This window comes from Agrobacterium sp. a22-2 (assembly GCF_012276985.1).
Lineage (GTDB): Bacteria > Pseudomonadota > Alphaproteobacteria > Rhizobiales > Rhizobiaceae > Allorhizobium.
In genome coordinates this window covers 282,447-469,816 of sequence record NZ_JAAXMM010000002.1, presented here as the reverse complement: position 1 = coordinate 469,816, position 187,370 = coordinate 282,447, and the positions used below count along the sequence as shown (strand labels likewise).

Below are 187,370 nucleotides of genomic sequence, written 5' to 3'. Positions count from 1 at the left end.
ACCCCGGACCTGCGGTCCGCCCCTCCCCCTCAAGGGGCGGGTAAAGCCAGCTATTTCGCCAAACCCGATCTCGACAACATGGGTCCGGGCACGGACATGGCCGTCCCCGTGCGCCGCGAGGGCCAGATCCCCGGCCGCGCCGAGGGCGGCCGCGACACCTCCTCGCTGTTCCGCAAGAACACCCTCGACGAAATGACCGTCGGCCGCACCGAAAAACCGGTCCCCGGCAAGCTCCCGGACAAACCGAAGCCGGGCGTGCGCGACGAGTCCCTTCTCCCCGCCCGCGGGGAGAAGGTGCCCGGCAGGGTGGATGAGGGGCAGGCCCCACCCTCCGAGCCGCCATCCTCAGGCCCGACCCGAGGATCCACCTCCGATCCCAAACCCATCATCCGCGCCAAATCCGGCGTCGGTTCCTACGAGGACGCCGGCGACGTCAAGCGGCAGAAGAAGACCAAGGGCAAGACGGGCCGGCCGGGCCGATGAGCGAGGCCGCTCCCAGACCGAATGTCGCCGCCCCCAGACCGAATGCCGTAAGGGCCATGCTCGCCCTGGCCCTGACGGACCTGCTGCTCTACGGGGTTGCGGAAATCTATATGAACGTCGTTTCGATCAGCCACGGTCGCGGCTTGGGGCTCGATGCTGACTGGTGGCTCAGTCTTGCCATCCTCTACCCGATCCTCCTCGCCCCGGCCCTCATCGCCGGCCTGATCGCCCATGCCCTGCTGGCTGGACGACTGACCAGACGCGGCCTGTATATCCTGGAAATCCTCGTCGGCGGCCTCGCCAGCGGCGGTTTCCTGGCCTGGGTGTCGATCGTAGACACCTACTTTTCCCCACCCGGTCTTGAGCCACTCTACGCCGCCATCGGCTTTGCCGCGGGTGCCCTCTGGGGTGCCATCTATGTCGGACTTCTGCTCAACCGCCCCGCGCCTTCGCCATAAGCGCCCGCCGCGAGTCCCTTCTCCCCGCCCGCGGGAAGAAGGTGCCCGGCAGGGCGGATGAGGGGCAAGCCCCTCCCTCCCCGCCGTCATCCTCGGGCTTGACCCGAGGATCTACTGCCGCCGCCTCTCCGGCTCGCCCTGCGGATCCATCATCCGTGCCGGCTCCACCGAGGACGCCGGCGACGTCAAGCGGCAGAAGAAGACCAAGGGCAAGACGGGACGACCGGGGCGTTAAGGCGGACTCCACCTCCCCCTTGAGGGGGGAGGTCGCCGCGCAGCGGCGGGTGGGGGTGACCAGGGACATTAACCGGATCATCCGCCGGTTGTGATTTACGCCATTCTCCTGTTCTATAAATGCCCGACAAACCCTCCCAACCGGGGCCTCTCCCGATGGCAAAGCCGCCGTCATCGCTTGATCGGTTCAAGCGTACCAGTGCCCGCCGCTTGCGGGCATCGGCGACCGATGCCGAGCGCAAGCTGTGGCGCCATCTCTGGCGTGTCCCGATCGAGGGAACCCATTTTCGGCGGCAGGTGCAGATCGGTCGCTACATCGCGGACTTTGCCTGCCATCAGATCGGCCTGGTGATCGAACTGGACGGCAGCCAGCATGCGCGGGATGAGTCGGCGAGGCACGACATCGAGCGCACCGCTTTCCTGGAGCGCCAGGGATATCGGGTCATCCGTTTTTGGAATGCCGAGGTCATGGACGAATTCGAAGCCGTACTCGACACGATCTTTGCAGCGGTAGACGAGCAGCAGGCAAACCTCGCGCTTCGGGCAGATCACCCCACCCCGGAGCTTCGCTCCGACCCTCCCCCTCAAGGGGAGGGTAGAAGAAGGAGGCCCGTTCCATGGATAAGGCGGCTTACGAGCAGTACAAGTATATCAACGGCCCGATGCACGCCGCGCAGCGCCATGATTCAGCCCATAAGCATGTGGCCGGAAGTGCCGAATATATCGACGATATTCCGGAACCGGCCGGCCTGCTGCATGGTGCGCTGGGCATGGCGGATCGTGCGCACGCGACTATCCTGTCGATGGATCTCTCGGCGGTGCGCGCCGCGCCCGGCGTCGTCTGGGTGGTGACCGGCAAGGATGTGCCTGGCGTCAACGACGTCTCCTCCGGCGGCCATCACGACGAGCCACTGCTCGCCGAAGACAAGGTCCAGTTCCACGGCCAGCCGATCTTTGCCGTGATCGCCGAGACCCGCGATCAGGCCCGCCGCGCGGCAAGGCTCGCCAAGGTCGAATACCAGGACCTGCCGCACTGGAGCGATATCGACGGCGCGCTGCAATACGGCGCCGCGGTGGTGACGCCGGGCATGACGCTGAAGCGCGGCGAGCCGGAAGCCGAACTCGACAAGGCCGAGCATCGCCTGAAAGGCCAGATGCGCATCGGCGGCCAGGAGCATTTCTACCTGGAAAGCCATATCGCCATGGCGATCCCCGGCGAGGATGACGACATCACCGTGTGGTCCTCGACCCAGCACCCCTCGGAAATCCAGCATGTCGTCGGCCATGTGCTCGACATTCCGTCTCATGCGGTGACCGTCAACGTGCGGCGCATGGGCGGCGGCTTCGGCGGCAAGGAAACCCAGGGCAACCAGTTTGCAGCCCTTGCCGCGATCGCTGCCAAGAAGCTCAACCGCGCCGTCAAGTTCCGCCCCGACCGGGACGAGGACATGACCATGACCGGCAAGCGCCACGACTTCCGGATGGATTTCGACGTGGCCTATAACAGCGACGGCCGCATTCATGCGCTTGCCGCCAATTTCGCCGCCCGCTGCGGCTATTCCGCCGATCTCTCAGGCCCGGTGACCGACCGCGCCCTGTTCCATGCCGACAGCAGCTATTTCTATCCGCATGTGCTGTTGACCTCGCAGCCCCTGAAGACCCACACGGTCTCCAACACCGCCTATCGCGGCTTCGGCGGGCCGCAGGGCATGCTGGGGGCGGAACGGGTGATCGAGGAAATCGCCTATGCGCTGGGCAAGGATCCGCTGGAGATCCGCAAGGCGAATTTTTACGGCGAGGCGGGCTCGGGCCGAGACATCACGCCCTATCACCAGCTGGTCGAGGACAATATCATCGCCCAGGTGGTCGAGGAGCTGGAGACCTCGTCCGACTATCAGGCCCGCCGAAAGGCGATCCTCGACTTCAATGCGTCGAGCCGGATCATCAAGAAGGGCATCGCCCTGACGCCGGTGAAATTCGGCATCTCCTTCACGCTGACCGCCTTCAACCAGGCCGGCGCCCTGGTGCATGTCTATCAGGATGGCTCGATCCACCTGAACCACGGCGGCACCGAAATGGGCCAGGGTCTCTATACCAAGGTCGCCCAGGTGCTGGCCGATGCCTTCCAGGTCGACATCGAACGGGTCAAGATCACCGCGACGACGACCGGCAAGGTGCCAAATACCTCGGCCACCGCCGCCTCCTCCGGCTCCGACCTCAACGGCATGGCGGCCTATGATGCCGCCCGGCAAATCAAGGAACGGCTGGTCGCCTTCGCCGTCGAAAAATACGGTGTCACCGCCGACGATGTGCAGTTCTTGCCCAACCGCATCCGCGTCGGGGCGGACGAGATCCCCTTCCCCGAATTCGTTCGGCACGCCTATTTCGGCCGCGTCCAGCTATCAGCGGCCGGTTTCTACAAGACGCCGAAGATCCATTGGGACCGGGCATCGGGTCGCGGCACGCCCTTCTATTATTTTGCCTATGGCGCCTCCTGCTCGGAAGTGTCGGTCGACACGCTGACCGGCGAATACCTGATGGAGCGCACCGATATCCTGCACGATGTCGGCCGCTCGCTGAACCCGGCCATCGATATCGGCCAGATCGAAGGCGGCTTCGTGCAGGGCATGGGCTGGCTGACGACGGAGGAACTGTGGTGGGACGGCAAGGGTCGCCTGCGCACCCATGCCCCCTCGACCTACAAGATCCCGCTTGCCTCCGACCGGCCAAAAATCTTCAACGTCAAGCTGGCCGACTGGTCGCAGAATGCCGAGCCGACCATCGGCCGCTCCAAGGCCGTCGGTGAACCGCCCTTCATGCTGGCCAATTCCGTACTCGAAGCCCTCTCCATGGCGGTGGCCAGCGTAGCGGACTACAAGCATTGCCCAAGGCTCGACGCACCGGCAACCCCCGAGAGGGTGCTGATGGCGGTGGAACGGCTGAAGAGGATATGAGGCAGTTTGCAGTGCCCCTCACCCGGCAAGTGGCAGGACTCCGGCGTATGGGAAAAAGACCCTCTCTGGCCTGCCGGCGTTTGTCACTGCAATCGATTCACTGGATCGATTGCTCCGCTACGCGGACCGTTCCGCACCCCCCACAAGGGGGAGAAGACTCGCGGCCATGCTTCGACTCGACCACCAAGGGCGAGGCTGGGTTAAGCCCTCCCCCTTGTGGGGAGGGTTTGGGAGGGGCCCTTTTTTCGGATGCGGATTGCCCCATTCCGGCGGGAAAAAATCGCAGCAGCCCAGACGCAGCGCGTGGCTCGGCGAACAAGGGGCAAATCGCCCATGACTGACTGCAATCTCTCCAGCTTTCTCGCCACCCACCCCGCGGTCCTGCTCGTCGAGGTGACGGTTGCCAAGGGGTCTACGCCGCGCGATGCGGGCACGATGATGCTGGTGGCGGCGGAGGATATGTGGGGCACGATCGGCGGCGGGCAGTTGGAATTCATGGCCATCGACCATGCCCGCGCCCTGCTGTCCGGCAAACCTTTGCCGCTGATCCTCGACGTGCCGCTTGGGCCGGAGATCGGCCAGTGCTGCGGCGGCCGCACGCAACTGCGTTTCGCGCCCGTCGATTCGGTCCTGGCCGAAACGCTGCGCCAACGCTTGCGCCGAGAACAGGACGCCTATCGCCAAGTCATGGTGTTCGGCGCCGGCCATGTCGGCCGCGCCCTGGCACAGGCGCTGGGCCCCCTGCCCCTGCAGGCCACGATGATCGAGACTCGTGATCTGCCGGTGCCGTCGCTGCACCCGGCCATTCCCCTGCGCCATGTCGCCATGCCCGAGGCGGAGGTGACCCATCTATCGCCCGGCTCGGCCGTGGTCATCATGACCCATGACCACGGGCTGGATTTCCTGATTGCCCGGCAGGCGCTGGCCCGCGGCGATCTGGCCTATGTCGGCATGATCGGCTCAGCCACCAAGCGGGCGACATTTGCCCATTGGCTGCAGCGCGATGGCGGCGATCCGTCCTTAATCGACCGGTTGGTCCTGCCGATCGGCGGCAGTGCCGTGCGCGACAAGCGCCCGGCCGTGATTGCCGCCCTGGTGGCAGCCGAGCTGCTGACCGCCTTGATGTCTTGATGTCGCGCCGGGATCTCGCGGAAAGGCTGAGATAAGCTCCCGATCCTATTCCTGAGGGATCGCGGCGTTCCCTAGCCGCCCAGCGCGAATCAAAAGCCATGCTCAGCCAACACTCTCCGACCAATCTGGAACCGCTGGCAGAAAGCGACGCCGCCTCTCGTCATGAGCAGGCGAAAACCCTGAAATCCCTAGCGGCGCTCAGCCGCCAACAGGGCAATCTGGAGCAGGCGGCGCGCCAGTTGCTGGCGGCCGCCACGTTTGCGCCCGACGATGCCGAAGCCTTCTTTGATCTCGCCATCACCCTCTATCAATCGGGGCGCCTCGAACTGGCGCTGACCGCGATCAAGCAAGCGGCCGCGCTCGCTCCCGACCATTCTGCGGTTCTGGCCAATCTCGGCCGGATTCTGCTGGATCTCGGACAGGACGCGGAGGCCGAGGTGGCACTCAGACGCGGACTGGCTCTCGCGCCGGGCGAGCCGCCGATCTTGCGCAGCCTGGCGACGTTGCTGCGCGACAGCGGCCGCATCGAGGAAGCCATCGACCTGTGGGGACGGCTGGTCGCCGTTCGCCCTGCCGACGCCGAGGCCTGGTACAACCTGTCCGGTGCCGTGTCTTTTACGCCCACCGCCGAAGATCTCGACAGGCTGGAAGCGCTGTTTCGCGGCACGACCAATGGTGCCGACAAGACCATGCTGGGCTTTGCGCTGTTTCGCGCTGAAGAGGTGCGGAGCAACGCACAGGCAGCCTTTGCCTGGCTCGATGCAGCCAACCGCGCCAAACGCGCCGCTCTCCCTCACAATCCGGCCATCGAGACCGGCGTCTTCGCGCAGATGAAACAGCATTTCGACGCCGGCTATTTCGCCGGTCTCGAATCAAGCGACGGCCCGGCGCCGATCTTCATCGTCGGCGTGCCGCGCTCCGGCACGTCGCTGGCCGAGCAGATCCTGTCCTCCCATGCCCAGGTTCACGGCGCCGGCGAACGCAACGAGATGACCGAACTTGTCGCAAAATACCTGGCCGACCGGACACGGCCGGGTCTGGCGCTGGACGATTTCAAGGCTGGCTGCGCGGTGGCGGCCGAGATGGCCGACGCCTATCTCACGGCGATCACACCGCTTGGCCGCGGCAAACCGCGCTTCACCGACAAGATGCCGCTCAATTTCCGCTGGATCGGCATCATCAGGACACTTTTTCCCGCCGCCCGCATCGTCCACTGCACACGCCCGCCGATCGAGAACTGCATGTCGATCTATGCCAGCCTGTTCGGCTCGGAGGGTAACCGCTTTGCCTATGATCTGGAGGGGCTGGCACATTATTACGCGCAGTACGCCGATCTGATGGCCCATTGGCAAAGCGTGCTCGGGCCGGACCTGCTGCAGTTCGATCTGACGGCATTAAAGCAGGACCAGGAAGGCCAGACGCGACGCCTGCTCGCCTTCTGCGGCCTCGACTTCGACGAGCGTTGCCTGGCTTTCGAAAGCAACAGGCGTTCGGTCCGGACGCTCAGCGCCGCCCGCGTTCGACAGGGGCTCGATCGCTCGAGAGACCGCAGGACCGCTCTGTTCCGGTCCTTCCTGGGACCCGTCGAGGACATACTGACCGCCCGGGGCATCGACCCGGACACCCATTGGATCACGTCCGCGGCAGGCGGTTGACCCCGATCACTGCGGCCCGCGCGGCGGCAGGATGGCGGACCAGACGGAGGCCGTATCCCGGATTTCTGCTCGGCGCGACCGGCAGGCGCGGCCGTCCCGGTATCCGACATCGCGCTTCAGGTCATCCGGCAGGAAGGTCTCGATGCCGTCGTCCGGCTGCAGCAGACGATAGATCACCCGTGCCGAAGCGCGCAGAAAACAAAGCCCCAGCGAAACAGCCTTCCTCAATCCGATAGCCATGATTGCCTCCATGAAAACTGATGAGCGGCCTTTTTCGAAAGCTTGCTCCTGAGGCAAAGAAATGCTTTATTTTCATCGATCTATCAAAACGAATAAATGACTAAACCCATAAAGAGAACTGATCCATGAAGATGTCGCGCCAGTTTCCGCTGAACGCATTGCGTGTCTTCGAGGCGACCGCCCGGCAGGCGAGCTTCACCAAGGCTGGGCAAGAGCTGGGCATGACCCAGACGGCGGTCAGCTATCAGATCAAGCTTCTGGAAGAGAGCATTGGCGAGCCGCTGTTCCTGCGCCAGACGCGCCGGATTTCCTTGACCGAGGCCGGCCAGCGCCTGGCACCGAAGGTCTCGGAGGCCTTCGACCTGCTGCAGGAGGCCGTCGCCCATGCGCGCAACAGCACCGAGGGCACGCTGAACATCCATTCCACGGCCACCTTCGCCTCGCGCTGGCTGGCGCGGCATATCGGCTCGTTCCAGCTCAAGAACCCGGCGATCGCCGTTCGGCTGGAAACGGGCCAGGAGATGATCGATTTTGCCCAGACCGAGGCCGATGTCGCCATCCGGGCCGGCAAAGGAGACTGGCCCGGCCTGCGCTGCCATCACCTGATGAAGGTCGATTTCACGCCGATGGTGAGCCCGGAGCTGGCAGCAAGCATCGGCGGCCTGTCGACACCCGCCGACCTCTTGAAACTCCGGCTGATCGATCCCGGCGACCCATGGTGGAAGATCTGGTTGACGGCCGCCGGCGTCAGCGGTGCCGATCTCGAAAGCCGGCCCCGCAGCCGGCTGGGCGCCCAGTCCTTCGAAGCACAGGCCGCCGTGGCCGGCCAGGGGGTGGCCATGCTGACACCGGCCTTCTACCCCGAGGAACTGGCCATGGGCCGCCTCATCCAGCCCTTCGACCTCATTTGCCACGAAGGGTCCCATTACTGGCTGGCCTATCCTGAAAGCCGGCGCAACGCCCCGAAGATCCGCGCCTTTCGCGACTGGCTTTTGAACGAATTGCCGCAAGCCAGGCCGACCTGAGGCCGGAGCTCTCGCTGGTCAGAACGACATATCCGGCGCATAGAAGCAGCGCGGCGTGTCTTCATTCGGATAGAGGCACAGGTGATATTCGCTGTCCTGCGAGCGCCGCGTCGTGGTTTGGGGGAAGTTGAAGACATGGTCGCGGGTGACCAGCCGGTGATCTCCGGGCGCCAGCGTCAGCTGATAGCCGTTCTTGATCACCTTCACGCTCTGCGATGGAATCATCTGGCAGTCGCCGGTATGATTGTCGCCATTGCAGCAGAAGGTCTCGTACCGCCATCCGCTGTGGGAATCATGAGCCTGAACACAAGACGCATACGCAACCAGAACGCCCGTAAGGATACTGCGCATCGGCTGATCTCCATGTTGGGGAAAAGCCGCCGGTTTAACGCCAACCACCATATCCGGCGGCACTGCACAATGAATGTAACCGAATCGTCATATTCACACCAATACAGGAAATCATGGATGGTCTTTTGCAGTGCACACAAAGCACTGCACAAAATACCCCGACCGCCCGTCTGCCCCCTTCCCTTCGGCCGGAAGTTTTTGCAAGGTATCGCGTTCGGGGACGAAAGGGCTCTTGCATGTATGAATTCGCCATCGCCTGGGAATGGCTTGGGCTTGCCGTGCGCTGGCTGCACGTCATCACGGCCATCGCCTGGATCGGCTCCTCCTTCTATTTCATCGCGCTGGATCTGGGCCTCGTCAAACGCCCGCATCTGCCGGTCGGCGCCTATGGCGAGGAATGGCAGGTGCATGGCGGCGGCTTCTACCATATCCAGAAATACCTGGTGGCGCCGGCCTCGATGCCGGACCACCTGACCTGGTTCAAATGGGAGGCCTATACCACCTGGCTCTCCGGCTTCGCGCTACTGTGCGTGGTCTATTACGGCGGCGCCGACCTGTTCCTGATCGACCGCCATGTGCTGGATGTCACGGAATGGCAGGCCATCGGCCTGTCGCTGGCCTCGCTCGCCATCGGCTGGATCTTCTACGACCAGCTCTGCAAGTCTCCCCTCGGCCGCAACACCTGGGGCCTGATGGTGTTGCTTTACCTCGCCCTGATTGCCATGGCCTGGGGCTACACGCAGATCTTTACCGGCCGCGCCGCCTTCCTGCATCTCGGCGCCTTTACCGCGACGATCATGTCGGCCAATGTGTTCTTCATCATCATCCCGAACCAGAAGGTCGTGGTCGCAGACCTGATCGCCGGCCGCACGCCCGATCCGAAATACGGCGTGATCGCCAAGCAGCGCTCGCTGCACAACAACTACCTGACGCTGCCCGTCATCTTCTTCATGCTGTCCAACCATTATCCGCTGGCCTTTGCGACAAGCTACAATTGGATCATCGCCGCGCTGGTCTTCCTGATGGGCGTCACCATCCGCCACTGGTTCAACACCACCCATGCCCGCAAGGGCCGGCCGACCTGGACCTGGATCGCCACAACAGTCATCTTCATCGTCATCATGTGGCTGTCGACCGTGCAAAAGCCGCCAGTCGCAGAGGAAGCCGCGGTCGCGCCAAGCAATCTGCGCTTTGCCGAGAACGTGCACTTCGACGCCGCCCGCGACATCGTCCAGTCGCGCTGTTCGATGTGCCATGCGGCCGAACCGGTCTGGGAGGGCGTTGTGCGGCCGCCGAAGAACGTCAAGCTGGAAACGGATACGGAAATCGCCGCCCATGCCCGGGAAATCTACATCCAGGCCGGCCGCAGCCACGCCATGCCGCCCGGCAATATTACCGAAGTGACGGTCGACGAGCGGGCTCTGCTGTCCGCCTGGTTCGAAAGCGCCGTGGAAGGCAAGATGTAATGACTGAAACGCTGATCCGCGGCCGCTTGCTCTCCTTCCGCCGCGCCCCGCGCGATGCCGCCGACACCGAAAGCTATATCTATGAAACGGATGGCGCGCTGCTGATTTCCGACGGCGTGATCCAGGCTTTCGGCGCTTACACGGATGTCAAGGTAAAGGCCGCCGACGGCGTCGCGGAAATCGACCATCGGCCGCACCTGATCCTGCCCGGCTTCATCGACACCCATGTGCATTTCCCGCAGATGCAGGTGATCGGCTCCTATGCCGCCAACCTGCTGGAATGGCTGAACACCTACACCTTTCCGGAGGAATGCCGCTTCGTCGAGAAAGCCCATGCCGAACGCATCGCCGTGCATTTCTTCGACGAATTCCTGCGCAATGGCACCACGACGGCGGTTGCCTATTGCTCGGTGCACAAGGCCTCCGCCGATGCCTTCTTTGCCGAAAGCCTGAAGCGCGGCACGCGCATGATCGCCGGCAAGGTGATGATGGACCGCAACGCGCCGCAGGGCCTGCTCGACACGCCCGAGATGGGTTATGACGAGACCCGCCAGGTGATTGCCGACTGGCACGGCAAGGGCCGCAATCATGTCGCCATCACGCCGCGCTTTGCCATCACCTCGACGCCCGAACAGATGGAGCGCACCCAGGCGCTGGCGCAGGAATTTCCCGACCTGCATATCCAGACTCATCTGTCGGAAAACCACGACGAGATCGCCTATACCTGCTCGCTCTATCCGGACGCCATCGACTACACCGACATCTACGCCCACTACGGCCTGCTGGGGCCGAGAACCCTGCTCGGCCACGCCATCCATCTGTCGGACCGCGAGGCGGATGCCATTAGCGACGCCGGCGCGATTGCCGTACACTGCCCGACCTCCAACCTCTTTTTAGGCTCCGGTCTTTTCCCGCTGAAAGCCTTCAAGCGCCGGGAAAAACCGCTGCGCATTGCGGTCGCCACCGATATCGGCGGCGGGTCGAGCTATTCCATGCTGAAGACCATGGACGAGGCCTACAAGATCCAGCAATTGCTGGGTGAGCGGCTCAATCCGCTCGAAAGCTTCTACCATATGACGCTCGGCAATGCCGAAGCCATATCGCTGGCCGACAGGATCGGCACGCTGGAACCAGGCACCGACGCCGATGTCGTCGTGCTCAATGCCTCTGCCACGCCGGCCATGGCGCTGCGCATGGAAACCGTGAAAACCCTTGGCGAAGAACTGTTTCTGCTGCAAACATTGGGAGACGATCGCGCGATCGTCGAAACCTATGTCGCCGGGAGAGCGATGAAATCCGTCACGGGGCATGCCCCCTGACGTAAGGATCCGGATCCGTGCCAAACCTGCTGCTCAATCTGTTCGTCGGCACGCTGATGATCTCGCTGACCGTTGTCGTCCATACCTTCGGCCTGATTGCTGTCACCCATGTGATGAACTGGATCACCGGCCATGCCCGCATCGGAGGGCATCGCAGCCGGATTCTGGCGATGAACACCGTCGTGATCGGCATTTTCGCGGTGCTGACGGCGGAAATCTGGCTCTGGGCGGTATGTTATGAACTGATCGGCGTCGTTACGGATTTTCCGACAGCCCTCTATTTTTCCACCACCACCTTCGCAACCGTCGGCTATGGCGACGTGATTGCCGATCCGCACTGGCAGATGCTGGCAGCACTCGAAGGCGTCGACGGCTTTCTCTTGATCGGCTGGTCGACCGCCTATCTGGTCGCGGCCGGGATCCGCATCGGCCCTTTCCGCTCCGGCGAGCATTTTTGACAAGGCCTGGCAAAAATGCCTGTACCGGAAGGCAGATTGACAGTCTACCTACTAATTGGTAGATGACTGCCATGAGCAATCTTTCAAACACATCGGACCAAATTCTGCAGCAGGCGCGCACGTTGATCGTCGCCGGCGGCTATAATGGCTTCAGCTATGCCGACATCGCCAAAGTGGTCGGCATTCGCAACGCCAGCATCCACCATCACTTTCCAAGCAAGGCAGACCTGGTCCGCACGCTGGTTGCTCGCTATCGGCAGGAGGCGGAAACGGGATTGGCCGAACTTGAACGGCATATTGGTGATCCGATGGGGCAATTGCGCGCCTACCTCGCCTATTGGGAAGCGTGTATCCTGGACAACACCGCTTCATTCTGTGTTTGCGCGCTGCTTGCCGGCGAGGCGCCGCTTTTGCCAGACGAGGTCCGCCTTGAGGTCAAGGCGCACTTCCGGACCCTCTCAGCCTGGCTGACACGTGTTATGGAGCGTGGCGCCAAACAAGACGTCCTCTCTTTGAGCGCAACGCCGGAAGCCGAAGCAGAAGCCTTCCTTGCGACCGTGCATGGCGCCATGCTGTCGGCCCGCGCCTATGGCAATCCGCAGATATTCAGCACCGTGACAGGGACGCTGCTGCAACGGATTTCTTCCAAAGCCTGAACGAACCTGCCAGACATATCTTTTTTGCCATCGGGCCTACCAACTAGAAGGTAGATATCACTAAACGCCACTGCGTCCGTCCCAGGACTGATTATGCGGCACCAACAGAAAAGGAACTCGACATGTTCGGAATCTCTCCCCTCGGCTGGATACACACGCTCGGCAGCCTGCCGGCCATTCCCCTGGCCATCTATATGTTCGCGCGCTACGGACGCATCGCTCCCCGCACCACGGCGGGCGCGATCTATTTCGTCTCGATGCTGATCGGCGCCCTCACGGTGTTCCTGGTGGCCCACCAGGCAGCAAGCCCGATCATCGGCGCGGTTACGCTTGTGCTGCTGTTGGCGGGCTATGCGGTCGGCCATGTCTCTGTATTGGGCAAGGCAGCGCGTTACCTGGAAACGATATTCCTCAGCCTGACGGCCTTTCTGCTGATGGTGCCGGCCGTCAGCGAAACCCTTCGCCGCGTGCCCGACGGCCACCCCATCGTCACGGACCTGTCTTCGCCGATCCTGCTGGGCGCCCAGGCAGCCCTGGCGGTGATGCTGGTGGTTGGCCTAACCGCGCAGATGATCCTGCTGCGCCGCGAGGGCCGCAGACTGAGCCGATAGCCGCGGTCAGTGGCCGCCGCTGCGCCTGGGGACAACAGGTAAAAAAACTTTACCTCCCCGTCCATCATCCCATTCACAAGCCTTCCGGGCTCGTGCTAGGTCTGCAGGACACGCAGTTGCAGGGCAGGTCCGATGGCAAATCCTCTCGAAATCTCCGATCTCAAGCGCATGGCAAAACGCCGGGTGCCAAAACTGTTCTTCGACTATGCCGACAGCGGCGCCTATTCGGAAAGCACCTATCGCGCCAACGAATCCGATTTCGGCCGCATCAAGCTGCGCCAGCGCGTCATGGTCGACATGACCAACCGGTCGCTCGCCACCACCATGGTCGGCCAGCCCGTCTCCATGCCGGTGGCCCTGTCGCCGACCGGGTTGACCGGCATGCAGCACGCCGATGGTGAAATGCTGGCGGCAAGAGCCGCCGAAGAATTCGGCGTGCCCTTCACGCTGTCGACCATGAGCATCTGCTCGATCGAGGATGTCGCCTCGGTCACTACGAAGCCGTTCTGGTTCCAGCTCTACGTGATGCGCGACCGCGATTTCGTGATGAACCTGATCGATCGCGCCAAGGCCGCCAAATGCTCGGCCCTGGTGCTGACCGCCGACCTGCAGATTCTCGGCCAGCGCCACAAGGATCTGCGCAACAGCCTCTCGGCCCCGCCAAGGCTGACGCCGAAGCATCTGTTCCAGATGGCCATGCGGCCGCGCTGGTGCTGGGACATGATGCAGACCCAGCGCCGCACCTTCCGCAACATCCATGGCCATGCCAAGAACGTCTCCGACCTCGCCTCGCTCGGCGCCTGGACGGCCGAACAGTTCGATCCGCAACTGTCCTGGAAGGATGTCGAATGGATCAAGGAGCGTTGGGGCAGCAAGCTGATCATCAAGGGCATTCTCGATCCGGAAGACGCCCGCATGGCCGCCGATACCGGCGCCGACGCCATCATCGTCTCCAACCATGGCGGCCGCCAGCTCGACAGCGCCCATTCCTCGATCGCCATGCTGCCGCGCATCGTCGATGCGGTCGGTGATCGTATCGAGGTGCACATGGATGGCGGCATTCGCTCCGGCCAGGACGTGCTGAAGGCCATGGCGCTCGGCGCCAAAGGCACCTATATCGGCCGGCCCTTCCTCTATGGCCTCGGTGCCATGGGCAAGCCGGGCGTTACCAAGGCGCTGGAGATCATCCGCAAGGAACTCGACATCACCATGGCGCTCTGCGGCAAGCGGCAGTTGACCGATGTCGACCGCGACATCATCGCCGAAAGCCCGTTCTGAAAGCGGGGCCGGCTGGGTCGCTCTACCCGATCCAGCCACTCGACAGCGCATTGGCCCAGCTCGGCCGGCCACGGTCGGCGGCCAGCCTGGCCATGGCCATGTGGTCATAGGGCACCAGCCTAGAGGTCACCGACCAGCCCTGCGCGGTCTCGTCGAGGATGGCATAGGAGGCAAGCGGCGTCGCGGTTTCCACCTTGTGGTAATAGGGCAGATCGTCGTCATAGCCCGGACCGCCGACGCTGCCCGGATTGACGATCATCCGCCCGTCGGAGAGGGTGACGACCCGCGGAATATGGGAATGGCCGCACAAGATCAGCCGCTGCTCGACGCCACCGGCCAGCGCCTCGATCTCGGCGCGCGGCCGCAGATGCACATGGCCTTCGGCGCTGACGCCTTCGAGCCAGTAGGTATTGTCGTTTTTCGGGGTGGCGTGGCACAGGAACACCGCGTCGCGCCACACCGTCGAAAACGGCAGGGTCTTCAGCCAGTCGAGATGGGCCGGCGTCAGCTGGGCGAAGGCATCGGCCTCCCATTCGTGCATGGCCCCTTCGGCATGTTCGAGCAGATAGCGGTCGTGATTGCCGCTCACGGTCGTCAAGTCCAGCGACAGCAGCAGGTCGGCCGTGCGGCCCGCATCGAGCGGTCCCGACAGGCAGTCGCCGAGATTGACGATCTCGCTGGTCGCGATGCCCTGCTGCTTTATGTCCGCCAGCACCGCTTCCAGCGCCAGATGATTACCGTGAATGTCGGCGATGGCTGCAAACCGCATGGCTCAGCTCCCGCGATAGGTGGAATAGCCATAGGGCGACAGCAGCAGCGGCACGTGATAGTGCGCCGTCGGATCGCTGATGCCGAAGCGGATCGGAATGACGTCGAGGAACGGTGGATCGGTCAGCGCCGCGCCGCTGCCGCGCAGATAGTCGCCGGCATGAAACAGCAACTCGTATTGCCCGACCTGGAACGTCTCGCCTGTCAGGATCGGCCCGCCATCGACGCGGCCATCGGCATTGGTGAACACCGTGGTGATCAGATCCGCCCCCTCGTCTTTCATGCGCAACAGCTGGATCTTCATGCCTTCGGCAGGTTTGCCGAGCGCCGTATCGAGTACATGGGTGGTCAGACCGGTCATGGCTGCGGCTCCGCGATGATGTAGGACGTTTCGAAAAAATGCTCTTCCAGATTGTTGCCCGGCCCGTCGCGGTCGACCACCAGGAAATCGCTGACGTCCCCAAGTGCCATCAACGGATGGTGCCAGACATTGCAGCGGTAATTCACCCCCTGATCGCCGCGCGCCAGAAACACCTGCGGACGACCGGGCTTGCCCCCCTCGTCCGGCGAGACGGCCAGCAGGAAGGGGCGTCCCGACAGCGGCGAAAAGCTCTGGCTGCCAAACGGATGACGCTCCATCATCGTGATGGCATAGGGGAAGGCCCTGGGCTGACCGCGAAAAATGTTGATGATAACCCGCGCGCCCTCGCCCAACGCCTGTGGCGCCGCCAGCGCATGGAACCGCTCGGTCGTACCGCCATTGATCAGCTTCATGGTGGCGGGATCGGCTTCGATCACCTCGCCGAACGGAGCGAAATGCTCTGATGTCAGCGGGTGGATGGGGAGTGTGTCGGACAAAGTCTATTCCCCTTGAGGGCGAATGTTTCGCATTTCGAGCAGCCGATCGTAGAGTTCCGGCACGGCCATCGTCGCGGTGTTCCAGATCGTATCCAGATCCGTCCGCAAATAGTTATGCGCAATGCGATCGCCCATGCCGCGTATCTTCTGCCAGGCAATCTCCGGGTGCTCGGCGAGGAAATCCGGATCGGTCTCGAAAAGCCGGACCACGACTTCCCCAATCATCAACAGGTTCATGCCGATCGCACGCTGGACCATCACATCTGCCAGGAATGCCTCGTGGGTCAGGCCGGAGATGAAGTCGAGCGTTTCAGCCGCGACCTGCTCGAGCTCCTTGAGGTTGCCGATCAGCCGTTCCTGGCTCATATGGGACGAGCCTCGGACAGCACACGTTTGCGTACCTCTTCAGGAAAGTCCCCAGGCGTCAGCAGATGGATCGGCGTCGGCAACATCATCTGTTCCAGCGCATCCAGCAACCCGCCAAGATCAAGCAAAGTTGTGCCGGGAAGATCATCCACCAGAATGTCGAGATCGCTGTCGGGCCGGTCCTCGCCGCGCGCCACGGAGCCGAAGACGCGCGGGTTGGCCGCGTTGAAGCGCTTTGTCGCCTCACGGATCGCCTGCCTGTTTTTCTCCAGCACTTCCGAAGGTTTCATCGCCGCATTCGCTCCTTTCACCCGCAACCACAAAGATGGCCGCGGGTCCGAGAATAGCATCAGGCCTTGACCCCGAACAGCCGCAGCCGCATCACGCCGCCGTCCGGATGCATGGCAAAGCGCACATGGGTGATCGGGCCGATATCGGCAAGGTCGGCGCCGCTGAATTCATGCTCGCGGTCCATCTGCAGCTTCTGGCGCGACAGGATCGGCTTCCAGCTCTCGGACGCGGCGATGTCTGCCTCGCTGAACGTATCGCCAGCCTCCGGCAGATTAGCGCCGAGCAGTTCGCAGGTGTCGGGGAAATTGCCCTTGAAGAAATGGGTGTCGACGACAACCCGGCGCAGGATTCCGGGATGGCCAAGACGGATGATCGCCCAGTCGTGGCCGGGACCGCGGCGGCGCTTGGTTTCCCATCCGTCGCCCATGTTGAGGCCGCGGCCGGGGCCGAGCATCTTGTCGGGAACGCCGTAATGGGCATCCGACCAGGCCAGCGCCTTGGCGCCGTTGAAGACATAGCCGAGGTCGACCTCCTCATCGGCCCCGACTTTCGACCAGTCGAAATAGGCGGCGCCGTAGACCCGCAGCCGCGCCACGCCGCCATCGGGATAGATATGCAGGCGCAAATGGGTCCAGACCTTGTCGCGGCCGGCCGTCTCGAAAAAATGCTGGGCACCAGGACCGAGCGGCGATTTCGCCAGCAGTTCCGTCCACACGGTTGCCTCGACCGGATCACCGCTCTCGACAAAGGCAGCCTCGATAGAACAGAACGGCGGGTAATTGCCGGTGAAATAGCGGGTATCGACGTCGAAGCCGTAGATCCGGCCCGGCATGGCGAGCCGCACGATCGCCCAGTCATGGCCAGGCACGCGCTTGCGGCGGCTTTCCCAGCCGTCCATGTATTTGCCGTTGTCGTCGTAGAGATCGGGGTCGAAGCTGGCCGGCACGTCGTTCAGCATGCGCTCGAGCGGTGCGAAGAATTCGTCGCTGGACGCGATGCCCTTGGCACCGAGACGCGCCGAGGCGAGATTGACGGCTCCGGCCGCGAAATCGGGCAGCACGACGGGGTCGCTGATGATCATTTCAAGTCTCCGAAAAAAGGGCTTCGAGGCGCAGGCGGGCGATCTTCTCGACCTGGGCCGAGGCCGTTGCCAGCTCCGCCTCCCTGGTATTGTCGATGCGGGCCTCGAAGGCTGACAGAATATCGTTCTTGTTCAATCCCTTCACCGCGATGATGAAGGGAAATTCGAATTTTGCGACATAGGCAGCGTTGAGTTCACTGAAGCGGGCGTGCTCCTCAGGGCTCAACCGATCAAGGCCGGCGCCGGCCTGCTCGCGGCGGCTGTCCTCGGTCAACTCGCCGGCAATCGCCAGCTTACCGGCCAGATCCGGATGGGCCCGCAGCACACCCAGCCGCTCAGCGTCACTTGCCGTGCGAAACGTCGCGCAAAGCGCGTCGTGGATGTCGAGCGCCGTCAAAGGCTCGTCGATCATGCCGGCATCGTAGGCGCGCTCGGCAATGAACGGCGAGTGCTCGAACACACCGCCGAAGCGGGCGACGAAATCGTTTCTGTCGATCATCTCAGACCCCTGCCGGCTGGTGATGCTGACGCCAGTGCCGGGCGATGTCGATGCGCTTGGCGACCCAGACCTTGTCGTGGCTCTGCACGTAATCGAGGAAGCGCGCCAGGGCGGCGGCGCGGCCCGGACGGCCGACCAGCCGGCAATGCAGGCCGACATTCATCATCTTCGGCGAGCCCTCGGCCCCTTCGGCATAGAGCGTGTCGAACGTGTCCTTCAGATAGGCGAAGAATTGGTCGCCGCTGTTGAAACCCTGCGGCGTGGCGAAACGCATGTCATTGGCATCGAGCGTATAGGGAATGATCAGGAACGGCTTGCCGTCCAGCCCGTCGACCCAGAAGGGCAAATCGTCGGCATAGCTGTCGGACGAATAGAGAAAGCCGCCCTCCTCCATCACAAGCTTCAGCGTATTGCCCGACGGCTTGCCCTGATACATGCCGAGCGGATGGGAGCCGGTCAGTTCCTTGTGCAGGCGCACGGCCTCCCGAATATGCTGGCGCTCGACCTCTTCGGGGAAATCCTTGTATTCCAGCCAGCGGTAGCCGTGGCTGGCGATTTCCCAATCGGCTTCCTTCATGGCGGCCACCGCATCCGGATTGCGGGCCATGGCAAGCGTCACGCCATAGACGGTAACCGGCATGTTGCGGGCCGTGAACATGCGCCACAGCCGCCAGAAGCCGGCGCGCGAGCCGTATTCGTAGATCGATTCCATGTTGAGATTGCGCTGGCCCGGCCAGGGCTGCGCCCCGACGATTTCCGACAACAGCGATTCGGACGCCGGATCGCCGTCGAGAATGGAGCTCTCGCCGCCTTCCTCGTAATTGATCACGAATTGCACGGCGATTCGGGCATCGCCCGGCCATTTCGGATCGGGAGCGGTGCGGCCATAACCGATGAGGTTGCGCGGGTAGTGTTCAGTCATCATCAAATCACCTTGGGCATCTTACCGGGCGAACGGTAAGCATCCCACCGGTCCTTGTCGAGATGGAAAACCTGGAGCAGCCTGTTGCGTTTTTTGATGCGCCCGCTGGCGGATCCGATCAGGCGATCTTGCGGGCCGACACCCGCCCCATGGGATGCAGCGAATGCACCTGGAACGGCGCGCCGGGTTCCCGCTCGAAGAACAGCGCCAGATTGTTGACGGTGACGCGCTCGCTGAGCAACGGCCCGAAATAATCCTTGAGCGCCGTGCCGAATCGCTCGACATCCCGACCGGAGAGTGGACCGGTCAGGGGCATGTGGAAGCGGAATTCGTCCATCGCGTAAGGGTGGCCCCAGCGGTAGAGATTGGCGAACTGCGGCGCCGTCAGGCGTTCCGGCGCCATGCGCTCGATCTCTGCTTCGGTGAGGGGTGCGCGATAGGCATCAAATTCCTGGACAACGGCCGCCGCCAGATAGTCGAGCGAGGGGCACGGCATGGTCGGCATCAAGCCGAAGAAGTCGCCAAGCCGCGCCACCTCCAGCTTCGGAAGGTCGAAGGGCTCGAGGGTGCCGGCAAAGCGCATCATGTCGCGCAGCAGGCTCGCCTCCGCCCGCTCCGGATCCATCCGGAACGGCGCTTTCAACGTCGCATGAAAGCCGTAGCGGCGCGGCAATGCGGTGTGGAAGGCGATCTCGTGCAGGCCAAGCCCACGGATCGCCGGATGGTCCACGGGCTCACCGGAATACACGCTGCGCCCAAGCCAGCTCGCAGCGGCAAAGGACAGCGGATCGCCGGCCGGCGTCGTGAAAGAAATGGCATAGCGCATGCACGTTTCCTCGCCCGTCAGTCGATGCCATTTTAGCAATCGACGTTATGAGCAAGGGACTAGGTGATTTGCATGACAGCCTGACGACGGGCAGCGTCGAATAAGTTCACGTTTTGCGCGAGGCCGCAACGAGGTGATTTTCCAACGAGAAGCCTGCAGGCAGCCCCAGAGGGCCGCCGCACACCGCCGCTATCGCCGCTTCGGCCAGCCGGTGCGCCATGCCGAAGCTGACCTTGAAGCCACCGGTCAGTGCAATGACATTTGCGTGATCGGGATGCGCTCCGACCATCGGATCCCGGTCGATGGCTTTCGGCCGCAGGCCGGCCCAGCGCTCGACGATGGTGGCTTGGGCGAGACACGGCGCCAGCAGCCGTGCCCTTTCGATAAGCTCTTCCAACTGCCCGTCGGTGGCTAGCGGATCGTCGAAGCGATTCTCGCTGGTGCTGCCGATCGCCACATGGCCGCCGTCGTGCGGCACGATGTAGAGCCCGTCGAGATAGAGCAGCGGCAGGCCCGGATCGAGTTCGGCTTTCAACAGCGCCGCCTGCCCTTTTACCGGCTGGCCAAGACGATGGGGCAGCGGATCGCCCAGCGCCTCCAAAAGCGGGAAGGCGCGATGGCCGGCGGCAATGATGCAATGGCCGAAGGCGATCGCGGTCCAGTCTCCAAGCAAAGCCTCGTCCGCCGAGGAATCGATTCGCACCACCTCGGCGCCCTCGATCACCCGCACATGACGGGCAGTCTTCAGATAGGCCGAAAGCACCGCACCAAGCCCCCGCGGCGACACCCGCGCAGCAAGCGTATCGTGCACCAGCCCGGCCTCGACAAAGGCCGGAGCCGGCCAGTCCGGAGACAGGGCAGCGTCCAGCACATGCCAGTGGAAACGGCGCTCTCCGGCGACCCAATGGCTCCGCGCATCAACATTGTGACGCTCGGCGATCGGACGCAGATGGGCCTTCGGCAAGGGAATGAGCCGACCGCTGCGGCGGTAGCCCGCCTGCAGACCGGTAGCGTCTTCCAGGCGGTGGATCTCGTCTTCCAGCGAAAGCAGCGCATCGAACTGGAACTGCTTCTTCTCCGACCACTTGTCGGGCATATGCGGCATCAGCGCGCCGAGCAGCCCGCCGCTGGCGCCTTGGCCGAGGCGTCCGCTGTCGAGCAGGATGGCGTCAATCCCCTGCCGCTCGGCATGCACGGCCGCCCAAAGGCCCATGATGCCGCCGCCGACGATCAGAAGCGGCGTGGACGGTTGACCGGAAAGCCGACCCGGACTATCGGCATAGATCATGACCAATTCCATTCCCGATGCAGGTACCGAACCTCAGAGCCCGAGCCTCGTCTGGCACGATGGCGATATGCCCTATTCGACGGGTTTTGGCGATCATTTTTATTGCCAGACCGACGGCCGGCTGGAATGCAGCCATGTGTTTCTGGCCGGCAACGGCCTGCCAGCGCGCTGGCAACAGCCCGGCGATTTCCGCATCGGCGAACTCGGCTTCGGCACCGGCCTCAATGCAGCCGAGACCTGGCGGCAGTGGAAATCGGCAAGGCAGCCTGGCGACCAGCTGCATTTCATGTCCTTCGAGCTGCACCCGATGCAGGGCCACGACATCGACCGGGCGCTATCGCGCTGGCCGGAGATCGATGCCGAACGCCAGGGACTGCTGGCCCTGTGGCCGAAGACGCCGCAAGGCATTGTCAGCCTGCAGCTGGACGACCAGACACGCCTGACGGTGGTCTGCGGCCATGCGCTGGCCGGCGTTCATGCCGCAGATGCCGGTTTCGACGCCTGGTTTCTCGACGGCTTCGCGCCATCGCGCAATGCCGACATGTGGTCGGCGGAGATCCTGCAGGCTGTGCATGACAAGACGGCGGTGGGCGGCAGCTTTGCCACCTATGCCGCGGCCGGTTTCGTGCGGCGCAACCTTATGGCTGCCGGCTTCAAGGTCGAACGGCGTCCGGGCTTTGCCGGCAAACGGGAAATGCTGTGCGGCACGAAAGCGCCGTCAGGCGCCTGACCGGCCGGCCTCAAACCTTTCAGGTTTGATCTTGCCGCGCCACTGCTCCATCTTCTCTTCCAGCGCTTCCGGACTGATCGGCTTCGACAGGTAGTCGTCCATGCCGGATGCCAGGCAACTGTCCCGGTCGCTTTCCAGCGCGTGGGCCGTGACGCCGATGATCGGCACATGCCGGCCATCGCCGGCCCGCAACTCTTCCTCGCGGATGGCCCGCGCCGCCTCGTGCCCGTTCATGACAGGCATGGAGACATCCATCAGGATCAAGGCCGGATGGAGCCGTCGCCAGGTAGCAACCGCTTCGCGACCGTTGCCGACGATGCGAAACGACAGTCCGGCGGCCTGCAGGATCTGGGTAAAGACGATCTGGTTGACCTCATTGTCCTCCGCCACCAGCACGTCGCAGCGCCGTACCGCGGCCACTTGTTGAGGCAGGTTCTGGCCGTCGGCTGTCTTCTCCTGCAAAGACTGTCTCTCTACGGCAACATCTTCAAAGTGATGCGTCCTTCGTTCAAGCTCAGCTGGCGGCATCTCGGTGGCCTTGTTGCCGCGCATCCGCGCCGACCGCAGAACATCGACGATGGCGCTGCGCAGCAGATTGGCGCGCGCCGGCTTCATCAGATGCGCCTGTACGTTGAGGGCCTGGAATGTCCGGTCATCACCCACCATGTCCATCGACGTCAGGAAGATGATCGAGATCGCATCGAAGCGCTGGTCGGCCCGGACCAGCCGCGCCACATCGATGCCGTTCATATCGGGCATATGATAGTCGATGATCAGCGCATCGACCTTGACCTTGGAGCGAGCCGCCTCGTCGAGAATGGCCAGTGCTGTCGCGCCGTTGTCGACGGCCAGCCCGTCAAAGCCCCACATCGCCAATTGTTCGGTGAGGATCTGTCGGTTCACCGCATTGTCGTCGACCACCAGGATACGGGATCCCTTGACATTGATCGGCAAGGGCGTGCTGCGATGACGCTCGCTTGCCATCTCCAGCGGCAAATGGACACTGAAGGTCGAGCCCTGCCCGACTTCGCTGTCGACCTCCACGTAACCGCCGAACAGATCCACCAGACCGGCGGTAATCGCCAGACCAAGGCCCGTGCCCTCATGCCGGCGGGTGGACGACGCATCGACCTGCGAGAATTTCTCGAAGATCGACAGCCGCTTGGCCTCCGGAATGCCGATGCCGGTATCCTTGATGCGTAAGGTCAGCATGACCTTTCCCGATCCGAGCGGCGCTGCGGACAGGTCGATCAGCACATGGCCCTTTTCGGTGAACTTGATGGCGTTGCCGACCAGATTGGTGGCAATCTGGCGGAAGCGTCCGGCATCGCCCATGACCATATGCCGGATGGTGGCTTCGCCGCGAACGATCAGTTCGATATCCTTGTCGGAGGCCGGCGTCGACAAAAGGGTAGCGACATCCTCGACCGCTTCGACCGGGTCGAAGGGAGCCTTACGCAGGGTCATCTGACCCGCATCGATCTTGGAGAAATCGAGAACGTCGTTGATGATCGTCAGCAGCGCATTGCCCGACTTGACGATGATATCGACGAAGGTCCGCTGGCGCGTGTCGAGCGGCGATTTGGCAAGCAGTTCCGCCATGCCGAGCACGCCGTTCATCGGCGTGCGGATCTCATGGCTCATATTGGCCAGGAATTCGGACTTGGCCTTGTCGGCCGCTTCGGCCCGCGACAACAGGCCGGTCAGCTCCTCTTCACGCCGCTTCAAATCGGTAATGTCGGTGCACAGCACGACCCAGTGGCCTCGTTCGCTGACGGAGGCCTCGATCTGCACCCAGGTCCTGCCATTTGCCAGGAAATTCGCAACGAAGGACTCGGCCTTCGTCACCTTGTCGCCCCAGTCGGCAAGGACGGCATCCGCATCCTGGCCGAAATCGCCACGCTTGGCGCAATAATCGAAACAGTCCTGCCAGTGATTGCCGGGCGCGAGGATATCAGCAGGAATATCAACGATCCTCGCCATGGACTCGTTGCACATGATGATGGCGCCGTTTTCGACCACCACCAGCCCCTGCGCCATGGCGCCGGTTGCGTCCTGCATGAGCTGCCCGATCCGCTCCAACTGCAGTCGCGCTTCGCTGATCTCCCGCTCGCGTCGGCGCATTTCCGTGAAATCGGAATAGGTAATCAGAACCTTGTGGTCGAGCAGCCTTGTGCTGGTGATCAGCACTTGTTTTCCGTCGGGGCCGATCAGCTCGCGCGTCGTGGTTCCCTCCAGCACACGCAGTTCCTCAAGCCGCTCCCGGATCGCCACATCGAAACCGCTGCCTTGGTCCAGCGTCCAGCCTTTGATGCGAATGGCATCGGCAAGATCGGTGAGCAGACGCCCCTCGAGGGACTCGCCCTCAGGCCATTCCCAGATCTCCATCGCCTTGGGATTGGCATATTCGATGGTGAAATTCTCATCGAGGATCAACACGCCGACCGGCATGGTCCTGAGCGTCGCCATCAGGTCGCTGTAGAGCTTTTCGGCCTTTTCCTGAGCAGCAATCAGTTCGCGCTCACGGATCTTCAGCAGCGAAACATCGGCCATCGACCCGACCAGATAACGCTTGCTGTCAGGGGTGACGATCCGGTTGAGGCGCGTGATCACCGAAATGCCCTGCCCGTCCGGCATGACGATGTCCTGGGGTTTTTCCAGCGGTTCGCCGGTGCCCAGCACATGCAGGTTCTCCTCGCGCAACTTCTGGCCATTGCGCGGGAACATCTGGTCCTCACACATGCCGTAAAAGGCTTCCCGGTCACCGCCGAGCAACTGCGCATAGGCGGCATTGGCGAAGATCAGCCGGCGTTCCTCGTCCCGCAGGAAAACCGGCACCGGCAATTGCTCGATGGCGGCCCGGTAGAGCACGGTCTCCTGTTCGCGCCGGTGCAAGGCAGTAATGTCGGAATAAGTGACGAGGATCTTGCCCGAGGCCAGCCGTTTGGCGCTGATGGCCAGCACACGGCCAGTGTTCGTCAGGGTCTGCGATATGACGTTGCTGTCGGAGCCGTTGAACTGTGCAACGCGCTCCTTGAACAGGTCTTCGGGCGTGAGATCACGGTCGCGATAGTAGCCTCGCTTGTGATTGGCGATCAACAGATCTTTATAGGAGACGCCGACCAGCGGCAGCGTATCGGCATCGGCCAGCAACGCGCGAAAGGCGTCATTGGCATATTCGATGATCATCTGCTCATTGAGAATGAGCACGCCGACCGGCAGCGACCGCAACAGGCTCTCCAGATCCTGATGCAGGCTTTCCGCTTGCGCGCGTGCGAACAGCAATTGCTGTTCGCGCAGCTTGAGGCGCGATATCTCGGTGAGCGAACCGACCACGAACCGCTCGCCGCCGCCGAGCGTTATGCGGCTGCCGCGCGTGATGAAGGTGTGCTCGACGCCATCGCGGATGAATTCGTCCTCAAGCTCGACCGTCTCGCCGCTGTCGAGGATCCGGCGGTTGTCGTCCTGATATCTCTGGCCAAGCTCGGGGAAGCTTTCCGGCTCGGTCTTGCCGATCAGCGCGTCCGGCTTGAGCCCGACGATCTCGACATAGGCGCTGTTGGCAAAGACCAGCCGATGCTGTTCGTCGCGCACGAAGGTCCCGACGGGGAGATCCTCCAGAACGGCCCTGAAAAGATCGGAAGACCCGGCGGTCGCAGCCGGGGCTGGGCGGAGCGAGCTGTCCGCTCGGCCGGCCGTCTTGTTCCGCGCACCGCGTTGCCCGGCGGCAGTCCCGCGTTTTTTCGGCCTGTCGCGGAACACGGCAAACAGGAAGATGTTCTCGTCTTCCGTGACGAAGCGTTCCAGCTGCACGCAATAACGCTCAGGCCCGAAGGGATCGAAGCACAGCGCCTGCTCCTCCTGGCCGAACACCAGGGCGCGCCGCTCCATCTCGCTACAGGCAGCATCTTCGGCCCGGCCGAACAGCTCGTCGGTCGTCTTGCCGGAAAATTGTTCGGACGGCAGCTCGAATAAGGCGGAATAGGCAGCGTTGACCGCGACATAACGAAGCTCGCTGTCCTTGACATAGGCAGGCAGGTCAAGATCTTCGATCTTGCCGCATGCAATGCTCAGCAACCCGTCATCCGCACTCAACAAATTTCCCCCGTTCGGCCATCGAAACACAATTCTAGACGCCTAGGTGTTAACAGATCATTCATCACGTTTGTTATCGGCTACCGCCGGCAGTCGCCAGGCCGACCGGGCTCATCGCCTTTGCCGACCCCGCCGTAGAACCAGCCCCCCGCAAACTGGACAATGTTCCAGGAAAGCCGGGAAGCCGTCGCAAATGGCTATGACGTGGAGCGCAAAAAACTGCCAGAAATCCATGTCGAAGATAAAGCACTGGGTATACCATGAGCGACATTACCACGCCTGCCTTGCCTGAGACTGAGACGCTGGCGCCCTCCGATCGCCGCCGGCGCACCGGCGGACGCGGTGGCGACCGGGTTCGCCAATCGAGCGGCTCGCGCTATCGCAGAATCGTCAACAGCCTGGCCCGCACCGAGCTGCTGGATGCCGGCGCCCTTGACGATATCCACGAGGCCTCGCTGACCATTCTGGAAGAAATCGGCATGGACATCATCCTGCCGGAAGCCCGCGCCCGCATGAAGGCGGCCGGCGCCGACGTGATGGAAGGCACGGAGCGCGTCCGCTTCGACCGCGGCCTGATCATGGAGATGATCGCCTCGGTTCCCAAAAGCTTCACGCTGCATGCCCGCAACCCGGAACGCCATGTGGCGATCGGCGGCAACAACCTGGTCTTTGCCCAGATCGCCAGCGCGCCCTTTGTCAGCGACCGCGAAGGCGGCCGCCGCGCCGGCAACCAGGAAGACTACCGCAAACTGGTGAAGCTGGCGCAATTCTACGACATCATCCACACCACAGGCGGCTATCCGGTCGAGCCGGTCGATATCCATGCCTCGATCCGCCATCTCGATTGCCTGTCTGATCTGGTGAAGCTGACCGACAAGCCGTTCCACGCCTATTCGCTCGGCCGGCAGCGCAATCTCGACGGCATCGAGATCGCCCGCATCGGCCGCGGCATTTCGATGGAGCAGATGGAGCGCGAGCCCTCGCTGTTCACCATCATCAACTCGTCCTCGCCGCTGCGGCTCGACGGGCCGATGCTGCAGGGCATTATCGAAATGTCGTCGCGCAATCAGGTCGTGGTGCTGACGCCCTTCACGCTGGCCGGCGCCATGGCCCCGGTGACCATTGCTGGCGCCCTGGTGCAACAGAATGCCGAGGCGCTAGCCGGCATCGCCTTCACCCAGATGGTGCGCAAGGGGGCGCCGGCCATGTATGGTGGCTTCACCTCGAATGTCGACATGAAGACCGGGGCGCCGGCCTTCGGCACCCCGGAATACATGAAGGCGGTGATCGCAGGCGGACAGCTGGCGCGGCGCTACGGCATTCCCTACCGCACCTCCAACACCAATGCCTCCAACACCGTCGACGCCCAGTCGGCCTACGAATCCGCCCTTTCGCTCTGGGCTTTGACCCAGGGCGGCGGCAATTTCATCATGCATGCGGCCGGCTGGACCGAAGGCGGCCTGACGGCGTCGTTCGAGAAATTCATCCTCGATGTCGACATGCTGCAGATGGTCGCCGAATTCCTGACGCCGCTCGATGTCAGCCAGGATGCGCTGGCGCTCGACGCGGTGCGCGATGTCGGCCCCGGCGGACACTATTTCGGCACCGCCCACACGCTGGCGCGCTACGAGACCGCCTTCTATTCGCCGATCCTGTCCGACTGGCGCAATTTTGAAACCTGGTCGGAAGCCGGCCGGCCGACCACCTACGACCACGCCAACCGGGTCTACAAGGACGCGCTCGCCCGCTACGAACGACCGCCGCTCGACCCGGCCATCGAGGAAGAACTCGACGCCTTCGTGGCGCGCCGCAAAGCCGAGGGCGGCGTTGAGACGGATTTCTGATCAGCCGAGCTTGAGCCCAGCCAGATAGACGGCATAGGTCTGGTGCGGACCGGGCTCGAAGCGGTCGGCCAGCACCTTCCATGCCTCGACGCGGTCGAGCCGGAAATCGCGGAAATCGTTGCGGGTCTCGCACCAGGTCGTGACCACCCAGATCGCCCCGAATGCACTCAAGGCCAGCGGCCAGACGGTGCGCTGGCTGCGCTCGCCGGCCAGCGAATGATAGGCGATCCACACCTTGCGCCGGGCCGACAGCGCTGTGCGGATATCGGCAAGGCACTCCGGCGGCTCCGGCTGGGCGCTCGCGCGAAAGGCATGGATCGGCGCGCTCGAAAGCCGCTCGGCATGTTCGGGCGGCAGCAGGCCCAGCATCTTGTCGCGCGCCTCCCGCGCCGCCTGGCCAAGCCGCGGGTCGCCCAGCATCTCGACGGCGCGCAGCCCGAAGGCCAGCGCCTCCAGCTGCTCGAAGGTGAAGGTCAGCGGCGGCGCATCAAACGCCTCGCGCAACATGTAGCCGACGCCACGCTCGCCCTCGATCGGCGCGCCGGAGGCGATCAGGTGTTCCATGTCGCGATAGATGGTGCGCGGCGCTACCTCCATCTTCGCGGCGATCTCGGCCGCCGTCATCGCCCGGCCGCCGGCGCGCATCAGCTGGATGATCCGGAAAAGACGGTCGGCTGGTCGCATCGAGGCGCTCCGGGGTGAAGGTTATGGCCATAAGGCTGTCAGTTGTCCTGTGCTAGGTCAAGGCCATCGACCACCAAGGGAGCCTGACATGATGATCCGCACCACCATCCTCGAACTCGCCATCTGCACGCTGAAGGACCGGGCAGAAGCTGCCGCCGCCCGCCATGCCGCCATGCAGGCCGTCCGGCACTATCCGGGCTTTGTCAGCTGGCGGGCGCTCGACAGCGTCGAACAGGACGACCTCATCGCCGACCTGGTCGAATGGCAGGACAAGGCCGCCGCCGATGCCGCGGCACAGAGGGTCAGAGCGGATCCGACCTTTGCCCCTTACATGGCAGCGATCACCTCTGTATCCCTGATGCAGCATTTTTCAACGCGCTTCACGATGTGACGAGACCATGGCCGAAGCCCTGAAACATCTAATCGGTGCCCACACCGCCCGCGACACGGCAGAGGCCCTGTCGCGGGCCTGGCCAGCCTTTGCCGCTGCGGACTTTCTGGATAATGTCCTGCCGCAGATCGATGCGCGCGAGCTGATGCAGCGCGGACAATTGATCGCCGAGGCCATGCGCCGGCACCTGCCGCAGGATTTTGCGCAGGCAGCGCCGATCCTTGCCGCATGCCTGCCGGATGGCAATCGGCCCGGTCTCGGCGGCTGGGCGCTGTTGTCCTTCAACCAGTATATTGCCGCCCATGGCCTCGATCATTTGGAGACGTCGCTTGATCTGCTCAAGGCCCTGACGCCGCATTTCACCGCGGAATTCGGCATTCGTCCGTTTATCGACCGGGATCAGGACGGAACCCTGTCGATCATTGCCGGCTGGGTTGGCGATCCCGACCACCACGTCCGGCGTCTCGCCAGCGAAGGCAGCCGCCCGCGCCTGCCCTGGGCCATGCGCCTGCCAAAACTGGTGCGCGACCCGAAACCGCTGCTGCCGATTCTCACCGCCCTGCTCGACGACCCTGAAGACTACGTACGCCGCTCGGTGGCCAACAGCCTCAACGACATCGCCAAGGATCACCCCGAACTCGTCGCCGATTTCGTGGCCCTGCATCGGCCCGACGCCTCGCCCGAACGGCTGCGTCTGCTGAAACACGCCTCGCGCACGCTCCTGAAGAAGGGCCATGCCGCCGCCATGGCCAATTTCGGCTTCAAGGCGCTGGACGGCGTGATGGCCACGCTGACGCTCGGCGATACGGACATTCCTTTTCCCGGCCAGCTTGGCTTCGGGATCACGCTGATCAACGGAACCGAAGCACCGCAGGTGCTGATGCTCGACTATGCCATCCATCACCGCAAGAAGGACGGCACGATGAGCCCGAAAGTGTTCAAGGGCCGCAGCCTGACGCTTGGCATGGGCGAAAGCCTGCGGCTTGACCTTCGCCACGTCTTCCGGCCGATCACCACCCGCACCTATTATCCCGGCGAGCATCGGCTGGACATCGTGGTCAACGGCATCAGCCTTGCGAGCGCGAGCTTTCATCTCGCCGCTTCCCTGCCGGAGAGTGGACGCTAGGTTCAGTCCTTCCATCCCGGATTGGCGATATCCGGCTTGTCATACCGTCTCCGTCAGGGCGGCTTCTCGCATCCTATCGGCAGAGGTTCCAAGGACGCTTCGCTGCATTGCAAAACAATCGCTTGACTTTTGACAGCAAAAGCACGACATCCCCATCAGCTTTCATCCTTCCGGCCGCCGCGTGAGCGTGCCACGCGAAACAGATCTTCGCGAAGTAGGACAGGAGCGCCAAAGATACGGACTGCACAATGCAGCCGAATGCGCTGGAAGCTTTTTTCCAACTCACAAGTTCCCAATTCACGCGGGGTTCTTGACGCCATCAGCAGGTAGGATCGCAAGACCGCGATCGTGCCGGATTGCTCTTGGCGCCCCGAAAGGTATTTGAATTGACCAATTTCGACGAACTTGGCCTGGCCAAGAACATCGTGGCATCGCTGACTCAGCTCGGTTACGAAAAGCCAACCCCGATCCAGGAAAAAGCCATCCCGCTGGTCCTGGAAGGCCGCGACCTGATCGGCCTGGCCCAGACCGGCACCGGCAAGACAGCTGCTTTCGGCCTGCCGATCATTGAAATGCTGATGAACAACGGCGCCCGCGCCGAAGGCCGCAGCACCCGCGTGCTGATCCTTGCTCCGACCCGCGAACTGGTAAACCAGATCGGCGAAAGCCTGCGCAGCTTCGTTCGCAAGACCCCGCTGAAGATCAACCAGGTCGTCGGCGGCGCCTCGATCGGCAAGCAGCAAATGCAGCTGGAGCGCGGCACCGACATTCTGGTGGCAACCCCCGGCCGTCTTCTCGACCTCATCGCCCGCAACGCGCTGACCCTGAAGCACGTCACCCATCTCGTGCTCGACGAAGCCGACCAGATGCTCGACCTCGGCTTCATCCACGACCTGCGCAAGATCTCCAAGATGGTTCCGGCCAAGCGCCAGACCCTGCTGTTCTCGGCCACCATGCCGAAGGCGATCGCCGATCTGGCCGCAAGCTTCCTGAACAATCCGGTCAAGGTCGAAGTCTCGCCTCCGGGCAAGGCTGCCGACAAGATCGAGCAGTATGTTCATTACGTCACCGGTCAGAACCACAAGACCGAAATGCTGAAAGCCTCGATCACCGCCAATCCGGATGGTCAGGCGCTGGTCTTCCTGCGCACCAAGCATGGTGCCGAGAAGCTGATGAAGCATCTCGAACATATCGGCTTCTCCGTCGCCTCCATTCACGGCAACAAGAGCCAGGGCCAGCGCGAACGCGCCCTCAAGGCCTTCCGTGACGGTTCCGTCAAGGTTCTGGTCGCCACCGACGTTGCCGCCCGCGGCATCGACGTGCCCGGCGTCACCCATGTCTACAATTACGACCTGCCGGAAGTACCCGACGCCTATATCCACCGCATCGGCCGTACGGCCCGTGCCGGTCGCGACGGCATCGCGATTGCCTATTGCGGCCCGGATGAAGCCGGCCTGTTGCGCGACATCGAACGCCTGATGGGCATCGTGATCGCGGTTGCCAGCGGCGAGCCTCCGGCCGATCGTGGCGGTCGCCCGGCGCGTCCCGCCCGTCGTGGCGGTCCGGGCGGCGGTGCAAACCGCGGCGGCCAGGGCCAGCCGCGCCAGGGTCAGGCCCGCTCGCCCCAGCGTCCGCGCGAAGACGGCGAAGGCGGTTTCGACAATCGTCCGGCCCGCAAGGACGGTCGCAAGCCTGCCAGCGGCCGCCCTCAGGGCGCCCGTCGTTCCGAGCAGGGTCGCGGCGCATCGTCCGGCAGACCTGCCGGCGGCCAGCGCGGCCCGCGCCGCAGCGAAGGCTGATCGCGCGAACCCGACGATTCGGGGTTTCGTGACCTGAACCATTCAAGGGCCGGCGGAGTTTCCGCCGGCCCTTTTCGTTGTGCCTATGGCCGCCATGGCGCGGTTTTATCACGACGGCATCAGGCCCAGCGCAGCCGCGCCAGACCGTTAAATCTTCAGCAATTGCATATGAATGAAGCAGCGGCCTCCACATGGTCTATCCGATAGCTCGAAAATGATGCAACTTATTCGAGAGCCGCGACGGAACAATTGCCGATGGCTGCGATTGATGCCTAAAAATACGGCTATTTTCGCATGCAAGAATAATTGCCCCGAATTGCGCATGGTTCTTGCATTGCCCATTGCATTGTATTCATATGAGAAAAAAAGGGGATGGTGCCATTGGTCTTCGATGAAATGATGAATGCGGACGACAGTCCGCGAGCGCCCTACAAGAACTACCACGATTGGTATGCCAGTCAGGATCGGGGCCACCTGATCGCCAAGTCCAGGGATGCGGAAAACATCTTTCGAAAGACAGGCATCACCTTCGCGGTCTACGGGCATGCCGATTCCGCCGAGAAGCTGATCCCTTTCGATATCATTCCCCGCATCATTGCCGCCCGCGAATGGCGTAAGCTCGCCCAGGGTATCGAGCAGCGCGTATTGGCGCTCAATGCTTTCCTCGACGATATCTATCACAAGCAGGAAATCATTCGTGCCGGCCGCATTCCGCGTGAGCTGATCGAGAAGAATGATGCCTTCCTGCCGGAGATGATCGGTTTCCGCCCGCCGGGCGGCGTCTACACCCATATCGTCGGCACCGACATCGTGCGCACCGGCGAGGACGAATTCTACGTGCTGGAAGACAATGCCCGCACGCCCTCCGGTGTCAGCTACATGCTGGAAAACCGGGAAACCATGATGCAGATGTTCCCCGAGCTGTTCCAGATCAACAAGGTGCAGCGCGTCGAGGACTATCCCTATCTGCTGCGCCAGTCGCTGGCTTCGCTTGCCCCTCCGGGCTGCAAGGGCAAGCCGCGGGTCGCCGTGCTGACCCCCGGCATCTACAATTCGGCCTATTACGAGCATTCCTTCCTCGCCGACATGATGGGCGTGGAACTGGTGGAAGGCTCTGATCTGCGCGTCATCGACGGCAAGGTGAAGATGCGCACCACCCGCGGCTACGAGGCGATCGACGTGCTCTACCGCCGCGTCGATGACGATTTCCTCGATCCGCTGACCTTCCGGCCCGATTCGACGCTTGGCATTCCCGGCATCATGGACGTCTACCGCGCCGGCCACATCACCATCGCCAATGCGCCCGGCACCGGCATTTCCGACGACAAGGCGATCTATTCCTACATGCCGGAGATTGTCGAATTCTACACCGGCCGCAAGGCCATTCTCGAAAACGTGCCGACCTGGCGCTGTTCGGAACCCGACAGCCTAAAATATGTGCTGGAGCACATCGAGGAGCTGGTGATCAAGGAAGTGCACGGCTCCGGCGGCTACGGCATGCTGGTCGGCCCGACCGCCTCCAAGAAGGAACGGGCCGTCTTTGCCGAAAAGCTGAAGAGCCGGCCGACGAATTACATCGCCCAGCCGACCCTGGCGCTGTCCACCGTGCCGATCCTCGTCAACAAGGGCATCGCGCCACGCCATGTCGACCTGCGCCCTTACGTCCTCGTCTCGGACAAGGTGCAGATCATCCCCGGCGGCCTGACCCGCGTGGCCCTCAAGCAAGGCTCCCTGGTGGTCAATTCCAGCCAGGGCGGCGGCACCAAGGACACTTGGGTACTGGAGGATTGAGGCCTATGCTCGGAAGAACTGCCAACGGCCTCTACTGGATGTTCCGCTACATCGAGCGTGCCGAAAACATCGCCCGGCTCGTCGATGCCGGCCTTCGTATGTCCCTGACGCGCTCCGGCGCCACCGATGACGACTGGGCCGGCGTGCTGCAAAGCGCCGACGTGGCCGAGGGCTTTGCCGCCGGCCACCCCAAGGTGACGGCCGCCGACGCCATCGACTTCCTGCTGCGCGATCAGTCCAATCCGTCCAGCGTCATGTCCTGCATCGAGTCCGCGCGCAACAATGCCCGCATGGTGCGCACCGCCCTGACCCGGGAAACCTGGGAAGCGACCAACGAATGCTGGATCGACCTGAAACAGGTTCTGGCCCGCAAGCTGAAATCGCCCGACCTGCCCGAGGTGATCGATGCCGTCAAACGCCGCGCCGGGCTTATTCGCGGCGCCTTCCACGGCTCGATGCTGCGCAACGAGATCTACAATTTCGCCCGCATCGGCACCTTCATCGAACGGGCCGACAATACCAGCCGCATCCTCGACGTGAAATATTACGTGCTGTTGCCGGCGGTCACCCAGGTTGGCTCCTCGCTCGACAACATGCAGTGGGAATCGATCCTGCGCTCGGTCTCGGCGCACCGCTCCTATCGCTGGATGTATGACGGCGAATACCGGGCCTCCAACATTGCCGATTTCCTGATCCTCAACGGCCAGATGCCGCGGTCGCTTGCCTATTCCTACGAGAAGATCGTCAGCAATCTCGGCTATATCGCCAAGGAATACGGCGAGCAGTTGCCCGCTCACGCCACGGCCGACAGCATCCGGCAGACGCTGCAGTCGACCAGCATCGGGCAGGTCATGGACTACGGCCTGCATGAATTCCTCGATAATTTCATCGCCCGCAACAATCAGCTGAGCCAGGAAATCACCGAAGGCTATCGCTTCTACAGTTGACCGGCGACAGGAACGGAAAGACACCCATGCGGTTGAAGATCACCCATACGACGGAATACCGCTATGACGAGCCGGTGCAGTATTCCCTGCAGCGTCTGCGGCTGACGCCGATCGCCGGCCCCGGCCAGAATGTCCTGTCCTGGAACATCGCCGTCGACGGCGCCACCGTGGAAGCCGGCTATAACGACCAGTTCGGCAATCACGTGCATCTCGTCTCGACGGAGGGGCAGAGCCAGAAGGTGCATATCGTCGCCTCGGGCGAAGTGGAGACCGAGGATCGGGCCGGCATGTTCGGCGCCCATATCGGCTTCTGCCCGCTCTGGTTGTTCCTGCGCGACACGCCCCGCACCAAGGCCGGCAAGCTGACCCGCGAGCTGGTGAAAGGCCTGCCCGCCGGCGAAGACCTGCCGCGCATGCATGCGCTGATGGAACTGGTTCACGAGTCCGTTGCCTATCTGCCGGGGATGACCGACACCGAGACCACCGCCGAACAGGCGCTGGAGGCGAAAAGCGGCGTCTGTCAGGATCATGCCCATATCATCATTGCCGCTGCCCGGCTGATGAACCTGCCGGCCCGCTATGTCTCGGGCTATCTGATGATGGAAGGCCTGAAAGAGCAGACCGCCACCCATGCCTGGGCGGAAGTGCATCTGCCGGGCCTCGGCTGGGTCGGCTTCGACGCCGCCAACAACAATTGCCCCGACGACCGCTACGTGCGCATCGCCACGGGCCTGTGCTACTCCGACGCCGCACCGGTCTCCGGCATGCGCATTGGTCTGGCGATCGAGGACATGACGGTGGCCGTCACCGTCAAGGACCAGGCCGAACAAAGCCAGAGCCAGAGCTGACGTTTACCCCCCCCCGGAATGCGCTCAACCTGGAACCGGTAAGCCCGGCGCCACGTTGAGCGGCTACGGGATGGGCAAAGGAGCGCCGTGATGCTGTTTGGACAATCGCTGTTTCAGTCGGTTCTGCAACGCCTTCAAGACGAGGCGGCCGATGAGGCCGATGGAACCAGCGCCGGGAGCCACCGGATATCAGGCCTTGGCAGCGGCTTTGTCTGGGAAAGCGCAGGCGCCTCCCACGCCGATATCGACCGCACCCGCGATCTCTATCTCGACCTGATGCCTGACGAGTTGGCAGAGCTCAAAGAGCAGGTGCCCAAAAACGATCCGGCGCCGGAGCCCGTCATGCCGGACCATCTGGCCCGCACTGCGCCGATGCAGGTGGCCGAAGATCTGGCCCTGTCACCGGCCGACACCCTGGCCGTCCTCACCGAGAAACGCCGCAGCTTTGCCCGTGCCAATCATCCCGACGGCGTGGCAGATCCCTTCCGCGACAAGGCCACCATGCGCATGCAGATCGCCAATCTGCTGATTGACGAGGCAATCGCCCGGTTGAGTTGAGACGGCTTGGCAGAGGACGCCAGGAAACGCTCTAATCGTAGAGACGCTGCAAGAGGCCGATCAGCTGGTCACGGGCCTGGACCCCGCCGAGTTTGGCGATCAGCCGGTCCTCGTGGTCTTCCCAGATCGGCAGGACGGAGCGCATGAAACCCTCGCCTTCGTCGGTGATATGCAGCGACTGCACCCGGCGGTCGATATCGGACTTGCGTCGCTCGATCAGCCCGCGGTTTTCCAACCCATCGACGATGGCGACGAAATTGGCCCGCTGGATGCCGAGGCTTTCGGCCACCTCGCTTTGCTTGAGACCGGGATTGCGCAGCAGAATCATCAGAACCGCAAAATCCGTCGGGCGCAATCCGCGCGATGCGAAGGTTTCGTTGAAATCCTGGAACACCGACAATTGGGCGCGCCGGAGCCGGTAACCGACTGCATCTGCCATGACTGATAAATCCACATTCGGTCCAGGGCGACCAGGGCCTTCAGGTTCGTCTGATAAGGTACGACGGTGTTTTATGGCTGCCTCCCGCTCCGAATCGCCACAAAGGAGCATAGGCTTCGGAATATTTGGACATTGTATAGCACCGGAAGGATAGAACAAGTAATCGGCAATGATTACTGCGCTGTAGCCACAGGATTGCGACCAGCGGCCAAGCCACACTGCCGGCGGACGGGCGCAGGCAGCCGGTATTGCAACACACCTTGCGCAGGCACCACCGGACCGCTTGGCCCCAGCCGCGCCCTCAGGATCTCATCCCTCCAAAAGCCAGACCGCCCCCGGCGCCTGAGATTAGCACCCGCATCACCACATTCCTGCATTTTCCGCATTGAAGCCGATCCAAGACTAGGCTATGAACCGCCAAGTCAGCACGACGGATCACCCCGTCGTCACGGATGCACCCGTAGCTCAGCTGGATAGAGTGTTGGATTCCGATTCCAAAGGTCGTAGGTTCGAATCCTACCGGGTGCGCCATTTCTTGAAATTTACAACAATATCAGCGCGATAGGCGCTATGTAAAGGCCGCCAAGGTCGAATTTCCATCGCCCAACGCCGGTCGCGGTGCCGAGCCGGATGGTCGCTCGGAACACCGCATCTTGTCGGCCGCTCCCTCAGCCACCCTGCTCGTCCCTCACCCCATCGCCTTCAGCAGTGCCTTGATGCCCATGGTCGCGAAGTTCGAATAGGTGTCGGAGATGGCATAGGGCAGGATGATGATGTCGTTGTGGCGCATGGCGCCGCAGGTGTAGACGACATTCGGCACATAGCCCTCCCGCTCGGTTGCTTCCGGGCGCAGCAGCGGCTCGGTGGAGCGCGCCAGGATTTTCGTCGGGTCCTCCTTGTCGAGAAGCGTGGCGCCGATCGAATAACGGCGCACCGGACCGACACCATGGGTCAGCAGCAACCAGCCTTCGTCCAGTTCGATCGGCGCGCCGCAATTGCCGATCTGCACGAATTCCCAGGGGAATTTCGGCGACATCAGCATTTCGCCGCCATCCCAGCGATAGAGATCGTCCGAATAGATGAGATAGAGGTTCTCGTTGTCCTGCCGGGCGACCATGGCATATTTGCCGCCGATCTTGCGCGGAAAGAGCGCCATGCCCTTGTTGCGCGCCGCGCTGCCGTTGAGCGGCATCATGCGGAAGGTGACGAAATCCGTGGTCTCGATCAGTTCGGAGCGGATCGCCTGGCCGCTATAGGCGGTATAGGTGGCGTAATAGGTGGTCACACCCTCGTCTACGAAAGCGACGAAACGGGCGTCCTCGATGCCGTTGGACTGGGACGGCGTGACCGGAAAGATCACCCGTTCGCTAAGCTCGCTCTCCGCGCTGAAATTCAGCTGGATCGCATCGCCATAGGCCGAGGCAGAGGAACTGACGATCTCCGGCGACGAGGCAAGCCGTGCCGGCGGATCGATCCGCACCGCGCCATCGGCCGCCACTTCCCCCGACCGGAAGGTGAGCGAGGATATATGCCCCTCGCCGACGGCGCGCAGGCTTAAGATAAAGCGCCGCGCACCGGGCGAAGCACCCGACTGATCGGGATGAACGACGATACTCGGATTGAACAGCGCCGCAGCCTCAAAGGAATACTCGTTCATGAAATAGGCGCCGACCAGCTGGCGCTGCTTTTGGGAGAACGGGTCATGCCCCATCAGGGCGTCTTCCATGGAATCGGCCCGAAGTTCGAATTTGCGCAGCAGGTTGCGGTGCCGGCCCTCGAAGTTTTCGAGGATATCGGAGAGCAGGCTTGCCGCCGTCGCGTCGTCCAGCGCCAGCACCCGATCGACGATATGGTTGGCCCGCGTCTTGTCGGTCGGCTTCAGGTCGCGCGCTTCGGTGGCCGGCTTGAACGGACGCACGATCACCCTTGCCGGATCGGGACGGAGATAGAGGGCCTGACGGTTGACGAATGCGGAATGGGACAAGATTGCCTCGAGTTGTTCTTAAGAAGATGGAGAATGGCCGGCGCGCTCAGGCGCGCCGCTGGATGAAGCCCGGATGGCTGTCGCGGTTTCGCGACAGCTGGCGGATTTCGACACTGCTGATCAGCAGGCAGATGACGGATTCGCCGCCACGGTTCTGGTTGGCCCGGTCGGCATGCAGGCCGTCAAGGCAGCCGCCGGTCTCGTCGTCGATCAGCGGCACACCTAAGTCATTATTGCCGGAAAACCAGCTGAAGACCCGCAAGGCGGCGTCGCGCCAATCGCTGTCGCCGGTCACCCGCCATGCGGCGATGCAGGCCGAAATCGTCGCGGTCGCCTCGACGGGTTGCTGATCGAACAGGCGGGGGGATTTACGCTGATCGAAAAAGCCCTCCGTGCCAACCGGCCGGAAATGGCCGCGCGGCGCGGTCTGTTTGGTCATCAGCCACTCGAGCGTGCGGATACCGGCTTCGACATAATGCGGCGCGAGCGTCGCCACACCGGTCAGGATCAAGGCCTGCGGCAGCCGCGCATTGTCGTAGGAAAGCCCTTCCTCGAACCAGGTCCATTGCGGCGTGCCGACTGACGCCAGCAGGGCCATCAGCCGCTCGGCAAGAACGACACGAAGACGGGCCGCTTTGCGGTCCTCGGGCCTGGAGCTGCAATAGCCATCGAGGCCCAGCAGGGTGAATGCCCAGGCGCGCGGCGAGCTGAACCCTTCCACGGCCTCCATGGCCTTCGGAAACAGGGCCTGTGCCCAGCGGCGGCGCGACAGGTCCACATCGGTCGACGCCGCAATGCCCAGCGACCAGAGCGTGCGGCCGTGGCTGTCTTCCGAACCGGTGTCTTCCAGCCAGTTGCGGCTGAAACTCATGAAGTTGCGAAACCGTCCGGTGTCGGGGTTCCAGGCATGCTGGACGAAGGCCGCGAAACCGGCCACCAGCGGGTCGGGTATGGTCTTCTCGCCCGCCGCCACCAAGCCGCAGGCGAGGATCAACGCCCGGGCATTGTCGTCGACGCAATAGCCGTGCGAGCGATCGGGCACCGAATGCACGGCGTGCTGATAGATGCCGGTATCGTCGCACATCGCCAGCAGATGGCCGAAATTGATGCCGGGTCCGCCGCCGATCGCCGGAAGCCCGCCCTGCCCGCCAGGAGCGACCAGCCGCAGGGGCTGGCTGCGCCGGGCCGCGTTGAACGCCGCCAGATATTTTCCAGCCGTGTGTTCCCAGGTCATCGAACGGCTGCTGGCATAGGCAAGCTCGCGCATCGCCTGGCGGCGCGGCGCGTCGCCGAGCAGTTCGGCAATCGCCTGGCCGGTCTCGGCCGGCGCACTGAACGGCACGAGGCAGCCGCGGCCATCGGCCAGCAGTTCGCGGGCGTGCCAGTAGGGCGTCGACACCACGGCCTTGCCGAGCCCGAAACTGTAGGCAAGCGTTCCCGAGGTCATCTGCGCTTCATGCAGATAAGGCGTGACGTAGACGTCGCACATCGAGATGAAATCGAGCAGTTTCGGCAGGTCGACGAACTGGTCGAGAAACAGCACCTTAGTCCCGACGCCAAGCGCTTCGGCACGCGCCTGCAGGCTGTCGCGATAGGCTTCGCCCTTGTCGCGCAAAAGGTTCGGATGGGTGGCACCGAGAACCACATAGACAGCATTGGGGCAGGTCTCAAGAATCAGCGGCATGGCGTCGATCATCACCTCGATACCCTTGTTGGGCGACAGCAGGCCGAATGTCAGGATCACCGATCTGTCGGCGAAGCCGAGCTTGGCCTTGGCCAGATCCGGCTCGGCAAAGGCCACATCCGGAATGCCGTGGGCAATGACATCGATCTTGGACGAAGGCGTGCCGTAGATGGTCTGCAACAGCTCGCGGCCTTTTTCCGCCATGACCACGATGCGCGCAGACGCCGCGATGATCTGGTGGAGAACCGCCCTTTGCGCCGGGCTCGGTTCCGCCAATACGGTGTGCAGCGTGGTGACGACTGGCATCCGCAGGCGCGACAGCAGGGTCAGGATATGGCCGCCGGCCTCGCCGCCGAAAATGCCGAACTCATGCTGCAGCGACACCAGATCATAACCGCCGGCATTGAGTTGATCGGCCGCCGCTACATAGTCCGACAGGACATCATCATGGATTTCGGCAATCACCTGCGGCGGATAGAGATAGGTGTGACCCTTGTCGGTCATCGCCACCACGGAGGTTTCGATGCTGTCGAAGGACTGCGACATCGCCCGATGCAGGTCGCTGCTGAAGGTCGCTATACCGCAGCGGCGCGGCAGCGAATTGCCGATGATGGCCAGGCGTTTGAACGTGCTCATTCCGGTGTTCCCTTCGTGCAAGACAAGGTTGAAGCAAGCCGGAATTTAGAATTGCCGACACATGTCGAAACGTTCTAAAGATAAAAAAGGTCCGCAATTAAAATAAAATTACTCGTATCAGTCGTATTATCGCTTCAAATTAACGAACAATATTCAAAATTGACAATTGTGATTTAAATAATTCGGCTCGCAATTTGTAAAAGCGCCTCATTAATATCACAAATATTCCTGACAATAAGACTGGAATATGATTTTGGACCGAATTTTGGCTTTAAGCGCCTGAATTCGGTTTGCCTCGCCGTGGCAAAGCCCCCGGCCTGTCCATCGTACAGGCAAACCCGCTGGCCCCTCGCCCGCGCATTTCCGGCTCGCACCCACCGGCCCGCATCCAAACCGACACGGCCCGACGCGCTTCGCTCACCATTGAAGGAGACCCGCATGGAACTGGACCGACTGAAGACCTATTTCATCGATGACGCGCTGCCAAAATGGGCATCGGCTGCCTATGACGAGCAACGCGGCCATTTCATGGAAGCGCTGCAGCTCGACGGCTCGCCCGAGACGAGCGGCATCGTCCGCACAAGAACGGCGGCACGGCTGATCTATGTCTATGCCCATGCCTCAGCACTCGATGTTGCGCCCGCCGGATCACTGCAAAAAGCCGAGCGCGCCTTCGGCAACCTGCATCGCGTCGCCTGGAATGCCGGTGCCCGGCCCGGTTATGCGCGGGCGTTCAACCGCTTCAGCGACGCGGTGACCGATCCCGAGCGCGATCTCTATGATAATGCCTGCGTCTTGCTGGCGCTGGCCTGGCTCTGGAAGGCCACCGGCCGACCGGTGTATCGAAGGCACATCAAGAACTTGATCGCCGCGATCGATCGGACGCTCGCCGATCCCTTCGGTGGCTGGGCGGAAGACAGCACCGGCACAGTGCCGCGGCGGCAAAATCCGCATATGCATTATCTGGAAGCCAGCCTTGCCCTGTGCGAGACGGACGATGACCCGCACTATCCTCTCGTTGAAGCAAGACTCTTTGCCCTGCTCCACGACCATTTCTACGATGAAAGCCAAGGACTTCTGCGCGAGTCCTTCGGTCCACGCTGGGAGCTTTCCGATCGCTATCAGTCGGACAGGCTTGAGCCGGGGCACATGTGCGAATGGGTATGGTTGGTCCGGCGGCATGCGGCACTGACCGGAGAAGACGATGACGCGCTTTGCGTCGCCCTGCTTTCGACAGCGCTGGCTCTCGGGCGGGCGGCAGGATCAGCGTTCCTGCTCGATGACGCCTCAGTCGGTGCGCCGTCAAGCGGACAGTATCGCCGCCTCTGGCCGCAGACCGAATTGTTAAAGGCGTTTCTGATGCAGCACCGCGCGCATGGAAAAGAGGAAGACCTGCAGCAGGCGGAAGCCGTTGCCGCCGCGCTGTTCAGGTCATACCTGAAGGATGCGCCGGCCGGCTGCTGGCACGACCGTCTCGACCTCGAGGGTCAATCCGTCGCCAAGACGATCCCGGCAAGCTCCCTCTATCACCTCTGGACGACGGTCGTGGAACTGCTCCCCAAGGCCAAGGCGCCGTCCTGTACCGACGCCCCTCAACCCCTGGCAATGAGCGCCTGAGCATCATCGAATGACCACGAAGACCGCCGGCAGCCGCTGGCGTCTCTAGGCCATAGCCGCCGTGCCCTTGTCGGCCGGCATGCGTCGCATGGCGCGGTAAAGCGTGGCGCGGCTGACGCCGAATTCGGCGGCAGCGGCAGTGACCGTCCGGCCCTCGATACGAATGGCGTGGATGGCGTCATCCATCTCGGTGGCCGGCAGCTTGACGGGTCGGCCGATCGGGCTGCCACGCGCCTTGGCCGCCGACATGCCGGCTCGGGTTCGTTCCGAAATCAGCGTGCGCTCGAATTCGGCAAGCGCCCCCATGATGTGGAAGATCAGGATGCCGCCAGCCGACGCGGTGTTGATCGACTCATTGATCGAATAGAGCCCGATGTCGCGGCGGCCAAGCTCGGCCACCACATCGATCAGATGCGACAGCGAGCGCCCAAGCCGGTCGAGCCGCCATACCACAAGCGTGTCGCCAGCTCCGAGATGCTCGAACGACTGCATCAGCCCGGGCCGGGCCCGCGACGCGCCCGAAAGCCCCTGATCCGAGAAAATACGGTCGCATCCGGCCGCCGTCAGCGCCTGCAACTGCAGATCCATGTTCTGGTCGGATGTCGACACGCGCGCATAGCCAATTCTCATGGTTCCATCGCGTCAGGTTTCCAGACAAACGAGAAGATATTCAACGATCCACCCCATGAAGCCCGGTCGATCACTTGAAAAACTGTATCACAACCGTTCCCTTTTGATCACACCATTAGGTTGTTGTCAATTCCATAAATCCCCACAAAGATGTATATTTCCATCGGTTGCATGATCATGGCCATAACCGGGCTGCGGGCAGGATCTGCAGGGGTCGCAGCGCTTGTGGCCGCCGCGCGCGCGCTGCTGAATGACTGAAACCGGATGCTATTCAAAGGTTGAAATAATCGCGCCTCAGGTTGTGCGAATAGGAACGCTTTAGAGACGCATTCGGCGTCTTCCGGCACCCGGTACAACACCGTCAAAAGAGGAGACTGCGACATGACCAAATATACGCTGACGCTGAATATCGATCCTGACGACATGAAATACATCAAGCCTGCCGGGCAGCGTTTGACGCTGGCAAAACCAGTCGGCAGCGGCGATCCGAACGTGGTGTGGCTCTCCATCGACCCGTTTCCCTCCACCACCATCACCTGGACCGAAGACTACTGGATTTACGCTTCGACGGCCGAGATCGCGGACGGTGCTTCGATCGACAAGCTCTCAGAGGTTGCACCGGGACCAGCCCTTGATTCCGGCTTCTATCCTTTCACGCCTGCCGCCATCTTCGGACCTCTGCAGAAGGATCCGCAGATCGCGCGCGGCACCTATGCGGCCAATAACTATATGCCCTACTCGCAGTATCCGGCTCTGACCTTCGGCCTGTCGCAATCGGCGATGATCGGCAAGACGCTGGCCGAGCGCAAGCCGATTTCGGCCCAGTCGGTGCTGGCCACGCAGCAGATTCAGATGACACCCTTCACCCATGTCTACGTGTGGCTGCAGAGCCAATTCGCCAGCGAGACGATCATCACCAAGATCATCGGCAATTCGTCGGTGGCGAAATTCGGCGGCGGCGTCGAATCGATCGTCATGAAATACGACCCGGATCGCGGCCTCTTCATCGAGGATCAGCAGTCGGCCGGCATGACGGAAAGAGGCATCATCGAGTTGCGTACGCCGCTTCTGGTGTAGTGCAGCAACGGTGAGGGCCGAGACCCACCAGGGCCTCGGCCCTCACCGAATGCGCTCCGTCCCCCCCCTGAAACAAACCCCTATGAGACCCTTGTGGCGGTTCGGAGACCGGCCGCAAGGGCTCGTTGCCCAATACAGGAAAGGTTCAATGCCATGTCTCACGTCCAGTCCGGACGGAATGTCGTCGGTTCGGCATTCCTGTCTCTGATCCTCACGGCCACATCCGGCCTGAGTGCCGACCTCAAAATGGACAATCACGAGAATGACGGCAGCTCGGCCCTGCTCAGTGCCGAAGAGATCGAAGCCGCCGAGCCGCTCGACGAGACGGTCAGCCCTGACGAGTTGGAGCGCATGCGCAAGCGTTACCGCGAACTCAACCCCGGCTCGCTCGAGATCAAGCCCGGCGACCGCACCGAGAAGCAGCTGAAAGGCGTGCCGGAACCGGTGGAGCATCCCGACGCCAATAGCCCCTATTGGAGCACCGGCAAGCTGACCTTCAAGAAGGCGGACGGAAAGACCCATCGCTGCACGGCGCAATTCGTCGGTGACATCAAGGTCATCCTCACCGCCGCCCATTGCGTCTACGACACTGTGGCCGGCGCCTGGAACACCGACTTCACCTTTCATCGCGCCTTCGCCGACGGCAAGGCGGCCCAGACCGTCGGCTGGCGCTGCATGTCGATCTTCGACGCCTATCATGTGCCGGAAAAGAACTATGCCTATGACTATGCCTTCATCCTGGCCGACAAAAACGACGAGAAATCCGCCCTCACCCTGCAGATCGGCATACCGGCCACCACGCCGCTGACCGCCGTTGGCTATCCCCGCAATTTCGGCGACGGCAAGGTGCTGCAAAGTGTCGATGGCGAATGGGCCTCGGTGCTGGGCGGCATCGTCACCATGAGCGGCAATCCGATGCGGTCGGGAAACAGCGGCGGCGCCTGGTTCTCCAATTTCAGGATCGACGGCGGCTCGGGCGACAACCTCGTCGTCAGCCTCAACTCCCATCACCTGGAAGGCGATGACGACGACGAGAACGGACCGCTTTTCACCGCCGACACCGCACGGCTCATGAAGCATGTGTTGGAAGAAAAGTGCCTCTGAAACGGCACGGACAGACCCGCGCGTTCTTAACGCCCGCCGCCTCTTTCCGAAAAGACCGGTCGCCCCGCCGGTCAGACAGGAACCGGATCCGGCGGGCGCCTTTGTCATGAAGGACCCCGCAAGTCCCAACGCTCACAAAATATGTGCCCGATCGCCGCAGTGCCGCTTCGGCCCGTTGCATGGGCGGGCCTAAACCGGCAAAAGAAAAGCGTGCGATGACAAGGATCCAGGGCTTGAGCGAAGACACCATCACTCTCTACGAGGCCATAGGCGGCGAGCCGACCGTCAGGGCGCTGACCCGGCGGTTCTACGAGCTGATGGATACGCTGCCCGAAGCCGCCCGCTGCCGCGCCATCCATCCGCCCGATCTGTCGGGCAGCGAAGAGAAACTCTACGATTATCTGACCGGCTATCTCGGCGGCCCGCCGATCTATATGCAGAAACGCGGCCATCCCATGCTGCGGCGCCGCCATATGGTGGCCGAGATCGGACCGCAGGAGCATGACGAATGGCTGCTGTGCTTCAGCCAAGCCATGGCGGACACGATCGAGAACGAAAAGCTGCGCGACATCATCTGGGAACCGGTCGTCCGGCTGGCCCAGCACATGCAGAACAAGGAATAGCCCCATGCCCCCCGGCATGCCATCCAGCCGCCTGGCCCGTCGCATCATTGTTCTGCTGGCCGGGCTGATCGGGGCGGCCGGCGTTGCGATGGCCGCCGCCGCCACTCATATGGGCGGCGCCCTGCTCGGGCCGGCATCGGCCATGTGTCTTGCCCATGCGCCGGCTCTGCTGGCCCTGCATGCCGGCCGCCGCTCGATCAGAACGGCAACCGCCGCCGCCCTTTTGATGGGGTTCGGCGCGGCCTTGTTTGCCGGCGATCTCGCCGCCAAACAATTCCTCGGCTTCGGTCTCTTCCCCATGGCCGCACCGACCGGCGGCATGCTGATGATCGCGGGATGGCTGGTGGCCGGCGCCGGCGCCTTCTTTCTCAGCGAAAGCTGAGTAGCCGAGGTCAGACCACGTTCACTGCGGCACGCGGCCGAATTTCAGCAGATTGCCGTGCAGATCGGAGACATAGAATTCCTCCATGTTCCACGGTCGTACTGTCATCTCCGACAGGGATTTGACCGCGCGCGACGTGAACTCCGCGTGCAACCGGTCGATGCCGCCGCCGCGCAGATAGACCGCGGATCGCTCGCAGAGCGAACGGTCGTCGGTCAACCAGAAATGCAGCTCCAGCGGCGCGCCGCAGAACTGCCGGCGCACGATCAGGTAATCGCCGCTCTCGTGAACGATCTCGTCGAAGCCGAGTTGATCGCCATAGAAAGCCCGGCTTTCCGCGATCGACAGCGACGGCAGGATCGGCAGAACCTCAATGCGGTTGTCGTCGTCGGCCAAGCCGTCAGACCTTCTTTCGGGCAGCGTTCTGCTGCCATTTCGGTGCCGGGAAGGCGATGACATTGTCTGTATCACGCGGCCCGGACGGCCGCCAGCCATCGGCCAGATGCTGGTTGCGCGACACGGGACGCTCGTGCAGGCCAGGCAGCGCGATCACCTCGGCGCTTGCCGCCAGGCAGGCCTGCCGGTCGGCCAGCCGCTCCAGAAGGTCCGGGGCCAGGCCGTCGCCATTCTGGGCGGCCAGCTTGTGAAGGCCGATCAGCAGGGCCGGATCGAGACCATCGTCAGTCATTGTGGGTCATTCCTCTCGTTCAGGGTCTGCAGCGCCCGCTCCAGACTGGACTTGCTGCCATTGCGCAACGGGATGAAGGTCTTGCCGAACTTCTTGCAGCCGGTCTTCACCCGCAGACACGCATCGTGGCTAATACAGTCGATGGGGCAGAAGACGCAGTCGACCGACGGCAGCACCGTATCGATGCGGGACACCGCTTCTCTCAAACCACCATCGTGATGAATGAGTTCCGCGCCGAAATTGCTGGCGATCTGGCGCAGGTGGGCGACCTGGCAGTCCCGCCCGCCGACATAGAGAAAGCTCTTGACGTCGAGCGCCGGCTTCTTGACCGGCGTGGCATCGCCACCCGACTTGCCGCTGCTCTTCTGGTCGGCGCGCTTCTTCTTTGCCATATCGTCCCTCTCCCGGTGCGGCGAGCCCTGCCCGATTGCAGAGTCTTGCCCTTTGGATCTGGACCATACAAAACATGAGTTTTTGAGTAAAGTATATACCTGATTATTTTTCTCATATTAAACGACAAAAGAAAACGGCCGGTTTATCCCGGCCGCCGATCAGGTCCCGGCACCTTCCCTCGCAGTCAGGGGAAGCCAGTCCCTGATCTGTTGATCGGTGAGGTTGGCACCGCACAACATCGTCGCAACGCGGCGGCCTGCCAGTGCAGATGCCCGGGCAAGAACAGCGGCTAGCCCCGCCGCCCCGGCGGGCTCCACGAGACGCGACCAGGTGTCCTGCGCAAAGCGCATGGCATCCAGAATCTGATCGTCATCGACGAGAACGACCTCGTCGATGGTGTCCTGGAGCCAGCCGACGGCCTCCGGAACCGGAATCCGGACGGCGATGCCATCGGCGATCGTGCGCGCCTCGGGCGTCGAGATTACCTCACCCGATGCATAGGACAGCGCCATGCACGGCGCGCCCTTCGCGGCAACGGCGACAACCCGTGTTCGCGGCGATTGCGATTTGAACCAGCATCCGATCCCGGCTGCCAGGGCGCCGTTGCCAAGCGGAATGAAGACCGCGTCGATATCGTCGACCTCGTCCGTCAGCTCCGCCGCCATCGTTCCCGCCCCCTCCGCAATGGCGGCACTCGCACCGTCCTCGACGAATGGAAGATTGCGGTCGGCGGCATAGCCTCGGGCGGCGTCCTTCGCGGCGTCAAAATCGTCTCCGGCGAGCAAGACCTCCGCCCCGAACCGGCGCATGGCATCTATCTTCAGGGGATTGGCGTTGACGCTGGCGAAAACGACCAGCGATCGCCCCTGCCGCGCCGCGTTATAGGCAAGCCCCTGGCCGAAATTGCCGGCCGATGCCGTGACCAAAGGAGTTCTATCGCCCGCGAGATCGGCGAGAAAATACCCCGTTCCGCGCCCCTTGAAGCTGCGGATCGGATTGTCGGTTTCGTCCTTGGCGAACAGCGAGAGCCCGAGCCGATCGCAACGCAGGAGATTGCTGTTCAGGAAAACCGGATCGATTTGCGTGCGGGCATCGTCGATATTGACGGCGGAAAGCGGTGCTTGTTTTGTCATGGGCAGATGGTATGAATTTTCAACGCGGACAAACCGCGCAATTCTGAAAATCTGCAAGGATTTTCCGCTTACAACCGGGGTCAAGCGCCGTGGACACTATCGATCGCACCATTCTGGCGATGCTGCAGGACAATGCCGACATTCCCGGCAAGACGATTGCCGACGCGGTCAATCTGTCGACCTCGGCTGTCGAACGGCGCATCGGCAGGCTGAAGCAGGATGGCATCATCCAGAAGATCGTCGCTGTGGTCAGTCCAAAAGCCGTCGATCGCACCTTGTCCGTTCTGGTCGAGCTTGAAATCCAGAACGAACACCGACACACGTTGGAGCAATTCCAGCGGTGGCTGGACCGTGCGCCTGAAGTTCAATCATGCTGGTATGTCACCGGCGACATGGATTATGTTCTGCTGGTCGCTGTCCGCAATCTTGACGAATACAATGCCTTCGTCGAGCGGCTCATGAGCGAGCAGCAGGCGCTTGTGCGAAAATACAAGAGCCTGATCGCCCTGAAGACGGTCAAGCACAGCCTGGGGCTGTCTGTCCTGGAACCGTGAAGGCCTTTCCCTCCGCGCGGCCACCGATGGCCGGGAGAGCGGCCCGCCTAATAAGGCAGGCCGACATAGTTTTCGGCCATTGCCGTCTGCGCCGCATGGGAAGACGAGAGATAGTCGAGTTCCGCCTCCTGCACCTTCTGGCCGAACTCGCCGTCGGCCGGAAAGCGATGCAGCAGCATGGTCATCGACCAGGAGAAGCGCTCGGCCTTCCAGATGCGCTTCAGCGCGCGGCCCGAATAGGCGTCGATACCGGCCGTGGACTCTTCCCCGTAGTGTTCCCGCAGTCCCTCGAACAGGTAATGCACGTCGGAGGCGGCAAGGTTGAGCCCCTTGGCACCGGTCGGCGGCACGATATGGCCGGCATCGCCGACCAGGAACAGGGCACCGAAACGCAGCGGTTCGGCCACGAACGAGCGCAGCGGCGCGATCGACTTCTCGATCGACGGGCCGGTGACCAGGGCCTGCGCCACATCGTCCGGCACACGGCGCCGCAACTCGTCCCAGAACGCCTCGTCCGACCATTGCTCGACCTTGTCAGTCAGCGGCACCTGGACATAGTAGCGCGACCGGGTATGCGAGCGCTGAGAACAGAGCGCAAAGCCGCGGGCATGATTGGCATAGATCAGTTCGTGATGCACCGGCGGCACATCGGCCAGAATGCCGAGCCAGCCGAACGGATAGACCTTCTCGAAGGACTGGATGCCCTTGTCCTGCACCGACGCACGGCAGACGCCGTGATAGCCGTCGCAGCCGGCGATGAAATCGCAATCGACGCGGTGGGTCACGCCGTCCTTCTTGTAGGTCACATAGGGCCTGACGCCATCGAAATCATGGGGCGTCACCGCCTCGGCATTGTAGATCGTCAGCCCGCCGGTCGCCTCGCGATGATCCATCAGGTCGCGCGTCAGTTCCGTCTGGCCATAGACCATCACCGACGTGCCGGTCAGGTCCTTGAGGTGGATGCGGTGGCGGCGACCGGAAAAGGACAGGTCGAACCCGTCATGAATCAAGCCTTCCTCGTGCATGCGCTCGCCGGCACCGGCCTTGCCGAGCATCTGCACGGCGCCGACCTCCAGAACGCCGGCCCGGATACGCCCGAGAATATAATCGCGGTCGACCCGGTCGAGAATGATATTGTCGATGCCGGCATTGCTGAGCAATTGGCCGAGCAGCAGGCCCGAAGGCCCGGAGCCGATGATGGCAACCTGGGTACGCATGAAGTCTCCTCCCTCAATTCTTGCCGAATGATAAACCCGAGGACCTTGCCGGCAATGGAAAATTCCGGCAATTTATTGGACAATTCAAACATGCAGGCCCGCTCAAGCCATGAACAAACCGGTCCCCACCTACAATCTCTATGGCGAGGAACTGTCGCCGAGACCCGAATTCTGGGTGCATGCGGAGTCGATCGCCAGCCGCAGCCGTTTGCATGACTGGGAAATCAAGCCGCACCGCCACGCGTGCCTTTTTCAAATTCTGCACATCAGGAATGGCGAGGGCCAGGCCCTGCTGGCCGGCCGGTGGATGCCGTTCACGGCGCCGGCGGTGATCGTCGTGCCGGAACAGCACGACCACGGCTTCCGGTTCTCCAGCACGATCGACGGGGCTATCATGACCCTGCTGTCGAAACGCTTTCCGGCGCGCCTGCCGGCCCATGTCGGCCTGGGTGAATGGCTGTCGCAACCGCGTCTTCTGGCCCTGGCCGGCGACCATGCCGACACGGACTTCCTGTGCGATATCCTGAACCGCGCCGAACGGGAGATCATGCAGGATGCATTGGCCTCGGCCGCTCTCCTGGAGTCGATGTTTGCCACCGCGCTGCTGTTGGCCTATCGCCTCGCCGGGGCAGCCCCTTCCCATCAGCTCAACCGCGACCAGCAGCGCTTCGAACAATTGACGGCCCTGATCGGCGACGGCTTTCGCACCCACCTGCCCGTTGAGACCTATGCCCGCCGCCTTGGCGTGTCGGTCACCCATCTCAACCGGATTACCCATTCCCTCACCGGCAAGCCGGTCAGTCGGCTGATTGCCGAACGCATCGTGTCCGAGGCCAAGCGCGACCTCGTCTTCACCTCGATCTCCATCCAGCAGATCGCCACTGGCCTCGGCTTCGACGACCAGGCCTATTTCAGCCGATTCTTTGCACGCCATACCGGCCATTCGCCAACCGGATACCGCAACCGCGAACAGGCCCTGCTCGACGGCTGAAGCCTTGTGCCGCCAGGGCTTTGCATCTGTCATTTCCGAAATTTTACCGTTTGATAAATTTTTTAAGCTGAGTTACCTTTGCTGCAATCGCGTTATAAAAAAGAGGGAACTGCGATGCGAAGACTGGAACCGGGCCTGAAGGCCGGGCGGCTGGACGCTGCCCAATACGCAAAGAACTTTTCCGATCTGCACCCGCGCCTGGGCGACCACGAGGCGCTGGTTGCCTCCGACCGCTGCTATTTCTGCCACGATGCGCCCTGCATGACGGCCTGTCCCACCTCCATCGATATTCCGCTGTTCATCCGGCAGATATCGACAGGCAATCCGCTCGGCTCGGCCAAGACGATTTTCGACCAGAACATTCTCGGCGGCATGTGCGCCCGCGTCTGTCCCACCGAAACGCTCTGCGAAGAGGCCTGCGTGCGCAACACGGCCGAAGAGCGCCCCGTCGAGATCGGTCGGCTGCAGCGCTACGCCACCGATATCGCCATCGAACAGAACAGGCAGTTCTACACGCCGGCCGCCACCAGCGGCCAGACGGTCGCCATCGTCGGCGCCGGTCCGGCCGGCCTTGCCTGCGCCCATCGCCTGGCGATGAGCGGCCATCAGGTAACGATCTTCGATACCCGCGAAAAGGCGGGTGGTCTCAATGAATACGGCATCGCCGCCTACAAGACGACCGGCGATTTCGCCCAGGCCGAAGTGGACTACATCCTGTCGATCGGCCATATCGACGTGCTGGCCGGCCAGATGCTTGGCCGCGACTTCACGCTCAATGAGCTGCAGGCGAAATTCGACGCGGTCTTCCTCGGCATCGGCCTTGGCAATGTCAACATGCTCAACACCGAGGGCAGCCATGTCAACGGCGTCGTCGACGCGGTCGAGTTCATCTCCAATCTGCGCGAGGCCGAGGACAAGGCCGACGTGCCGGTCGGCCGCAATGTCGTGGTGATCGGCGGCGGCATGACTGCCATCGATGCCGCCGTCCAGGCCAAGCTGCTCGGCGCGGAAAACGTGACGATCTGCTATCGCCGCGGCAAGGAGCATATGAACGCCTCCGAATTCGAGCAGGACCTGGCGACCTCGAAGGGCGTCGTCATCCGCCACTGGCTGCAGCCCAAGCACGTCGACCATCACGGCGGCCACGTCTCCAGCATCAGGCTCGAATATACCCATGTCGAAAACGGCATCATGAAGGGCACCGGCCACGTCATGGACATTCCGACCGACCAGGTGCTGGTCGCCATCGGCCAAAAGCTCGATGGCACCGGCATCGAGGCGCTGAAACTCGACGGCAACAAGATCGCCGTCGACGCCGAGGGCCGCACATCCATTGCCGGTGTCTGGGCCGGCGGCGACTGCGCGGCCGGCGGCCAGGACCTCACCGTCTCCGCCGTTGCCATGGGCCGCGATGCGGCCGAATCCATCAACCGTTCTCTCGCCGCGCTTTCGGCGGGAGCAAGTGCCGTCGCCTGACGGCTTTGTTTCAACGCAGGTCCGTTGCGCAAACCCGTTTCATGCGTTTCCCGGACCTGCTTTTCGAGAGGACATTCGAATGGCTGATCTGCGCAATGATTTCGTCGGCATCAAATCGCCGAACCCCTTCTGGCTCGCCTCGGCGCCACCGACCGACAAGGCCTATAATGTCGAGCGCGCCTTTAGGGCTGGATGGGGAGGCGTGGTCTGGAAGACACTCGGCGAGGAAGGCCCGCCGGTCGTCAACGTCAACGGCCCGCGCTACGGCGCGATCTGGGGTGCCGACCGCCGGCTGCTGGGCCTCAACAACATCGAACTGATCACCGACCGGCCGCTGCAGATCAACCTGCAGGAAATGAAGATGGTCAAGAAGAACTGGCCGGACCGCGCCCTGGTCGCCTCGATCATGGTGCCGTGCGTGGAGGAAAGCTGGAAGGCCATCCTGCCGCTGGTCGAAGAAACCGGCGCCGATGGCATCGAGCTCAATTTCGGCTGTCCGCACGGCATGTCGGAGCGCGGCATGGGCGCTGCCGTCGGCCAGGTGCCGGAATATATCGAGATGGTGGTGCGCTGGTGCAAGCAATATAGCCGCATGCCCGTCATCACCAAGCTGACGCCGAACATCGCCGATATCCGCAAGCCGGCCCGCGCCGCAAAAGCCGGCGGCACCGACGCCGTATCGCTGATCAACACGATCAACTCGATCACCTCTGTCGATCTCGACAATTTCTCGCCGGAACCCTCGATCCACGGCAAAGGCACCCATGGCGGCTATTGCGGCCCGGCCGTCAAGCCGATCGCCCTCAACATGGTGGCCGAAATCGCCCGCGATCCCGAAACCTACGGCCTGCCGATCTCCGGCATCGGCGGCGTCACCACGTGGCGCGATGCGGCCGAATTCATGGTGCTTGGCGCCGGCAATGTGCAGGTCTGCACCGCGGCGATGACCTACGGCTTCAAGATCGTCCAGGAAATGATTTCCGGCCTCAATGACTGGATGGACGCCAAGGGCCACCGCAATCTCGACGACATCACCGGCCGCGCCGTGCCCAACGTCACCGACTGGCAATATCTCAACCTCAACTATATCGCCAAGGCGCGCATCGACCAGGATGCCTGCATCAAATGCGGCCGCTGCCACATCGCCTGCGAGGACACCTCGCACCAGGCGATCACCAGCTCGGTCAACGGCATCCGCCATTTCGAGGTGATGGAGGACGAATGCGTCGGCTGCAATCTCTGCGTCAACGTCTGTCCGGTCGAAAACTGCATCACCATGGTCGGCCTCGACGCCGGCACGCTGGACCAGCGCACCGGCAAGCCGGTCGATCCGAACTATGCCAACTGGACGACCCATCCCAACAATCCGATGTCGGTCCAGGCCGCCGAATAGACCGCCCGCCGGCACATGCAACGCGCAAGGCCCCCTTCCGGGGGCTTTGTCGTTTCAGGGATGGCGCCCCGCACCGCAAGGCGCCTCCGGGCCAGGATTTACCGGTTGTCTTCAGAAATTCTTCAAGGGTTTCGTGCATCGATGACGAGGGGTAATGGGGTTTGACGGATGTGCACACCCTCGAGCCTTGACGAGGGACCATTCCTGAATGATCGCGCATGAGAAAAAACGATTTCCATGGAGAGCGCTCGGCACAGCGTTGCAATACTACGCGCCGGCACTGATCGTCATTCTGGCCGTTGCTATGTCGATCGGCTATGCCGACATCCAGAAACGCAGGGTCCACCTTGAAGCCATGCGGTCGCAGGTCACTGAAAGCCTGGGTGTTGTGCGCGCCAAACTTGAAGGCAATATCAACGCCAACATCCAGCTTCTGCAAGGATTTGTCGCAACGCTCGATACCGAGCCGGACATTACCCAGGACCGGTTTTCCGCCCTGTCCAGCCGTATCTTCGAAGCTCCGTCTCAGTTGCGCAATATTGCCGCGGCCCCCAAGCTCGTCATCAAATTCGTCTATCCCTACCAGGCCAACAAGCAGACCATCGGCCTCGACTATCGCACCAATCCCGCTCAGCGCGACGCGGCCCTGCAGGTCCAGGAAACCGGCCGCTATGTGGTCACCGGGCCGGTAGATCTGGTCCAGGGCGGCCGCGGCCTGATCGTACGCTATCCCATCGTCAACGAAACCATCCTCGGCGGACGGACGTTCTGGGGTATCCTGTCGGCGGTGATCGACCTCGACAAGCTGTACCGGGACAGCGGCCTTCTGGCCGACAATCCTTTTCTTGACATCGCCATTGCCTCCAGACAGGACCCGGACGGCCCCAGCACCACCTTCTTCGGCGATCCGGACACCATATTCTCCGATCCGGTACGCATGGAGGTGAACTTCGGCCGAGAAAAATGGAACCTGTCAGCCGTGCCGAAAGGCGGATGGGACGTTCTTCCGCCCGATATCTGGGCCTTCCGCTTTCTGATGCTGCTGGTCGCCGTGATGATTATGGCGCCGGTACTCTGGGTAGCGCGCTTGCTGCGCGAACGCCAGCGCAACATCGCCGTCTTGCGCCAGCGCGAAGAGGAACTGCGCGCCCTGTCGCACCGCTTCCAGATCGCATTGGAAGCCTCGAAGATCGGTGTCTGGGAGCTCGATATCGGCAGCGGCCACCTGGAATGGGATGCCCGCATGAAGCTGCTCTACGGTGTTGACCAGGCACGCGAGAGCTGCGGTTACGAGGACTGGAAGTCCGCCCTCCATCCCGACGACCTGGAGGAAGCGGAACGGGTCTTTGCAAACGCCATCAAATCGGGCCGGGACTACTCGACCGAATTCCGTATCGTTTGCGGTGGTGGCGAGATCCGCCATATCCGGGCTTACGGAACCATGTATCGCGATGCGCGCTTCCGCAAGAAGATCGTCGGCGTCAACTGGAACGTTACCTCCGACATCAAGCTTCAGGAAGAGCTGCGAGCCGCCAAGTTGCAGGCGGAGATCCAGAACGAGGCCCTGGAGCAGGCCCGTCGGCACATGGAGCACAATTCGCTGCACGATGCCCTGACGCACCTGCCAAACCGCCGCTACCTCGACCAGTATCTGCTGGATATCGACCGGCAGCCGGCAGACGAAAGCCCGCTGACCCTGCTGCATATCGATCTCGACCGCTTCAAGGATATCAACGATACCCTGGGGCACGGCGCCGGCGACCAGATCCTGCGCCATGCCGCCCAGCAATTGCGCGACCATATCCGCAGCAGCGATTTTGCCGCCCGCATCGGCGGCGACGAGTTTGTCGTGGTCTGTCGGGGAATAGAGTCGGAACAGCAAGCGAGCGAATTCGCCCGCCGGCTGATCGACGCCATCAACGTGCCGATCAGCTATGTCGGCCACGAATGCCGGGTTGCAGCGAGCGTCGGCATCGCCACGCGCCAGAGCGCCGACTTTGCCGCGGAGCAGTTGCTGATCAACGCCGATATCGCGCTCTATGAAGCCAAGCGTCACGGCCGCAACCGCGTCGAGCACTATACCGACACCCTGAAGTCGATGACCATCAACACCAAGCGCACCGCGGACGCCATCCTGCGTTCGCTCGACCAGGACGGCTTCGTGGCCTTCTTCCAGCCGCAGTTCGACGCCCGGACGCTGGAAATCTCCGGCGTCGAGGCCCTGGCCCGCTGGCGACATCCCGAGCAAGGCCTGCTGGCCCCGGACGCCTTCCTGAAGGTCGCCGAAAACCTCAATGTCGTCTCGCAGATCGACGCGGCAATCCTGGAACAGGCGCTTCTGCAATCAGCACGCTGGAAAGCGCACGACCTCAATATTCCGCGTGTGTCGGTGAATATCTCCGCCCAGCGCCTGTTCGACGAAACCCTGATGAACCGCCTGCAGGAGATGCAGATCGTTCCCGGTTCCCTCTCCTTCGAATTGCTGGAATCGATCTCCTTCGACGACAAGGGCGAGGCGGTCGCTGCCGCCATCGAGCGCATCAAGAGCTGCGGCATCGAAATCGAGATCGACGATTTCGGCACCGGCTATGCCTCGATCCTCAGCCTCTTGAAGCTCTCGCCCAGCCGCCTGAAGATCGACCGCCAGCTGACCATGCCGATCCTCACCTCGGAGGCCCAGCGCCGGCTGATCAGTTCGATCGTCGATATCGGCCGCTCGCTCGGCATCGAGATCGTCGCGGAAGGCGTCGAGACCATGGAACATGCCGACATCCTGCGCGATCTCGGCTGCCATACGCTGCAGGGCTTTGCCCTGGCCCGACCGATGAGCGCCGAGGCCTTCATCACCTTCGCCAAGGATCGCGCCTGGCTGTCGCTGGGCAAGGGGGCTCGGAGCATGACATCAAGATCCGTCGCCGGGGCGTGACCGCGGGAGCCAACACTTCGCCATCTGCGTTTGCGATTGTCCATGCACGGCGCATCTGACAGGCTTGGGTAGCCGATCAGGCGGCCGGCTGCGCAGAGCCCCGTACCGTTTCGGCGTCGCGCGCCGGAGGCAGCCCGAACATTCTGCGATATTCCCGGTTGAACTGCGGCACGCTCTCGTAACCCACCGCAAAAGCGGCGCTGCTAGCCGTCCTCCCCTCCGACATCATGATGCGTCTGGCCTCGATCAGGCGAAGCTGCTTCTGGAACTGCAGCGGCGACAGAGAGGTCTCGCTGCGAAAATGCTGGTGGAAGGACGACGGGCTCATGCCGGCCAGAGAGGCCAATTGCTCGACCCGCAGAGGCCGTGCGTATTCGGCCCGCAGTTTGGCGATGGCGCGTCCGACGCGGTGCGAATGACCATCCGGCCAACCGAGACGCCGGATCTCCGCCCCATGCCGCCCGACCAGAAGCCAGTAATGAAGTTCCCTGACCAGGGACGCCAGAAGCACGGGAAGCGACGCCGGGCGATCCAGCAGGTTCATCAGCCGCAACGCCGCATCAGCCACCTGGGAATCCGTGGGCTCCACCCGAACAGGCGGCCCGGCAACCGGCGCATCCTTCATCTGCAGCGACAGTTCGGCAACCACCGCCGTATCCAGTTCCAGCACAAAGGACAGGTAGGGTTCGTCCCGACTGGCCTTGGTAATCTGACTGACCGTCGGAACATCCGCCGTAATCAGCAGGGAATCGCCGGCGCCGAACGCAAAGTTCTGCGCACCCATCGTCACATGCTTGTTGCCCTGAAGAACAAGACAAACAAGCGGCCGGCTGATGGCACATTCCAGACCACTCGGCGCAAACGACCGGACGATGGACAGGCCCGCGATAGGCGTCTGGCCAAGGCCCTCCGATTCGGCACGGGCCTGGCAATAGCGCAAAACGGCATTGAGCAGCGGATTGGTCATTGCAAAACACTAGCCGATCTCCGGCCGTCTTGGAACCGCCTTGGAGGAATAGGCAAAGATCGTCACGGTTTCGGCAACGACGTCTCCGGGCTTGGTCGACTACTGATGGTCATCCAAAATCAGGAGATTTCGACATGAGCAAGATCGCCATCATCACCGGGGCCAGCCGCGGACTGGGCCGCAACACCGCACTGAACATCGCCCGAAAAGGCAATGACGTCATCATCACCTATCAGCGCCGCGAGCAGGATGCGCAGGCCGTCGTCGCCGAGATCGAAGCAATGGGCCGCCGGGCCGTTGCGCTGAAAGTCGACACCGGCAACGTGGCCGGCTTCGCGGCCTTCATCGAGCAATTGCAGGCTGCACTGCGCGACACCTGGCAGCGCGACACATTCGATCATCTCGTCAACAATGCAGGTCATGGCGAGATGGCACTGATCGCAGAAACCACGGAGGCGCAGTTCGACGCGCTGGTCAACGTCCACTTCAAGGGCGTGTTCTTTCTGACCCAGGCCTTGCTGCCGCTCATTGAGGACGGCGGCCGCATCATCAATCTGTCGTCGGGACTGACACGCATTTCCGCGGCCGGCTGGGGTGCCTATGCCGCCGTCAAAGGCGCCATCGAAGTGCTCAGCATCTATTTGGCCAAGGAACTCGGCGCCCGCGGCATAACGGTGAATACCGTGGCACCCGGCGCCATTGAAACCGACTTTTTCGGCGGAGCGGTGCGGGACACGCCGGACTTCAACACGTTCTTCGCCGGAATGACGGCACTCGGCCGCGTCGGTCTGCCAGACGATATCGGCCCGATGATTGCAAGCCTTCTGTCCGATGACAATCGCTGGATTACCGGCCAGCGCATCGAAGTCTCCGGCGGTCAGAGCATCTAATATACCTACCGATAACCGATAACATCCGGGTGCAAACCACTGCCACACCGACGGGCACCCGGATGCCTAGGAACTCAGAGATCCGACACCTTCGCGGCGATCAGCCCGCGCACGAACAGGTCTTCGAGAAACCGTGCCGCATCCTCGAAGCGGTTTTCCGAGCGCTGCCCCTCGCCCAGCACCGCCGTCACCTGCACGTCGAAATCGGCATAATGCTGCGTGGTCGACCAGATCGAGAAGATCAGGTGATAGGGATCGCAGTCGACCACCTTGCCGGCCGCCATCCAGCTGCGGATGACCTCGACCTTTTCATCGACCAGGTCTTTCAGCGGCCCCTGCAGCATGTCGATGATATGCGGCGCGCCCTGCAGGATCTCGTTGGCAAACAGCCGGCTCTCGCGCGGAAAATCCCGTGCCATCTCGAGCTTGCGGCGAATATAGGCGCGCAGCTCGGCCTCCGGATCGCCATCCGCGTCGAAGGCCCGCAGCGGCTCGAGCCAGCCTTCCAGAACCCGGTCGATCAGCGCCCGGTGCATGGCCTCCTTGGTGCGGAAATAATAGAGCAGGTTGGGCTTCGACATGCCCGCCACCTCGGCGATCTGGTCGATGGTCGAGCCGCGAAAACCCCTCAGCGAAAACACGTCGAGTGCGGCCTCGAGGATCTGCTCTTCCTTCTCCTCCTGGATACGGGTCCGGCGCTGGGTTCTCGCTGCTCTCGGGATGGCCATGACGCTGTCTTTGTCCTCGAATTTCAATAGGTTCCGCCCAATGCGCCGCAGTTTGGACTACAGCTTATTTTTCAGGCATTGTGCCCGCTATTTTGTCGGTATTTTTCGTCTTTTCCGTCTTGAGTGCCGCGCCGGAAGTTGTAATGTTTACCAATCGGTCAAATATCGGCCAGTTGTCGCGCAAAGGCAACCGTCGATATGACAACCCGGAAAAAGCTAAAAAATGGCTGCCGGCGACCAGGGAACAGATTGGGGCATGCCGCTTGCATGATCCCTAAGGCAAAACAGGCGAGGACTTTTTGACATGACGGCAGCACCCGGCGAGAACATGCGCGTGAACGGCGATCGCCTGTGGGATTCACTCATGGACATGGCGAAGATCGGCCCCGGCATTGCCGGCGGCAACAATCGCCAGACCCTGACCGACGAGGACGCGGCCGGTCGCTCGCTGTTTCAGACCTGGTGCGAGGATGCTGGGCTGACCATGGGTCTCGACCAGATGGGCACGATGTTCGCGACCCGCCCCGGCACCGACCCGGACGCCCTGCCCGTCTATGTCGGCTCCCATCTCGACACCCAGCCGACCGGCGGCAAATATGATGGCGTGCTCGGCGTGCTGGCGGCGCTGGAAGTCGTGCGCTCGATGAACGATCTGGGCGTGAAGACCAAACACCCCATCGTCGTTACCAATTGGGCCAACGAGGAAGGCGCCCGCTTTGCCCCGGCCATGCTGGCGTCCGGCGTCTTCGCCGGCGTGCACAGCCTCGAGTACGCCTATTCCCGCAAGGATCCGGACGGCAAGACCTATGGCGACGAGCTGAAACGCATCGGCTGGCGCGGCGAGGAAGAGGTGGGCGCGCGCAAGATGCACGCCTATTTCGAATATCATATCGAACAGGGCCCGATCCTCGAGGCGGAAGACAGGCAGATCGGGGTGGTGACGCACTGTCAGGGCTTGTGGTGGCTGGAATTCACGCTTGTTGGCCGCGAGGCCCATACCGGCTCGACGCCGATGAACCTGCGCGTCAATGCCGGCCTTGCCATGAGCCGCATCATGGAAATGGTGCAGACGGTGGCGATCAGCGAGCAGCCGGGCGCCGTCGGCGGCGTCGGCCAGGTGTTCTTCTCGCCCAACTCCCGCAACGTGCTACCCGGCAAGGTGGTCTTCACCGTCGACATTCGCACCCCGAACCAGGAAAAACTGGACCGCATGCGGGCGAAGATCGAGACTGAGGCCGCCGCGATCTGCGAGGCGCTTGGCGTCGGCTGCTCGGTCGAGGCCGTCGGCCATTTCGATCCGATCACCTTCGATCCGAAGCTGGTGGAGAGCGTGCGCAACGCGGCCGAACGGCTCGGCTACAGCCACATGAACATCATTTCCGGCGCCGGCCACGATGCCTGCTGGGCGGCACGAGTCGCCCCCGCCACCATGATCATGTGCCCCTGCGTCGGCGGCCTGTCCCACAACGAGGCCGAGGAAATATCCAAGGACTGGGCCACCGCCGGCGCCGATGTACTGCTGCATGCAGTGCTGGAGACGGCGGAGATTGTGGGGTAGCTTTCACCGCAGGTCTATCTATCGATCAACAAAGGGACGCATCCATGGATATTGCAACCATCATGACGTTTGTCGCGGTCACGACGCTGCTGGTGATCTCGCCCGGTCCGAACGGCGTCCTGATCGCCAGGACAGTGCCGACGTCCGGCAAGCTCGCGGGCTTTGCCAATATCGCCGGTTTCGTCAGTGCCTTCTATATGCACGGCACCTTCGTGCTCTTCGGCCTGTCGGTCATTCTGATGCGTTCCGCCGAACTTTTCCTCGCTGTGAAAATGATCGGCGCCGCCTATCTGTGCTGGGTCGGGGTAAAGGCCCTGCGCGAAGCGTGGCGCGGCACCATGCCGGTGCATGACATCGCTCCGGCCAGACGTCGTCGGACGCTGGTTGCCGCCTACTTCGAAGGCTTCGTCACCAATGCACTCAATCCCAAGGTCTCGATGTTCTATATAGCCGCCTTTCCGCAATTCGTGCCGCTCGGTCAAGCCACGGCCGGCAACATCTTTTTCCTGGTTTTCCTGCACTCCATGATCAACCTGGTGTGGTTTTCGGCCATGGTCATGGTTTTTTCCCATGTTGCCAAATATGCCCGCAGCGGCAAGTTCGAGCGTTGGATCAAGGCCGTGACCGGCGCCGTGTTCATTGGGTTTGGCCTGAAACTCGCAACGATGCGCGCCTGAAACAATCGGAGATCTACAATGTCCAGCACAGTCATCAAGGGCGGCACGATCGTCACCGCCGACCTCACCTACAAGGCCGATGTGAAGATCGACGGCGGCGTGATTGTCGAGATCGGGCAGAACCTTTCCGGCAATGAGACCCTCGATGCCACCGGCTGCTATGTCATGCCGGGCGGCATCGATCCGCATGTGCATCTGGAAATGCCCTTCATGGGCACCTACTCAGCCGACGATTTCGAGAGCGGCACACGCGCGGGCCTGGCAGGCGGCACCACCATGGTGGTCGACTTCTGTCTGCCGGCGCCCGACCAGTCGCTGCTCGACGCCCTGCAGATGTGGCACAACAAGACTAGCCGCGCCAATGCCGACTATTCCTTCCACATGGCGATCACCGGCTGGAACAACCAAGTCTTCGACGAGATGAAGACCGTCGTTCAGGACAAGGGCATCAACACCTTCAAGCATTTCATGGCCTACAAAGGCGCCCTGATGGTGAACGACGACGAGATGTTCGCCTCTTTCTCGCGTTGTGCCGAACTCGGCGCGCTGCCGCTGGTGCATGCCGAAAACGGCGACGTAGTGGCTGCCATGTCAGCCAAGCTTTTGGCCGAGGGCAACAATGGCCCCGAGGCGCATGCCTATTCGCGGCCGGCGGAAGTCGAGGGCGAAGCCACCAACCGCGCCATCATGCTGGCGGATATGGCCGGCGTGCCGCTCTATGTGGTGCACACCTCCTGCGAACAGAGCCACGAAGCGATCCGCCGCGCCCGGCAGAAGGGCATGCGCGTCTATGGCGAGCCGCTGATCCAGCATCTGACGCTCGACGAGAGCGAATATTTCAACAAGGACTGGGACCACGCCGCCCGCCGCGTCATGTCGCCCCCCTTCCGCAACAAGACGCATCAGGACAGTCTCTGGGCCGGCCTGCAGGCGGGCTCGCTGTCAGTCGTCGCCACCGACCACTGCGCCTTCACCACCGACCAGAAACGTTTTGGCGTCGGCGACTTCACCAAGATCCCCAACGGCACCGGCGGCCTTGAAGACCGCCTGCCGATGCTGTGGACCTATGGGGTGGCGACCGGCCGGTTGACGATGAACGAATTCGTCGCCGTCACCTCGACCAATATCGCCAAGATCCTCAACGTCTATCCGAAGAAAGGCGCCGTGCTGGTCGGCAGCGACGCCGACCTGGTGGTCTGGGATCCAAAACGCTCCAAGACCATCTCCGCCAAGACCCAGCAATCGGCGATCGACTACAACGTCTTTGAAGGCAAGGAAGTGACCGGCCTGCCGCGCTTCACGCTGACCCGCGGCAAAGTGGTGATCGAGGAAAGCACGGTGAAGACGCAGGAAGGCCACGGCCAGTTCGTCAAGCGCGAGCCTTATCCGGCCGTCAACAAGGCGCTGTCGACCTGGAAGGACCTGGTCTCGCCGCGCAAGGTGGAGCGATCGGGTATTCCGGCGAGTGGGGTTTGACGGACATAATGATAGCGGTGCTTGGCGTTACCCCCCTCTGCCCTGCCGGGCATCTCCCCCACACGGGGGGAGATCGGATGGAGCCGTCCGCTCGCCTTATCCGCAATCTCGGAAACCGGATTAGCGGGCAACGCGCCAGCGGCCGATCTCCCCCCGTGTGGGGGAGATGTCGCGGAGCGACAGAGGGGAGTAACCCCGCAAGTCACTCTGCTACGATTTGGCAGCACCGCTCCTCAGGCCGGCATCTCCACCAAAGCATCCAGCTCCGGCAAGAGCACAACACTTTCCTGCTCGTTGGGATCGGTGCGGGCGATCAGCGCCGTGCAGGGGGTGCTCGACAGGTTGGCCGGCAGATGCGGCACGCCGGCCGGGATGTAGAACAACTCGCCGGCATGCACGATGACATGATGCTCCAGCCGCTCGCCGTACCAGGTATGGGCCGAGCCCGACAGCATGTAGATCGCCGTCTCGTGGCTCTCGTGCAAATGCGCCTTGGCGCGGGTTCCAGGCGGCATGGTCAGCACATGCATGCAGATGCCCTTGGCACCCGTGCTTTCAGCCGAAATGCCGTGGAAATAGGACAGGCCCTGCTTGCCGTCATAGGTGGCGCCGGGCTTGACAATCCGGCAGGTGGGTTTTGATGCGTGGTCCATTCCTGAAATCCTCCTCACAAGGGCCCGTCACCACAAAGTCCGATAGGCCGCGACGCGTGCATGGCCTAATGATAGCACGCCAGATGCGTCGCGCATTTGCAAGAATTCCGATGGGTCCCGCTTGATGACATCCGCACCATTTTCCGTTGTTTCGGCCAAGAACCTCTGTCTGACCTTTCAGACCGGAGATGGACCAGTGCATGCCCTGTCGAATGTCGACCTGGAGGTCGGCAAAGGCGAATTCGTCTCCTTCATCGGCCCATCCGGCTGCGGCAAGACCACCTTCCTGCGGGTGATTGCCGATCTCGAAAAGCACACCAGCGGCACGATCACCGTCAATGGCATGACGCCGGAAAACGCCCGCAAGGACCGCTCCTACGGCTATGTCTTCCAGGCGGCGGCCCTTTATCCCTGGCGCACCATCGAAGACAATGTCGCCCTGCCCCTGGAGATCATGGGCTTTTCGCGCGACGAGCAGAAAAAACGGGTCGAACAGACGCTGGACCTCGTCAATCTCTCGGGCTTTGGCAAGAAATTCCCCTGGCAGCTCTCGGGCGGCATGCAGCAGCGTGCCTCGATCGCCCGGGCGCTCTCCTTCGATGCCGACCTGTTGCTGATGGACGAACCCTTCGGCGCGCTCGACGAGATCGTCCGCGACCATCTGAACGAACAACTGCTGAAACTCTGGGACCGCACCAACAAGACCATCTGCTTCGTCACCCATTCCATTCCCGAAGCGGTCTATCTCTCCACCAAGATCGTCGTCATGAGCCCCCGCCCCGGCCGCGTCACCGACATCATCGAATCGACGCTGCCGAAGGACCGCCCGCTCGGTATCCGCGAAACGCCGGAATTCCTGGAGATCGCCCATCGGGTTCGCGAAGGTTTGAGAGCGGGGCACAGTTATGAGGAATGATATCTTCGGATTGCCACTGAGCCTGGCCCTCTCCCCGTCCAAACGGGGAGAGGGTGGCGGCAGCTCAGGCGCAACGCGCGTTGCGCCGGGGATGAGGGGCCGATTTACCGGGCGTCGAAGGTCTGCGTTCCTGGCTACCCCCCTCTGTCCTGCCGGACACCTCCCCCTCAAGGGGGGAGATCAGCAAGAAGCGAGGCGCCGCCGCCTGATCGACGAGGCTTTTACCGTACGCGACAACAATCAACGGCTTTTCAGGCAAAGTCCCAACGTCGGCGGCCAATCTCCCCCCTTGAGGGGGAGATGTCACGGAGTGACAGAGGGGGGTGACTCCAACCTCGACAATCAAGCGCTGGAGCCACGCCCATGAACCCCGTCTTCCTCCTCTGGCTCGGCGCCGCCATGGTCGTTTTTCTGGCCGCCGCCACCGCCTCGCGGGCCTATATTGCCAGCAGCAATCTCTGGGTGCTCGGCGGATCGCTGGCGCTCTATTGCATCGGCAATCTGCTGATGGTGAAGCTGATGCGCGAAGGCGGGCTGGGGCTGGCGATATCCGCCTCTTCCGTCGCCCAGTTGCTGCTCATCAATGTGATTGCCTTCCTGGTGTTCGGCGAGCGCCTGACGCCCGTGCAGATCGCCGGCGTGGCGCTTGGCGTCGTGTCGATGGGGCTGATGCTCTATCCCTCCAGGGGCGGTGTCTGACCATGACCAAGCCCAGCCTGTTGCGCGACCGCATCCTGCCTGTCCTGTCCGTCATCCTGGCGATCCTCGTCCTCTGGCACCTGTGCGTGATCTACCTGAATGCGCCCTTCGTGCGCGACCAGGCGGCGCGCGCCGGTGAGACGATCAGCTTTGCTCAGGTGGTCGAGCGCAGCTTCGCCCAGGAGCGCCCGGTCCTGCCCGCCCCGCACCAGATCGCCATCGAACTCTGGGACACCACCGTCAACAAGGCGGTGACCTCCAAGCGCAGCCTCGTCTACCATGCCTGGATCACCCTGTCGGCGACGCTGGCCGGCTTTGCCATGGGCACCGTGCTCGGCATTGTTCTGGCCATCGGCATCGTCCACAACCGCGCCATGGACCGCTCGCTGATGCCCTGGGTGATTGCCAGCCAGACCATCCCGATCCTGGCCATCGCGCCGATGATCATCGTCGTGCTGAACGCCGTCGGCATCTCCGGCATCATGCCGAAGGCGCTGATCTCGACCTACCTGTCCTTCTTCCCGATCGTCGTCGGCATGGTGAAGGGCTTGCGCAGCCCCGACACCATCCTGATCGACCTGATGCATACATACTATGCCAGCCCTGCCCAGACCTTCTGGAAACTGCGCTGGCCGGCATCGATGCCCTATCTCTTCACCTCGTTGAAGGTGGCGATCGCCATTTCGCTGGTCGGCGCCATCGTCGGCGAATTGCCGACTGGCGCGGTCGCCGGCCTCGGCGCCCGCCTGCTGTCGGGCTCCTATTACGGCCAGACCATCCAGATCTGGGCAGCCCTGTTCATGGCCGCCGGCCTTGCCGCGGTTCTGGTATCGATCGTCGGCCTGGCCCACACCTCCGTCCTCAAGCGCATGGGGATCAAGCCATGACCGGCGCCTATCTGATCTTTGCGTTTGTGTTCTGGGGATCGGCCTGGGCGCTCAACGAATGGCTGGTGCGCCAGCGTTTTGCCCATGCCCCGACCCAGCGCGCGGTCAACATAACAGTGCCGGTGCTGTTCGGCGTGACGCTGCTGGTGATCTGGGAATGCGTGGTGCGCAGCTTTGCCATCCCCGCCATCCTGCTGCCGGCGCCGTCGATGATCTGGATCCGGCTGATCCATTCGCTGCCGATCCTCTGGGCCGATTTCCAGCAGACCTTCCTGAAAGCGGTGCTGACCGGCTATGTCGCCGGCTGCGGGCTCGGCTTCATCGCCGCCATCCTGATCGACCGCTCGCCCTTCCTGCAGAAGGGCCTGTTGCCGATCGGCAATTTCGTCTCCGCCCTGCCCGTCGTCGGCGTGGCGCCGATCATGGTCATGTGGTTCGGCTTCGACTGGCCGTCCAAGGTCGCCGTGGTGGTCATCATGACCTTCTTCCCCATGCTGGTGAACACCGTGCAGGGGTTGTCTGCCGCCAGCCACATGGAGCGCGACCTGATGCGCACCTATGCCGCCTCATGGTGGCAGACGCTGGTCAAGCTGCGGCTGCCCGCCGCATGGCCTTTCATCTTCAACGCCCTGAAGATCAATTCGACGCTGGCACTGATCGGCGCCATCGTGGCAGAATTCTTCGGCACCCCGATCGTCGGCATGGGGTTCCGGATTTCCACGGAAGTGGGGCGCAGCAATGTCGACATGGTCTGGGCCGAGATTGCGGTTGCCGCGCTCGCCGGCTCGGTCTTCTATGGCGTGGTGGCGCTCACCGAGCGCGCCGTCACGTTCTGGCATCCGTCTGTCCGTGGTGGACAGGCATAAACAAGAAGAGGGAACAAAGACAATGAAAACCAGGATTGCAACAGTGCTGCTGGCCAGCGCCGTGTCGCTGGTGGCGATGCAGGCGGCCGCCGCCGACAAGGTGACGCTGCAGCTGAAATGGGTGACCCAGGCGCAGTTCGCCGGTTATTATGCCGCCAAGGACAAGGGTTTCTACGAGGCGGAAGGCCTCGATGTCGAGATCAAGCCGGGCGGACCGGATATCGCCCCGGCCCAGGTTCTGGCCGGCGGCGGCGCCGACGTCATCGTCGACTGGATGCCGTCTGCTCTCGCCACCCGCGAAAAGGGCGTTCCGCTCGTCAACATCGCCCAGCCGTTCAAGTCTTCCGGCATGATGCTGACCTGCCTGAAGGAAACCGGCATCACCAAGCCGGAAGATTTCAAGGGCAAGACCCTCGGCGTCTGGTTCTTCGGCAACGAATATCCCTTCCTATCGTGGATGGCGACTCTCGGCATCAAGACCGACGGTTCGCCGGACGGCGTGACGGTCCTCAAGCAGGGCTTCAACGTCGATCCGCTGCTCCAGAAGCAGGCGGCCTGCATCTCGACCATGACCTATAACGAATACTGGCAGGTCATTGATGCCGGCATCAAGGCGGAAGACCTCGTCACCTTCAAATATGAAGACGAAGGCGTCGCAACGCTCGAGGACGGTCTCTACGCGCTCGAAGACAAGCTCGCCGACCCGGCCTTCAAGGAGAAGATGGTCAAGTTCGTCCGCGCTTCGATGAAGGGCTGGAAATGGGCCGAGGAAAATCCGGATGACGCCGCCGACATCGTTCTCGAAAACGATGCCTCGGGTGCCCAGACGGAAAGCCACCAGAAGCGCATGATGGGCGAAGTCGCCAAGCTGACCGCCGGCTCCAACGGCGCCCTCGACAAGGCCGACTACGACCGCACGGTCAAAACCTTGCTCGGCGGCGGATCGGATCCGGTCATCAGCAAGGAGCCGACAGGCGCCTTTACCACAGAGATCACCGCCGCCGCCCTGAAATAGGGGTTTAGCTAAGCTTTTATTTGAAAAAACTCGGGCGCGCGGGCTGTTGTTCGCGCGCCTTTTCTGTAGAACTTCCAGAGCCTGTTTGTTCTGTTACAAAACGACATAATTCTGCTGCCGAGCCTGATTGATTTGTGCGGCGCGGCGGCTTAAAATTTCAGCGACCAATTCCTTCGGAGCAGGCCTTGCAAGTCTATCGGGCCTTCCCAACTTAGGACATTGGAACGATCAAGCAGCAGCGCCGATGTGGAGGAGCAACGCAACGTCGCGTTACATTGCGCTGGTGGAGAGGAACTGCGGATTACGTCCTGCGCATCCGTATAGTTATATTTTACTACAATTATCCGAAATCTCGGAAGGGACCCATGGTTCGAGATCTGCACAAGACCGCAGCCGCGCTGATGACGATCGGCGCTCTGTACATGCCCGCACTGGCTCTCGCGCAAGAGCAGGCCGCAACGCCGTCAGCGCCCAAGCTGCCGTCCATTGTCGTGACCAAGGCCGAGACCCGGCAGATGGTCGATCGCATCGTTGCGACCGGCACGCTCAAGGCAGTCGAAGAAATCTATGTCCAGCCGCTGGTCGAAGGCCTGTCGATCAAATCCCTGAAGGCCGATATCGGCGACCGGGTCGTGGCCGATGGCATTCTGGCAACCTTGAACGTCGACGCGCTCATTCTGCAGAAGAGTCAGTACGAGGCCAACAAGGCGAAAGCCGAGGCCAGCGTCGCCCAGTACCAGGCGCAACTGATCGAGGCCCAGGCCAATCTCGACGACGCCATCCGCCAGCGCGACCGCACGGAAAAGCTCGGCCGCAACGGCACCAGTTCCATTTCGCAGGTCGAGCAGGCCCAGGCTACGGCAGACGTGGCGCAGGCGCGCCTCAATGCCGCCAAGCAGGCGGTGACCGTCGGCGAGGCCGATATCAAGGTGGTCGAAAGCCAGATCGCCGATATCGATCTCAACCTGGCCCGCACCGACGTCAAGGCGCCCTTCGGCGGTCTTGTTGCCTCGCGCAACGCCAAGATCGGCGCAATTGCAGCGGGTGCCGGCGAACCCTTGTTCACCATCATTCGCGACGGCCAGATCGAACTGGTCGCCGATATCTCGGAAACGGACGTGCTGCGCATCACCGTCGGCCAGAAGGCGATCGTCAAGGTGGCTGGCGCAAAGGAGCCCCTCAACGGTTCCGTTCGGCTGATTTCGCCGACCGTCGACGCCACGACAAGGCTTGCCGCCGTGCACATCGCCATCGACGATGACGAGCGCGCCCGCGCCGGCATGTATGGCAGCGCCGAGATCGTCATCGATCAGCAGGAAGGCATTGCCCTGCCGCTGTCGGCCGTCAACACCGACAAGGATGGCTCGACGGTCCGCGTCGTCAACGACGGCGTCGTCAAGCAGGTCAAGATCGAGACCGGCATTCAGGACGGCGCCTATGTCCAGGTGACGAACGGCATCGGCGGCAGCGACGAAGTCGTGGCCAAGGCCGGCGCCTTCGTGCGCGACGGCGACCACATCAACCCTGTCCGCGACCCGGCGGCGATGTAGACTTGAGAAGGACGCCTCGATGAATTTCTCAGCCTGGTCCATCCGCAATCCCATTGCGCCGCTGCTCGGTTTCTTCCTGCTGATGGTCGTCGGCACGCAGGCCTTCCTGGCGCTGCCGATCACCCGTTTTCCCAATATCGACGTGCCGCTCGTTGCCATCACCGTCACTCAGAGCGGCGCTTCGCCAGCCGAGCTGGAAATGCAGGTGACCAAGGAGATCGAGGACGCCGTCGCCAGCATCACCGGCGTCGACGAACTGTCATCGACGGTCACCGACGGCCAGTCCCAGACAGTCGTGATGTTCCGTATGGAAATCCCGACCGAACAGGCCGTGCAGGACGTCAAGGATGCCATCGACGAGATCAGGGGCGATCTGCCGGCTTCGGTCGACGAGCCGATCGTCTCCAAAGTCGATGTCGAAGGCCAGGCGATCCAGACCTTTGCGGTCTCCTCGCCCGACATGACCCTGGAAGAGCTGTCCTGGTTCGTCGATGATACCGTCAAGCGCGCTCTGCAGGGCCAGGCCGGCATCGGCCGTATCGACCGCTACGGCGGGGCCGACCGCGAAGTCCGCGTCGAACTCGATCCGGATCGGCTGAACGCCTATGGTATTACCGCCGCCGACGTCAACAGCCAGCTGCGCGGCACCAATCTCGATGTCGGTTCCGGCCGCGGCCAGGTGGCCGGCGCCGAACAGGCGATCCGCACGCTTGGCGATGCCCGCAACGTCTCGCAACTGGCCGACACGACCATTGCGCTTTCGGGCGGCCGCTTCGTAAAGCTGTCCGACCTCGGAACGGTCGAAGATACCTATGAGGAACAGAAATCCTTCTCGCGCTACGATGGCGCGCCGGTCGTCACCTTTGCCGTTTTCCGTGCAAAGGGTGCCAGCGAAGTCACCGTCGCCGAAACGGTCGGCAAAAGCCTTGATCAGGTCCGCGCCGAAAACCCTGACGTCGATATCGAGTTGATCAACGATTCGGTCTACTTCACCTACGGCAATTACGAAGCCGCGATGCATACGCTGCTGGAAGGCGCAATCCTTGCCGTCATCGTCGTCTTCCTCTTCCTGCGCAACTGGCGCGCCACGCTGATTTCGGCCATCGCCCTGCCTTTGTCCGCGATCCCGACCTTCTGGATCATGGACTTGATGGGCTTCTCGCTCAATCTCGTCAGCTTCCTGGCGCTGACCCTGGCGACCGGCATTCTCGTCGACGACGCCATCGTCGAGATCGAGAACATCGCCCGCCATATCAAGATGGGCAAATCGCCGTATCGCGCCGCCATCGAGGCTGCCGACGAAATCGGCCTGGCCGTCATCGCGACGACGTTTACCATCATCGCCGTCTTCGTGCCGGTATCGTTCATGCCGGGCATTCCCGGCCAGTACTTCATCCAGTTCGGCCTGACGGTCGCTTTCTCAGTGTTCTTCTCGCTGATGGTGGCGCGCCTGATCACGCCGCTGATGGCCGCCTACCTGATGCGGGCCGAAGACGGAATGGACGACCACCACGACAATGATAGCGCCTTCATGAAGGGCTATACGCGGTTGGTGCGCACCACGACGACCCATTGGTATGCGCGTTATGCGACGCTGATCGGAGCCTTCGCTTTCCTGATCGGATCGATGGCCCTCCTGGCCCAGGTTCCCGGCAGCTTTCTGCCGCCGGAAGACGCCGGCCGTGTCACGCTGTCGGTCGAACTGCCGCCCAATGCGACCCTTGCCGAAACCGAACGCAAGACCGACGAGATCTATGCCGCCGTCAAGGATCTCGACGGCGTCGAGAGCGTCTTCATTCTTGGGGGCGCCTCGCCGAAAGGCGACCTGGAACTGCGCCGCGCCAGCGTCACGCTCAACCTGCACAAGATCGAGCATTCGCTGCTGAAGACGCTGGTCAACAAGGGCCTCGGCAGCCTGCCGGTCGTCGGCCAGTATCTGCCGAAAATGCATGTCGAAGGCCGGACGCGCCCGCAATGGGATATCGAGCTCGAGGTTTTCGAAAAACTCCGACCGATCGCCGACATCCGCGTCCTGAAGCTCAACGACCGCGGCGAGCGCGACCTGGCCTTCAACTTCCTCTCCAAGAACGAGGAGGAACTGAACGACGCCGTCGGCCTGCTGGAAGCCAAGCTGCGCACCGTTCCGGTTCTGGCCAATGTCAGCGCCGAAGGCGCCCTGCCCCGCCCCGAACTGCAGATCCGGCCGCGCAAGGATGAGGCGGCTCGCCTCGGCATCACGCCGAACCAGATCGCCGAAACGGTTCGCGTCGCAACGATCGGCGACATCGATGCCGCCCTGTCGAAGATCTCGCTCGACAACCGTCTCATCCCGATCCGGGTGCAGGCCTCTCTGGACCTGCGCAGCGATCTGGCCGCCATCCGCGCCCTCAAGATCCAGACCGCGACGGGCGCCACGGTTCCCCTGTCCAGCGTCGCCGATATCGATTATTCGGAAGGCGTGAGCTCGATCAAGCGCAACAACCGCAACCGCGTCGTCACCATCGGCGCCGACCTGCCGCAGGGCGTCGCCCTCGACACGGCCTCGGCAGCCTTCCGCCAGACGGTGGACCAGGCCGGCCTTCCGGCAGGCGTGCGCCTAGCCGAAAGCGGCGACACCAAAGTGCAGAACGAAATGCAGCAAAGCTTCCTCAACGCCATGCTGCTCGGCGTGCTGCTGGTGCTGACCGTGCTGATCCTGCTGTTCAAGGACGTGATCCAGCCGTTCACCATCCTTCTGTCGCTACCGCTGGCCATCGGCGGCGTGGCGGCAGCGCTGATCATCACCGGCAACGCACTGTCGATGCCCGTGCTGATCGGCATCCTGATGCTGATGGGCATCGTCACCAAGAACGCCATCCTTCTGGTCGATTTCGCCATCGAAATGCGCCACCAGGGCATGCACCGCGTCGAAGCCATGGTGGAAGCCGGCCGCAAGCGCGCCCGGCCGATCATCATGACCTCGATCGCCATGTCGGCCGGCATGCTGCCCTCGGCGCTCGGCGTCGGCGAAGGCGGCTCGTTCCGCGCACCGATGGCGATTGCCGTGATCGGCGGCATCATCGTGTCGACGGTCATGAGCCTGCTGGTCGTTCCGGCCTTCTTCCTGATCATGGACGACCTGTCCCGCCTGCTCGGCTGGCTGTTCAGCCGCATGGTCGGCAAGAAGGAACAGGAACCGGAGGCCCTGCCACCGGAGGCGTTGACCGAACTGGCAAAGACCAATCGCCAGGCCCTGACCTCGATGGAGGAACGCCTGACGGCGATGGAAAAACGCCAGGAAGCCACCCGCCGCGCCCAGGAACCGATCCGCATCGTTCCAAGACCGCCGCTGGCCGCCGAGTAACGGCGCCACGGCAAGCGCCAAGAGAGACGACGACACAAGAGCCGGGTTCATTCCGGCTCTTTTCATCTGGTTGAACAACCCGCTCAGAAGCGATCAGGTCAGCTGTCCAGTGGCCAGCCTGGTGTAAATTTTGTGGGATTGGCTAATCTCTAGAATGTCTTCTTCAGCCATATACAGGCATGACCGGGAGGAAGCCCTTCGATCCGACCAAATTCCTCATAACCGTTCTGGCGGTAGAAATCCGGCGCCTGGAAGCTGAACGTATCCACATAGGCTCCAAGGCAGCCGCGCTGGCGCGCCGCGTCTTCTGCCTTGGTTATGAGATGTCGGCCGATGCCATGGCCGCGTGCCGAAGAGGACACCCAAAGCCAGTCAATGAACAGCCACGCGTAGAATGTCCGGCCTTTGAGTCCACCGCAAACGCTGCCGTCGCTGCCACGGGCGATGACCCATAAATCCTCGGCATTGTCCGGGCCAGCCCGCTCGGCATTGAAGATATCGAGCCCCTCGTCGATGAGCCGTTGTACGTCTTTGTCTGGCGCGGTCTCGATCTCGATTTGGATCGTCAATGTCTGTTTGGCCTCCATGGTCCAGTCGCTCTTCTTGTCGCAAGAGCCGCAATATCTGTCGATCTGCAGAATGCTTCGCAATGATAATTCCGGCAAGCCGGACGGCCCGGAATACCCAAGCAGCATGAGGGCGCTATCGCGCTTTGCCTGGGCTCCCCATTCCGGTTCGGACAGACAGGGCTGAATCCGGCCCCTTAGCCATGCCCCTACCCCGCTGTTCTTCAAAAATCTGACATGAGACCTCAGGGCTATTGATCGAAATCAACTCGCCTGCGTTTTTGCTGTCCTATTCTGACGGCTGTTGAGGAATGCGTGACCTGCCCAAGTGCTGCCATTGCCGAAGGGAGGACATCCCGCGCCATCAGTCTTTCGATCGTGAGAGCCAACCGTGATCGTGGCGCGTGTCGCTGTTTTTTCCTCACTGAGATTTGGGCGTCGTTGGGAAAGGCATGGCGCTCTTCGGACCGCCGCTTGAAGGAGCCGGGAAGCCGTGAACAAGGTTTTGAAATTGAACACACGCGATAGAAATATCCTGCTCAAGACTCCGCTGATGGCGTCGCTCGGTCCGAACGCATTGGCGCGCATGATGGACATCGCGACCGTCACCAGCTACGAGGCGCGCGACCTACTGTTCCGCGACGGCGAGGCGGCGGACTATTTCTATTGCGTTCTGAGCGGCTATGTCCGTCTCTACCGGCTGAACAAGGACGGCCGCGAAGCCGATATCCGCATCTGCGGCCCTGGCGACACCTTTGCGGAATGCCTTCTCTCGGTGGGCGACACCTATTACTACAATAGCCAGGCGGCTGAAAACGTCACGGTGGCACGGTTCGAGCTGCAGAAGGTTCGTGCCCTCGCCGAACAGGAAAAGGACGTGGCGAAAGCCATCATCCAGTGCCTGTCCAACTATCTGCGCAGCACCATGGACTGCATCGCCAATGACCGGCTGCAGACGGCACCGCAGCGCGTCGCGCAATATCTTCTCGACAATTGCCCGAGCGACAGCGCGTCCGCTTCCATCCGCCTGCCTTTCCAGAAGAGCCTGCTGGCCGGCAAGCTGGGTCTGGCGCCGGAAGCGCTGTCCCGCGCCTTCTCGGCCCTGCGCCGGGCCGGCGTGACCGTGCGCGGCCGGATCATCCAGATCAGCGATATCAGCGCCCTGAAGCAGATCTGACAAGCAACGGTCTGGGCCTGATGTTTCAGAGCCCGCCGCTGTCCTTCAGGAAGCGAACGATTTCCTCGACGCCCGCTCCTCTCTTCATGTCAGAAAACAGGAAGGGTTTTGCGTCGCGCATGCGATGTGCGTCCCGCTCCATGACATCGAGATCCACTTCGACATGCGGTGCCAGGTCCTTCTTGTTGATCACCAGCAGGTCGGATCGGGTAATGCCCGGACCGCCCTTGCGCGGAATCTCCTCCCCCTGACAGACCGATATGACATAGATCGTCAGATCCGCCAGATCGGGCGAAAACGTCGCAGCCAGATTGTCGCCGCCCGACTCGATGAAGACGATGTCGAGATCGGGGAACCGTTGCGTCAGGTCGGCGATCGCCTGCAGATTGATCGTCGCGTCCTCGCGGATCGCCGTATGGGGGCAGCCGCCGGTTTCCACCCCCACAACCCGGTCGGACGACAGCGCCTGCATGCGCACCAGCGCTTCGGCATCCTCGCGGGTATAGATGTCATTGGTCACCACGGCGACGGAATACTCGTCGCGCATCGCCTTGCAGAGCTTTTCCGTCAGGGCCGTCTTGCCGGAGCCGACCGGTCCGCCGATACCAACGCGCAAGGGTCCATTCGCCGATTTCATCGTCTCAATCCTTGTTGAACGACTGCCGTAGCAGCCCCATTGTTCTGAAGACGCTTAGCCGCCCGAAGTCTTACGAGCGAAACAGCCGCGTCCCTTGAATTTCGTGCCCCAGCGCGGCGATATCCGCCCGGATCGTCGCGCTCCCGAGATCCTCGAGCGTTGAGGCTGCACCTCGCCGCGCCACCGACTCCAGCAGCGGCTCAAGGTCGGCGACAATCGCCACCCCCTGCCGCTGACCCGCCACGCCAAGCCGGATCCCGGCCGAGACCAGTTGCGAGACGGCGGCATGCAGATAGGCACCGATCGCCTGACTGGCCGCTATGCCATGGGCACCAGCGACGGCGCCGACCGCCACAGGATATGCCGTCCTTTGCGGCAGCAGGCGAAAGACATCCGAAGGCCAGGCCCCTGCCGCCTCAAGAAAGGCACTGCCCAATGCCATGGTCTCGGCATGCCGTTCACGCGAACCCGCAAGCGCCTCGGCAAGCTCGGCCACGGCGCCCAGCCGACCGGCATCCGCATGGGCAGAATGCGCCTCGTTAAGCAAGACGGCATCGTTCCAGGCCGAACCATGGTCGATCAGCGCCGCGATCCAGTCGCGCAGGCCATGCTCGCCGGCCAGCAGCCCATCGGCCGCCGCCCGTTCCAGCCCGCCGGAATAGGCAAAGGCACCGACGGGAAAAGCCGGCGACAGCCAGGCCATCAGCCGCAGCAGGCTGCGCATGTCGGTCGCCTCGCTCATATCAAGTCAATCGGCATCGGGCGTATGAACGGCTGCATGGTCGTGGCCGCTCTTTGCGCCATGGCCATGGCCCGGTGTGTGATAAGCGCCGCGCATCGGCTGGAACGGCTCGATCACCTCGCTGACCTCGGCGCCCAGGCCCTTCAGCATGGCGGCAATGACGTGATCGCGCTGGATCAGGATGCGACCCGTTTCGATCTGCGCCTGCAGATGCCGATTGCCCAGATGCCAAGCAAGCTCGACCAGATGCAGGGGATCGCGCGGCAGGATCGAAAGCAATCGCTCTTCTGCGGCATGAATCTCGACCAGATCGCCATTGTCGAGCACCAGCCGATCGCCATGAGCAAACAGCACCGGCTCCTTCAGATCGAGCATGACCATGTCGCCATTGTCGAGATGCAGCAGTTTGCGCCGCAGATGGCGCTCGTCATGGGCGAGGATGACGGTCGCGACAGGAAATTCGCTGGAGGTTCCGGCGGTGAGATAGGAGGTAACGCGCTGCATTTGCACTCCGATTTGGCAGAGCAGAACCATGCAAAATATAGCGCCATCCTGCAACAGGAAGTTTGCATGCCATCGCCGCGGTCGAGACCTCAGGAGCCGTTTGCAGCTTCCTTGAGCGGCGATTCGAACAGGGCGACGCCATCGTCTTCGTGCACCACCCGGTTGCGTCCGCCGGCCTTGGCCAGATAGAGCGCCCGGTCGGCCGACGAATAGATCGCCTCCTTGCGCCGGCCGCTGCGGATCTCGGCAATACCGGCCGAAATCGTCGTCGAAATGACCGCGCCGTCGAGCGTCAGGATCCGGCCGGCAATCGCCCTCCGCACCTCTTCCACCATCGCCAGGCGGCTTTCCGGCGTGCCGCCATGAATGATCACGCCGAACTCCTCGCCCCCCAGCCGGGCGGTCACGTGACGATCGCCAAACACGTCGCGCAGGATGCCCGACACCGCCTGAATGACCGTATCTCCGGCGCAATGGCCATGGCCGTCATTGATCGATTTGAAGCGGTCGAGGTCAAGGATCGCCAGGGATGCGGGACCGGCTGTATCATCCAGAAGTTCGGAAAAAGCCCGCCGGTTAAGAAGGCCCGACAGCATGTCGGTGCGGCTCAGAAGCTCGAATTCGGCTTTCGACAGCGACAATTGCCGGATCATATGGCCGGTCAGGATGCCGAGCACACCGGAAACCACGCCCACAACCAGCCAGGACATCACGACGCTGAGCCGGATCGCATCGCCAAGCGCCATCGGCACGAGACCAAGCGCGTGAGAGATCGGCAGCACGATGAGATTCAGTATAAAAGACAGAAGAACGGCTCTGAATGCCATTTTCAGGGCGAATCCATAGACTGCCCTCTTCGTCGTGAAGCTCCCGAGATCGACCTGAAGCAATATCCAGTCCTTGAACAAATGCACCTTGTCGCTCCTCGTTCCTTGCCTCCATCGAATAGGAGCCTTTTATTGGCGTATCCCTAAAACAATCCGTAAAATGCCCACAAAGCCCAAAATAGTTTAATTATCCACATCGCTAAAATATCATACCATCCCAGATTGCATTTTGGCACACCGCCACCGCAACAAACCGTGCCGATAAAGCGATATCTACGCATTGATTACGAAAGCAACACAAAATATTCGTTTGCAGCATATCTGCCGGCCACCGAAATTCAATCGAAGATTGCAAACGTTATATTCAAACGCTGGGACGATATTGTTCCATTTCCGAGCGGCGCCCGTTAACACTTATGCCCAATTGGGCAAGTCTGCCGGCAAGACGGGACGACGGGCGAAAGTCACATCAAGGCAGACGTAGCGCGTCAAAATCGAGGCGCCCGGCAGCCGATATCCGGCCGGTGCTTGGCGCCTGTATCTGTCCAGCCGCTCTTGCCTGTACCAGGCGATAGCAGGCAACAAAAAACCCGGCCGCGGCCGGGTCTCTGTAAGCGCAATATCGGAAGACTGTATCAAGCCGCCTTCTTGTCCTTGAGCTTTTCCAGGATGTTCTGCGGCGAGGACACGCCATAGGGATCGCTGTCGCAATTGTCCGAATAGCCTTCTTCCTCGAACCACTGCTCGACAATGCCATCGTTGATGACGGCGGCATAGCGCCAGGAGCGCATGCCGAAGCCGAGATTGTCCTTGGAGACCAGCATGCCCATCTTGCGGGTAAACTCGCCCGAGCCGTCCGGGATCAGCTTGACGTGGTCGAGATTCTGCGACTTGCCCCAGGCATTCATCACAAACGCGTCATTGACGGAGATGCAGTAGATCTCGTCGACGCCTTCGGCCTTGAACTGCTCGTACATCTTCTCGAAGTCCGGCAGCTGGAAGGTCGAGCAGGTCGGGGTAAAGGCGCCCGGCAGCGAGAACAGCACGACGCGCTTGCCGGCAAAATAATCGTCGGAGGTCTTGTCTTCCCAGCGGAAGGGATTCGGGCCGCCAACGGCCTCGTCGCGAATACGCGTGCGGAAGGTGACAAACGGAACTTTCTTGCCGATCAACATCAATAATCTCCTTGGAGTAAGGGCCGCGACGCCACACGCCTTGGGAGGACGCGGGCCGTCGAAAGATCAAGATTTTTGTGTAGCCGAAATCCTGCTGCGCTGCAGCATCAAACCATGCGATAACAGCCCGCGCATGGCAGCCTTGCAGAAGGCGCATGCCTCATGATCTTAGCAAAAGTTTCAGCGCCCTCTCGGCCTAGAAAAGGAAATAGCGCTGCGCCATCGGCAGCACGGTTGCCGGTTCGCAGGTCAGCAGTTCGCCATCGGCCCGTACCTCATAGGTTTCCGGATCAACCTTGATATCCGGCGTCAGATCGTTATGGATCATCGACTTCTTGGAAATGCCGCCGCGGGTGTTCTTGACCGCCAGCAACTGCTTGGCAACACCAAGGCGACCGGCAAGACCGGCGTCGAGCGAAGCCTGGCTGACGAAGGTCACCGAGGAATTGGTGCGCGCCTTGCCGTAGGCGCCGAACATCGGCCGGTAGTGCATCGGCTGCGGCGTCGGAATGGAGGCGTTCGGGTCGCCCATCGGCGCCGCGGCGATCATGCCGCCCAGCAGAACCATGCTCGGCTTGACGCCGAAAAAGGCCGGGTCCCACAGCACCAGGTCGGCGCGCTTGCCGATCTCGATCGAACCGATTTCATGGGAAAGGCCCTGCGCGATGGCCGGGTTGATCGTGTATTTGGCGATGTAGCGCTTGACGCGGAAATTGTCGTTGTCGCCCACTTCCTGGGTCAGGCGGCCGCGCTGCCGTTTCATCTTGTCGGCCGTCTGCCAGGTGCGGATAGCGACCTCGCCGACGCGGCCCATGGCCTGGCTGTCCGACGAGATGATCGAAAACGCGCCGATATCGTGCAGGATATCTTCCGCGGCAATGGTTTCCTTGCGGATGCGGCTTTCGGCAAAGGCAATGTCCTCCGGGATCGACGAGGACAGGTGATGGCAGACCATCAGCATGTCGAGATGCTCGGCAATGGTATTGACCGTATAGGGCCGCGTCGGATTGGTCGACGACGGAATGACGTTCAGCTGGCCGCAGACCTTGATGATGTCAGGCGCATGGCCACCACCGGCCCCTTCCGTGTGGAAGGCATGGATGGTGCGGCCCTTGATGGCGTCGATCGTGTCTTCGACGAAGCCGCTCTCGTTCAGCGTATCGGTATGGATCATCACCTGCACGTCGTATTGGTCGGCGACCCCCAGGCAGCAATCGATGGCGGCCGGCGTCGTGCCCCAGTCCTCGTGCAGCTTCAGGCTGGAGGCACCGGCCAGGATCATCTCCTCCAGCGGCGCCGGCAACGAGGCATTGCCTTTGCCCGCCAGCGCCAGGTTCATCGGGAACGCATCAAAACTCTCGATCATGCGCTCGATATGCCAGGCGCCGGTGCAGGTCGTGGCCAGCGTGCCATGGGCCGGGCCGGAGCCGCCGCCGAGCATGGTGGTCATGCCGGACATCAGCGCTTCCTCGATCTGCTGTGGGCAAATGAAGTGGATATGCGCATCCATGCCGCCCGCCGTCAGGATCTTGCCTTCGCCGGCAATCACCTCGGTCGATGGCCCGACAATGATCGTCACATTGGGCTGGGTATCGGGATTGCCCGCCTTGCCAATCCCATGGATGCGACCATTCCTCAGTCCGACATCGGCCTTGACGATACCCCAGTGGTCGACGATCAGCGCATTCGTGATGACGGTGTCGACCGCACCATTGGCCCGCGTCACCTGGCTCTGGCCCATGCCGTCGCGAATGACCTTGCCGCCGCCAAACTTCACCTCGTCGCCATAGGTGGTGAAATCCTTCTCCACCTCGATGAACAGGTCCGTATCGGCCAGGCGCACCCGGTCGCCGGTGGTCGGTCCGAACATGGAGGCATAGGCGGCGCGGGACATCTTGTAAGGCATGGCTGATCTACCTTTGAAGTTCGGAAAAAAGAGGTGATTTGGCTGCGGCACGGTCGAAAGTCAGGGTCATCCGACACCCGTTAAGCTTGTTGATTTCGCCAATGAGATGATCGGAAAAATCCCCAGGATACTTCACGAATGAAACGAGAGCTGCCCGAACCACGTCAACATCGTGCACGGTCACGTTCACCGAAAGAAGAATGCGTTCCACTGCCTCTGCGATGCTGGTCTTTTTCTGCTGAACCTTGCGGCGCAGCACCCAGATCGTCTCGGCAATGACAATATGATTGACAAAAAACTGTTCGCCGCTGTTTGCAATAAGGTTTTCGACGCGGTCGATTTGATCGGACGAATCGTCCGGATCGCGAATGTCCAGGATCCAGCGAAGCAGGATATTCGTGTCAATCCCGATCATCGCTGGGCTCCCCGCCAGCAGCTCGCGCCTCCGCAATCCATGTTTCGAGCTCATGCCCTGTCAAGCTGTGGTCGGCTTTCAGAATGCCGCGCAGATCGGAGAGAGTTTCACGCCGCACTCGAAGTTCGAAGTTTCCGGACGTATTGCGAACGAAGTCTACGACATCCCCCGATCCGACGCCCAGCGACTTCCGAACCTCGGCCGGAAGAGTAATCTGATTCTTTGAGGTAATCTTGGCTGTTTCAGGCATGAGCGCGTCCCTCACATATCACTGGAAATGTAAGGGGTTTTTCCCGCTGCTGCAACATCATCAGACAGGCGTATGAGACGGCCGGCCGCCACATAGGCATCCACCAGCCGTTTCTCCGCGGCAAAAGGATGCCCGTCCCAGCCCTCGTGGCTGAAGCCGGCAATCGAGATGGCGTCTTGCGCATAGGCCGGATTGTCCAGCAGCTCGCCGATCACCACCATGCCGCTGCTCGGCACGACATAAGGCGGCGGTTGATGGGCGGACAATGCCGCGTCCATGGCCTCGTGGACCCGTCGATCGATCACCCCATGCACCTTGCCGTGACCTTCGGCAAAGGCCCGGAAGGCATCGGTATAGTCGTCACAGAAATCGTCCAGCTCGGGATGGCGGAGAACGAGCGGCTGGCGCATCTCGTTGAATTTTTGCGGATCACGCACCGACCAGATCTGCGAGCAGGCGCCGACCGGTGCGCTTTCGCGCCAGGTCTCTGACCCGATCATATTGCGGGCCGGTCGACCGGTATTGCACACCGCGATCACATCGGTACGGCGTCCGGCGCGGCCGAAACTGCGGCAATCGTTGAACCGGATAACGATGTCGGCCGCATCGATCAGCATGGCAGCCCCATCCCCGACCGATCCATTGCCGACGACCATGACCTGCCGCGCAAAGCTTGCCAACCGTCAGTTCCCCGGGCCGTCGGCCAGCGCCTTCAGCTCCTTGGTGCGCGCATCGGTCAGTTCCGCCAGACAGCCCGACACCAGCATCGGTTCCATGCTGCCGCCGCGTGCCTCGAAACCCTCCAGCGTGCATTGTGCATCGCGATAGGCGATCCAGGCACGCTGACCTTCGAGCAGCGCCTTGGACGCGCCCTTGAGGTTCTCGTCGAGCTCGCTGTCCACGTCCGCCATTGCCTTCTTGGTCAGCTTCCACTGGGCATTGAGCCGGGCGTCGGCCGCCTCGTAATCCTTGTTGGAACAGGCATTCATATCGTGCTGGGTCATGGCGTTGTTGCAGTCGACCTCCTCCTCGCCGGAGGCCGGAGCGTCGACCAGCAGCACGCAGCCGCAGAGCATGAGAAACAATGCGGACTTCATAAGCGGCCCTCTCGCCTGATCGGGCCGCTCACAGCTTGCCCATCACCTTCTGGCGAAAGCCGTAGACTTCGCGATGGCCGGCAAGCGGGATCAGCGTCACCTGGCGGGTCTGGCCGGGCTCGAAACGCACCGCCGTGCCGGCTGGAATGTCGAGCCGCATGCCGCGCGCCTTGTCGCGCTTAAAGTCGAGGCCGGCATTGGTCTCGTAGAAATGGTAATGGCTGCCGACCTGCACCGGCCGATCGCCGGTGTTGGACACATCGATGGTGATGGTCGGCTGGCCGGCATTGAGTTCGATCTCGCCTTTGGCAGCAATGATTTCGCCTGGGATCATGGTCGTTATTTCCTCTCGATCAGGCGGCCTTGGAGCCGACACAGCCCTCGGCCTTCAGGACCCGCTGGGTAGATGGCGGATTGTTTACGAGCTTTCCGGCTGGTCGGATTGGTCGGCGCACCAATTCACCACCGCAATTGGGGCAGATTCCGGCGAGCACGCCGCCGGCACAATCGGCGCAATAGGTGCACTCAAAACTGCAGATCATCGCGTCCCGGCTTTCCGGCGGCAGATCGCGGTCGCAGCATTCGCAGTTCGGGCGGAGTTCCAGGGCCATGATCGCGCCCTCAGCGGATCGGTTCGTGCACGGTCACCAGCTTGGTGCCGTCCGGGAAGGTGGCTTCCACCTGCACGTCATGAATCATCTCGGCAATGCCCTCCATCACCTGGCCGCGGGTGATGACATGGGCGCCTGCCTCCATCAGATCGGCCACGGTCCGGCCGTCGCGGGCCCCTTCGACGACGAAATCGGAAATCAGCGCGATCGCTTCCGGGTAGTTGAGCTTGACGCCCCGCTCCAGCCGGCGCCTAGCCACCATGGCCGCCATGGCGATCAACAATTTGTCTTTTTCTCGGGGGCTGAGATTCATGGGTGCTCCGCTATGCTGGGCCGGTGTCAGAGATTCCAGACTTTCGGCACAGATGCGCCGCCGCGCAAGACCGAAATGACCGGGATCAGGATTTTTCTCAAGGCAAAGCCATCATTGGCCGTCAGACGCACCACCAGCTTGTCCTGCCACTGGCTGGCGCCGCCGCACGCATTGCCCAGCGCCTCGCGCACCTGTGGCAGCAGCGCCTCGGCCTTGGGCCCGGCATAAAGCGCCGTGGCAAAGGCCACCTGCCCGCCCAGCACCGGCGCCTCAGCGGTCAGCCCGGCAATATCGCCTTCAAGGTTGAGGTCTTCGGCATGGATCAGCCGCCCGCTGCGACGGATCCGCCAGCGGTCGCGCATCTGGCCATGCCGCATGGCCTCGCCCATCGCCTTGCGCCCGAGCAGCACCGCTTCGACGGCCAGGAACTCGGCGTCCGTGGCGAGATCCACCTCAAGCCGGCGCGTCAGCGAGGCATTGTCGAACAGGATGCTCTCCTGCGGCAGCCAGTCGAAACGGGCACCCTCGCCGACCGAGATGGTCGTGGCGATTTCGGCGGTGCCGAACGAGGCCTTGTAGATTTTTTCGCAGGCTTGCGTGGTGGCTGTCAGAAACGTGCCGGTGCCGGCGGTCAGCGACCACTCCATGCGGTCGCCGCCGGTCAGCCCCCCGGCCGTGTTGATCAGTACCGCTTCCATTTCGGCAGAGAAGGTCTGGGGCAGGCGGATCTTGCCCGCCCCTTCCTGGTAGAATTCGGCAAGGCGCGTACGCCCTTCGAACGCCTTGGCTACAAGGCGTCCGCTGCCATATGCTCGTTGCTGTCTGGCTTGCCCGGCTGGCTGCACGTCGTTCCCTTCACACCCGCCTTGGAGGTGGCGGCAATGGCATCGTCCGGGCAATCGCTCTTGGCCCGAACATCGGCAATCAGCTTGCCCTGGCTGTCATCGAAGAAGTTCCACATTCTCGTCGCCGCATCAACCTCTTCCGACACCTTGTCCGCAGCCGATGCCAGCGAGAAGCCGACGGTCTTGCCCGGCCAGGCATGGCTGCCGTCTGCAATCGTATAGGAGAGGATGCGCGCCCCGCCCTTGCATTTGTCGAAGGACATGTAGGAAATGCGCTCGCCGGTGGCCACCTTCATCTCGCCTTCGCAGCCATCCAGTTCCGCCCAGCGCTTCAGCGCCGTCTCGCCGCTATATTGCCAATAGGGGCTGCCGCCGCCGGCAAACGGGTTGGTATTGTCTTTCAGGCCCCAGAACGCGATGATCGACACCGGCTTCGGCGGTGCGCAGCTGGTATTGTCGGGCAGCCACACGCCATCCTTCTGGCGCGGATAACCGGCGCGCAGGCTCATCACGAAGCCGGCCGCTGCAAAGTCGCCATTGCCGTTGCAGATATACTGCGACAACATGCGTCCGCCGCCGGAATAACCCGAGGCATAGATCCGCTCGGCATCGACGCAAAACTTGGCTTTCACGGTTTCCACCGCATCTTTCAGGAAACCGGCATCGTCCGGACCATTGCCGGCCGTCACACCCGGCACGTTCCAGGCGTGGGTGCCGGCCAGCTTGCCGTCAAGACCGCCCTGCGGCGCCACCACCAGAAAGCCCTCGCGCTTGGCGACATCGTCCCAACGGCTGCGCGACAGCTGATCTTTGGGATAGCTGTTGCTGCCATGCAGGTCGAACACCACGGCCACTTTTTTCTTGCCCGTATAATTTGCCGGAACAAAAACGATCGCCGAACGTTCCAGTCCACCGGACTGAATGATCAGCTCTTGTTGTCCGGCCCGGACCGTTGTGCCGCAGCCCGCAGCTTGGGCTGTGCCGGCTATGCCTGTGAGAAAAAGAGCTCCGGTCGCGAACGCGCGAAGCAACACATCCAGCCGGAACCGGCCGGAAATTGCCTTGTTGGTCATGAGACGCCTTCCGTTAGCAGTTGCGGAAAAATAGCATACTGCGCACAAGCATCAACCGCTTATTGCTAATAAATCATCAACCCAGCCCTGCAGAAATCACACGGTCAGGTGCCGGCGCGCCTCCGGCGTATCCAGGGTTTCGGCTGCACCTTCATGGACAATTTCGCCGCGATCCATGATGTAGACGTGATCGGCCAGTTCCCGGCAGAAGTCGAGATATTGCTCGACCAGCAGGATCGCCATGCCGGTGGAATCCCTCAAGTAACGGATCGCCCGCCCGATATCCTTGATGATCGACGGCTGGATGCCTTCGGTCGGCTCGTCGAGCACGAGGATTTTTGGTCGTGTCACCATGGCCCGGCCGATCGCCAATTGCTGCTGCTGACCGCCCGACAGGTCGCCGCCGCGCCGCGACAGCATGGTCTGCAGAACCGGAAACAGGCTGAAGATATCGTCGGGAATGAACCGGTCCTTGCGCGCCACCGGCGCAAGACCGGTCTCGAGGTTCTCCCTGACGGTCAGCAGCGGGAAAATCTCGCGGCCCTGCGGCACATAGCCGATGCCCTGCTTCGCCCTATTGAACGGCGCCATGCCGTTGAGCTTCGTGTCGCCGAAGGTGATGGTGCCGGCCGAGATCGCATGCTGGCCGGTGACGGCCCTCAGCAGCGACGACTTGCCCACGCCGTTGCGCCCCAGCACGCAGGTGATCTTGCCGGCATCGGCCCGCAGACTGACGCCACGCAGGGCCTGGGCAGCGCCGTAGTGCAGGTTGATGTTGTCGACGACGAGATCGCTCATGGGGCTGTCTCCTTCAGGAAGGCGTGGATGGCGGAAAACATCTCCGCATTATGTCCGATCCAGACATGGCCGCCGGTCGGATAAATCAGAAGCCTGGCGCCGGCGACCCGCCCGGCAATGTCGCGCGCCGCATCTGCGGTAAGATAACGGTCGTCCTCGAGCGAGATCGCCAGCGTCGGCGCCGTGATCCGCTCGATCGCTATGTCAGGCGGGTTGCCCGCCAGCCGCATGTCGTTGAGCAGTCCATCGGCGCGTTCGCTGACCGGCAGGATGGCGTCGAGGATGTCGCCGACCCGGCGGCGTTCATCCGCCCCGGCCTTTGCCAGCAGCGCCGGATCCGTGGCCAGCAGCGAGCCGATCATGGTCTCCGGCATGCTTGAGATTGCAGCCCAGAACACGAAGTCGGAATGCAGTGCCGCCTGGACCAGATATTCCTGCAGCGGCGACCAGGGCCGCGCCGGCGGCCGGCCCGGCGCATGGGCGGCGGGAACGACAGGCAGAACGGCCGAGCAGCGATCCGGATGGCGGATCGCGAAGGCCAATGCCGACAAGGCGCCCGCAGAACCTCCGATCACCGGAATTTTGTCGATGCCGAGCGTATCGAGCAGCTCGACAAAGGCATCCGCCTGATTCTCCGACGACGGATCGGCAGGAAACTGCGAACCGGGATAGCCGAAGCGGGACGGCGCGATGACCCGCAGGCCGGCCGCAACCAGGGGTGCCGCAAACAGCAGGCCCTGGTCATATCCCCCGCCGCTGCCATGCACCATCAGCACGGGCGCGCCGGTACCGGCCTCGGCATAGGCGAGCGCACCAAAGCGGGTGGCAACGGTGTGCGGACGATAGGCGGCAAGGCGTCCGCGCGCCGCTTCCATGGCCCGCGAAAAGGAATGCCGCGTCCAGCCGGCGCTCAACGCCGCGCCCATGCCGCCGGCGGCGAGGGTGAGAAGCAACCTGCGCGTCAACATCGTGCCGATCTCCGAAACCGTTTCAACGATGCCCTGCGGCATCGGCTTGGCGGAAACGACAGTATCGACGAACCGGGTTGCGACCTTGACCATGATCAACTCATCGGCCCAGATAGTTTTCGATGACCTTCGGATCGGCCGAGACGAAGTCGATCGAGCCTTCGGCCAGCACCGAGCCTTCGGCCAGGCAGGTCACCTTGACGCCGAGGTCGCGGATGAAGCCCATGTCGTGTTCGACGACGACAACCGAGCGGGTCTTGGCAATCTCTTTCAGAAGGATTGCCGTTTCCACGGTTTCGGCATCCGTCATGCCGGCTACCGGTTCGTCGACCAGAAGCAGCTTCGGCTCCTGGGCGAGGAGCATGCCGATTTCCAGCCACTGCTTCTGGCCATGCGACAGGTTGGCGGCCAGATCGTCCTTGCGGGCAGTGAGGCGCACGGTCTCAAGGATTTCCTCGATGCGGGTCCGGTCGTCTGCCGTCAGCCGGTAGAACAGGGTGGCGAACACGCCGCGCCGGCGGTTGAGCGCCAGTTCCAGATTGTCCCAGACCGTATGGCTTTCGAACACCGTCGGCTTCTGGAATTTCCGGCCGATGCCGAGCTGGGCGATTTCCGCCTCGTCCTTCTTGGTGAGGTCGACCTCGCCGTTGAAAAACACGACGCCGCTGTCGGGCCGGGTCTTGCCGGTGATGATGTCCATCATGGTCGTCTTGCCGGCACCGTTCGGGCCGATGATCGCGCGAAGCTCACCCGGTTCGATGACGAAGGACAGCGAATTCAGCGCCTTGAACCCGTCAAAGGAGACCGAAACGCCATCGAGGTAGAGCAGGCTTGTCGGCTTTTTCTCGGTCATATCCATCACTCCGCTGCCTGCCCCACCGGCAAGCCGGTATCCCTGCCCTTTTCCGCCTCTGCCGCCGCCTTCAAATCATTGCGGGCGGTCCAGCGCTGCTGGATGGTTCCGACGATGCCCTTGGGCAGGAACAGCGTCACACCGATGAACAGACCTCCTAGCGCAAACAGCCAGAGATCCGGAAAGGCGCCGGTGAAGTAGCTTTTCCCGGCATTGACCAGGATGGCGCCAATGATCGGGCCGATCAGCGTGCCGCGACCGCCGACGGCCGTCCAGACGACCACTTCGATGGAGTTGGCCGGCGCAAATTCGCCCGGATTGATGATGCCGACCTGCGGCACGAACAACGCGCCGGCAATGCCGGCCATCATCGCCGAAACGACGAAGGTGAAGAGCTTGATATTCTCGACCCGGTAGCCGAGAAACCGCACCCGGCTTTCCGCGTCGCGCACGCCGACCAGCACCTTGCCGAATTTCGAATTGACGATGCCCGAGGCAATCAGCAGGCAGAGCGCCAGCATCAGCGCGGAGGCCGCAAACAGCACGGCGCGGGTGCCGCCGGCCTGGACGTTGAAACCGATGATTTCCTTGAAATCGGTCAGGCCGTTATTGCCACCGAAGCCCATGTCGTTGCGGAAGAAGGCGAGCAGCAGCGCGTAGGTCATCGCCTGGGTGATGATGGAGAGATAGACACCGTTGACGCGGGAGCGGAAGGCGAACCAGCCGAACACGAAGGCGAGCAGGCCCGGCACGAACAGCACCATGACCATGGCGAACGGAAACATGTTGAAACCGTGCCAGAACCACGGCAATTCCTTCCAGTTCAGGAAGACCATGAAGTCGGGCAGAACAGGATTGCCGTAGACGCCGCGCGAGCCGATCTGGCGCATCAGATACATGCCCATCGCATAGCCGCCGAGCGCGAAGAAGGCGCCATGGCCGAGCGACAGGATGCCGCAATAGCCCCAGACCAGATCGAGCGCCAGAGCCAGCAGCGCATAGCACAGATACTTGCCCATCAGCGCCATGGCATAGGTCGGGATATGGAAGAAGCTATCTTCCGGGGTGAGCAGGTTGAGCGCCGGGATCAGCACGGCCACGCCCATCAGGATGGCGATGGCGACGATGATCCGACCTTCGAGCGCGCGGAGGATGAAACCGGTGATCATGCTTCGATCGCCCTTCCCTTGAGCGCGAAGAGCCCGCGCGGTCGTTTCTGGATAAACAGGATGATCAGCACGAGAACGAGGATCTTGCCCAATACCGCCCCGACCGATGGTTCAAGGAACTTGTTGAGCACGCCGAGCGACAGCGCCCCGACCAGCGTTCCCCACAGATTGCCGACGCCGCCGAACACCACGACCATGAAACTGTCGATGATATAGGCCTGGCCGAGGTTTGGCGAAACGTTGTCGATCTGGCTGAGCGCCACCCCGGCAATGCCGGCAATGCCTGACCCCAGCGCAAAGGTGAAGGCATCGACCCAGGGAGTGCGGATGCCCATGGAGGAGGCCATGCGGCGGTTCTGCGTCACAGCGCGCATCTGCAGGCCGAAGGCAGACTTCTTCATCAGCACCAGCAGCGCAAAGAAGATCGACAGCGAGAACAGGATGATCCACATGCGGTTCCAGGTGACGGTAATGCCGCCGAGCGGAAAGGAACCGGACATCCAGGACGGATTGCCGACCTCCTGGTTGGTCGGACCGAATATGGTGCGGACGCCCTGCTGCAGGATCAGCGAAATGCCCCAGGTGGCCAGCAGCGTCTCAAGCGGCCGGCCATAGAGGAAACGGATGACGCCACGCTCGACGACCAGGCCGATGAAACCCGTGACCAGGAAGGCAACCGGCAGGGCGATGGCCAGCGACCAGTCGAACAGACCGGGATAGCTGGAGCGAATGACCTCCTGCACCACGAAGGTGGAATAGGCACCGATCATCACCATTTCGCCGTGCGCCATGTTGATGATGCCCATCACGCCGAAGGTGATGGCAAGGCCGATGGCCGCCAGCAGCAGCACGGAGCCGAGCGACAGCCCGTACCAGACATTCTGCGCCAGATCCCACAGCGCCAGATCGCCCTGCAAGTCGGCAATCGCCGCGTCGAGATCGGGTTTAAGGCTGGCATCGATCGACGAGGACACGGTCATCAGCATGCCGATCGCCTCGCGGCCGCCAATCGACTTGACGGTGTCGATCGCGGCGCGCTTCTCCTCGACGGAGCGGTCGGAGGCCAGAAGCGACACGGCGCGCGCCTCTTCCATGCGCGCCTTCACCTCGGCATCGGTTTCCTTCGCCAGCGCCGTCTCGACCAGGTCGAGGTTTTCGGCACTCGGCGATTGCAGCACGGATTGCGCCGCCTGCAGCCGCACCGATTTGTCGGGGCTCATCAGCGTCAGGCCGCCGAGCGCCGAGCGGATGGCGCGGCGCAGCGTGTTGTTGACCTTGATCTTGGTAAAGGCGGCCTTGGGCGCCTCGCCGGCGCTCTGCCCGGTCAGGGGATCGATCGCCTCGAGATTGGCGCCGGCCGCTTTGGTGATGACGACGGCGCCATCGGTCTTGCGCAGATAAAGATCACCCTCGGCAAAGGCCTCCAGCGCCGGCACGACGCGGGTGTCGCCGGTCGCCGCAATCTGCCCGAGCAGATCAGCTGCTTCCGTGAAGCTCGCCTTGCCCAGCGCGTTGATCAGGTCCTTCGGATCGCTCTGCGCCAGGGATGGCGTGGCGAGGGCGAGCATCAAAAGAGCAAAGAACGCCTGGATGAAAAACTTAAAGGTCATGAGATCGCCCCTCATCCGCCTGTCGCATGGATGCGCCATGGCGATGGTTTCGGGTGTCAGTGGATACTGACTCCCCCTCTGGCCTGCCGGCCATCTCCCCCACAAGGGGGGAGACAATTCGTGGCACCGCCCCGCGTCTCTTCAACAATAACAAGCAGATGCAAACGTCTGCCGAAAAGCCCCTCCCCCTTGTGGGGAGGGGTTGGGGAGGGGATTGCCCGATCAGGCGCCCTTGCCGCCGCACTTGCCGGTGGCAACGTTGAAGTTGCCGCATTCCATCGGCTTGCGCCAATCGGAGATCAGGTCCTTGGAGTCCGGCAGGAAGTCCGACCATTCGTCGCCGACCACAGCCGGGGTTTCCTGGACGATTTCGAACTGGCCATCGGCCTGGATTTCACCGATCAGCACCGGCTTGGTGATGTGGTGGTTCGGCATGACAGTGGAGTAGCCGCCCGACAGGTTCGGAACGGAGGTGCCGATGATCGTGTCGAGAACGGCGTCGGTGTCGGTCGTGCCGGCAGCCTCGACGGCCTTTACCCAGGCGTTGAAACCGATATAGGCGGCTTCCATCGGGTCGTTGGTGACGCGCTTGTCGTTCTTGGTATAGGCGTGCCAGGTCTTGATGAACTCGGCATTGACCGGAGCGTCGACGGACTGGAAGTAGTTCCAGGCGGCCAGATGGCCGACCAGCGGCGTGGTGTCGAGACCGGCCAGTTCTTCTTCGCCAACCGAGAAGGCGACGACCGGAATGTCTTCGGCCTTGATGCCCTGGTTGCCGAGTTCCTTGTAGAAGGGAACGTTGGCGTCACCGTTGATGGTCGACACGACAGCGGTCTTCTTGCCGGCCGAACCGAACTTCTTGATATCGGTGACGATGGTCTGCCAGTCGGAATGACCGAATGGCGTGTAGTTGATCATGATGTCTTCTTCGGCAACGCCCTTGGACATCAGGTAGGCTTTGAGGATCTTGTTGGTGGTCTGCGGATAGACATAGTCGGTGCCGGCCAGAACCCAGCGCTCGACGCCTTCGGTTTCAGCGAGATAATCGACGGCCGGGATGGCCTGCTGGTTGGGAGCAGCACCCGTATAGAAGATGTTGCGCGAGGATTCTTCACCCTCGTACTGCACGGGGTAGAACAGGATCGAGTTCAGTTCTTCGAACACAGGCAGGACGGACTTGCGCGACGACGAGGTCCAGCAGCCGAACACGGCGGCGACCTTGTCCTGCGAAATCAGCTGGCGGGCCTTTTCGGCAAACAGCGGCCAGTCGGAGGCCGGATCGACAACGACGGCCTCGAGCTTCTTGCCGAGAACGCCGCCCTTCTTGTTCTGCTCCTCGATGAGCATCAGCATGGCATCCTTGAGCGTCGTCTCGGAAATGGCCATGGTGCCGGACAGCGAATGCAGAACGCCGACCTTGATCGTGTCGTCGGCCGCAAGCGCGCCGTGGAATGCCGTGGTGGACAGCATGGCGGAAAGCAATGCGCCGGTCAGTTTGGCTTTCAGTTTCATCTGGAACTCCCCTCTTTTGTTGGGCAAGCGGTGGGTAAAGAAAACTTTAACCGTTGCTGAAGGGAACTATCCGACGCTGCACTGCAAAACCGTATACGTCATATGACGTAACGACGGGGGGAAAATGGGGGGATTCCCGTCAGGTGCAGCCCCGGCATCGGGCATCCCGCCCCGACATCCGCAGCCGAAACTTGCCGCGCAAGGAAATTTTTTCCACAACCCGGATTTTGGTCACAGAAACGAATAAATAATTTTCAGATTACCGGATCTGATAAAATAATTTTATAAAAAACTTGCTTTTTCGATGTCCAAACCTATATTTGACGCATCGATCCCTGTCTGCGACCATCACCCGTAAGCCCAAGCTTTCGCACGATTCCATTCAACATCGATCCGCCGCCGATGGATGTCCGTCGGCAAGATTAAGACGAATGGAGGAACGTATCATGGCTTCAGGCACTGTGAAGTGGTTTAACAGCACCAAGGGTTTTGGCTTTATTGAGCCCGACGATGGCTCGACGGACGTGTTCGTGCACATTTCGGCCGTTGAACGGTCGGGCATTTCCGGCCTCGCCGAAGGCCAGAAGATCCAGTACGAAGTCGCCAAGGACAGCCGCACGGGCAAAAGCTCGGCTGCCAATCTGCAGGCGATCTAAAAAATCGGATCTTGCGACCGGTGACCGCGGATGTACCGGCACCATAGGCGCAGGACACGGCAGGGGCCGAGCCAAAGCTCGGCCTTCTTTGTTTGCCGCGACCTTAGGCTTTGCCGAAGTCGCGTTCTGACCGAAAACGCATAATCTTGAAATGCGGAAATGGCCTAAGCCTTTTCGCCCACAACGACCACATGAAAGCCGACAGCCCGGTCCAGACGATCCGGGTTAAGGCCAAGGAGTTCCATTGCAAGTTCTGGTAAGAGACAACAATGTCGATCAAGCCCTGCGCGTTCTGAAGAAGAAGATGCAGCGCGAAGGCCTGTTTCGCGAAATGAAGGCACGCTCGGCTTACGAGAAGCCTTCCGAAAAACGGGTTCGTGAAAAGGCCGAAGCCATTCGCCGGACCCGCAAGCTGGCCCGCAAGAAGATGCAGCGCGAAGGCCTGCTGCCGATGCCCAAGCGCGTCGTGCCTGCGGCCCGCGCTTAAAATTTGCTGTGAGTTTGTCTCTTCGGAAATGGTCTCCATTTCCCTGACGAACTCGGACAGACCGACTCCGGTACGGGCCGCCATTACTGGCGGTCCCGCGCATGAAAACCGATCTGCGAGGATATGACATGACCGCAACGACTGAAGCATTTTTCAAGCCTGAGAAAGTCTCCAAGATCGCCAAGGCGCAGCAGACCGACGACAGCGCCAGGGCCATTATCGAGGCCGAGGCGAAAGCCCGGGAAAACAAGACCCAGAAGCTGCGCGAGCTGCGCATGAAGCAAGAAGGCGTGGCCACCGTCGAAGACGAGGCGCCCAAGAAAAAGCCCGTGCGCAAGGCTCCCGCCAAGACGGCGTCCTCGAAGAAATAAGACACTTCCTATCCAACAGGATCGAACGCGCCGGAATGTTTCCGACGCTGCGGCATGGTCGTATTCGCCTACCGGGCCTTCAGGATCCGCTTCCAGATCGTGCCGCCGAGATAACGGTTGAAGATCACGAAATAGGCGATCATCAGCGCAAACAGCAGGATGGCCGGGCCGCCGCTGAGATTGAAGCCACCCTCGGTCGTGCCGCCGAAGATGCTGGCGACCAGCAGGCCAAACACCCAGAACACCATGAAGAAATCGAGAATGAAGGCCAGCACGATCCGCCAGGTCGACGGCCGCTGCGGTTCGTTTGTGCTGTCCATGTCGTTTCCCTCGCGTTGATACCGCCCGCAGGCGCTACGGCCCAAGTTTTAGGACAAAGCCCCGGACTTTGAAAGCAGGGTCGGGCGACACGGCCAGACCATTTCTGACCCGGTCCGCCCTTTCGCAACGCAGCAATCCTCCCCTTGCAAATTGCCGATAATCCGCCGACACTTGGACCTCACGTCATCATCCCATCTTGTCGAGAAGTTAGTCAGGCCGCATGGCAGCACGCCAACGCATCATTCCCGTCCGGCGCGAATACAATCGCTGGGTCGCCAACCAGACCCTGGAAGACTATGCGCTGCGCTTCACCGCCAAGAGCGCCCGGCGCTTCTCCTCCAGCCGCATCTCCCAAACGGCCATCGGCGCGATCTCGTTCCTGGCGCTGGAGGCGATCGGCGGCACCATCACGCTGTCCTACGGCACCACCAATGCCTTTTTCGCCATCGTTGCCGCGGCGATCCTGATGCTCGGCATAGGCCTGCCGATCAGCCGTTACGCCATCCGCCACGGCGTCGATATCGATCTTTTGACCCGCGGCGCCGGCTTCGGCTATATCGGCTCGACCGTCACCTCGCTGATCTACGCCTCCTTCACCTTCATGCTGTTTGCCATCGAGGCCTCGATCATGACGGGCGCGCTGGAGCTGGCCTTCGGCATCCCGCTGTGGATCGGCTATATCGTCTCGGCCGTGGTGGTCATTCCGCTGGTCACCTATGGCGTGCAGCTGATCTCGAAATTCCAGCTGATCACCCAGCCCTTCTGGATCGTCCTCAACGTCCTGCCCTTCATCTTCATCGCCTTTTCCGACTGGGAAAAATTCGATCTCTGGCGTTCCTTTGCCGGCGTTGGCCATTCCAATGCCGAGCCGGGCCTGGCCGCTCCCTTCGACCTGCTGGAATTTGGCGCGGCTTCCGCCGTGATCCTGGCGCTGATGCCGCAGATCGGCGAACAGGTCGACTTCCTGCGCTTCCTGCCGCCGGAAGGCGGGCGCAAGCTGCATCATCGGTTCGCGGTCTTCCTGGCCGGCGCCGGCTGGGTGGTGCTCGGCGTGCCAAAGCTTTTGGCCGGCTCCTTCCTCGCCGTACTGACCCTGTCGACCGCCGTACCGATCCGCGAGGCGGCCGATCCGGCCCATATGTATCTGACCGCCTTTGGCTACATGATCCCCAACGACACCGCCGCCATGCTGCTGATGGCCGCATTCGTGGTGATCTCGCAGCTGAAGATCAACGTGATGAATGCCTATGCCGGCTCGCTCGCCTGGTCGAACTTCTTCTCCCGCCTCACCCACAGTCATCCCGGCCGCGTCGTCTGGCTGGTATTCAACGTGGCGATCGCCCTGCTGCTGATGGAGCTCGGCATCTACCGGCTGCTCGAACAGACGCTCGGCATCTTCTCGATCATCGCCATGTCCTGGCTCTGCGCCATTTCCGCAGACCTGTTCGTCAACAAGCCGCTCGGCCTTGCCCCGCCCGGCATCGAATTCAAGCGCGCCCATCTCTACGACATCAACCCCGTCGGCTGCGGCACCCTTCTCTTGACCGGCGGCATTGCACTCGCCGCCCATTTCGGCCTGTTCGGCCCGCTGCTGGCCTCGCTTGCCACCTACCTGACGCTGATCGCCTTCCTGATCTCGCCGCTGCTTGCCTGGGTGACCGAAGGTAAGTTCTACCTAGCCCGCAAACCCCGCCAGAGCTGGAAGAACCTCTCCTCGATCACCTGTTCGATCTGCGAACACCCGTTCGAGCCGGAAGACATGGCCTGGTGCCCCGCCTATGCCGCGCCGATCTGTTCGCTGTGCTGTTCGCTCGACAGCCGCTGCCACGACATGTGCAAGCCGCAGGCAAAGCTCAATGCCCAGGTCGGCACGGTGGCGGGCGCCTTCCTGCCGGCCGGCATCATCGCCCGGCTGACCACCCGGCTCGGCCGCTATGTCATCACCGCAGTGATCTCGATCTCGCTGATCGGCGCCATCCTGGCGCTGATCGCCCATCAGGTCGCCACCGCCTCGCCGGAAACCGCCGATGTCGTCAACAGCTCGGTGCTGATCGTCTTCTTCGTGTTTTCGGTCATCACCGGCGTGGCCAGCTGGTTCTATGTGCTGGCCCATGACAGCCGGGTGGTGGCGGAAGAGGAATCGTCACGCCAGAACACCCTGCTTTTGAAGGAAATCGCCGCCCACAAGAAGACCGACGCCGCCCTGCAATCGGCGAAGGAAGCAGCGGAAGCGGCCAACCGCGCCAAGAGCCGCTATGTGGTGGGCTTGAGCCACGAGTTGCGCACCCCGCTCAATGCGGTGCTCGGCTATGCGCAATTGCTGGAGCGCGACGAGACCATTCCCGCGCCGCGCCAGTCGGCCATTCGCGTCATCCGCCGCTCGGCCGATCACTTGTCCGGCCTGATCGACGGGCTGCTGGATATTTCGAAGATCGAGGCGGGTCGGTTGCAGGTCTATTCCAACGAGATCAACATCCAGGATTTCCTCGACCAGATCGTCGACATGTTCCAGCCCCAGGCCGAGGCCAAGGGCCTGACCTTCTTGCATGAGCGGCCGCGCAACCTGCCGCAATATGTGCGCGCCGACGAAAAGCGACTGCGCCAGATCCTCGTCAACCTGCTGTCGAACGCCATCAAGTTCACCGATGCCGGCACCGTGCGCTTCGACATCGCCTATCGCAGCCAGGTGGCGACCTTCACCGTCTCCGACACCGGCCGCGGCATTGCCGAAAAGGACCTGGCCCGCATCTACGAGCCCTTCCAGCGCGGCGAGGCCGAAAGTGTGCGGCCGATGCCCGGCCTTGGCCTCGGCCTGACGATCACCCGCCTCTTGACCAATACGCTCGGCGGCGAGATTGCTGTGACCAGCGAGAAGGACAAGGGCTCGACCTTCCGCGTCCGGCTGATGCTGTCGACCGTCGACCGGCCGAGCACGGCACCGGCGCCGGAACGCAAGATCGTCTCCTATTCCGGTCCGCGCCGCACGGTCGTTGTCGTCGACGACAACGAGGACCACCGCGACCTGATGCGCGAAGTGCTGGGACCGCTGGATTTCGTCGTGCTGACCGCCAATTCCGGACCGGACTGCCTGACCCTGATCGAAGGCGTCAAGCCGGATCTCTTCCTGGTCGATATCTCCATGCCCGGCATGAACGGCTGGCAATTGGTCGAAAAGCTGCGCGACGGCGGCCAGACCTCGCCGATCCTGATGCTGTCGGCCAATATCGGCGACGGTTCGGTGCGCAGCGCCGGCGAGGACGGCCACAATGATGCGATCTCCAAGCCGGTCGACGTCAAGAAGCTGCGCGACAAGCTCGCCATGTATCTCGGCCTCGACTGGATCTATGCCGACGAAATTCCGGCTCCCCTGAAACCCAAGCCCCCAGCCCGCCCGCAAAGCCCCGGCGCCGGTCATATCGAGGATCTCGTCCAGCTTGGTGAAATCGGTTATGTCAGGGGCATCGAATCCAAGCTCGCCGACCTTGCCAAAAGCCCGGAAAACCTGCCATTTACGGAAGCTCTGCGGGTCTTCGTACAGGCCTTCGATCTGGCCGGTTACGCAGCCTTCCTGAAGCAGTTCCAGACGGAGAAAGAAGACACCCGTGGCTGACGGCAACCAACCCCGCGACATCATCCTTTTGGTGGATGACAGCCCGGACGCACTCGGTTTCCTCACCGATGCCCTGGAGCAGTCGGGCTTTTCCGTGCTGATCGCCACCTCTGGCAAGGCAGCGCTCGGCATCGTCGAGCGCATCAGCCCCGATCTCATCCTGCTCGATGCCGTGATGCCGGCCATGGACGGTTTCGAGACTTGCCGCCGCCTGAAGGCCAATGCCGCGGTGGCGCAGGTTCCCGTTATCTTCATGACCGGCCTGACCGAAACCGAACATGTGGTGCATGCTCTGGAATCGGGCGGCGTCGATTACCTGACCAAGCCGATCAATATCGACGAGTTGCGCGCCCGCATCCGCGTGCATCTCTCCAATGCCCGCTCGGCCCAGAGCGCCCGCGTCGCGCTGGATGCTGCCGGCCGCCACCTTCTGGCGGTCAAGGGCGATGGCTCCGTACATTGGTCGACCCCGCAGGCAACCCGCCTGGTCAACGCCGCCACCGGCCGCGACGATGGGCTCGAAACCGTCGCTCGCTCGGTTGCCACCTGGATGGCCAGCCGCAACACGCCCGGCTTTTCGCGCGATACGTCCTTTGCCTTTGCCCATGACGGCGAGGCTGCCCTGCAACTTGCTTTTCTCGGCGCGATCGGCGCCGACGAATACCTATTCCGCCTCACCGCCTCCAGCCAGAAGAGCGACGACGAAACGCTGCGCCAGAGCTTTGGCCTGACCCAGCGCGAATCCGAAGTGCTCTTGTGGATCGCCAAGGGCAAGTCGAACCGCGATATCGGCGACATCCTCGGCCTGTCGGCCCGCACCGTGAACAAGCATCTGGAACAGATCTACGTCAAACTCGGCGTCGAAAACCGCGCCTCGGCCGCGGTCAAGGCGGCGCATGTGTTGCACGAGGGGTGATTTTTCTCACGTCTTTTGAGATATGACGGTGGGTGGGGTTACCCCCCTCTGCCCTGCCGGGCATCTCCCCCACACGGGGGGAGATCGAATCGCGGAAACGCTCGGCTCATCAGCAAGGGAGTGATTCCTGGTCATGGCCATGGTTTGACGGCACCGGCGGCTCCAGCCGATCTCCCCCCGTGTGGGGGAGATGGCCGGCAGGCCAGAGGGGGGTAACCGTCTCACGCAAGGGTCTGCATTAAGACCAAATGCGCCATCCCCTAAAGCGCCCTCGCCTTTTCCCGCAACAGGTATTTCTGGATCTTGCCGGTCGAGGTTTTTGGCAAAGGTCCAAACACCACGGTCTTCGGGGCCTTGTAATGGGCCATGTTGGCGCGGCAGAAGTCGATCAGGTCCTTCTCCGTAACCGACGAGCCGTCTTTCAAGCCGACAAAGGCGCACGGGGTTTCGCCCCATTTTTCGTCGGGCCGGGCGACGATGGCCGCCTCCATCACCGCCGGGTGGCGGTAGAGCACGCTTTCCACCTCGATCGACGAAATGTTCTCGCCGCCTGAGATGATGATGTCCTTGGAGCGGTCCTTGATCTCGATATAGCCGTCGGCATGGGTCACGGCCAGATCGCCGGAATGAAACCAGCCGCCGGCAAAGGCCTTGTGGGTCGAGGACGGGTTCTTGAGATAGCCGCGCATGACATTGTTGCCGCGAAAGAAGATCTCGCCCATCGTCTCGCCATCGTGCGGCACCGGCTCGAGCGTCTCGGGATCGGCGACCATCAGCCCGTCGAGCACCGAATAGCGCACGCCCTGCCGGGCCTTCAGCCGGGCCTTTTCCGAAATCTCCAGTGCATCCCATTCGTCATGCCAGGCGCAGACGACGGCCGGGCCATAGGTCTCGGTGAGGCCATAGGCATGGGTGATCTCGAAGCCGAGCGCCTCCATGGCCTCGATGACCGCCGCCGGCGGCGCCGCACCGGCCGTCATCACCTTGACCGAATGATCGATGCCGGCCTTCAGCTCCGCCGGGGCATGGGCCAGCAGGTTGAGAACGATCGGCGCGCCGCAGAAATGCGTCACCTTCTCGCGCTGGATAAGCCCATAGACGATATCCACCCGCACGGCGCGCAGGCAGACCGATGTGCCGGCGGCAGCCGCGATGGTCCAGGGAAAACACCAGCCGTTGCAATGGAACATCGGCAGGGTCCAGAGATAGACCGGATGGTTGGCCATGCTCCAGGTCAGGATATTGCCGATGGCATTCAGATAGGCGCCGCGATGGTGATAGACGACGCCTTTCGGATCGCCGGTCGTGCCGGAGGTGTAGTTGAGGCTGATCGCATCCCATTCGTCGGCCGGACGCTCCCAGCGGAAGTCGGCAATGCCTTCCGCCAGCAAGGCATCATAGGTCTTGGCGCCGACCCGGCGTCCACCGGCAAAGCTCGGATCGAGAATATCGATGATCTCGATAGCTCGGCCGGTGATCGCCACGGCGCGCTCGGCCAGATCGGCAAATTCGGGATCGACGATCAGAAGCTTCGCCTCGGCGTGATTGAGGATGAAGCCGATCGCCTCGGCATCGAGCCGGGTGTTGATGGCGTTCAGCACCGCGCCGCACATCGGCACGCCGAAATGGCACTCGAACATTTCAGGGATATTGGCGGCAATCACTGCAACGGTGTCGCCCTTGCCGATGCCGCGACCGGCGAGCGCGCTGGCAAGCTTGCGCACCCGATCATAGGTCTGCGCCCAGTTTCGCCGAAGGGTGCCATAGACGACGGCGGTGCGCGCCGGATAGATCGCCGCGGTGCGCTCGATAAAGCTCAGGGGCGACATCTGCGAGAAATTGGCGGGGCTCTTGTCGAGGTCGCGATCATAGATGCTGTCGCTGCCGGCGGCCGTCATTGCGTGCATGGTTCTGGAGCCTCCCAACTCGTTTCCCAAGCCTCAAGTATTACCGAAACGCCGATGCGCGCAACGTTATTGTTTCAGGAAATTCTTTGACATCGGCAGAGGCGGTCGAAAACAGAAAGCCCGGCACGATGCCGGGCTTTCCAGTATTTTCAGGCAAAAGCGAAAGGCTTATTGCGGAACGTAGGTGAACTTGCCGTCGGCGCCCTTTTTCCACTCGTACATGATGTAGCCCGGGATCTTCGGGTCGCCCTTTTCGTCAAACGACATGTCGCCGAGAGCGGTCGGGAACGGGCCCTTTTCCTTCATCGCGGTCGCAACGGCTTCCGGCTCAACCGAACCGGCGGCCTTGGCAGCGGCAGCGATCGTCTGCATGGCAGCGTAGGAATAGAGCGTGTAGGCTTCCGGGTTGAAGCCGGCAGCCTTGAACTTTTCGACGAGTTCCTTGTTGGCCGGGTTCAGTGTCGGGTCAGGGCCGAAGGTGTTGAGCGTGCCTTCGACAGCGTCGCCGGCAATCGAAGCCAGTTCGTTCGAAACGATACCATCGCCCGAGACGAGAGTGGCCTTGAGGCCCTGGTCGGCAGCCTGACGGATGATCAGGCCGGCTTCGGTGTGAAGACCGCCCCAGTAGATGATCGTGACGCCGGCTTCCTTCATCTTGGCGATGAGGGCGGAGAAGTCCTTGTCGCCGGTGGTGACGCCTTCGTACATGACTTCCGTCAGGCCGAGTGCGTTCATCGCCTTCTTGGTTTCATCGGCAAGGCCCTGGCCGTAAGGCGTCTTGTCGTGAACGACAGCGATCTTGGCGTCCTTGAACTTTTCAGCGAGATAGGCACCGGCAACGGCACCCTGCTGGTCGTCACGGCCGCAGGTACGGAAGGTGTTCCACATGCCGCGCTCGGTGAAAACCGGGTTGGTCGCAGCCGGGGTGATTTCGAGGATGCCGTTTTCAGCATAGACTTCAGACGCCGGGATCGAAACGCCGGAGTTGAAGTGACCGATGACGAACTTCACGCCGTCAGCCACGAACTTGTTGGCAACCGAGATGCCCTGCTTCGGGTCGGAAACGTCGTCGCCGAGAACGATCTTGATCTGCTCGCCATTGATGCCACCAGCAGCGTTGATATCCGCGGCTGCTTGTTCGGCACCCTTCTGGAGCTGCGCGCCAAAAGCAGCGTTCGGGCCGGTCAGCGGACCGCCGACGCCGACAAGGATGTCAGCCCAAGCGTTGCCGCTGAAGGCGACCATGGCCGACAGCGCAACGGCGGAAAGAAGAGTTTTCTTCATAGTGATACTCCCAATTTCTTAGGCGGGTTAGGTTTTTAAAACCCCTGCGCAATACCCACCGTGACTGCGCCGGAAAAGCTGTTCCACTCGTTGATAGCATCTGCTTCACTTGCCAATCTGAGACAAGAAAAGCGCGGCTGTCAATCTTTCTTCCGCCATGAAAAGGCGGAGGTCTTTTCGTAAAGCCAATAATAGTTATCAGCCATTTGATTGGTGCGTTTCGTGCGGAAACCCGCCGTCGAAAACACCAGCAGCAGCACCACATCGATGACGTAAAAGAAGGGGCTGATGAACGGGCCCTGAAACAGGGCATAGTGCAGAAAGCGCATCACGACGCCAAGCAGCAGCGTATAGATCACCACGGCCGGATAGTTCTTCCAGCCGTCGGCAACCGCTCGGCCGGCCCGCCACGCGGTCCAGAAACCGACCAGCATGACGAGAACACGCAATACATAGCGAACGCCGGTATCGGTATCGAAAAACAAACCCTGCATATCAATCGCTCCCCTGACCGCTCAATGTCGTCCGCCTTCGAGATAGGCGGCGCGAACCTGTGGGTCTGCCAGCAGTTCCTTGCCCGATCCGCTCATGGTCACCTGGCCGTTGACCATGACATAGGCGCGGTCAGACAGCTTGAGGGCCGCAAAGGCGTTCTGCTCGACGAGGAAGACGGTCAGGCCCTCTTCCTTGTTGAGCTTCTTGATCGCCTCGAAAATGCCCTTGACGATCAGTGGCGCAAGCCCGAGCGACGGCTCGTCGAGAAGCAGCAGCTTCGGCCGGGCCATCAGGGCGCGGCCGATCGACAGCATCTGCTGCTCGCCGCCCGACAGCGTGCCGCCGCGCTGGGCGCGCCGTTCTTTCAGCCGCGGGAAGAGCGTGAAGATCTTTTCGACGTCCTCATCGAAATATTTCAGGTTGTCGAGGCCGGCCCCCATCTGCAGGTTTTCCAGCACGGTCATGCGCGGGAAAATGCGGCGACCTTCCGGCGACTGGGCGATGCGGCGACGGGCGATCATGTGCGTCTGCATGCGGGTGATGTCCGTGCCGTCGAAGATGATCGAGCCGACGCGGGCCTGAGGGCTGCCGCAGATGGTCATCATCAGCGTCGACTTGCCGGCGCCGTTGGCGCCGATCAGGCTGACGATCTCACCCTTGTTGACATGAACATCGACCCCGGCCAGCGCCCGGATATTGCCATAATAGGTTTCGACACCCTGGACTTTCAGAAGGGCTTCATCGGTCATCAGATCGCCCCTCCGTCGAGTTCGTGCGCAATCACTTCTTCCACTTCGTCGTCTTCCACGCCCAGATAGGCCGCGATGACCTTGGGATCGTTCTTCACATGGTCCGGCGTGCCGTCGGAAATCTTCTTGCCGTATTCCAGCACGACCACATGGTCGGAGATTTCCATGACCACCGACATGTCGTGCTCGATCAGCATGATCGACGTGCCGTTCTCGTCGCGGATATTGTGCAGCAGCGTGTTGAGGGCCGCCGATTCCCGCGGATTGAGGCCTGCAGCCGGCTCGTCGAGGCACAGCAGTTCCGGCTCCGTACACATGGCGCGGGCGATTTCCAGGCGGCGTTGCGCCCCATAGGGCAGGTCGCCGGCCGGATCATCGGCGCGGTCGAGCAGATCGGCCTTGGCCAGCCAATGGGCCGCAAACTCCACCGATTGCTTGGCCGCCTTCTTGTAGGTCGGCAGGCCGAGCAGGCCGAGAACCGTATAGCCGGACGCCAGCATCAGCTTGTTGTGCTGGGCGACCAGCAGGTTTTCCAGAACCGTCAGGCCGGAAAACAGCCGGATGTTCTGGAAGGTGCGGGCAACCTTCGCCTTCTTGGGAATCTCGAAGTCCGGCAGGCGTTCGAGCAGGAACTGCTTGCCGGATTTCTGGGTCATGGTGATCATGCCCATCGTCGGCCTGTAGAAGCCGGTGATGCAGTTGAACACGGTGGTTTTGCCGGCGCCGTTCGGGCCGATCAGCGCGGTAATATCGCCGCGCTTGGCTTCAAACGAGAAGTCGTTGATGGCCATCAGGCCGCCGAACTTCATCGACAGGTGCTCGACTTTCAGGATCGTATCGGTGGTCATCGTTTCTGTTCCGGAGGTCATCAGCCGTGACCCTCCTTGGTAAAGCTGCCTGAGACGGACTTGCGCTCCTTGAGGAAGGCCGTCGGCTCTCTGGACCCCACGAAGCCACGCGGCTTGAAGAGCATGACGATGATCATCGCCAGGCCGAACAGCAGCATGCGGTAGAGTTCAGGCGTGAAATCGGGCCCGAACACATGCTTCAGGAATTCCATTTCGCGCAGCAGTTCGGTGCCGCCGACCATGACGATCGCCGCGATGGCGATGCCGGTCAGCGATCCCATGCCGCCGAGAACGACGATGGCAAGAATAACCGCCGATTCCAAGAAGACGAAGCTCTCCGGCGAGACGAAACCCTGGCGAGCCGCAAAGAACGAGCCGGCAAAGCCGCCGAACATCGCGCCGATGGCAAAGGCCGTCAGCTTGGTCGTCACCGTGTTGATGCCGAGCGAACGGCAGGCGGTTTCGTCTTCACGCAGCGCTTCCCAGGCCCGGCCGATCGGCATGCGGCGCAGGCGGATGGTGACATAGGCCGTCAGCATGCACAGCGCCAGGATCAGATAGAACAGGAAGAACTTGTAATAGGCCGACGACATCGGCAGACCGAACAGCTTGGCAAAACCGGTGGCCGACGCATCGAACTTGATGCCGAACAGCGTGGCCTTCGGAATGCCCGAAATGCCGAACGTGCCCTTGGTGACATCCGTCCAGTTGATCAGCACCAGCCGGATGATTTCCCCGAAGGCCAGCGTCACGATCGCCAGATAGTCGCCCCGCAGACGCAGAACCGGAAAGCCGAGAATGACGCCCCAGAGTGCGGCAAGAATGCCGGAGATCGGCAGCAGCACCCAGAAGGACAGGCCATATTGCGACAGCAATGCGTAGGAATAGGCGCCGACCGCATAGAAGGCGACATAGCCGAGGTCGAGCAGGCCGGCCAGGCCGACCACGATGTTCAGTCCCCAGGCCAGCATGACGTAGATCAGGATCTGGATGCCGAAGTTATCGACGAATTTCAAGGAACCCTGAACACCGGCCAGCCACATGATGACCGGCGGGTAGAGGATCAGCGCAATCAGCGCGATCTTCAGGAAATGCACCTTGACGAAGCTCGGCTTGGCGTCGATATCGGCATCGGCGGCCTTGGCGCGGTTCTGCTTGCGCTCGGCAAACCACGGCGCGAACACCGCCACCATCAGGAAGCGCCCGACGCCCGCGACTGCCACGAACACGGCCAGAAGGCCCCAGCGCGTGTACCAGATCAGTTCGTTGGAAATGTTCTGGTCGGTCTTGATGCCGACGAACAGCAGGAACATGCCGAACGCGATGGCTGCGGCAAAAAGGCCTTCCTTCACGGCCCGTCCGAACAGGTTGGACGGGGCCTTGTTGGTCTCGATTGCGGAATTTGCCATTCGCTTACACCTTCTCGACTTCGGGCCGGCCGAGAATGCCGGTCGGCTTGAAGATCAGCACGAAGGCCAAAAGGCCGAAGGTCGCGACATCCTTGTAGGCGATCGAGAAATAGGCCGACCACAGGCTTTCGATCAGGCCGATCAGCAGCCCGCCGAGAACGGCACCCGGCAGCGAGCCGATGCCGCCCAGAACCGCAGCGGTAAAGGCCTTGACGCCCGGAATGAAGCCGTCGTTGAACGAGGCCACGCCGTAATACATCAGGTACATCGTGCCGGCGACGGCGGCGAGTGCCGCGCCCATCACGAAGGTGATGGAAATCGTCCGATCGACGTCGACGCCGAGAAGCGCCGCCATCTTGCGGTCCTGCTCGGTGGCGCGCTGGGCGCGGCCGAGCGGCGTCTTGTTGACGATGTACCAGAAGATCGTCAGCAGCACGGCCGTCACGGCCACAATAATCAGCTGCTTCAGGGACACGGTGATCGCACCGAGATGGAACACGTCGGTGACCAGCGGCGGGATCGGCTTGTTGCGTGGTCCCTGCGTCACCTGGATGAAGTTCGACAGCACGATCGACATGCCGATCGCGGTGATGAGCGGCGCCAGGCGGAACGAACCGCGCAACGGTCGATAAGCAACCCGCTCGATCGCCCAGTTCCACAAACCTGTCATCAGCATGGCAATCACCAGCATGATCAGCAGCGCGAGCGCTACCGGAATGCCGGCGAAGAAGGATGTCAGGATGAGATAGACGATCAGGGCGGAGAAGCCGCCGAGCATGAAAATATCGCCGTGAGCGAAATTGATCATGCCGATAATACCGTACACCATCGTATAGCCGATAGCCACCAAGCCATAGATGGATCCAAGAGTCAGCCCGTTGATGAGCTGCTGGACGAAATACTCCATTTACTATCCCCCGGACGCGGTCCTTTGGACGCCGCGTCTCTTATATGTTGTCCCGTTCGGGTTCTTAACATGAGGGCGATTTGATAGCGTTTTCGTTCGAAATGTGAAGCGCAAAAGCTAAGCAGCGCGCATTTTGTTACCAGTTGCACACAATTTGGCGCAATCAGGATCAGTTTCATCAAAAAAACGGCATACACCGCCCATTAATTCACCAGGCCGAAGCCTCCGCCGGCCCGGTGACTTGATAAACGTTATACTTTAAGCCTAAAGTATTGGCACTTTGACCATCACGACCGCATGCGCGAGCCGTTGGCGTCGAACAAGGGCTGCGCCTGCAGCTTTGCGGCAAGCATCTCGCCCAGCAGTTCGATGCTCCAGCCCTCCGTCTCGTCGGCGATCTCTTTCGGCACATAGCCGAGCGCCACCGAAACGCCGCTGCCATGGGCATAGCCGCCCGAGGTCACCCAGCCGCGGACCTCGCCATTGAACGAGATCGGCTCGTCGCCGATCACGTCGGCATCCCTCGCCTCGACGACGAAAGTGCAGAGCCGCATCGTGCCGCCATCCGCCTTTTCCTGGGCTGTCGCCGCCTTGCCGATAAAGTCCGCCGGCTTTTTCAGCGACACGAAGCGGCCGAGCCCGGCCTCGTAAGGCCCATAAAGCGGTCGATATTCCCGCGACCAGCTGCCAAAGCTCTTTTCCAGCCTGAGCGCATTGAGGGCCCTCAGCCCAAACAGCGTGATGCCGAATTCGGCGCCGGCCTCCATCAGCGCGTCGAAGAGATAGCGCTGGTATTCCGGCCGCATCCACAGTTCATAGCCGAGATCGCCGGTATAGCTGACGCGGCCGACGATGGCCGGCGCCATACCAAGATCCATCTCACGGATGTCCATGAAGGGGAAAGCAGCATCGGACAGATCGAGATGGGTGAGCTTCTGCAGCACGTCGCGCGCCTTCGGCCCTGCGATCGACAGGCCGACCAGTCCGAGATTGAGCGGGCTGATTTCAACCGAACCATCCTCCGGCAAATGGCTCTCGAACCAGCGCATGTGATAGTCCTCGGCGATGCCGGAGCCGATGATCAGGAATTCCTCGTCATCGAGATTGGCAAGCGTGAAATCGCCGATCAGCTTGCCGTCGTCCTTCAGCATCGGCGCCAGCACCATGCGGCCCATCTCAGGGATTTTGCAGGCCAGCATCCTGTCCAGCCAGTCGCGAGCCCCCTCGCCGCCCACCGAATATTTGGCAAAGCCCGAGGTTTCCATCAGCCCGACGCCGGCGCGCACCGCCTTCGCTTCGGCGCCGACCGCCTCGAAATCGGTGGAGCGACGCCAGGAGAACTTGTCCTCGACCCCTTGCGGCGCAAACCACAGCGGCGTTTCCAGACCGTAGGATGCCCCGAACACGGCGCCAGCCGCCTTGAGCTTGTCGTAGATCGGCGTGGTCAGGAGCGGACGGCCGCCCGGCAGTTCCTCGTTGGGATAGCGGATCGAGAAGCGGCGCGAATAGTTTTCGCGCACCTTGGCATTGGTATAGCCAAGCGTCGCATAGTCGCCGTAACGGCAGACATCCATGGCAAAGACATCGAAGCCCGGATCGCCCTCGATGATCCAGTTGGCCAGCGCCAGACCGACGCCGCCGCCTTGAGAGAAGCCGGCCATGACGGCACAGGCCGACCAGAAATTGGTCATGCCGCGCACCGGGCCGACCAGGGGATTGCCGTCGGGCGAAAAGGTGAAGGGGCCGTTGATGATCTTCTTGATGCCGGCATTGTTGAAGGCCGGGAAATGCCGGAAGCCGATTTCCAGCTCATTGGTGATGCGCTCCAGATCTTCGGCCAGGAGTTCGTGGCCGAAGGTCCACGGCGTCTCGATCGGCGACCACGGCCGGCAGTCCTTTTCATAGGTGCCCATCAGCATGCCGTTGCGTTCCTGGCGGATATAGATCTCGCCGTCGAAATCGACGCAATGCATCAGCTCCTTGCCGCGGCTCTGGTTGAACTCGATGACCTCGGGCATGTCCTCGGTGATCAGATACATATGCTCCATGGCGAGAACCGGCAGTTCGAGCCCGACCATGCGGCCGACTTCGCGCGCCCAGAGGCCGGCGGCATTGACGACGTGTTCGGCACGGATCTCGCCCTTGTCGGTGATCACCCGCCAGGTGCCGTCGGGAAGCTGCAGCAGATCCTCGACCTTGGTGTGCAGATAGATTTCGGCACCGTTCTTCTTGGCGGATTTCGCATAGGCGTGCGTCGTGCCGTAGGGGTCGAGATGGCCTTCATGCGGATCGAAGACGGCGCCGACGAACTGCTTGGGATCGAGCAGCGGCATCATCTCATAGGCTTCCTCGGCCGAAATCAGCGTCGCCTCGCCGCCGGCATATTTACCCTTCGCGAGCAGCGACTTCATCCAGTCGAAGCGCTCGGTGGTGGCCGCCAGCATCAGGCCGGAGGTCATATGCAAGCCGATATCCTGGCCCGAATACTCCTCGATCTCCTTGTAGAGTTCGACCGTGTATTTCTGCAGCTTGGCGACGTTCGGGTCGCCGTTGATCGTGTGCATGCCGCCGGCCGCATGCCAGGTCGAGCCGGAGGTCAGCTCCGAGCGCTCGACAAGCACGACATCGGTCCAGCCGAACTTGGTCAGGTGATAAAGCACCGAACACCCGACGACACCCCCGCCGATGACGACGACCCTGGCATGGCTTTTCATGAAAAATCTCCGGTTCTGCGGGCGCGCACGGCCGGCCGATGCGCGCAATGGACGTTGAATTTGACGTCCAGCCTAGAGAGAATTGGCGATCGCCAGAAGTCCGGTCTGCGAAGCGAAATGTCGCTCCGGTCATATTTTTCGTTCCGATAACGCCATGGGTTTGGCATCGACGCAGCGTGCTGCCCTGCGCCGCCAACACCGGTTGCCGGCCCAAGGTCGTCAGGCAGCCTGACTCACTCGCAATCCGCCGCGCCGAGCGGGAAATGGGGCAAAACGGCCGAGCCTCCTTGACCGCTCGGGTAAAGGAGGCACGGGCAAGCAGCCGGGCGTGATAGGCGCGCAGCAATACGGCTTCCTGACCGGCCGTCTCAAGGCATCACCGCTAATCCGCAAATCCCGTCGTCATCGCGAATTCGCGGCCCATTTCCACCAGCTCTTCGAAAACGAAGCCGGCATAAGAGCGCATCACCATGATTTCGAAGGTGTTTTCGGCGCTGCGGGCGAGATTGGCCGCGACATGGCAGCACTGCGCATTGGTCGCCCGGCCGATCGCAAATTCGTCCGGATGCAGGTCGAGTGCGACGCATTTCTCCAGGATCTGCCGCACCCGAGGCCCGACGATCCGCAGCACCACGCGGCCGTCGCTCTGGTCCAGCGCCGAGACTTTTTCCGCCCCCAGCTCCGCCACATCGCGCAACAGGCTGTCGGCGCCGGCAGTGCTTGAGACCAGCAGCCATTCGCCGGGTCCGGCAAACCGGCAGGAAACGTCCGGCAGGGCCTGCAAGGCCTTGGCCACGTCGGCCTCGAAGCCGGCATGGACCATGACCGAGATCACGGTCGGACGCTTTAGTACCGCCAAATGATGCGGATTGGGCTCGGCCTCGAAACCGGTGATGAAGTCTTCGAGCGGATGCCTGTAGATGAAGGTCATGGCGCCCTCTCCTCTCAAAGATGCAGCTGGATATTGTCGGGATCGACGAAGACGGGGCTGCAGACTTCCGCCAGCACTTCCGTTCCGCGCAATCCATCCCAGACCACCACCCGCTCGCCGAGCCGCTCGCGGCCCGATTTCAGGAAGGCCAGCGCAATATACTGGCCAAGCACCGGCGAAAAGCAGACCGAGGAGACATGGCCCTGGTCATTGGTCATCGACGGCTTGGCATTCTCCTTCAACAGATGGGCGCCGGCCTTGATTTCCTTGTCCTTCTCGACCGGTTTCAGGCCCACCAGCTGCGGCCGGTCGGCGGCCGTCAGGCCAAACCGGCTCGACAGGCGCTTGCCGATGAAGTCGGGCTTCTGGGTCGAGACCATCTTGCCCAGGCCCACATCGTCCGGCGTGGTGCGGCCATCCAGCTCGTTATGGGTGACATGGCCCTTCTCGATGCGCAGCACATTGAGCGCCTCGACGCCATAGGCGCAGATGCCATGCGCCTCGCCGGCCTCCATGATCTGATCGGCGACCGCCTCGCCGTAACCGGCGGGAACCGCAAGCTCAAAGGCCAGTTCGCCGGAAAACGAGATGCGGAACAGCCGCGCCTTCAGCCCTCCCTTCAGGGTCACGGCGCGGGCCGACAGGAAGGGGAAGGCCTCGTTGGAAAGGTCGTCTTCGACCAGCGGCTGCAGAATGGCCCGCGCCTTCGGCCCGGCCAGCGACATCTGTGCCCACTGGTCGGAGGAGGACACGAAGCGCACGTCGAGATCCGGCCACAGCGCCTGCGCCGCAAACTCCATATGGCTCATCACCTCGCCGGCATAGGCCGTGGTGGTGGTGACGAAGAAATGCTGGTCCGACAGCCGGCTGGTGGTGCCGTCGTCATAGACCATGCCGTCTTCGCGCAGCATCAGCCCATAACGCGCCCTGCCGACCGGCAGTTTCAGGAAAGCGTTGGAATAGAGCCGGTTGAGGAATTCGGCGGCATCCTTGCCGAACACCTCGATCTTGCCGAGCGTCGAGACATCGCAAAGCCCGGCACTCTTGCGCACGGTCAGCACTTCGCGGTCGACGCTGTCGCGCCAGGTCTTCTCGCCCTCTCTCGGGAACCAGGACGAGCGATACCAGAGACCCGCCTCGACAAAGACGGCGCCGTTCTTCTTGGCCCAGCCATGCAGCGGCGACTGGCGCACGGGGCGCGAATGCTCGGCCCGGCTGGTGCCGGCCATCGCCCCGAACGACACCGGCGTATAGAATGGCCTGAACGTCGTCGTGCCGATTGCAGCCGGCGACACGCCGCGCATGCCGGCAATGATGCCGGCGGCATTGACATTGCCGAGCTTACCCTGGTCGGTCGCCATGCCGCCGGTCGTGTAGCGCTTGGTGTGTTCGACATGGCCCATGGCCTCGCGCTGCGACAGGGCGAGATCCTTGACATGCACATCGTTCTGGAAATCGGTGAACGCCTTGTCCTTGGCGCCCGGCACATACCAGAGCGGCGCAAACGAAGCATCATACTCGCCCTCGACCTCCGGCAGGTCGATATCGCCGACCAGGCGTCCGAGAGCGGCAATCGCCGCATGGCCCTTGGTGGCACCGTCCCTCAGGCAGGCGGCAAGCGAGGCAAGACCGGCAGCCGAGCCCGCCGGCACGAATTGTCCGCCGACATCCGGCGCCAGGAAAGCCTGGTGGCTGTCCGACCACACCGGCTTGGCGCCGCGCTGGCAGGCCAGATGAATGATCGGGCTGAAACCGCCGGACATCGCCAGCGCATCGCAGGCGATGGTTTCCTCCAGACCGGAGCGTTCGGCAATCAGGCCGGACAGCCGCAGCCGGCCCGTCGTCTTGGTGACCGAACCGCCGCGAAGGACCCGCACGCCCTGCGGCCCGGCATCCGTCGAACCGGCGCGGCCGTCGATGATCGCCGCCACCTCGACGCCGGCAGCGCAGAGGTCAGCCGCCGTGCGATAGCCGGCACCACCATTGGTGAAGACGGCGACCGTCTGGCCCGCCGCCACGCCGTAGCGGTTGAGATAGCTGCGCACCGCACCTGACGTCATGACCCCAGGCTTGTCATTGCCGCCGAACACCAGCGGCCGTTCTTCGGCACCCGATGCCAGGATCGCCCGCTTGGCGACGATGCGCCACAGCCGCTCGACCGGCAGGTCGGCGGACGGCACCGCCACATGCTTCTGCACCTTTTCCACCGCGCCGAAGACATTGTCGTCATACCAGCCGAACACGGTGGTGCGTGGCATCAGCGTGACATTCGGCAGGTTTTTCAGCTCCGCCACCACCTGATCGGCAAACGCGGCGGCAGCCATACCGCCCACCGAAACCCGTTCCGACAGCAGCGAACCACCGAGACGAAAGCTCTCGTCCACCAGGATCACCCGCAAGCCCGCACGACCGGCCGCCCGCGCCGCCATCAGGCCCGTCGGACCGGCGCCGATCACCAGCAAGTCACAATGGCCCCAGGCCTTCTCATAACGGTCGGGATCGGCCTCCATCACCGCCTTGCCGAGACCGGCAGCGCGACGGATGATCGGCTCGTAGACCTTCTCCCAGAAGGCGGCCGGCCACATGAAGGTCTTGTAGTAGAAACCGGCCCCGAGGAACGGCGACAGCAGGCTGTTGACCGAACCGATATCGTATTGGAGCGACGGCCAGCGATTCTGGCTGGCAGCCGTCAGCCCATGGTAAAGCTCGGCCACGGTTGCCCGCGTGTTCGGCTCGCTGCGGGCGCCCGAGCCGATGGTCAGCAATGCGTTCGGCTCAGCCGACCCGGCCGTCACGATGCCGCGCGGCCGGTGATATTTGAACGAACGGGCCACCAGCAGCTGGTCGTTGGCAATCAGCGCCGAGGCCAGCGTGTCCCCCTCGAAACCTGTCATCTCGCGACCGTCGAAGGTAAAGGACATGGCGCGGCCGCGGTTGACCAGGCCGCCCGAATTCAGCCGGAAACCGGTCATCGCGCCGCCTCCTTGGCCTTCACCGCCGCATCGGTTACCGCATAGACCTCATGGCTCATGGCATTGTCGCGCTCCACCACCAGCCAGCGCCGGCAGCCGAGCGTGTGATGCCAATATTCAGAGATGCGGCCCTTGGGATTGTCGCGCACGAAGACATAGGCATGCCAGGCATCTTCCGACGCACCGGGCGCCGGGCGCACCAGTGTCGCATCGCCGCGAATGGAGAACTCTTCCTTGGGACGGGTGCCACAATGCGGGCAGGGTATCAGGCTGGCCATGACAGGATCTCAATGCAAATTGGGTTGCGGGCCCTTGCCGCCTTCGTCCACGGCAAAACCGCGACGGAAGCGATCAAGCCGCAGCAGGCGGGCGACGGGATGGGGCTCGTTCTTGGCAATCAGATGGGCAAAGCAGAAACCGGAGGCGGGCGTCGCCTTGAAGCCGCCGTAACACCAGCCGCAGTTCAGGTAGAGATTGTCGATCGGCGTGCGGTCGATGATCGGCGAGCCATCCATCGACATGTCCATCACCCCGCCCCAGGCGCGCAGCACCCTGAGACGCGAGAGACCGGGGATCAGCGACACCCCCTCCTCGATCGTATGCTCGACGGTCGCCAGATTGCCGCGCTGGGCATAGGACGAGTAATAATCGATATCCGCGCCAAACACCAAGCCGCCCTTGTCGGACTGCGAAATGTAGAAATGCCCGGCGCCATAGGTGATGACATTGTCGATGACAGGCTTGATGCCCTCCGACACGAAGGCCTGCAGCACATGGGTCTCGATCGGCAGGTCAAGGCCGGCCATCTTGCCAGTCACCGACGTATGGCCGGCTGTGGCCAGCGCCAGCCGGTTGCAGCCGATAAACCCCTTCGAGGTCTCGACGCCGACAACCTTGCCGGCTTCGTCGCGGCGGATGCCGGTGACCTCGCATTGCTGGATCAGGTCGACGCCGCGGCTGTCGGCGCCGCGACCATAGCCCCAGGCGACCGCATCATGACGCGCTGTACCGGCCCGCTTCTGCAACAGACCGCCGAAGATCGGAAAACGGCCATGGTCGAAATTCAAGTAAGGCATCATCTTGCGGACCTGCTCGCGGTCGAGCAGCTCGGCATCGACGCCGTGCATCTTCATGGCATTGCCGCGCCGTGCCGCCGCATCCCGCTGGCCGTCGGAGTGGAACAGGTTGACGATGCCGCGCTGGCTGACCATGGCATTGTAGTTGAAATCCTGCTCCAGCCCCTCCCAGAGCTTCATCGACAGCTCGTAGAACGGCTCATTGCCTTCCAGCAGATAGTTGGAGCGGATAATCGTCGTGTTGCGCCCGACATTGCCGGAGCCGAGATAGCTCTTTTCCAGCACCGCGACATTGGTGATGCCGTGTTCCTTGGCCAGATAATAGGCGGTCGCCAAGCCATGTCCGCCGCCGCCGACGATGATCACGTCGTAATGAGCCTTCGGCTCCGGCTCGCGCCACATCGGCGCCCAGTCGCGATTGCCCGACAGGGCGTTCTTTAAAATGGAAAAGGCGGAATAGCGCATCGGGCACCCTACAAAGATTTCGCCGCACATTTGCACATGGGCCGAAAAGGGCAAGTCCAATTGGGACGTAAAGTGGCGTGATTGGGACAGAGGAGAAAGTGGCAAAGAATGTCAGGCCCAACATCCTGGGCCGTTCCGGCATACGGACCGGGCCGCCCAGCACGCGACCTCATTGTGTTCGATCGGTGGTGTGGCGGACTAAGGTTTGTTGAGATTCAGATTCCCAATTTGCCTGAGAAGTGATTCAAACTCCAAAATGGAGTTTGTCATGGAACGATTTGTTTTGACGGACGCGCAATGGGCGAAGATGAAACCTCATTGCCTCGGTAAGCCGACCGATCCCGGTCGCAGCGGTAACGATAATCGACGCTTTATCGAAGCGGTTCTGTGGATTGCACGGACGGGCAGCCCTTGGCGCGATCTTCCCGACCTTTTCGGCAACTGGAACACAGCCTTCAAGCAGTATCGCGATTGGGTCAAAGCCGATGTTTTCTTTAGGCTTTTCGAGGCATGCTCCGACGAGCCGGACATGGAATACGCCATGGTTGATGCCACTATCGTCAAGGTCCAACGCCATGGACAGGGCGCAAAAGGGGGACTCAGAGCCAGGCCATAGGGCGCTCCAAGGGCGGCATGACCACCAAAATCCCGGCATTGACCGATGCTTTGGGAAACCTGATGCGCTTTGTTCTCCTGCCGGGGCAGCGGTTCGATACGGTTGGCGTTGCAGCGCTCATTGATGGCGTCGAATTCGATGGCCTGATCGCCGACAAGGCGTTTGACAGCAATCATATCATTGCTGATCTCAACGAACGCGGCGCAAAGATTGTCATCTCACAGCATCCAAGACGGGCATCGCCACTGCCGCTCGACGCCGAACTCTACAAATGGCGGCACTTCATCGAGAATTTTTTCTGCAAACTCAAAGAGTTCAAGCGTATAGCGATGAGATCGGACAAAACCGATCAAAGCTTCGCGGCCATTATCCATCTTTGCTCGGCGGTCATCAATCCAAGATGAAGCTCAACAAACCCTAGAACTGAGAGACGAAGTTTTTGTGCAGACCAAAGTGTTCGTCGAGGACCAACCGATATTTGCGGGCGCCGGTAAAGCTCACGGCGGCCGGTACAATGGCGATGTCTCCGGACTTGGCGACCGTCTGTGGCCGGATTGTATAGCTGGCGTCTATGCCCAGCAAACTGTTGAGCATAGCGGCAATGGTTGCCCGGTCCGGCGGATGCGATGTTTTGCGGTAATTGACAATGAGCTTCACAGTATCAAGATCGAAAGCATCGCACGAAATCGGGCCTGCTTGTTTCTGGAAATGCGCTCTTGCCGCACTAAACACCTTGGACTGTGCTGTGAACGGTTCAGTTGCAGAAGGCTTGGGAGTTCCTGTCGTCGTAGAACTCGCACCAGCGTTATCTCGCTTGATGGCTTCCAGCAGTCCAAGCGGTTCCGACAAGCGGCGGTAGACCGGCTGCACCTGGTTCATGTCGAAGTAATGGGCGAGATATTGCATGAGTTGATCGTGGAAGACCTCGGGCGCCGATTTCAACGCCTTCAGACGATCAACCACGATCCCACCGTCCTGGTGCCGCAACAGCCGAACCACAAACGGTTCCTGACAATAAATACCTTCGCCTAGCACGACGGGCAGGCTTCCTTGCAAAGCAGCCTCAAGCCCGACCGTGCTGTTGATGGTGATGGTGATCTCACTGGCGCACAGCGCCTCGGACAACGTCCCGTCGCGCTTGATGACCAGTCTATCGGCAAGCGGAATATTGAGGACGACGTCGGGGCTCTCCTCTGGATGCGGTCGCACGACGATGCTGTAGTCCGGAAAGAAATGGTCTCGGATATAGATAGCCTGAAGGACGAGCTTGCGCATTGATTTCAGTCGGGGCGAATGCAGGATAATATTGCTGTCGCTTTGCACCTGGAGCGGAACAAAAATCGTCTTCGTTCGGGCCTGTTGCATGCCTTTCAGAAACAGTTCGCGCTCGACGCTTGGAATCAATGTTTCGATAGCGGCAGCATGACGCTCCCGGTAATCGTTGCTCGGCATTCCCTCCGCCGATGAACTTCCACGCGCGATCGACGCGTCGCCATTGGTTCCGATCGGATCGAAGAACACGCCATCCGGCAAAAGGCCACGCTCCATGTAGCCGCCAGGAATTCCTTTCGCTTCCTTGTAGACACGCCACACATTTGCGACGAGGCCCGTGTGGCCGTTCCACACCAACAGACTGTCGATACCCTCGCCTTTGACGATCTCGTCAAGACCGATCATGGTTCGATTCATCATGTGGGTGTTTTTCCGGATGTCAAATTTCGCGCCTGCCAGTTTGCTCCGTAGAACCTCCAGAGCGAAGATGTCGGCCGCATCGGGCTTAAAACCGACTGCCCCTATACGCTCTGACGTGACGGCAAGCGGACGGGCGTCAAAAAACGGCAGGGACTGAATTCCCGCCGAGGAGAAGAAGCCCGTGTACTCTTTGTTGTAGACGGCAACGACTGGCTGCACCCCATGATCACGCAGCAGGGAAGAAATCGACAACACCCGCCGGCTATTTTCCAGATTGTTACCGCATTGAATGAGGACACGCATAGGTCAATCCTGTCTCGCTGATTCAGAGGCCCGTGAGGTCTGCCGCGCCCAGCTAGGAGCCGAGCCCCCGGATGATCGCCTGTACTGCGTGATCAGGCGCGAACGTCTGCATCAGCTTCTTCTGAGATGCGTTTCGTCTATCGTATTCCTCGTCAGCGTTGAGTTCGATGCTCCTGAGGCATTCGACAAGCTCCTGCTCGTTATCCGCCACATGCAGATCGCCGACATCACCAAGCGTTTCCGCTCCTTGGCGGTTGGTAATCAGGCTCACACCGGCAACAATTGCCTCGGCATTCTTGAAATTCATGCCGCCCGCGACGAACACCGGCGAAAGGAGCACGTCGATCTTGCCAAAATATCCGGCCAGCGTCTTTACGAAGCCGGCGAGTTCCACAGTATCGTTCAAGAAGGCGAGCTTCCGGATGCTAGGAGCACTGCAAACGCTTCCCGCCACGATAAATTTGCTGGCCGGGCTGAGCCTGCTGACCGTCGGCCACCATTCCTTCAGCACATGCTCCAGTGCAATGACGTTGGCGGGCATGTTGTGGCCAAGAAAGCCAAACGTAAACGGTCGCAGTTCCGGTCGCCTCCGGACACCCATGTAGCAATAGCGGTAGCTGCTGGGACCGACCAGAACCTTTTCCGGCGGCAATTCGGACTTCAGAAGAGCTGCATCTCTTTCCGAGATAGCAAGGACGAAATCGGACGCGCCGAGCAATCGGAGTTCCTCCTTCTTGGAACTGTCCAGGGACAGGGATTGCGCGGAGCCACCACCATGCTCAACCAGCGACAGCGCTCTGAAGAACTGCACGTCATGAGTATCGCAAACCAGCAACTTGCCTTTTGGCTTCGCCGCCAGAACAGCCGGCAGCATCCAAGCATAATTCACATAGATTCCGTCGAAACGTTCCAGTCCAAGCCTTTCGATACATCGACGCAAAGCGCCCGAATTTCGAATGAAGGCCCGATCAACGAACGATTCGGCCACGGGTGTCTTCTGGCTGGACAGCTTGACCATCAAGCGGGCAATGGACTTCTTGATCTCAAGGACGATCCTGCGCCACTTGTCCTGGCCATTGGAAAAATTCGTGCTGTCAACGGCGAAAAGGCTCAGAGCCTGTGCTGCAACGAGGCGCTTGGCATAGGTCGGCCCCGTAAACATCACCGTGACGTCGAGACCGTGATCAACCAATGCGGCAAGCATGCCGATTGCACGACGATGCGACCCCATGGAGACAGGAAAAATGGAGCCGGGGAATAGAAAGAGGATTGTCTTGCCCTCCTTCTTGGCGCGCTGGTAGGGCCAGACGTCACCTTCGAAATTGAATTGGGAGACGCTTCTCAAATCGCATTCGATAATGCTGAAAAGCAGCCCGGTCGGCAGCCCTTCATCCGGTTTCTTCCCGTCGCCTTGATAGACAAGCAGTTCTGTCGGCACATCATAGTCGGCCAGTGTGGCGGCAGGCAATTCAACCATGCCGTCCAATGCTGCCGTCACGTGCCCTAACACGATGACAATTAATCTGAGGCCGGTCATGGCCTGCTTTTCGCGCAAGAAATCAGAGGCCTGACGTGCATTTCGCTCCAAATCAGCAGCACGGAAAACCAGTATGGCCACCTTTTTGAAGGTGTTGATCTCATTGGCATCCAGCACCGAAAAGACTTGGTAGCCTTCTGATTCGCTCATCATTTGGAGTCCTTCCACAACAACAAAGCAGCTCCAAAAATATGAAGCCTTCCGTCGAAATATGCCTCTTTGACAGGAATGCTGTCGCTGATCGGGTTGCGAATATACCCCCTCATTCAGTCGAAAGCTCTGCTGCAGCCACTGGAATCCTTGCTGTCGGGCGCATTAAAATCGATCATTGACCCCTCGCTCCTTCCGTATAGATGGGCAGCACGAAATGCGTGCATAAACGCTCACATTCACAAAGACAACAAAGAATGCGCTCCTGCAGCACGCCGGCTACAACCAGCAATCGCCCCAACGTCAGACCCCGTGCCAATCGGCATCCTAACAAAAATAGCTACCTGTTGAAGAGTCACAAGGAATCGGCTTGGGGTTTGCCGCCTGAAAAGGCCACCATCCGACCATCGAAACCTTCCGAACATCCGGCTGGAAGAAATCGTGAAATCCGGCCTATGTCGCCGGAATCGAATTCGAGCGCCGGCACGATGATCGGGCGGCGGCGCACCAGAACGCTGATATTATAGCCATAGTTCATAACGACAGCATCGGAGCAGTCGTTGCCCGCCAACACCATCTGGTAGAGAACCAAGCCCGCATTCCACAGGGACACATGGCCCCCGACAATCGGGTGCTTGAGCGGCGGAACCGTGATGGCGAGCCAGCCTTCATCGGCGACAAGATCGAAACAGCGCTTCAGGAAGAGGTTGGCATTAGGTTGGTGCTCCAGGACATGGCTGCACCATACCAGATCATACTTGGCGACATCCTGCAGTTCCATGAAATCGCCAATGCTGCGCCGAACACTTGACATGTCGGCCAACTGATCGAGAACCTTGGATTGCCGGGCATAGACCGACACGCCGAAATCGACACAATGCACCTGTTTTCCCGCCAGGGCGAATTGCAGTGCATGCTCGCCGCCGCCGGAGCCGACATCCAGGACACTATGCAACTGTGGCTGCGCCAGCAGATAGGATAAGGCCACGCCGGACTGCATTCCCCGCAGGTCATCCCTCGTCTGCAGCATCCAGTAAGCCACTTCCAGATCCCGCAGGACCCGTTCATCCGGATTGCGAAGCCATGCCGCCTCAAGCACCCGGTAAGCCTCCTCCCACCGTTGCGCCACAAAAAGCAGCTTGCCGTAAAAGGCCTGGGACGCAACATCGGAATCGCCGTCCGCACTGTGTTCACCAAGAATGGCGTCAATGCTTGGCGAATCGAGTAGCCGCACGAACTCCTTCAAGCGGAGGATCAGTCTGTTTTTTTCAGCGGGTGTCGGCATTGCGGGCTCCTCGGGCGTCGAATGGGTCTGGTCGCAGACAGGCAGCGAACAGCAATAGGCTGGAAGCCCGTCGTGAACTTACACAGGTGTTTCCGCTTGGCAAATCTCGCAGCCTGTTCAAAGACATTTTTTGACCGCGATGTTGGGAACAATGCCTTCTCCCTTGCATAGGCCTTGCATCGATAGAGATTTACAGGCTATCGCAGCGGTAAACAGGAATACTGCGGCAAAGCGGACTCGTCATATCGGCAAGCCTGCCAATGTTGCAGGCCAACCCTTAGAACAGAGATTGCCGAATGCCACTTACCCATCTTCAGCGTCTCGAAGCGGAAGCTATTCATATCTTCCGCGAAGTCGCGGCCACGTTTGCCAAGCCGGTGATGCTTTATTCCGTCGGCAAAGATTCCTCCGTCATGCTGCACCTGGCGATGAAGGCCTTTTATCCGGCCAAGCCGCCGTTTCCCTTCCTGCATGTCGACACCACCTGGAAATTCCGCGAGATGATCGCGTTTCGCGACATGATGGCCAAGACGCTCGGCTTCGACCTGCTGGTGCATGTCAATCCGGATGGTATCGAGCAGAATGTCGGCCCCTTCACTCATGGGTCGAGTGTGCACACCCATGTGATGAAGACGCTTGGGCTTCGCCAGGCGCTCGACCAGTACGGTTTCGATGCAGCCTTCGGCGGCGCGCGGCGCGACGAGGAAAAGAGCCGCGCCAAGGAGCGCATCTTCTCCTTCCGCAATGCCCAGCATTCCTGGGATCCGAAGAACCAGCGCCCGGAAATGTGGAAGACCTACAATACCCGCGTCGGGCCCGGCGAATCGATCCGCGTCTTCCCGCTTTCCAACTGGACCGAACTCGACATCTGGCAGTACATTCTGAAGGAAAATATCCCGATCGTGCCGCTCTATTTTGCCGCCAAGCGGCCCGTAGTCGAGCGCGACGGCATGCTGATCATGGTCGATGACGAGCGCATGCCGCTCACCGAGGCCGACAAGGTCGAGGAACGCCTGGTGCGTTTCCGCACGCTCGGCTGCTACCCGCTGACCGGCGCCATCGAATCAGACGCCGATACGCTGGAAGACATCGTGCGCGAAATGCTGACCGCCCGCACATCCGAGCGCCAGGGCCGCATGATCGACAAGGATGAATCAGGCTCGATGGAGAAGAAGAAGCGCGAGGGTTATTTCTGATGAACGCCGTCACCCCCCCCGAATTCCCCAAGGGCGTCGTCGAATACCTGCGCGAGCAGGAAAACAAGTCGCTGCTGCGCTTCCTCACCTGCGGCTCCGTCGATGACGGCAAGTCGACGCTGATCGGCCGCCTGCTCTACGATACCAAGCTGATCTTCGAGGACCAGCTGGCAGCGCTCGAGCGCGACAGCCTGAAGCACGGCACCAATGGCGAGGATATCGATTTCGCGCTGCTGGTCGACGGCCTGGAAGCCGAACGCGAACAGGGCATCACCATCGATGTCGCCTATCGGTTCTTTGCCACCGCCAAGCGCAAGTTCATCGTCGCCGACACACCCGGCCATGAGGAATATACCCGCAACATGGCAACCGGCGCCTCCACCGCCGATCTGGCCATCGTGCTGGTCGACAGCCGCCAGGGCATCCTGCGCCAGACGCGCCGTCATTCCTTCATCGCCTCGCTGCTCGGCATTCGCCACATCGTGCTGGCGGTCAACAAGATCGACCTGGTCGGCCATGACCAGAAGGTCTTTGACCAGATCGTCGCCGACTACATGGAATTCGCCAAGGATCTCGGCTTTGCCTCTGTGCAGCCGATCCCGCTGTCGGCCCGCTTCGGCGACAACGTCTCCAGCCGTTCGACCAAGATGCCCTGGTATATCGGCCCGGCACTGCTGGAACATCTCGAAACCGTGCCGATCGAGAACCTCTATATCGACAAGCCGTTCCGCTTCCCGGTGCAGCTGGTGTCCCGCCCCAATCTCGATTTCCGGGGTTTTGCCGGCCAGGTCGCCTCGGGTTCGATTTCGATCGGCGATGCGGTGACGGTGGCGAAATCCGGCCAGTTGTCGAAGATCAAGGACATCGTCACCCAGGACGGCTCGCTTGCAACCGCCGTCGAAGGCCAGGCCGTCACCATCGTTCTGGAAGACCAGATCGAAGTGTCACGCGGCAACATGCTGGTGGCGCCTGACAACCGTCCGCATGTCGCCGACCAGTTCCAGGCGCATATCATCTGGTTCGATGCCAATGCGCTGATGCCGGGCCGCAGCTATGTGCTGCGCAGCGAGACCGACAGCGTTGCAGCGACGGTTACGACGTTGAAGCACAGCATCGACGTCAACACCTTCGCCCATATGGCCGCCAAGTCGCTGCACATGAACGAGGTCGGCGTCTGCAATATCTCGACCCAGACGCCGATTGCCTTCGACAATTATGCTGACAACCGCATTACCGGCAATTTCGTGCTGATCGACCGTTTCACCAATGCCACGGTCGCCGCCGGCATGATCGATCATCCGCTGCGCCGTGCCGACAACGTCCACTGGCAAGCGCTTGACGTCAACCGCAAGTCACGTGCCGAACTGAAGCACCAGCGCGCCGGCGTGGTCTGGTTCACCGGCTTGTCCGGCTCCGGCAAGTCGTCGGTTGCCAACAACCTCGAAAAGCTGCTGCATGCCGAAGGCAAGCACACCTACATGCTTGACGGCGACAATGTCCGCCACGGGCTGAACCGTGACCTCGGCTTCACCGACGAGGACCGCGTCGAAAATATCCGCCGCGTCGCCGAAGTCGCCAAGCTGATGGCCGATGCCGGCCTGATCGTGCTGGTCTCGTTCATCTCGCCGTTTAGGTCCGAACGCCGCCTGGCGCGCGACCTGATGGAGCCCGGCGAATTCATCGAAGTGTTCATCGACACGCCGTTCGAGGAATGCGTGCGCCGCGACCCGAAGGGCCTCTACAAGAAGGCATTGGCCGGCGAGATCGGTAATTTCACCGGTATAGATTCGCCCTATGAGATCCCGGAAAACCCGGAATTGCATCTGAAGACGGTCGGCCATACGCCGGAGGCGCTGGCCATGCAGATCGCCGATTTCCTGATCAGCAACGCAAAGGACTGAACGACCATGCTGGCAATCTTTGAAACGACGGCGTTGGCCGCCGGACGAGCCATTCTCGATGTTTACAACGCAGGTCCGAATGTCACGCTGAAGGCCGACGCTTCACCGGTGACGGAAGCCGATGAGCGGGCCGAAGCGATCATCCTCGAGCATCTGGCCAAGGCCTTTCCGGACATTCCCGTTGTGGCCGAGGAAGCGGTCGCTGCCGGCCACATCCCGCAGACAGCGGGCCGGAGCTTCATTCTGGTTGACCCGCTGGACGGCACCAAGGAATTCATCAACAAGCGCGACGATTTCACCGTCAACATCGCGCTGATCGAGGCCGGCGTTCCGGTTGCCGGCATCGTCTACGCGCCGGCCAAGGGTGTCGCCTATATCGGCTCGAAGGCTGGCGCCGAAAAACTCACGATCGATGCTGATTTCACCGTCACCGATCGCAAGCCGATCACCATCCGCAGACACGAAGGCGCACCAATCGCCGTGGCCAGCCGCTCGCACAACAGCCCGGAAACCGAAGCCTTCCTGCGCGACAATGGCGTTGCCGATTACAAGTCGGTCGGCTCCTCTCTGAAATTCTGCCTGCTAGCGGAAGGCCATGCGGATGTCTATCCACGCTTCGGCCGCACCATGGAATGGGATACGGCAGCGGGCGACGCCGTGTTGCGCGCTGCCGGCGGCATCACACTCGGCCTCGACGGCCAGCCGCTGCCCTATGGCAAAATCAGCCAAGCCACCGATTCGGATTTTGCCAATCCGTTCTTTGTCGCCTGGGGCGAAAAGCGCGGCTGATCCCAAGACATCACGACATCATCCGCCCCGCATCGGAAAAACCGATCGCGGGGCGGATGCGCTTTCGGCCATTGGCAATCTTTTCAAGCCGCAAACCCGCCGGTCGTCCCCATCCCCGCGCCTCGCTCCATAATGCTCCCGACGCCAACCCGCGGAGCAAACCATGTCGGACACCACAGCCAATCTCGCCCTTCCCTATATCCTGCCGTCCCAGGCGCAGAAGCATGTGACGCATAACGAGGCCCTGCAGCGCCTCGACGCGGCGGTACAGCTGGTTCTGGCCGCACACCTCGCCACACCACCGGAAGACCCGAGCGAGGGCGCCTGTTATGCCATCACCACGCCAACTGCGGGCGCATGGAGCGGCAAGGCCGGACAGGTGGCGCTGCGCCAGGACGGGGCCTGGATCTTCCTGCAGCCCCGCCATGGATGGCGGGCCTACGACCTGGCGAACCAGCATCCGGTCGTCTTCGTCGATGGCCAATGGACCGATCCGCCGCTGCCGCAGGATCCAACGGTCTCGACGCTTGGCGTCAGCGCTTCCGCCGATGTCGTCAACCGTCTGGCGGTCTCCTCGCCGGCAAGCCTGCTGAACCATGCCGGCAGCGGCCATCAGTTGAAGATCAACAAGGCCGGGCCATCCGACACCGCCTCCCTGCTCTTCCAGTCGAACTGGCAGGGATGCGCCGAATTCGGCCTGGCCGGCTCCGACGAGTTCGCAATCAAGGTCAGCGCCGATGGGTCCCTGTGGAAAACAGCCCTGGCCATCTCTGCGGACGGCCATGTCCGCACCGCCCACCGGCCCCTGGTCCGCGCCGCTCTTGCGGACAGTTCCTTCACACCGGCAAACGGCAGCCAGACAGGCTTCGACACGCTTCACCTCCAGCAGGGCGGCTTTTCGCTCGGCCCGGCTCTGCCCTCCGGCCACGGCAGCAGCCTGGTGGTACCAGCCGATGGCATCTATCTGCTCAGCGTGCATCTCAGCATTCTGACTTCGTCCGGCCACGGCTTGGAATTGACCCTCAACGACAGCACGATCCTGGCCACATGCCAGGGCACGGGCGGCCCCGTGACCCAGTCTCTGACGGCCTTGGCGGCCCTATCGGCCGGCGACCGGCTGACGCTCTCGCACACCGGCACGGCGCAAGTGCAGTTCGGTTACGGCAAGACCGAACTTGCGGCGGCGATGCTCTAGCTCCGGATCCTTCCAGCACCTGGAACGTTAGGCCTCGCTTCATAAAGTGAGGTCGCAGCCACGCAAAACATCAAAGAATTGCAGCTTTGTTGCAGTTAATGAATCATTCAGAAACAACGTGTGCCACACATCGTCACACTTGCTTTGTGGGTTAACCAATTATTAAGAATAAGAATGACTTTACCACGGGTCTAATATATTCAAGTCGCATTGACGAGAAGCGAACAGTGATAAACCAGGGTCGGATTAAGAACTTGAGTATCCCCCAAACACATAATCGCGCGGCTACACGTCCTTTTGATTTTGAGGGCAATAGCGATTGTCTTGCCGAGTTTTATGGCAAGAATATACTTTCTGCTAAAAACAAAGCAGGAAGCGCTCATTTTTTCGCCAAAAGAATTCTGGATATCGTCGTATCTCTCGCAGCATTGATTCTGCTGCTGCCATTTTTGTTGGCAGTTGCATTGATTATCCGCCTCGACAGCCCAGGACCGGTACTGTTCACCCAGACCCGTTGGGGCAAGAATTGCGCGAAGATCCGTGTTTATAAGTTCCGCTCCATGCGCACCGACCTCTGCGATCAGTCCGGCGTACAGCAAACCGTGGCTGGTGATCCCCGGGTGACCCGGATTGGCGCAATCATCCGCCGGACCAACATCGATGAACTGCCGCAGCTCTTCAACGTGCTGAAAGGGGACATGTCGCTCGTGGGCCCGCGCTGCCACGCCATCGGCATGCTGGCGGCCGGTCGCCCTTACGAGGAGCTTGTGCCCGATTACCATCGCCGCCACGCCATGCGCCCCGGAATGACCGGCCTGGCGCAGATGCGCGGCCTGCGCGGCCCGACGGAGCGCCCGCGAAAGGCGCGCGCCCGCATTGCCTGCGACCTGCACTATATCGACAACTTCTCGATCTGGATGGACCTGCGCATCATCGTCGGCACGGTCCACGCCGAACTGACCGGCGGCAACGGCTTCTAGAAACCGGCCAAAGACCGAAAGCCGATCGCCCTGTGTGTCAGAGCAAGCGATACCGGCAGGCCCGCGCCACCGCCTGCATCCGGTTGACGGCATCGAGCTTGCGCATGGCGCTCTTCAGATAGCTCACCACCGTATGGGCCGAAATGTTGAGGATAATGGCGATCTCTTCGCTGCTCTTGCCGGCCGCCGACCATTTCAGACATTCCAGTTCGCGTGCCGAAAGACGCTCGCGCGGGCCTTCCTGGGACCGGATGCTGTTGAAACAGGTGTCGAGCAATTCCATGCAACCGAAATAGAGCGCGGAAATCTCGCTCTGCTCCGGCCTATCCTTGGTGCCCGAGAACACGAAGATATACTGGTTGAGTTCGGCATCATGCAGCGAGAAGGCCAGATTGTCGTGCAGGCCGACGATCAGGAATTCGCTGTCGAGTTTCTCCGCCATTTTTGACGAGCGATTGGAAAACAGCCCCTTGCGGGAAAAGGCCGGAAGAATGCTGTCCTTGAGGCGCGAGACCAGCGTGCTGATGCCGAACATGTCGCTGGCGCCGTAGCTGTCCTTCAGGGCGCGTGGCCAATTGCTCATCAGATGATTGGTGACAAAATCGATCCTGTCGCCCTGAGGAAACCGTGTGACCAAAAAGAAGTCAAAACCGGCATTGCGCGCCAGCGAGTGGAATTGCCGGCCGACGGCGCTAAGGTCGCGGGTGCCGCCATCGGCAACCCCGCCGGCGGCATCCGGGGCCGCCCCACCATATGTCGATTCCATCACTCTCACTGTCGCTTCCCCTTCGCGCCGACGAGCCTATGTCTTTGGCCTGACGGCGACCTGAAACGCTTCAACGCCCAGAAAGGAACCATTTCCCTTCCGGACTCCAAACTCGATTTTTGGAATTATCCGTGGCCGCACCACGACAGCGTCAATTAAGATTAGGAACCGGACGCTTCAGTTCTTCTGGCCCTTTTACTCTAATTTTAAAATAAAAATAACTCTAATTTAGCATAACTCCTATGCAACTGCCGCAAGTTTACGCAACGGCAGGCAAAGGCCCTCACAAGCCGGAATCCGGTTCTGCGAACTCGCTCAATTTATTAGCAAATTGTTACGACGGGCTTAGCCAAATTTTAAAGGTGCGCCGCTAGGATGCGCTTCTGTGGTCTTGAGTATGTGTAGAGAGTCCAATGACCGAAATGATACGCCCCCGAGTAAAATATGTCATCGGTCCCGATGGCAGCCCTTTGACGATTGCCGATTTGCCGCCTGCCAACACCCGCCGCTGGGTCATTCGCAGAAAGGCCGAGGTCGTCGCTGCCGTTCGCGGTGGATTGCTGAGCCTGGAAGAGGCTTGCGAGCGTTATACATTGACGGTCGAGGAATTCCTGTCCTGGCAGTCATCGATCAATGATCACGGCCTGCCCGGTCTGCGGACCACCCGGATCCAACAATACCGCCACTGATTTCTTGATACAGTCGGGTATTTTATTTTTTTGAGATACGATCAGGCCGTCCTGCGCAGCAGGACATTCAACAGCCCGGCCATCACGGACGAGATAGCATAGAACCAAAGGCCTGGCTGAGTGAAAGCGCTTGCCAGGCCGCTGGTCTTGGCTGCGAAGATGACGATGGCCACCAGCATGACATCCATCATCGACCACTTCGACAGATGCGGCACGATCCGCCGCACCAGTGCGGCGGCAGCGCCGGTGTCGAGAGGCGCCAGCGCTTCAGCCATCAGCCCGATCATCTTGACCACGGGAAAGACGATCGACACCAGACCGACCAGCACGGCAAGTCCCGGTGATCCATTTTGCCACAGCGACAGCACGATACCGATCAGCGATGGGTCCTCGCTGAAGAAATAGAGTTTCTCAAAACGGACCAGCGGCAGCACCAGTCCGAGCGCCAGGCAGAACGGTGTCAGCGCCAGCATCGCGGATTTCACCCAGATCATCGGATACCCCACCCTCGCCTGGCCATCATCGGCCGTGCCGCAGGATCGGCCGGTCCGACATATCTTTGCCGTGCGAATCGACAGATGTTAAGGCAGCACGATCCAAACGGCGGAGAACGATATGACCATCATCCATGAAGAAACCAAGTCCGGCGGGCGCTATCTCCTGGGGACGGAGGAACCGCGGGCGCTGATGACCTATTCGCGCAGCTCTCCCCAGTTGATCATCATCGACCATACCGAAGTGCCCGACAGCATGCGTGGCCAGGGCGCCGGTCAGGCGTTGGCCTTGCATGCGGTGGAGGAAGCCCGGCGCGGCGGCTGGAAGATCATACCGCTCTGCCCGTTTTTTCACGCCCAGGTCGACCGCCACCCCGACTGGCAGGATGTGATCAAACGCTGATGCTGGCGCCCGCAGCACCTGCGGCTGCAGGCGCCTGACAGCGCGCGGACGGCAAATGCCGCCGCCGCGGACAGCCAGAGGCCGCCGCGGAGTTTGAAGTCATGGCTTCGGGGCGTAGAGCTCTACGCCCGGACGCGCATCTGGCCGTCCCGCTCCTCGAGCGCCGCGGCCTTGGCATATTCGGCCTCCGCCTCCTCCAGCGCCAGGTCGGCTGCCTCCTGCTGAACCTTCAGTTCCCGGATGGAGATCTGAAGATTGTCGGCCCGCTGGCGCGCGGCCTTGGCAAAAGTCGGGTAGGCGAAGTGGTTGGGGTCGGTAATCCCGGATTTCTTCTCTTCCACGGTGATCTGGTTTTCCAGGTCCTTGGACATGCGCTCAAATTCCGACATCATCAATTGCAGCTGCTGCAACTGCCGACGCTTTTCGGTGACCTGAAAACCTTTCAGGCGCACCAGGCTCTCACGCGACTTCATACGCAATACTCCCGTGATGCGAGATGGCCCGCTTTCACACGCTTTACAAATGCGCCCGCACGCAAAAAAACGAATCACCAGCGAAAAAAATCGGCGGCGTTAACAAAAAACTACCGTTGGTAACCTTTCGTTTACGGGCATCGTTAATGATAAGGAGGATCACTTAAGGGTCAGTAAATGCCAGGGTCTAAATATGGGCCAATGACAATGATGAGTCATTTGAATCGGTTAAGGGTAAAGCCTGACAATCCGATTCATCTATGGCAATGGCGAAATCGCATTCAAAATCAGGAGACTGCTCTAATAATTTAATAAATTCGATACACCTTGCCAGAGGGAATCAGAATTTGTTAACCATTTGGTGGCAGCCTTCAAATCAGGCAACGACTGGATCCGTATCGCGTAGGGGGCCAATACGACCTGTCGGCGGCGGTAAAGGGGATAATTATGCGGGTTCTACTCATCGAAGACGACAGCGCGACAGCGCAGAGCATCGAATTGATGCTCAAATCCGAGAGTTTCAACGTCTACACGACGGATCTCGGGGAAGAAGGCGTCGATCTCGGCAAGCTCTACGACTACGACATCATTCTACTGGATCTCAACCTGCCGGACATGTCCGGTTACGAAGTGCTGCGGACGCTTCGTCTCTCCAAGGTTAAGACCCCGATCCTCATTCTCTCCGGCATGGCCGGCATTGAAGACAAGGTTCGCGGCCTTGGGTTCGGCGCCGACGACTACATGACCAAGCCGTTCCATAAGGACGAACTGGTGGCGCGCATCCATGCGATCGTGCGCCGTTCGAAGGGCCACGCCCAGTCGATCATCATCACCGGCGAACTGATCGTCAACCTGGATGCCAAAACTGTCGAAGTCGGCGGCCAGCGCGTTCACCTGACGGGCAAGGAATACCAGATGCTGGAGCTGCTTTCGCTCCGCAAGGGCACCACGCTCACCAAGGAAATGTTCCTGAACCACCTCTACGGCGGTATGGACGAGCCGGAACTGAAGATCATCGACGTTTTCATCTGCAAGCTGCGCAAGAAGCTGGCAAATGCTGCCGGTGGTGCCAATTACATCGAAACCGTCTGGGGCCGCGGCTACGTTCTGCGCGAACCGGACGCTGCCGAGTACATGGAAACCGCCTGACCCTTTAAGACCCCTGCCGATACAACCAAAAAGCCTGCCCTTCGGGGCGGGCTTTTTGACGTTTGCGGCAGCCCGTCCGTCAAGAATGCGAAAAGCCGGGCGTGTCCTACACGCCCGGCTTTTCGACTGTTTCAGATGGGAGAATTTTCAGGCGGCGATACGATCGCTAAAGATCGTCGTCAGGATCTTGCGATCGAACGGCTTCAGCAGGAAATCGTTGGCGCCGGCACGCTTGCCCATCATCATGGTCTTGAGACCGGCCTCGATGACGCAATAATAGATGCGCACACTCTTGCCTTCCGGCAGGGCGCGAATATTGGCGATGAGATCGAGAGCGCCTTCAAGGCCTGCATCGACGATGACGATATTGGGCAGTTCGCTTTCGCAGCGCATCAGCGCTTCGCGCGCCGTCGGCGCTTCCACCACCAGAAAACCAAGCTCAGATAGGATTTTCTTGCCCACCTTGCGAACGACATCCGACGAGTCAGCGATCATCAAGCGTTGCATGTCCATCTCCATCTTTGCCACGCTGCAACCTGCAGACGCGGGACCTCCGTATAAAGTGTAGAGCCATTCGACTAACGAAAGGTTACCGCCGAATGTCCCGTTTCGCACCACCCCGGCGCGGCTATCGTCGGCGCAATCCATCAAAAAAGGGGCGATCGCCCGCCCCCCTTGCCCCCATCATGATGGGATGGGCCAGCCGGCCGCTGTTCAGGCCGCCACTGTCTCGGCCGTGAAGACGATTTCTTCTTCGGTGGCCACGTATTTCAGCTCCATGCCCGACTCCTCGGCCAGCAGCACCGTGTAATACGGCTGGATCGAATGGGCATCGACGGCCTCGTCGAGACGACCAGCGCAGATTTCCGCAAATTTCGCAGGAACCCGCATCATCCGGCCGCGTGCCGCCAGGCGGAACTTCGCCTTGTCCTCCGGATCCTCCAGCGTCACGTCGATCACGCCGCCCCTTGGGATCGCGCTGTAGGCGACGAGAAACAGGTTGAGCAGCAGCTTCACCTTGTTCTTGGCAATGATCGACCGCGGCCCCGACCAGGTAACCTCGGCCTTCTTCTCGGCCGCAGCAAAATCCTTGGCGGCCTTTTCGGCCTCGCCCGTGTCAATCGAAGCCCCGACCGAGCCGGACGCACCGAAAGCCAGGCGCGCGAACTTCAGGCGAACCGAGGCATTGAGCGCGCTGGTGCGGATCAGATCCATGGCATCGGCATCGGCGCCGCCCTCATCGAGCAGTTCCAGGCCGTTGTTGATCGCGCCGACCGGCGAAATGACGTCGTGGCAAACCCGGCTGCACAACAGCGCCGCGAGATCAGGACCAGCAAGGGTAAGCGTGGGATTCTTCAGCATCGAGTTCTCCTGAACTGCGGGATCGGCACATATCGGCTTCAGTTGCCACGCTTATCAAGCGCGCGCATCTGGCCGGATGCCATTGCCGCCATAATGACACCATATTTGGTAAACCGATTATTAAGACGATCGAAGCAAGATACGCCAACCTGTCTCAAGGACAGCCCTTTATATTGACTTTGGATGGAGGACGCCATGCGCCTTGTCAGAATTCGCGGGACCGCTCGTCTTTGCCTGCTCGTTGCGGGCCTTCTGCTGTCCGCCCTGACGTTGAACCCACGGCACGCCGAAGCTGTCGACAACGGCCAGTACTCTGTTCAGGAAGTGGTGGATGCCGGCCACGGTTTCTTCGGCTCGACCAGCGGCGCGCTCGCCAAGGTGCTGGAAAAAGCCTTCCAGCAATACGGCCTGCCGAACGGCTACATTCTCGGCCAGGAGGGCTCCGGCGCCTTTATCGCCGGCCTGACCTATGGCGAAGGCATGCTTTACACCAAGAATGCCGGCCAGCACGATGTGTTCTGGCAAGGCCCCTCTCTTGGCATCGACTATGGCGGCAACGGCACCCGGTCGATGATGCTGGTCTACAATCTGCCAGCCGTCGACAATCTGTTCACCCGGTTCGGCGGCGTCAGCGGCTCGGCCTATGTGGTGGCCGGCGTCGGCATGACCGTGCTGAAATCGAACGATGTCGTGCTGGTGCCTATTCGAACCGGCGTCGGCGCCCGCCTCGGCGTCAATGTCGGCTATCTCAAGCTGACCCGCTCGCCCACCTGGAACCCATTCTGATTGCTTTATAATGTCGAAAAGCCCGCCGCCGGCGGGCTTTTTTGCGCGCATCCCATGGGCCACGACTTGTCGCCGGCGGGGCGCGTCGGTAAGGATCGGATGATGGCATGGAATCGAGCTGAAATGGCGCCGCCGTGATTGAATATGCTCTGCTGTTCGGACTGGGCTTTTTGAGTGCGGCGCTGCTGGCCATGCTGCTGGTACCGGCGATCCATCGCCGCATCGTGCTTTATACGGAAAACCGCCTGAAGGCGACCACGCCACTGAGCGCCCAGGAAGTGCGCGCCCAGAAGGACATGGCCCGGGCGGTCTATGCCGCCGAAAATGCTAGGACCGCCCAGGAGTTGACCCGCGAGCGGGAAAAATCCATGGCGCTCGAAATCAGCAACGATACGCTGGCCAAGGAGACCAGCCATGCGCTCGCCGAAAGCCAGGACCTGCGCATGCAGATCGAGGAGATGAGCACCGAGGCCGGCAGCCTGCGCTCGCAGTTGCGGCGCGAGGCCACCAATCTGGAGCAGATGAAAGACGCGCTGCAGCGCGTCGAGGAAACCTCCATCACCAAGGACTTGGCAATCGAGAAGCTGACACAGCGGATCACCCGGCTCAACAGCGAGATCGACAATCTGAAGATCGAGGGCACCACCCGCGACACCCAGATCGAGGATCTGCGCATGCGGGTCCAGACCCTGCGCGACGAGCGCGAAGCCTTGCGCCAGGAGGTCAAATCGGCTGGCATCCGCGCCAAGCAAGCCGAACAGCGCCTCGCCCAGGAAGAACACAAGCTGCTGCGGCTGGAGGACAAGCTGACCCGCGCCATGGCAACCTCCGTGGACAAGGACGGCACGATCGAGCGTCATCTGAAAGAAATTGTCCGGCTGAAGGAAAAGCTGCAGGAAACCGCCCCGAATGGTCGCGCCGCGCTGCGGTCCTCAAGACCAGCGAAACCCGCGCCGGCCGGACATGCGCCGGCGCGCATGCCGGTGGATATCGTCGGCACGGTTCCAGATATGGCTAACCTAGTTTCGGATCCGGCCGCCGAGGCGCTCGCCGACGAACTGCGCCATCAGCATATCGCCCTGACCGAACGGCTGCTGAAGGCCCGCACCGCCGCCAGCGACCCGGCCCTGCGCGAGGAAGTGGCGGAGATCGCCGCCAAGATGATCGCCCTGACGGCGCTGCGCGAAGGCAGCGCATCGCCCATTCCGGCTTTGCTGGCCGGCCCGGCCGACACATCCGGCGTCAAGCCCGGCTCGCTGGCCGACCGGGTCGCCAGACTGGCTCCGGATATGCTCGACACGCCGCAGCGCTAAACGACCTCAGAGCCGCCCCATGGCCTGCGCCAGGCCATAAAGTGCGATGCCGCTGGCCGTGCCGACATTGAGGCTGTCGAGACCGGGCGCCTGGGCGATGCGCGCCGTGTGGAAGCGTTCCAGCACCTCGGCCGGCAACCCCTCGCCCTCGGTACCGACCACCAGCGCCATGCGCGCCGACGCCGGTATAGCGCGGATCTCGGTCATTCCGGACGGCGACAGCGCCCAGATGGCGAAACCGGCATCGGCCAGACTGCCGAGCAGCTCGACCGCATTGCCCTGCCGGTCATAGGGCACCGTCAGCACCGAGCCGACCGACACCCGCAGCGCCTTGCGATAGAGCGGATCGCAGCAGGTCTCGTCGAGCAGCACGGCGTCAGCCGTAAACCCCGCCGCGTTGCGGAACATCGAGCCGATATTGTCATGGTTGGAAATGCCGCAGCCAACCAGCACCAGCGCATGCTGCGGCAGGCTTTCTATCAGCCTCGACGCCGTCGGCGCCTCGTCGCGAATGCCAAGCGCCAGTACGCCGCGATGCAGGTGAAAGCCGGCAATGGCATCGAGCACGGCACCGTCAGCCACATAGACCGGAATATCGGCCGGGAAGGATGCCAGCAGCTCGTCGAGACCGCTAACACGGTTCTGCAGCAGCAGGATCTTTTCCGCCTTGATGCCGCGCCCGGCCCCATGCGCCTGCGCCAGCATGCGCAGCACCACCGTGCCCTCGGCAATGAACCGGCCCTGCCGACCCGTCAGGTCCCGTTCGCGGATCTGACGGAACTCGGCAATGCGCGGATCCTCGGGGTCGGTTATGACAATCAACGCCCGTTCGCTCATCAGGGCATCCGCCGATCAGTTGCCGGCAACGGTGACGTCGGCGACGATCCGGCCGACCGAGAGATCGAACACCAGCGCCTTGCGGGTGCCGTCCGTTGTCGTCCCGTAGAACAGGATCTGGTTGTTCGACAGATCCGTGGACAGCACGGTGAAGCCTGCCGGCAGCAGGGCCGCCGCGACGATCGGCTGGTCGGCCGGAATGGCAAGACCGGGCTGGGCGACCGGTCGCGCGCTACCGTCCGGGCGGGTCACCTTGTAGACAATCGCCGCCAGCACCGCCATAAACATCAAAAGCATGATGCCGCCCGACACGAGCTGCAGCTTCACCATCTTGCGGCGGACGTTTTCCATGGCCGGATCGAGCGGCTTTTCGTCCTGGTCGTCGGTATCGATATCGGCCATCGGCTTTTTTGTCTCTGCTTCTCTGGTGTCCGCGGGATCTGGGCGTTTTCCCTGGCTGCGAACCTCGGTTCAGGGAAAAAGAGCCACGTTACATGGCTGTTTGATTGTAGAATGCGGCAGTCTGTGCCAAGTGGCACCGAAACCAATGCGCCGCAAGCCGGTGGTGCACACGCGGGATGACAGAATGAACGACCCCTTTAAACAAGCCGATCCCTTAAGAAAAGCCCTGATTGCCGGAGAGGACGCCGAAGGGCGGCTCGACGCATGGCTTGCCGGCGCGCTCGGCGGCGATCTGTCGCGCAACCGCGTCAAGGCGCTGATCGAGCAAGGGGCGGTCTTCATCAACGGCACCGCCGTCACCGAACCCAAGCGCAAGATCAAGCCGGGCGACAGCCTGGCCATCGTCATGCCCGAGCCGGAAGACGCCGAACCGCAGGGCGAGGACATTCCGCTTGAGGTGCTTTACGAGGACAGCGACCTGATCGTGCTGGCCAAACCCGCCGGCCTGGTCGTGCATCCCGGCGCCGGCAACTGGACGGGCACGCTGGTCAATGCCCTGATCCACCATTGCGGCGACAGCCTGTCGGGCATCGGCGGCGTCAAGCGGCCGGGCATCGTGCACCGGCTCGACAAGGAAACCTCCGGCGTCATGGTAGTGGCCAAGAACGATCTCGCCCATCGACACCTCGCCGACCAGTTTGCCGACCATGGCCGCACCGGGCCGCTGGAGCGCGCCTACCGGGCCATCGTCTGGGGTCGCCCCCGCACCCTCCACGGCACCATCGATGCCCCTCTGGGCCGCGCCGGCGACCGCACCAAGCGCACCGTCAAGAAGGAAGACACCGACGACGCCCGCGAGGCGATCACCCATTACACGGTGGTCGAGCGCTATGGCGAGAAGCCGGACTCCACCTGCATCGCCTCGCTGGTCGAATGCCGCCTGGAAACCGGCCGTACCCACCAGATCCGCGTGCACATGGCCCATATCGGCCATCCCCTGATCGGCGACCCGGAATATGGCGCCGCCTTCAAGACCAAGGCCAATCTCCTGCCGGACGCAGCAAGAGCCGTGGTCAACGGCTTCCACCGCCAGGCCCTGCACGCCTATCTGCTGGCCTTCGAACACCCCTCGACCGGCAAGACCATGCGTTTCGAAGCGCCGGTCCCCGCCGACATGCAGGCGGTGATCGACGCCCTGCAGGCGGTTTAGGCCCCTCTCTTACGAGGGGCAGGCACTGCGGTTGAGCACCGTGGTGGAAACAACGTGCAAGGTGACGGCCGAAAGCACGACGGTTCCGCCGACAAGGGTCGTGATCGATGGTGCCTCGCCGACGAACAGCCAGACCAGGAGCGGTGCCAACGGCGCATCCAGCGCACCGATCAGGGCGGATTCGACCGGCGGCAGCGCCCGCGAGCCGACGATCAGCAGCACGACGCCGAGCGAGAAGCCGAACACGGCAAAGAGGACGACGACAGCCAAGTCCTGGCCGGACACGGCAAGCGGCGTTGCAAACGGCACTGCGAAAGCAGCACTCAGCAGCGTGGACAGCACCGAGCAGGCCAGCACCGGCTTGTCCGGATACCGGCGCACCAGCACCGTCCACAGCGCGATCGTTGCGGTCATGGCAAAGGCCAGGAGGTCGCCGAACAGGGCGCCCTCGTCTCCCGTGCCGATCATCAGCAGCACGCCCGCCATCGCCACGCCGCTGGCGATCAATGCACCGCGGCCCGGCCGTTCACCGAGAACCACAAAGCCAAGGCCGGCAGCCAGGAACGGGCATGTGGCGAAGATGATGGCGACATGGGCTACGGTCGTTTCATGCAGGGCCGAGATGAACAGGGAGGCACTGACGGCAGACGCGATGCAGATCGCCAGGCCGGCAAGCCCGAGCCGGGCAAAATCGCCGCGCACGCCCCGCCCCTTCCAGACGAGCAGGCAGAGCAACAGAAAGGCGCCACTGACCACCCCTCTCCAGAACAGCAGGGTCGGTGCATCCATGGTGATGAGCCGCGTCATCAGCCCGGCGGTGCTGAGCGCCACGGTGGCAGTCAAGACAGCGATCAGGCCGACGACATAGGGAGAGATTTTCATGGAGGCATCCTTGGCGGTTGGAAAGCATCGCAAGCTGTAGCAAGGTGCTGCTGACAACAGCCTGTCAGCAGCATGGGCGACACAATCGAAGGAAAGACCGTGGCGCAGTCCAGCCGCATGTTCGACATCATCCAGATGCTGCGGGCATCGCGCGTGCCGCTCACCGCCGACGCCATCGCTGCACGGCTGGAGGTGACCAAGCGCACCATCTACCGCGATATCGCCGCCCTGCAGGCATCGCGCGTGCCGATCGAGGGCGCGGCCGGCATCGGCTACATGATGCGACGCGGTTACGACCTGCCGCCACTGATGTTCTCGCACGAGGAGATCGAAGCCATCGCCGTCGGCCTGTCGCTGGTCGCCCGCACAGGCGACAACAGCCTGGAGGCCGCCGGCCGCAGCGCCGCCGCGAAGATCGGCGACGTGCTGCCCTGCGACCGGACCAGCATCGACGCCATGCCGCTCTACGTCTCGACCTGGCATGCCATTCCTGAGGCAAGCGTCGATCTCAACATCATCCGCCGTGCCATCCGCGACGAGCGCAAGCTTTCCATCACCTATCGCGATGCCGTCGGAAGCCAAACGCAACGCACCATCCGGCCGCTGGCCCTCGTCTATTATGTAGACGGCATACACATTGCGGCCTATTGTGAGCTGCGCAACGATTTCCGCCATTTCCGGCACAACCGGTTCGAGGGTTGCCGCCTGATGGACGAGACCTTTTGCGATGGCGAGACATTGAGGAAACAATGGCGCGAAAGCCACATTCTGTTCGACTATTGAGCCGCCGGAATATTACCAAAACGTAATGTCATTACATTTTCGTGATCCCTTGAATCCCTAATTCGCCACACTTATTTGTTACATGGATTTTTGTGGGATTTGGAAAATCCACAAAGGTCTTGGCTTGCCCGAACAGTCCGCAAGGGAAGCCAATAGCGAAAGGGGGTGCTTTATGGCCCGCAATTATCTGCCCACCATTACTGCCGGCGAAGCGGGATTGAACCGCTATCTCGACGAGATCCGCAAATTTCCGATGCTGGAGCCGCAGGAAGAATACATGCTTGCCAAGCGCTATGCCGAGCATGGCGACCGCGACGCCGCCCACCGGCTGGTGACCAGCCATCTGCGTCTGGTCGCCAAGATCGCCATGGGTTATCGCGGCTACGGCCTGCCGATCGGCGAAGTGGTGTCCGAAGGCAATGTCGGCCTGATGCAGGCCGTCAAGAAATTCGATCCCGAACGCGGTTTCCGCCTGGCGACCTATGCCATGTGGTGGATCAAGGCGTCGATCCAGGAATATATCCTGCGTTCGTGGTCGCTCGTCAAAATGGGCACGACCGCCAACCAGAAGCGGCTGTTCTTCAACCTGCGCCGCCTGAAAGGCAAGATCCAGGCGATCGAGGAAGGCGATCTGCGACCCGATCAGGTCGCCGAAATCGCCACCAAGCTGAACGTCTCGGCGGAGGAGGTCATCTCGATGAACCGCCGCCTGTCCGGCGACGCCTCGCTGAATGCCCCGATCCGCGCCTCCGAAGGCGAGTCCGGCCAGTGGCAGGATTGGCTGGTCGATGACCACGAAAGCCAGGAAGCCGTGCTGATCGAGCAGGACGAGCTGGAAACCCGTCGCCGCATGCTGAGCCGCGCCATGAGCGTGCTCAACGATCGCGAGCGCCGCATTTTTGAGGCTCGTCGCCTGGCAGAAGATCCGGTCACACTGGAAGAGCTGTCGAGCGAATTCGACATCAGCCGCGAGCGTGTTCGTCAGATCGAGGTGCGCGCCTTCGAAAAGGTGCAGGAGGCGGTTCAGAAGGAAGCGCTCGAACGCGCCAAGGCCGTCCGCCTCGTCAATGCCTGATCGGCGGCATCCCCGCTAACGTCATGCCCCAAATGCAGAACGGCCGGCAAATTGCCGGCCGTTTGTTTTTGTCGATTGTGCTTGAGCGACCTCAGCCGCCGCGGGCGCTGCCCATGGTGGCCCATTCCTTGATGACGCTGTCGAAGACCGCCTTGCCCTGCACGCCCTTGTCGAGGGTCAGCAGCGCGCGGCGGCCATTGCGGTAGGTCACCGGAATGTCGATCCAGTTGCGGCTCTGCAAGAGTTCCAGATTGCGCGCCACTACTTCGGCAAAATCGTTGAAGGCGATCATGTAGGTGTCGTCGGTGATCTTCGCCGAGACGGCGATCAGCGGATCGCCGCGGTCCTGCTCGGTCGCTTTCATGGCAATGCGCTGGATGCTGTCGATCGCCCCGCCCTCGAAATCGGCCGGCACGGAAAACACCACTTCCGCCAGATGGCTGGCCGGCAGGGAGTTGTCGGCATTGCGCTTGAAGGTGATCAGTGCGCTCAGGCCACGGCCGGGAATGGACAGGCTGCCCTGGATGACCGGCTCGGCCTTGCCGTTTTCGGCAGTTTCCCGCAAGGCGGTCCAGACGATATGACCGGGAACCGTGGTCGGCACGGTCTGGCCCAGCCGTTCCTCGTAGAGAAACGCCTTCTGGCCATCGGTCGGCATGGCAATGTCGCCGGCAGGTGCCGCACCCGGAGTGGCCGGCGGCGTGGTGGTCGGCGTAGCCGGCGTGCCTTCGGCGGCCGGTGCCTGAACCGGGGGCGTCGTCGGCGATGTGTCGGACGGCACGTTCTTTTCGGCAACCGACGTGCCTTCGCCAGCCGGCACGGCGCCGCCCGGCGTGGCAGCCACGCCCTCGTCCACTTCGCCGCCATCCGGCAGCAGCCGTTGCGTAAATTTCTGGCCGGTGACCGAGCCGTCAGGCGCGGGCGTGCCATTGCCATTGGCCACAGGATCGGCAGGGACCGTCCCGTTGCCGGACGGCACGATCGTTTCGGGCGTCTCCGAGGCCGGCGGTGTCTGCTCGCCGGCCGTCTCCGTCGAGGGAACCGAACTTACCAGTCCATCGACAAGACTGCTGACAGTATCGCGGTTGACCCACAGCCCATAGCCGGCGCCCGCCAGAAGCAGGACGCCCGCCACGCCAAGCACGACCGGCGCATAATTACGGCGTGGCTTGTCCTCGCGGCGGTAGGCCTTCTGCTCGGCATTGGCCAGAAGCGCATCGATATCCTCGGTCGAGGCGCGCGCCTTGGTACCGTTAGCTTTGCCTTTGGCCGCGGCCGGGGCGGCGCTGGCGCTGGCTGCGCCTTGCTCGAACTCCTTGAACCAGCCGGCATCCGCTCCCTCCAAGGGAGCTGCCTCCGGCGCGGCATCCTTGCCGACAAAACTGGTCTGATGGTCGGCTTCGTCCCATTCGAGAAGATCCAGCGCCGGCGGCATCTCAGGCGCCGGGCGCTTGCTCTGGCCGCTGCGAACGAAGTCGTCGAATTCGCCCAGCGCATCGGCCTCGTCGAAGGCGGCGGCTTTGGGTTTAGGCTCGTCCCGTGCAACAGGGGTCGCCGACGGAGCCGGTTCGTCCGGAAACACGAACGGATCAGATGCATCTTCGCGATAAGGCGGCCAGTCTCCGAAGGCTGCGGGTGCGGCAGCAGGCTCGACAGCACTGGCGGGCTCATCGGCGTGAACCACCGTCTCGGCCGCTTCCGGCCATGGTGCAAAGCCGTGCTGTTCCTGCGGTTCGTCCGGCACCGGTTCGGCGGGAGCCTCCGGTGTCGGCACGGGCGCCGCCTCTGGCCAGGGCGCATACACGTCTTCAGCTGCAGAGCTTGTGCCCGAAGCATAGGGATCCGGCTCAACGGTCTCCGGCTCCAGTGTGCCCGCAGGCTCGGCGGCCGGCCCCTCGGGATAGTCATAGAACGGTGCCCCGGCAGCCGCGGCGTCGCGCCGTTCGTCGGCAGCCGGCGCAAACACATCAGGGTTCTCGGCGACGTGCTCGACCGGATGCGCCGCATCCGCCTCGTCCACGCCGACATAGGCATGCTCGTCGGTTTCCTCAGCCGGGCTGACGTAAGCTTCCGGCGCAGGGTTCCACGGCTCAGGTTCGACCGTTTCGACCGGCGCCTGCTTCTCGGTATATGTCGGCGCAGGAGCGGCCGGCGCCTCGGGTTCGACGGGTTCAGGCTCGGCTGGCTCCGGTTCGACGAAAGCCGGCGCTGCGGAGACCGCAGCCGCGTTCATCGCCTCCTCTTCCTCCGCCGCCATCAGGGCCTCGGCATGCTCCGCCTCGACCTCCACGATGGCCGCTTCGAGCTTGTCGAGCTGACGGCGCAGCATTTCCTCCGGCGGGCGGGGCGACATGTTCTGAAGCTGGCGCATCACCGCGCCACGAGCCTTCTCGTACACCTTCGCGCGCATTTCCGGGGTATTGTTCGACAGGCCGTCAACGGCCCGTCGAATAACTGCTACAAAGTCAGCCATCAGCACTTTCTCATGGTCGACGGCCCATGCCGTATGACAATTGGTTAATTATTTCCGACATTAATCCTCAAACGGGTCGGTCACAAGTATGGTGTCGTCGCGCTCCGGGCTGGTCGAAAGCAGGGCCACCGGCGCCCCGATCAGCTCTTCCACCTGGCGAACATACTTGATCGCCTGGGCCGGTAGGTCTGCCCATCTGCGGGCGCCGACGGTCGATTCCTTCCAGCCTTCCAGCGTGATATAGACCGGCTCGACACGAGCCTGCGCGCCCTGACTTGCCGGCAAATGGTCGATTTCCACGCCATCGAGCGTATAGCCGACGCAGATCTTCAGCTCGTCCAGCCCGTCGAGAACATCGAGCTTGGTGAGCGCGATGCCCGTGATGCCATTGGTGGCCACCGACTGGCGCACCAGCGCCGCATCGAACCAGCCGCAGCGCCGTTTACGACCCGTAACCGTGCCAAATTCATGACCTTTTTCCCCAAGAAACTGTCCGATCTCGTCGGTAAGTTCCGTCGGAAACGGTCCCTCGCCGACGCGTGTCGTGTAGGCCTTGGTGATTCCAAGGATATAACCCAGCGAACCGGGACCCATGCCGGAGCCGGCAGCGGCCTGGCCGGCGACGGTATTGGACGAGGTCACGAAGGGATAGGTGCCGTGATCGATATCGAGCAGAGAGCCCTGCGCACCTTCGAACAGGATGCGCGACCCCTTGCGACGTTCCTTGTCGAGCAGCAGCCACACGGTCTCGCGGAACGGCAGCACCTGATCGGCGACCGAGGTCAGTTCGTCCATGATCGTCTTGTGCTCGACCTCCGGCGCGCCAAAACCGCGACGCAGCGCATTGTGGTGGGTCAGGATGCTCTCGACCTTGCCTTCCAGCGCGTCCAGATCGGCCAGATCCATGAAGCGGATGGCGCGGCGGCCGACCTTGTCTTCATAGGCCGGGCCAATGCCGCGGCGCGTCGTGCCGATCTTGGTGCCGCTATTGGCGCCGCTGTTGGTGGCGGCGTCTTCGCGCATGCCGTCGAGTTCGCGGTGCAGCGACAGGATCAGCGTGGCGTTGTCGGCAATCCGCAGATTGTCGGGGGTCACTTCGACGCCCTGCGCCTTCAGTCTGCCGATTTCAGCCAGCAGCGCATGGGGATCGACGACCACGCCATTGCCGATGACGCCCATCTTGCCGGGACGCACCACGCCGGAGGGCAGCAGCGACAGCTTGTAGGACACGCCGTCGATGACCAGCGTATGGCCAGCATTGTGGCCGCCCTGGAACCGAACCACGATATCCGCACGTTCCGAAAGCCAGTCGACAATCTTGCCCTTGCCTTCGTCGCCCCACTGCGAACCCACCACCACGACATTGGTCATTTCAAAATCCTGTTCAATGCGCGAAAACGCGCCTACCCCAAACCCGCGCATCTATACTGCGTTGTTTTGCGGAAATCGACCTGTTTATGTTCGCCGATTTGGCTTTTTGCGTGACAAAGCCATGCCCCTGCCCTATTCCGGCCTGGCAACCGGCGAAGTGGCCTTCCAAACAACGGTATCTCTCCATTGCCTTTTAGAGCTTATACCTATCTGATCGTCACCACGATGCTATGGGGCGGCAATACCATGGTCGGCAAGCTTGCCGTCGGCCATGTCAGCCCGATGGCCCTCAATTTCAGCCGCTGGCTGATCGCCACCCTGATCATCCTCTTGATTTCCGTTCCGCAGCTGAAGAAGGACTGGCCGCTGCTGCGCCGCCACTGGAAGCTGCTGCTGGCTTACGGCGCCATCGGCTACACCGCCTTCAACGGCTTTCTCTATTCGGCCCTGCAATATACAAGTGCTGTTAACGGCGCGATCGAACAAGGCGGCATTCCGGTGCTGATCTTCATCATCAACTTTGCCATCTTTCGCATCCCGGTCTCCGCCATCCAGATCGTCGGCTTCCTGATCAGCTTTGCCGGCGTGGCGCTGACCGCTGCCCATGGCGACCTGGCGAGCCTGCTCGGCCTGACCCTCAACTATGGTGACGCGCTGCTGCTGCTCGCCGTGATCAGCTATGCAATCTATACCGTGGCGCTGCGCTTCAAGCCGCCGGTGCACTGGAAGAGCCTGATGGCCGGCCCGGCGCTGGCAGCCACCCTCACCTCCCTGCCGCTCGTCTTCTGGGAACTGTCCAACGACCGCTTCATCGCCCCCGACACGCTCGGCTGGGCGATCATGCTCTATGCCGGCATCTTCCCGTCGCTGATCTCGCAGATTCTCTATATTAAAGGTGTCGAGGGCATCGGCGCCAACCGCGCCGGCCTGTTCATCAATTTGGTTCCGGTGTTCGGCACGCTGTTGTCGGTACTGGTGATCGGCGAAAGCCTTGAAATCTTCCACGTCATCGCTTTGGCGCTGGTGCTTGGCGGCATTGCCATCGCCGAATGGGGCAAGCCCAAGACGGACGTTTAAACGCCTCCCGGCTTTGAAGGACGGCTCGCACAGAAAAAAGAGGAGCAGCAAACCGCGGGCACAGGGACGTGGCCAGGGCTTGCGCTCCCCCGCAAAAGTGGGAACGTCTAGAAATGACAGGCGGCGGCAAACCTACATCGTATACCAGAGGCGCGGATTGTCGCCGGACTGGATTTTTACCCAGCGCAGGTCGGTCGAAGCCCATGGCTTGATGCCATTGGTGCGATTGTCGAGCACCAGATCGCCCTGGCTGGTCTTGACGACCAGAACCGCATGGCCTTCGCCTGTGCCGGTATGGGCCACCGCGATGCGCAGGGCGCGCGGCGACCAGCCCATGGCGATCAGCCGCTTGCGCTTGGTCAGCGCATAATCTTCGCAATCTCCGGAATTGGCGCCGATCTGCCAGATATCGCCGTCGATCCGGCTGGCATCATTGATCGGGCGGATCGAACGGTTGACGCTTGCATTGATGCGCTTCAACTGGCTGTAGCGGTAGGACGAGAGCACCACGGTGGAGACGCCATAGCTACGGCTGCATTCGCCGGGGTTCTGCAGGCAGAACCGCACATGGGCGAACGGCGCAAGCGTCGGCTTGTTGGCGACGATGTAGCTGACGCCGGGAGAATTCATCAGATTGCGCGCAAAGCCGCCAGGGCCGGCTGCCTGCGCAGGCTCAACGCCCAGAACGATCATCGCCGAGAGTGCGGCTACATTGAGATATTTCTTCCACATGTCCTTGTCCCCGTTCAAAGGTCTCGTCGTGCGCTTCTTCTTGTCGTGCGCGCTTAACTGGCTGACGGAATACATTCCGACACTCCGGACTGCTTCATGCATCAAGAAGAACCACGTTCTTGACCGCCCGTAATGCAGACAATACACGCCGGCTTTTTCAGGCCGCTTAAGTGGAAAGTGAAAATTTTAGTGAAACTCGATTTTTGTTGTCACGACCTCTGCTGACGAGCTTTATTGGTCAAAGACAACTGCAGGCGTCCGCTTCATAGTGTCGGACACAGGCATAGGCTTGATGAAGTGCGGCGAGGCACAAGAAGATATCAAGAGGATATACTGCGTGGCGGAACACACGATTGCAGTCATTGGACGTTCATCGGCGGCGCGCGACTGGCTGGTCTATGGCTATATCGCCGTTACAATCGCCGCGCTCCTGCCGCTCGGCTCTGTCGGCACGGCGCCGTTCATGCTGGTTGCCATCGCTGTCTGCGTTCTGGCGCTGGCGGCAGCCGGCCTGCTTGGCGCGCCATCGCGCGCCAAGCCGCTGTTTCGCCTGAGCCTGATGCTGCTGGCTGTGCTGTGCGGCTGGGTGCTTCTGCAAAGCCTCGACCTGTCCTGGGCCGGCCTCGCCCACCCCGCATGGAAAGATGCCGAGCCGGTCACCGGCCCTGTCGGCGGCGCCATATCCCTGGCGCCGGGCGATACGCTGGAATCCCTGCTGCGCCTCGCCATTCCCTTCCTTATATTCCTGACCGGGCTCATCCTCAGCACCTCAGACGAGCGCGCCGCCATGATGGTGCGGTGGCTGGCGCTGGCCGGAGGGCTCATCGCCATCTTCGCTCTCGTCCAGTTCCTGTTTTTTCCAGGCACGCTGCTCGTCATGGAAAAGCGCTATTATCTGAACAGCCTGACCGCCGTCTTCGTCAACCGCAACACGGCAGCGACCTTCCTGGGGCTCGTCGCCCTCCTTCTGACCGGACTCGTCACGCTGTCGCTGCAGCAGGGTGCGCTACGGGCGCTGCGCGACTGGATTCTCAACGGCGCATCCCGCCAGTCGGCCAAGCTGCTGCGCGACCTGCTGCTGCAGGTCACCCTGCTGCTGGCAACGCTTGCCGCCCTCATCCTCACGACATCCAGGGCCGGCGTCGCCAGCACCTTCGCAGCCCTTTTCTTCCTGCTTCCGGTTCTGGCAGCCAATTGGCAGGACCAGGCCTCGCCGATGCGTCAGGGCCGTCGATCCGGCCCGCTGCGCAAAGCCGTCCGCATGGTCATTGCAACCGTTCTCATTCTTGTTGTCGCCTACGCCCTGACCGGCCGGGCGCAATTGCGGGCCGAGATGCAGGGACTGGAAGACGGCCGCTTCTGCATCATGCCGGGGCTTCTCGATGCCATCGCGGGCAATTGGTGGACAGGAACCGGCTTCGGTACATTTCTCCAGGCCTTTCCGCCCTATCGCCCGGCCGAATGCGGACTGGTTGGCATCTGGGACCGCGCCCACAACTCCTACCTCGAAGCCCTACTCGGGCTGGGCGTCATTGCCCTGCCGGCTATCGTGTCTGCACTGGTGATCCTGCTGTCCTCCTTCGTCAAAGGCTTGCGACACAGGCAGAAGGCCAGACTCTATCCAGCCGTCGCCATAGCGGCGGTGATTCTCGTCAGCCTGCACGCGCTGCTCGATTTCTCCCTGCAGATCCCCGGCGTCGCCCTCTATTTTGCCGCTCTTCTGGCACCGTTGGCCTCGATCTCCATCGCCCGATCGGAAAAACCGGCAAAATCCAGGCGTCGTCAGTGAAAATTCAAAACAGCAGCGCCATTTTTTAGCGATAACGACATTAAAAGGAAGATAGCAAAGAAACGTCGAGAATTGCACAAATACTTGGCGATTGGTGGAATGAACGGATACAATATTGGCTTTTTAAAACTCACTGCGATTAAAAAATAGTCAAAAATCAGGAGTCTAATTTGATTCTAGCCAAACTGAATTGAATAAAGATCGTGTCACAAATGCAACATAGACACTACAGTCACAATAACTGTGAAAAATAGTCACGGAGTCACTCTGGAAAATAGCAACAAGCGATGGCATTAGAGTCTTAACAGACATTTAGGATGGGCTATCGCGTATGCTTTCATTGAACCGGAAGATTACAGTCATTGCAATCTCGGCTCTTCTTTCGAGCTGCACGTCCTTTCCGAATTCCGGGCCGTCCTACCGTTCGATCGATGGTGAAGCATCGATCAAGGTAAGTACCGAGGGCCGCAAGGTCGGCATAGACTATGTGTTGATCGATATTGAAAAGAGCATGCTCGGATACTTTGAGACGGAGACCGTGTCGTCATTGAAAGACGGCTTCGGCGGCGGGCGCGGTGGGCCGCCGAGCATTCCGCTGGGGATCGGCGACACGATCGAGGTGTCGATCTTCGAAGCCCAGGCCGGCGGCCTGTTCATTCCAAGCGATGCCGGCAGCCGTCCCGGCAACTATATCACCCTGCCGCCCCAGTCGATCGACAGTGCCGGCAATCTGAGCGTGCCCTATGCCGGCCGCATCCATGCCGCCGGACGGCCCAAGGAACAGGTCGAACGGGAGATCGAGGATCTGCTGGCCAATCGCGCCATCGAGCCGCAGGTCGTCATAACCGTCACCGCCAGCAGATCGAGCCAGGTGGCGGTTCTCGGCGACGTCAACGAGCCGCAGAAGGTGGAGATCACTGCCGGCGGCGAACGGGTTCTGGACGTCATCTCGACGGCCGGCGGCATCAGCTCGCCGGGCGTGGAAACCTACGTGACCCTGCAGCGCAACGGCCGCACGGCAACGGTGTCCTACGAGAAGCTATCCAATACGCCGGCCGAAAACATCTACCTGGCGCCCAATGACACGGTCTTCGTCGACCGCGAACGCCGTACCTACCTCGCCTTCGGCGCCTCCGGTCTCAACGGTCGCTTCGATTTCGAGGAATCCAATCTGTCGCTCGGCGAAGCGCTGGCCAAGGCTGGCGGCCTTCTCGACAGCCGCGCCGATCCCGCCCAGGTGGCGCTCTATCGTTCGGTCGACCGCAAGATCCTGGAGAAGATGGGGATCAATACCTCGCAATTTACCTCGTCCAGCATACCGGTCATCTTCCGGGCCAACCTGCGCGATCCCTCGGCCTTCTTCGCCACCCAGAAATTCGCCATGCAGGACAAGGATCTTCTCTACGTGTCGAACTCCGACTCTGTTGAGCTGATCAAGGTCCTCGATATCGCCAACGCCGTCACCTCGTCGGCGTCCGGCATGTCGTCCGATGCAGTGGCAACACGCGATGCAATCGAGGAACTTGCAGACTAAGAAGACTCGGGATCGAGCAAATTAAACATGAATCGATCCCGGGATTTACTGGCATTGCAAAGTCTTGTTGCTGACGTTAGACTGATTAACAAAGTTTTAAAGAGTTACGAAGGGACACTAACGAGATGTCGAACACTCTCCTCAAGATCGGAGCCAGCGTTGTTCTCGCTTTGCTCGCCTCCGCCGTTACCACAACCGGTGCCTTTGCGCAGTCGGCCGGCTGCTTTCAGTCGCCGGCAAAACTGAGCGATGCAGATGTCAACGCCTTTATCGCCTCGCCGACGTCTCTGCTGAACGAGAACCCGACCGGCGGCCTGCCGATGTCCACCAAGGTTCGCTCGCTGGCCGGCTCCAGCATGGCGTCGATCGACATGATACTCAGCCTTCTCGATCAGGCCAATCCCGACCAGAAGTCGGCGATCGGCTCGGGTCTTGCCCGCGCCGCAAAAGCCTGTGCGGCCATCAATCCCGAATATGCAGCCCTGATCCAGGAGAAGGTTGCCGGCGTCAGTTCGCCGGAGGTCATCACCGCCTTCCTGGCGGCTTCCAATGAAGTGCAGACTGCGGCAGTGGCAGGCGGCGTCACGGCAAGCGCTGTCGGCGGTGGCGGCACGGCGGCTTCGGGCATTGGCGGCGGCGGCACCGCTGGCACCGGCTCCGGCAGCCTTTCGGGCAGCACCAGCGTCGCCCAGAACGGCGGCGGCTATTCGACCAGCGGCAGCGGACAGTACTTCTCAAGCACGGATTCGTCCGTCAGCGTCACCAACCAGTAAGGTTCTGACGCAACGGCCCGTCTGCGACGCAGCGGGAATTCGATTTGTATGAGGTGCGTGTTTGTTATCACCAGATAGGATCGCTTCCCGCCACAGAGACGGCCAGAGAGACGATTGGGACAGCAACGACACTGCCGAAGATGGCCTTGACATCGACAAGCTGATCTCGATCTTCCGCCGGCAATGGCGGGTCGGGCTGGTGGCGATTGTCGCGGCCGTCGTTGTTGCGGCGCTCTATGTCTTCACCGCCGTGCCGATGTACACCTCGGCCGCCAGCGTGCTGATCGACCGCAGCAATAGCGAGATCGTCAACCAGCTGTCGACCATCGGCAGCATGGTCGATGACGAAGCCTCGGTGCTGAGCCAGGTCGAACTTCTCAAATCCGACACGATCGCCTTGGCCGTCGTGTCGAAACTGAAGCTCGCCGATGATCCCGCTTTCCTCAACAACGCGAACTCTCCGCTCTCTTCGGTGATCGGCTTTGTCCGATCTCTTTTCGATGTTTCGAGCTGGTTTGCCGCCGAAAAGCCGCTGATCGACGAGACCGAGGCCCGGACCCGCCAGGCCGTCGGCATCATTCTCGACAATCTGAGTGTCGTGCGAGCCGGCCGCAGCTATGTCCTGCAGATCGGCTATACCTCCCGGTCCGCCGAGCAGGCCGCCTACATCGCCAATGCGCTGGCCGACGCTTATCTGCTCGACAAGCTCAACTCGAAATACGACGCGACCCGACGGGCCAGCGACTGGCTCCAGGAACGCATCGACGAGTTGAAGCTCAAGGCGCTCGAATCGGACTTCGCGGTCCAGAAGTTCCGCGGCGAAAACGGCCTGGTGGCCGCCGATGGCAAGCTGATCACCGACCAGCAGCTGTCCGAACTGAACAGCGCCCTGATCGTCGCCCAGGCGGAAACCGCCAAGGCGGCGGCCCGTTACGATCGCATCAAGTCGATCATCGATGCCGGCCGCACCGACGCCATCGTCACCGACGTGCTGGAAAGCTCGATCTCCAACGACTTGCGCAAGAAGTTTCTCGAAGCCTCCAAGATGGAGGCTGAAATCTCCAGCCGCCTTGGCCCGAACCATATCCAGGCCGTCCGGCTGCGCAGCGAGATGCGCGAGTTCGAGCGCCTGATGTTCGAGGAACTCGGCCGCATCGCCGAAAGCTACCAGAGCGAAGTCACCGTCGCCCAGTCGCGCGAGAGCGCCTTGCGCCAGAGCGTCAAGGAAGCGCAAGGGGTCAGCGCCATTGCCGGGGAGACGCAGGTGCAGTTGCGCGAATTGGAGCGCACCGCCGAGACCTATCGCAACCTCTACCAGACCTTCCTGCAACGCTTCCAGGAAGCGACCCAGCAGCAGTCCTTCCCGATCACCGAGGCTCGAGTGATCTCCCGCGCTACGCCGCCGACCGCACCCAGCCACCCGCGCAAGTCCCTCGTGCTGGCGCTCAGCATTGTGCTTGGCGGCGCGCTGGGGGCCGGGCTTGGCGCCTTCCGCGAATTCCGCGACCGGTTCTTCCGCACCGGCGACCAGGTGCGCGAGGCGCTTGGCCTGGAATTCCTCGGCACCGTGCCGCTGGTTGCCATCGAGCCCTATAAGATCGGCCCGAACGACAGCGAACACCCGCGCAATATCCGCAAGGTCAACAGCATCAACAATTATGTCGTCGATCATCCCTTGTCGATGTTTGCCGAAACCCTGCGCAGCGCCAAGATCGCCATCGATCTCAGCGTCAAGGAGAACCGCGCCAAGGTGATCGGCATCGTCTCGACCCTGCCCGGCGAGGGCAAGTCGACGGTGGCCGTCAATTTCGCCGAGCTGCTGGCCATGCAGGGTGCCAGAACCCTGCTGATCGATTCCGATCTTCGCAATCCCGGCGCCACCCGCGCCATCGGCCGCAATGCCGAGGCTGGTCTGCTCGAGGCCCTCATCGACAACCGCCCGGTGCGCGATCTCCTGCTGTTGAACCAGAAGACCAAGCTTGCCTTCCTGCCGGCCGTCGTCACGCGCCGCGTGCCGCATTCCTCCGAACTGCTGGCCTCGCCGGCGATGAACGCCATCATCGAAACCGCCAAGACCGGCTTCGATTACATCGTCCTCGACCTGCCGCCGCTCGGCCCGGTTGTCGACGCGCGCGCCATCGCCTCGCGGGTCGACAGTTTCATCTACGTCATCGAATGGGGCAACACTTCGCGCAAGGCCGTCAAGTCCATCCTGGCCAGCGACATGGAGGTCTATGACAAATGCGCCGGCGTCGTGCTCAACAAGGTCGATGAAGACAAGATGAAGCTTTATCGCGCCTATGGCTCGAGCGAATATTACTCGTCCCGTTATCTGTCCTACTATCGTGAAGACTGAGAGCCCGCAAAAGGGGCCGACCTATTCTCCGGCCCTGCTCGGCTTTGCGGCCATCGCCGCCCTGCTGCTGGCATTTTCTATCTGGCAGCAGGTCACGACCGCCCGCTTCGCCACATTGATGCTGCTGGCCAAGAAGATCGAGCGGGCCGAGCCGATCTCGGCCGACGCCATTCCGACCTACATCAAGCAAACGACCGGCATCGTGGCTGCGGGCTATTGCCGCTCCGACATCGTGCGTGCCGGGTTGACGGTGCTTCTCGCCGATCTCGATCGACAGAATTCCACCGACGATTACGAGGCCTGGGCGGCGGCCATGGCGCGATCGGAGGATTACCTGCACCATGCCCTCGCCTGCTCGCCGGGCGACGGCAATCTCTGGGTGCGGCTGGCCATGGTGCGGTTTGCCATTGCTGCCGAGCCCCGCGAACTGGCCCATCTGATGACCCAGTCCGTCAATCTCGCCCCCGCCGAGCCGAACATCGTCGCGGCGCGTTTCGTCCTGTGGAACAAGCTGAATGCCGCAACCCTGCAGGAAGCATCGCGCGCCGTCGACAGCGATCTTCGGCTGCTCCTGACGCAAGCGCCGATGCCCATGCTGAAATCGACGCTGGCAGCGCCGAGCGAAACCCTGCTGCCCTATCTAAGAAGTGCAGCGGCCCTGATCGGCGAACCGCGCCGCTCCCGGATCGAAGCGGCCGGCATCACCCTGCCTCGCCCTTGAGCCGAACTGCCCGGCAACAGCCCAGGAATCAGATCTCCTCGGCCGCCCCGTCCGCCAGCTTCAGCGCCGTCAGCCGCCCGGTGGCAAAGGCCGCGGTATCGATACAGACACGGGCCGTGCCATACACCACTTCGGGTGATGGCGTGTGGCCGTGGATTACCAGCACCGGCAGATCCGGGCCGCGGCTCAGGAACGGCTCGCGGATCCACATCAGGTCCTCGTCGATCTGGTCTTCCAGCGGCACCCCCGGCCTGAGCCCGGCATGCACGAACACCAACCGGCCAACGCAGAGCAGGGACGGCAGGCCTTGCAGGAAATCCACATGATGCGCCGGGATGGTCTGGCGGACGGTATCCGCCAGCATCTTTTCGCCACCGGAGCGCTGCAGGATATGGCTGGCATCGATGCCATAGGAAAAGAGCGTCTCCCGCCCGCCCAGTTCGAGCCATTCCATATGGTCGCGTGGCGTATCGATGAACTGCAGGAAGACGTCGTCATGATTGCCGCACAGCGCCACCCGCTCGAAACCCGGCGGCGGCGGCCGGCAGAGATGGTCGAGCACCTGGCTGGAATTGGGTCCCCGGTCGATATAATCGCCGAGCATGACGATCAGCTTGCGGCCTTCCCGCTCGCTGGCATCGCGCAGGATACGCCGTTCTGCGTCCAGAAGCTCCGCATAACACCCATGCACGTCGCCGATCGCATAGATGGCAGAAAAATCGGCCCCCTTTCGCGACAGGCGCGGCCGGGCGGCGTTGCCCTTGCCGTGTCCGGGGCTGTTGGAGAATATTCTGCGCAGCAAACGTCTCATAGGGACTCCGGCCATTCCATGCTTAGCCCTCTCTATCGCGCTTGATCCACCTTCACAACCAGGGGCCGCCACCGCCCACTGTCCCATCCACCGCGGTCCATTGCGTGCCGATGTTCATGGGGTTTGCCATCCTGCCGGCCCAGACTGATGCCCGCAATGTCATCGCAGCCTTAAAAGCATCATAGCGGTGACAAATTGGTGCTTTTCCAAGCCTGCAATCTTGTCCTATCGGTATTGTCTGCAAACAAAGGAGCGGCCATGGGCACGCCATTTTACTGGAACGAACTGAACACCGCGGACTTTGCGCTCCTGTCCCCCGATACAACCATCGCCATCCTGCCGATCGCCTCGACCGAACAGCATGGCCCCCACCTGCCTGTCGCCACCGATGTGGCGATCGCCAACGGCATGCTGGCCGAACTGCGCGTCCAGCGTCCCGACGATCTCGATATCCTCGTCCTACCCACCCAGGAAATCGGCAAGGCCAACGAGCATATCTATGGCCCCGGCACGCTGTCCTTCGACCCGGAGATCCTCATTCCGGCCTGGACCGCCATCGGTGCGAAAGTGGCCGAGGCCGGCATCCGCAAGCTGGTCATCGTCAATTCCCATGGCGGCAATGTCGATGTGATGAGCATCGTCGCCCGTGAACTGAGGGTCCGCCACCAGATGGCCGTGGTCAGTACGCAATGGGGACGCTTCGGCAATCCGGACGGTATGATTTCTGAACATGAAACGAAATTCGGCATTCATGGCGGCGAGGTCGAAACCTCGCTGATGCTGCACTTCCGGCCCGATCTGGTGCGCATGGACAAGGCCGAGAATTTTGTCTCGAAGGCCGAGGACATGAAGGCCAATTCCCGCTTCCTGCAGCCGCTGCCGCCCCATTCGCTGGCCTGGATCGCCCATGACCTCAACCCGCATGGCGTGGTCGGCGATGCCTCCAAGGGGACCGCCGACAAGGGTGCGGCCATCTGCCGGCATCAGGTCGCCGGCTTCATCGACCTGTTGCGCGACCTGCGCGATTATCCGCTGTCCAATCTCTACAGCCGCTAAGGAAATCCGCAGCGCGCTTACCCTGGATCGCGGTCCGGTCCGCCGCGCTCCAGCGCCGTTTTCTCGACGGGTGGAATATAGCCCCGCTCCTGCAGTTCCTGCACCAAATTGAGCAGTTCCTGCATCAGATACTCGACGAACAGGCTGGTGGCGGCGTCAAGCGGCGCGCGGGCGCGGGCAAACAGCTTCATCGGCTGGTGGCGCGCATGCTGGTCGGCAAAGGCCCGAAATACCAGTTCGCCGCGCCGGCATTCCATGATCACGTCGAGCGGATTGAGGATGGTCAGCGCCGTGCCGTATTTCACCAGTTGCTTCAACAGTTCCGAGGCATTGGTCTCGACCACGGGCTCGACCGGCAGCGGTAGCGGTGCCAGCGCCAAGTTGATGACATTGCGCAGGCTGGTGCCCGGCTGTGCCAGCACCAGCTTTTCCTGCACCACGTCGATCAGGTCGATCGGCCCGGCCTCCTTGGCCAGCCGATGCCCGGGCGGCAGCACCGCACCGATCGGAATGTCGAAATTGGCCAAAGTCCGGATGCCGGGGGTGGCTGGAATGTTGAAGCCGAGGCCGATATCCACCTCGCCGGTCAGCACCGCGTTGATCGTCGTCGAGCCGCCATCGTTGCGCAGTTGGATGCGCACCCGCGGATGCGCCTCGATGAACCGGCTGATGATCTCCGGCAGCGGGCCGGCCGCAAGCCCGACGGTGGTGACGATCGACACCTTGCCGGCCTGCGGCATCTTCAGGCTGCGGATCCGGCTCTCCAGCCGCTCGTAGTTCTTGAGCACATCGCGGATATGCTCGACGCAGAGTTCGCCGGCCGCCGTCAGCCGTAGCCCACGCGGCAAGCGCTCGAAGATCGGCGCACCGAATTCCTCCTCCAGCGCCAGGATCTGCCGGTTGACCGCCGACGAGGCGACATTGAGCCGTGCCGCCGCCTTGCGGATCGAGCCGCAGCGGGCAATCTCGTCAATGTATTGCAGCTTTCTTGAGTGTAGCATACGCTGGGTCTTGCCTATTTTTTGATCATTGCGCTTAATCCGAGAACAAAGCGGCGAGCGATGCCTCAAAGGCATCAATGCGGACGAATTTTGATGCTTTTCAAAGCGCAACGCAACGGCTCAAATGAAGAAAATGGGCGTCAATGAAGACGCTGCATGGCTCAAAAGGGGAACAGATCGACATGCTCCAGACACTGAAATCCACATCCCTTCTCGCCTTTGTCGGCCTCGGGGTGGCGTTTTCGACGACCGGCCAAGCCTTTGCGCTGGACGAAGTGAGCTATGGCACCAACTGGCTGGCCCAGGCTGAGCATGGCGGCTTCTACCAGGCCGTCGCCGACGGCACCTATGAAAAATACGGCCTCAAGGTCACCATCGTGCAGGGCGGTCCGAATGCCGCCAACCGCGCGCTTCTGATCGCCGGCAAGGTCGATTTCTACATGGGCAGCCCGCTTGGCGAAATGGACGCCATCAAGGAAGGCGTGCCGCTGGTCGACATCGCCTCGATCTTCCAGAAGGATCCGCAGGTTCTGCTCGCCCATCCCGACCAGGGCATCGAAAAATTTGCCGATCTTGCCAAGCTCGACAGCATCTTCATGGGCAAGGACGGCTACGTCACCTATTTCGAGTGGATGAAGAAGAATTACGAAGGCTTCAAGGACGAGCAATACAAGCCCTATACCTTCAACCCGGCGCCGTTCATCGCCGATCCGAAATCCGCCCAGCAGGGCTATCTGACCTCCGAGCCCTACGAGATCGGCAAACAGGCCGGCTGGGAACCAAAGGTGTTCCTGCTCGCCGACAATGGCTACAACCCCTATTCGACGATGATCACCACGACCGCGACCATGGTCGAGACCAAGTCGGATCTGGTGCAGCGCTTCGTCGACGCCTCGATCGAAGGCTGGTACAACTATCTCTACGGCGACAACAAGCCGGCCAACGACCTGATCAAGAAAGACAATCCTGAGATGACCGACGGCCAGATCGAATATTCGATCGCCAAGATGAAGGAATATGGCATCGTCGAGTCCGGTGAAGCGCTTGAGAAGGGCATCGGCTGCACGACCGACGCGCGCTACAAGAAATTCTTCGACGACATGGTCGAAATCGGCGTCGTCGATGCCAGCCTCGACTACACCAAGGCCTTCACGACGAAATACGTCTGCAAGGGCGTCGGGATGGCGCTGAAGAAGTAATCGACGATTGCCGCTTGAAGAAGGGCAGTTGCCCAAGAAAAAAGACCCTCTCTGGCCTGCCGGCCATCTCCCCCACAAGGGGGAGAAGACTTGTGGAAACCGCTCGGCTTCATCCGCCGACGGTGCGGCTAGGTTAAGCCCTCCCCCCTTGTGGGGAGGGTTGGGGAGAGGTCTCTTTTCACACGCGATGGCCCTCCTCATCCAGGGGGGTAAAGCCAAGACCCGACGCCGAACCAAGCGACCGTCGAGACCCAGTATCCAAGGCCTGTAATGATCATTTCAGACGCACCGATGACCAACCTGCCGCCCGAAGCCCTCAAGCGTCCGCTGGTGGTGATGGACCGTGTGTCGAAAATGTTCTCCAACGGCACCCTGGCACTGTCCGATATGTCGCTGTCGGTCAATCCAGGCGAGTTCGTCAGCCTGCTCGGGCCGTCTGGCTGCGGCAAGTCGACGGCGCTGCGCATCATTGCCGGGCTTGGCGATGTCTCGGCCGGCTCGATCGATTGGCCAAGCTCCCGCATCAATTCGCGCGGCCTGCCGGAGGGCGATATCAGCTTCGTCTTCCAGGAGCCGACGCTGATGCCCTGGCAGACCGTCTTCGGCAATGTCTACCTGCCGCTGAAGCTGCGCGGCCAGTCGAAATCCTCCGTCAGGCCCGAGATCATGGCAGCCCTGTCTGCCGTCGGCCTTGCCGATTTTGCCGAGGCCTATCCGCGCGAACTGTCCGGCGGCATGAAGATGCGCGTCTCGATCGCCCGCGCCATGGTGACCAAGCCCAAGCTGCTGTTGATGGACGAGCCCTTTGCAGCGCTCGACGAGATCACCCGGCAGAGACTGAACGACGATGTGCTGCGGCTCTGGAAGGAGACCGGCATCACGGTGATCTTCGTCACCCATTCGGTGTTCGAAAGCGCCTACCTGTCGAACCGCATCGTGGTGATGAAGGCGCGGCCCGGCCGGGTGCATGCCGATTTCCCGATTCACACCAGCCTCGACCGCGATGCCCATTACCGCACCTCGGAAGAATATCGCGCCACCTGCGAGAAGGCCTCCAACGTGCTTCTGGAGGCCATCGGCTTCCCGCTCGAACCCGGCAAGGACGGTCACTGATGGCACCGCTCGACACCCAGACCCTGCTGCAGCCGAAACCGCAGACCTTTCTCAGCCACTATGGCGAGACGCTGCTGCGCATCGCCGTTCCGGTCGCCGTCGTCGCCGTGCTGATCCTCTTCTGGCATATCGGCGTGCTGGTCTCCGGCGTGCCGCAATATATCCTGCCGGGGCCGGTCGCGGTCGCCGGCGCGCTCATCAAGGACTGGGGCACGCTGGCGCCCGCCCTTTGGGTGACCACCAAAATCACCTTGGCCTCGCTCGCTCTGGCGCTGATCGGCGGCGGTGGCATTGCCATCTGCCTTGTCCAGTCGAAATGGATCGAGACTGCTTTCTATCCGATCACCGTCATCCTGCAGGTCACCCCGATCGTCGCCATCGCGCCGCTGATCCTGATCTATGCGCCGTCGACCCAGGTGGCGCTGTTGATCTGCGCCTTCCTGGTCGCCTTCTTCCCGATCCTCTCCAACATGGTGCAGGGCCTGAAAAGCGTCGATCACAACCTGCTCAACCTGTTCGATCTTTATGGCGCCAACCGCTGGCAGACCCTGCTCTATCTGAAGCTGCCCTCCGCCCTGCCCTACTTCATGACCGGATTGAAGATCGGCGGCGGCCTGGCGCTGATCGCCGCCGTGGTCGCCGAATTTGCCGCCGGCTCGGCCGGCGCAGGCTCGGGCCTCGCCTTCCGCCTGCTCGAGGCCCAGTACCGCCTCAATATCCCGCGCCTGTTTGCCGCCCTTTTCCTGCTCTCCGCCCTCGGCGTGACGATCTTCGCCATCACCTCCACCATTGCCTGGGCAAGCCTGCATCGCTGGCATGAAAGCAGCCTGAAAAGAGAAAACTGATGACGTCCTCCTTCCTGTCGCTGCCGACCGCCGATCGCTTCGTGCTTGCCAATGCCACCCTGCCGGCCGTCGCCGTCGATGGCTTTGCAGCACCGGCGAAAGAAGGCCTGATCGCAGCCGATATCGTCGTCTCGGGTGGCCGCATCGAGGCCTTGCTGCCGGCCGGCACCGCCCCCGCCGACCTGCCATCCGCCGATCTGCAACGCGGCATGGCCTGGCCCTGCTTCGTCGACATGCACACCCATCTCGACAAGGGCCATATCTGGGAACGCCGTCCCAATCCGACCGGCGATTTCATGGGCGCACTGGATGCGGTCAGAAGTGACCGCGAGGCCAACTGGTCGGCCGCCGACGTGCGCGCCCGCATGGAATTTTCGCTCAAGACAGCCTATGCCCACGGCACCCATCTGATCCGCACCCATCTCGACAGCCTGGCGCCGCAGCACCGCATCTCGTTCGAAGTGTTCTCGGAGGTTCGCGACGCGTGGAAGGACCGCATCGCCCTACAGGCCGTCGCCCTCTTCCCGCTCGATGCCATCACCGACGAGGCCTTTTTCAAGGATCTGGTCGAGGTCATCGTCGCCCACAAGGGGCTGCTCGGCGGCGTCACGCAGATGTGGCCCGATCTCGACGCCCGCCTCGACCTGCTGTTTCGCACCGCCGCAGACAACGGGCTCGATATCGACCTGCATGTCGACGAGACCCAGGACAAGCAGGTGCTGACGCTCAAGTCCATCGCCGAGGCCAAGCTGCGCAACGGCTTCGAGGGCGCCGTCACCGTCGGCCATTGCTGCTCGCTGGCCCGCCAGGACGAGGACGTTGCCAAGGCGACCATCGATCTGGTGGCGGAGGCGAAGATCGCCGTCGTATCGCTGCCGATGTGCAACATGTATCTGCAGGACCGCACGCCCGGCCGCACACCGCGCTATCGCGGCGTCACGCTGTTCAAGGAGCTGGCAGCGGCGGGCGTTGCCACCGCCGTCTCCTCCGACAACACCCGCGACCCGTTCTACGCCTATGGCGACCTCGATGCCGTCGAGGTGTTCCGCGAGGCGGTGCGCATCCTCCATCTCGACCATCCGCTCGACGAGGCGGCGCGCATCGTCACCCGTTCGCCCGCCGATATCCTCGGCCGGCCGGATCTGGGGCGCATCGCCGTCGGCCAGACCGCCGATCTCGTGCTGTTCAGCGCAAGGCGCTGGAGCGAATTCCTTTCCCGTCCGCAGGCTGACCGCATCGTGATGCGGAATGGCAAGGGCATCGACCGTCGCCTGCCGGATTACCGTGACCTTGACCCGATCGTGAAAGACTGACCATGCCCGATTACACAGAGATCAAGGCCCTTCTCGAGGCCGAAGGCATCGCCGTCGAGGACAATCCGGCCCTCGTCAAGCAGAAGAGCCGCGACTTCTACTGGTATTCGCCGATCCTGAAAAGTCAGCTGGACAATGTCACCGGCGACCTGATCGTCTCGCCGAAGAGCGAGCAGGAGGTGATCACCACCCTCAAGGTCGCCTTTGCCCATGGCGCGCCGATCACCCCGCGCGGCGGCGGCACCGGCAATTACGGCCAGGCCATGCCCCTGTCGGGCGGCATCGTGCTCAATCTCCTGGGCATGAACAAGGTCAGGGATATCCAGCCCGGCCGTGTCATCTGCGAGCCCGGCGTGATCATTGCCCAGCTCGACAAGCAGACCAAGGCCCATTCCGGCCAGGAGCTGCGCTTCCATCCCTCGACCGCCCAGACGGCGACGCTCGGCGGCTTCATCGCCGGCGGCTCCGGCGGTGTCGGTTCGATCACCTGGGGCGGCCTGCGCGACCTCGGAAACATCCTGCGGCTGCGCGTCGTTACCATGGAAGCGGAACCCCGCGTTCTCGACCTGTCTGCCTGGGACCTGCAGAAGGTCAGCCACGCCTATGGCACCAACGGCATCATCACCGAAGTGGAAATGCCGCTCGCCCCGGCCTATGACTGGGTCGATGTTATCGTCGGCTATGATACGTTCATGGACGCCGTGCGCTTCGCCGATGCGCTGACCCATCGCAACGGCATCCTGCTGAAGGAAGTGGCACCGATAGCAGCCCCCGTGCCGTTCGACTATTTCACCCGCCACAAGCCCTACCTGAAGGAGGGCCAGTCTGTGGTGGTGCTGATGGTGGCGCCCCATTCCATGGGTCCGTTCCTTGCCTATGCCGAGAAGATGAACGGCGATGTGCGCTTCCGCTCCGACACGGTCGAGAGCATGAAGGGCATGCCGCATGCCTATGAACTGGCCTGGAACCACACGACGCTGCGCGCCCTGAAGGTCGATCCGACTTTCACCTATCTGCAGGTCCAGTATCCCGGCCCGGACCATGTCGCCAAGGTCGAAAAGATGGTCGAGCTGTTCGGCGATGAGGTGATCGGCCACCTCGAATTCATCAAGTTCAGTGGCGCCATCCAATGCTCCGGCCTGCCGCTGGTGCGCTATACGACGCCGGAGCGGCTCGAAGAGATCATCCGCCTGCACGAGGAGAACGGCTGCCCGATCTTCAATCCACACCGCTACACGCTGGAAGAAGGCGGCATGAAGCAGACCGACACCGTGCAGCTCGACTTCAAGAAGGAGACCGATCCCAAGGGTCTCTTGAACCCCGGCAAGATGATTGCCTGGGACAATCCCGATTTCGATTTCAAGGCCGGCAAGAACTATCTCTTCCCCGGCCTGCAATCCTTCATGGAGGCCTGAGACCTCTTTTGAAATGCCATATTCCGAAGGTACTCCCGATCCCGGCCGCCCCTCAAGGTGACGGGATCGATGATCGGTGACGGTCATGGATGCTGCTCCCCCAACTCGGGGAAACGGCATTCGGACAAACGGCGCGGAAAGTTTTGAATTTGCACTCGAAGGCTTTTGGCCGACGGGCAATGACTTGGAGCTTTGACAATGCGCGTTCTCGTTCTGCACTCCCATCCCCTCGACGAAAGCTATGGCCGGGCGCTTTATCGCCAGACCTGCGAAAGCCTAATGAAGGCCGGCCACGAGGTCGACGGCTGCAATCTCTACGAAGAGGAGTTCGACCCGGTTCTCTCGGCCCATGACCGGGCGATCTACCACACCTATCCCGACAATACGGCGCTGGTGAAAACCCATGTCGACCGGCTGCTGGCGGCAGAAGCACTGGTCATCGTCACGCCGGTGTGGAATTTCGGTTTCCCGGCCATGCTGAAAGGCTATTTCGACCGCGTCTGGCTGCCGGGCGTGTCCTTTGCGCTCGAGGACGGCAAGCTGACGCCGACGCTGCGCCATATCAGGAAGCTTGCCGCCGTCATGACCTATGGCGGCACCAGCTGGCGCGCCTTCCTGGTCGGCAATCCCCCGAAGAAGATCGTCACCCGCGTGCTGCGCGCCCAGATCAAGCTCGGCGCGCCCGTCAAATATCTCGCCCATTACGACATGAACAACTGCACAGACCAGACCCGCGCCCGATTCCTCGACAAGGTCAGGCGCGAGATGGAACGGTTCTAGGGCCTGATTGGATCGGCGCCGTTCACACAGAAAGGCTACACAACAACGTTACCCCAAACGATTGTTGTAATTTATAGCTTGCGTCGCACCGATGCAGGTGGGACAGAGCGAAATATTCCGGATCGCCTTCTGCACCACCGCAGATCTGTCAGACCCCTTGATAAATATTGTGGCTTGAATGCAATTTCATATCAGCACAGGCTCCGGAATGAGAAATCACTTGGAGTCTCTCTCAGCATGTCGCAGTCTTCCTCCTCCCCGACCATTCTCGGACGCCTTTATCTGGTCCTGCTCGGCCTCGTGGTCGTGCTGGCCGGCCTGGCGCTGCTGGGCGGCGGTGCCTATCTCCTGTCGCTTGGCGGCAGTGCCTACTTTGCCCTGATGGGTCTGGCGCTGGTCGTCTCCGGCCTTCTGATCGTCAAGGGGCGCCCGCTCGGCGCCTGGATCTTCGCCATTGCCGCCCTGGCCACCATCGGCTGGGCCATCTGGGAAGTCGGCCTGGACTATTGGCCACTGATCTCGCGCCTGCTGGCGCTCGGCGTCGGCGCCACGGTCATCGCCCTGTCCTTCCCGCTGCTGCGCCGCAGCGTCGGCAAGGCGCCGGCCTACAAGGGATCGTTTGCCATCGCCCTGATGCTCGCCATCGCCTCGGGCGCCGGCTTTGCCGCCATGTTCATTCCCCATCCGACGGTCACGGCCAGCGGCGCTCTTCCTGAGCGCGTCGCGGTCACGCCCGAGACGGAACAGAAGAACTGGGAACACTACGGCAATACGCCGGGCGGTAGCCGCTTTGCCGCCCTCGACCAGATCAATCTGGACACGGTGAAGGGCCTGCAGGTCGCCTGGACCTATCACACCGGCGATACGCCGATCAGCCCCGGCGCCAATGGCGCGGAGGACCAGCAGACCCCGCTTCAGGTCGGAGAGCGCGTCTTCCTGTGCACCCCGCACAACAACGTCATCGCCATCGATGCCGATACCGGCAAGGAAATCTGGAAAGCCGAGATCAATGCCAAGTCGTCCGTCTGGATGCGCTGCCGCGGCCTGGCCTATTTCGATGCGACACGGCCCGTCGCGCAGCCGACCGCACCGAACTCCACACCGGTGACCGCCGTCGCCGTGGCGCCCGGTGCGCTCTGCGAACGCCGCATCCTGATGAACACCATCCAGGCCGAACTGATCGCGCTTGATGCCGATACCGGTGCCTTCTGCCCGGACTTCGGCACCAATGGCCGCGTCGACCTGAAGATCGGCATGGGCGATGCGCCGGATCCAAGCTATGTGCTGACCTCGGCACCGACCCTTGCCGGCACCACGGTGGTGGTCGGCGGCCGTATTGCCGACAATGTCAGCACCGACATGCCGGGCGGCGTCATGCGCGGCTTCGATGCCGTCACCGGCGCCCTGCGCTGGGCCTTCGATCCGGGCAATCCGGCCATCACGCTGCTGCCGCCTGAAGGCCAGACCTATACCCGCTCGACGCCGAATGTCTGGGCGTCGATGTCCTACGACCCGGCCTCCAACACCGTCTTCATGCCGGTCGGCAGCCCGTCGGTCGACCTCTGGGGTGCCGACCGCACCACCCTCGACCATAAATACGGCGCCTCGATGCTGGCGCTCGACGCCACCACGGGCCGCGAAAAATGGGTCTACCAGACCGTTCATAACGACCTCTGGGACTTCGACGTGCCGATGCAGCCGACCTTCGTGGATTTCCCGCAGAAGGACGGCAAGACCGTTCCGGCGCTGGTCTTCGGCACCAAGGCCGGTCAGCTCTACGTGCTCGACCGCGCCACCGGCAAGCCGTTGACCGAAGTGGTCGAACAGCCGGTCAAGCCGGGTACGATCACGGACGAGCCCTATGCCCCGACCCAGCCACGGTCGGTCGGGATGCCGCAGATTGGCACGCAGACCCTGACCGAGGCCGATATGTGGGGCGCAACGCCCATCGACCAGCTTTTGTGCCGCATTGCCTTCAAGTCGATGCGCTATGACGGGCTCTACACGGTGCCGGACACCGATATCTCGCTGAGCTTCCCCGGCTCGCTTGGCGGCATGAACTGGGGCGGCCTGTCCTCGGACCCGAACTCCAACTACATCTTCGTCAACGATATGCGCCTCGGCCTGTGGATCCAGATGATCAAGGTCGAGACCAAGACCGCAACCGGCACCAATACCGGCGGAGAAAGTGTCAATACCGGCATGGGCCTGGTGCCGATGAAGGGCACCCCTTACGCGGTCAACAAGAACCGCTTCCTGTCGCAGTTGGGCATCCCTTGCCAGAAGCCGCCTTTCGGCACGCTGACGGCCATTGACATGAAGACTCAGAAGATCGCCTGGCAGGTTCCGGTCGGCACCGTCGAGGATACCGGCCCGCTCGGCATCAAGATGGGCCTGCAAATCCCGATCGGCATGCCGACCCTCGGCGGCACATTGACCACCCAGGGTGGCCTCGTCTTCATCGCCGGCACGCAGGACTACTATCTGCGCGCCTTCAGCACGCAGACTGGCGACGAAGTCTGGAAAGCCCGCCTACCGGTCGGCAGTCAGGGTGGCCCGATGAGCTACAAATCGCCGAAGACGGGCAAGCAATATGTGCTGATATCGGCCGGCGGCGCCCGCCAGTCGCCGGACCGCGGCGATTACGTCATCGCCTACGCCCTGCCGGATGGCCAGTAATCCCATCCTCTGAACAAGAGAAGGCCACGCCATCATCGGCGTGGCCTTTGTCATTTCTGGATGGCGACAGCCCGCTCAGTTGCTGGCAGGCGGGGCGGCTGGTGCAGGTGCCGCCGGTGCCGGTGCGGCTGGAGCGGGCGTTGCCGGAGCGCTTGCGGCAGGCGCGTCGGTGGCTGCCGGCGCCACGTTCACATTGACGTCGCCGCCGGTGATCCGGCCGTCGGAAAAGACGAAATAGGCGCCAAGTGCCACGAGCACGGCCAGAATGAGGGCGACAGCCCAGCCGGCACCGCCGCCGCCGGCATTGATAACAGTCGGACCTTTGTTGTCAGTCATAGCGTCACTCCTTTTGAGGACAAGTCTCAATCCCGGCCAACGAGATCGAGGGCTTTCTCAGGATCGGTATAAAAGCGGGGACCGACCCTGCGAATGGTCGAGGCATCATGAAGGATAGGCAGCCCGGCATTGTTTTCGATGGCACTCGCAGGCGTCGCCGACACTGCAGACGGCGCCGCGGGCGATGGATCCGCCGAGGACGCCGTCGTCGAACCAGTGGCCACGAAAAAGCTTCCAATCGCCAGCACCGCCGACGCCAGGAATAGCGACAATGCCGAGGCCATCATCAGAAACTGTTTCATGGCTGCTGCCCCCCGCTTCCCGGGCCTGGAAATAGCCATCGCGGCAGCCGGAGAAACCGGTCTGCCGCGATGGCCACTCGCAATGCCTACTCCACCACGCCGACGACCACATAGGTCTGCGGATCGACGATGACGCGCTGATTGTTGACGATCGCATAGGAATAGGTCGGATCTTCCGGGATCGGCGTCAGCACCACCTGCGGCGGGATAGGCTCGCCGACGGCCACGCGCTGTTCGATAATCACGGTTTCCGCAGGCACCGGCTGCTGGCGCACATAGGTGACCACGGGCGGCGGCGGCGGTGCAACGGCCGTGCCGGCAATCGCGCCAACCACGCCGCCTACGGCAGCGCCAACCGGTCCGCCAACGATGGCGCCGGTCACGGCACCGCCGGCAGCCCCGGTCACGGTACCTTCCTGTGCGAACGCCGTGCCGGCAATCGAACCGATCATGGCGGCCGTTATAAGAATGAGCTTCGTCTGCATGGCTTAGTCCTTTCTCCCTTAATTTCAGTGGGAGAGGAACGGCCCGGCGCGCCATTTGTTCCCCGAAGGTCCCGGAAGGGTCGCCCGTCAGAAGTTCCTTGCCGCCGTGACCTCCACCTCGACCAGGAATTCCGCACGGGTGAAACCCGATACGATGATCAGTGTCGAAACCGGTTTCGGATCGAGCGTATAGCGGTCCCGCACGGCCATGTAGGGCGCAAAATCCTCCCGTTTGGTGACGAACCCCGAGATGCGGATGACATCGGCGAAGGTCATCTCGGCCTCTTCAAGAATGGCCTTGATGGCGTCAAAACAGAGCTCGGCTTGCGATGTCACATCCTCTGGAACCGTATCGTCCGGACGGATGCCCAACTGCCCTGACGTGACCAGCAGGCTGGCCCCGGCCGGCACCAGCAGGCCGTGATTGTAGTGACCGAAAGGACGGCGCACCGACGGTGGATTGAAGACCTGTTTCATGGACAAAACTCGATTCTCGAAGAGGACAGGGCAGCGAAGAACGATGGCCAGTGAACCGCCTTTTGTCTGCCAGTTCAAGCCTTTGCAGCAGGTTAGGCCAGGCTCTCAGGCGCCGCCACGCCGCCGCGATCGCGACGGACCTCGTAGAGGATGTGGCCGAACAGCGCCGCCAGCACGATGGGCCCGCCGATCATCGTCGAGGCCGATGGCAGTTCGCCGAGGAACAGCGCCACCCAGAGCGGCGTCAGCGGCACTTCCAGGGCCGTCAGCAGGCTGGCGTCGGCCGCCGGAATGCGGCGCGAGGCGGCGGTGTAGAGAATGAGACCGAAGGCGTTCTGGACGATGCCGAAGGTGACGATCAGCCCGAGATCGGCGGCAGACACGGAAAACGGCGCGGCAAACCAGAAGGTCGCTGCCGAACACAGCCAGGCCGAGCCCGCCATGGCCGGTAGCATCGGCACGGTGCGATGCCGGCGCATGACGGTCGCCAGACCCGCGACGCTGAGCGTCATCACCACGGCCAGCAGCTTGCCCACCCAACCGCCGGGTTCTCCCTCGCCATCGGCCAGCATGACCAGCACGCCGATCACCGCGACCCCGCTGGCAATCAGCGTCGAGCGGCTTGGCCGCTCGCCGATCGTCAGGTAGGCGACACCCGCCGTCACGAAGGGCACCGTTGCATAGATCACCATGGCGTCGGCAATCGAGGTGTAATACATCGAGCCGATGCCGCTGATCATGCTGATCGCCGACAGCACCATGGCGGCAATCGACGGCCCCCGCATGCGCTTCAGGATCGCCGCTGCCTCGCCCCGTTCCATGTAGAGAAAGACCAGAAAGACACAGCTGCCCGACACGATGCCGCGCAGGAACAGCATGGTCATCAGGTCTGTGGAAATCGAGCGGATGAACAGGCCGGATGTCGACCAGGCAAGAGCCGAAGTCGCGGCATAGACCACACCGGCCCGATACTGGCGCTGATTGTCAGAAGGCATGGAGGAACCGGGACTAGTGAAGAATGACCGACCCTATCGCGACGATTGGCCCCGAACAAGCGCGGTCCGCGCTGTTTCCTGTCGCGATGGGAAAAGGCCGGGACGACTTTCGTCACTCCCGGCTTCAGGCGTTTCTGGGATCAGTCGCCGTAGCCGACGATGCCCTTGATTTCAAGGAAATCGTGGATCGCCCAGTCGGCATATTCGCGGCCATTGCCGGATTGCTTGTAACCGCCGAACGGTGCGAACGTGTCCCAGTCGGGATAGTTGATATAGACCGAACCGGCCCGCATCCTGGCCGCCACCTTGCGGGCATGGCCAATGTCGCCGGACTGGATATAGGCCGCCAGCCCATAGACCGTGTCATTGGCGATCGTCACGGCCTCTTCCTCGTCCCTGTAGGGCAGGATCGACAGCACCGGCCCGAAGATCTCTTCGCGGGCGATCGTCATGTCGTTGGAAACATTGCCGAACACCGTCGGGCGGATGTAATAGCCGCGGTTGAGGTTTTCCGGGCGCCCCGGACCACCGGTCACCAGCGTCGCGCCTTCCGCGATACCCGCCTCGATCAGCCGCTGGATCTTGTCGAACTGCACCTGGCTGACAACCGGCCCGAGCATCGTATCGTCGGAGCGTGGGTCACCGGTCACGAAAGTCTCGGCGGCCGTCTTGGCGATCGCCAGCGCCTCGTCATGGCGATCGGCTGGCACCAGCATGCGGGTCGGCGCGTCGCAGGACTGGCCGGAATTGCCGAAGCAGCCGGCAACGCCATCGGTCACCGCCTGCTGAAGATCGGCATCCGGCAGGATGATATTGGCCGACTTGCCGCCGAGTTCCTGCGCGACGCGCTTGACCGTATCGGCGGCCGTCTTGGCGACGATGATGCCGGCCCGCGTCGAGCCGGTGAAGGACACCATGTCGACATCGGGATGGCCGGCCATGATCTGCCCGACATCCGGCCCGTTGCCCTGCACCATGTTGAACACGCCCTTCGGCGTGCCGGCGGCTTCCATGACCTCGGCGAAGATTACGCCGCTGATCGGCGCGATTTCCGACGGCTTCAGCACCACCGTGCAACCGGCGGCAATCGCCGGGGCCACCTTGCAGACGATCTGGTTGAGCGGCCAGTTCCACGGCGTGATCAGCGCGCAGACGCCGATCGGCTCCTTGACCACCATGGTGGTGCCGCGCTTTTCCGAGAATTCATAGGTCTCGAAGGCGGCGATGGTCGATTCCATATGACCGCGGCCGGCGGCGGCCTGGCTGTCGCGGGCAAAGGACAGCGGCGCGCCCATTTCCTGGCTGACGGCCTGGGCGATGTCCTCGAAGCGTTCGTTATAGACCTCGAGAATGCGCTTCAAGAGCGCCATGCGCTCGTCCTTCGACCACAGTGAGAAGCTGGCAAAAGCAGCCTTGGCGGCGGCCACAGCCTTGTTGACGTCCTCTGCCGAGCCAATCGAAATCTGCGTATAGGCCTCTTCCGTCGACGGATCGATGACGTCAAGCACGGCCGGCTTGACCGGATCGACCCACTGGCCGTCGATGAAGAACTGCAGATGGTGACTCATGGCTTACTCCTCTGGATACGGTTTGTGCCGCGCACTATCAATCAAGCCGCTGACCGCCGCAAGCCGCAGAAGCGCACCCGCAAAATTTTCAGGAATTATGCAGCAGAGAGAAGATCGGCCACCATAGCGCCCGCCAATCAACGCTTAGCCAAAGCCACCCGTCCCTTCTTCATCGTCTCCTGAAGTTTGGCTTTAAGCCGTTCGAAGAGGTCCGGCGGGATCATTCCATAATGACAACGGCTCGGATCAGAGGGCAGTGACCTAAGGTGAACGCCGGGCCATTCAAATCTGTTGACCTCGCTTACGCGAATCCAGTTGGCGTCATCGTCCAAGCCGAGCTGGCGGCAGAGTTCCGGCGGAACCTCAAGGGAGAGGTCTTCCTCACCAAGGTCGGGTGGAGAATGCGTGATCGGCACGACGATGGTGTCGTTGGTCTTCGAGTGATAAACGACAATGGCGCAAGGCCTGTCCTTGCTCCCCAAGGAAAACCCCTCGCTCTTTTCCTTGTCCCACAGGTAATTGTAGCGCACGACGAGGCCCGCAACCGGAGTTGGGTATTTCACTCGGATGCTTTGCCGTATTCAGAATTCATGATCAACGCCATGGTTTCGTCGTCCATTTCGCTGACACGAATGACTTCGCGCTCACGTTTTTTCATGTCGTGATAGTGGTTGAGTTCCGCTGCAGAGAGGAACCCACCGATCGTGCGGTTATGCGCCGTGACTTCAATCACACCCGCCGACTGGACCTGTTCCCTGAATGTCGTAAATTTACGGGCGAACTCAGTTGCGGAAACTCTTAAAGCTTGGGCCATGATTGCTCGTCTCCTTTTTGTGTAAAATACGAGTTTTACGCATTTTGTCAATGGACGCGCAAACTGCTGTCGATACCCCTCCGAACCTAACGCAAAGGAGCTTCCGTGAGAACGCAATAACTCGACGTTCCGCATGCCTTCGAAGCTGTTTGTATTTGCTCCTTAATCTCGCAAATTTCGGTCGGCACCGAAAACACTTAGCGCTCGAGCCCGTCGAGCATGCGATACCAGGTGATCATGGCCGCGACGCCGACCTGGCGCAGGGCATGCAGCGGGATGGGTCGGATCGGCGAGATCGGGAATGGCAGCGTCAACGGATCGCCGCTTTCGATGTAATCGGCAAAACGCTTGCCCAGCGCCGTCATCAGGCCGACGCCGCGCCCCTGGCAGCCGGCGGCCATCAGCAGGCCCTTCTGCGGTTCGTGGATATGCGGCAGGTGATCCGCCGTCATCGCCACCCGTCCGAACCAGCGATGCTCGATGTCGATGCCGGTCAGCGCCGGAAAAAGCCGTAGCAGGGCGTGCTCCAGATGCGCCCAGTCCTCGGCATGGCGAGGCGTCGCCATCCGACCCCGACCGCCCAGCACCAGACGCCCGTCGGGGCTCTTGCGATAATAAACAAGGATGCGCCGGCTGTCGGAGACCGCCTGGCCATGCGACAGAATCAGGTCCTGCTGAAGAATAGGCAGCGGCGCGGTGGCGATCTGGAAGGAGTTGAGCGGAACGAGGCTGCGGGCAAGGCCCGGCACCAGCGCATCGGAATAGGCATTGGTGGCGATGACCACCGTCTTGGCGCGCACCACGCCACCGCCGGCCGTTTCCACATGCCAGCGGCCGCTTTCCTGCCTGAGGCCCGTTGCCCGCTCGCCTTCAGCGATCCGCACACCGGCCTCGCCGGCCAGCCGCGCCAATTCCAGCACGAAGGCCAGCGGATTGATGACCCCGGCGCGTCGGTCGAGCCAGCCGCCGAGATAGCCGCGTGCACCGGTCATGAACGAAATCTCGGCATCGTTCAGCAGCGTCGCGTCGGCACCCCTCGTCTTCCATTGGCGGTTGCGCTCCGCAGCAGCGGCCAGCGCCGTTTCGGTATGCGCCGCCTGGATCCAGCCGTTGCGGCAATGCTCCACATCGAGCCCCTCGGCCTCGATCAGGTCGAAGACGGCATCGGCCGTTTTCTCAGAAAACGCCGCCAGCCGCTCTCCGCGCTCATCGCCGAAATGCCGCAGCAGCCATTCCGGGTCGTATTTCAGGCCCGGTATGACCTGCCCGCCATTCAGCCCCGAAGCGCCTTCGCCAATTCGGCCGGCCTCGATCACCCGGACAGACAGCCCCTTTCTGGCGGCATGCAATGCCGTCGACAAGCCTTGAAAGCCACCGCCGATGACGACGAGATCAGCCTCTTCGTTTCGCTCAAGCTCGACGGCGGCAACAGACGCACGGTTCGGGCGCCTCCACACCGGACGGGAGAAGACTGACGGGTTCATCGGTATTGATCCTAGGAATTCAACGGAAGTATTTCCGGAGTATGCCGAAATTGTTCCGTATGAAAAGCACTAAGATTTTAGGGGCCTAGCTGACATCGGGGTCTGTGATCGCACTGCAACATCAGACAGTATGTGGCTCTTCGGGCAGACGCCAGTCGATCGGCTCCAGCCCGCGCGACATCAGAAATTCATTGGCCTTTGAAAATGGCCGACTGCCGAAAAAGCCGTTATGGGCCGACAGGGGCGAGGGATGCGGCGACTTGAGGACAAGGTGGCGTTTCTGATCGACAAAGGCCGCCTTCTTTTGGGCGTACGCCCCCCACAGGATGAAGACGACATTCTCGCATTCGTCGTTGATGATGCGGATCACCGCGTCGGTGAAACGTTCCCAGCCCCGCCCCTGATGGGACGCGGCGCGCGCCTCTTCGACCGTCAGCACGCTGTTCAGCAACAATACGCCCTGCCGTGCCCAGCTTTCGAGAAAGCCGTGACGGGCCGGCGGAATGCCGAGGTCCGCCTCCAATTCCTTGTAGATATTGACCAGCGACGGCGGCAGGCGCACGCCCGGCTGAACGCTGAAGCACAGCCCATGGGCCTGGCCGGCACCATGATAGGGATCCTGCCCGAGGATGACGACGCGCACGTCCTCAAGCGGCGTCAGGTCGAGAGCCCGGAAATACTCGCCTCCCTTCGGGAAGATGCGCTTGCCATCGGCCTTTTCCGCCAGCAGGAATTCGCGAAGCTGCTGCATGTAAGGGCTCGAAAACTCCGGCCCGAGCACCCGCTTCCAGCTTTCCTCCAGTCTGATCTCCGTCGCCGTCATACCGAGGTCACCCTTTACCGTTCTGCGCTTTCCTGATTGAAAGGGCGGTGTCCGTCGTGTCAAGCCCCGACGGCCGGGGCACTGTGGACAGTGCCGGCACGGAGCCCTCATGCGACGACTGTCATCCCTCTGGAAACGCCACGCGCTCCTTTTAAGCGCCTTCGTCGCTGCTACGGCGGTGACGCTGTTCTTCGCCGTGCGCTTTGCGCTGTGGGTGCTCTACTGGAACGACCCCGCCCATCGTAACCAGCCGCTTGAGGACTGGATGACCATCGGCTATATCGCCCATTCCTACGATGTGCCGCGCGATGCCCTGATCGATGCCTTGAACCTGATGCCGCCGGAAAAGGGCAAGCGACCCACCATCGAATCGATGGCACAGGAACGCGGCCAGACGCCAGAGGCCTTCGAGGCCGAGATCCAGGCCGCCATCCAGCGCCTCCGGGAGGAAGGCGCCGGTCGATGACGGAAGCGTTCCTGGCGCTGGTGCCGCTTTACGGACTGCCCTTCCTGGCGATCGTCACGACACTCAGCTGCCTCGGCCTGCCGGCGCCGGTGTCCGTGGTGATGATGCTGATGGGCTCGCTGGCTGTTGCCGGCGATTTCAGCCCCGTGACGGTGATCATAACCGCCCTTGCCGCCGCCATCGGCGGCGACCAATTGGGCTTTTTCATCGGCCGCGCCGGCGGCGGCCCCATCATGGCGCGCATTGTTCGAAAACCGTCCGGCCGCCAGGCGCTCGACAAGGCCCGCCACGAGATCGACCGCCATGGCGGCACTGGCGTGTTCTTCACCCGCTGGCTGCTGGCGCCGCTCGGCCCCTATGTGAACCTCATCACCGGCGCCACCGGTTTTTCATGGGCCCGCTTCACGCTGTTCGGGGCGCTCGGCGAAATTGTCTGGGTGGGGCTCTATGTCGGTCTTGGCATGGTGTTCAGCGACAATGTCATCACCATTGCCGAACTGGCCAGCGATCTCAGCGGCTTTGCCGTCGGCGCCGCCGTCACGCTCTATCTCGGCTGGCGGCTGGTCAAGGTTCTGCGCAACGGCTGAAGCGCTTTGCCCCCGGCCTGCCTCCCATGCTATTTCATCGAACTGTCACACAGCCTCTATATCCCGGATAGGCCGGGTATAAGGAAAGCACCATGTGGGCACTGTCGATAGTCTGCGCGATTGCCTTGATCAGCCACCTTGTCAGCATTGCCGTCGCCGCCCGTCGCATCCGCAAAGCCGCCCCGACCGCCACCGACTGGCAGATCAAACGGCCACCGGTCAGCATCCTGCGGCCGGTCTGCGGCCTTGAAAACAATCTGGCCGAAACGCTTGAATCGACCTTCCACCTCGACTGGCCCGAGGTCGAGATCATCTTCTGCGTGGCCGCCACGGATGACCCGGCCATCCCGCTGGTCGAACGGCTGATCGCCGCCCATCCCGATGTCGCGGCGCGCCTTCTGGTCGGCGACGTCAAGGTCAGCGTCAATCCGAAACTCAACAATGTCGTCAAGGGCTGGAATGCGGCGTGCCACGACTGGATCGTCCTTGCCGACAGCAATGTGCTCGCGCCGTCCGATTATCTCGACCGGCTGTTTGCCCGCTGGCTGCCCGGCACCGGCATGGTGTGCTCGCCGCCCGCCGGTTCAGCGCCGGAGGGATTCTGGGCCGAGGTCGAATGCGTCTGGCTGAACAGTTTCCAGGCGCGCTGGCAGCTTGTCGCCGACGAGATCGGCTTCGGCTTCGGCCAGGGCAAGACCATGCTGATGCAGCGCAGCCTGCTGGATGCCAGTGGCGGCATCGAAAGCCTTGCCGAGGAGGTGGCAGAGGATGCGGCCGCCACCAAGATCGTGCGGACAGCAGGCCTTTGCGTGCGCTTGACCATCGAGCCGTTCCAGCAGCCGCTCGGCCGGCGCAGTTGGGGCGGCATCTGGCGCCGGCAATTGCGCTGGGCGCGGCTGCGGCGGGCCTCCTTTCCGCTCTATTTCGCACCGGAAATCTTAAGCGGCGGCGCCCTGCCGATGCTTTCGACTGCAGTTCTCGTGGGGTTCGGCGACTGGCCGCTTTGGGCCGGGCTGCTCTATGCCGCCCTGTGGTACGGTTCTGAAATCCTGCTGACCCGTCTCTTTCGCTGGCCACTGTCGCTGCGCACGCCGGCGGCCCTCTTGCTGCGCGATGCCGCCCTTCCGGCCCTCTGGGCCGCGGCCTGGTTCGGCAACGGCTTTGTCTGGCGCGGCAACCAGATGGCGGTTCCCCCTGCCCGCCACCGCCGGGACAAGATGGCCGCCTGAGTGAGAAATCCACGCGCCCGGATATTGCGGACGCGCGGATTGTGATCGTTCAAGCACCCGCTGTCAGATGCTGCCGGCGGCCATTTCCGAGGCGATGTGTTCGGCCTGGCGGATCGCCAGCGACACGATGGTCAGCGTCGGATTTTCCGCCGCCCCGGTGGTGAACTGGCTGCCGTCCGAGATGAACAGGTTCTTGATGTCGTGCGTCCGTCCGTGTTTGTTGACCACGCCATCCCCAGCCTTTTCGCTCATGCGGTTGGTGCCGAGATTGTGGGTCGACGGATAAGGCGGCGTCGGGAAGGTGCGGGTCGCGCCGACAGCCTCGTAGATCGCCATGCCCTTCTTGTAGGCGTGGTTGCGCATCGCCACATCGTTCGGATGGTCGGTGAACGAGACATCCGGGATCGGCATGCCATACTTGTCCTTGAGCGTTGCATGCAGCGTTACAGCATTCTGTTCCTGCGGCATGTCCTCGCCGACGATCCACAGGCCGGCCATATTGGCATATTGGTCCATGGCCGAGGTGAAGGAGCGGCCCCAGCCGCCCGGATCGAGGAAGGCCGCCATGAACGGAATGCCGAGCGACAGGGTTTCCAGCTCATAGCCGCCGACGAAGCCGCGCGACGGATCATGCTTGGCTTCATCGCGGATAATGCCGGCCATGGTGGTGCCGCGATACATATGCACCGGCTTTTCAAACACCCCATAGACCGAACCGGTCGTGTGGCGCATGTAGTTCTTCCCGACCTGGCCGGAGGAATTGGCAAGACCATCCGGGAACAGCGACGATGCCGAATTCAGCAGCAGCCGCGGGCTCTCGATGGAATTGCCGGCCAGACAGACGATTCGGGCCTTCTGGCTCTGCAGCTTGCCGTCCTTGTCCGCATAAACCACGGCATTGACCTTGCCGTCCTTGTCATGCTCGATCTTGACCACATGCGAATTCGGCCGCACCTCGAGCTTGCCGGTCCCCTCGCCCTTGGGGATTTCCGTATAGAGCGTCGACCACTTGGCGCCCCATTTGCAGCCCTGGAAGCAGAACCCGGTCTGCTGACAGCTGTTGCGGTCGTCACGCGGCGCCGAGTTGATCGCCATGTTGCCGGTGTGACATTCCTTGTAGCCGAGCTTGTCGGCCCCGGCCTTGAGGATCTTGAAATTGTTGTTGCCCGGCAGGCCCTCGATGCCGTTGGTGCGGGTCACGCCCATCTTGTCCTCGGCCTTGGCGTAGTAAGGTTCGAGATCGGCGAGCGTGATCGGCCAGTCGAGCAGGTTGGCGCCTTCGACCTTGCCGTAATGGGTGAGGTCCTTGAACTCGTGCTCCTGGAAGCGCAGGGATGCGCCGGCCCAGTGGGTCGTGGTGCCGCCGACCGCCTTGACGATCCATGCCGGCAGGTTGGGAAAATCCTTCGACACCCGCCAGCCGCCACCGGTTGTGCGGTTGTCGAGCCAGGCCAGCTGCGAGAAGCTCGCCCATTCATCGTTGACGAATTCCTCGTATTCGATGCGGTTGCCCGCTTCCAGAATGACGACGTCGACGCCCTTCTGTGCCAGTTCGTTGCCGAGCGTTCCGCCGCCCGCACCCGAACCGATGATGACGACCACGCTGTCGTCGTTGAGATCGTAAGGAGCTGCCATGTTTTCCTCCCAGAAAGTCGAAATCAGCTATGAATTGATGTCGCGTGGCGGCGCATATCGAGGCGCCGGCTCCACGCAGGTCTGTCGAAGCGATGAAGGCTCAGAGCCACTCGATGTCGCTGAAGCCGCGCTCGATATAACCGCCCTTGGAATAGGACTCGCCCTCGTAGCCGAAGATCGGCCAGAGCTCCGGCTGGTTATAGAGGCTGACGACGAGGTCGCCGCGGATCGCCTGGAAAAACGGCGTGGTCTCGATATCCCGAAGGATCGCCACCCGGTCGTCCTCCCAGCCGAGCCCCGAATAGCCGCCGGCCCCGGCGCGGGTATTGAGATCGGCGATACCGTCCTCGATCAGCGCCTTGTGGGCGGCATCCTTGCCGGCACGGGCATCCTGTCCCTTGACCGCGATCGCATAGAAGCGATCGGCAAGCTGGTCGTGCGGATAGATATCGCCGGCAAGCGTGATCAGGGTTGCCATGGTCTCCGGCTTCAAGGCGGTCGCCTCCAGGCCCCAGGCATTGTGCGGACTGATCACCGCCGTCCCGCTGATCACCAGCATGGCGCCGATGCTGCCGCGCTTCAAAAGATCGCGGCGGGAAAGCCCATTCGTTTTCTCGTAAACTGTTACCACGTCAGTCTCCTCCCAAAGTCCTGCGGTTCATGAAACGGAGCCGGCCTCACCCAGTCCGCTGTCGGACGGCACCATCAAGTGCCGGCCCCAATTCTCGATCAGAGCGGCGGACCTCCTATCCGCCGCAGCCGGTCGACTTACTTGTAACGTCCGTGCCGCTGCAGCACCTCGATCTTGTAGCCGTCCGGATCGGTCAAGAAGAAGAACCGCGCCAACAGCGCGCCGTCCCGTTTGAGCTCGATGATCTTGCCGGGGTTCAGCCCGAGATCGGTGACGCGCAAATGCTCGGCATCGAGATCGGTGACCGAAACCGCCAGATGACCATAACCATCGCCGAGGCCATAGGCCTCGGTCCGGCCCTTGTTGACCGTCAGCTCCAGCTCGAACTCGCTCTCGCCATTGCTGAGGTAAAGCAGGGTGAAGGTTTCGAAATCGAGCCGCTCGGCAACAGTGAGCCCGAACGCCGCCCCATAGAAGGCGAGGGACCGGGTCTCGTCGAGAATGCGGATCATCGAATGGATCATCTTGGCCAATGGCAGCTCCTCAAGGCACGTCAGGCAAATCATCTGATGTCGCCAGTCTGCTACCGACAGCGTCGATGCGGGTAGCAGCCCATTACCGCACCCCTGATTTTCCGCCGGAATCCGACCGATGACTTCGAATTGACCCCTGTCGAAACCGGACGCATAATGGCCGTCAAAACAAGAAACGGAGGAGGATTTACGCCATGTGTGAGGTGTTTGCAGGACAGGACCCCGGCCGCTACCGCGCCGTCAACCGGTCGGTGCGGATCGGCGGTCATTCGACCAGCATCCAGATCGAAGCGGCCTTCTGGGATCTGATCGACGAGATTGCCGCAGGCCAATCCATGTCGACGTCGCGTTTTCTATCGACGCTCTACGACGAAGCGCTCAACATCAACGGCCAGGTCAGCAATTTCGCCTCGCTGCTGCGGACAAGCTGTCTGATCTACCTGATGGGCAAAGCCCAGAATCCCGGGCGCCTGCACGAATTCCACATCATCGCCGCGGAATGAAAAAAGCGCGGTCCGCTTCAGGCAGACCGCGCCTTGGTTCCGGCTTACCGTCTTGGGTCGGCGCCGAAGATTATTCCGCCGGGTTGAGAACCGGCGCGGGCAGGTCTTCCTCGTAGACCTTGCCGCCAAGGGCTGCATGCAGCAGGCTTTCGTCCAGCTCGCCTTCCCAACGGGCAACAACCACGGTTGCGACCGCATTGCCGATGAAATTGGTGATCGCCCGGCATTCCGACATGAAGCGGTCGATGCCGAGGATCAGCGCCATGCCGGCCACCGGCACGGAAGGAACGACGGACAGCGTGGCCGCCAGCGTGATGAAGCCGGCGCCGGTGATGCCGGCAGCCCCCTTGGAGCTCAGCATGGCCACGGCCAGAAGCAGGATCTGGTCGCCGAGCGGCAGGTGAATATCGGTCGCCTGCGCGATGAACAGCGCGGCCAGCGTCATGTAGATATTGGTGCCGTCAAGGTTGAAGGAATAGCCAGTCGGAATGACCAGGCCGACGACCGAGCGCTTGCAGCCGGCCTTTTCCATCTTGTTCATCAGGCCCGGCAATGCGGCTTCCGAGGAGGACGTGCCGAGCACCAGCAGCAGCTCTTCCTTGATATAGCGGATCAGCGCGAAGATCGAGAAACCGTTGTAGCGGGCAACGGCGCCGAGCACGACGACGATGAACAGGAAGGACGTCAGGTAGAACGTGCCGATCAGCATGGCGAGGTTGGCGACCGAAGCGATGCCGTATTTGCCGATGGTAAAGGCCATCGCCCCGAAGGCACCGATCGGCGCCGCCTTCATCAGGATGGCAACCAGCTTGAAGATCGGGTTGATGACCGCATGCAGGAAATCGGTGACCGGCTTGCCGGCATCGCCGACCAGCGCCAGCGAAATGCCGAACAGCACCGAGAAGAACAGCACCTGCAGGATATCGCCATCAGCAAAGGCACCGACGATGGTGGTCGGGATAATACCCATCAGGAAGCCGACGATCGAGGATTCATGGGCCTTCTCGGTATAGGTGGCGACCGCCTTGGCGTCGAGCGTGGCCGGGTCGATATGCATTCCCGCGCCGGGCTGAACGATATTTGCAACCACCAGGCCGACGACCAGCGCCAGCGTCGAGAAGGTCAGAAAATAGAGCATGGCCTTGCCGGCGACCCGACCGACCTTCTTCATGTCGGTCATGCCGGCAATGCCGGTCGCGACCGTCAGGAAGATCACCGGCGCAATGATCATCTTCACCAGCTTGATGAAGGCATCGCCGAGCGGCTTCAGCTGTGTTCCGATGTCGGGATAAAAGTGGCCGAGCAGGATGCCGGCAGCAATAGCGGCCAGGACCTGGACATAGAGATGCTTGTAAAGGGGCTGTTTGGCGCGTGGGGTCTCGCCCGCGGATGCGATGATCATGGTATCCTCCAATCATGCCCGTCGGAAAGAGTTCCGCCTCCCGGGCAACCTTGCGTTCGTCGATTCAACGGCCTTGACCGATGATAGATCTGAACAGCAAGGGACGTGCCAACTGATGTCGCCAGATACAACCTATTGATTATGAATAACAATAATTTCTGGAGACGTAGAAATCATTGTGGTGTGTGTGGATATTCGCACGAGGCTATTTGAAATTCGTGCGGATACATGCACAATGTAGCATGAGCGGAAACGGCAAAGACAGGACATCACCATCGATAGAGCGACCCGGCCGGGCGTGGCTGGGCTTTGCAGCCGTCGCCGCCGTCCTGCTGGCGGCAGTCCTCTATGCGGCCGGCGACTATGGCCGGGCGGCGGCGCTTGAGCGGATCGAGGCCGATGCCCGCACCGATGCCGGCCTGAAAGTCGCCCTGCTGCAAGCCGTGCTGGAACGGCCGCGCGCGCTGCCGCTGGTGCTGTCGGCCGATGCCGACCTGCGCGGCGCGTTGGCCACCAAGGACAAGGGCCGGCTGGATGGCCTCAACCGCAAGCTCGAAAGCCTGATCGACGAGACCAAGGCCTCGGTCATCTACGTGATCGGCATTGATGGCGTGACGGTCGCCTCCAGCAACTGGCGCGAGGAAACGAGCTTCGTCGGCAGCAGCTATGCCTTCCGCGACTATTTCCGGTTGGCCATGAAGAATGGCACGGCCGAACACTACGCGCTCGGCAGCGTCAGCAAGCGGCCCGGCCTCTATATCTCGCGGCGGGTCGAGACTGCCGGCGGCGGCGTGCTGGGCGTCGTGGTGGTCAAGGTCGAGTTCGACGGGTTGGAACGGGAATGGGGCGCCTCCGGCAAGCCGACCTTCGTCACCGACCAAAACGGCATCGTCCTGGTGACCAGCCGGCCGGAATGGCGATTTTCAAGCTTGGCACCGATCGCACCCGACCGGCGCGAGGCGATCCGCGACAGCCTGCAATTCGGCGAAGCGCCGCTGACGCCCCTGCCCTTCCTTGAAACCGTGGACCGGCACGGCGGCCTGATCGCCGTGCACCCCTCCCCAAACGCTGCCGGACCAGTCCAGCAGATGCTGACCCTGCAGGCAGCGGTGGCTTCCACCCCCTGGACCCTGCACCTGCTGACACCGGTCGATGCGGCCATCCAGTCCGGCGCATGGCAAAGCCGTCTGCAGGCGCTGCTGATCCTGCTGCCGATGATCGGCCTTGCCGCATGGCTGCTCTATCGCCGTCAGCAAGCCCTGCGCCGCGCCGAGCAGGAACGCAGGAGCCGCGACGAACTGGAGCGCCGGGTGATCGAGCGGACCCAGGCGCTGAGCCTTGCCGGCGAGCGTCTGCAGGCCGAGATTGCCGGGCACCGCAGCACCGAGATCAAGCTGCAGACCGTGCAGCAGGAACTGGTGCAGGCCAATCGGCTGGCCATTCTCGGCCAGGTGGCGGCCGGCGTCGCCCACGAGATCAACCAGCCGGTCGCCACCATCCGCGCCTATGCCGACAATGCCCGCACCTTCCTCGACCGCGGCCAGCCCGATCCGGCTGCCGAAAACCTTGTCCTGATCGCCGGCCTGACCGAGCGGATCGGCGCCATTACCGACGACTTGAAGACGCTGGCCCGCAAGGGCCGCGGCGCCGCCGAGCCGATCGCTGTGGCAACCGTCCTGGACGGCGCCCTCTTCCTGTTGCGCAGCCGTTTTTCCGGCCGCATGGACACGCTGCACATCGCCGAAATTCCGCCGTCGCTCTGCGTCAACGGCAATCGCATCCGGCTCGAACAGATCTTCATCAACCTGCTGCAGAACGCCCTTGAGGCAATCGGCGACAGCCCCGGCGGCCGCATCGACGTGTCGCTTGGCGAGGCCTCCGCCGGCGAGGTGGTGATCGAGGTTGCCGATAACGGACCGGGCATTCCCGACGCCATCCTCAAAAGCCTGTTCTTTCCCTTCAACACCTCCAAGGACGGCGGCCTCGGTCTCGGCCTGGTGATCGCCAGGGACATCGCCGCCGATTATGGCGGCGGCATCGATGTCACCAGCAACAGCGACGGCACGACCTTTGCGGTGACCCTCAAGAAGGCAGACCCGGCATGAGCACGGCGATCGAGATCATTCTGGTCGATGACGACGCGGACCTGCGCCGCGCCACGCAGCAGACGCTGGAACTGGCCGGCTTTGCGGTCCGCGCCTTTGCCAGCGCCGCCGCCATGCTCAGCGAAACGACAGCTGAGACCAGCGGCATCGTCGTCACCGATATCCGCATGCCCGGCATGGACGGGCTGCAGCTGTTCAGCCGCCTGAAGGCGATCGATGCCGACCTGCCTGTGATCCTGATCACCGGCCATGGCGATATCCAGATGGCGGTGCAGGCGCTGCAGGACGGCGCCTATGACTTCATTCCGAAACCCTTCGCCGCCGACCGGCTGGTGCAAAGCGTGCGCCGCGCCGCGGAAAAGCGCCGGCTGGTGCTGGAAAACCGCGCCCTGCGGCAAATGGCGGAAAATGCCGGCGACGACCTGCCGCTGATCGGCCAGACGCCGGCCATGGAGCGGCTGCGCGCCACGCTGCGCCAGATCGCCGATACCGATGTCGACGTGCTGGTGGCCGGCGAAACCGGCAGCGGCAAGGAAGTGGTGGCCACCCTGCTGCATCGCTGGGGCCGGCGGCGCAACGGCCATTTCGTGGCGCTCAATTGCGGCGCCCTGCCGGAAACCGTCATCGAGAGCGAATTGTTCGGCCATGAACCCGGCGCCTTTACCGGCGCCCAGAAGAAGCGCATCGGCCGCATCGAACATGCCGGCGGCGGCACGCTGTTTCTCGACGAGATCGAGAGCATGCCGCTGGCCACCCAGGTCAAGATGCTGCGCGTCCTGGAAATGCGCGAGGTCATGCCGCTCGGCACCAATGAGGTCAGACCGATCGACCTGCGCGTCGTCGCAGCCGCCAAGGTCGATCTCGGCGATCCCTTGCAGCGCGGCAGCTTTCGCGAGGACCTCTATTTCCGGCTGAACGTCGTGACCATCTCGATCCCGCCGCTGCGCGAGCGGCGTGGCGACATTCCGCTGCTGTTCTCCCACTTCCTGCATCGCGCCGCCCAGCGTTTCCGCCGCGACGTGCCCGACCTGCCGTCCTTCATCCATCACCATCTGAAAAGCCATGACTGGCCGGGCAATGTCCGCGAACTCGCCCACTACGCCGAACGCACCGTACTGGGCCTCGCAGACGACAATACAGCACCAGCCAAAGACGACACGCCACCGGGCCTGTCGCTGCCCGACCGCATGGAGCGCCGCGAGGCGGCGCTGATCCGCCAGGCGCTGGCCGACAATAGCGGCGACGTGCGCCGCACGATTGAGGCGCTCGGCATTCCGCGCAAGACCTTTTACGACAAGCTGCAGCGCCACCAGATCAGCCGCACCGACTTTGAGGCCTAAACGATCCGCGTCAGGCGTTGCGCGCTGCCACAATCACGTCGTCGTCGATCTCGATGCCGCCCTCCAGCGCCTTGGCCCGCAAGGTCTGGCCGCGACGGCCCGGAATGCGCACGCCCTCCTGCGCGCCGATCTCGTCGGCCAGGTCCCGCAACCGGTCCAGCACGCCGGTCCCTCCGGTCGCCATCGGGTCGATGGCGATGATCGTCTGGCCGAGCGCCACCGGCGCGCCCTGGTCGTCGAACAGCGACGAGGCCTCATAGGCATAATTGGCGCCGATCATGCCGGCCGAGAGGATTTCCACCATCATGGCCAGCGCCGCGCCCTTTGCCCCGCCGAGCGGCGCCATGGTGCCGGCAAGGGCTGCACGGGAATCGGTCGTCGGATTGCCGTCGACGTCGAAAGCCCAGTCCTCCGGCACCGGCTCGTTCTTCTGCACTGCCGCCATGATCTTGCCGCGCGCCACCTTCGACAGCGCCAGGTCGATGACGATCGGCTCGGCGCCGGCGACCGGCGTGGCAAAGGCGATCGGATTGGTGCCGTAGAGCGGCTTGCGCCCGCCCCAGGGCGCCATCGAGGCCGGCGCATTGGCAAACATCATCGCCGCCAGCCCCGCTTGCGCAAAGCGCTCGACGGTCAGCGCCATCACGCCGGCATGATGGGAGCGGCGGATCGCGGCAATGGCGATGCCCTGTTCGCGCGCCATCGGCACCAGGTGCTCGACAGCCAGATCCAGCGCCGGATAGGCATAGCCGTCCTGGGCATCGATCAGCAGCACGCCGGGTTTCGGCCGTGTCGCGACAGGCACCGCCTGGCCGTTGACCTTGCCGGCCACCGCCTGCGCCGCATAGGCCGGAACGCGGCGCAAGCCATGGCCGCCCTGCCCCGCCGCTTCCGCCGCCACCAGCGCGCGGGCCACCGAACGGGCATTGCCCGGCGCCACCCCCTTGCCCATCAGCACCTCGGCAACCAGGGTTTCGGCATCAGGGATCGACAATTTCATGGCAGGTCCATTCGAGTTTTGCGGCGTCGTTGTGCCATGCGGTATCGCCGCTCGAAAATGCCCGGTCAACGGGAAAAATGGAAAAAGCGGAAACCGCCGGAACCGCCGCGGACCATTCTGCTGGCAAAGTCTTCCCCAACGTCTTCCGTCATTCCAGCGAAAGCTGGAATCCAGCCACGGCGCGTCTGCGCCGTGAAAAAATCTATAGCGAACAAGGACTTGATCGCGCTGGATCCCGCATCAAGTGCGGGATGACGGATAACTCCCCTTGCAGACAAAGCGAGCAGATCAGCTCTTGATACGCGCCATGCCGGGGTCGTAGAGCGGCGCCAGCGATACCGTGCAGGCAAACCGCGTCATCGCCACATCCAGCTCGTAGGTGCCGGACAGCACATAGTCTTCCGTCACGCCGTCGGGGTTGCGCACAAAGCCGTAGCCAATCGGTTTGCCAAGCGTATAGCCGAAGCCGCCGCTTGACAGCCAGCCCACCCGCTGGCCATCGCGGTAGATCGTCTCGCGGCCGAGAAGCACCACGGCCGGATCGTCGACGACGAAGGCTGCCATGCGTTTCCTGACGCCGGCGGAGAGCTGCCGCTCGATCGCCTCGCGGCCCTTGAAGGGGATCTGCTTGCGGGTCTTGACTGCCCAGGCAAGGCCCGCTTCCATCGGCGTATGGTCCGGCCCGATATCGGAACCCCAGGCACGGTAGCCCTTTTCCAGCCGGCAGCTTTCGATGGCGCGGTAGCCGGCATTGACGAGACCGTCATCCTTGCCGGCCGCCATCAGCGCATCGTAGACGCTGCCGGCATATTCGACCGGCAGATGCAGCTCGTAGCCGAGCTCGCCGACATAGGTGACCCGCAGCGCCCGGACCGGGCAGCCGGCAATACCGATCGTCTTCACCCGCCCGAACGGGAAAGCTGCGTTGGACACATCGGCCCGCGTCACTTTTTCCAGGATGGTCCTCGCCTTCGGCCCCATCAGCGACAGAACCGTATAGGCCGAGGTGACGTCGACCAGTTCGGCATGCAGGCCTTCGGGAATATTTTTGGCGATCCAGACGAAATCATGGGTGGCAAAGCCGGTGCCGGTGACGATGTAGAATTCGGTCTCGGTGATCCGCGCCACGGTCACGTCGCATTCGATGCCGCCCTTGTCGTTGAGCATCTGGGTATAGGTCAGCGTACCGACCGGCTTTGCCACGTCGTTGGCGGCAATCCACGACAGGGCGGCCTCGGCGTCGCGGCCCTTCAGCACGAATTTGGCAAAAGAGGTCTGGTCGAAGATCACAGCGTCTTCGCGCACGGCCTTGTGTTCACGGCCGACGGCTGCAAACCAGTTCTGCCGCTCGTAAGTATAGATATCCCGCGGTTCTTCGCCGGCGGCCAGATCGGCAAACCAGTTGGGCCGCTCCCAGCCGAGCTTTTCGCCGAAGCAGGCGCCTTGCGCCTTCAGCCGGTCATAGAGCGGCGACTTGCGGCAGGGGCGGCCGCTTGAATATTCCTCGTGCGGGAAGGCCAGCGTATAGTGCTTGCCATAGGCCTCCAGCGTGCGGGTGCGCACCCAGTCCGTGTCGAAATGCGGACGGCCGAAGCGGCGGATGTCGACCGGCCAGAGATCATAGGGCGGCTCGCCCTTGTGCACCCATTCGGCCAGCGCCATGCCGGCCCCGCCACCCGACGCGATGCCGAAGGCGTTGAAGCCGGCGCCGACGAAGAAATTCTTCAGCTCCGGCGCCTCGCCGAGAATAAAATTGCCGTCGGGGGTGAAGCTTTCCGGCCCGTTCAGCAATTGCTTGATGCCGGCCGTCTCAAGGGCCGGCACGCGGCCGAGCGCCTGTTCCATGACCTGCTCGAAATGGTCGAAATTGCTGTCGAGCAGCGAATAGTGAAAGCCGTCGGGAATGCCGTTCACCGCCCAGGCGATCGGGTTCGGCTCGTAGCCGCCCATCACCAGCCCGCCGACCTCTTCCTTGTAATAGGTGAGCCGGTCCGGATCGCGCAGCGTCGGCAGGTTGGACGGCACGCCGAAACCCTCGGTGATCATGTACTGGTGCTCGACGGAGACCAGCGGGACGTTGACGCCGAAGCGCGCCGCAAAGGCCCGCGTCCATTGCCCGGCGCAGACCACCACCCGCTCGCATTCGATACGGCCGCGCGAGGTCAGCACGGCGCGGATCCTCCCTTTGTCGATCTCAAGGTCAAGCACCTCGGTATCCTCGAAGATCGACGCGCCGGCCATGCGGGCGCCGCGCGCGAGCGCCTGGGTGATGTCGGACGGATTGGCCTGGCCGTCGGTCGGCAGGAAGGCAGCACCCACCAGGTCGTCGATGGTCATCAGCGGCCAGAGGTTCAGCGCCTCCTTCGGCGTCAGCAATTGCATGTCGAGCCCGAAGGATTGCGCGGTCGTTGCCTGCCGCTTGACCTCGGTCCAGCGCTCGGCATTGCAGGCGAGCCGCAAGCCGCCATTCATCTTCCAGCCGGTGCCAAGCCCGGTCTCGGCCTCCAGCGTTTTGTAGAGTTCGACCGAATAGCCGAGCAATTGCGTGATATTGGCGCTGGTGCGCAATTGGCCGACCAGGCCGGCGGCATGGAACGTGGTGCCGGAGGTCAGCTTGTGGCGCTCCAAGAGCACGGTGTCCGTCAGGCCGAGCTTGGCCAGATGGTAGGCCGTCGAGCAGCCGATAATGCCGCCGCCGATGACGACGGCCTTGGCCGTGCTGGGCAGTTCTTTCATGGTCATGTCCTCACCGCGTGCTGGAAGATGTAATAGGCCTCGTTGAAACGGGCCAGGTTCTCGACCGTATAGGCCGAGTAGTCGAAGTGGATCGCCGAGTGGATTTCCGAGATCATGCTCCACAGGGTCTCGCGCAGCAGCGAGGCGCATTTCATCGCCCGGTATCGCCGCATCTGTGCCTCGCCCTGCGCCGTGTCGAAATAGGTTTCGAGCAGGACCCGCTCGTCATCTGCGGAAAATCCGTTGTTGGAGGCGAGCCCCCCGAGATCGAACAGCGGCGTGTTGAAACCGGCATAATCCCAGTCGATCAGCCACAGCCGCTTGCCGTCGTCGAGAATATTGGCCGCCAGCAGGTCGTTATGCCCGAAGGCGAAGTCGAACGGCCCCGCCGCCTGTTCCAGCCCTTCGGCCTTGGCCACCAGCGACGGCAGCAGGGTCATGTGCCGGCTGCCGCTATCGGCAAGGCTCGCAGCATAGTCGCGGATCACATGAAAGACCCAGAAGATCATCGCCGGTCCGCGGAAATATTTCGGGATGTCGTGGTGGCAGGCGCGGATCAGCGGCACGATGCGGGCCAGCATCTGCGGCTGGCGGACCTCTTCGGCCTTCAGCGTGCGTGCCTCGATATAGTCGAGCACCAGCATGCCGGGGGCGGCATGCACCACCGCCGGCGATATGCCCGCCGCATGGGCGGCCCGGCTGGCGGCAAGCTCGTTGGCGCGGCTGATATGGTGCACGGGAATGTCATCGCCGAACCGCACCACGCAGCGCCGGGCGCTATCCTGCACCAGGTAATTGCGGTTGGTCATGCCGCCGTCGAGCGGCGCGATGCGGACCGGACCCGACCAGATGTCGAGCCCGGAGATCCTGTCCTCCGGCGAAGTGACCATGACTATCCTCTCGTTCCCGTCGCCCATATCCGAACCGGCTGGAGGTTCAAAAACCTTTGCCCGTTCGCCTGCGCATTTGCCCGAAATGGTTGGACACAACGCCGGCCCTGTCAAGAAGAAACCACAGAAAGAAACGAAATATTGGGAATATGTGGATTTTCATCCGCAGTCGCGGTAGGATTAAGACGTGGCGATCCGGGCCGATCCCGTCTTATTGGGTCGGGAAGCGATCGAAGCACGCAAGCATTGATGTCGACGACAAACCCCATGGACACGTCAAGAATGGCAGAACCGGACCCGCAACAGGCCTTTTCCAACCACCGCGAACGGGAAATACTGGAAGAATTGCGGCTGGCCGGCGGATCGGGCCGCATCCAGTTCCTGGCCGAACGCCTTGCCGTCTCGGAAGAAACCATCCGGCGCAATATCCGCACGCTCGAGGCCAATGGCCTAGTGACCAAGGTGCATGGCGGCGTCCATATCAAGGACAGCGGCAACGAGCCGCCTCTGCATTTCCGCATGGGCGAAAACCCGGAGGCCAAGCGCTCGATCGCCGCCGCCGTCGCCAGCCGGATCGCCGACGGCGACACGCTGTTCCTCGACATCGGCTCGACCACCGCCTTCATTGCCGTGGCGCTCCAGAAGCACCAGAACCTGTTCGTCGTCACCAATTCGCTGGCCGTCGCCCAGACGCTGGCGACCCGCAACGGCAACCGGGTGTTTTTCGCCGGCGGCGAACTGCGGCCCCACGATGGCGGCGCCTTCGGGCTGGAGGCCATCACCTTCGTGCGCCGCTTCCAGGTCCGCTACGCCATCCTGTCGGTCACCGCCATCGATGCCGCCCACGGCTTCATGCTGCAGGACATGGACGAGGCGGATTTTTCGCGCGAAGCGGCCAAGCAGGCCGAATGCCGGATGATCGTCGCCGACACCGGCAAATTCGGCCGCAGGGCGCCGATCATCATCGACGCGCCCTCGACCTATGACATGCTGGTCACCGACCGGCGCCCGCCGGACGATATTGCCGCCATGCTGGCCGACAACCAGGTGGAACTGGTGCTGGCATCCCACCGGAACCCGGCCTGATCGGCGCCCGCTCGGCAATTGACAGCCAAATCCGGCAGGGTTACTCAGATTAAGGCAAAGGGGTTCCATGGCACGCAAAGCAGGCAGCAACGGACGGTTTGACGATGCGGCGAGGGCCGGATGGCTCTATTACGTGGCTGGCCGCACCCAGGACGAAATCGCCGCCGCCATGGGCATTTCCCGCCAGAGTGCCCAGCGCCTCGTTTCGCTGGCCGTTGCCGAAAAACTGATCAAGGTCCGCCTCGACCACCCGATCGCCGTCTGTCTT

The 187,370-nt window shown here is 62.1% G+C and carries 178 protein-coding genes, 1 tRNA gene and 3 pseudogenes (1 of these 182 only partly in view); 87 read left to right on the top strand and 95 right to left on the bottom strand.

Annotated features, from left to right (window positions below; genetic code table 11):
- The 6 genes and pseudogenes from HFC70_RS05450 to HFC70_RS05425 form a co-directional block, all read left to right on the top strand.
- Nucleotides 1–483, top strand: a pseudogene (locus HFC70_RS05450) (excinuclease ABC subunit UvrB); the annotation flags it as partial.
- The gene (locus HFC70_RS05445; RefSeq protein ID WP_168472183.1) at nucleotides 480–941 is read left to right on the top strand and encodes a hypothetical protein; all 462 of its coding nucleotides are present in this window, start codon (nucleotides 480–482) and stop codon (nucleotides 939–941) included. The pseudogene HFC70_RS05450 and the gene HFC70_RS05445, both read left to right, overlap by 4 nt.
- A gap of 354 nt (nucleotides 942–1,295) precedes the next feature.
- A pseudogene (locus HFC70_RS05440) lies at nucleotides 1,296–1,628 on the top strand (endonuclease domain-containing protein); the annotation flags it as partial.
- A gap of 164 nt (nucleotides 1,629–1,792) precedes the next feature.
- Nucleotides 1,793–4,129 (top strand): xanthine dehydrogenase molybdopterin binding subunit, encoded by a 2,337-nt coding sequence (gene xdhB / locus HFC70_RS05435; protein ID WP_168472182.1) that lies wholly within the window; start codon nucleotides 1,793–1,795, stop codon nucleotides 4,127–4,129.
- Nucleotides 4,130–4,462: 333 nt separating this feature from the next.
- On the top strand, nucleotides 4,463–5,260 hold the full coding sequence (gene xdhC / locus HFC70_RS05430) for a xanthine dehydrogenase accessory protein XdhC (protein ID WP_168472181.1): 798 nt from the start codon (nucleotides 4,463–4,465) through the stop codon (nucleotides 5,258–5,260).
- A 98-nt stretch (nucleotides 5,261–5,358) separates the two neighbouring features.
- Nucleotides 5,359–6,915, top strand: a complete 1,557-nt coding sequence (locus tag HFC70_RS05425) for a sulfotransferase family protein (protein ID WP_168472180.1) — start codon at nucleotides 5,359–5,361, stop codon at nucleotides 6,913–6,915.
- Between the two features lie 6 nt (nucleotides 6,916–6,921).
- Here HFC70_RS05425 and HFC70_RS05420 read toward each other — a convergent pair whose 3' ends face one another.
- On the bottom strand, nucleotides 6,922–7,155 hold the full coding sequence (locus HFC70_RS05420; RefSeq protein ID WP_168472179.1) for a hypothetical protein: 234 nt from the start codon (nucleotides 7,153–7,155) through the stop codon (nucleotides 6,922–6,924).
- A gap of 125 nt (nucleotides 7,156–7,280) precedes the next feature.
- On the opposite strand from HFC70_RS05420, the gene HFC70_RS05415 reads away from it, so the two are divergent.
- Complete coding sequence (locus HFC70_RS05415; RefSeq protein WP_168472178.1) at nucleotides 7,281–8,180, top strand: LysR substrate-binding domain-containing protein; 900 nt, start codon at nucleotides 7,281–7,283, stop codon at nucleotides 8,178–8,180.
- Nucleotides 8,181–8,198: 18 nt separating this feature from the next.
- Here HFC70_RS05415 and HFC70_RS05410 read toward each other — a convergent pair whose 3' ends face one another.
- Nucleotides 8,199–8,531, bottom strand: a complete 333-nt coding sequence (locus tag HFC70_RS05410; protein ID WP_168472177.1) for a hypothetical protein — start codon at nucleotides 8,529–8,531, stop codon at nucleotides 8,199–8,201.
- A gap of 236 nt (nucleotides 8,532–8,767) precedes the next feature.
- Here HFC70_RS05410 and puuD point away from each other — a divergent pair, with 236 nt between their 5' ends.
- The 6 genes from puuD (at nucleotide 8,768) to HFC70_RS05380 (ending at nucleotide 14,319) form a co-directional block, all read left to right on the top strand.
- Nucleotides 8,768–9,997 (top strand): urate hydroxylase PuuD, encoded by a 1,230-nt coding sequence (gene puuD / locus HFC70_RS05405; protein ID WP_168472176.1) that lies wholly within the window; start codon nucleotides 8,768–8,770, stop codon nucleotides 9,995–9,997.
- Entirely contained in the window at nucleotides 9,997–11,316 is a 1,320-nt protein-coding gene (guaD, locus tag HFC70_RS05400; protein ID WP_168472175.1) for a guanine deaminase, read from the top strand. The genes puuD and guaD overlap by 1 nt, the downstream gene beginning before the upstream one ends.
- 17 nt (nucleotides 11,317–11,333) lie before the next feature.
- Complete coding sequence (locus tag HFC70_RS05395) at nucleotides 11,334–11,774, top strand: ion channel (protein WP_368669542.1); 441 nt, start codon at nucleotides 11,334–11,336, stop codon at nucleotides 11,772–11,774.
- A 71-nt stretch (nucleotides 11,775–11,845) separates the two neighbouring features.
- Complete coding sequence (locus HFC70_RS05390; RefSeq protein ID WP_168472174.1) at nucleotides 11,846–12,430, top strand: TetR/AcrR family transcriptional regulator; 585 nt, start codon at nucleotides 11,846–11,848, stop codon at nucleotides 12,428–12,430.
- Between the two features lie 122 nt (nucleotides 12,431–12,552).
- Nucleotides 12,553–13,041, top strand: coding sequence for a hypothetical protein (locus HFC70_RS05385; protein ID WP_168472173.1), 489 nt, complete (start codon nucleotides 12,553–12,555; stop codon nucleotides 13,039–13,041).
- Between the two features lie 132 nt (nucleotides 13,042–13,173).
- Entirely contained in the window at nucleotides 13,174–14,319 is a 1,146-nt protein-coding gene (locus HFC70_RS05380; protein WP_168472172.1) for an alpha-hydroxy acid oxidase, read from the top strand.
- A gap of 22 nt (nucleotides 14,320–14,341) precedes the next feature.
- On the opposite strand, the gene HFC70_RS05375 is transcribed toward HFC70_RS05380, so the two are convergent.
- The 10 genes from HFC70_RS05375 to HFC70_RS05330 form a co-directional block, all read right to left on the bottom strand.
- Nucleotides 14,342–15,088 carry a metallophosphoesterase gene (locus HFC70_RS05375; RefSeq protein WP_168472171.1) on the bottom strand — a complete coding sequence of 249 codons (747 nt, stop codon included), beginning with the start codon at nucleotides 15,086–15,088 and terminating at the stop codon, nucleotides 14,342–14,344.
- 3 nt (nucleotides 15,089–15,091) lie between these two features.
- Nucleotides 15,092–15,448 carry a hydroxyisourate hydrolase gene (gene uraH, locus HFC70_RS05370; RefSeq protein WP_168472170.1) on the bottom strand — a complete coding sequence of 119 codons (357 nt, stop codon included), beginning with the start codon at nucleotides 15,446–15,448 and terminating at the stop codon, nucleotides 15,092–15,094.
- Nucleotides 15,445–15,945 carry an ureidoglycolate lyase gene (locus HFC70_RS05365; RefSeq protein WP_168472169.1) on the bottom strand — a complete coding sequence of 167 codons (501 nt, stop codon included), beginning with the start codon at nucleotides 15,943–15,945 and terminating at the stop codon, nucleotides 15,445–15,447. Before HFC70_RS05365 ends, uraH begins: the two co-directional genes overlap by 4 nt.
- Nucleotides 15,946–15,948: 3 nt before the next feature.
- On the bottom strand, nucleotides 15,949–16,311 hold the full coding sequence (locus HFC70_RS05360; protein WP_168472168.1) for a DUF86 domain-containing protein: 363 nt from the start codon (nucleotides 16,309–16,311) through the stop codon (nucleotides 15,949–15,951).
- On the bottom strand, nucleotides 16,308–16,601 hold the full coding sequence (locus HFC70_RS05355; protein WP_168472167.1) for a nucleotidyltransferase family protein: 294 nt from the start codon (nucleotides 16,599–16,601) through the stop codon (nucleotides 16,308–16,310). The genes HFC70_RS05360 and HFC70_RS05355 overlap by 4 nt, the downstream gene beginning before the upstream one ends.
- Before the next feature lie 59 nt (nucleotides 16,602–16,660).
- Nucleotides 16,661–17,683 carry an allantoicase gene (gene alc / locus HFC70_RS05350; RefSeq protein WP_168472166.1) on the bottom strand — a complete coding sequence of 341 codons (1,023 nt, stop codon included), beginning with the start codon at nucleotides 17,681–17,683 and terminating at the stop codon, nucleotides 16,661–16,663.
- A 1-nt stretch (nucleotide 17,684) separates the two neighbouring features.
- A complete protein-coding gene (uraD, locus tag HFC70_RS05345; protein ID WP_168472165.1) occupies nucleotides 17,685–18,182 on the bottom strand; it encodes a 2-oxo-4-hydroxy-4-carboxy-5-ureidoimidazoline decarboxylase in 498 nt (165 codons plus the stop codon).
- A 1-nt stretch (nucleotide 18,183) separates the two neighbouring features.
- On the bottom strand, nucleotides 18,184–19,107 hold the full coding sequence (gene puuE / locus HFC70_RS05340; protein ID WP_168472164.1) for an allantoinase PuuE: 924 nt from the start codon (nucleotides 19,105–19,107) through the stop codon (nucleotides 18,184–18,186).
- A 115-nt stretch (nucleotides 19,108–19,222) separates the two neighbouring features.
- Nucleotides 19,223–19,930 (bottom strand): DUF1045 domain-containing protein, encoded by a 708-nt coding sequence (locus HFC70_RS05335; protein ID WP_168472163.1) that lies wholly within the window; start codon nucleotides 19,928–19,930, stop codon nucleotides 19,223–19,225.
- Between the two features lie 106 nt (nucleotides 19,931–20,036).
- Nucleotides 20,037–21,218, bottom strand: coding sequence for an FAD-binding oxidoreductase (locus HFC70_RS05330; protein WP_168472162.1), 1,182 nt, complete (start codon nucleotides 21,216–21,218; stop codon nucleotides 20,037–20,039).
- Between HFC70_RS05330 and mnmD the strand changes: the two genes are divergently transcribed.
- Nucleotides 21,217–21,948 (top strand): tRNA (5-methylaminomethyl-2-thiouridine)(34)-methyltransferase MnmD, encoded by a 732-nt coding sequence (mnmD, locus tag HFC70_RS05325; protein WP_168472161.1) that lies wholly within the window; start codon nucleotides 21,217–21,219, stop codon nucleotides 21,946–21,948. The two genes, HFC70_RS05330 and mnmD, sit on opposite strands and share 2 nt — an antisense overlap.
- Here the strand turns inward: mnmD and HFC70_RS05320 are convergent.
- Nucleotides 21,937–26,025 (bottom strand): PAS-domain containing protein, encoded by a 4,089-nt coding sequence (locus HFC70_RS05320; RefSeq protein WP_168472160.1) that lies wholly within the window; start codon nucleotides 26,023–26,025, stop codon nucleotides 21,937–21,939. The two genes, mnmD and HFC70_RS05320, sit on opposite strands and share 12 nt — an antisense overlap.
- Nucleotides 26,026–26,303: 278 nt before the next feature.
- On the opposite strand from HFC70_RS05320, the gene HFC70_RS05315 reads away from it, so the two are divergent.
- Nucleotides 26,304–27,887: a trimethylamine methyltransferase family protein gene (locus tag HFC70_RS05315; protein WP_168472159.1), complete on the top strand. Its 1,584-nt coding sequence runs from the start codon at nucleotides 26,304–26,306 to the stop codon at nucleotides 27,885–27,887.
- Here HFC70_RS05315 and HFC70_RS05310 read toward each other — a convergent pair whose 3' ends face one another.
- Nucleotides 27,888–28,571 carry a YafY family protein gene (locus HFC70_RS05310; RefSeq protein ID WP_168472158.1) on the bottom strand — a complete coding sequence of 228 codons (684 nt, stop codon included), beginning with the start codon at nucleotides 28,569–28,571 and terminating at the stop codon, nucleotides 27,888–27,890.
- An 88-nt stretch (nucleotides 28,572–28,659) separates the two neighbouring features.
- Here HFC70_RS05310 and HFC70_RS05305 point away from each other — a divergent pair, with 88 nt between their 5' ends.
- From HFC70_RS05305 to HFC70_RS05275, 7 genes are all read left to right on the top strand, one after another.
- A complete protein-coding gene (locus tag HFC70_RS05305; RefSeq protein ID WP_168472157.1) occupies nucleotides 28,660–28,962 on the top strand; it encodes a hypothetical protein in 303 nt (100 codons plus the stop codon).
- Nucleotides 28,963–28,969: 7 nt separating this feature from the next.
- Nucleotides 28,970–30,088: a DNA alkylation repair protein gene (locus HFC70_RS05300; RefSeq protein WP_168472156.1), complete on the top strand. Its 1,119-nt coding sequence runs from the start codon at nucleotides 28,970–28,972 to the stop codon at nucleotides 30,086–30,088.
- Between the two features lie 386 nt (nucleotides 30,089–30,474).
- Nucleotides 30,475–31,887, top strand: coding sequence for a DEAD/DEAH box helicase (locus HFC70_RS05295; protein WP_168472155.1), 1,413 nt, complete (start codon nucleotides 30,475–30,477; stop codon nucleotides 31,885–31,887).
- 381 nt (nucleotides 31,888–32,268) lie between these two features.
- Nucleotides 32,269–33,678, top strand: coding sequence for a circularly permuted type 2 ATP-grasp protein (locus HFC70_RS05290; RefSeq protein WP_168472154.1), 1,410 nt, complete (start codon nucleotides 32,269–32,271; stop codon nucleotides 33,676–33,678).
- Between the two features lie 5 nt (nucleotides 33,679–33,683).
- The gene (locus HFC70_RS05285) at nucleotides 33,684–34,625 is read left to right on the top strand and encodes an alpha-E domain-containing protein (protein WP_168472153.1); all 942 of its coding nucleotides are present in this window, start codon (nucleotides 33,684–33,686) and stop codon (nucleotides 34,623–34,625) included.
- A gap of 26 nt (nucleotides 34,626–34,651) precedes the next feature.
- Entirely contained in the window at nucleotides 34,652–35,473 is an 822-nt protein-coding gene (locus tag HFC70_RS05280) for a transglutaminase family protein (RefSeq protein ID WP_168472152.1), read from the top strand.
- Nucleotides 35,474–35,563: 90 nt separating this feature from the next.
- Entirely contained in the window at nucleotides 35,564–36,031 is a 468-nt protein-coding gene (locus HFC70_RS05275; RefSeq protein ID WP_168472151.1) for a hypothetical protein, read from the top strand.
- 31 nt (nucleotides 36,032–36,062) lie between these two features.
- On the opposite strand, the gene HFC70_RS05270 is transcribed toward HFC70_RS05275, so the two are convergent.
- Nucleotides 36,063–36,470, bottom strand: coding sequence for a MarR family winged helix-turn-helix transcriptional regulator (locus tag HFC70_RS05270; protein ID WP_168472150.1), 408 nt, complete (start codon nucleotides 36,468–36,470; stop codon nucleotides 36,063–36,065).
- A gap of 454 nt (nucleotides 36,471–36,924) precedes the next feature.
- Here HFC70_RS05270 and HFC70_RS05265 point away from each other — a divergent pair.
- Nucleotides 36,925–37,001, top strand: a tRNA-Arg gene (locus tag HFC70_RS05265).
- A 157-nt stretch (nucleotides 37,002–37,158) separates the two neighbouring features.
- Here HFC70_RS05265 and HFC70_RS05260 read toward each other — a convergent pair.
- Nucleotides 37,159–38,454, bottom strand: a complete 1,296-nt coding sequence (locus HFC70_RS05260; protein WP_168472149.1) for a glycoside hydrolase family 130 protein — start codon at nucleotides 38,452–38,454, stop codon at nucleotides 37,159–37,161.
- A 46-nt stretch (nucleotides 38,455–38,500) separates the two neighbouring features.
- On the bottom strand, nucleotides 38,501–40,774 hold the full coding sequence (locus tag HFC70_RS05255; RefSeq protein WP_168472148.1) for a glycosyltransferase family 4 protein: 2,274 nt from the start codon (nucleotides 40,772–40,774) through the stop codon (nucleotides 38,501–38,503).
- Nucleotides 40,775–41,212: 438 nt separating this feature from the next.
- On the opposite strand from HFC70_RS05255, the gene HFC70_RS05250 reads away from it, so the two are divergent.
- Nucleotides 41,213–42,391 carry an AGE family epimerase/isomerase gene (locus HFC70_RS05250; RefSeq protein ID WP_168472147.1) on the top strand — a complete coding sequence of 393 codons (1,179 nt, stop codon included), beginning with the start codon at nucleotides 41,213–41,215 and terminating at the stop codon, nucleotides 42,389–42,391.
- 45 nt (nucleotides 42,392–42,436) lie between these two features.
- Here HFC70_RS05250 and HFC70_RS05245 read toward each other — a convergent pair whose 3' ends face one another.
- A complete protein-coding gene (locus HFC70_RS05245) occupies nucleotides 42,437–43,021 on the bottom strand; it encodes a recombinase family protein (protein WP_168472146.1) in 585 nt (194 codons plus the stop codon).
- 381 nt (nucleotides 43,022–43,402) lie between these two features.
- Here HFC70_RS05245 and HFC70_RS05240 point away from each other — a divergent pair, with 381 nt between their 5' ends.
- From HFC70_RS05240 to HFC70_RS05225, 4 genes are all read left to right on the top strand, one after another.
- Nucleotides 43,403–44,098 (top strand): hypothetical protein, encoded by a 696-nt coding sequence (locus HFC70_RS05240; protein ID WP_210259138.1) that lies wholly within the window; start codon nucleotides 43,403–43,405, stop codon nucleotides 44,096–44,098.
- Nucleotides 44,099–44,251: 153 nt separating this feature from the next.
- Entirely contained in the window at nucleotides 44,252–45,202 is a 951-nt protein-coding gene (locus tag HFC70_RS05235) for a serine protease (RefSeq protein ID WP_168472145.1), read from the top strand.
- Nucleotides 45,203–45,435: 233 nt separating this feature from the next.
- Nucleotides 45,436–45,825 (top strand): globin, encoded by a 390-nt coding sequence (locus HFC70_RS05230; RefSeq protein WP_168472209.1) that lies wholly within the window; start codon nucleotides 45,436–45,438, stop codon nucleotides 45,823–45,825.
- Nucleotides 45,826–45,841: 16 nt separating this feature from the next.
- Nucleotides 45,842–46,207, top strand: coding sequence for a DUF423 domain-containing protein (locus tag HFC70_RS05225; protein ID WP_168472210.1), 366 nt, complete (start codon nucleotides 45,842–45,844; stop codon nucleotides 46,205–46,207).
- 21 nt (nucleotides 46,208–46,228) lie between these two features.
- Here HFC70_RS05225 and HFC70_RS05220 read toward each other — a convergent pair whose 3' ends face one another.
- From HFC70_RS05220 to HFC70_RS05205, 4 genes are all read right to left on the bottom strand, one after another.
- Entirely contained in the window at nucleotides 46,229–46,603 is a 375-nt protein-coding gene (locus HFC70_RS05220) for a glyoxalase superfamily protein (protein ID WP_168472144.1), read from the bottom strand.
- Between the two features lie 4 nt (nucleotides 46,604–46,607).
- On the bottom strand, nucleotides 46,608–46,895 hold the full coding sequence (locus HFC70_RS05215; protein ID WP_168472143.1) for a hypothetical protein: 288 nt from the start codon (nucleotides 46,893–46,895) through the stop codon (nucleotides 46,608–46,610).
- On the bottom strand, nucleotides 46,892–47,287 hold the full coding sequence (locus tag HFC70_RS05210) for a DUF2325 domain-containing protein (RefSeq protein ID WP_168472142.1): 396 nt from the start codon (nucleotides 47,285–47,287) through the stop codon (nucleotides 46,892–46,894). Before HFC70_RS05210 ends, HFC70_RS05215 begins: the two co-directional genes overlap by 4 nt.
- A 159-nt stretch (nucleotides 47,288–47,446) precedes the next feature.
- Complete coding sequence (locus HFC70_RS05205) at nucleotides 47,447–48,421, bottom strand: threonine/serine dehydratase (RefSeq protein WP_168472141.1); 975 nt, start codon at nucleotides 48,419–48,421, stop codon at nucleotides 47,447–47,449.
- 89 nt (nucleotides 48,422–48,510) lie between these two features.
- On the opposite strand from HFC70_RS05205, the gene HFC70_RS27250 reads away from it, so the two are divergent.
- Nucleotides 48,511–48,975, top strand: a complete 465-nt coding sequence (locus HFC70_RS27250; RefSeq protein ID WP_168472140.1) for an Lrp/AsnC family transcriptional regulator — start codon at nucleotides 48,511–48,513, stop codon at nucleotides 48,973–48,975.
- Nucleotides 48,976–49,022: 47 nt separating this feature from the next.
- Here the strand turns inward: HFC70_RS27250 and pobA are convergent, their stop codons facing one another.
- The gene (gene pobA, locus HFC70_RS05195; RefSeq protein WP_168472139.1) at nucleotides 49,023–50,192 is read right to left on the bottom strand and encodes a 4-hydroxybenzoate 3-monooxygenase; all 1,170 of its coding nucleotides are present in this window, start codon (nucleotides 50,190–50,192) and stop codon (nucleotides 49,023–49,025) included.
- A gap of 109 nt (nucleotides 50,193–50,301) precedes the next feature.
- Here pobA and HFC70_RS05190 point away from each other — a divergent pair, with 109 nt between their 5' ends.
- The 4 genes from HFC70_RS05190 (at nucleotide 50,302) to HFC70_RS05175 (ending at nucleotide 56,978) form a co-directional block, all read left to right on the top strand.
- Nucleotides 50,302–51,183 carry a helix-turn-helix domain-containing protein gene (locus HFC70_RS05190; RefSeq protein ID WP_168472138.1) on the top strand — a complete coding sequence of 294 codons (882 nt, stop codon included), beginning with the start codon at nucleotides 50,302–50,304 and terminating at the stop codon, nucleotides 51,181–51,183.
- Between the two features lie 114 nt (nucleotides 51,184–51,297).
- On the top strand, nucleotides 51,298–52,659 hold the full coding sequence (locus HFC70_RS05185) for an NAD(P)-dependent oxidoreductase (RefSeq protein WP_168472137.1): 1,362 nt from the start codon (nucleotides 51,298–51,300) through the stop codon (nucleotides 52,657–52,659).
- 79 nt (nucleotides 52,660–52,738) lie between these two features.
- Nucleotides 52,739–54,052 carry an NAD-dependent dihydropyrimidine dehydrogenase subunit PreA gene (preA, locus tag HFC70_RS05180; protein WP_168472136.1) on the top strand — a complete coding sequence of 438 codons (1,314 nt, stop codon included), beginning with the start codon at nucleotides 52,739–52,741 and terminating at the stop codon, nucleotides 54,050–54,052.
- Between the two features lie 208 nt (nucleotides 54,053–54,260).
- Nucleotides 54,261–56,978, top strand: coding sequence for an EAL domain-containing protein (locus HFC70_RS05175; RefSeq protein ID WP_168472135.1), 2,718 nt, complete (start codon nucleotides 54,261–54,263; stop codon nucleotides 56,976–56,978).
- 76 nt (nucleotides 56,979–57,054) lie between these two features.
- On the opposite strand, the gene HFC70_RS05170 is transcribed toward HFC70_RS05175, so the two are convergent.
- Nucleotides 57,055–57,945 (bottom strand): AraC family transcriptional regulator, encoded by an 891-nt coding sequence (locus tag HFC70_RS05170; RefSeq protein ID WP_168472134.1) that lies wholly within the window; start codon nucleotides 57,943–57,945, stop codon nucleotides 57,055–57,057.
- Between the two features lie 134 nt (nucleotides 57,946–58,079).
- Between HFC70_RS05170 and HFC70_RS05165 the strand changes: the two genes are divergently transcribed.
- A complete protein-coding gene (locus HFC70_RS05165) occupies nucleotides 58,080–58,835 on the top strand; it encodes an SDR family NAD(P)-dependent oxidoreductase (RefSeq protein ID WP_168472133.1) in 756 nt (251 codons plus the stop codon).
- Between the two features lie 74 nt (nucleotides 58,836–58,909).
- Here HFC70_RS05165 and HFC70_RS05160 read toward each other — a convergent pair whose 3' ends face one another.
- The gene (locus HFC70_RS05160) at nucleotides 58,910–59,563 is read right to left on the bottom strand and encodes a TetR family transcriptional regulator C-terminal domain-containing protein (RefSeq protein ID WP_168472132.1); all 654 of its coding nucleotides are present in this window, start codon (nucleotides 59,561–59,563) and stop codon (nucleotides 58,910–58,912) included.
- Nucleotides 59,564–59,867: 304 nt separating this feature from the next.
- Between HFC70_RS05160 and HFC70_RS05155 the strand changes: the two genes are divergently transcribed.
- From HFC70_RS05155 to hydA, 3 genes are read left to right on the top strand one after another with little or no spacing between them, the layout of a single operon-like run.
- Nucleotides 59,868–61,121: a Zn-dependent hydrolase gene (locus HFC70_RS05155; protein ID WP_168472131.1), complete on the top strand. Its 1,254-nt coding sequence runs from the start codon at nucleotides 59,868–59,870 to the stop codon at nucleotides 61,119–61,121.
- A 44-nt stretch (nucleotides 61,122–61,165) separates the two neighbouring features.
- Nucleotides 61,166–61,798, top strand: a complete 633-nt coding sequence (locus HFC70_RS05150) for a LysE family translocator (protein ID WP_168472130.1) — start codon at nucleotides 61,166–61,168, stop codon at nucleotides 61,796–61,798.
- 18 nt (nucleotides 61,799–61,816) lie between these two features.
- Nucleotides 61,817–63,274 (top strand): dihydropyrimidinase, encoded by a 1,458-nt coding sequence (hydA, locus tag HFC70_RS05145; RefSeq protein WP_168472129.1) that lies wholly within the window; start codon nucleotides 61,817–61,819, stop codon nucleotides 63,272–63,274.
- Nucleotides 63,275–63,507: 233 nt separating this feature from the next.
- Here hydA and HFC70_RS05140 read toward each other — a convergent pair whose 3' ends face one another.
- Nucleotides 63,508–63,927: a cupin domain-containing protein gene (locus tag HFC70_RS05140; RefSeq protein ID WP_168472128.1), complete on the bottom strand. Its 420-nt coding sequence runs from the start codon at nucleotides 63,925–63,927 to the stop codon at nucleotides 63,508–63,510.
- Nucleotides 63,928–64,051: 124 nt separating this feature from the next.
- Here HFC70_RS05140 and HFC70_RS05135 point away from each other — a divergent pair, with 124 nt between their 5' ends.
- From HFC70_RS05135 to HFC70_RS05105, 7 genes are all read left to right on the top strand, one after another.
- The gene (locus HFC70_RS05135; protein ID WP_168472127.1) at nucleotides 64,052–64,843 is read left to right on the top strand and encodes an ABC transporter ATP-binding protein; all 792 of its coding nucleotides are present in this window, start codon (nucleotides 64,052–64,054) and stop codon (nucleotides 64,841–64,843) included.
- A 363-nt stretch (nucleotides 64,844–65,206) separates the two neighbouring features.
- Nucleotides 65,207–65,542: a hypothetical protein gene (locus HFC70_RS05130; protein WP_168472126.1), complete on the top strand. Its 336-nt coding sequence runs from the start codon at nucleotides 65,207–65,209 to the stop codon at nucleotides 65,540–65,542.
- A 2-nt stretch (nucleotides 65,543–65,544) separates the two neighbouring features.
- The gene (locus tag HFC70_RS05125; protein ID WP_168472125.1) at nucleotides 65,545–66,429 is read left to right on the top strand and encodes an ABC transporter permease; all 885 of its coding nucleotides are present in this window, start codon (nucleotides 65,545–65,547) and stop codon (nucleotides 66,427–66,429) included.
- Entirely contained in the window at nucleotides 66,426–67,295 is an 870-nt protein-coding gene (locus HFC70_RS05120; RefSeq protein ID WP_168472124.1) for an ABC transporter permease, read from the top strand. The genes HFC70_RS05125 and HFC70_RS05120 overlap by 4 nt, the downstream gene beginning before the upstream one ends.
- Before the next feature lie 22 nt (nucleotides 67,296–67,317).
- Nucleotides 67,318–68,310: an ABC transporter substrate-binding protein gene (locus HFC70_RS05115; RefSeq protein ID WP_168472123.1), complete on the top strand. Its 993-nt coding sequence runs from the start codon at nucleotides 67,318–67,320 to the stop codon at nucleotides 68,308–68,310.
- Nucleotides 68,311–68,732: 422 nt separating this feature from the next.
- Nucleotides 68,733–69,860 (top strand): efflux RND transporter periplasmic adaptor subunit, encoded by a 1,128-nt coding sequence (locus HFC70_RS05110; RefSeq protein WP_246735659.1) that lies wholly within the window; start codon nucleotides 68,733–68,735, stop codon nucleotides 69,858–69,860.
- 19 nt (nucleotides 69,861–69,879) lie between these two features.
- Complete coding sequence (locus HFC70_RS05105; protein WP_168472121.1) at nucleotides 69,880–73,203, top strand: efflux RND transporter permease subunit; 3,324 nt, start codon at nucleotides 69,880–69,882, stop codon at nucleotides 73,201–73,203.
- 149 nt (nucleotides 73,204–73,352) lie between these two features.
- Here HFC70_RS05105 and HFC70_RS05100 read toward each other — a convergent pair whose 3' ends face one another.
- Complete coding sequence (locus tag HFC70_RS05100) at nucleotides 73,353–73,997, bottom strand: GNAT family N-acetyltransferase (RefSeq protein ID WP_246735647.1); 645 nt, start codon at nucleotides 73,995–73,997, stop codon at nucleotides 73,353–73,355.
- Nucleotides 73,998–74,322: 325 nt separating this feature from the next.
- Here HFC70_RS05100 and HFC70_RS05095 point away from each other — a divergent pair, with 325 nt between their 5' ends.
- Entirely contained in the window at nucleotides 74,323–74,946 is a 624-nt protein-coding gene (locus HFC70_RS05095; RefSeq protein WP_168472207.1) for a Crp/Fnr family transcriptional regulator, read from the top strand.
- 25 nt (nucleotides 74,947–74,971) lie between these two features.
- Here HFC70_RS05095 and ureG read toward each other — a convergent pair whose 3' ends face one another.
- The 21 genes from ureG to urtA form a co-directional block, all read right to left on the bottom strand.
- Nucleotides 74,972–75,583, bottom strand: coding sequence for an urease accessory protein UreG (gene ureG, locus HFC70_RS05090; protein WP_168472120.1), 612 nt, complete (start codon nucleotides 75,581–75,583; stop codon nucleotides 74,972–74,974).
- A gap of 70 nt (nucleotides 75,584–75,653) precedes the next feature.
- On the bottom strand, nucleotides 75,654–76,325 hold the full coding sequence (locus HFC70_RS05085; RefSeq protein ID WP_168472119.1) for an urease accessory protein UreF: 672 nt from the start codon (nucleotides 76,323–76,325) through the stop codon (nucleotides 75,654–75,656).
- Between the two features lie 6 nt (nucleotides 76,326–76,331).
- Nucleotides 76,332–76,829 carry an urease accessory protein UreE gene (gene ureE / locus HFC70_RS05080; RefSeq protein WP_168472118.1) on the bottom strand — a complete coding sequence of 166 codons (498 nt, stop codon included), beginning with the start codon at nucleotides 76,827–76,829 and terminating at the stop codon, nucleotides 76,332–76,334.
- An 89-nt stretch (nucleotides 76,830–76,918) separates the two neighbouring features.
- Nucleotides 76,919–77,656 carry a GGDEF domain-containing protein gene (locus HFC70_RS05075; RefSeq protein WP_168472117.1) on the bottom strand — a complete coding sequence of 246 codons (738 nt, stop codon included), beginning with the start codon at nucleotides 77,654–77,656 and terminating at the stop codon, nucleotides 76,919–76,921.
- 635 nt (nucleotides 77,657–78,291) lie between these two features.
- Nucleotides 78,292–78,828 carry a peroxiredoxin gene (locus HFC70_RS05070; RefSeq protein WP_168472206.1) on the bottom strand — a complete coding sequence of 179 codons (537 nt, stop codon included), beginning with the start codon at nucleotides 78,826–78,828 and terminating at the stop codon, nucleotides 78,292–78,294.
- A 199-nt stretch (nucleotides 78,829–79,027) separates the two neighbouring features.
- Nucleotides 79,028–80,737: an urease subunit alpha gene (gene ureC, locus HFC70_RS05065; protein ID WP_168472116.1), complete on the bottom strand. Its 1,710-nt coding sequence runs from the start codon at nucleotides 80,735–80,737 to the stop codon at nucleotides 79,028–79,030.
- Nucleotides 80,738–80,744: 7 nt separating this feature from the next.
- Nucleotides 80,745–81,152, bottom strand: coding sequence for a PIN domain-containing protein (locus HFC70_RS05060; protein ID WP_168472115.1), 408 nt, complete (start codon nucleotides 81,150–81,152; stop codon nucleotides 80,745–80,747).
- Nucleotides 81,139–81,402: an AbrB/MazE/SpoVT family DNA-binding domain-containing protein gene (locus HFC70_RS05055; RefSeq protein ID WP_168472114.1), complete on the bottom strand. Its 264-nt coding sequence runs from the start codon at nucleotides 81,400–81,402 to the stop codon at nucleotides 81,139–81,141. Before HFC70_RS05055 ends, HFC70_RS05060 begins: the two co-directional genes overlap by 14 nt.
- Before the next feature lie 11 nt (nucleotides 81,403–81,413).
- A complete protein-coding gene (locus tag HFC70_RS05050) occupies nucleotides 81,414–82,058 on the bottom strand; it encodes a Urease operon accessory protein (protein WP_168472205.1) in 645 nt (214 codons plus the stop codon).
- 27 nt (nucleotides 82,059–82,085) lie between these two features.
- Entirely contained in the window at nucleotides 82,086–82,499 is a 414-nt protein-coding gene (locus tag HFC70_RS05045) for a lysozyme inhibitor LprI family protein (protein ID WP_168472113.1), read from the bottom strand.
- Between the two features lie 28 nt (nucleotides 82,500–82,527).
- On the bottom strand, nucleotides 82,528–82,833 hold the full coding sequence (locus tag HFC70_RS05040; RefSeq protein ID WP_168472112.1) for an urease subunit beta: 306 nt from the start codon (nucleotides 82,831–82,833) through the stop codon (nucleotides 82,528–82,530).
- 19 nt (nucleotides 82,834–82,852) lie between these two features.
- Nucleotides 82,853–83,110, bottom strand: a complete 258-nt coding sequence (locus HFC70_RS05035; RefSeq protein ID WP_168472111.1) for a DUF1272 domain-containing protein — start codon at nucleotides 83,108–83,110, stop codon at nucleotides 82,853–82,855.
- 10 nt (nucleotides 83,111–83,120) lie between these two features.
- Nucleotides 83,121–83,423 (bottom strand): urease subunit gamma, encoded by a 303-nt coding sequence (locus HFC70_RS05030; RefSeq protein ID WP_168472110.1) that lies wholly within the window; start codon nucleotides 83,421–83,423, stop codon nucleotides 83,121–83,123.
- 26 nt (nucleotides 83,424–83,449) lie between these two features.
- Entirely contained in the window at nucleotides 83,450–84,268 is an 819-nt protein-coding gene (locus tag HFC70_RS05025) for an urease accessory protein UreD (protein WP_168472109.1), read from the bottom strand.
- Nucleotides 84,211–85,341 (bottom strand): PHB depolymerase family esterase, encoded by a 1,131-nt coding sequence (locus tag HFC70_RS05020; RefSeq protein ID WP_168472108.1) that lies wholly within the window; start codon nucleotides 85,339–85,341, stop codon nucleotides 84,211–84,213. Before HFC70_RS05020 ends, HFC70_RS05025 begins: the two co-directional genes overlap by 58 nt.
- 96 nt (nucleotides 85,342–85,437) lie before the next feature.
- Nucleotides 85,438–86,139, bottom strand: coding sequence for an urea ABC transporter ATP-binding subunit UrtE (gene urtE, locus HFC70_RS05015; protein WP_168472107.1), 702 nt, complete (start codon nucleotides 86,137–86,139; stop codon nucleotides 85,438–85,440).
- Nucleotides 86,136–87,200, bottom strand: coding sequence for an alpha/beta fold hydrolase (locus tag HFC70_RS05010; RefSeq protein WP_168472106.1), 1,065 nt, complete (start codon nucleotides 87,198–87,200; stop codon nucleotides 86,136–86,138). The genes urtE and HFC70_RS05010 overlap by 4 nt, the downstream gene beginning before the upstream one ends.
- Nucleotides 87,201–87,207: 7 nt before the next feature.
- Complete coding sequence (urtD, locus tag HFC70_RS05005; RefSeq protein WP_168472105.1) at nucleotides 87,208–87,960, bottom strand: urea ABC transporter ATP-binding protein UrtD; 753 nt, start codon at nucleotides 87,958–87,960, stop codon at nucleotides 87,208–87,210.
- Nucleotides 87,961–87,965: 5 nt separating this feature from the next.
- Nucleotides 87,966–89,129 carry an urea ABC transporter permease subunit UrtC gene (gene urtC / locus HFC70_RS05000; RefSeq protein ID WP_168472104.1) on the bottom strand — a complete coding sequence of 388 codons (1,164 nt, stop codon included), beginning with the start codon at nucleotides 89,127–89,129 and terminating at the stop codon, nucleotides 87,966–87,968.
- The gene (urtB, locus tag HFC70_RS04995; RefSeq protein ID WP_168472103.1) at nucleotides 89,126–90,739 is read right to left on the bottom strand and encodes an urea ABC transporter permease subunit UrtB; all 1,614 of its coding nucleotides are present in this window, start codon (nucleotides 90,737–90,739) and stop codon (nucleotides 89,126–89,128) included. Before urtB ends, urtC begins: the two co-directional genes overlap by 4 nt.
- 222 nt (nucleotides 90,740–90,961) lie before the next feature.
- Nucleotides 90,962–92,251 (bottom strand): urea ABC transporter substrate-binding protein, encoded by a 1,290-nt coding sequence (urtA, locus tag HFC70_RS04990; RefSeq protein ID WP_168472102.1) that lies wholly within the window; start codon nucleotides 92,249–92,251, stop codon nucleotides 90,962–90,964.
- 446 nt (nucleotides 92,252–92,697) lie between these two features.
- On the opposite strand from urtA, the gene HFC70_RS04985 reads away from it, so the two are divergent.
- The 3 genes from HFC70_RS04985 to HFC70_RS04975 all read left to right on the top strand — a co-directional run bounded on the left by HFC70_RS04985 (nucleotide 92,698) and on the right by HFC70_RS04975 (nucleotide 93,765).
- Entirely contained in the window at nucleotides 92,698–92,907 is a 210-nt protein-coding gene (locus HFC70_RS04985; protein WP_168472101.1) for a cold-shock protein, read from the top strand.
- Nucleotides 92,908–93,151: 244 nt separating this feature from the next.
- The gene (rpsU, locus tag HFC70_RS04980) at nucleotides 93,152–93,394 is read left to right on the top strand and encodes a 30S ribosomal protein S21 (RefSeq protein WP_168472100.1); all 243 of its coding nucleotides are present in this window, start codon (nucleotides 93,152–93,154) and stop codon (nucleotides 93,392–93,394) included.
- 128 nt (nucleotides 93,395–93,522) lie between these two features.
- On the top strand, nucleotides 93,523–93,765 hold the full coding sequence (locus tag HFC70_RS04975; RefSeq protein WP_168472204.1) for a hypothetical protein: 243 nt from the start codon (nucleotides 93,523–93,525) through the stop codon (nucleotides 93,763–93,765).
- Nucleotides 93,766–93,833: 68 nt separating this feature from the next.
- Here HFC70_RS04975 and HFC70_RS04970 read toward each other — a convergent pair whose 3' ends face one another.
- Nucleotides 93,834–94,085 carry an RDD family protein gene (locus HFC70_RS04970; protein ID WP_168472099.1) on the bottom strand — a complete coding sequence of 84 codons (252 nt, stop codon included), beginning with the start codon at nucleotides 94,083–94,085 and terminating at the stop codon, nucleotides 93,834–93,836.
- A gap of 221 nt (nucleotides 94,086–94,306) precedes the next feature.
- Between HFC70_RS04970 and HFC70_RS04965 the strand changes: the two genes are divergently transcribed.
- Both HFC70_RS04965 and HFC70_RS04960 read left to right on the top strand, forming a co-directional pair.
- On the top strand, nucleotides 94,307–97,696 hold the full coding sequence (locus HFC70_RS04965; RefSeq protein WP_168472098.1) for an ATP-binding protein: 3,390 nt from the start codon (nucleotides 94,307–94,309) through the stop codon (nucleotides 97,694–97,696).
- Complete coding sequence (locus HFC70_RS04960) at nucleotides 97,689–98,612, top strand: response regulator (protein WP_168472097.1); 924 nt, start codon at nucleotides 97,689–97,691, stop codon at nucleotides 98,610–98,612. Before HFC70_RS04965 ends, HFC70_RS04960 begins: the two co-directional genes overlap by 8 nt.
- A 260-nt stretch (nucleotides 98,613–98,872) precedes the next feature.
- On the opposite strand, the gene HFC70_RS04955 is transcribed toward HFC70_RS04960, so the two are convergent.
- The 13 genes and pseudogenes from HFC70_RS04955 to HFC70_RS04900 all read right to left on the bottom strand — a co-directional run bounded on the left by HFC70_RS04955 (nucleotide 98,873) and on the right by HFC70_RS04900 (nucleotide 114,369).
- The gene (locus HFC70_RS04955) at nucleotides 98,873–100,510 is read right to left on the bottom strand and encodes an acyl-CoA synthetase (RefSeq protein ID WP_210259145.1); all 1,638 of its coding nucleotides are present in this window, start codon (nucleotides 100,508–100,510) and stop codon (nucleotides 98,873–98,875) included.
- 177 nt (nucleotides 100,511–100,687) lie between these two features.
- Nucleotides 100,688–101,803: a branched-chain amino acid ABC transporter substrate-binding protein gene (locus tag HFC70_RS04950; protein ID WP_168472095.1), complete on the bottom strand. Its 1,116-nt coding sequence runs from the start codon at nucleotides 101,801–101,803 to the stop codon at nucleotides 100,688–100,690.
- Between the two features lie 140 nt (nucleotides 101,804–101,943).
- Entirely contained in the window at nucleotides 101,944–102,297 is a 354-nt protein-coding gene (locus tag HFC70_RS04945) for a DUF6867 family protein (RefSeq protein WP_168472094.1), read from the bottom strand.
- Nucleotides 102,298–102,318: 21 nt separating this feature from the next.
- Nucleotides 102,319–102,936 (bottom strand): ABC transporter ATP-binding protein, encoded by a 618-nt coding sequence (locus HFC70_RS04940; RefSeq protein ID WP_368669549.1) that lies wholly within the window; start codon nucleotides 102,934–102,936, stop codon nucleotides 102,319–102,321.
- A gap of 13 nt (nucleotides 102,937–102,949) precedes the next feature.
- Nucleotides 102,950–102,994: pseudogene (locus HFC70_RS27245) on the bottom strand (hypothetical protein); the annotation flags it as partial.
- A 52-nt stretch (nucleotides 102,995–103,046) separates the two neighbouring features.
- Complete coding sequence (locus tag HFC70_RS04935) at nucleotides 103,047–103,916, bottom strand: ABC transporter ATP-binding protein (protein ID WP_168472092.1); 870 nt, start codon at nucleotides 103,914–103,916, stop codon at nucleotides 103,047–103,049.
- Entirely contained in the window at nucleotides 103,916–105,304 is a 1,389-nt protein-coding gene (livM, locus tag HFC70_RS04930; protein ID WP_168472091.1) for a high-affinity branched-chain amino acid ABC transporter permease LivM, read from the bottom strand. Before livM ends, HFC70_RS04935 begins: the two co-directional genes overlap by 1 nt.
- A 4-nt stretch (nucleotides 105,305–105,308) precedes the next feature.
- Entirely contained in the window at nucleotides 105,309–106,211 is a 903-nt protein-coding gene (locus HFC70_RS04925; protein WP_168472090.1) for a branched-chain amino acid ABC transporter permease, read from the bottom strand.
- 287 nt (nucleotides 106,212–106,498) lie between these two features.
- Nucleotides 106,499–108,925: an FAD-dependent oxidoreductase gene (locus tag HFC70_RS04920; protein WP_168472089.1), complete on the bottom strand. Its 2,427-nt coding sequence runs from the start codon at nucleotides 108,923–108,925 to the stop codon at nucleotides 106,499–106,501.
- Nucleotides 108,926–109,307: 382 nt separating this feature from the next.
- Nucleotides 109,308–109,856: a sarcosine oxidase subunit gamma gene (locus tag HFC70_RS04915; protein WP_168472088.1), complete on the bottom strand. Its 549-nt coding sequence runs from the start codon at nucleotides 109,854–109,856 to the stop codon at nucleotides 109,308–109,310.
- Nucleotides 109,857–109,870: 14 nt separating this feature from the next.
- Nucleotides 109,871–112,828 carry a sarcosine oxidase subunit alpha family protein gene (locus HFC70_RS04910; protein WP_168472087.1) on the bottom strand — a complete coding sequence of 986 codons (2,958 nt, stop codon included), beginning with the start codon at nucleotides 112,826–112,828 and terminating at the stop codon, nucleotides 109,871–109,873.
- Complete coding sequence (locus HFC70_RS04905; RefSeq protein ID WP_168472086.1) at nucleotides 112,825–113,106, bottom strand: sarcosine oxidase subunit delta; 282 nt, start codon at nucleotides 113,104–113,106, stop codon at nucleotides 112,825–112,827. The genes HFC70_RS04910 and HFC70_RS04905 overlap by 4 nt, the downstream gene beginning before the upstream one ends.
- 9 nt (nucleotides 113,107–113,115) lie before the next feature.
- The gene (locus tag HFC70_RS04900; RefSeq protein ID WP_168472085.1) at nucleotides 113,116–114,369 is read right to left on the bottom strand and encodes a sarcosine oxidase subunit beta family protein; all 1,254 of its coding nucleotides are present in this window, start codon (nucleotides 114,367–114,369) and stop codon (nucleotides 113,116–113,118) included.
- A gap of 268 nt (nucleotides 114,370–114,637) precedes the next feature.
- Between HFC70_RS04900 and HFC70_RS04895 the strand changes: the two genes are divergently transcribed.
- A protein-coding gene (locus HFC70_RS04895; RefSeq protein WP_168472084.1) for an IS5 family transposase occupies nucleotides 114,638–115,389 on the top strand; the annotation gives its coding sequence in 2 pieces (ribosomal slippage) (nucleotides 114,638–114,968 and nucleotides 114,968–115,389; 753 coding nt in all).
- A 13-nt stretch (nucleotides 115,390–115,402) separates the two neighbouring features.
- On the opposite strand, the gene HFC70_RS04890 is transcribed toward HFC70_RS04895, so the two are convergent.
- From HFC70_RS04890 to HFC70_RS04880, 3 genes are all read right to left on the bottom strand, one after another.
- A complete protein-coding gene (locus HFC70_RS04890; protein WP_168472083.1) occupies nucleotides 115,403–116,980 on the bottom strand; it encodes a hypothetical protein in 1,578 nt (525 codons plus the stop codon).
- 52 nt (nucleotides 116,981–117,032) lie between these two features.
- Nucleotides 117,033–118,667, bottom strand: a complete 1,635-nt coding sequence (locus HFC70_RS04885) for a glycosyltransferase family 4 protein (RefSeq protein WP_168472082.1) — start codon at nucleotides 118,665–118,667, stop codon at nucleotides 117,033–117,035.
- A gap of 355 nt (nucleotides 118,668–119,022) precedes the next feature.
- The gene (locus tag HFC70_RS04880; protein ID WP_168472081.1) at nucleotides 119,023–119,952 is read right to left on the bottom strand and encodes a bifunctional 2-polyprenyl-6-hydroxyphenol methylase/3-demethylubiquinol 3-O-methyltransferase UbiG; all 930 of its coding nucleotides are present in this window, start codon (nucleotides 119,950–119,952) and stop codon (nucleotides 119,023–119,025) included.
- A 296-nt stretch (nucleotides 119,953–120,248) separates the two neighbouring features.
- Between HFC70_RS04880 and cysD the strand changes: the two genes are divergently transcribed.
- The 5 genes from cysD (at nucleotide 120,249) to HFC70_RS04855 (ending at nucleotide 126,013) form a co-directional block, all read left to right on the top strand.
- Nucleotides 120,249–121,148, top strand: coding sequence for a sulfate adenylyltransferase subunit CysD (gene cysD, locus HFC70_RS04875; RefSeq protein WP_168472080.1), 900 nt, complete (start codon nucleotides 120,249–120,251; stop codon nucleotides 121,146–121,148).
- Nucleotides 121,148–123,049 carry a sulfate adenylyltransferase subunit CysN gene (gene cysN, locus HFC70_RS04870; protein ID WP_168472079.1) on the top strand — a complete coding sequence of 634 codons (1,902 nt, stop codon included), beginning with the start codon at nucleotides 121,148–121,150 and terminating at the stop codon, nucleotides 123,047–123,049. The genes cysD and cysN overlap by 1 nt, the downstream gene beginning before the upstream one ends.
- Before the next feature lie 6 nt (nucleotides 123,050–123,055).
- Nucleotides 123,056–123,838 (top strand): 3'(2'),5'-bisphosphate nucleotidase CysQ, encoded by a 783-nt coding sequence (gene cysQ, locus HFC70_RS04865; RefSeq protein ID WP_168472078.1) that lies wholly within the window; start codon nucleotides 123,056–123,058, stop codon nucleotides 123,836–123,838.
- Nucleotides 123,839–124,001: 163 nt separating this feature from the next.
- Nucleotides 124,002–125,033: a DUF2793 domain-containing protein gene (locus tag HFC70_RS04860; protein ID WP_168472077.1), complete on the top strand. Its 1,032-nt coding sequence runs from the start codon at nucleotides 124,002–124,004 to the stop codon at nucleotides 125,031–125,033.
- A 347-nt stretch (nucleotides 125,034–125,380) separates the two neighbouring features.
- Nucleotides 125,381–126,013 carry a sugar transferase gene (locus tag HFC70_RS04855; protein ID WP_368669548.1) on the top strand — a complete coding sequence of 211 codons (633 nt, stop codon included), beginning with the start codon at nucleotides 125,381–125,383 and terminating at the stop codon, nucleotides 126,011–126,013.
- Between the two features lie 37 nt (nucleotides 126,014–126,050).
- On the opposite strand, the gene HFC70_RS04850 is transcribed toward HFC70_RS04855, so the two are convergent.
- A complete protein-coding gene (locus tag HFC70_RS04850) occupies nucleotides 126,051–126,779 on the bottom strand; it encodes a LuxR family transcriptional regulator (RefSeq protein WP_168472203.1) in 729 nt (242 codons plus the stop codon).
- A 413-nt stretch (nucleotides 126,780–127,192) separates the two neighbouring features.
- Between HFC70_RS04850 and HFC70_RS04845 the strand changes: the two genes are divergently transcribed.
- On the top strand, nucleotides 127,193–127,468 hold the full coding sequence (locus HFC70_RS04845) for a DUF1153 domain-containing protein (protein ID WP_006725852.1): 276 nt from the start codon (nucleotides 127,193–127,195) through the stop codon (nucleotides 127,466–127,468).
- 41 nt (nucleotides 127,469–127,509) lie between these two features.
- Here HFC70_RS04845 and HFC70_RS04840 read toward each other — a convergent pair whose 3' ends face one another.
- The gene (locus HFC70_RS04840; RefSeq protein ID WP_168472075.1) at nucleotides 127,510–127,962 is read right to left on the bottom strand and encodes a paraquat-inducible protein A; all 453 of its coding nucleotides are present in this window, start codon (nucleotides 127,960–127,962) and stop codon (nucleotides 127,510–127,512) included.
- A gap of 121 nt (nucleotides 127,963–128,083) precedes the next feature.
- Here HFC70_RS04840 and HFC70_RS04835 point away from each other — a divergent pair, with 121 nt between their 5' ends.
- On the top strand, nucleotides 128,084–128,365 hold the full coding sequence (locus tag HFC70_RS04835) for a GNAT family N-acetyltransferase (protein WP_168472074.1): 282 nt from the start codon (nucleotides 128,084–128,086) through the stop codon (nucleotides 128,363–128,365).
- Between the two features lie 122 nt (nucleotides 128,366–128,487).
- Here the strand turns inward: HFC70_RS04835 and HFC70_RS04830 are convergent, their stop codons facing one another.
- Nucleotides 128,488–128,838: a flagellar export protein FliJ gene (locus HFC70_RS04830; protein ID WP_168472073.1), complete on the bottom strand. Its 351-nt coding sequence runs from the start codon at nucleotides 128,836–128,838 to the stop codon at nucleotides 128,488–128,490.
- Nucleotides 128,839–129,285: 447 nt separating this feature from the next.
- Between HFC70_RS04830 and ctrA the strand changes: the two genes are divergently transcribed.
- Nucleotides 129,286–129,987, top strand: a complete 702-nt coding sequence (gene ctrA / locus HFC70_RS04825; RefSeq protein WP_168472072.1) for a response regulator transcription factor CtrA — start codon at nucleotides 129,286–129,288, stop codon at nucleotides 129,985–129,987.
- 147 nt (nucleotides 129,988–130,134) lie between these two features.
- Here ctrA and HFC70_RS04820 read toward each other — a convergent pair whose 3' ends face one another.
- Both HFC70_RS04820 and chpT read right to left on the bottom strand, forming a co-directional pair.
- Nucleotides 130,135–130,500, bottom strand: coding sequence for a response regulator (locus HFC70_RS04820; protein WP_168472202.1), 366 nt, complete (start codon nucleotides 130,498–130,500; stop codon nucleotides 130,135–130,137).
- Between the two features lie 201 nt (nucleotides 130,501–130,701).
- Nucleotides 130,702–131,349, bottom strand: a complete 648-nt coding sequence (chpT, locus tag HFC70_RS04815) for a histidine phosphotransferase ChpT (RefSeq protein ID WP_168472071.1) — start codon at nucleotides 131,347–131,349, stop codon at nucleotides 130,702–130,704.
- Between the two features lie 195 nt (nucleotides 131,350–131,544).
- On the opposite strand from chpT, the gene HFC70_RS04810 reads away from it, so the two are divergent.
- On the top strand, nucleotides 131,545–132,135 hold the full coding sequence (locus HFC70_RS04810) for a DUF1134 domain-containing protein (RefSeq protein ID WP_168472070.1): 591 nt from the start codon (nucleotides 131,545–131,547) through the stop codon (nucleotides 132,133–132,135).
- A 134-nt stretch (nucleotides 132,136–132,269) separates the two neighbouring features.
- Nucleotides 132,270–133,448, top strand: a complete 1,179-nt coding sequence (locus tag HFC70_RS04805) for a hypothetical protein (protein ID WP_368669535.1) — start codon at nucleotides 132,270–132,272, stop codon at nucleotides 133,446–133,448.
- Nucleotides 133,449–133,454: 6 nt separating this feature from the next.
- On the opposite strand, the gene HFC70_RS04800 is transcribed toward HFC70_RS04805, so the two are convergent.
- Together HFC70_RS04800 and HFC70_RS04795 are read right to left on the bottom strand one after the other, a co-directional pair.
- Complete coding sequence (locus HFC70_RS04800; protein ID WP_168472069.1) at nucleotides 133,455–134,285, bottom strand: RNA methyltransferase; 831 nt, start codon at nucleotides 134,283–134,285, stop codon at nucleotides 133,455–133,457.
- A gap of 15 nt (nucleotides 134,286–134,300) precedes the next feature.
- Nucleotides 134,301–134,687, bottom strand: a complete 387-nt coding sequence (locus HFC70_RS04795) for a hypothetical protein (RefSeq protein WP_168472068.1) — start codon at nucleotides 134,685–134,687, stop codon at nucleotides 134,301–134,303.
- A 184-nt stretch (nucleotides 134,688–134,871) separates the two neighbouring features.
- Here HFC70_RS04795 and HFC70_RS04790 point away from each other — a divergent pair, with 184 nt between their 5' ends.
- Nucleotides 134,872–135,897, top strand: coding sequence for an RluA family pseudouridine synthase (locus HFC70_RS04790; protein ID WP_168472067.1), 1,026 nt, complete (start codon nucleotides 134,872–134,874; stop codon nucleotides 135,895–135,897).
- Nucleotides 135,898–135,906: 9 nt separating this feature from the next.
- Here HFC70_RS04790 and HFC70_RS04785 read toward each other — a convergent pair whose 3' ends face one another.
- Nucleotides 135,907–136,779 carry a DMT family transporter gene (locus tag HFC70_RS04785; protein ID WP_168472066.1) on the bottom strand — a complete coding sequence of 291 codons (873 nt, stop codon included), beginning with the start codon at nucleotides 136,777–136,779 and terminating at the stop codon, nucleotides 135,907–135,909.
- Nucleotides 136,780–136,878: 99 nt separating this feature from the next.
- Between HFC70_RS04785 and HFC70_RS04780 the strand changes: the two genes are divergently transcribed.
- Complete coding sequence (locus HFC70_RS04780; RefSeq protein WP_168472065.1) at nucleotides 136,879–137,562, top strand: YafY family protein; 684 nt, start codon at nucleotides 136,879–136,881, stop codon at nucleotides 137,560–137,562.
- A gap of 172 nt (nucleotides 137,563–137,734) precedes the next feature.
- Nucleotides 137,735–138,637, top strand: a complete 903-nt coding sequence (gene rpoH, locus HFC70_RS04775; RefSeq protein ID WP_168472064.1) for an RNA polymerase sigma factor RpoH — start codon at nucleotides 137,735–137,737, stop codon at nucleotides 138,635–138,637.
- Nucleotides 138,638–138,728: 91 nt separating this feature from the next.
- Here the strand turns inward: rpoH and HFC70_RS04770 are convergent, their stop codons facing one another.
- Nucleotides 138,729–141,110, bottom strand: a complete 2,382-nt coding sequence (locus HFC70_RS04770; RefSeq protein ID WP_168472063.1) for a hypothetical protein — start codon at nucleotides 141,108–141,110, stop codon at nucleotides 138,729–138,731.
- A 60-nt stretch (nucleotides 141,111–141,170) separates the two neighbouring features.
- Nucleotides 141,171–142,481, bottom strand: a complete 1,311-nt coding sequence (locus HFC70_RS04765; RefSeq protein WP_168472062.1) for an adenylosuccinate synthase — start codon at nucleotides 142,479–142,481, stop codon at nucleotides 141,171–141,173.
- 186 nt (nucleotides 142,482–142,667) lie between these two features.
- On the opposite strand from HFC70_RS04765, the gene HFC70_RS04760 reads away from it, so the two are divergent.
- Nucleotides 142,668–143,558: a DMT family transporter gene (locus HFC70_RS04760; protein WP_168472061.1), complete on the top strand. Its 891-nt coding sequence runs from the start codon at nucleotides 142,668–142,670 to the stop codon at nucleotides 143,556–143,558.
- 132 nt (nucleotides 143,559–143,690) lie between these two features.
- Here the strand turns inward: HFC70_RS04760 and HFC70_RS04755 are convergent, their stop codons facing one another.
- Nucleotides 143,691–144,365: a transglutaminase-like cysteine peptidase gene (locus tag HFC70_RS04755; RefSeq protein ID WP_246735646.1), complete on the bottom strand. Its 675-nt coding sequence runs from the start codon at nucleotides 144,363–144,365 to the stop codon at nucleotides 143,691–143,693.
- A 262-nt stretch (nucleotides 144,366–144,627) separates the two neighbouring features.
- Here HFC70_RS04755 and HFC70_RS27240 point away from each other — a divergent pair, with 262 nt between their 5' ends.
- The 5 genes from HFC70_RS27240 (at nucleotide 144,628) to HFC70_RS04730 (ending at nucleotide 151,463) form a co-directional block, all read left to right on the top strand.
- Nucleotides 144,628–146,079 (top strand): O-antigen ligase family protein, encoded by a 1,452-nt coding sequence (locus HFC70_RS27240; protein ID WP_168472060.1) that lies wholly within the window; start codon nucleotides 144,628–144,630, stop codon nucleotides 146,077–146,079.
- A gap of 331 nt (nucleotides 146,080–146,410) precedes the next feature.
- Entirely contained in the window at nucleotides 146,411–147,613 is a 1,203-nt protein-coding gene (locus tag HFC70_RS04745; protein ID WP_168472059.1) for a polysaccharide biosynthesis/export family protein, read from the top strand.
- 125 nt (nucleotides 147,614–147,738) lie between these two features.
- Nucleotides 147,739–148,386: a hypothetical protein gene (locus tag HFC70_RS04740; protein ID WP_168472058.1), complete on the top strand. Its 648-nt coding sequence runs from the start codon at nucleotides 147,739–147,741 to the stop codon at nucleotides 148,384–148,386.
- 79 nt (nucleotides 148,387–148,465) lie between these two features.
- Nucleotides 148,466–150,742: a polysaccharide biosynthesis tyrosine autokinase gene (locus tag HFC70_RS04735; RefSeq protein WP_368669547.1), complete on the top strand. Its 2,277-nt coding sequence runs from the start codon at nucleotides 148,466–148,468 to the stop codon at nucleotides 150,740–150,742.
- Nucleotides 150,732–151,463 carry a hypothetical protein gene (locus HFC70_RS04730; RefSeq protein WP_168472056.1) on the top strand — a complete coding sequence of 244 codons (732 nt, stop codon included), beginning with the start codon at nucleotides 150,732–150,734 and terminating at the stop codon, nucleotides 151,461–151,463. Before HFC70_RS04735 ends, HFC70_RS04730 begins: the two co-directional genes overlap by 11 nt.
- Nucleotides 151,464–151,491: 28 nt before the next feature.
- Here HFC70_RS04730 and HFC70_RS04725 read toward each other — a convergent pair whose 3' ends face one another.
- Nucleotides 151,492–152,274, bottom strand: a complete 783-nt coding sequence (locus HFC70_RS04725) for a metallophosphoesterase family protein (protein ID WP_168472055.1) — start codon at nucleotides 152,272–152,274, stop codon at nucleotides 151,492–151,494.
- A gap of 258 nt (nucleotides 152,275–152,532) precedes the next feature.
- Between HFC70_RS04725 and HFC70_RS04720 the strand changes: the two genes are divergently transcribed.
- Nucleotides 152,533–153,330, top strand: a complete 798-nt coding sequence (locus tag HFC70_RS04720; RefSeq protein WP_168472054.1) for a creatininase family protein — start codon at nucleotides 152,533–152,535, stop codon at nucleotides 153,328–153,330.
- Nucleotides 153,331–153,347: 17 nt separating this feature from the next.
- Here HFC70_RS04720 and HFC70_RS04715 read toward each other — a convergent pair whose 3' ends face one another.
- On the bottom strand, nucleotides 153,348–154,331 hold the full coding sequence (locus HFC70_RS04715; RefSeq protein WP_168472053.1) for a LysR family transcriptional regulator: 984 nt from the start codon (nucleotides 154,329–154,331) through the stop codon (nucleotides 153,348–153,350).
- Nucleotides 154,332–154,513: 182 nt separating this feature from the next.
- On the opposite strand from HFC70_RS04715, the gene HFC70_RS04710 reads away from it, so the two are divergent.
- The 7 genes from HFC70_RS04710 (at nucleotide 154,514) to HFC70_RS04680 (ending at nucleotide 163,675) form a co-directional block, all read left to right on the top strand.
- On the top strand, nucleotides 154,514–155,530 hold the full coding sequence (locus HFC70_RS04710) for an ABC transporter substrate-binding protein (RefSeq protein WP_168472052.1): 1,017 nt from the start codon (nucleotides 154,514–154,516) through the stop codon (nucleotides 155,528–155,530).
- Between the two features lie 270 nt (nucleotides 155,531–155,800).
- Nucleotides 155,801–156,643, top strand: coding sequence for an ABC transporter ATP-binding protein (locus tag HFC70_RS04705; RefSeq protein ID WP_210259135.1), 843 nt, complete (start codon nucleotides 155,801–155,803; stop codon nucleotides 156,641–156,643).
- The gene (locus HFC70_RS04700; RefSeq protein ID WP_168472051.1) at nucleotides 156,643–157,488 is read left to right on the top strand and encodes an ABC transporter permease; all 846 of its coding nucleotides are present in this window, start codon (nucleotides 156,643–156,645) and stop codon (nucleotides 157,486–157,488) included. The genes HFC70_RS04705 and HFC70_RS04700 overlap by 1 nt, the downstream gene beginning before the upstream one ends.
- A complete protein-coding gene (locus HFC70_RS04695; RefSeq protein WP_168472050.1) occupies nucleotides 157,488–158,801 on the top strand; it encodes a cytosine deaminase in 1,314 nt (437 codons plus the stop codon). Before HFC70_RS04700 ends, HFC70_RS04695 begins: the two co-directional genes overlap by 1 nt.
- 2 nt (nucleotides 158,802–158,803) lie before the next feature.
- Nucleotides 158,804–160,216, top strand: a complete 1,413-nt coding sequence (locus HFC70_RS04690; RefSeq protein ID WP_168472049.1) for an FAD-binding oxidoreductase — start codon at nucleotides 158,804–158,806, stop codon at nucleotides 160,214–160,216.
- Nucleotides 160,217–160,414: 198 nt separating this feature from the next.
- Nucleotides 160,415–160,996: an NAD(P)H-dependent oxidoreductase gene (locus HFC70_RS04685; RefSeq protein ID WP_168472048.1), complete on the top strand. Its 582-nt coding sequence runs from the start codon at nucleotides 160,415–160,417 to the stop codon at nucleotides 160,994–160,996.
- 237 nt (nucleotides 160,997–161,233) lie between these two features.
- Complete coding sequence (locus HFC70_RS04680) at nucleotides 161,234–163,675, top strand: glucose/quinate/shikimate family membrane-bound PQQ-dependent dehydrogenase (RefSeq protein ID WP_168472047.1); 2,442 nt, start codon at nucleotides 161,234–161,236, stop codon at nucleotides 163,673–163,675.
- 75 nt (nucleotides 163,676–163,750) lie between these two features.
- Here the strand turns inward: HFC70_RS04680 and HFC70_RS26755 are convergent, their stop codons facing one another.
- The 10 genes from HFC70_RS26755 to ung form a co-directional block, all read right to left on the bottom strand.
- Nucleotides 163,751–164,011, bottom strand: coding sequence for a hypothetical protein (locus HFC70_RS26755; protein ID WP_210259134.1), 261 nt, complete (start codon nucleotides 164,009–164,011; stop codon nucleotides 163,751–163,753).
- A gap of 26 nt (nucleotides 164,012–164,037) precedes the next feature.
- Entirely contained in the window at nucleotides 164,038–164,313 is a 276-nt protein-coding gene (locus tag HFC70_RS04670) for a hypothetical protein (RefSeq protein WP_168472046.1), read from the bottom strand.
- An 86-nt stretch (nucleotides 164,314–164,399) separates the two neighbouring features.
- Nucleotides 164,400–164,765, bottom strand: coding sequence for a DUF1236 domain-containing protein (locus HFC70_RS04665; RefSeq protein WP_246735655.1), 366 nt, complete (start codon nucleotides 164,763–164,765; stop codon nucleotides 164,400–164,402).
- Nucleotides 164,766–164,885: 120 nt separating this feature from the next.
- Nucleotides 164,886–165,275: a RidA family protein gene (locus HFC70_RS04660; RefSeq protein WP_168472044.1), complete on the bottom strand. Its 390-nt coding sequence runs from the start codon at nucleotides 165,273–165,275 to the stop codon at nucleotides 164,886–164,888.
- A gap of 92 nt (nucleotides 165,276–165,367) precedes the next feature.
- Nucleotides 165,368–166,270, bottom strand: coding sequence for a DMT family transporter (locus HFC70_RS04655; protein WP_168472043.1), 903 nt, complete (start codon nucleotides 166,268–166,270; stop codon nucleotides 165,368–165,370).
- A gap of 140 nt (nucleotides 166,271–166,410) precedes the next feature.
- Nucleotides 166,411–167,838, bottom strand: a complete 1,428-nt coding sequence (locus HFC70_RS04650; protein WP_168472042.1) for an aldehyde dehydrogenase family protein — start codon at nucleotides 167,836–167,838, stop codon at nucleotides 166,411–166,413.
- A 137-nt stretch (nucleotides 167,839–167,975) separates the two neighbouring features.
- Nucleotides 167,976–168,368 (bottom strand): hypothetical protein, encoded by a 393-nt coding sequence (locus HFC70_RS04645; protein ID WP_368669530.1) that lies wholly within the window; start codon nucleotides 168,366–168,368, stop codon nucleotides 167,976–167,978.
- Between the two features lie 29 nt (nucleotides 168,369–168,397).
- Entirely contained in the window at nucleotides 168,398–168,652 is a 255-nt protein-coding gene (locus HFC70_RS04640; protein ID WP_168472040.1) for a hypothetical protein, read from the bottom strand.
- Between the two features lie 197 nt (nucleotides 168,653–168,849).
- Nucleotides 168,850–170,136 carry an FAD-binding oxidoreductase gene (locus tag HFC70_RS04635; RefSeq protein WP_168472039.1) on the bottom strand — a complete coding sequence of 429 codons (1,287 nt, stop codon included), beginning with the start codon at nucleotides 170,134–170,136 and terminating at the stop codon, nucleotides 168,850–168,852.
- Nucleotides 170,137–170,257: 121 nt separating this feature from the next.
- On the bottom strand, nucleotides 170,258–170,959 hold the full coding sequence (gene ung, locus HFC70_RS04630) for a uracil-DNA glycosylase (protein WP_168472038.1): 702 nt from the start codon (nucleotides 170,957–170,959) through the stop codon (nucleotides 170,258–170,260).
- 109 nt (nucleotides 170,960–171,068) lie between these two features.
- Between ung and HFC70_RS04625 the strand changes: the two genes are divergently transcribed.
- From HFC70_RS04625 to HFC70_RS04615, 3 genes are all read left to right on the top strand, one after another.
- Nucleotides 171,069–171,425 carry a hypothetical protein gene (locus tag HFC70_RS04625; protein ID WP_168472037.1) on the top strand — a complete coding sequence of 119 codons (357 nt, stop codon included), beginning with the start codon at nucleotides 171,069–171,071 and terminating at the stop codon, nucleotides 171,423–171,425.
- Nucleotides 171,422–172,012: a DedA family protein gene (locus tag HFC70_RS04620; protein ID WP_168472036.1), complete on the top strand. Its 591-nt coding sequence runs from the start codon at nucleotides 171,422–171,424 to the stop codon at nucleotides 172,010–172,012. Before HFC70_RS04625 ends, HFC70_RS04620 begins: the two co-directional genes overlap by 4 nt.
- A gap of 92 nt (nucleotides 172,013–172,104) precedes the next feature.
- A complete protein-coding gene (locus HFC70_RS04615) occupies nucleotides 172,105–173,241 on the top strand; it encodes a ceramide glucosyltransferase (RefSeq protein ID WP_168472035.1) in 1,137 nt (378 codons plus the stop codon).
- Nucleotides 173,242–173,304: 63 nt separating this feature from the next.
- On the opposite strand, the gene HFC70_RS04610 is transcribed toward HFC70_RS04615, so the two are convergent.
- The 3 genes from HFC70_RS04610 to HFC70_RS04600 form a co-directional block, all read right to left on the bottom strand.
- The gene (locus HFC70_RS04610; RefSeq protein ID WP_168472034.1) at nucleotides 173,305–174,876 is read right to left on the bottom strand and encodes a GMC family oxidoreductase; all 1,572 of its coding nucleotides are present in this window, start codon (nucleotides 174,874–174,876) and stop codon (nucleotides 173,305–173,307) included.
- Nucleotides 174,877–174,976: 100 nt separating this feature from the next.
- Entirely contained in the window at nucleotides 174,977–175,507 is a 531-nt protein-coding gene (locus HFC70_RS04605; RefSeq protein ID WP_168472033.1) for a gluconate 2-dehydrogenase subunit 3 family protein, read from the bottom strand.
- A 137-nt stretch (nucleotides 175,508–175,644) separates the two neighbouring features.
- Entirely contained in the window at nucleotides 175,645–176,040 is a 396-nt protein-coding gene (locus tag HFC70_RS04600) for a VOC family protein (RefSeq protein WP_168472032.1), read from the bottom strand.
- 194 nt (nucleotides 176,041–176,234) lie between these two features.
- Here HFC70_RS04600 and HFC70_RS04595 point away from each other — a divergent pair, with 194 nt between their 5' ends.
- A complete protein-coding gene (locus HFC70_RS04595) occupies nucleotides 176,235–176,543 on the top strand; it encodes a ribbon-helix-helix domain-containing protein (protein ID WP_168472031.1) in 309 nt (102 codons plus the stop codon).
- 70 nt (nucleotides 176,544–176,613) lie between these two features.
- On the opposite strand, the gene HFC70_RS04590 is transcribed toward HFC70_RS04595, so the two are convergent.
- The gene (locus HFC70_RS04590) at nucleotides 176,614–177,945 is read right to left on the bottom strand and encodes a dicarboxylate/amino acid:cation symporter (protein WP_168472030.1); all 1,332 of its coding nucleotides are present in this window, start codon (nucleotides 177,943–177,945) and stop codon (nucleotides 176,614–176,616) included.
- A gap of 242 nt (nucleotides 177,946–178,187) precedes the next feature.
- Between HFC70_RS04590 and HFC70_RS04585 the strand changes: the two genes are divergently transcribed.
- Both HFC70_RS04585 and HFC70_RS04580 read left to right on the top strand, forming a co-directional pair.
- On the top strand, nucleotides 178,188–180,050 hold the full coding sequence (locus HFC70_RS04585) for an ATP-binding protein (protein WP_168472029.1): 1,863 nt from the start codon (nucleotides 178,188–178,190) through the stop codon (nucleotides 180,048–180,050).
- The gene (locus HFC70_RS04580) at nucleotides 180,047–181,390 is read left to right on the top strand and encodes a sigma-54 dependent transcriptional regulator (RefSeq protein WP_168472028.1); all 1,344 of its coding nucleotides are present in this window, start codon (nucleotides 180,047–180,049) and stop codon (nucleotides 181,388–181,390) included. The genes HFC70_RS04585 and HFC70_RS04580 overlap by 4 nt, the downstream gene beginning before the upstream one ends.
- 10 nt (nucleotides 181,391–181,400) lie before the next feature.
- Here the strand turns inward: HFC70_RS04580 and HFC70_RS04575 are convergent, their stop codons facing one another.
- Nucleotides 181,401–182,390 (bottom strand): Ldh family oxidoreductase, encoded by a 990-nt coding sequence (locus HFC70_RS04575; RefSeq protein ID WP_168472027.1) that lies wholly within the window; start codon nucleotides 182,388–182,390, stop codon nucleotides 181,401–181,403.
- Nucleotides 182,391–182,467: 77 nt separating this feature from the next.
- Between HFC70_RS04575 and HFC70_RS04570 the strand changes: the two genes are divergently transcribed.
- Nucleotides 182,468–182,689, top strand: coding sequence for a hypothetical protein (locus HFC70_RS04570; protein WP_168472026.1), 222 nt, complete (start codon nucleotides 182,468–182,470; stop codon nucleotides 182,687–182,689).
- On the opposite strand, the gene HFC70_RS04565 is transcribed toward HFC70_RS04570, so the two are convergent.
- Together HFC70_RS04565 and HFC70_RS04560 are read right to left on the bottom strand one after the other, a co-directional pair.
- Entirely contained in the window at nucleotides 182,679–185,132 is a 2,454-nt protein-coding gene (locus HFC70_RS04565) for an FAD-dependent oxidoreductase (RefSeq protein WP_168472025.1), read from the bottom strand. The genes HFC70_RS04570 and HFC70_RS04565 overlap by 11 nt on opposite strands.
- On the bottom strand, nucleotides 185,129–186,016 hold the full coding sequence (locus tag HFC70_RS04560) for a phosphotransferase (protein WP_168472024.1): 888 nt from the start codon (nucleotides 186,014–186,016) through the stop codon (nucleotides 185,129–185,131). Before HFC70_RS04560 ends, HFC70_RS04565 begins: the two co-directional genes overlap by 4 nt.
- A gap of 282 nt (nucleotides 186,017–186,298) precedes the next feature.
- Between HFC70_RS04560 and HFC70_RS04555 the strand changes: the two genes are divergently transcribed.
- Entirely contained in the window at nucleotides 186,299–187,102 is an 804-nt protein-coding gene (locus HFC70_RS04555; RefSeq protein WP_168472023.1) for a DeoR/GlpR family DNA-binding transcription regulator, read from the top strand.
- Nucleotides 187,103–187,169: 67 nt separating this feature from the next.
- On the top strand, nucleotides 187,170–187,370 hold the beginning of the coding sequence (locus tag HFC70_RS04550; protein WP_168472022.1) for a sugar-binding transcriptional regulator. It continues 753 nt past the right edge of the window; 201 of the gene's 954 nt are visible here — the first part of the coding sequence; its start codon is at nucleotides 187,170–187,172; its stop codon lies off the right edge, out of view.

What these genes read in the sequence shown, in the direction of transcription:
- HFC70_RS05445 (WP_168472183.1), top strand. Translation starts at nt 480, where the DNA reads ATGAGCGAGGCCGCTCCCAGACCGAATGTCGCCGCCCCCAGACCGAAT.
- xdhB (WP_168472182.1), top strand. Translation starts at nt 1,793, where the DNA reads ATGGATAAGGCGGCTTACGAGCAGTACAAGTATATCAACGGCCCGATG.
- xdhC (WP_168472181.1), top strand. Translation starts at nt 4,463, where the DNA reads ATGACTGACTGCAATCTCTCCAGCTTTCTCGCCACCCACCCCGCGGTC.
- HFC70_RS05425 (WP_168472180.1), top strand. Translation starts at nt 5,359, where the DNA reads ATGCTCAGCCAACACTCTCCGACCAATCTGGAACCGCTGGCAGAAAGC.
- HFC70_RS05420 (WP_168472179.1), bottom strand. Translation starts at nt 7,155, where the DNA reads ATGGCTATCGGATTGAGGAAGGCTGTTTCGCTGGGGCTTTGTTTTCTG.
- HFC70_RS05415 (WP_168472178.1), top strand. Translation starts at nt 7,281, where the DNA reads ATGAAGATGTCGCGCCAGTTTCCGCTGAACGCATTGCGTGTCTTCGAG.
- HFC70_RS05410 (WP_168472177.1), bottom strand. Translation starts at nt 8,531, where the DNA reads ATGCGCAGTATCCTTACGGGCGTTCTGGTTGCGTATGCGTCTTGTGTT.
- puuD (WP_168472176.1), top strand. Translation starts at nt 8,768, where the DNA reads ATGTATGAATTCGCCATCGCCTGGGAATGGCTTGGGCTTGCCGTGCGC.
- guaD (WP_168472175.1), top strand. Translation starts at nt 9,997, where the DNA reads ATGACTGAAACGCTGATCCGCGGCCGCTTGCTCTCCTTCCGCCGCGCC.
- HFC70_RS05390 (WP_168472174.1), top strand. Translation starts at nt 11,846, where the DNA reads ATGAGCAATCTTTCAAACACATCGGACCAAATTCTGCAGCAGGCGCGC.
- HFC70_RS05385 (WP_168472173.1), top strand. Translation starts at nt 12,553, where the DNA reads ATGTTCGGAATCTCTCCCCTCGGCTGGATACACACGCTCGGCAGCCTG.
- HFC70_RS05380 (WP_168472172.1), top strand. Translation starts at nt 13,174, where the DNA reads ATGGCAAATCCTCTCGAAATCTCCGATCTCAAGCGCATGGCAAAACGC.
- HFC70_RS05375 (WP_168472171.1), bottom strand. Translation starts at nt 15,088, where the DNA reads ATGCGGTTTGCAGCCATCGCCGACATTCACGGTAATCATCTGGCGCTG.
- uraH (WP_168472170.1), bottom strand. Translation starts at nt 15,448, where the DNA reads ATGACCGGTCTGACCACCCATGTACTCGATACGGCGCTCGGCAAACCT.
- HFC70_RS05360 (WP_168472168.1), bottom strand. Translation starts at nt 16,311, where the DNA reads ATGAGCCAGGAACGGCTGATCGGCAACCTCAAGGAGCTCGAGCAGGTC.
- HFC70_RS05355 (WP_168472167.1), bottom strand. Translation starts at nt 16,601, where the DNA reads ATGAAACCTTCGGAAGTGCTGGAGAAAAACAGGCAGGCGATCCGTGAG.
- alc (WP_168472166.1), bottom strand. Translation starts at nt 17,683, where the DNA reads ATGATCATCAGCGACCCCGTCGTGCTGCCCGATTTCGCGGCCGGAGCC.
- uraD (WP_168472165.1), bottom strand. Translation starts at nt 18,182, where the DNA reads ATGATCGACAGAAACGATTTCGTCGCCCGCTTCGGCGGTGTGTTCGAG.
- puuE (WP_168472164.1), bottom strand. Translation starts at nt 19,107, where the DNA reads ATGATGACTGAACACTACCCGCGCAACCTCATCGGTTATGGCCGCACC.
- HFC70_RS05335 (WP_168472163.1), bottom strand. Translation starts at nt 19,930, where the DNA reads ATGCGCTATGCCATTTCTTTCACGACGCCGGCCGGCGATCCGCTGTCC.
- mnmD (WP_168472161.1), top strand. Translation starts at nt 21,217, where the DNA reads ATGACCAATTCCATTCCCGATGCAGGTACCGAACCTCAGAGCCCGAGC.
- HFC70_RS05330 (WP_168472162.1), bottom strand. Translation starts at nt 21,218, where the DNA reads ATGATCTATGCCGATAGTCCGGGTCGGCTTTCCGGTCAACCGTCCACG.
- HFC70_RS05315 (WP_168472159.1), top strand. Translation starts at nt 26,304, where the DNA reads ATGAGCGACATTACCACGCCTGCCTTGCCTGAGACTGAGACGCTGGCG.
- HFC70_RS05310 (WP_168472158.1), bottom strand. Translation starts at nt 28,571, where the DNA reads ATGCGACCAGCCGACCGTCTTTTCCGGATCATCCAGCTGATGCGCGCC.
- HFC70_RS05305 (WP_168472157.1), top strand. Translation starts at nt 28,660, where the DNA reads ATGATGATCCGCACCACCATCCTCGAACTCGCCATCTGCACGCTGAAG.
- HFC70_RS05300 (WP_168472156.1), top strand. Translation starts at nt 28,970, where the DNA reads ATGGCCGAAGCCCTGAAACATCTAATCGGTGCCCACACCGCCCGCGAC.
- HFC70_RS05285 (WP_168472153.1), top strand. Translation starts at nt 33,684, where the DNA reads ATGCTCGGAAGAACTGCCAACGGCCTCTACTGGATGTTCCGCTACATC.
- HFC70_RS05280 (WP_168472152.1), top strand. Translation starts at nt 34,652, where the DNA reads ATGCGGTTGAAGATCACCCATACGACGGAATACCGCTATGACGAGCCG.
- HFC70_RS05275 (WP_168472151.1), top strand. Translation starts at nt 35,564, where the DNA reads ATGCTGTTTGGACAATCGCTGTTTCAGTCGGTTCTGCAACGCCTTCAA.
- HFC70_RS05270 (WP_168472150.1), bottom strand. Translation starts at nt 36,470, where the DNA reads ATGGCAGATGCAGTCGGTTACCGGCTCCGGCGCGCCCAATTGTCGGTG.
- HFC70_RS05255 (WP_168472148.1), bottom strand. Translation starts at nt 40,774, where the DNA reads ATGAGCACGTTCAAACGCCTGGCCATCATCGGCAATTCGCTGCCGCGC.
- HFC70_RS05250 (WP_168472147.1), top strand. Translation starts at nt 41,213, where the DNA reads ATGGAACTGGACCGACTGAAGACCTATTTCATCGATGACGCGCTGCCA.
- HFC70_RS05245 (WP_168472146.1), bottom strand. Translation starts at nt 43,021, where the DNA reads ATGAGAATTGGCTATGCGCGCGTGTCGACATCCGACCAGAACATGGAT.
- HFC70_RS05240 (WP_210259138.1), top strand. Translation starts at nt 43,403, where the DNA reads ATGACCAAATATACGCTGACGCTGAATATCGATCCTGACGACATGAAA.
- HFC70_RS05235 (WP_168472145.1), top strand. Translation starts at nt 44,252, where the DNA reads ATGTCTCACGTCCAGTCCGGACGGAATGTCGTCGGTTCGGCATTCCTG.
- HFC70_RS05225 (WP_168472210.1), top strand. Translation starts at nt 45,842, where the DNA reads ATGCCATCCAGCCGCCTGGCCCGTCGCATCATTGTTCTGCTGGCCGGG.
- HFC70_RS05215 (WP_168472143.1), bottom strand. Translation starts at nt 46,895, where the DNA reads ATGACTGACGATGGTCTCGATCCGGCCCTGCTGATCGGCCTTCACAAG.
- HFC70_RS05210 (WP_168472142.1), bottom strand. Translation starts at nt 47,287, where the DNA reads ATGGCAAAGAAGAAGCGCGCCGACCAGAAGAGCAGCGGCAAGTCGGGT.
- HFC70_RS05205 (WP_168472141.1), bottom strand. Translation starts at nt 48,421, where the DNA reads ATGACAAAACAAGCACCGCTTTCCGCCGTCAATATCGACGATGCCCGC.
- pobA (WP_168472139.1), bottom strand. Translation starts at nt 50,192, where the DNA reads ATGCGTACCCAGGTTGCCATCATCGGCTCCGGGCCTTCGGGCCTGCTG.
- HFC70_RS05190 (WP_168472138.1), top strand. Translation starts at nt 50,302, where the DNA reads ATGAACAAACCGGTCCCCACCTACAATCTCTATGGCGAGGAACTGTCG.
- HFC70_RS05185 (WP_168472137.1), top strand. Translation starts at nt 51,298, where the DNA reads ATGCGAAGACTGGAACCGGGCCTGAAGGCCGGGCGGCTGGACGCTGCC.
- preA (WP_168472136.1), top strand. Translation starts at nt 52,739, where the DNA reads ATGGCTGATCTGCGCAATGATTTCGTCGGCATCAAATCGCCGAACCCC.
- HFC70_RS05175 (WP_168472135.1), top strand. Translation starts at nt 54,261, where the DNA reads ATGATCGCGCATGAGAAAAAACGATTTCCATGGAGAGCGCTCGGCACA.
- HFC70_RS05170 (WP_168472134.1), bottom strand. Translation starts at nt 57,945, where the DNA reads ATGACCAATCCGCTGCTCAATGCCGTTTTGCGCTATTGCCAGGCCCGT.
- HFC70_RS05165 (WP_168472133.1), top strand. Translation starts at nt 58,080, where the DNA reads ATGAGCAAGATCGCCATCATCACCGGGGCCAGCCGCGGACTGGGCCGC.
- HFC70_RS05160 (WP_168472132.1), bottom strand. Translation starts at nt 59,563, where the DNA reads ATGGCCATCCCGAGAGCAGCGAGAACCCAGCGCCGGACCCGTATCCAG.
- HFC70_RS05155 (WP_168472131.1), top strand. Translation starts at nt 59,868, where the DNA reads ATGACGGCAGCACCCGGCGAGAACATGCGCGTGAACGGCGATCGCCTG.
- HFC70_RS05150 (WP_168472130.1), top strand. Translation starts at nt 61,166, where the DNA reads ATGGATATTGCAACCATCATGACGTTTGTCGCGGTCACGACGCTGCTG.
- hydA (WP_168472129.1), top strand. Translation starts at nt 61,817, where the DNA reads ATGTCCAGCACAGTCATCAAGGGCGGCACGATCGTCACCGCCGACCTC.
- HFC70_RS05140 (WP_168472128.1), bottom strand. Translation starts at nt 63,927, where the DNA reads ATGGACCACGCATCAAAACCCACCTGCCGGATTGTCAAGCCCGGCGCC.
- HFC70_RS05135 (WP_168472127.1), top strand. Translation starts at nt 64,052, where the DNA reads ATGACATCCGCACCATTTTCCGTTGTTTCGGCCAAGAACCTCTGTCTG.
- HFC70_RS05130 (WP_168472126.1), top strand. Translation starts at nt 65,207, where the DNA reads ATGAACCCCGTCTTCCTCCTCTGGCTCGGCGCCGCCATGGTCGTTTTT.
- HFC70_RS05125 (WP_168472125.1), top strand. Translation starts at nt 65,545, where the DNA reads ATGACCAAGCCCAGCCTGTTGCGCGACCGCATCCTGCCTGTCCTGTCC.
- HFC70_RS05120 (WP_168472124.1), top strand. Translation starts at nt 66,426, where the DNA reads ATGACCGGCGCCTATCTGATCTTTGCGTTTGTGTTCTGGGGATCGGCC.
- HFC70_RS05115 (WP_168472123.1), top strand. Translation starts at nt 67,318, where the DNA reads ATGAAAACCAGGATTGCAACAGTGCTGCTGGCCAGCGCCGTGTCGCTG.
- HFC70_RS05110 (WP_246735659.1), top strand. Translation starts at nt 68,733, where the DNA reads ATGCCCGCACTGGCTCTCGCGCAAGAGCAGGCCGCAACGCCGTCAGCG.
- HFC70_RS05105 (WP_168472121.1), top strand. Translation starts at nt 69,880, where the DNA reads ATGAATTTCTCAGCCTGGTCCATCCGCAATCCCATTGCGCCGCTGCTC.
- HFC70_RS05095 (WP_168472207.1), top strand. Translation starts at nt 74,323, where the DNA reads ATGGCGTCGCTCGGTCCGAACGCATTGGCGCGCATGATGGACATCGCG.
- ureG (WP_168472120.1), bottom strand. Translation starts at nt 75,583, where the DNA reads ATGAAATCGGCGAATGGACCCTTGCGCGTTGGTATCGGCGGACCGGTC.
- HFC70_RS05085 (WP_168472119.1), bottom strand. Translation starts at nt 76,325, where the DNA reads ATGAGCGAGGCGACCGACATGCGCAGCCTGCTGCGGCTGATGGCCTGG.
- ureE (WP_168472118.1), bottom strand. Translation starts at nt 76,829, where the DNA reads ATGCAGCGCGTTACCTCCTATCTCACCGCCGGAACCTCCAGCGAATTT.
- HFC70_RS05075 (WP_168472117.1), bottom strand. Translation starts at nt 77,656, where the DNA reads ATGGCATTCAGAGCCGTTCTTCTGTCTTTTATACTGAATCTCATCGTG.
- ureC (WP_168472116.1), bottom strand. Translation starts at nt 80,737, where the DNA reads ATGCCTTACAAGATGTCCCGCGCCGCCTATGCCTCCATGTTCGGACCG.
- HFC70_RS05060 (WP_168472115.1), bottom strand. Translation starts at nt 81,152, where the DNA reads ATGATCGGGATTGACACGAATATCCTGCTTCGCTGGATCCTGGACATT.
- HFC70_RS05055 (WP_168472114.1), bottom strand. Translation starts at nt 81,402, where the DNA reads ATGCCTGAAACAGCCAAGATTACCTCAAAGAATCAGATTACTCTTCCG.
- HFC70_RS05050 (WP_168472205.1), bottom strand. Translation starts at nt 82,058, where the DNA reads ATGGTCGTCGGCAATGGATCGGTCGGGGATGGGGCTGCCATGCTGATC.
- HFC70_RS05045 (WP_168472113.1), bottom strand. Translation starts at nt 82,499, where the DNA reads ATGAAGTCCGCATTGTTTCTCATGCTCTGCGGCTGCGTGCTGCTGGTC.
- HFC70_RS05040 (WP_168472112.1), bottom strand. Translation starts at nt 82,833, where the DNA reads ATGATCCCAGGCGAAATCATTGCTGCCAAAGGCGAGATCGAACTCAAT.
- HFC70_RS05035 (WP_168472111.1), bottom strand. Translation starts at nt 83,110, where the DNA reads ATGGCCCTGGAACTCCGCCCGAACTGCGAATGCTGCGACCGCGATCTG.
- HFC70_RS05030 (WP_168472110.1), bottom strand. Translation starts at nt 83,423, where the DNA reads ATGAATCTCAGCCCCCGAGAAAAAGACAAATTGTTGATCGCCATGGCG.
- HFC70_RS05020 (WP_168472108.1), bottom strand. Translation starts at nt 85,341, where the DNA reads ATGACCAACAAGGCAATTTCCGGCCGGTTCCGGCTGGATGTGTTGCTT.
- urtE (WP_168472107.1), bottom strand. Translation starts at nt 86,139, where the DNA reads ATGAGCGATCTCGTCGTCGACAACATCAACCTGCACTACGGCGCTGCC.
- HFC70_RS05010 (WP_168472106.1), bottom strand. Translation starts at nt 87,200, where the DNA reads ATGGTCAAGGTCGCAACCCGGTTCGTCGATACTGTCGTTTCCGCCAAG.
- urtD (WP_168472105.1), bottom strand. Translation starts at nt 87,960, where the DNA reads ATGACCGAGAAAAAGCCGACAAGCCTGCTCTACCTCGATGGCGTTTCG.
- urtC (WP_168472104.1), bottom strand. Translation starts at nt 89,129, where the DNA reads ATGATCACCGGTTTCATCCTCCGCGCGCTCGAAGGTCGGATCATCGTC.
- urtB (WP_168472103.1), bottom strand. Translation starts at nt 90,739, where the DNA reads ATGACCTTTAAGTTTTTCATCCAGGCGTTCTTTGCTCTTTTGATGCTC.
- urtA (WP_168472102.1), bottom strand. Translation starts at nt 92,251, where the DNA reads ATGAAACTGAAAGCCAAACTGACCGGCGCATTGCTTTCCGCCATGCTG.
- HFC70_RS04985 (WP_168472101.1), top strand. Translation starts at nt 92,698, where the DNA reads ATGGCTTCAGGCACTGTGAAGTGGTTTAACAGCACCAAGGGTTTTGGC.
- HFC70_RS04975 (WP_168472204.1), top strand. Translation starts at nt 93,523, where the DNA reads ATGACCGCAACGACTGAAGCATTTTTCAAGCCTGAGAAAGTCTCCAAG.
- HFC70_RS04970 (WP_168472099.1), bottom strand. Translation starts at nt 94,085, where the DNA reads ATGGACAGCACAAACGAACCGCAGCGGCCGTCGACCTGGCGGATCGTG.
- HFC70_RS04965 (WP_168472098.1), top strand. Translation starts at nt 94,307, where the DNA reads ATGGCAGCACGCCAACGCATCATTCCCGTCCGGCGCGAATACAATCGC.
- HFC70_RS04955 (WP_210259145.1), bottom strand. Translation starts at nt 100,510, where the DNA reads ATGACGGCCGCCGGCAGCGACAGCATCTATGATCGCGACCTCGACAAG.
- HFC70_RS04950 (WP_168472095.1), bottom strand. Translation starts at nt 101,803, where the DNA reads ATGAAGAAAACTCTTCTTTCCGCCGTTGCGCTGTCGGCCATGGTCGCC.
- HFC70_RS04945 (WP_168472094.1), bottom strand. Translation starts at nt 102,297, where the DNA reads ATGCAGGGTTTGTTTTTCGATACCGATACCGGCGTTCGCTATGTATTG.
- HFC70_RS04935 (WP_168472092.1), bottom strand. Translation starts at nt 103,916, where the DNA reads ATGACCTCCGGAACAGAAACGATGACCACCGATACGATCCTGAAAGTC.
- livM (WP_168472091.1), bottom strand. Translation starts at nt 105,304, where the DNA reads ATGGCAAATTCCGCAATCGAGACCAACAAGGCCCCGTCCAACCTGTTC.
- HFC70_RS04925 (WP_168472090.1), bottom strand. Translation starts at nt 106,211, where the DNA reads ATGGAGTATTTCGTCCAGCAGCTCATCAACGGGCTGACTCTTGGATCC.
- HFC70_RS04920 (WP_168472089.1), bottom strand. Translation starts at nt 108,925, where the DNA reads ATGAAAAGCCATGCCAGGGTCGTCGTCATCGGCGGGGGTGTCGTCGGG.
- HFC70_RS04915 (WP_168472088.1), bottom strand. Translation starts at nt 109,856, where the DNA reads ATGACCTTCATCTACAGGCATCCGCTCGAAGACTTCATCACCGGTTTC.
- HFC70_RS04910 (WP_168472087.1), bottom strand. Translation starts at nt 112,828, where the DNA reads ATGACCGGTTTCCGGCTGAATTCGGGCGGCCTGGTCAACCGCGGCCGC.
- HFC70_RS04905 (WP_168472086.1), bottom strand. Translation starts at nt 113,106, where the DNA reads ATGGCCAGCCTGATACCCTGCCCGCATTGTGGCACCCGTCCCAAGGAA.
- HFC70_RS04900 (WP_168472085.1), bottom strand. Translation starts at nt 114,369, where the DNA reads ATGCGCTATTCCGCCTTTTCCATTTTAAAGAACGCCCTGTCGGGCAAT.
- HFC70_RS04890 (WP_168472083.1), bottom strand. Translation starts at nt 116,980, where the DNA reads ATGCGTGTCCTCATTCAATGCGGTAACAATCTGGAAAATAGCCGGCGG.
- HFC70_RS04885 (WP_168472082.1), bottom strand. Translation starts at nt 118,667, where the DNA reads ATGAGCGAATCAGAAGGCTACCAAGTCTTTTCGGTGCTGGATGCCAAT.
- HFC70_RS04880 (WP_168472081.1), bottom strand. Translation starts at nt 119,952, where the DNA reads ATGCCGACACCCGCTGAAAAAAACAGACTGATCCTCCGCTTGAAGGAG.
- cysD (WP_168472080.1), top strand. Translation starts at nt 120,249, where the DNA reads ATGCCACTTACCCATCTTCAGCGTCTCGAAGCGGAAGCTATTCATATC.
- cysN (WP_168472079.1), top strand. Translation starts at nt 121,148, where the DNA reads ATGAACGCCGTCACCCCCCCCGAATTCCCCAAGGGCGTCGTCGAATAC.
- cysQ (WP_168472078.1), top strand. Translation starts at nt 123,056, where the DNA reads ATGCTGGCAATCTTTGAAACGACGGCGTTGGCCGCCGGACGAGCCATT.
- HFC70_RS04860 (WP_168472077.1), top strand. Translation starts at nt 124,002, where the DNA reads ATGTCGGACACCACAGCCAATCTCGCCCTTCCCTATATCCTGCCGTCC.
- HFC70_RS04850 (WP_168472203.1), bottom strand. Translation starts at nt 126,779, where the DNA reads ATGGAATCGACATATGGTGGGGCGGCCCCGGATGCCGCCGGCGGGGTT.
- HFC70_RS04845 (WP_006725852.1), top strand. Translation starts at nt 127,193, where the DNA reads ATGACCGAAATGATACGCCCCCGAGTAAAATATGTCATCGGTCCCGAT.
- HFC70_RS04840 (WP_168472075.1), bottom strand. Translation starts at nt 127,962, where the DNA reads ATGATCTGGGTGAAATCCGCGATGCTGGCGCTGACACCGTTCTGCCTG.
- HFC70_RS04835 (WP_168472074.1), top strand. Translation starts at nt 128,084, where the DNA reads ATGACCATCATCCATGAAGAAACCAAGTCCGGCGGGCGCTATCTCCTG.
- HFC70_RS04830 (WP_168472073.1), bottom strand. Translation starts at nt 128,838, where the DNA reads ATGAAGTCGCGTGAGAGCCTGGTGCGCCTGAAAGGTTTTCAGGTCACC.
- ctrA (WP_168472072.1), top strand. Translation starts at nt 129,286, where the DNA reads ATGCGGGTTCTACTCATCGAAGACGACAGCGCGACAGCGCAGAGCATC.
- HFC70_RS04820 (WP_168472202.1), bottom strand. Translation starts at nt 130,500, where the DNA reads ATGGACATGCAACGCTTGATGATCGCTGACTCGTCGGATGTCGTTCGC.
- chpT (WP_168472071.1), bottom strand. Translation starts at nt 131,349, where the DNA reads ATGCTGAAGAATCCCACGCTTACCCTTGCTGGTCCTGATCTCGCGGCG.
- HFC70_RS04810 (WP_168472070.1), top strand. Translation starts at nt 131,545, where the DNA reads ATGCGCCTTGTCAGAATTCGCGGGACCGCTCGTCTTTGCCTGCTCGTT.
- HFC70_RS04800 (WP_168472069.1), bottom strand. Translation starts at nt 134,285, where the DNA reads ATGAGCGAACGGGCGTTGATTGTCATAACCGACCCCGAGGATCCGCGC.
- HFC70_RS04795 (WP_168472068.1), bottom strand. Translation starts at nt 134,687, where the DNA reads ATGGCCGATATCGATACCGACGACCAGGACGAAAAGCCGCTCGATCCG.
- HFC70_RS04790 (WP_168472067.1), top strand. Translation starts at nt 134,872, where the DNA reads ATGAACGACCCCTTTAAACAAGCCGATCCCTTAAGAAAAGCCCTGATT.
- HFC70_RS04785 (WP_168472066.1), bottom strand. Translation starts at nt 136,779, where the DNA reads ATGAAAATCTCTCCCTATGTCGTCGGCCTGATCGCTGTCTTGACTGCC.
- rpoH (WP_168472064.1), top strand. Translation starts at nt 137,735, where the DNA reads ATGGCCCGCAATTATCTGCCCACCATTACTGCCGGCGAAGCGGGATTG.
- HFC70_RS04770 (WP_168472063.1), bottom strand. Translation starts at nt 141,110, where the DNA reads ATGGCTGACTTTGTAGCAGTTATTCGACGGGCCGTTGACGGCCTGTCG.
- HFC70_RS04765 (WP_168472062.1), bottom strand. Translation starts at nt 142,481, where the DNA reads ATGACCAATGTCGTGGTGGTGGGTTCGCAGTGGGGCGACGAAGGCAAG.
- HFC70_RS04755 (WP_246735646.1), bottom strand. Translation starts at nt 144,365, where the DNA reads ATGTATTCCGTCAGCCAGTTAAGCGCGCACGACAAGAAGAAGCGCACG.
- HFC70_RS04745 (WP_168472059.1), top strand. Translation starts at nt 146,411, where the DNA reads ATGCTTTCATTGAACCGGAAGATTACAGTCATTGCAATCTCGGCTCTT.
- HFC70_RS04740 (WP_168472058.1), top strand. Translation starts at nt 147,739, where the DNA reads ATGTCGAACACTCTCCTCAAGATCGGAGCCAGCGTTGTTCTCGCTTTG.
- HFC70_RS04725 (WP_168472055.1), bottom strand. Translation starts at nt 152,274, where the DNA reads ATGAGACGTTTGCTGCGCAGAATATTCTCCAACAGCCCCGGACACGGC.
- HFC70_RS04720 (WP_168472054.1), top strand. Translation starts at nt 152,533, where the DNA reads ATGGGCACGCCATTTTACTGGAACGAACTGAACACCGCGGACTTTGCG.
- HFC70_RS04715 (WP_168472053.1), bottom strand. Translation starts at nt 154,331, where the DNA reads ATGCTACACTCAAGAAAGCTGCAATACATTGACGAGATTGCCCGCTGC.
- HFC70_RS04710 (WP_168472052.1), top strand. Translation starts at nt 154,514, where the DNA reads ATGCTCCAGACACTGAAATCCACATCCCTTCTCGCCTTTGTCGGCCTC.
- HFC70_RS04705 (WP_210259135.1), top strand. Translation starts at nt 155,801, where the DNA reads ATGATCATTTCAGACGCACCGATGACCAACCTGCCGCCCGAAGCCCTC.
- HFC70_RS04700 (WP_168472051.1), top strand. Translation starts at nt 156,643, where the DNA reads ATGGCACCGCTCGACACCCAGACCCTGCTGCAGCCGAAACCGCAGACC.
- HFC70_RS04695 (WP_168472050.1), top strand. Translation starts at nt 157,488, where the DNA reads ATGACGTCCTCCTTCCTGTCGCTGCCGACCGCCGATCGCTTCGTGCTT.
- HFC70_RS04690 (WP_168472049.1), top strand. Translation starts at nt 158,804, where the DNA reads ATGCCCGATTACACAGAGATCAAGGCCCTTCTCGAGGCCGAAGGCATC.
- HFC70_RS04685 (WP_168472048.1), top strand. Translation starts at nt 160,415, where the DNA reads ATGCGCGTTCTCGTTCTGCACTCCCATCCCCTCGACGAAAGCTATGGC.
- HFC70_RS04680 (WP_168472047.1), top strand. Translation starts at nt 161,234, where the DNA reads ATGTCGCAGTCTTCCTCCTCCCCGACCATTCTCGGACGCCTTTATCTG.
- HFC70_RS26755 (WP_210259134.1), bottom strand. Translation starts at nt 164,011, where the DNA reads ATGACTGACAACAAAGGTCCGACTGTTATCAATGCCGGCGGCGGCGGT.
- HFC70_RS04670 (WP_168472046.1), bottom strand. Translation starts at nt 164,313, where the DNA reads ATGAAACAGTTTCTGATGATGGCCTCGGCATTGTCGCTATTCCTGGCG.
- HFC70_RS04665 (WP_246735655.1), bottom strand. Translation starts at nt 164,765, where the DNA reads ATGATCGGTTCGATTGCCGGCACGGCGTTCGCACAGGAAGGTACCGTG.
- HFC70_RS04660 (WP_168472044.1), bottom strand. Translation starts at nt 165,275, where the DNA reads ATGAAACAGGTCTTCAATCCACCGTCGGTGCGCCGTCCTTTCGGTCAC.
- HFC70_RS04655 (WP_168472043.1), bottom strand. Translation starts at nt 166,270, where the DNA reads ATGCCTTCTGACAATCAGCGCCAGTATCGGGCCGGTGTGGTCTATGCC.
- HFC70_RS04650 (WP_168472042.1), bottom strand. Translation starts at nt 167,838, where the DNA reads ATGAGTCACCATCTGCAGTTCTTCATCGACGGCCAGTGGGTCGATCCG.
- HFC70_RS04640 (WP_168472040.1), bottom strand. Translation starts at nt 168,652, where the DNA reads ATGGCCCAAGCTTTAAGAGTTTCCGCAACTGAGTTCGCCCGTAAATTT.
- HFC70_RS04635 (WP_168472039.1), bottom strand. Translation starts at nt 170,136, where the DNA reads ATGAACCCGTCAGTCTTCTCCCGTCCGGTGTGGAGGCGCCCGAACCGT.
- ung (WP_168472038.1), bottom strand. Translation starts at nt 170,959, where the DNA reads ATGACGGCGACGGAGATCAGACTGGAGGAAAGCTGGAAGCGGGTGCTC.
- HFC70_RS04625 (WP_168472037.1), top strand. Translation starts at nt 171,069, where the DNA reads ATGCGACGACTGTCATCCCTCTGGAAACGCCACGCGCTCCTTTTAAGC.
- HFC70_RS04620 (WP_168472036.1), top strand. Translation starts at nt 171,422, where the DNA reads ATGACGGAAGCGTTCCTGGCGCTGGTGCCGCTTTACGGACTGCCCTTC.
- HFC70_RS04615 (WP_168472035.1), top strand. Translation starts at nt 172,105, where the DNA reads ATGTGGGCACTGTCGATAGTCTGCGCGATTGCCTTGATCAGCCACCTT.
- HFC70_RS04610 (WP_168472034.1), bottom strand. Translation starts at nt 174,876, where the DNA reads ATGGCAGCTCCTTACGATCTCAACGACGACAGCGTGGTCGTCATCATC.
- HFC70_RS04595 (WP_168472031.1), top strand. Translation starts at nt 176,235, where the DNA reads ATGTGTGAGGTGTTTGCAGGACAGGACCCCGGCCGCTACCGCGCCGTC.
- HFC70_RS04590 (WP_168472030.1), bottom strand. Translation starts at nt 177,945, where the DNA reads ATGATCATCGCATCCGCGGGCGAGACCCCACGCGCCAAACAGCCCCTT.
- HFC70_RS04585 (WP_168472029.1), top strand. Translation starts at nt 178,188, where the DNA reads ATGAGCGGAAACGGCAAAGACAGGACATCACCATCGATAGAGCGACCC.
- HFC70_RS04580 (WP_168472028.1), top strand. Translation starts at nt 180,047, where the DNA reads ATGAGCACGGCGATCGAGATCATTCTGGTCGATGACGACGCGGACCTG.
- HFC70_RS04575 (WP_168472027.1), bottom strand. Translation starts at nt 182,390, where the DNA reads ATGAAATTGTCGATCCCTGATGCCGAAACCCTGGTTGCCGAGGTGCTG.
- HFC70_RS04570 (WP_168472026.1), top strand. Translation starts at nt 182,468, where the DNA reads ATGGAAAAAGCGGAAACCGCCGGAACCGCCGCGGACCATTCTGCTGGC.
- HFC70_RS04565 (WP_168472025.1), bottom strand. Translation starts at nt 185,132, where the DNA reads ATGACCATGAAAGAACTGCCCAGCACGGCCAAGGCCGTCGTCATCGGC.
- HFC70_RS04560 (WP_168472024.1), bottom strand. Translation starts at nt 186,016, where the DNA reads ATGGTCACTTCGCCGGAGGACAGGATCTCCGGGCTCGACATCTGGTCG.
- HFC70_RS04555 (WP_168472023.1), top strand. Translation starts at nt 186,299, where the DNA reads ATGGCAGAACCGGACCCGCAACAGGCCTTTTCCAACCACCGCGAACGG.